Raw genomic sequence first — 230,686 nt, 5'->3', positions numbered from 1 at the left:
TCATCCGCGTCGACATGCAGACGGTGCTGCTGGAACTTCAAAAGGAGCTGAAGAAGACCGTGGTCTTCATCACCCACGATCTCGACGAAGCGCTGCGGCTGGGTGACAAGATCGCCATTCTGCGCGATGGTGAAATCATCCAGCAGGGAACGGCCGCCGAAATCGTCATGTCGCCGGCGGATAGTTATATCGAGGCCTTCGTGGAAGAGGTCAATCGCGGCCGCGTCATTCGCCTTGGTGCCGTGGTGCAGCCGGAATTTGCCGGCCAGTCCCGCCTTCAGCTCGATGCGGATATGACGGTTGAAGAGGGCCTGCGCGCGCTGGTCCGGGAAAATGTCAGCAGCGCCACGGTCGTCGGAGAAAACGGCAAGGCGCTTGGTGCAATCACCACCGATGCCATCATGCGCTGCCTCGTCCGAACCGCACATGGTGAGGAAGCAGGCATGGCTGAACGTTTGTCAGGCTGAGCCTTCGAGCCACGCGGCCATGCCCTTTGCGGCCGCCTTGCCGGTGGCGAAACAGGCGGTCAGGAGATAACCGCCGGTGGGCGCTTCCCAATCCAGCATTTCCCCGGCAGCAAATATGCCGGGGAGCTTTTCCAGCATGTAGTTTTCATCAAGGCCGCTCCACGCGATACCGCCGGCGGACGAAATTGCCTCGGCAATCGGCCTCGTCCGCAAAAGCGGAATCTCCGCATGTTTTATTCTCGCGGCGACGAATTCATCCGGCATGCCCGCGATATCGGGAAATATTTCCCGCAGAAGCCCGACCTTCACGGCCGATAAGCCGGCCGCCTTGCGCATGCGGTTTACAAAGCTCTCTTTCCGTCCGAGTTTCGCCAGATCGCCGCTGAGGCGTTCCACCGTACGTCCCGGCGCAAGATCGATTGCGAGCGACGCTTTGCCCGCCTCGTCCAGCCGGTCGCGCAGCGCGGCGGAATGGGCGTAGATCACGCTGCCCTCAATACCATGCTTCGTGATGACGAATTCGCCCTGAAAGGCTCCGGCTGGCGAAATGGTGATGGTGGATTTCACCGCTTCCCCCGCAAAACGCGAGCGGAAGACATCGCTCCAGTCAACGTCGAAACCGCAATTGGCGGGGCGGAACGGGGAAAGCGCCACGCCTCTCTCCGCCAGCGCCGGAACCCATACGGCGTCCGAACCGAGACGCGGCCAGCTTGCGCCACCGAGCGCCAGAAGAACGGCATCGGCCTTGATGATGATCTCGCCCTCCGGTGTCGCGAAAACCAGGTGCTCGCCGGAAAAACCCGTCCAGCGATGCCGCGTCCTGATGGTGACACCCTGCGCCTCCAGCCGGGCGAGCCATGCCCGGAGCAACGGCGAAGCCTTCATGACGGTGGGAAACACCCGGCCCGAAGTGCCGGCGAAAGTTTCCTGCCCCAGCCCCTGCGCCCAGTCGCGCAGCATATCCGGCGTGAAATCATCGAGAGCGGCGCGCAGCCTCGGTTCCGCATCGCCGAACCGGTGGCGGAAACTGTCGTAGTCTTCGGCGTGGGTGATGTTGAGACCGGATTTTCCGGCCATCAGCAATTTGCGCGCCACGGTCGGCATCGCCTCGAACACCGTCACGGCATGGCCTGCAGCCGAGAGCATCTCTGCCGCCATCAGCCCCGCCGGTCCGCCGCCGATAATTGCGACCTGCCTCGCCTCGCCCAAAACCCTCTCCATTGCCATCTTCACCGTTGAAAGCCTTATAGCGATTTCCGCAGGCGAATATATGCGATATTGAAGCGCCCATGTTCACGCTCGACCGCCCCGTCACCTTTTCGCAGGATATCAAGAAAAGCCGCTTCATCGCCTTTGCCGCGCCGGTGACGGGTGAAGAGGATGCGAAAACATTCCTCGCGGCACATTCCGATCCCGATGCAAACCATAATTGCTGGGCCTGGCGAAGCGGTCAGACCTATCGTTTTAGCGATGACGGCGAACCCTCGGGAACGGCCGGTAAACCGATCCTTCAGGCTATCGACGGTCAGTCACTCGACAATGTCGCGGTTCTCGTCATCCGCTGGTTTGGCGGCATTCTGCTCGGCAGCGGCGGGCTGATGCGCGCTTATGGCGGCGCGGCGGCGGCCTGTCTTCGCCTCGGCGAGACGTCACCGGTCATCGCTTATGTCAGCGCCATGCTGAGTTGCCCTTTCTCAGACCTGGCACTGGTGAAATCACGCCTTTCCGCCACGCCGAACCTGCGGCTTGCGAGGGAGGACTTTACCGGCACCGGCGCGGATATGGTGCTTTCGGTTCCGGCCGAGGAAACCGAACGACTAACGCGGCTCCTCAGCGACCTGACCAGCGGACGCGTCAATCTCCATATTCCCGACTAGAGTTTTCGCTTTTCTTCGAATCGCGGAAACACTCAAACTCTTTATTTCGGCGCATTTCCGGTCGGAAAACCGGGGGCCATTTTTCTCGGAAATGCTCTAGCGCCTGTCCGAATGCGCAATTCGTGCTAAGGAAGCGACATGTCATCCGAGCTTTCCAACCCCGTCTATAATCCGCCACTCGACCCTTGGCTCACCATCGTGCACCGCGATGACGATCTGCTGGTGCTTGATAAGCCGAGCGGGCTGTTATCGGTGCCGGGGCGCGATCCGGCGCTTTCCGACAGCCTCATGACGCGTGTGCAGAAGCAGTTCCCGAAAGCGCTGATGATCAACCGGCTGGACAAGGACACCTCGGGCATCGTGCTGATGTCACTGAACCGCAGGGCGCATGCGGCGATTGCGTCGCAGTTTGAAAACCGCCAGACGCGCAAATCCTATGTTGCCATTGTCTGGGGAGAGGTTGAGGGAGAGGCCGGAGAAGTGGACCTGCCGCTCGCCATCGATCCCGAAAACAAGCCCCGCCACCGGGTCGACCACGAAAATGGCAAGTCCGCGCAGAGCCTGTGGCAGGTGCTGCAACGACTGCCGCTTCCAGCGACGCGGCTGGCGCTCACTCCCCTCACCGGGCGCACCCATCAATTGCGGGTACATATGAAGGCGCTTGGCCATCCCATTCTCGGCGATGAATTTTATGCCGAAGGTGAGGCGCTCTCCGCCGCGCCCCGCCTGATGCTGCATGCGCAGGAAGTGGCATTCCGTCATCCGGACGGCCGGGATGTCATCTATACCGTGCCCTCTCCGTTCTGAGGTCGATATGAAGGAACAAGACGATAGTTTCGTGGTGGATTTCGTCGGCGGCGCGGTGGGGCACCGTTTTCGTTCCGGCGAGGGGCGCGGACAGGCACTGCCCAAGGCCGCAGGTTTCACCAAGGGCCGCACGCCAAAAATCGTCGATGCCACGGCTGGCCTCGGGCGAGACGCCTTCCTGCTCGCATCGCTCGGGGCTGACGTCACCCTCATCGAGCGCTCGCCGGAAATGCACGCACACCTCGCTGACGGCATTCGTCGTGCACTGGAAGCGGGCGGCGCTTATGCCGACGCGGCGGCGCGCATGACATTGCTCCACGGCGACTCCCGGCATCTGCTGAAAGAGCTGTCACCGGAGGTGGTGATTGTCGACCCCATGCATCCGCCGCGCCAAAACACGGCGTTGGTGAAAAAAGAGATGCGGGTGCTGAGAGAACTGGTCGGCGCCGACCCGGACCAGGTTGAGCTGATGGAGGCTGCGCTGGAGAATGCGACGAAGCGGGTGGTTCTGAAGTGGCCGCTCCGCGCCGACCCGATGCCGGGTGTTCGCAGGCCCTCACATCAGATACTGGGTAAGAACACCCGCTATGATGTCTTCATGATCTTCGGAAAATCCCACGACGAGGATGAATGATCAGCGGAAGTTCGGCTTTCGCTGCGCGTTCATCAGAAGCTCATGCCGCGAGGCGAACTCACCGAACAGCTTTCTGAGCCTGACTTCCTCAGCCTTGTCGAGCCGATAACGGCGGCAGAACTCCGCCACGTTGAGGATCGGCTTGGTTCTGTTCGCGTCTATGGTCTTGTTGTCGATGATTTGCATGGCGCCCTCCGTATAACAGAGGCCAAACGCAGCGCACGGCTCGCGGTTCCCTATGAATTCGCATGGATGAGAAAAGAGCGTGACGCCTGCACACGCAATGATCAAGTTTTCTTGAAACTGTCGAAGGAAACGAAATCCTCCCCAAATGGTTTCCTGCGTGACCTAAACGACGGAAGGGAGACCCATGTTCCACAACAACCGATTTCTGAATTCGACGATCCTGTGCGCGATGCTTGCCGTTCCTTTGGCCGGTGCAGCCAACGCACAGACCGCCCCGGCTGCCGAAACGAAACGGCCGAATGCGCCGGATCAGAAACCGGCTTTTGAGGGCCAGACGCGCGCGCCGCAGGCTGCTGCCCAGCCGAGCATCGAAAAAACCGTCGTCGCCGATGGTCTGCCGCATCTGTGGTCCATGGAATTCCTGCCCGATGGTCGCATGATCGTCGCTGCCAAGGAGGGCGCCATGCATATCGTCGCTGACGGCAAGGCCGGGCCGGCGATAGAAGGCGTGCCGGAGGTGGCTTCCGATGGACAGGGCGGGCTTCTCGACATAGCGCTGGCGCCCGATTTCGAAACCTCCCGTAAAATCTTCTTCTCCTTTTCCGAGCCGCGTGAGGGCGGTAACGGCACCTCCGTCGCATCGGCCAAACTGACAGAAGACGGTGGAGCGGCGAAACTGGAAGACGTCTCGGTGATCTTCCGCCAGATGCCGACCTATGATGGCGACAAGCATTTCGGATCACGGCTGGTTTTCGGCCAGAACAATGAGCTCTACGTCACTGTCGGTGAACGTTCAGACGCAACGCCGCGTGTGCAGGCGCAGGACCTCTCGAGCGGGCTCGGCAAGGTCTTCCGCATTGATGCCGAAGGCAAGGCCTTCGAGGGCAACCCCTTCGCCGGCCAGCAGAACGCCCTCCCCGAGATATGGAGCTATGGCCACCGTAACCTCCAATCGGCAGCGCTGGATGGACAGGGCAGGCTCTGGACAGTGGAACATGGCCCGAAAGGCGGCGATGAGCTGAACCTGCCGAAGGCGGGCCTCAATTATGGCTGGCCGGTGATCACCTACGGCGTCGAATATAGCGGCCGGTCCGTTGGCGAAGGCGCCACCGCGAGGGAAGGCATGGAACAGCCGGTTTATTATTGGGACCCCGTCATCGGCCCGTCCGGCATGGCCTTTTACGACGGCGACCAGATTCCCGAGTGGAAGGGGGCCTTCATCGTCGGCGGTCTGGTGAGCCAAGGCCTCGTCATCCTGCACATTGACGGCGACAGGGTTGCGACGGAAAGCCGATTGCCGCTGGAAGCGCGCATTCGTGATGTGAAAGTGGGTCCGGATGGCGCTGTCTACGCCGTGACTGAAGAACGCGGCGGCGGCAACTCGCAAATTTTACGGATCGCCAAGGCCACCTGAGAAAGCCATGACAGGAACAGCAGGCCGCCGGAACGAAGGCGGCCTGTTTTTCGTTTGCCGCAGCGTGAAACCTGCCGGGAAAAACAATGCCACAGCCGCCAACCCGCCTTCTTGCCAAAATCGGACTTGCCTATGTCAGTGATCAGGAACCGGGTATTTCCCGCGAGAAACGCGGGCGCGGTTTCTGTTATCGGCTGCCGGGCGGCGAACTCCTCTGCGATAGTGATGAGCTGAAGCGCATCAAATCGCTCGGTGTACCGCCCGCGTATAAGGATGTCTGGATCTGCATCGACCCGTCGGGGCATCTGCAGGCCACCGGGTTTGATGCCCGCGGCCGAAAGCAATATCGTTATCATCCCGACTGGCATACGCTCAGGGGAGAAACGAAGTTCTTCCAGCTCAAAAGCTTCGGAAGGGCGCTCCCTGCCATCCGCCGTCGCGCCATGGCCGACGTCGGTAAACAGGACCACGGGCAGGAAATGACGCTTGCAGCCCTCACCCTGTTGCTTGATGCCGCCTATTTGCGCGTCGGAAATCGCTCCTATCTTGAGAGTAACGGCACCTATGGCGCAACGACATTGCTCAAGCGGCACGTTTCCTTCGGTGAAACCATCGAATTGCGCTTCGCCGCCAAAGGCGGGCAGAAGGTGAAACGGCAATTACGCCACCCCCGCCTCCAGAAAATTCTTGAAGAGATCGCCGATCTGCCCGGCAAGGAACTCTTCGTCTGGCAGGATAGTGAAAACCGGGTTCACTCCGTCGATTCCAGCGATCTCAACGCATATCTCTCACGCATCGGCGGCCAGGGCATTTCCGCCAAGACCTTCCGCACCTGGGGCGGAACGCTCGCGGCCTTCTGCAACGCCATGGAGCATGTGGCAGCCGGTGAAAAACCGAGCATAAAAGGCATGTGCCAGGCTGCGGCGACCGAGCTTTCCAATACGCCTGCCATCTGCCGCAAGAGCTATGTGCACCCCGCTGTTCTCGATATCGCCACGGAGGAAAAGGCCCAGAAAAAGCTCAGCCGCATCTTGAAGGTCGGGGCAAAACCCGTCTCCGGCCTCAGGGCGGATGAACGACGTCTGCTGGCCTTTTTACCCTGACAGGTCAGCGGCCTCCCAGCCATTCCGCCAGTTCGCGCTCGGCCTTTTCCAGCGCGCTGTAATTCAAAAGCTTGCGCAGGAAAGCGACGGTAACGGCGCGGGTTCTAAGATTATACCGGCCTTCCGCCTCGTCATCGCTGGCCGCCTGATGCACGTTCAGCTTCTCGTAGAGACTTTGCAAGCGGTTCTGCACGCTGCGCAGCGACAGGTTCCGGCGGCGCGCGATCGCCTTATCGGTAAGTCCAAGCGCGACATCGACAAGAATTTCATATTCGGAATCAGTAAAGCCATGCGCCTTGCCGAGGCTCTTCTCCTGCAGGCCGCGCACTTCCCGGTCGATCACGCATTGCGCCTCGATGAAGATGCTGCGAAGGGCCAGCCGCAGTCGGTCATCGGAGGCGGATTTCAGCACATAGCCATAGGCGGCACCCTCAGGCACGATGCGGGAAACGCCACGTACATAGGCCTCGTCGGAATAATTGGACCAGAACAGGATGCGGGTATCCGGCCTTTCCTTCCAGATGGTGCGGGCCGCCTCGATGCCGTTGCGCTCGTTCATCTGCAAGTCCATGACGATATGGGCGGCGCGATTTTCCCGCGCCAGCTTTTCGCCGGTTCTGCCGTTTGCCGCCTCCAGCACCTTGTCGCATTCCGGCAGGGCGGCTCTTACCGCCTCGTTCAGATAGGCCCGGTGCAGGGCATCATCCTCAACGATGAGCACGTCCATGTCACATCTCCTCCCGGAAATTGAAAGCGCCCGCAGGCAGGGTGACGGTGATGCATGTACCCGCCCCATCACGGTTGCCGCCTCTGTCGAACCGGGCAGAGATCAGCCGCGCCCGCGTCTTCATGTTGCCCATGCCGAGACCGCCGGGGGCACCACTGTCACCGCCGCCATTGCCGTCATCGCTCACCGTCACCCGCAACCCGCCGTCGATTGCGGCCAGTCTCACGGCAATCGTTTCGGGCTGGGCATGGCGAATGGCATTGTTCACGGCCTCCTGCACGATGCGGAAGAGCGATATGGCCACCGTCTTGTCCAGCCTTTCAACCAGCCCCTCCGTCTCGTCCGTCACTGACCAGTCGATAGCGCATCCGCTGTCGCGCACGGAGCGGTCCACATAGGTCTCGATGGCTTCAACGACGCCGAACAACTGCAGGATCGAGGGTTTCGCCTCCTCGATAATCTCGCGCAGATCCTGCATGCAATGCTGCAGGCTGCGCACCACCGGCTCCAGCATCTCGCCGGAAATATCGGGAGTGTGGCTCATGCGCTCGATACGCCGCGCAAGCCGCGTCAGGTCGGCTAGGGTCTGGTCATGCAGGTCCATGCCGATGCGCTGCCGCTCGGCCTCCAACGCTTCCGTCAATTGCAGCGCGCCGAGGCGCAGGCCTTCTTCGCGGGCATTGGCGCGCGCCTCCTCGATGGCCGAGCGCTTGGCCTGTTCAGCGGCACGAATGGCGTAGAAATAGGGCGCCAGCAAATCCGCAACGGCGCGTGCATTGGTGACATCTTCTATCGTATAGGCGTTCGACTGGTGCGAGGAGCAACTGAGCGCACCGATGATGTCGCCATGCACCTTCATGGGGACATGCAGGCGGCTGTGCAGGCCAAGTTCGATGATGGGGCTGGAAAATGACCCTTCGAAATGAAAGCGCGGATCGGAACAGGCGTCGCCGCTTAAAAGATATTCGACCGAGCCCGACAACAGCGACCGGATCGGGCTTCCGGTGAGAAGTGCGGGCGGCTGTCGGCTCCAGGCGCTGACCAGACCGCTCTCATAGGCAATGTGATACTTGTCATCCAGCTGCTTGATGCAGACATCCATGTGATCATGCGGGATGATATGGCTGATCTCGGTTGCGACCGCCTGGATGATGGCATTAAACTCCAGCTGCCCGGCGAGCAGCCTCGAAATGCCCATATAGTGATGAAAAAGAGCGCTTTTCGGCGTATCCAGCATGTGCGGACGCCCTCCCAAGCGTCTGCCTCCAATCCCTGCGGCGAAGATTTAACCCATCGGGTCCGCATTCTTCATTCTGCGCCCGGCAGTGGCCTTTCGTCCTGCGGGTTCCCGCAAGCTTTATGCGGAAACCCGCAGGAAGATTGCCGCGATCCGCCTATACAAGCCAAATCTTCTTGGTCATTCTCGCTTCTACTGGGGAAAGGAGCTCCAGTGCAAAGGAATTCCGCCTGCCGCCGAGGAGATTTGCGGCGTGCGAGAATTCCGGGCTCGAAAAGGGCAAGCCACGAGGGAGGAAATCAAATGGCTTTCAGGAAGATGCTTCTGGCATCGGCCGCTGTCGCATGTGCAGCGCTGCCGATCACCGCTCATGCCGATACGTCGGCAAAAAAGATTGCGCTTTCAAACAATTACGCAGGCAATTCCTGGCGTCAGGCGATGCTGACCAGCTGGGACAAGATCACCAAGCAGGCGGTTGCCGACAAGCAGGTGGCCGCAGCTGACGCCTTCACGACAGCCGAAAACCAGGCGACCGAACAGGCGGCGCAGATCCAGAACCTGATCCTGCAGGGTTACGACGCCATCGTCATCAACGCCGCTTCGCCGACTGCACTCAACGGCGCGGTGAAGGAAGCCTGCGATGCCGGCATCACCGTCGTATCCTTCGACGGCATCGTCACCGAGCCTTGCGCATGGCGCATTGCGGTCGACTTCAAGGCCATGGGCGCAAGCCAGATCGACTACCTTGCCAAGGCCATGCCGAAGGGCGGCAACCTGCTCGAAATTCGCGGCCTAGCCGGTGTTTCCGTGGATGACGAAATCCATGCTGGTATTGTCGACGCCGTCGCCAAGAACCCGCAATTCAAGATCGTTGGTTCGGTCAATGGCGACTGGGCACAGGATGTCGCCCAGCGCGCCGTTGCCGGCATTTTGCCAAGCCTTCCCGAGATCGCGGCCGTCGTAACGCAGGGTGGTGACGGTTACGGTGCGGCCCAGGCTTTTGCCGCCGCCAAGCGCCCGACGCCGACCATCGTCATGGGCAACCGCGAAGACGAGCTGCAATGGTGGAAACAGCAGAAGGATGCGAGCGGCTATGAGACCATGTCCGTCTCCATCGCACCCGGTGTTTCGACGCTGGCTTTCTGGGTGGCGCAGCAAATTCTCGACGGCAAGGATGTGAAGAAGGACCTGACGGTGCCCTTCCTGCGCATCGACCAGGCCAATCTCGAGGACAACCTCAAAAACACCCAGAAGGGTGGCGTGGCGAATGTGGAATATTCGCTTGAGGATGCCCAGAAGGTGATTTCCGCGGCGAAGTAACCCGCGGTTCCTGCCTGATCCTGCGGCGCTTTCGAAGGAAGCGCCGCAGTGATGCCTACATTCAATTTCAGATCACTGGCGTAATTGCTCATGAATGACATCATCGAGGCGGAAGAAGTCGTCGCCGCGCGCGGCGTGAAGGTCGTGTTCGGCGCGGTCAGGGCGCTGGATGGGGCCGATCTCGTCATCCGCGCCGGGGAATGCCTCGGGCTCGTTGGCCACAACGGCGCAGGCAAATCCACCATCGTCAATGTCATCAATGGCGGGCTCACACCGCATGAAGGCTCCATTTCCTATCGTGGGAACCAGAACCGCCACGGCATAGCCGCTGCGCGTGCGAGCGGCGTGCGCTGCGTCTTTCAGGAACTCTCGCTCTGCCCCAATCTGACAATCAGCGAAAACGTCCGCATCATGCATGCCGCCATGAACGGGCGGAACTGGCGCGGGCGCGCTCTTTCCATGATCCGCCAGACGCTCGACGAGATTTTTCCCGGCCACGGCATCGATTGCGAACTGACGATTGCCGAGCTTTCGATTGCAGAGAGGCAGATGGTGGAAATCGCCATCAATTTCTGCCGCACGCCTGAAGCCCCGAGGCTGGTCATTCTCGACGAGCCGACATCCTCGTTAGACGCGGGCCTTGCCGAACAGTTGATGGATTATGTCCGGCGTTTTGTGCGCACCGGCGGCTCCGTTCTGTTGATCTCGCATATTCTCGGTGAAATTCTTTCAACCGCCACCCGCATCGTTGTCATGAAGGATGGCCGCGTGGTGGCCAACCGGCCCGCCGCCGAATTCACCACGCGGACGCTGGTGGAGGCCATGGGCAGCGTCGTCAAGCCGCAGGACAGGCAAAAGGATGAGAGCCGCAAGGCGGGCGAAAAGGTGCTTTCCATGCCGGCGCGCCGGGGCGAAGGCCTTGCCTTCGAGGCTTTCCGCGGAGAGATCATCGGCCTTGCCGGCCTCGGCGGACATGGCCAGACCGAAGCGCTTCTCGACCTCTATCTTGCCCGCAACAGCAGCTGGCTGCCGACGCGCAAGACCGATATCGCTTTCGTCGCGGGCGACCGCAGCCTCAACGGCACCTTCCCGCTGTGGAGCATCCTGAAGAACCTCTCCATCGCGTCGCTGCGGGATATTTCATCCGCGGGCATCGTGGACAGGAGCAAGGAGAGCGAACTGGGCGCGCAGTGGAAAAAGCGCATCGAAATTCGCACGCCCGACATGGGCAACAAGATCCTGTCTCTCTCCGGCGGCAACCAGCAGAAAGTGCTTTTTGCCCGTGCGCTCGCCACCACCGCCAGCACCGTTTTGATGGACGATCCGATGCGCGGCGTCGATATCGGCACCAAACAGGAGGTCTACGATATCTTGAGAACTGAAGCCTCTCACGGCCGCACCTTCATCTGGTACTCGACCGAGATGGATGAAATCCGTCTCTGTGACCGGGTTTATGTCTTCCGCGACGGCGCCATCCAGGCGGAACTCGTCGGCGACGACGTTACCGAGCAGAATGTGCTGGCCGCTTCCTTTGCCGGAGAAGACCACGCATGAAACTTTCGGCAAACGCGCTCCGCCTCATCATTCCCGCCGCCTCGCTCGCCTTCCTGCTCGCCGCGGTCTTCTACATGCAGCCGCGTGCCATGAGCTACACCGGCTTGAACCTACTGTTCAATCTGGCAGTGCCGATTGCACTCGCCACCATTGCGCAGATGCTCATCATGTCGGTCAACGATCTCGACCTGTCGATGGGCACTTTCGTCAGTTTCTGCGCCTGCGTCACCGCCACCTTCCTGCAAACGACGCCATTGCTCGGTATTGCGATCTTTGCCGGGGCGATCGCGGTTTATGCACTGCTCGGCGCCATCATCCATATCCGCGCCCTGCCCTCCATCGTCGTCACACTCGGCATGAGTTTCGTCTGGGGCGGCCTCGCCGTACTCATTCTCCCCTCGCCCGGCGGCCAGGCGCCTGCCTTCATCCGCACGCTGATGACGGCGAAACCGCCTTTCGTGCCGATCGCGATCCTCGCCAGTATCCTGATTGCGGTCATCGCCCATTATATCGTCATGCGCTCCTCGTTCGGCGTGTTGATGCGCGGCGTCGGGGGAAATTTCCGCTCTGTCGAGCGTTCCGGCTGGTCAGTCATCGGCATCCGCGCCGCCACCTTTGCGCTGGCCGGTTTCTTCGCGGTGCTGTCCGGTATCGCCCTTGTGGGCCTGACGACGTCGGCCGACGCCAATATCGCGCTGCGCTACACGCTGCTGTCGATTGCCGGCGTCATCCTCGGCGGCGGCGAATTCGTCGGCGGAAGAGTATCGCCCATCGGTGCCGTCATCGGCGCGCTGACGCTGACGCTTGCAGGCTCCTTCCTCTCCTTCATGCGGATTTCGCCGGACTGGCAGATTGGCGCGCAAGGGGCAATCCTCATCATCGTGCTGGCATTGCGCATCCTGCTCAACCGTCTCGAAAAGCGGGAGAAAAACCAATGAACGGGCTCTCTTCCCTCACCAGAAAACCGTGGATCTGGTCCTTTGCCGCAACCATTGCGGTGTGGATCATCACCGTGCTCTTCACTGGCGGCGCAAGCTCATTCGGCCTGTCGCACGCAGCACTCACCTTCGCGGCCTTTTCTGTCATCGTCGGCATCGGCCAGATGTTCGTCATCACGCTCGGGCCCGGAAATATCGACCTCTGCGTTCCCGCGACGATGACGCTGTCGGGGACGCTTGCCTTGAAGTTCATGGATGTATCGGACAGCCTCATTCTGCCGGGATTGCTGATCGCCATCCTCATCGGTATCGCCATCGGCATCGGCAATTATGCCCTGATCAAGCTCCTGCGCATCCCGCCGATCATCGCGACGCTGTCCATGAGCTTCATCGTGCAGTCCATCGCCATCTGGTCGAACCGCGGCCTGCGCATCAAGCCGCCGGAAACATTGGCCACATTCGCCACATCGAGTTTTCTCGGCATTCCCAACGTCGCCCTCGTCGCCCTGCTGCTTTCCGTCATTGCATGGCTGCTGCTGGACCGCTCCTTCTACGGACGCTGGATTGCCGCCATCGGCCAGAGCACCTTCGCTGCCCGCATGACCGGCATTCCCGTGGATGGCGCACGCTTCGTCACCTACGTCCTCTGTGCGGTGCTGGCGGCAATTGCCGGTTACCTGCTCGCCAGCTTCTCCGGCGGTGCGGCGCTCAACATGGGCTCGGAATATCTGCTGATGTCCATCGCCGTCGTTGTCATTGGCGGCACGGCGGTGGCGGGAGGGGATTCCAACGTGCCCGGCATATGGGGCGCATCGCTCTTCATGTTCCTGGTGGTCTCGATGCTGAATACCTATGGTTTCGGCGCGGGCATCCGCCTCATCCTCACCGGTCTCATCATCATCTCCGTCATTCTTCTGGCGAGCGGCCCGAAGGCCACGCGCTGACCCCGAACGACAAGCCAAAGCGGACCACGCTCATGACCACAGACAAGACTTCACCTTACGAAATTCACGACGACCGTTTCCGCCACCTGATCGTCGGCAATGCCGAGCTGGAAGAGCTTTATTCGGGCTGCCGCTGGGCAGAAGGACCGGTGTGGTTCGCCGACCTGAACTGCCTGCTTTTCAGCGATATCCCCAATGAGCGCATGCTTCGCTGGGTGCCGGATGGCGGAATCTCGGTTTATCGCCAGCCCTCCAACTTCACCAACGGCAACACCCGCGACCGGCAGGGACGTCTTGTGTCCTGCGAACATGGGGACCGCCGCGTCACCCGCACCGAGGTCGACGGCTCGATCACCGTCCTTGCCGATAGCTACGACGGCAAGCGGCTGAACTCGCCCAATGACGTGGTGGTGAAATCAGATGGCAGCGTCTGGTTCACCGACCCGACCTACGGCATTCTGTCCGATTACGAGGGCTACAAGGCCGAGCCGGAGCAGAAGACCCGCAATGTCTACCGGCTCGATCCCGCTACCGGAAAGATCGACATCGCCATCGACGACTTCGTGCAGCCGAACGGCCTCGCATTTTCGCCTGACGAAACGAAGCTCTACATTGCCGACAGTTCCTACAGCCACGATGTCACCCGACCCCGCCATATCCGCGTCTTCGACGTCGTGGATGGCGTAAAACTCGCCAACGGCCGGGAATTCTGCAATATCGACAATGGCCTGCCAGATGGCTTTCGCCTCGACACGGCGGGCAATCTGTGGACGAGCGCCGGTGACGGCGTGCACTGCTTTGCGCCTGACGGCACACTCATCGGCAAGATCAAGGTGCCGCAGACAGTGGCGAACCTCACCTTCGGCGGGCCGAAAAAGAACCGCCTGTTCATCACCGCGACAAAATCGCTCTATTCGGTCTATGTCGCCGCAACCGGTGCACAGACACCCTGAAATCCAAAAACGCTGGTCTGGCAGGAAGTGGCAAGATCGCTTCAGAGCGCTATAATTGGCCCATGAGTGACGATTCCAACCTCTTCCTGACTGACGATATGGAGTTCGACGGCAAAGCGCCGGCCGTTGAACCAACCAGCCGCATGCTCTCCTGGGCACGCAATTCCGCTCTATACCGGCTGGAACAGCGCATGATGACGGAAAAGCAGCTGCGCGACGCCATCATGCGCAAGGCACGGGAAAAATTCGAGGATATCGGCGCCGCGCAGATAAAGGCGCTTGGCGATTTCGCGGTGCGTTTCGCTTATGAGATCAAGGCGCTTGACGATACGGCCTTTGCGGAAATCACCGTGCGAAGCGGGCAGCGCAGCGGCAAATCGAAACGGGGGCTGGCGCAAAAGCTTCAGCTTAAGGGGATAGACCGGGAGACCGCAGCCGTCGCCCTTCAGGAAACCGACGATCTGGTCGCAGCCATCAATTTTGCGCGAAAACGCGCTTTTGGCCCTTACCGTCGGGTCGAGCTTGATGAGAAGCGCAAGGCAAAGGAGTTTTCGGCATTTGCCCGCAATGGTTTTGGTTTCGAAATCGGGTCGAAGGTTATGTCGATGACGACGGAAGAAGCGGAAGATATTTTATCGGAAGCACCGCTCTGACGTTATTGCGGCAGCGGACGGGTTTTCAGATAAGCAATGAGATCGGCGATATCACTCTCGCTCCAGAGGCCGAAAAAGCGCATTGCATTTCCCGGGAGCGCCTTCTTCGGACTGGACAGAAATTTCTGCAACTCCTCCTCCGACCAAACCCTGCCTGCCGCTCCAGCATCCTTCAGCGCCTGTGAATAGTGGCTGTAGTCAGCGATAGATGCGATCGGTCTTCCGACCACGCCCATCAGATGCGGCCCCATGCGGGTGCGCGGCGCGTCGATGCTGTGGCAGGTGGAGCAGCGACTGAAAACCTTCTCGCCATGCGCAGCATCGCCTTCGGAGAAAGCGCCCGACGCCGGGAGGAGGATGAACGCGACCGCGGCCGCGACTTTTTTGATCGGGGACATCATACCCTTGATAATACAACGCCCTCTGCGTCTGACAACGAAGAGGGCGTGTTTTGTCATGCGACCTAATGCCCGGCTCTAGCCTCCGGGCATCAGCCGGATCAGTTCATGGCCGTCAGCGTCACCGAGGTGCCGGTGGCGGCGAGATTAAGGCCAACCTGGCCGGTCACGCTCACTGTCTGCAGCTGGATCGAGCCGGAAGTACCGCCGACGAGAACGTTCGTGCCAACGCCGAGACCGACGGTGACTTCAGCCGTTGCGCCCTGATAGAGGCCGCCAAGCGAACCGCGGTGGTAACCGGCGGTCGGGGCGAAAACGGCCCAGACCAGACGGCCCTGCGTGGTGAAACCAAGGTCAACGCCCATCTTGCGGATAGCGCCGCTATAATGGTCGGTACGACGTGCGCCGATCGTGGACTGGAAGGTGCAATCCAGTTCCTTGGCCGAGCCGAGAACGTAACCGACGCCGCCGCCGATATCGCAGGTAAGGTAACCGATCTTGACGCCGTTGCGATCGTCCTGCTCCTGCGGAGCCGGCTCGTATCGTGCAAGGTCGGCAGCGAGTGCGGATGCGGTTCCGCCAAGGCCCATCGTCAATGCGGCAAAAGTTACGGCAACAGCCTTTTTCATCTGATTATCTCCTGTTTTATTCCTACCCGCAGCAGCCCTTATTGCCCTCTCCGGATATTGAATTCCGCACTGTTAACGTTTGTTCCCTGAAATCGATCCAAAACAACTTAATTGGAGGCGATGAAAGCCGAACGGTTAACAATGTCTGATGGCGGTAGGATGCCATTAAGACATTGTTAGGGCGGGAAATGCGTGCGGAATCACCATCAACAGCAAGCGTTGGCGGGCGTGGTTCTGCAGCAACAACATCAGAGCGGCAGGGCCACCGGAAGGCCGGTGGCGGCGTGGGTCATCACGTCCATTCGCACGCCATAGATGCGCTCCAGCGTCTCCGGCGTCATGATCTCTTCCGGCGTTCCCCGGGCAATCAACCGGCCGGAATGCAGCGCGACGATCTCGTCGCAGAAGCGTGCCGCCATGTTGACGTCGTGCAGCACGACGATGACGCCAAGGCCTTTTTCACGCGACAGTCTCTGCACCAGCGAAAGCACCTCGATCTGGTGCGCCAGGTCAAGTGCGGAGATGGGTTCATCGAGAAGCAGGCTTTCGGCATTCTGGGCCACCAGCATGGCAAGCCAGACGCGCTGACGCTCGCCACCCGAAAGCGTATCCACCAGCCGGTCGCGGAAGGCAACGGTATCGGTAAGCTCGATCGCCTCGTCCACTTTTTCCTGATCCGCCTTCGTAAACTGGCCCAGCGCGCCGTGCCAGGGATAACGGCCAAGTGCAACCAGTTCTTTGGCCAGCATGCCGGAAGCGGCCGGCGTATATTGCGGCAGATAGGCGAGCTTTCGCGCAAATTCCCGATTGCCCCAGGCTGCAAGCGCCTTCCCTTCGAAGGACACCCGGCCCGCCGTCGGCTCCTGTATCCGTGCGAGAATCTTCAGCAGCGTGGATTTTCCCGAACCGTTATGGCCGATCAGGCCGATGGTCTTGCCGGTCGCAAAACTGGCCGTCAGCGGCTGCAGCAATGTCCTGCCCGGCACTTCCATGGTGACGCCATCCAGAGAAAAAAGCGGCATATCATCGTAACCGGCCGCAGGCACTGCCTGACCCATGCTTCTCATCTCCATACATCTTTCAAAAAATTCATCATCGCCTGCCTGAAAGCCAGATCAGATATGGCGCGCCGGCAAGCGCCGCAAAAAGTCCGAGCGGCAGTTCATAGGGAAAGGTCACCGTCCGCGCGCCAAGATCGGAAAGCGCCATCAGCACCGCGCCGAACAGGAAGGAGGCGAAGAGATGGTCACGTGGCGTTGTGAAACCAGAGCGCAGCGCAATATGGGGCGCCATCAACCCGACGAAACTCAAGGGACCAACCAGCAGCGAGGCGGCACCGGTGGCAATGCCGGCCACGGCGATGACGGCGGTTCGCGCAGCGCCGAGCGGCAGGCCGAGGGAGAGCGGCACATCCCGCCCAAGCGGCAGGATCGTCAGCCAGCGCGTGACTGATAATGCTCCCGCCAGAAGCACGATGGAAAGAACGGCGAGAAAGATCGCCGAAGCCGGCGTTGCCGTCGAACCCGAGCCGCTGAGCCAGGCGAGGATCTGCCATGCCCGCTGGTCGCCAATGGCAAGCAGCGCCGAAAGCACCGCTGAGCAGAGCGAACTGACGGCAATGCCCGCTAGCAGTATCTTTTCCGGCGGGAGGTGTCTGCGCACGGCGAAGAAGAGCACAAGGATCATGACGACCGCCGAGCCGATGCCGGCGCCGCAAAACAGTTCCAGCAGGCCTGCTGCCGGAAAAATGGTGATGGCGACGGCAAAACCGAGGCCCGCACCGCCGCTGACGCCGATCACCTCCGGGCTCGCCATCGGATTGCCTGTCAGTCGCTGCAAAAGAGCACCCGCCATCGCGAGAAGACCGCCAGCGGCCATGGCGGCCAGCAGCCGGGGCCAGCGGAACGGCAACAGGCTTTGCAGATCGTCCGCCTTCAGCATTTCCCAGCCATCCGGTCCCTTGCCAACGGCGAGTGCGGCAGACACCAGCACCGCCATGATGGCCAGTGCAGGCAGCAGGGACGTAAGCCGGCGTCTTGTCGCAAGCTCGACGCCTTCACCGCGCTGCACGTCTGTCGGCCGGATTTTCGGCAGGAGCCACAGAAGCAGCGGACCGCCGATCAGGGCCGTCACCGCTCCCGTTGGAAAAACTTCCGCCGTCGTGCTTGCCAGAAGCTGGACCAGACTATCGCAGAACCATAGAAGCAGACCGCCGAGCAGCGGCGAAACGAACAGAACGGAAGACGAGCGCCGCACGCCCAGCGCCCGGGTGAGTGCCGGTGCGGCAAGACCGATAAAGCTGACGAGACCGACCGCAGAAGCAACGAAGGCGGCCAGCATGACCGCGACGGCCGCAACCGCGAGCCTGATCGAAAACAGCGATACGCCGAGCGATCGAGCACCGGAATCGCCGAGACCGAGAACCGTCAAAGGCCTTATCAGCAGGCCGGTCAGAACGAGCCCTGCCAGAAGCTGGCAGGTGAGAGACAGGGCGTTCGACCAGTCCTGCTGGCTGAGCGAGCCGCCGTTCCAGACCACCAGAGACATCAGATATTCGCCCTGCGCGAGCGTCAGCGCCGCGGAAACGGAAGCGGCGGTGATGCCGACCAGCAATCCTGACACCACCATGGTCACCGGCTCGAAGGAGCGCCGCCAGCCAAGCAGGAAGACAATACCCGCGGCCGCAGCGGCCCCGGCAAGCGCCACCAGGGCGCGGTTGCCGTCCAGAACAGACGGAAAAAACAGGGTGGCGATGACGATGGCCAGTTGCGCGCCGGCCGAGATGCCGAGCGTCGAAGGATCGGCAATCGGATTGCGCAGCAATTGCTGGAAAAGCGCCCCGGACAGACCGAGCATCGCGCCCGCCAGAACGGAAACCGCCACGCGGGGCATCAGGCTGAAGGCGAAAATCACCTGATCCATCGACAGGCTGGCAGCATCGAACGGTGGACTGGGCCATGCGCTGAACGGCAGCCGGAGCAGCCCTGCATGCAAGGAGAGCCCGCAGGCGAGAGCGAACAGCAGCCCCAGGACAATCTGGAGAGGGCGCGCCGTCACAGGGCTTCCCCCCGCACCGAAAGCGCTTCGGTCAGAAGCCGCGCAAAACGCATGCCGGCGGTGATGCCGCCATAGGGGGCGGCATTGGCAAGCGTCACAACGCGGTTTTCCCGCACGGCAGGCAGTGCCCGCCAGATTGCGCTGTTGCGCAACGTTTCCCGTGCCTCGACCGGAATATCGGAGACGACGACGATGCGGGCATCCGGCGAGGCCGCGAGGTTTTCAATCGGGACCGGAGCCGCGAAAGTGAATTGCGAACGATCCACCCAGGCATTGGCGAGCCCCAGCCGGCCAAGAACATCCCCGAACATGCTGTCCGCACCGAAAGCGCGAAAATGCCGCGCGTCGCCGATATTGATCACATAGGTCGGCCGCGCCGCAAATCCGGCGAGGCGGGTCCGCATGGCGTGCAGCGCCGCTTCCGTTTCACCCAGAACCCTGCGCGCCTCTTCGGCCCGCCCGAGCTTTTCACCAAGCGCCGTGACTGCCGCCAGCGCCTTTGCGAAAGGCGGCTCGCCCTTTACGTAAAAGGGCAACGAGAAGACCGGCGCGATAGCTTCAAGCCTGCCGGTGTAGCGGGTGTAGAAGGGCGAGATCAGAATGAGATCGGGTCGGGTCAGTTGCAGGAGCTCGAAATTCGGAGCGCCGCGCAGGCCGAGATCGGCGACGGTTTCCGGGATTTCGGGCTCCACCGCACCCGCCCGGAACTGGATAAGCTCGGTCGCCGCCACCGGCATGACGCCAAGGGCCACGGCTGTTTCGAGCATCGCCCAGTCAATGGCGGCAATGCGCGGGGTCGACTCTGCCCGCGTCGCGCCAGCAAAGGCCGCAGCAGCGAGCAGGGCCAAAAACTCCCGCCGTCCCCAAACGGGAGACATCCATCGATCCTTGCGCGTCATGCCCCTGCTGCTTCACTTAGATGTGGCGTTACCAACGATAGGTCAGCTTGCCCATGACCGTTCTTCCGTCACCGTAATAGCATCCGAAAGTGGAGCAACTAGAAATATATTCTTTATCAGTCAAGTTTTGCACCATAAGCGAGGCGCGGTAGCCGTTCTTCTCGTAATGCACGCCGAGATCGAGCAGGGCGAGCCCCTTCATCTCAAAGGTATTGGCGGCATCGCCGTAACGTTTTCCAACGTAACGAACACCGCCGCCGATGCCGAAACCTTCGAGCGCGGTATCTTCCGGGAAGGTGTAATCGAGCCAAAGGCTGGCGGCGTGCCGGGGGGTGCTATCAAGCTCGTTCCCATTATTCACACGGCCGGAGACCTCACTGTCCATGTAGGTATAGGCCGCGCGCAGGTCGAGCCCGTCGACAAGGCTTGCAACGCCTTCAAGCTCTAGGCCTTTCACGTGCGCCTCATCCATCTGCTGCGTCACGCCACCCACCGTCGTTGTGACGTTCTTCTGTTTCAGATCGTAGATCGCCGCCGAAAAGAAACCGTCGAAACCTTCCGGCTGGTATTTGACACCCGCTTCCCATTGTTCACCGGTGGTCGGTTTTGGCGCATCACCGACAGCCGGCTGCGGCACCGGCTCGAAGGAGGTTGCATAGCTGACATAGGGCGCGATCCCGCCATCAAACAGATAGCTGACGCCGACACGACCGGTCAGCTTGTGGTCATCCTTGTCGAGCGTGCGATAGGTGGTGCCATTGAAGGTCGTGCCGCTGGTGCTTGCCCAGTCCTGCCGCAGGCCGGCAGTGATGCGCCAGTTCTCGATCGCCATCTCGTCCTGCGCATAAAGGCCGATCTGGGAAATATCGGTCTTCACATCGGCATAAAGCGTGCGCGCGGTAAGGCTGATCGGCCCGCCATAAACAGGATTGACGGGATTGAGCGGCGTTGCGGCCCAGAACTCGGTTTTGACGTTATTGTCGAAATAGCGGTAATCCAGCCCGACAAGCAGGGTATGATCGATCGGCCCCGTGGAAAAATCCGCCTGGAGGCTGTTGTCGATGTTGAAGGTGTTCAGCAGCTCGTCCTGGAACGTCGCATTGCGACGGATGAGATTGCCTATCATGCCACCGCTGGTCGAAGACATGCCGAGCGCGCGGTAGGACCAGTCGAAATTGGAATAACGCGCATTCTGACGGAAGGTGAAGGTCTCATCGAAGCGGTGTTCGAATTCATAACCGATATTGGTGAACTTGCGGTTTGATGTATCGAAGGACGGATCACCGACATAAAAGCTGCGGTCCAGCATATTGCCGGGTCTGAAATAGGTCAGCGCCGGCGGCAGGCCGGAGGGCGAACTCGGATTGTCGTGCTGATAGGAGGCAAGAACAGTCAGCTTCGTATCCTCGTCCGGCTGCCATGTGAGAGCCGGCGCGATGAAATAACGGTCGTTCTGCAAATTGTCCGTCTGGGCATGGGCGTTGCGCGCAAGGCCGGTCAGGCGATAGGCGAAACTGTCGCTATCCGCCACCGGGCCGCCAATATCGAACATCGACTGATAATAATCGAAGCTGCCGATCTGCGCACCGACTTCACCGAACCGTTCGAAGGTCGGCCGTTTGCTGCTGAGATTGATAAGGCCGCCGGGATTGCCCTGCCCGTAGAGCACGGAAGCGGGCCCGCGAATGACCTCCACGCGCTCCAGACCGTAGACCTCAAAAGAAGGCGCACCGGCCGTCCGCATCAACCGCAGACCATTGAGGAACTGCAGCTGATTCCCCTGAAAGCCGCGAATGCGCGGCGCATCGAAACGCGGATCGGCGCCGAACGGCTGCGCAACCACCCCCGGGACGTAATTCAGCGCCTCGCCGAGATTGCGGACATCCTGCGCATCCATCTGATCTCTGGTGATGACGGATACCGATTGCGGCGTCTCGATCAGGGATCGCCCTGTCTTGGTGGCGCTGGCGCTGGTTTTTGCCACATAACCCTTCACGGGCGCCTTGGGGTCCTGATTTTTCGCGCCGTCAACGGTGATGGTCTGCAGCACCGTGGTTCCGGCGTCCTGAGCAAGGGCGGAAGCCGGGGCCAGGAACGCCACATAAGCAATGGCGGCGCAGCCACCAGCCAGAATGGAAATGTGTTTGATTTTTCCCTGCACGCCAAAATCCCTCGTCACCCGCACCCGCCATAGGCGGTCATTTACTGGAGAATTAAAGTCATCTTATTACGCAAGGTGCGGATTTCGATCCAATAAGTGAAACTGGATTTTTTCATAATTTTTGGTTATGAAATCTCTCTCCATAATAGTTTGGAATTATTCAAAACCTGCCAAAAAGGCGCTGACAATGGGCAGAAAACCGGCGAACCGGGCTGACGCGTTCGAGCTGCGGCATCTGCGCTATTTCACCACGCTGGTGGACGAGCGCAATTTCGAGCGCGCCGCTGCCCGCCTCGGCATTGCCCAGCCGGGTTTGAGCCAGCAGATCATGGCGCTTGAACAGATCGTCGGCATGCCGTTGCTTGATCGCACAAGGCGGTCAGTGAAGCTCACCATGCCAGGCCAGCTTCTTTACGAGGATGCCCGGAAAATCCTGTCGAATGCCGAGGCGACGCTTGCAACGCTGAAGCGTGTCGGCCGCGGCGAAACCGGGCGCATCTCCATCGGTTATGTCGCCTCCGCCGCCTATTCCGGGTTGATGATACAGTCGATCGCCAGTTTCCGCGCCTCCCATCCCGATGTGGAGCTGCAATTGATCGAGATGGAAATGCGGCTGCAACTGGCCAGGATTGCCGACGGCAATCTGGATTTCGCCTTTATCCGCCCGCCCGCCCCTGTTCCGGAAGGTGTGACAACCCACGTGGTGTTGCGGGAGCCCTTGATGGCAGCGCTGCCGGAAAACCATCCTTTGGCTTTTGCCCCGCAGGTCGATCTGAAAAATCTTTCCGGTGAAACCTTCATCACGCCGCGACAGCCGCCGGATGTCGGCTTTCATTACAACACCATCGAGGCCTGCAACGAAGCCGGGTTCCAGCCGGCAATCAGCCCGGAAGGCAGGGACTACACGACCATTGTCAGCATGGTGGCCATTGGCCTTGGCGTTGCGCTGGTGCCGCGCTCGCTTGATTGCCTGCGGTTGCCCGGCGTGCGCTATGTGCCGCTTGCGGCAAGCGCCACGACGTCGGACCTCGCCATCGCCCACCGGAAAACCGAAGCCTCGCCCGCCGTCAGGGCCTTCATTCTCCACGCCCGCAATTGAGCCGCGCGGAAGGAAATATCCGTGTCGCACCTTGTTCGCCGGGGACGAAAAATCGGCCGCCCTCCGTCGCGCGGCATTGATCGAGCGACGACGGTGCGCCGCAATGCCCGGATTGCCGGGCAGATGGTTGCCTGCCGGACGTCGTTCCGGCGACCGGGGTAAAAATCTCCTTCCCCGCATCTCCCCGCCGCCCCGGCCCACTGCATAATCGCGACAGATTTCGATTTATGGGAGACAGCAATGGCTGAGATTTACGACCACTACGCCGCCGGCCTCGAATCACCGGCTTCCCACGCTTTTGACGTCGTTCCGGACGATGCAAAGCCGCTTCCTTGCGCCACACGCGCGATCTATGTGGGCAATGGCGGACATCTTTGCCTGACTGTGCTTTCCGGGGCAACCGTGACCTTCCAGAACCTGCCCGCCGGCAGCCTGCTGCCGGTCCGCGCAACGCGGATACTTTCGACGCGCACCACCGCAACCGGCATTGTCGGGCTCAACTGATGGTCTTTCCGCGGCAACAGCGCCACACACACTATGGAGGCAATGCCATGCAACATGACACTTTCATGACAAGCTTTCAGGTTGATGTCAGCAAAATCCTGCATGCGCCATTGACCGGCCCATGCGGCAAACCGGAAAGGGGCGTTTGCGCTCGCTTGTCATCGCCGCCGGCCTATCGAAAATTTGGTGGATCTGGCAGTGGCTCTTTTTACCGCGAAAGCGACGGGAACAACAACTTATCGTCCGGAAATCGGCAGCGTGGCGCTGAGCCTGCTAACGGCGGCTTATCTTCTGTTTTTCACGAACCGGACATTCTGGTCGAAGGTTCATACCTATCTTTCCGCCTATCCGGTCGCCATCGTCGCGCTCTATGTTGCCATGATCGCCTTTTTCGGCGCGCTCATCACGATTTTCTCCGCCAAATATCTCCTCAGGCCGTTTCTGATCGTCCTGATCTTCGCGGCGGCGGCGTCGTCCTGGTTCATGGATCGCTACGGTATCGTCATCGACAGCGACATGATCCGCAACGCCATGGAGACGACGCAGGCGGAAGCGGGCAATCTGATCACGCCCGGCTTTCTCTGGCATATGGCGATTTACGGGCTGGTGCCGTCCCTCGTCGTCGTCGCCGTCCGCATCCGGCATCGGCCGATCCTCGACAAGCTTCTGTGGAACACGATCAGCATCCTGGTCTGCCTTGCCATAACCGGCATCATCAGCTTCGCCAACTCCAAGACCTTCACCACCGCCATTCGCCAGCACAAGGATATCGTCAAGAGCGTCAATCCGTTGTCACCGATCATGTCGACGGTGCATTATTTCACGCAGGCCGGCAAGGAAGTCGATATTCAAGTCAGCCCAATCGGCAAGGACGCCAAAGTCCTGCCCGCATTGGGTAACGTGCATAAGCCACGCATTACCGTCATCGTTGCGGGCGAAACTGCCCGCGCGGCGAATTTTTCGCTGAATGGCTACGGGCGGGAAACCAATCCGGAGCTCAAGAAGCGCGATGTGGTCTATTTCCCCAGCACAACGAGCTGTGGCACCGCGACGGCGATTTCCATTCCCTGCATGTTCTCGCAATTCACGCGCTCGCAATATAGCCACAAGAAGGCGCTTGCGAATGAAAATGTCATGGATGTCCTCGTCCATGCAGGGGTCAGCGCGACCTGGCTGGACAATAATACCGGCAGCAAGGACGTCGCCGACCGTATCCCCTATTTCGACCTGCCTTCCACCAACGACAGCCGCTTCTGCACCGGCGGGGAATGCCGCGACGACATCTTTTTCGACAAGCTCGACGCCTGGCTCGATAACGTCAAGAAGGATAGTGTCATCGTGCTGCACCAGATGGGCAGCCATGGTCCGACCTACTACCTGCGTTACACCGACGAGTTCCGCAAGTTCACGCCGGACTGCCGCACCGCCGAGCTTGGCAATTGCAGCGACGCCGAAATCGTCAACTCCTACGACAACACGCTTCTTTATACCGACCACTTCCTCTCGACCGTGATCGACAAGCTGAAGGCGCGTTCCGACAAGCTTGCAACAGGCATGATCTACGCCTCGGACCACGGCGAGTCGCTTGGCGAAAACGGCGTCTACCTGCATGGCGCGCCCTATCTCCTCGCGCCCGACCAGCAGACCCATGTGCCGTTTCTCGTGTGGTTCGATGACGATTTTGCCAAATCCATGGGACTGGACAAGGCCTGCCTTGTGAAAAGCGCGGCAGAGGGCGGGCGCTCGCACGACAATTATTTCCACAGCATCCTTGGAATGATGAACGTCTCCACCTCGGTCTACGATCCCTCGCTCGATGTCTTCAGCGGCTGTACCCAACGCCGGACGAGCTGAACAGACAGTGCTTGACGCTTATCCGGAGAACAAGATACGCAAGACGACGCGATAGAGGGAGTTGTCTTGCGGGTTCTGCTTGTTGAAGACGATCATGTGCTGGGGGAGGCGCTGCGGGACCATGTGGCCGCGGCGGGTCACGCTGTCGACTGGTTCAAGACGCTGGGCGACGCCATGGCGGCGACGCTGACGATGGGTTACGGCCTGATCCTGCTCGACATGCGACTGCCTGACGGCGAGGGCATCACCCTTCTGCAAAGCCTGCGCAAGCGCGACGACGCCACGCCGGTCATCATTCTGACGGCGCATGACCAGGTCTCCGACCGGATTGCCGGGCTCAATGCCGGCGCGGACGATTATCTGGTCAAGCCTTTCGATCTCAACGAACTTTCAGCACGCATGCTGGCGGTCTCGCGTCGTTACGAGGGGCGTTCCGCCCCCGTCATCCGCCTGCCCGGCATCGAGATCAACCAGGTAGCGCGCAACATCACGGTCGATGGCACGGCGCAGACGCTCAGCGCCCGCGAATGGGCCGTGCTGGAGAAACTGGTCGAGCATCCCGGAGCAGTCGTCTCGAAAGCGCAGCTGCACGATACCCTGTACGAATTCGGCGCGGAAATAGAGAGCAACACGGTCGAAGTCTATATCAGCCGGCTGCGCAAGAAAATCGGCCATGACCGCGTCGAGACGGTGCGTGGCGTTGGCTACACGATAAAATAGACGAACCCCAGGCAGATACAGATGGCCAGACCGACCAGCATGACCCGCAAACTCGTGATGGCGCTGACTAGCGTTGTCGCCATATCATGGCTTCTCGCCTGCGGTTTGGGCGTCATGGTGATGCAGGACGAGTTCGCTGAGATTTTCGATGCCGGTCTCGAGGAAACCGCGGAAAGACTGCTGCCGCTTCTGCTCGACGACCTGCGTGAGAACAATACCGCCCCGGCCTCGCAGAAACTCAACCAGTCGGCGGAGGGAGCGGAATATCTGACCTATCAGGTTCGCGACCGAGAAGGCCAGGTCGTGCTGCATTCGCATGACAGTTCGACGGAGCCTTTCGAAGTCTCTCTCGACCCCGGTTTTTCAGAAACATCGTCGCAGCGCATCTTCACGGTCGCCTCACCCGACGGCAACTATTTCCTGCAGGTCGCCGATGCCTTCGCAAATCGCCGCGAAGCGATCGTGGAGGCAGGCACCGCGCTCGTGTTGCCCGTGCTCATTCTCATTCCTGCCAGCATTTTTGCAGTTATCGTCGTCGTGCGGCGAACGCTTCAGCCGGTGCAAACCTTACGCGACGAAATCGGCAAGAAGGACGGCGGCAATCTCGCGCCGCTTGCAACTCAACCCTTCCCGCCGGAACTGCACCCCATTGCGCGATCGGTCAACCTGCTGCTTGGGCGGCTGCGCTCGACAATCGAGGCGGAGCGGGAATTCACCGCCAATAGCGCCCATGAATTGCGAACCCCGATTGCCGGTGCGCTGGCGCAGGCGCAGCGGCTGCACGCCGATATTCCCCCAGAGCTTGCGCCACGCGTTGAAAACATCGAAAAATCTCTGCAGCACCTCGCCCACCTCGCTGAGAAACTGCTTCAGATGTCCCGGGCTGAAGCGAGGATCGGGCTTACGGATAAGACAAGCGATCTCATCCCCGTGCTCGAACTCGTTATCGACGATATGAGCAGGACGGCGATCGGGGCGTCTCGCATCCGCTTCACCAATCGCTGTGAAGGCGCCCTGTCCGGCAGGATCGGTCCGGATGCCTTCGGTATCATCATCCGCAACCTTCTCGAAAATGCGTTGATTCACAGCCCGCCGAAAAGCCCCGTGCAGGTGATTGCGGAAACAGATGGCGCGATCCGCGTCGTAAATGCCGGGCCGACCGTCGATCCGGTGTTGTTGCCCAAGCTGACGACACGTTTCACCAGAGGCCATTCTACGGCTGACGGCACCGGGCTCGGTCTGGCTATCGTCAAAAGCCTGGTGGAACAGACCGGCGGAAAACTGGTGCTTTCCTCTCCCGCAGAAGGTCAGCAGGACGGTTTTGAAGCCCGCGTGATCATTCCCAGCGAAGCCGCCTGAACGCAAAAAAGAAAAAGCCCCGCCGGGAGGACGGGGCTTTGCTGGTTTTTGGTGTAAGCCGATCAGTCTTCGTGGATATGGCTGTGGTCGCGCGTGTCGCGCATCTTCACGTAAACCACCAGCGACAACGCGATCATGATCGTCACATACCAGAAGAACCAGTTCTCGTGGCCGATCTGCTTGAACTTCAGGGCTACGAATTCCGCCGTTCCGCCGAATATGGTGTTTGCCAGCGCATAAGGTAACGCCACGCCGAGCGCGCGAATATGGGCCGGGAACATTTCCGCCTTCACCACCGCATTGATCGAGGTATAGCCGGTGACGATCAGCAGGCCGATCAGCACGAGGCCGAAAGCCATGATCGGATCGGTTGTGGTCGAAAGCGTGCTGAAAATGACATAGGTGAACAGCGTTCCCAGAATGCCGAAGCCCACCATCAGCGGTTTACGGCCGATCTTGTCCGACAGCGCACCGGCAAGCGGCTGACACAGCATGAAGACAAAAAGCGCCGCCGTGGTAATTTCCGTGGCGCTTTCCTTGCTGAAGCCCGAGGTGTTGACGAGGAACTTCTGCAGATAGGTGGTGTAGGCGTAAAAGGCGAGCGTGCCGCCTGATGTGAGCGCCATGACCATCAGCGCTTCCCTTGGATAGTGCTTGAACAGCGCCCATCCGCTGGACTTCGGCTTGTCGGCAGCGCCGGTCTTGGCATTTTCGAAGGACTGCGTCTCGACAAGGCCGCGGCGGATATAAAACACCGCAATCGCCAGAAGGCCGCCAATGAAGAAGGGAATGCGCCAGCCCCAGGAGCCGAGCTGTTCCGGCGTCAGGACCCGCTGCAGCACCAGAAGCACCGCCAGCGCAAGGAGCTGGCCGGAAATCAGAGTCACATACTGGAAGCTGGAGAAGAAACCACGGCGGTTCTTGCCGGCCATTTCGCTGAGGTAAGTCGCGCTTGCGCCATATTCGCCGCCGACGCTGATGCCCTGCAGCAGCCTTGCAAATACCAGAATGGCGGGGGCGGCAATGCCAATCGTTTCGTGGCCGGGCGTAATCGCGATCAGCAGCGAACCGAGACACATCAAGGTGACGGACAGGGTCAGACCCGCCTTGCGGCCCTTGCGGTCTGCATAGGTGCCCATGAACCAGGCCCCGATGGGCCGCATCAGAAATCCGACGGCAAAAACGGCAGCGGCACTCAAGAGTTCGGCCGTCTGATTGCCCGAGGGGAAGAACACCGGCGCGAAATAAAGGGTGAAAGCCGAATAGACATACCAGTCGTACCATTCGACGAGATTACCCGCCGATCCGCCGATAATGGATTTCAAACGGGTTTTCTGGTCCGGCGCGGCGGCGGGACCATTTGCCATAATATTCACGGGTTGACTCCAATTCATCTTCGTCTGGAGATGGAAGGGCGAACGGAAGGTGTGATAATTTGTCGCTCCTGTCGAGGGTATATACCCGCCATGTTGCGATGCGCAAGTTTATACCGCGTTGCAATATTGCTGAAAAAGCAGCCGTGGCGTCTGAAAGACTTCCTCCTCCCCGGCATTTTCGCCACCCGTTTTTATCACGATTGCGGGGCAGAAACCATCGAAGGAAAACTGGACGACCTTGAACCGCCTTGTAAGCCGCGCCAGCTCAAACTAAAATATATCAATGATTTACGACATATCCGACATCCAGCTCGAAAAGCTCCTCATCGCCGCCGCCCGCGCGGGCGAAGCGCTGGCGCGGCTGGACGAGCGGATAAGCAGATCGCCGATGAAACAGGGCTTCATCGAAAGGCAGGATTTCACCGACGCCATCTCCTCCATGTGGGTGGACGGCGAACTCGTGCACATGGAAGACCTCGTGCTGCATGACGCCCATATGGATGTGCGTGCGCCAAGCCATGAAATGACGGCGGCACACCGAATCCTCCGCTCGCGGCGGCTGATCTTTGCCAATGCGGCCGGCTGGGCTTTCACTGCACCGGGTCTTTCCCGGCTGCGCGGCAGGGCGTCGCCCGCCGCCGAAGAGATGCTGCCCGCACGGCAGACCGTCGATCAGCCTGCGGGTGAGGAGGCACATGAGGCTGAGACATCGCTGGACGGCGCTTTTTCCGAACTCGACGCCCTTCTGGCGCGAAGCGCAGCCACGCTCGATGCGATCACCACGGGAAACGCGCTTCCGTCGATGCACAGGGAGGAAAGCCATGCGCTCATCAACGAGCCTGACTGGGACGAAGACGAACGGCTGAAAGAATGGTGGGACGTGCAGTCGCGGACGGAGGAACTGCCGGCAATTCTGCGCACCGCCATCCTGCTTGATTCCTGGAACATGATAGAGGTGCTCCAGCGCAGCCCCTGGCTTGGGCGGCTTCTGGCCTCGGCTTTTCTGCGCGATGGCGCCGTCACGCCCGATCACCTGCCGGCCCTGAGCGCCGGTCTTCGTGCCATCCCAAGGGAGCGGCGGCACGCCAGGAACCAGACACAGCGCATCCTCGCACTTCTCGACAGTTTTTATGAGGCGGCGCTGGCCAGCATGAAGGAACACGACCGGCTGAGCCATGCGCGGGAGCGGATGATGCGCAAGTTGGCCGGCCGCCGTTCCTCTTCGCGATTGCCCGAACTCATCGAGCTGGTCGTCTCCCGCCCCGTGGTCTCGGCAGCCATGATCGTGAAGGAACTCGGCACCACGCCACAGGGCGCAATCGGCCTCGCCAACCAGCTGGAATTGCGGGAGGTTACCGGTCGTGGCCGTTTCCGCGCCTGGGGCATGCTGTAGCGGCCCCTTGCAGACGATCCGGAAGGTAAAAAGGACCGTTTCGCAGCCGCTTTCGCATGGAAACGTGCCTCGTCAATTCGGCGATCACGAATCTTAACAAAATTTAACTATTGCGTAGGTCAACGAAGCGGCTATGTTCCTCGCTGCGTTGCAACACCGATTTCTTCTCCGGCAACGCGGTCGCATTCGGCCCGGCAACTTTTCTCTGCCGCCCGCATTTAAGTGTCCATCATCAGGGAGATGCAATAATGACAATTTCAGTTTCACAACCCGATTCCGATCACGAAACCGATGCTCCTTTCGCCAAAAAGGTCCTGGCAGCGCGTAATCTTGCCGGCTATACGATCGAGCAGCTTGCCGTGACCTGTGGCCTCACCACGAGCGAAATACGTGCCCTGGAAGACGGCACGGACAGCGATCCCCTGCGCATCCGGCGTGTTGCCGCCGCGCTGCATATTCCGGTCGAAACCGTTATCTGATCTTTCCTATCGATCACGAAAAATCTCAGCGCCGCCGGGAAGATGTTCCCGGGAACATCGAGGCGGCGCACGCAGCCCGGAGGCTGCCGATTCTTTCGGAACATTTTCCGCATCCGCTCCCTTAACATTTTCGTTATCCGGCACCACATGCAATTCGCGAGCGGGGACGTTCAGCGACATTCGACATGTATCCCGCCCGCCGAGAGCAGCAACAACCTCCGGAATCCTGCCATGACATTTACGCTCGACACCGAAGAACGGGTTTCTTCAGCATTGGCTGAATTGTGGCCGGCGGAGAAAACCGAGACTCTCGACTGGCTGGTCACCGGCACCAAGGACGAACGCTTCATCGACGAAATCTTCGTGGAGCTTTGCAACCGCTTGCGGGCAAGCGGAATTTCGGTGGCGCGCGGCGTTCTGGCTTTCCGTATCCGCCATCCGCAATGGCTGGGCGCGCGGATTTTATGGAAAGCCGGCATGTCCGAAGCCGAGATCGTCACTTATGGCTACGGCTCGGAAAACACCCCCGAATATCTCAACAGCCCGATCAGGGACATTCACCAGGGCGCCAGCGAAATCCGGCATCGCCTGAACGTCGACGCCATCGACGAAACAGGTTACACGATCTATGAGGAGCTGCGGTCGGAAGGGCTGACGGATTATTGCGCCTGGCCTATTGAGCACACGTTCGGCAAACGCCACGTCGCATCGTTTTCCAGCGATCGCCCCGGCGGCTTTTCCGACGAGGAGATCGTCGCGCTGAAAAACCTCCTGCCCGCGCTCGCGCTGGTGAGCGAGATACGCCTGAAGAACAGGATGACACGCACCCTTCTGGAAACCTACGTGGGACCACATGCGGGCGAAAAGATCCTGAACGGCGCTACGACACGCGGCAGCGGCATGACGGTGGGAGCAGCAATCCTGATCTGCGACCTGCGCAATTTCACCCATATTTCCGATCTATGGCCGCGTGACGATGTGATCGAGCTTCTGAACGGTTATTTCGACGCCATGTGTGATCCGATCGAGGAATTTGGCGGGGAAATCCTGAAATTCATGGGCGACGGGCTGCTGGCGATCTTCCCGCTCAGCAACCCGGATGCTTGCGGAAACCTCCTGAAGGCCATTGCCAGGGCGCAACGGAGCCTGATCGCACTCAACGAGATCAACCGGCAAAAAGGCCATGACCCCTTGGGTTACGGCATCGGCGTTCACGTCGGCGATGTCATGTATGGCAATATCGGCTCGAAAACCCGGCTCGATTTCACCGTCATCGGACCCGCCGTCAACATCGCATCGCGGCTTGAGACGCTGACCAAGGAAACTGGGCGCAACGTTCTCTTCTCCGAAGAATTCGTGCGCATGGCTGGCAACGGGACCGGGTTCGAAAGTCTGGGCCCTTGGCTGTTGCGCGGCCTCGAAACCCCGGTCGAAGTTTACGCTCTTCCGCAAAATCCCGCATCGGCGCCCGTCGCCGCCTGATGGGCTGCGCCTGCTGCCCAGCTTGTAACGGCGCATTTTAAGCCGAACGGCATCTCCCCGACACCCTCCGGAGCCGTGATTTCGGCTGCCCTGCGCGACGTCAAATCGCTTGACACGCCATGCCTGTCGATCTAGCAAAATGGAACATATATTCTATATCGAAACATTGTTTGCATTCATATTCTGCCTCTCCGGGAGTGACGGGCGGACGTGTGAAGGAACCGGAGGAAAAATGGTTACGAAATTGGCCCTGCTTGGCGCCGGACGAATCGGCAAGGTCCATGCAAAGGCGATCACCACCGACAGCCGCGCGCAGCTGGTGGCTGTCGTGGACGCCATGGCCGGCGCTGCGGAAGCAATCGCGCGGGAGGCCCACTGCAAGGTCAGCACAATCGAGGAGGTTCTGGCCGACGAAACGATCGACGCGGTCATCATCTGCACGCCGACCAACACCCACGCGGATCTGATCGAGCGTTTCGCCCGCGCCGGCAAGGCGATCTTCTGCGAAAAGCCCGTTGATCTCGATGTTGCCCGCGCGGAAGCCTGCGCCAAGGTGGTGGAAGAGACCGGTGCGAAGGTCATGCTCGGTTTCAACCGGCGTTTCGACCCGCATTTTCAGGCTGTTCACAAGGCGATCGACGACGGCCGCATCGGCAAGGTCGAAATGGTGACAATCACCAGTCGCGATCCCGGCCCGCCCCCGGCCGAATATATCAAGGTTTCCGGCGGCATTTTCCGCGACATGACCATTCATGATTTCGACATGGCCCGTTTCCTGCTCGGTGAGGAAGTGGAAAGCGTGTTCGCCACCGGTTCCGTTCTGGTCAATCCGGAGATCGGCACACTCGGTGATTTCGACAGCGCCAGCATCATTCTGACGACGAAAAGCGGCAGGCAGGCGATTATTTCAAACTCTCGCCGCGCGACCTATGGTTACGACCAGCGCATCGAGGTACACGGTTCGCTCGGTTCGGCAGCGGCCGAAAACCAGCGCCCGGTTTCCATCGAAATCGCCAATGCGGATGGCTACACCCGGCCACCGCTGCATGATTTCTTCATGACGCGTTACACGGCAGCCTATGCTGCGGAAATCACTGCTTTCATTGACAGCATTGAAAATAACACCGCGCCCTCTCCTTCCATCAAGGACGGTTTGATCGCGCTGAAGCTCGCCGATGCGGCGCTGAAATCCGCAACGTCGAAAACGGTCGTGACGATCGCCTGAGGTAGCGGCCGTAGCGCCGCGCGTCTTGCCGAACTCTCTGTCCGCCGCGCAATTATCGACGGCGGACAGCCGTGCCTCTCCCAAGGCCTCGCCAGCGGGTATATCGGGCACATCGTCCAGATCCCACATTGATCCTCGGCGCTCAAATCCACAACAGGCTGCTTCCGGGCTTGCATGGCTGCTATTCGGAAAATAAGGTTGTCTGACAAGGTGCGGCCATAACATATGGCCATATCCATCTCATTCACGCCGAATCCTTTTTTTTGCCGGCAAACTCCGGACAGCGGTTTTTCCATGCCATCAGCCAAGACCGGTTTTCTTTATGCGCTTGTCGCCTTCACGATCTTTGCGGCGCAGGATGGCATATCGAAACATCTGGGCAGCGCCTATCCACCGGTCTTCGTCGCCATGTTGCGCTATTGGGCCTTTGCCGTTTTCGTTCTGCTGATGGCGGCAAAGTCTTCAGGCGGCATTCGCGGTGCCGCCATCGCCAATCGCCCCTGGCTGCAGATCAGCCGTGGTGTCCTCCTTGCCGTACAGATCGTCTTTTCGATTTTCTCCTTCGCAATCGTCGGCCTTGCCCACAGCCATTCCATCATCGCTTCCGCCCCGCTCATCGTCGCGGCGCTTTCCGTGCCGCTGCTGGGAGAAAAAGTGGGCTGGCGGCGCTGGTGCGCTATTTTTGTCGGTTTCATCGGCGTTCTCGTTATTCTCAAACCCGATGGCGAAGGTTTCGACAAGAGCCTGCTGATCACCTTCGTCGCCGCATTCATGCTGGCGCTTTATGGTGTGCTGACGCGGCTCGGCAGCCGGAGCGATACCGCCATGACAAGCTTCTTTTATACCGGCGTGGCGGGCGCGGCCGCCCTGACGCTGGTTGGCCCGTTTTATTGGGTCAGTCTGGCGCCCCATGACTGGGGATGGATGCTGGCCCTGTGCATTACCGGCATGAGCGGCCATTACTGCCTGATTAAAGCCTTCGAACTGGCGGATGCGGCTTCCGTGCAGCCTTTTTCCTATTACCAGCTCGTGCTCGTCTCCATCATCGGCGTCACCATCTATGGCGAGGTCGTGACTTCCAATATGGTGATCGGCGCGGCCATCGTCATAGCAGCCGGTCTTTTCACCATCTGGCGGGAACACATGACCGCACGGAAGGGTGGCCGGCAAGGATGATATGCTTGCCGGCCGGAGCCCGCCTAGACGAGAGCGGCCTCGCAGCGCAGCAGCATCCCGAAAAGATCCCGCGGCTCATCCGGGTCCGCCAGCAGGTCCAACTCCGTATAGAGCCCGGTGGACGGCAGTTTTGAGCGTACATAACGCAGCGCCGAAAAATCCTCAGTCGCGAAACCCACGCTGTCGAACAGTGTGATCTGCCTGTCGTTTGCCCGGCCTTGCTGTTCACCCGTTATGACCCGCCACAGCTCGGTAACGGGGTAATCCGGCGGCAATTGCTGAATTTCGCCCTCGATACGCGTCTGCGGCGGATATTCGACAAAAATGTCGGATCGCAACAGAATATCCCGGTGCAATTCCGTCTTGCCGGGACAATCCCCGCCGACAGCGTTGATGTGGATGCCGGGGCCGACCATGTTGTCAGTCAGGATCGTCGCATATTGCTTGTCGGCAGTGACCGTCGTGACGATATCCGCGCCTTCCACCGCTTCTTCCGCGCTGTCGCAGATCTTGATGGCAAAGCCCTGCCCGGCGAGATTGCGGGCGCATTTCTCGCTGGCGGAGCGGTCGATATCAAACAGTCGCAACGTCTCGATGCCGAGAATGGCCTTGAACGCCCGCGCCTGGAATTCGCTCTGTGCGCCATTGCCGATAATGGCCATGGAACGGGCGTTTTGGCGGGCGAGATATTTCGCCGCAACGGCGGAGGTGGCGGCAGTGCGCAGCGCGGTCAGGATCGTCATTTCGGTCAGAAGCAGCGGATAACCATTGCCGACATCGGAAAGCACGCCGAAGGCCGTCACGGTCTGGCGGCCCTCCTTCATGTTCTTCGGGTGGCCGTTGACATATTTGAAGCCGTAAAGCGTGCCGTCGCTGGTCGGCATCAGCTCGATGACACCCTCCGTCGAATGGGAGGCGATGCGCGGGGTCTTGTCGAAGCTTTGCCAGCGACGGAAATCCTCCTCCACCACATCGGCGAGCTCACGCAGGAACGTGTCGATGCCCACCTTGAGCACCAGCTTCATCATGTGATCGACGCTGACGAAAGGCACGATATTGAGGTTTGGTATCACGGTCATCACATCACCCCTTTCAGCCGGCCCGCGTCGGGCGGTCCATGACCCGCTTGCCCATCAGGCTGGTGGCAAGATCCACCATCAGCGTCGCGGTCCTGCCGCGCTCATCGAGAAACGGATTGAGTTCCACGAGATCGAGGCTGCAGACCAGCCCGCTGTCATGCAGCATCTCCATGACAAGATGGGCTTCGCGGAATGTCGCGCCGCCCGGAACGGTGGTGCCGACAGCCGGCGCGATGGACGGCTCCAGAAAATCGACATCGAGGCTGACATGCAAAAGCCCGTTTGCCGCCTGAACCCGCGCCAGGAATTCACGCAGCAGCACGGCAACGCCATGCTCGTCAATCGAACGCATGTCGTGAACGGTGATGCCGCTTTTTTCCAGAGCGGCCCTCTCGGCAGGGTCGACGCTGCGGATGCCGATCATGCCGATATTCTCTTCCGGAACAGCATGGGAAAGCGGCGGGAAATAACCGGAAAAACCGTCACGCCCGCTGAAATAGGCGACCGGCGTGCCATGCAGATTGCCGCTGCGTGTGGTTTCAAGGGTATGATAATCTGTATGAGCATCGAGCCAGAGGACGAAGAATGGCCGACCCGTCTCAGCCACGCGGCGCGCCATGCCGGCAACCGTCCCCGCCGAAATCGCATGGTCGCCGCCGAGGAAGATCGGCACGGCGTCCGCGCTTTCGCGATAGGCCGCTTCCGTCAGCGCCTCTGTCCAGGCCACTGTCTCGGAAAGATGGTGTACGGCAGGATTCGGATGGCAAAATTCCCGAAGCGGCGCGGGCGTCACATTGCCCGTATCCACCACCCGATGCCCCAGTTCTTCGAGGGCATGGGCAAGCCCCGCCACGCGATAGGCGCTCGGCCCCATTTCGCATCCCAATTGCCCGGCCCCGATCTGCAACGGCGCACCAACAAGCCTGATATCCATTCCCGTCCTCATTTTCCCGACCGATAACTCCACTAGACCACGGAGACATGGCAGAACGAACATCAAAGATTGGCAATATTATCGAAATAAGCTACCGTTTTGGTAAAATCATTTTATCGAAATGGCAGGCATGGACAAACTCGACGAACGCCTCATCACCCTTCTGCGGCATAATGGCCGGCGCAGCATCTCCGACCTGGCCGTGGAGACTGAAACCTCGCGCGCGACGGTTCGCTCGCGCATCGAAAGAATGGAAAATGACGGTACGATCATCGGTTATACCGTTATCCTGCGCGCCGACGCCGTTGAAGCCGCAATCCGCGGCATCATGATGATCGAGATCGAAGGCCATGTGACGGACCGCGTCATCCGCACGCTCGGCGGCTTTCCGGAAATCTCCGAAATCCACACCACCAACGGCCGCTGGGATCTGATCGTGGAACTGAATGCCGCGACACTTAGCGATTTCGACGCCGTGCTCCGCCGCATCCGCCTCGTGCCCGGGATTACCGGCAGCGAGACCAGCCTGCTGCTCTCCACCCCGCGTTCCACCCGCGCAAGGCTTTGACACAGAGACGAAAGGCAAAAGCAGGATAAAACGCATTTTTCGATTTTTTCGACTTGCGCCCCGGAATAAATCATCTATATGACGACCCACCAAAGCGAACGCGACAACGCGTTTCAGGCTTTTGGGGAATAGTTCAATGGTAGAACAGCGGACTCTGACTCCGTCGATCTTGGTTCGAATCCAGGTTCCCCAGCCAACACCTTAACTCCCTTTACATCCTCGATTTTTGTCTCGTAGCGGATATCATTCCGACGCTACTCGCCCGCGGCCGATATCGCGGCGGCGAGCGCCCTGATGGCTGAGGCGTGGGCCGGTGTACGCGCGCGGGAAAGAAGCACGATGTCAGAGATTGGCAACGGTGGCAGGCCCAGCTCGGGGCCGCGATCCGGCAAGCCTCGCGCGCTGATCTCGCCGAGGGCTGCGATGCCTGCGCCGGCAAGCACTCCTTCCAGAAGCGCAGAACAGCTTCCAGCGGTGAATGCATCGCGCCAGGCGACGCCAGCCTTTCCGAGCTCGGCTATCGCAATATCCCGGACACCACACCCCGCCCCAAGAGAGACGAGCGGAACGGCGCTGTTGGTGCGCGGTCGCCAGTCCGGGGCCACTCGCCATCCCAGCCTGTCGGTGCGTAGCACTTCGCCATCGGACCCGCCGCCATTGCGACGGATGATTGCGGCATCGGCCAGTCCGGAAGCGAAGTTTTCCTTCACCTGCCGGGAAAAACCCAAGGTCACATCAATCACAGCATTAGCCGGCAGCGACGCGCGCATTGCTCTTATCGCCGCCGAAAGGCGGGTCCCGATCGCGTGATCGCTGGCCGCCAGTGCAAAGTGCAACGGTGGCTCGTCACTGAAGTTCAGCGCATCCTCATGTTTGGCCAGCAGCTCGCGGGCCTTCGGCAGAAACACCTGCCCATCCTCCGTCAGCCGAAGGTGGCGTGGAGAGCGGTCGATCAACCGTCTGCCGAGACGCTGCTCCAGCATCTTCAGCTTCTGGCTGACGACGGGCTGCACGGTTCCCGCAGCCTCGGCCGCCCTAGTCAGGCTGCCCAGTTCAACGGCGAAAATGAAGAGGCGGACGCTTTCAAGGTCAATCATATAAAATCGCTATGAATAGAATAGTATTCATTATCTTCTCATTATGATGAAATTTACGCAAGGTGGTTTTCGGCAACAAGGAGAAACACCATGCCCATGATCAAAACCCGCTACACCAAACCTCAAGACGCTGACGATCCGAAGCTGGAAATCGCCGCTCTCCTGTCCCGGTTGACTGCGGACATCCTGCACAAAGACCCGGCGGTTACCGCCGTTCTCGTCGAAAGTGCCGATCCCGCCGACTGGATCATTGCCGGATCGAGCGTCGCCGAACAGAAGGTCGGCACATTTTATGTCGAGGTTTCGATTACCGATCACACAAACATCAAGGACGAGACGACCGAATGGGTACGCCGTGTTTATGAAGAGATGAACAGGCTGCTTGGCCCCGTGCACGAAGCAAGCTATGTGCTGGTTCACGCCGTGGATGGCGACACCTATGGTTATGGCGGGCAAACGCAGAACCTGCGGTGGGCGCGTAAGCGCATGATGGGGGCGGGTTAATAAGAAAAGCCCGCGGAGCTGTGGAACGAGATGGTACTCTATGAACTGGCCGCCGTGGGCGCTGCAACCTGCTGGGCGATAACGGGGCTGCTCGCCGCCCGCCCGGCGGGGCATCTTGGCGCGCTTGCCTTCAACAGGACAAGGCAGCTTTTTGTCGCCTCGGTGCTCGGTCTATACGTCCTCGCATCAGGAACCTGGCGGGACCTGCAACCGGATGCGCTGTGGGCGCTGTTGCTTTCCGGCTTCATCGGCATCTTCGTTGGCGACACGCTGCTTTTCACCTGCCTCAACCGGCTGGGGCCACGCCGCTCGGGAATCCTGTTTGCGCTCAACGCTCCCATCGCCGCCGTGCTTGGCTGGGCTGTTCTCGGGGAACAGCTTTCCGTGACAGCCATAGGCGGTATAGGCCTCACCATTGCGGGCGTTCTGCTGGCCATCCTTTTCGGCAAGCGCAAGTCGCAGCTGCACGCATGGGAAAGCGTGAAGGGACCGCTCTGGCTCGGCGTCCTCGTCGGCCTTCTCGCAGCTCTCAGCCAAGCCGTTGGCTCGCTGATCGCGAGGCCCGTGATGGCAGCAGGTGTCGATCCCATCGCCGCATCCATGCTGCGGGTGGGCGTCGCCGCAATCTGCCTTACGATCTTGACAATGCTCCCCATCAGGGCCGTAAAACCCAAGGGGCCATTGACGGGCAGCATTTTCCTCCAGACGGCGCTGACCGGCACGATCGCGCTCGGCTTCGGCATGACGCTGCTGCTGTTTGCGCTTTCTGGCGGAAAGGTCGGCATTGTCTCCACACTTTCGGCCACCACGCCGGTCATCATCCTGCCATTGCTCTGGCTCAGAACCGGGGAGCGGCCCGCATCTGGTGCGTGGGTGGGAGCCGCTCTTGTCGTTATCGGCATGGCGCTCGTGTTCTGGCGCTGAAGGCCGCCGCGGGGTTAGATGCGATAAACAACCGCTCCGCCCGTCATGCCCGCGCCGGCTGCCGTCAGAAGCAGATTTTCGCCGCTCGCGAAAGGTCGTCCGCTGTTGGTCATGGACAGCGAAAGCGGGATGGTGGCGGCGGACGAATTGCCGAAGCTTTCTATGGTGCGAACCGTCTTTCCCCGCTCGATACCAAGATTGCCACAGACGGCATCAAACATGCGGGCATTGGCCTGGTGCGGTACGAAACGGCCGATATCGGCTGCGGTCAGTTCCGCCTCTTCCAGCACGCGCTGTGAGGTCTCGCTCATCAGCGCCACGGCGCGGGAGAAAACCTCCCGGCCATCGCGCATCGTCATCAGGGCATCTTCGGCGGACATATCAGCGCAAAAGGGCCGGCTGCTGCCGCCTGCCGAAATCCGGATGAGATCGTAACCGCTTCCATCGGCAACGAGATCGGCCGACAACAGCCCGCGTTTCGCCTCAGGGCAAGGGGTGAGCACCACAGCGCCGGCGGCATCGGCAAACAGGACGGCGCTCGCCCTTTCCGCCGGATTGATGCGACGGCTGAGAATATTGGCCGCGACAACAAGGACGGCGCGGCCATTGGTACGGACAAAACCATCCGCGAGGGTGAGCGCATAAAGAAAACCGGAACAGGCGCCAGCAAGATCGATCGCACCGGAGCGCGTCAAACCGAGCCTGTGTGCCAGCAGCGGCGCGGAAGGCGGCAGAAGATGGTCCGGCGTGGAGGTGGCAAGCAGCGTAAGCGCAATGTTATCGGGATCGATCTTGGCATCCGCCAGCGCCATCCGGCCCGCCTTTTCCGCAAGGCCACTCAGCGTGTCGTCCTTCTCTGCCCAATAACGGGAGCGAATGCCGGTGCGCCGCTCGATCCAGCCGGCCTCCAACCCGAGGTTGGCTTCTATTTCGGCATTGCCGACGCAACGGGCAGGAACGGCATGGCCGAAACCAGCCATACGGGAAGAGCGTGTCTGCATTGTCATGACTTTCGCAACGGTCCTGGCATCTCCATTCCTAGCTCCCGGCGGCGCGCGAATTTACCGGTGCAGCCTGAGTAACGATCCCGGCAACCTCATCAATGACGTCAAAGGCGCGTGTCAGGTCGTCAGGCGTCGAACAATAGGGCGGCATCAGGTAAAGTACGTTGCCGAGCGGGCGGATGAGGAAACCGCGCTCGCGAAACAACTGGCGCATGCGTGGCCCCGCTGCGGAAAGATACCCCCCAGCCGGCACCACAAGATCGAGCGCGGCGATGGTGCCCGCCTGCCGGAGATTGGCGAAACGGCCATCATCTGCAAATCGCCTGATATTATCGCCCAGCGCCTGTTGCACCTGCCCGATGCGCTGGAGAGCCGGTTCATCCCGCCAGACCTGGAGATTGGCGACGGCAGCGGCGCAGGCGATCGGATTGGCCGTATAGGAGCTCGAATGGAAAAAGGTTTTGCGACGGTCGGTCGAAAAATGCGCATCGAAAATCATTGCGCTGCACAGCGTTGCCGCCAGCGGCAGGGAACCGCCTGTGAGCCCCTTGGAGGTGCAGAGAATATCCGGCGAAATTGCCGCCTGCTCGCAGGCAAACAGGGTTCCGGTCCTGCCCCAACCGGTCATCACCTCATCGGCGATGACGAGGCAGCCGTGGCGTTCGGCTATCTGTTTCAGCCCGGCAAGAACATGGGCGCCATAGATCTTCATGCCGCCGGCTCCGAGCACCAGGGGTTCGATCAGCAGGGCGGCAATGCGGCCCGAGCGGCAATAGACCTCGAACATATCCAGTGTGCGCTGCTCGCTGTCCGCCTCCGGGAAGGCCAGACGGTCGACGCCGAAAAGCAGCGGCTCATAGGCGGCATTGAACACACCGCGCTCGCCTGTCGACATGGTGCCGATCGTATCACCATGATAGCCATGCTCCATCACCACGATACGATCGCGCTTTTCACCGCGATTGTGGAAATAACCGAGCGCCATTTTCAGCGCCACCTCCACCGCCGTCGAGCCGCTGTCGGAATAAAACACATGGCTTAGTCCGGCAGGTGCAAGCTCGATCAACCCCCGGGCTAACGTCTCGGCCGGTTCATGGGAAAACTCGGCGAAAATAACCTGATCCAGGGTTTCGGTCGCGGCACGGATGGCCGCCATGATTGCCGGATGCCGGTGCCCGTGGGTGGTGACCCACCAGGATGAAATGGCGTCGAACAGGCGATTGTCATCCTCATCCACCAGAAACGCCCCTTGCGCCGAGAGCACATGTTTCATCGGCGGTTCCAGCCCATGCTGAGTAAAGGGATGCCAGACCGGGGAACGGCTCATTCCGGTGCCTCCAGAAAATCAGCGAGATTGAAGTGTTGGGCGAAGGCCTGATGCAGCGCGTCGCTGGTCAGATTCGGCAGGCGTGGCAACCGGCCGAGCGGGCGCACCGCGCCGATATTCGAAATAACGCGCTGGTTTTCCCTGTCTTCATCACCGATGAAAACCACACCCTGCACCGGAATGGCGCGTCGCCGCAGCGCCTCGAGCGACAGCAGCGTGTGGTTGATGGTGCCGAGCGCGGTTCTGGCGCACAGGATGAGCGGAATTTGCCAGCGTGCGAAGATATCGACGAAGAGCACGCTCTCCGTCAGCGGTACCAGAAGTCCGCCTGCCCCTTCGATGACAAGCGGCCCATCCAGCCGCGGCGGCTGTAAAAATGCGGGATCGATCGTGACATTGTCGAGACGCGCGGAAAGATGCGGCGAGGCAGGCGTCTTCAACCGATAGGCTTCCGGCAGGATGCGCGTAGGCGCGACGCCGGCAAGCCTTACCACCGTCTCGCTGTCGGTTTCTTCCTCAAGCCCTGACTGTATGGGCTTCCAGTAATGAGCCTTGAGGGCATGGGTGAGCGCTGCAGCAAAAACCGTCTTGCCGATGCCGGTATCGGTGCCAGAGATGACAAAACGGGGGCTCATGCTGCATGCTCCCGCAACGAGAGGGCAAGCAACCCGATCATGGCCGCAATCTGGCTTTCCTCCACATTGAGCGTGATGGCGATGCGCAGCCGCGCCGTGCCTTCCGGCACGGTCGGCGGACGGATCGCCCGCACATCGAAGCCCCCTTGCCGCAGCCGCGCGGCAATCTTCAGCGAGCGTGCATTGTCGCCGATCATCACCGGAAGGATCTGTGAACCGCTTGGCGTCACGCCGAGTTGGCGCTGCAACTCCTCGCCGGTAAAACTGACCAGTTCTGCCAGTCGCGACCGCCGCCAGGGTTCGTCCGCGACGACGCGCAGGCCTTCCCGCACCGCCGCCGCCATCAGCGGCGAAGGGGCGGTGGAATAGATGAACCCGCGGGCGCGGTTGACGAGGTAATCGGCAAGAACCGCAGGCAGGTTCAAAAGCGCGCCGGAGGCCCCGAGCGCCTTGCCGCAGGTGTGAAGCGCCACCACATTGCCACGGCCTTCCAGTGCCGCAGCAAGTCCACGCCCACCGGGGCCGAAGACGCCGGTGGCATGGGCTTCATCGACAACCAGAAAACCACCATGCCGTTCGGCAAGATCGGCAAGCGCCGCGAGCGGCGCGCAATCGCCATCCATGGAATAAAGGCTTTCGACAGCGATCCATGGTCGCCCCTTACCGCCCGCCTGCCGCCAGCGGATTATTTCCCGCTCGAATGCCTCGACCTCATTATGCGACACAGCCACCGCCTTGGCCTTTCCCGCCGCAATGCCATCATGCACGCTGGCATGGATAAGGGCATCATGTAGGACAAGATCGTTCCGCAGCGGCAGGGTGGAAAAAAGCGCGACATTGGAAGCAAAACCGCTGCTGAGATAGATCGCTTTTTCGGCCCCGAAGAACGCCGCCGCTTCCGCTTCCAACGCCTCGTGTTCGGGGTGATTGCCACGCAGCAATCGCGAGCCACCGGCGCCCACCGGCACGCCTCTTGCCATGGCATCAACGATTGCCGCCTTCAGGCGCGGCGCTTCGGCAAGGCCGAGATAATCGTTCGAAGTGAAATCGACCCCCTCGCGCGGTGCAAGCGCACGAAGCCGCGATTTGCGGCTGAGGCCGGCAAGCTTCGCCTCATAGGGGGAGAGCGCCGCAAGGTTCACCGGCAGCCTCCTGCTTCCACAGGCGGCAATTCCATTGGCTTGAGGCCGAGTCGGCGGAAGAGCGCCGTATCGTGATCTTCCCCCGGGTTATCCGCCGTCAGCAGCGTTTCGCCGATGAAGATGGAATTGGCGCCGGCCAGGAAACAGAGCGCCTGCGTCTCATCGCTCATCTCGGTACGCCCGGCGGAAAGCCTTACATGCGAACGCGGCATCAGGATGCGGGCAAGCGCGATGGTGCGGACGAATTCGATCGGATCGACAGGATCGGCATTGGCCAGTTTCGAGCCTGGGATCGGGATCAGCATGTTGATCGGAACGCTTTCCGGCGGAGCCGGAAGGTTGGCGAGCGTCACCAGCATCGAAATCCGGTCTTCGACCGTCTCCCCCATGCCGAGAATGCCGCCGGCACAGACTTTGATGCCGGCATCGCGGACATTGGCGAGCGTCGCCAGCCGGTCCTCGAAGGTGCGGGTCGTAGTGATCTCGGAATAAAACCGCTCTGACGTATCAACGTTATGATTGTAATAGTCCAGCCCGGCATCGGCCAGCCGCTCGGATTGCTCCGGCGTCAGCATGCCAAGCGTCATGCAGGTTTCCATGCCAAGCGCCTTCACGCCTTCAACCATGGCGACAATAGCCTCCATGTCGCGCTCCTTGGGATTACGCCAGGCCGCGCCCATGCAATAACGCGTCGCCCCACCTTCTTTTGCCTTGCGCGCCTCCGCCAGCACCCGCTCGACTTCCATGAGTTTGGAAGCCTTCAGACCGGTCGGATTTCGGGCGGACTGACTGCAGTAACTGCAATCTTCGGGGCAGCCGCCCGTTGTTGATCGAAAGAAGCCGGCTCATCTGGATTGCATTGGCATCGAAATGACGCCGGTGCACCTGCTGCGCTCGAAACAGAAGATCGTTAAAGGGTAAATTATAGATAATTTTTGCCTCTTCAACGGCGGAATTCGTTTCAGTATCGCTCAAAGCAGCCGGGTTTTCGTCAGTCCGTAGTGCCATCTGATCCATACGTCACCCTCGATCCTTAAATAAATAGATAGAACTTGTTTTTATCTATTTTTTTCCGATGGCGTTTTGCAAGCACTTTTTTCTTGAGAGTTTTTTTCGACGCGAAAGGCAGACAGGATCGATCGGGACAGACAGGCCGCATTTCGAGGGTGGCAATTCCCCACATATTTGCGCACGAAAAGATCGAGCAGGCCCATGGCGCGAAACCGTCCGAATTGCTAAAGCTCGGGAATGATATCACTTCGCACCTCCACCAATGGCGACGCGGCGCGCATCCTCGACATATGGAGCAGGGCCGTTGACGCAACCCATGGCTTTCTACTTCCGCAGGATCGCGTTGCGATCGGCGACGAAGTCAGGGCATTTTTGCCGCAGGCGCCGTTGACGCTTGCCGTCGACGAAACAGACCGCGCCCTGGGTTTCATGTTTCTGCATGAAGGCCATCTGGAGGCGCTGTTCATCGATCCGGACCATCACGGCAAAGGCATCGGCAAGGCCCTGGTGGAAAGTGCGCTTGCGCTTCACCCGGCACTGACAACCGACGTTAACGAGCAAAACGGCGAAGCACTGGGCTTTTATCGCCGGCTGGGCTTCAAGCCGACGGGACGCTCCGATCTCGACGGACAGGGGCGGCCCTATCCGCTCATCCATCTTCGATTTCGCCCGACGGAAGAATAGACCGCCGGCGGCGCGGGGGATGACAGTGCCATGCACACCATGATCCATTTCCGAGCCCGCATTTTCTGCGACGGAGCCGCTTTGCGCTGCCTCCTCCCGAATTCATCGCCGAGGCCGATATTACCCGCATCGCATCGTCAGCGAAAGGGCCGCATCAGGCTGTGGTCTTTCGCATGAAATCGGATGGGCGATCAGCTTCACGTCAAGGTTTTCACCAATGGTTATGAACCATATCCATTGACAAATCACGGGACAGCGGCTTTTCTAAAGGCCATGCGTGAAACGTTGCGAGCATCGAAATTGCTGGCCCTTATGTTTAGACTGGTGATGATCCTATCACTGGCCGGCTACAGCGTTTCCACCGTGAATGCCGCAATGCATGGTCCCGACGCCGGCGGAATGCAACACGCTCAATCCGCCACGATGGATCACGGCAAGATGATGGATCATGGCGGCTCGGCGATGATGTCTGACACTCATGGTCGCCACGGCGTCCAGGACCTGCAGGGAATGTCCGACGAGGACGGTGGTGTCAAAAAAACCGCGAAGCCACAATGCTGCGGCGATTTCTGTCTCGGCATGGCGGTTCTGATCGATCATGGCACAGTCGGCACGCCCGTCGTCAGCGGCATCCGCTCCTTCCTCGACGACAGCAAGGCGCTGGGGCAGACCCCGCTTCTTCACCGCCCCCCGAATATCTGAACAGGCAAAGCCCGCCTTTGGGCAATGACCGTGCGTGAGCGGCTGTAACGCCGCTACGCCGTTACATCTCCTGTTCGGAAACGACCCATGAACCCAATTTATATTGTGGTTGCGGCGCCCCTGCTTCTGGGCGGCTGCACAGCCACATCGATGATGAATGACGCCGCCTCCTATGACGACGCGGCAAACCCGACGCTTGCCGTCGCCCCCCTCCGCTACCAAAGCCCGGTCTCGGCTTACACGGCCCGCATGCCGGTCGATCCCAAACCCTGGCGTGACCAGAACGATGCGCAGGCTCCAAAAGGAGACGCATCATGACACCACGTGCATTCAAACTCGGCGCAAAACTGGCAGCCGTTCTATCCATGCCGCTTTTTCTCAGTGGCTGTGTCTCGGCCGCACAATATGCGGCGTCGGATGCTGGGTTCATCAATGTTTCGGCAAAGACATCGGAAGCGACCGGCAAACAGGCCATTTGGGTGCAGAACCGGGTCGAAGCGCAGGCAGCACAGGCCCGCGTCAAAACGCTGATGGCGGCCAGCAAGGTCCTTGATGCCGAAACCGCCGTACAGGTTGCGCTGCTGAACAACAAGGGCCTGCAGGCGGCCTATGCCGATCTGGGGGAAGCCGCTGCCACCGCCTGGCAATCGACTATGCTGGTCAATCCGCGGGTCGGCATCGGGCTGACGGGGATCGGCACCCCCGGCCTCAGGGCCTATAAGTCAATCGAGGGCGTGGTCGTCACCAATATCCTGGCACTCGCCACCCTCAAGCAGAACGTGGCGATTGCCGATACCAACTTCCGCAAGGCGCAGCTTGCCGCCGCGCTGAAAACGCTGCAACTGGCGGCAGATACGCGCCGGGCATGGATCAACGCCGTTGCCGCCCTCGAAAATGTCGGCCAACTGGCGCAGGCGCAGACCGCGGCGGACGCCGCCTCTGAACTCGCCAAGAAGCTTGGCGAGGCGGGCTCGCTCAATAAGGAAGGCCAGGCCCGCGAGCAGGTGTTTTATGCCGAGTTGACGGGCCAGATCGCCAAGGCGCGGCTTGAAGCCCGCCTTGCCAAGGAAGAACTGACGCGGCTGATGGGTCTATGGGGAGCGGATATCGAATACGCCATTCCCAACCGCCTGCCGCAGCTTCCAAAAACACTCGCCAAGCGTGACATGATCGAGGCGGAGGCGCTGCAACGCCGCGTCGATCTGCAGATGGCAAAACTCGATCTTGAGGCGACTGCGCGCTCCTTCAAGCTCACGGAAGCCACCCGCTATGTCACCGATCTCGAGTTGCGCTCCGGTTTCGAGACCGAGCGCGAGCTGGAAGACGGCGAAAAGCACAAACAGACGACCGGCAACGCGGAACTGGAATTCGTCATTCCGATCTTCGATTCCGGCCAGGCGCGCATGCGGGAATCCGAGCTCGCTTATATGCGTGCAGCCAATCTGCTGGCGGAAAAGGCGGTCAATATCCGCTCGGAGGCCCGCTCGGCCTATCAGGCCTATCGCTCGAATTACGATATCGCCCGGCATTACCGCAACAGCGTGGTGCCCCTGCGCACCAAGATCGAGGAAGAGTCGCTGCTGACCTATAACGGCATGCTCACCAACACGTTCGAGCTGCTGGCCGACAGCCGCGAGAAGGTCAATTCGAACCTGCTGGCCATCGATGCCAAACGCGACTTCTGGCTCGCCGAAGCCGGCCTCGCTCCCGCCATTTATGGCGGCGGCGCAGGCGCGTCTGGCGGAGAGACCGAGGTTGCCGCCGCTTCCGGCGGCGGTGGTGGCGGACATTGAGAAAGGGAAAGACCATGTTCAATAGAAGACAACTTCTGGGCGTCAGCGCCGCGATGGTCTCCTCGGCGGCCTGGGCGAAAACCTCCAACAGCAGCCTGCCGGAAGCGGCAGTGATGGAAACGGCGGCAACGCAGGCGCCGGTAAAGCCCACCACCGGTCCCGATTATAATCCCGTCGTCACCTTGAATGGCTGGACCCTGCCCTTCCGGATGAACAATGGCGTCAAGGAATTCCACCTTGTCGCCGAGCCGGTGGAACGCGAAATGGCCGAGGGCATGACTGCCCGTCTATGGGGTTACAACGGCCAGTCACCGGGCCCCACCATCGAGGCCGTGGAAGGCGACAGGGTGCGCATTTTTGTTACCAACAAGCTGCCGGAACATACGACGATCCACTGGCACGGCATGATCCTGCCATCGGGCATGGACGGGGTGGGTGGACTGTCGCAGCCGCATATCCCCGTCGGCAAGACCTTCGTCTACGAGTTCGACCTCTTGAAGTCGGGCACCTTCATGTACCACCCACATTCGGACGAGATGGTGCAGATGGCGATGGGCATGATGGGCTTCTTCGTTGTCCATCCGAAGGACCCCACCTTCATGCCGGTGGACCGCGATTTTGTGTTCCTGCTCAACGCCTTCGACATCAATCCCGGCACCTCCGTCCCCAAAATCATGACGATGACGGATTTCAATCTTTGGGCATGGAACAGCCGGGTGTTTCCGGGCATCGATCCGCTGGTGGTTTCCAGGGACGACCGGGTGCGCGTGCGCGTCGGTAACCTGACCATGACCAACCATCCGATCCACATGCACGGTTACGATTTCGAGGTGACCTGCACGGATGGCGGCTGGGTGCGGCCGGAGGCGCGCTGGCCGGAGGTCAGCATCGATATTCCCGTCGGCGCCATGCGGGCTTATGAATTCGACGCCAAATATGTCGGCGACTGGGCGATCCATTGCCACAAGTCACACCATACGATGAACGCCATGGGACATGACGTCCCCACCTTCATCGGCGTCGACAAAAAAAGCGTCACCGAAAAGATCCGCAAGGTCCGGCCGGAATATATGCCGATGGGCACCGCCGGCATGGCCGACATGGGCGCGATGGAAATGGAAATCCCCGAAAATACCGTTCCGATGATGACGGGGTGGGGCCCGCACGGCCCGATCGAAATGGGCGGAATGTTCTCTGTCGTGAAGGTTCGCGAAGGCATTTCCGCGGGCGACTACGCAGACCCCGGCTGGTACGAAAATCCGCCCGGCACGCAGGCCTGGGAGTGGACCGGCGAATTGCCGGACAGCCAAAAGAACACCGACCCCAAAACGCAGATCACGCCGCATCCGATGAAACACGGCTGAATATGACCCACCCTTACAAACCAAGGAACAATGACATGACCAGACTGAAAATTGCACTGCTTCTCACCACTCTTGCCACGCCAGCGCTCGCATCCGGCACCCACGGCGGCGGCCATGAAGCGATGGCGGTGGGCGAACCGGGCGACAAGGCAAAGGTGACCCAGACCATTCAGGTGACGATGAAAGAGACACCCGATGGCAAGATGCTGTTCACACCCGCCAAATTCGAATTCAAGAAGGGCAAGACCGTTCGCTTCGCTGTCAAGAATGCCGGCGAGCTGGACCATGAATTCATCATGGACGAGCAGAAAGCCAATCTGGAGCACAAGGCTGCAATGGCCAAGGCGCCGGAGATGGAACACGACAACCCGAACGCTATCACCCTCGCGCCGGGAGAAAGCGGCGAAATCATCTGGAAATTCACCAATGACGGCATGTTCGAATTCGCCTGCCTGAAACCCGGACATTACGAGGCCGGCATGCGCGGCGATCTCAAAGTGTCCGCCAAGTAACCCACGACCGAAGGAATCTCACCATGAAGACCATCATTAAGATCACCGTCGCAGCCGCACTTCTACTCACCGCTCCATTCAGCGCATTTGCAGAGGAATTCACCAAGGGAACAGTCAAGAAAGTCGATGCTGCCGCCAAGAAGGTCACCATCATCCATGAAGAACTGAAGAACCTCGACATGCCAGCCATGACCATGGTGTTCCGCGTCAAGGACGATGCGATGCTCGAAAAGCTCAAGGAAGGCGCCAATATCGAGTTCATCGCCGAACGCGCCGACGGCAAGCTTGTCGTCGCAAAGGTGAAATAAGGCTGCCATCATCTGCGCAGAAGAAACGGAAGGGGCAGCGGTTTCCGCTGCCCTTTTGATATTAGCGGTCGGATGCCCGACGGGCGTTATTGTTCGGCAAACGGTCTTGTTTCGGCGGAGCGCCGCGCACCATCGCTCTTGCGCGAAAAAGTCGCGTCGATCGCACGCCGATTGTTGATGAACGGCCGATGGAGCAGAAGAAATACCGCAAACATCAAAGGCCATGCAATCAGGACATCCGAGAGGAAATGAGCTCCCATCGCCACCCTGTTCAGGGAGAAAATCACGATGAACGGCGTCAATATTGCGGTGCCGATCAGGCGAAATTTCTCTGGCAGGAGAATGATGAAGGCCAGAAGGGCGATTGCGGAAGCGCTTTCACCGGAAGGAAAAGAGCAGTTTCGGGTGCAGCTGCCACCGAGGGAAAGAACCGGTGTAAAAACCAGCTCTCCCCCGAACTCTGCGAGATGCCGCGGCCTTGCCCTGCCGAACAGGTTTTTCAGGGCATGCACCGCAGCGCCCGGTCCCAGAGCAAAAAAGACGATAATAAGCAGCAGTCTGTGTGGTGGAAAAAGCCGTGGCAAGCCGCGCGAGAAGGGCATTACGACAAGCATGCACACAAGTCCGGACAGCAAGACCCAGGGAAGCCTGCGGTTCAGATCGCGGACGGAAATCAGGAACTCGTCCTCGCCGAGTGTGAAACCTTCCGCCCAGAATTGCCGGCTTACTCCAAGATCGATATCCGGCCTGATCGTAAAGACAATCATCATCGCAAGGGCGACCAGAAGAGCCAGCACAAAGGGACTGCAGGAGGCACGCGCAAATGCCTGACGAACGACAGAAATAAAGTTGACACGAAATTTCGACCGTTGGGTCAAACGCCGCTTTTTGGGGTGGGTTTTATGGGTGAGAGACTGGTGCATGGCCAGTTCTCTTCCGCAGAAATGTCAAGGCTCTGCGGAGAAAGACACAAGAGTGTATGGAAAGGAGTGCCGGTGGGATTCATTCAGGCACAGCGGCTCTTGCCCGATGTTCCGCATCCGCTTAGCGTCCCGGCGCCGCCACGGCCGACACCAGTAAATTTGTGGATTGAGTATGGACAAAGGACTAATTCTAATCGTCGAAGACGACCCCGATATTATTCAGATCCTGGACGCCTATCTCGTTCGCGAAGGATACAGAACCGTCAGAGCCAGCGACGGAGAAACGGCGCTGACCCATTTCTCCATGTTGAGACCTGATCTGGTTCTCCTCGACATTCGCCTGCCGAAATTCGACGGCATCGAGGTTTTGAACCGCATCCGGCGGGAACGGGAGACGCCTGTCATCATGGTCACATCTCTCGCCGAGGACATGGACAAGCTGACGGGCCTTCGCCTCGGCGCTGACGACTACATCGTCAAACCTTTCAATCCGCATGAATTGATCGCGCGGGTGAATGCCGTGCTGAAACGCACGCGGCAACCGGGCTCTGGCGGGGTTTTACGCTTCGGGCCCATTGAGGTGGACACCGAAGCCTATGTCGCAGCCGTCTGCAACGACGGTCAGCGGGCCGTTCTGCCGCTCACGCTTAGCGAGTTCAGGATCCTCGCCCATATGGCGCGTCGTCCCACCCACGCCTTTCAGCGTGCCGATATTCTTGACGCCTGCCTGCCGGAAAGCGATGCGCTGGCGCGCACCATCGACACACACATCGCCAATCTGCGCAAAAAACTGACGGACCATGGCGCCTGCGGTTATCTCGTCTCGGTGCGCAGCATCGGTTATCGGCTGGCAGGGGAGCAAAAACCATGAAGCCTTGGCGGCTCCGCCTGCGGACGATGACGGCGATCACGATCACTACAATGCTCATCTTTGCGGTTGCGTTGGTCTATTTCGGCGTTTCCTGGTATGCCGACAATATTCAGGAGCGCATGATCGCCCAGCTATCGCCGGATGCCTCCAGGGCCTTCTCGGATATAGACCGGGGTGTGATGCCGGACCAGCGTCAGCTTGAGGCCCTTGTCAGGGTTTTGCCGGGCCTCGAGGACGAGGCCGATAACGAGCTTATCAAATCCGTGTTCATTTTCGGATTGCTCGGTGTCTTTCTCTGCAGCTTGCTTGGTTACTTCATCTCTCGGCGCATTGCGGCACCTCTCGGCGAACTTGCCGATGCAGCGCGGCGCATGGCGACCGGCAACTTCAGCGGAGGAGCAGAGATCAAGGGGAGCCACATCGCAGAGGTCGCATTTCTCGTCGACAGTTTCGAGAGCTTGGTCCGGGAACTTCAGATGATGGAGCACCGGTTGAAGTTCAACACGATGGCGGTAGCCCATGAACTGCGCACCCCGCTCACGATCCTGCAGGGCCGTTTGCACGGCATTGCCGATGATCTCTTTCCCCTCGACAAGGAAGCCATTCGCCACCTCATCGTCCATGTGGAGGGGCTGGCACGGCTCGTGGATGATTTGCGCACGCTTTCTCTGGCCGAAACCAACAGCCTCGTCAAAGACACCGAGCCACTTGATCTTGCCGCCGAATGCGCGGCCGTGGCGGAGGCGGCACGGCCGCTCATGAACGAAGCAGGCATTGATCTCGATATGTCGCTGGAGGCAGCATCAGTTTGCGGCGACCGTCAACGCCTTCGGCAGCTGCTGCTGATCCTGATGGACAATGTGCGCCGCTACGCGGCGAGCGGCGGATTTATGCGTTGCTCGACCGGGCTTCAGGACGGGCGCGCCTTCGTCTCGATCGAGGATAAGGGGCCGGGCTTCCCCGCCGGCGTCGAGGCGCACGGCATCGAACTCTTCTGGCGCATGGAACCGTCACGCGCGCGTAAGACCGGCGGGACAGGTCTCGGCCTGTCCATTGCCCGCGCAATCGCACAGGCGCATGACAGCGATCTGCAGATAAAGGCGCGCCCGGACGGCGGAACGATCGTGACCGTCATTTTCCGGGAGGCATCCTGAACTCCACCCTAGTCATGGGCAGGCTTTCGCGCCGGCCCGAAGATCATGAAGCTGATGGCGGCGAGTAGCCATACACTGATGCCGGCATAGAGCATGACCAGGCCGAACCCATCCGCAAGCGCCCGGTGGACAAGCTCTTCCGAAACGCCCTGCGCCGAGGCGCCAGCAGTTCCCGCGGCGATCTTTTCCGCCAGCGACTGCACATGAGACACATCGGGCGCGATCGGCAGGTTCGCCCGAAGCGACGCCCCCACGCCCTCGACCAGAATAAAGCCCATGATCGGAATGTTGATGGCAAGCGAGATCATGCGTGCGCTCATGTCGATGCCCGAAGCCATGCCCGAACGGGCGGGCGAAACCGCGCCCGTGGTCGTGTTGGTAACGGGGGTATTGGTAAGTCCGAGCCCCATTCCGGCGAGGATGCAGCCGGGCAGCATTGTAACCCAGTTCGCCTCTTCGATACCGCTTCCCAGCTTCATCAGCATGAAGCCGAGGCCGATGGTGAACAGTCCTGCCGGAATGACGAGGCGGGGTTGGTAGCGCAGCGACAGGCGTTCAGCCAGAGGCGGGACCACCAAGGCTGGCAACGTATAGGCAAGCAGGCCAAGCCCGGCGGTGACGCTGTCATAACCGAGGCCAGCCTGAAACCAGATCGGCAGATAGATCATGAACGGCCAGAAGCTGATATTCATCGCCGCTGAACCGATGATCGCCCCGGAAAAAGGCCGGATGCGGAACACTGAGAAGTCGAACATCGGTCTTGAACTAAGCTTTTCGGCAATCAGGAAGGCAATGAAGCTCGCAGCCGAGGCGCCAAGGATCAGAAGCGCCGCCGGGCTCGCAAAACCAAGCTCGGGTCCCTGTGTGATGAAAAAGGCAAGGCAAAAAACCGACAGCGAAAGTGTGGCCATGCCGGCTATATCCAGACGTGCCGCCTCCGGGTCACGCGATTCTCTCACACCGCCCGAAGCAAGCAGCCAGGTCACGATGGCGAGCGCTACGTGAACGAGGAAAACCCATTCCCAGCTCCACAGCGCAACAATGGCACCACCGATGATCGGGCCGAAACCGAGCCCAACGCCCGAGATGATGCCCCACCAGCCGAAGGCCATGCCGCGCTCCCGCGCCGTACGGAACTGGTGCGACAGAATGGCGATCTGGCACACCAGCATCGCTCCTCCGCTCAAGCCCTGAAAGAAGCGCGCGCCGATCAGCACCGGAACATTCTGCGTCATTCCGCAGGCAAGGGAAGACAGGGCAAAGGCAGCAATACTGGCAATAAAGACACGTTTACGGCCGAAGCGGTCGGCCAGCGCACCGGTTGCCATCAGCACCATGGTCACGCCGATGGTATAGGCATTCATGATCCACTGGAGTTGCCGGAAATCCGCGTGCAGTACCTGTTCCAGTGTCGGCAGGATCGCCGGAACGCTGGAGATTTCCAGTCCGAACATAAGAGCGGAGAGACAAACGGCAGCGAGCGCCATGGCGCTTCTGCTGCCCGTTTGTTCGGTAATAGCAAGGGTCATTCTTCAGCCTTTCTTGGCTCGGCTCGCAACTGTGAAACCGATCTACGGAGGCGACAGGCTAGACAAAGCTTGACCATAACTGAATTGGATGATTGGCTATTTCAGAGACAACAAATTGGAATAGCCGACATGAGCACGCTGGATGTGGAAGCCGTCGAAGCCTTCGTTACGATCGCCGATATGCAGAGCTTCACCCGCGCGGCCGAAGCGCTCGGCACCACCCAGGGCGCGATCAGCGTCAAGCTCAAGCGATTGGAAGACAGGCTAGGCCAGCGGCTGCTCGAACGCACACCGCGTTCGGTACGGCTATCCGCGCAGGGTGCAGTGTTTTTGGCGCCCGCCCGCGAATTTCTCGCCGCACACGATCGCGCATTGGCAGGCCTTTCCTCACCGCGCCGTCGTTTTGGCCTCGGCATTGCCGCCCACGTGGCAGGACCGGAGGTGCCAACCCTTCTGGCCCGCCTCAACGACCATGATCCGGGCCTGACGATTGAAGTTCGGATGGACCATTCGCGCTCCCTGCTCGACGCGTTCGACCGTGGGGAAATCGATGCGGCCATCATCAGACGCGAGGACGACCGGCGCGACGGCGAGGTTCTCGGACCGGAGCATTTCGGCTGGTATGCAACCCCGCAATTCGAACATCGTCAGGGTGAACCGTTGCGGCTTGCGGCACTGTCTCCCGCCTGTGGCGTGCGTGATATAGCCACCCGCGCCCTGGACGGGGCTGGCATAGCCTGGACGGAGGTCTTCCTCGGCGGCACATCGTCCATGGTAACCGCGGCCGTTTCGGCGGGACTTGCGATTTCCGCCTTCTCCTCCCGTCTTGCCCCACCCGACACCGTGGAGGTGAGCCAGCGTTTTGGGCTGCCTTCCCTGCCTTCCACCGAAATCATCATGTTCTCGACCCTGACGGACAGCAGATCGCGTGAGGCGTTGCGAACGCTCGCTGCCGCTTTTCGCGAGCATCGGCCGACCTAAGTGCCGTGGCGTCACAGATGGCCCGACCGCCTGTCGACATTTACCGGTGGAAAATCTAGCATCGCGCCAAACTGGAAGGACCGACCATCTCTCGATCCAGCCGCCACAGTGGAGTATTCATGTCCCTGCCCCAAAAAATCGGTTTTATCGGAACAGGCGCCATCACCGACGCGATGGTACGCGGCCTGCTTGCGACACCCGCCGCCGTACCACATGTCATGGTGTCCCAGCGCAGCGCGGATGTTTCGGCTGAACTGGCTGCCGATTTTTCGCAGGTGATCGTCTCAAGCGACAATCAGGCGATCGTCGATGGCTGCGATACCGTCATGCTGGCAATCCGTCCCCAGATCGCCGAGGAGGTCATCCGGCCGCTACGGTTCAGGGACGAACAGAAAGTCATCAGCGTCGTGGCTGCGACCAGCCGGGAAGCCCTTCTCGACTGGATCGATGCGGATGTACATTTCACCCAGGCGATCCCGTTGCCCTTCGTCGCCCGCCGCAAAGGCGTCACCGCCATTTATCCCGCCGATAGGGACACGGCAGCAATCTTCAACGTGCTCGGTAATGCGGTGGAATGCGAGACCAAGGCCGAATACGACCTTCTGGCCGCCGGAAGCGCTCTGATGGCTACTTATTTCGGCATCATGCAGACGGCAACGGAATGGTTGGCCGAAAACGGACTGCCGGAAGAAAAGGCGCGCGCCTATCTTGCACCCCTCTTTGGCGGCCTCTCCGAGGTGGCGGTGTTGGCCGGAAGCAAGGCGGATTTTAACGAGATCAGCCGTGAATTCGCCACCAAAGGCGGCCTCAACGAACAGGTGCTCAAAGACTTCGATGGCAAAGGCGGTTCAAAGGCCTTGAAAGATGCATTGAGCCGCGTGCTCGAGCGGATTGCGCGATAGCAGCCGGTGCAACGGTAGGAGCAAAAAGGGGCCTTTCGGCCCCTTGTGTTTATGCCTTGCCCGGACGGTTGATCGTCAGGAAGTGGCGCACGACAGGCTTTTCCAGCCCGGAATGATAAGCCAGCACCTTGCCCTGCAAATCTGCATCGGCATTGGAAACCCGCTTGTGCTGGCGAAGATGTTCCGCCCAGGATTCCACCATGAACCATTCGACGATCTTCTGCGGGTCGGCGGAGTCTTCCGTGACACCCCAGCCATAGGCGCCATCGCGGCGACGTTCCTGGGAAAGCTCGTCGAGTGCATGCAGGAAAGCGGAGCGATGATGCTTTTCGACGTTATATTCGATCAGGATCAGAACCGGGCCGCGATCATGGGCCACCGGCTCGGCAACGAGCGGTTCCGGCCAATGGTTGGATGGCACCATATCCGCATCACCCGCAGGCAGTTTCAGGCGGTGCATGACAAGGCCCGCAACCAGCAGTCCCGCAGCACCGATCAGCAATGCACCCGGCACACCTGTGGCTTCACCAACAGCACCCCAGCCAAGGCTGCCGGCCGTCATCGCGCCGTTGAAGACGGTGAGATAGACAGCAAGGCCACGGCCACGCACCCAGTTTGGCAGAACTGCCTGGGCGGCCCCGTTCAGCGTCGTCAGAGCGGTGATCCATGCGCCCCCGAGGAACAGCAGGACGATGATGGCAAGCCACTTCGGCGGTGCGAGTGAAAGCGCGGCCATGACGAGTGCGGTAATGACGGCAGCACCGAGAAGCAGGGCATCTGCATCGAAACGTTCGCGCAGCTTCGGCATGACCAGCGCGCCGCCGATGGCGCCAGCGCCGACAGCACCGAGCAGAATACCGTAGAAGCTGGCGTCTCCGCCGAGCAATTGCCGGGCAACCAGGGGCAGCAGCGCCCAGACGGCGCTGGCGAAAGCGAAGAAGATCGCGGCCCGCAGCAGCACGACATGAAGCGGCTTGCTGGCACGGGTGTAACGAAGGCCCGCCCGGAAAGCGCCGAGGAAACCTTCGGCCAGCGCATCGTCAGCGTTCTTTACCCGCGGCCACCACAAAAGGGCGGCGATGACGACGAAGTAACTGGCGACATCGGCGCCATAGGTAAATGCCGCGCCGAAGGCCGCAAGCAGGATGCCGCCAGCAGCCGGACCGATGGAACGGGCGATATTGATGCCGAGCGAGTTCAGAGCCACGGCGCTCTTGATATCCTCGCGCTTCACCAGCTCCGGCACGATGGCCTGCCAGGTCGGTCCCATCAGCGCCGCACCGATACCGCCGAGGAAGGTGAGACCGATCAGGGCGCTGACGGACAAAAGGCCGGTGTGCGCAAGAACCATGAGGGTGACGCTGACAGAGGCCAGCAACAGCTGAACCGCGATCAGGAACTTGCGGCGGTCGAGAATATCGGTCAGCACGCCGGCCGGGATCGCCAGAAGAAAGATCGGCAGGGTTCCAGCGGCCTGCACCATGGCGACAGCCGCCGGAGAGGCCGAAAGATCGGTCATCAACCATGAACTCGCGACATCACGCATGAAGCTGCCGGTATTGCCCAGCACCGTCGCGGCCCAGAGGACGGCGAAGACCGGTTGTGCAAGCGGAGCAAAACTGCTTGCGGAGGATTTTGCGGCGCTCATTTGCCCGTTCCTTTCGTGAGATCGATTGCAGCGACGACGACAAATGCGCCAGCGAGACCTAGATGTTCAAAGAAGGCATTGGTGGCCATCATGCGGTCCATGCCCGGCGCCATTTCCCAGAAGCGGAGAGCGATGAAGGTGGCGACAAGAGTGAAGCCCGCCAGTGCCAGAGCTCCGGCCCAGCGCAGGAAGCCCGACACGACCAGAGCGGAGGCGGTGAGTTCGAACAGGATGACGACGACGGCGAATGCGACCGCCGGCTGAAGGCCAAAATGGTTCATCTCGGCAATCGCCCCTGGAAAGTCGAAAATCTTCGTCAGCGGTCCCTGAATATAGGCCGAGCAAAGCGCCAGAAGCGCAAGGGTTTTTGTGGCGGGTGCGGCAACGATATCCGCAAGGAAGACCCGAAGGCGAAGGGTTGAAGACGGCTCAGTCATAATGTGCTCCTACTGGCCGTTCGGTTCGAGCGGCGCTGGCGTTCATCTGATGGAGCGATATTGGCGCAAAGGATTACCGCCAACAATTGCATCAATAGTTTCGATATAATTGCGTAATTTGTAATATTCTTTTATCGGCTATTGGTCGTATCCCACGGGCGGCACATGCGCCGCCCGTGGGTGAGTTTCTTTGCCGATGAGGCTTATACCGCCCAGCAGGAGCAGCCCAAGACACCGAAGAAACCTTTGAGATCGGCAATCGGCAGCTTCGATGTCCAGGCACCGGCATGGTCGTGACCATGCACACCGCAATCGCTGGCGCAGCCGCAGGTGGAGATGGCCGTGCGGCGCAGCGAGCGGGCGCCGGCGCCATCCGGTTCACCCCAGGCGGCGTAGCCGCCGAACTTGCGCACTGGCGACCAGTCTGGCATGGCCGGCGGAATATTGCTCTCGTCCAGTGCCTTGAAGTCACCGGCGCCATAGACGACCTTGCCACCCACCATCGTCAGTTCCGAGGTAAGGAAGGAGATTTCATCCTCCGCACAGGAGAAGAAGTCCTTGTCCGGCACCACGAGATCGGCGAACTGGCCTTTCTCGATGCGGCCCTTCTTGCCTTCTTCATTCGAGAACCAGGTAACTTTTTCCGTCCACATGCGCAGCGCCGTTTCGCGGTCGAGGCAATTGGCGCGCGGGTAAAGCTGCATGCCGCCAACGGTCTTGCCGGTCACCATCCAGAAGAGCGACACCCACGGATTATAGGAGGCGACGCGCGTTGCGTCCGTTCCGGCCGAAACGTTCACACCCTTATCGAGCATGCGCCGGATCGGTGGTGTGGCTTCGGCCACGCCCTGGCCATAACGCTCGACGAAATATTCGCCCTGATAGGCCATGCGGTGCTGGGTGGCGATGCCACCGCCAAGCGCGGCGATACGGTCGATGGAGCGGTCAGAAATGGTTTCTGCGTGGTCGAAGAACCAGTTAAGCCCTTCGAGCGGGATATCACGATTGACCTTTTCGAAGACATCCAGCGCCCGCGAAATGGTCTCGTCATAGGTGGCATGCAGACGCCAGGGCCAGCGGTTTTCCGCGAGGATCCGGACAACATCTTCAAGTTCGCCTTCCATCTCCGGCGGCATATCGGGCCGCGGCTGACGGAAATCCTCGAAATCGGCCGCGGAAAAGACCAGCATTTCACCCGCACCATTGTGCCGGAAATAATCGTTGCCCTGCTTGTATTTGACCGATTGCGTCCAGTTGAGGAAGTCTTCCTTTTCCTGTTTCGGCTTCTGCGTGAAGAGGTTGTAGGCCAGCCGAACGGTCATCTGGTTCTCATCCGACAGCTTCTGGATCACCTCGTAATCATCCGGATAATTCTGGAAGCCGCCGCCGGCATCGATGACGCCGGTTACACCCAGCCGGTTCAGCTCGCGCATGAAATGGCGGGTGGAATTGACCTGATAGTCGAGCGGCAGTTTCGGCCCCTTGGCAAGCGTCGAATAGAGAATGCCGGCATTCGGCTTGGCGAGCAGCAGGCCGGTGGGATTGCCGTTGGCATCACGGGTGATTTCGCCACCGGGCGGGTTGGGCGTGTCCTTGGTATAACCGACGGCACGCAGCGCCGCGCCGTTCAGCAGCGCCCTGTCGTAAAGATGCAGAAGGAAGACCGGCGTATCCGGCGCGACCGCATTGATCTCCTCGATGGTCGGCAAACGCTTTTCGACGAATTGGTGCTCTGTGAAACCACCGACGACGCGCACCCATTGCGGGGCTGGCGTTATCGCGACCTGGCGTTTGAGCATGTCCATGGCATCGGCAAGCGAGCGCACGCCGTCCCAGCGCAGTTCCATATTGAAGTTCAGGCCCCCACGCACGACGTGGGTGTGGTTGTCGATCAGGCCCGGCAGAACCCGCTTGCCCCTGAGGTCGATGATCTTCGTTTCCGGCCCGGCAAGGGCCATGACCTCGGTATCGCTTCCCACCTCCAGAAACAGACCATCCTTGATGGCGACTGCCGTTGCATTCGGATTGCCACGATCAAGTGTCGTGACGCGGCCATTGTGAAGGATGGTATCTGGATGCATGGACGAAGCTCCGCTCTTGATGGGATCAGCGGCCTTAGCCGGTGAAAACAGATTCGGAAAGGCGAGACTGGATGCCGCGCCGAGGAAAGTGCGTCGTGTCGGCATCAGCTTCTCTCCCTCTCGATGGGTGCGGTGCCCTTGGCGATATCTACCGTTTCGACACCACCCTTGGGCATATGACCGAACATGTGCGGCTTGATCTGGTTGAACCACGAAACGGCGGCCGGTTCCCTGTCGATGATCGTTCTTGCGAAAGGGATGATCTGTTCTCCGACCAGGATGCCCAGCAGACCGACCAAGGCAATGACGGGCGGCGCGGGCGAACGCACATTGAGCAGGCTGTAAACGATGCCGACGAGCAGGCCGGCGCCAAGCGACAGAAGATAGACTTTCATGGAAACCTCCTTTGGATGGATGAAGCCGCGCCGGCCGGGATATTTATCCCGCCGGCGCGCCAGGGTTGAAAGCTTATTTCGCGGGGTTGGGGCCGATGCGCTTGCCGTGCTTGACGCGCTCTGCGCCGCCATGAACATGCGTGACCGCATAATCGATGCCCATGCCGTAAGCGCCTGAATGTTCCTTCACCAGCGAGGTGACGGCGTCATAGGTTTCCTTGCGGGCCCAGTCGCGCTGCCATTCCAGCAGCACCTGCTGCCAGGTGACGGGGATGACGCCCGCCTGCACCATGCGGTCCATGGCATATTTATGTGCGTCGACAGAGGTGCCGCCAGATGCATCCGCCACCATGTAGATTTCGTAATCGGCGACATCATGCAGCGCCGAAAGAGCGAAGGTGGTGTTGCACACTTCCGTCCAGAGGCCGGAAACAACGATCTTCTTGCGACCGTTGGCGGCATTCTTCGCCAGGGCATCGCGGACATTCTGGTCATCCCAGGAATTCATCGAGGTACGCTCGAGAATGTCGTTTTCCGGGAATACTGCCAGCAGTTCCGGGAAGGTGTTGCCGGAGAAGCTTTCCGTTTCAACCGTGGTGATTGTCGTCGGAATGTTGAAGATCTTTGCCGCCTTGGCGAGGCCGACGACATTGTTCTTCAGGGTCTGGCGATCGATCGACTGCACACCGAAAGCCATCTGCGGCTGCTGGTCGATGAAGATGATCTGGCTGTTGGCGGGAGTAAGGACTTCAAGCTTCGACATGGTGGTTCTCCGTTCAGGTGGTGATTGCCGATCGACGGCGGTGAAATTGACAAGGCTTCGCCGGTCAGCTGCCCGGCAGGGGCAGCCGCCTTGAAAGCGTGGATATGATTTCTTCAGTGGATGCGGATCAACGACCCGCTTTATGCCGCAAGGGGAGCGAGGTTCGCCTCGATCTGATTGCGGAAAGGCTCATAACGGCTTGGCAGCTTGAGCGCTTCGCCCAGATGCGCGGTATCCTCGTCGCGATCGAAACCGGGTTCGTTGGTGGCGATTTCGAACAGGATGCCGCCCGGCGTGCGGAAATAGATCGCCCAAAAGTAATCGCGGTCGATGACAGGGGTGACCTGATAGCCGGTGTCCATCAGCGCCTTGCGCACGTCCAGCTGCTTTTGACGGTTTTCAACCGCGAAAGCGATGTGATGAACCGAACCGGCTCCCGGACGGGCAAAGGGCGTCGTTGGCAGTGTGGCGAGATCAATCGTATCGGCGCCGTTGCCGCCGGGAATGACGAAGCGGGTTACATCGCCTTCTACATCGGCGCGCTCATATCCCATGAAGCGAAGCAGTTCCTCGGTCGCGGCCGTATCATTCAGATTGAAGCGCGCACCGGTGAAGCCGCGTATGGCGTTGTCTTCGGAGATGCCCTCGGCAAGCCATGGAGCGCGAGCATCGTTATCCGTTTCGATCAGCGCGAGTCCATCGCCATCCGGACCGGTAAAACGCAGGCGCTGTGCACCGAAGACCGTATCGGCCTGAAGGCCGGCGGCACCTTTCGTAATGAGACGATCTTTCCAGAAGCCGAGCGAACCCTTGGGGACGGAAAACTGTGTCTCGCCTACTTCGCCGACGCCCGGACGGCCGGCCATCATGTTGGCGAAGGGAAAATACGTCATGACCGTGCCAGGCGTTCCCTTTTCGTCACCGTAATAAAGGTGATAGACGCTTGGCTCGTCGAAGTTGACGGTCTTCTTTACCCGGCGCAGGCCGAGCGTATCGGTGAAGAAGCTGTTGTTCTGCCGCGCATCCGACGCCATCGAGGTAACGTGGTGCAGGCCCTTGATATCCTTGATCATCGTCGGCGCCTTTCGCTGTTGGTGTGCCCGTTTCGATGGAGAAAGATGTAACCCGCTTGATTGTATCGCGGAATTGCAATATTTTTCTCGAATGAATTGCGATTTTTGAAATAATAGAGATGAACGATCACAAAGCTCTCAAAACCTTCCTGATGGCGGCCGAAAAGCGCAACTTCGCGCAGGTGGCCCGTGAACTCGGTATGACGGCAGCGGCCGTCACCCGTGCGATTGCAGCACTTGAAGATGATCTCGGCGTGCAATTATTCGTCCGGACCACCCGTCAGGTATCGCTCACGACGGACGGTGCCGTCTTCGCCGCACAGATTCAGCCGGCGGTCGAGGCTTTGGAGAACGCCCGGCGCGATGTTCGCAACGCCCACAAGGCCGACGAGGGACGCCTGAGGATCAGCGCGCCGACATGGCTCGGCAAAACGGTGCTGCCGCCGATCCTGTCGGGCTTCCGGGAACTCTATCCGAAAATGTGCTTCGAGATTTCGTTATCGGACGGCCTGGTCAATATCGTGGATGATGACTACGATCTGGCGATCCGTATCTCGTCCGCCCCATCGGACAAATTCACCATATGGCGCAAGATCAGGGCTGTGCCGCGCATATTGGTGGCGGCTCCGGGCAGCCGGTTCGCGCAGATGAAACACCCCGCTGAACTGACGCCTGACGATTGCCTTGCCTACAGCGGCGAGAGCCGTCGGGAGAATTGGGTTCTGTCAGATGGCGGGTCAAGTATCACGATAACGGCAGGTCGTGCGTTCAGCGCCAATAGTGGCGAGGTTCTGGCCGATATGGCTGCGGATGGCGCAGGGGTCGCCTTGCTGCCGGGCTTCAACATCGCACAGCATATCCACAGCGGCCGCCTCGTCCATGTCCTGCCCGGCTGGTCGCCGCCGGAACTCTGGCTGACGCTCTATTATCCGCCCTATCAGGCCCTGCCGCCCCGCATCGCAACTTTCTCGAAATTTTTCGAAGAACAGTTACCAGCCTACATGGTGGCGCTGGAGTAGAACTGCCCGGATCTGCGCATTTTAATGACGGCGCGGGAGCGGCGCGCTCCCTCGCGTGATCGAGCGCGCGCCTTCTGTTATGCGCCATCCTGCCCAACAATATTGGACCGGGAAGTCACCGGACAACACACCAGTAAAATTCCGCTTGATTAAATACCGACTAGTCTGTATTTAATCAAGCAAGGGAGATTTGATGTGGCAAGGAAACAGAACCCATTGACCAGGCCGGGCCTGCTGGAGGCGGCATTTACCGTCATCCGGACGAAAGGTTACGCCGCGACGACAGTTGACGATGTCTGCGCCAAGGCCGAGCTGTCCAAAGGTGCATTCTTTCACCATTTCTCCAGCAAGGAGGAAATGGCGGTCGCGGCTGCCCAGCACTGGTCGGAGGTAACCGGTGCCGTGTTCGAAACCGCGTCGTATCACGATGCCGCTGATCCACTGGAGCGACTGCTGAACTATGTCGCCTTCCGCAAGCAGTTGATACAGGGCGAATTGCCGGATTTTACCTGCTTTGTCGGCACCATGGCGCAGGAGGTTTACGAGACCAGCGAGGCGATCCGGCAAGCGTGCTGGAATAGCATTTCAGGCCACGCCGAAACACTTGTCAGCGATATCGAAGCAGCCCTGAATCAATACAGGATAACAGAGACATTTACGGCGGAAAGTCTTGCCCTGCACATTCAAGCCGTCATCCAGGGCGCCTTCATTCTGGCAAAAGCGAGCGGGAATCCGCAGCAAGCCGTCGAAAGCCTCGACCATCTTCACCGCTATATCCGGCTGCTGTTCAGCCCGACAATGATCGACCACGTTGAATGACAACGCATCAACAGGAGGAAACCATGCCAAGCGTCATTCGTCTACATCGCGTCTTCGCAACGAAACCCGAAAAGCTCTATCGCGCTTTCATCGAACCGGATGCGATTTCAAGCTGGCTCCCGCCATTCGGGTTCACCTGTACCGTTCATGAACTGAATGCGAAGGTCGGCGGCAATCACCGCATGTCTTTCCGAAATTTCACGACGGGCGACAGTCATTCCTTTGGCGGGACCTATGTTGAACTCGTACCCGGAGAGCGCCTTGTCTACACGGACCGCTTCGACGATCCCAACCTGCCTGGCGAAATGAAAGTCACGGTGAACATAAAGGCAGTGGCATCCGGCACCGAAGTGAATATCGAACAGGAGGGCGTGCCGGATATCATTCCGGCTGATGCGTGTTATCTCGGCTGGCAGGAGTCACTGCGCAAGCTTGCCAAGCTCGTGGAACCCGAAATCACGCAATAGCGCGCGACAATGTTCCAAATTGCGAGCGCATGATCTGCCTGCGCAGGGCTTACATGAACTACCAGCTCCCGGAGGCTCCGGATCTGTCATCGCACGGATATCCGGGCCTCCTTCCTTTCCCCGCTGCTTGGGCAGGGTCTTGCAGCCCGTCCAGAACTAGAACGACCGTACAAAAGGCGGAAGTCCCGACACAGACATGTTAGCAGGCCTCTGGCCGGTCAGTCTTCGATAGGAAAGGCGAATCCGGCCTTCACGCGGTCCATGACGACCATTGTCTTGAACCCTTTAATGTCGTGGTTTTCATAAAAGAAGCGGCGGGTGAAGGCCTCGTAGTCCTCCATGTCCTTTGCCGTGATTACCAGAATGAAATCGGCATCACCGGTAACATAATAGCCGATCATGACTTCGCGCGTCGCACGGATCGCCGCCTTGAAGCGATCGACGATGTCCGCGCGCTCCCGTTCCAGCGACACGAGGACGATCATGGTGATGCCCCGTCCCACGGCTTTGGGCGAGACGATCGCCACATCCGCCTCGATCACTCCCTCCTCCCGTAATCGCTTGAGCCGCCTCTGGCAGGCCGTCGGCGAGAGATTGACGATCCGCGCCAGCTCCTCCGACGTCAGACGGTTGTTCTTTTGCACGGCGTCAAGCAGCGCCCTGTCGGCTCGATCAATATTGGTCATGCAGAATTCCTGCGTACTCGGGTAAAATTAGCATTATTTCTGTGTCAAGTAGGAAATAAATGCCGGAGATCGATCATGCAGCGACGCTAAGCTCCACGCAAATGAAAATGGAGCATATTCATGAAAGGTATTGCCAGCGCCGCGTTGAAGAACCTTCGCCGGCCCGATCTGATCGAGCATCGCGCCTTTTTGGGCGGGGTATGGGTGGAGCGCAGCGAGAGGCTGAGCGTTATCGACCCAGCAGGCGGCGACCATCTCGTGGATGTGACCGCCTGCTCTCTCGATGATGTCGATTCCGCCATAGAGGCCGCAAGCGCAGCCTTCCTTCACTGGCGCGAGACGCTGCCGGTAGAACGCGGCGACATCCTGCGGAGCTGGGGCAGACTGATGCGCGACAATGCGCGCGATCTCGCCACTATCATCAGCGCCGAGCAGGGCAAGCCGCTGGAAGAATCGCTGGGGGAAATTTCCTACGCGGCCAATTTTCTCGACTGGTTCGCGAGCGAAGGCGAGCGATCCTATGGCGAGACAATACCGAGCCACCTGAAAGGTGGCAATCTCTCCGTACGGATGCAGCCGATCGGCGTAACGGCAGCGATCACGCCATGGAACTTCCCGTCAGCCATGATAGCCCGCAAGGCAGGAGCGGCCCTTGCCGCCGGTTGCACCATGATCGTCAAGCCGGCACCCGAAACTCCGCTCTCGGCGCTGGCTCTGGCAAAACTTGCGGAGGAGGCAGGCATGCCGGCCGGCGTATTGCAGGTACTGCCCGGTGAAGCCGCGCCTCTGGCGCGTCGTCTTCTGGAGCATACCGATGTGCGGGCGTTCTCCTTCACTGGCTCGACGGAGGTCGGGCGGCTGCTCCTTACCCAGTCGGCGGCAACCGTCAAGAAAGCGTCGCTGGAGCTGGGTGGTCATGCACCCTTCATCGTATTTGGGGATTCTGATCTTTCTCAAGCGGTGGCGGGGTGCATCAGCGCCAAATTCGCTACATCTGGCCAGGACTGCCTGGCGGCAAATCGCATCTATGTTCAGCGAGCGCTGTATGACCGCTTCATCGATCGGTTTGCCGACGCAACTTCCAGACTGACCGTTGGCCACGGCCTTGAACCGGGCATCGACATTGGGCCAATGACACGGCCATCGGTCGCCGAAAAGTGCCGTCAGCAGATCGCACAGGCGCTCTCCGCTGGCGCGCGCCTCGTCTGCGGCGGGCAGGACAGTCCGCTCGGCGGCAATTTCGTAACGCCAACCGCGCTGGCTGATGTGACTGACGACATGCTGATCGCACGTGAGGAAACCTTCGGGCCTGTGGCCGCCATCCTTCCCTTCGATGACGAGAATGAGGTCGTCCGCCGCGCCAATGCAACCGAGATGGGACTTGCGGCCTATGTCTACACCAACGATCTGGGCCGGGCGATGCGCCTGACCGACCAGCTGGAATACGGCATGGTTGCCGTCAATACGCCGAAATTCACCGGTGCGCCAATTCCCTTCGGCGGCTGGAAACAATCCGGCCTCGGTCGCGAAGGCTCGCGCCACGGCCTGATGGAATATCTTGAACCCAAATATGTCTGCTTCGGCAATCTGGCTGCCTGAAAGGAACCCGCCTATGACCATCGACATCAAAAATATCGCGGAAATGGATCGAAATGCGGTTCTGCACCCCTTCACGCAGCTGAAGGACTTCGCCAGCGGCAAGCTCGGGGAACCGACCATCGTTGAATCCGGCAAGGGCATCCGCATTCAGGACGCCCACGGCAAGCAGTTGATCGATGGCTTTGCCGGTCTTTATTGCGTCAATGTCGGTTACGGTCGCACCGAGGTGGCGGAAGCCATTTCCCGTCAGGCCTATCGGCTCGCCTATTATCATTCCTACGCCGCCCACACGACGGACGAACTGGCGATCCTGTCCGACCGGCTGGTGAAGATGGCTCCCGGCAAGATGAGCAAGGTGTTCTACGGCATGTCCGGCTCGGACGCCAACGAGACCCAGGCCAAGCTCGTCTGGTATTACAACAATCTGCGCGGCAAACCGGAGAAGAAGAAGATCATTTCCCGCGAGCGGGGATATCACGGCTGCAGCGTCGTTTCCGGTTCCATGACCGGCATGAGCTTTTATCATGACCACATGGACCTGCCGCGCGCTGGCGTGCTGCACACCGGCGTCCCACACCATTATTGGGGCGCTGAAGCCGGTGAAACCGAACTGGAATTCTCAAAACGGCGCGCCGACGAACTGGAAGAGCTCATTCTGCGCGAAGGCCCCGACACAATCGGTGCCTTTATTGCTGAACCGGTGCTTGGCACGGGGGGTATCACGCCGCCGCCGGAAGGCTACTGGTCGGCGATACAGGATGTTCTCAGAAAATACGATGTCCTGTTGATTGCCGATGAGGTGATTACCGGCTTCGGGCGTACAGGCTCCATGTTCGGCTCACAACATTACGGCATCGAGCCGGATCTGATCACCGTCGCCAAAGGGCTGACATCAGCCTATTTCCCGCTCTCCGGCGCGATCGTAGGAGAGAAAGTCTACAAGGTGATGGAGGACGGCGCTGATCGCGTCGGCGCCTTCTCGCACGGCTACACCTATTCCGGACATCCCATCGGTGCGGCTGCGGCAAACGCCGTGCTTGATATCGTGGAAAAGGAAGACCTGCCGGGCAATGCACGGGCCGTCGGCAACTATTTTCAGGAGCAGTTGAAAGCAAGGTTCGCACAGCTTCCAATCGTCGGCGAGGTGCGTGGCGTGGGCCTGATGGGTGCCATCGAATTCGTGGCGGACCGGGAAAAGAAGACACGTTTTGCACCGGGTCTTGCGGTTGGTGCACGCGTTTCGAAGGCAGCACGCAATGGCGGCCTTATTGCGCGGGCCATGCCGCATGGCGATATTCTGGGCTTTGCACCGCCGCTCGTGACGACGAAGGCGGAGGTGGACGAGATCATCGCCATCGCCGAAGCCGCCGTCCGCAGCGTCATGGATGATCTGGTCCAGGCCGGCGAAAAAATCTGATCACCAGCCAGGCTTTTACCGGACCGGGAACTGCTCGTCTGGACAGCAGGGAGATGACGATTGCGCCTGTTTTGGATGCAATTGTCATCTACGCTGCATAAGGCTTCATCTTTCCGCCGAACCGTGCATAATGTCATGAAATCATCTTCGTCTAAAACGAGACAATTTCATGCGCCGTCAAGCCAATCCGCTCAGCCTCGATCCGGTTCCCGCAACGAAACCGGTGGCATGGCGGCCAGTTCTCGCCAAGCAGAAGGGCGAAACGAAACATTCGGCACTGACCGAACGCATCATCGCCGATATCGACGCCGGCGTTCTGAAGCCAATGGACCGCATGCCGACCCACCGCGATCTGGCGCGTGAACTCGGACTGTCTGTCCAGACCGTCAGCCTCTCCTACAAGGAGGCCGAGCGGCTGGGCTATCTCAGCGGCGAAATCGGCCGAGGCACCTTCGTGAAGACACGGGTGACGGAACGGGCGGGCCGCATGATGCTCGACCACAGCCCGACTGAGGTCCTCGATCTCTCCATTATCCGCGGCGTCTATCTCGACGAGCATGAAAACGCCTCACGCGCCATCCTTCGTGAATTGGCCGATGGCGACAATTCGGGTTTCATGCGCCCCTGCCGGCCGGTGGCCGGCCTCGACAGCCATCGCGAAACCGCCCGAACCTGGCTCACCATGATGGGCGTGACCGCCGGTGCGGAGCGTATCCTCGTCACTAACGGCGCAGCCCACGGCATTTTCCTTGCCCTGAGCTGCATCATTCGATCGAACGACGTGGTTCTCTGCGAGAACCTCACGGACCACGGCATTATCGGCTTGTCGAACATTCTCGGTTTCAGTCTCAAGGGCCTGCCGACCGATGAAGAGGGCGTTTTACCGGACGCGCTGGAGGCCGCGTGTGCATCAGGCGGCGTCAGGGCGCTGGTGCTTATTCCCACCCTCAACAATCCCACGGGGCATGTATCGGGCGCGGAGCGCAGACGGGAGATTGCGACAATTGCCGAACGCTACGGCGTCTTTGTCATCGAAGACGAAGTTTATCGCCCGATCATCGAGGATGATTTGCCATCCATCACTGAAATGCTGCCCGATCTGGGCTTTTTCGTCACCAGCTTCACCAAGACGGTGCTGACCGGGCTGCGCGTTGGTTATCTCGTCGTACCACCCGCCTATTCCATCCGCGCCGCCTCCATCCTGCGTGTATCGAGCTGGAGTGGAACCTATCTCACGGCAGAAATCGCCACGCGCTGGGTAGAAAACGGCACCGCAAGGCGGCTGCTGGACGTCCAGCGCGCTGAAGCGCGCATGCGGCAGAAAATTGCCGCGGACATATTGAGCCACCATATCGCCTCGACCCACTCCCTGTCCTTTTGTGCCTGGCTGAAGGTTCCGCCACGCTGGACTGAGGACGGCCTTGTACGTGCGCTGACGAACCAGAATGTCGCGGTAACCCCATCAGAACCATTCATTGCCGGACCCGGCCATGGCGGCGGCATCCGCATATGCCTCGGCGGCCGCCTCAATCATGCAAGCCTGGCCAAGGCTTTAAACACCGTACGGCAGACCTTCGAGCAACTGCCCCCGGTCTATGATATCGGCTCGATCGGCTGAGGCTGTCGATCGAAAATCATTGAATCATTACAATATAATAATTGACATGATTTTACTTCGCTCACAACATGACAATCATGAAGAGCGAAAACCCGTCCATATCCGCCGAAAAAAGCCCGCTTCCCGTCTCGCTGGCCGCGATAGAGCAGGCGGCCGCGCGGCTTGCCGGACAGGTGGAGCGAACGCCGCTGGTCCGCTCGAACAATCTGTCCGAACGCTGTGGCCATCCCGTTCATCTGAAGCTTGAAACCCGTCAACCAATCGGCGCCTTCAAACTGCGCGGCGCGATGAATGCCATATTCTCGCTTGACGATGAGGCGCGCAGACGTGGCCTCGTCACCGCCTCGACAGGTAATCATGGCCGGGCCGTGGCCTATGCTGCAGAGAAACTCGGCATTCCCGCGACCATCTGCATGTCGGCGCTGGTGCCAGCAAACAAGGTGGAGGCGATCCGCGCGCTTGGCGCCGACATCCGGATCGTCGGCAGATCACAGGATGACGCGCAGGAGGAAGTGGAGCGCCTGACCAGAAGCCATGGCCTGACCGCTATACCTCCGTTCGATCATAGCGACGTCGTGGCGGGCCAAGGCACGATTGGTCTCGAGGTTGTCGAGGACATGCCTGAACTGGCGACAATTCTCGTTCCGCTATCAGGCGGAGGCCTTGCGGGCGGTATCGCCGTTGCGGTGAAAGCGTTGAAGCCGAGGGCGCGGGTCGTCGGTATTTCCATGGAGCGGGGTGCGGCCATGCATGCGTCGGTTAAAGCCGGTCGCCCCGTCTCGGTCCAGGAGGAAGAAACGCTGGCGGATTCGCTCGGCGGCGGGATTGGACTGGCGAACCGTGTGACCTTTGCACTTTGCCAGGCATTGCTTGATGACATCGTGCTGGTTTCCGAAGACGAGATCGCAGCAGGCATCCGCCATGCGGCGCACGAGGAAGGCCTGACAGTGGAAGGCGCGGGCGCCGTTGGCTTCGCCGCCGTCCTGTCGGGCAAGGTCAACATCAGCGGCCCGACCGCGATCATCGTATCGGGCGAAAACATCGATCCGGCGCTCCACAAGACCATCATCGACAGGGGAGCCGCATGAGCCGCATCACCATCCTGACCGAAAAAGACCTGCGCGCCGTCGTTAAGCTCGACCTTTCCGCGGTCAACTGCGTGGAGCAGGCCTTTGGCGCCCTTGCCACAAAAGCTGTCGCCATGCCGCCGATCCTCCGGCTCGATATTCCCGAATTTCGCGGCGAAGTGGATGTGAAGACTGCCTATGTGCCGGGTTTCGACGGCTTTGCCATCAAGGTCAGCCCCGGCTTCTTCGACAATCCGAGGCTTGGGCTACCGAGCCTCAATGGCCTGATGATCCTCTTCAGCGCGAGGACCGGCCTGGTGGAGGCCCTGCTTCTTGACAACGGTTACCTAACCGACGTGCGCACCGCTGCGGCCGGTGCAGTCGCGGCGCGGCATCTGGCGCGAAAGGACGCGTCCGTCGCCACGGTTTTCGGGGCGGGCATGCAGGCGCGTCTGCAGCTCGAGGCTTTGACGCTGGTGCGGTCGATTAAAGCTGCGCGGATCTGGGCACGAAACCGTGACAAGGCTGAGAAGCTCGCAAACGATTTTGCCAGGGAACACGGCATCGAAGTTTCCGCAGTGGCTGATCCACAGGCAGCGGTGCGAAACGCTGACATCATCGTCACCACGACACCGGCCGAAAAGCCAATCCTGCGCGCCGATTGGCTGGAACAAGGCCAGCATCTGACCGCGATGGGATCGGACGCCGAACACAAGAACGAGATCGATCCGGCCGTATTCGCCAGAGTGCGCTATGTCGCGGACAGGCTTACGCAGACCCGCATTCTCGGCGAATTGCATCACGCAATTGCCGCGGGTTACGTCGAGCGGGATCAGCCATTCGCCGAGCTTGGAGAGGTGATTGCCGGCAAGTCACAGGGCCGCCTCTCGAACGAAGACATCACCTTTGCCGATCTGACCGGCACCGGCGTGCAGGACACAGCCATCGCCAATCTCGCCTTTGCCCGCGCCAAAGACGCGGGCAGCGGCCAAGTCATCGAAAACAGCGTAAAAATGGGAGACGCAGCGTGAGTGTAACGCTGAACTTTACGCGCGAGGAATATGCCGCGCGCCTGGCTAAAACCCGGAAAGCCATGGAAAGTGCCGGTATCGACCTGCTTGTCGTCACCGACCCGTCCAACATGCATTGGCTGACAGGTTATGACGGCTGGTCCTTCTACGTCCACCAATCTGTGCTCGTGCCACCTGATGGTGAGCCGATCTGGTACGGTCGCAAACAGGATGCCAATGGCGCCAGGCGCACGGCGTACCTCGCCCATGACAATATCATCGGCTATCCCGATCACTATGTTCAATCGACCGAACGGCACCCGATGGACCTGTTGTCGCAGATCATCGAGGAACGGGGCTGGTCAGGCCTGGCGGTCGGTGTCGAAATGGACAATTATTACTTCTCGGCAGCAGCTTTCGCATCACTGAACAAACATCTGCCAAACGCACGTTTCAAGGATGCCGCCGGCCTCGTGAACTGGCAGCGTGCTGTCAAAAGCCCGACCGAACTCGACTATATGCGCAAGGCGGGCAAGATCGTCGAACTGATGCACAAGCGTATCGTCGACGTCGTTGAACCGGGCATGCGCAAGTGCGATCTCGTGGCAGAGATATACGATGCCGGCATTCGGGGCACCGCAGAATTCGGCGGCGATTACCCCGCCATCGTGCCGCTCCTTCCTTCCGGTGCCGACGCCTCCGCGCCGCACCTGACATGGGACGACAAGCCGATGCGCTCAGGCGAAGGCACCTTCTTCGAAATCGCCGGCGCGTACCGTCGTTATCATTGCCCGCTGTCACGCACGGTCTTTCTCGGCAAACCGACAAAGGCATTCCTTGACGCAGAGAAAGCAACGCTTGAGGGCATGGAGGCCGGTCTTTCCGCAGCCAAGCCCGGCAATACCTGCGAAGACATCGCCAATGCCTTTTTTGCCGTGCTGAAGAAATACGGGATCATCAAGGACAACCGCACCGGCTATCCGATCGGACTTTCTTATCCGCCTGATTGGGGCGAGCGCACCATGAGCCTTCGCCCCGGCGACCGCACGGAGCTGAAACCCGGCATGACGTTCCATTTCATGACCGGCCTGTGGCTGGAGGACATGGGGCTCGAAATCACCGAGAGCATCGCGATTACCGACACCGGTGTCGAATGCCTTTCCAATGTCCCGCGGCAACTCTTCGTGAAGGGCTGAGACGATGCTGAAGACCGCGCTTCGCCCCTCCCCGATCACGCCCTCCGTCGATTTCTACGGCAAGGGCGTGCAACACGGTCATCTGCGGCTGCCCTACAGCCGCGATGACAGTGCCTGGGGCTCGGTGATGATCCCGATCTGCGTTATCGCCAATGGTGAGGGGCCGACCGCCCTTTTGACCGGCGCCAATCACGGCGATGAATATGAGGGGCCGGCGGCGCTTTTCGAACTCGCCCAGACGCTCGATCCGGCCGAAGTGAAAGGCCGCATCATTATTGTCCCAGCGCTCAACTACCCGGCCCTTTCGCGCAGGTACACGCACCTCACCCATCGACCGGGGAAACCTCAACCGCAGCTTTCCCGGCCGCCCTGACGGTACCGTGACGGAGAAGATTGCCGACTACGTCACCCGTCATCTGATACCGCTCGCGGATATCGTTCTCGATTTTCATTCCGGCGGCAGGACGCTTGATTTCCTGCCCTATGCAGCGGCGCACGAGTTGCCCGACAAAACTCAGGAAAGCCGTTGCTTTGATGCCGTGGCCGCTTTTGCTGCCCCCTATTCGATGAAGATGCTGGAAATCGACGCCGTCGGCATGCTGGACACGACCGTCGAGGAAATGGGCAAGGTCTTTGTCACCACCGAACTCGGCGGCGCCGGCACGGCGAGCGCGAAATCGATCGATATCGCCCGCAGGGGCACCATCAATCTGCTGCGACATGCAGGCATATTGGCCGGTTCGCCCGTTGCCGCGCCAAGCCGTTGGCTGGATATGCCCTCCAGCGACTGCTTCACCTTTGCTGAAGACGACGGTCTCGTCGCCTTTGTCCGCGATCTGGGAGACGCGATCACGGTTGGTGAGACAATCGCACGGGTTTATCCCATCGGGAAAACCGGCCTCGCACCGGTCGATTACCGCGCCTCCATGTCAGGGCTGCTTGCCGCGCGCCACGTACCCGGCCTCATCAAGGCTGGAGACTGCCTTTCCGTCATCGCCACGGTCACGGAGAATACCTAGCCACTAGAACACCGTGAGATCCGAAAACGGACCACGCAACCCAACCAGAGGAGTTAGAACATGAAGATCACCAAATTCGCCGGCCTTTCCGCCCTCGCCCTTACCATCGGCGTGACGTCAGCCAGCGCGCTCACCGTCGAAGAAGTCAAAAGCCAGGGCTACATTCGCGCCGCCACGGCTAATGAAGTGCCCTATTCCTACATGCAGCCGGATGGCACCTCCGCTGGCATCGGCCCGGATGTGGCCAATGCGGTTCTGAAATCGATGGGCATCGAAGAGGTCAACTGGACGGTGACGCCCTTTGGCACGCTGATCCCCGGCCTCAAGGCCCGTCGCTTCGATTTTGCGGCCGCAGAACAGAATATCTCGCCCGAGCGCTGCAAACAGGTGGCCTTCACCGAGCCGAACTCATCCTATGGCGAAGGCCTGCTGGTGAAGAAAGGTAATCCGAAAAAGCTGACCACCTACGCCGATATCGCAAAGGACCCTTCGTCGAAGGTGGCCGTCGTGTCGGGCGCGAACAATGTCGACTTCCTGCGCGCCGTTGGCGTGAAGGAAGAACAGATCGTCTTCATCCCAGCCAATGCCGATGCCATCCCAACCGTGCAGAGCCGCGCCGACGCCTATGCGGCCACGGAGTTGACGGTTTCGGAACTCGCCAAGGGTCAGGCGAACGTCGAGCAGGTAAAGCCTTTCACCGATCCGGTCGTGAAGGATGCGCCGGTGCGCAACTACGGCGGTTTCGCTTTCCGCCCGGAAGACAAGGAGCTGCGTGACGCCTTCAACGCCGCGCTCGTCGAATTCCGCAAGACGGACGACTACAAGAAAATCCTCGCCAAATACGGTCTCTCCGAACAGAGTATCGCGGCAGCGGCCGAAAAGAAGGTCGCCGATCTCTGCGCCGGCAAATAATGCCAGCCGGCGCCCGGGCATAACCGGGCGCCGTTCCTCGGGAATTCGGGAAATCTCCAGATGGACATGACTGCCTATCTGCCGATGTTGTGGCAAGGCGCCGTCGTCACGATGACAATTACGCTCGCAGCGCTTGTTGTCGGTACGGTACTCGCTTTTTTCTTCGGCATTCTGCGCGTCGAGGGCGGACCGATCCTGTCGGCAATCGCGCTCTGTTATACGGAAGTGTTTCGCGGCACCTCGCTGCTGGTGCAGCTATTCTGGTTCTATTATGCGCTGCCGCTGGTCGGGTTGAGCTTCGATCCGATCACGACGGGGGTGCTGGTGCTTGCCGCCCATGCTGGCGGCTACGGCGCGGAAATCGTTCGCGGCGCGCTGTCCTCCGTCTCGGTGCAACAGCTGGAAGCCGCACGCGCGCTGAACTTCACACGCATGCAGACGCTTTTTCGCATTTCCTTGCCACAGGCGATCGTCGAAATGATGCCGGCTTTCGGGAATCTGGCCATCGAGACGCTGAAGCTTTCCTCGCTTGTCTCGTTGATCTCGATTGCCGATCTCACCTTCGCTGCGCAGTCGATCCGCAACCTGACGCTGGACAGCGCCAGCATCTATTCGGTCACGCTGCTTTGTTATTTCGCGATGTCGCTGATCCTGATGGTCGTCATCCGGGTGATCGAACGCTTCGTGCGGCGCGGCAATGTCTTCCCGCGCACGCGCCATTCGTAAGGATATCTTCTCATGATGTATGGTTACGAATGGGACACGACCACCTGGCTCACCTACACGACCTCCATCCTGCCCATCATTCTGATCGGCCTGACCGTGACGCTGAAGGCAGCCGCCGCCGGTTTTGCCATTGCGCTGGTTCTGGGACTTGTCTTTGCGCTGCTGCGCCGCAGCCGGGTAAAGATGATTTCCTGGCCGACTGCGCTGGTGGTCGAATTCCTGCGCGATACGCCGCTTCTGGTGCAGCTGTTCTTTCTTTATTACGTGCTTCCGGATTTCGGCATTGTCTTGCCCGCGTTTCTGACCGGCGCGCTGGCGCTCGGCCTGCAATATGCGGCCTATACTTCCGAGGTCTATCGCGGCGGCATAGAGGCGATACATCATGGCCAATGGGAAGCGGCGACCGCGCTTAACCTGACGCGCATGCAAACCTATCGTGATATCATCATTCCCCAGGCCATTCCGCGCATCGTTCCAGCCATGGGCAACTATCTCGTTGCCATGATCAAGGAAACGCCGGTGCTATCGGTCGTCACGGTTCTTGAGATGATGGGGCTTGCCAACATGATCGGCGAACGCACCTTCGAATATCTGGTGCCGCTGACGCTTGTCGGCCTGATCTTCCTCCTTCTGACCATAATCTGCTCGGCAGGCCTCAGCCGCCTGCAAAGGGCGCTCCCAAAAGCAGGAATACCCTTGCGATGACCAACACCACCAATCAGCCACTGATCGAATTTTCGGATGTCACGAAACGCTTCGGCATTCTGACGGTGCTCGACCAGTTCAATTTCAGCGTGGCGAAGGGTGAAAAAGTCACCCTCATCGGCCCTTCCGGCTCCGGCAAGTCGACGGTCCTGCGCATTCTCATGACACTCGAACCCTTCCAGGAGGGAAAACTGACGCTGGCTGACATGTCTTACCATGAGCCGGGAGGCAAGGGCCCCTTCATGGCCTCGGAAAAACACCTGCGCCAGATCCGCAACCACGTCGGCATGGTTTTCCAGAGCTTCAATCTCTTTCCGCATATGACCGTGCTGCGCAACATCGTGGAGGCGCCGGTGCGTGTTCTGGGTATCGCCCGTGGAGAGGCTGAGGCGCGTGCGATCGAACTATTGAAAATGGTGGGGCTTGCGGACAAGAAAGATCATTATCCGGTTCAGCTTTCCGGCGGACAACAGCAGCGTGTCGCCATCGCCCGCTCGCTCGCCATGCGCCCGCGTGTATTGCTTTTCGATGAGCCGACCTCGGCGCTGGACCCGCAGCTGGTGGGCGAAGTGCTCTCCGTCATCCGCGATCTCGCGCATGAGCACGATCTGACGATGCTGCTTGTCACCCACGAAATGCGCTTTGCCCGTGAGGTATCGGACAGGGTCTGCTTCTTCGACAAGGGGCGCATCTGCGAACAGGGAAAGCCGGAGGAAATTTTTGGAGAGCCGAAAGAAGAGCGGACCCGCGAGTTTCTCTCTTCGGTTCTGCGGTAAGCATGGTTGCCCATAAAAAGCCGACTACGAAAAGCGTCCGCGTTCTCGCACCGTGCCACCGACCGCTGCCATTCTTCACCACGTATCGTAACAGGCGCGCGCACCACCGGCCTTGGTGTGGATTGGCTTTTCCCAATCGGTAATTTCACGCAGTTAGAGAATTTTGAATTCCCACTACCCTGCGATCATGTCCAGATGCTTTCGGGCGTCAGGATTTCAAAAGGCACGATCCGCTGTTCGACGGAAGACGAATCCGCGTTCTCGATGCGTCGCAACATCACGTCAATCAATTGTTGTGGCATCCTGTCGAGGGGCAGTGGCAGCGAAGCGGTAATCAGCCCCTCATTCAAGCCCTTGCGCGTTTCCGGGCCGATATCGTTGCAGACGATCTTTATGCCGCGCTGTTTCTCCGCAGGCAGCTCCCTGAGCGCCCGCAAGACGCCCGATATGCCGCCGCCATTGACATATATCCCCCTGAGCCCTGGTTCGGCAGCAATGATGTCCCGAATGACGGCATAGGCATTTTCCGGCTCTTCATGGGTCAGCAGTGTTTCCGCTACCTGTAGTTCCGGCGTGTTCTCGCGCATGTAGGAGCGAAAACTGGCATCTGAAACATCCTGGCACTGATAACGGTTGCTGCCGATCAGGGGCACGACCACTCCCTCTCGCCTTTCACGGTCTGACTGAGGAACCAAGCGGCCGTCCGGCCGCGTTTCCAGCTGTCGGTTCCGACAAAACCCGCCCGGCTCGCCGCTGACAGATCGGACACATAGGTCACCACGGGAACACCTTTGCTCCGCAACTCATCAATGGCCTGGCTCACCAGCGGGTGATCGGCAGTCACAACCGCAATTGCGTTGCAGGACTGCCCCATCTTCAGGAGATTGGCGGAAACGGCCTCCGGTGAAAGATCGTCCTCAAAAACCACGTCCGGCTCGATGACGCTTTCCAGCCTCTGATGTGCGGCAGTGACGATCCCTTCTCCCCAAAGGCGGTAAAGCGGCCGGTGGGATTGCTGCAGCAGGAAGCCCAGCCTGTAATGTGGCAAGGCCTCGCGCCTTCGGTCCTTGATGGTGCCCAGACCATAAAACCCGATCTCCTGCGCCGCCTTGAGAATCTGGTCGATCGTATCCTGACGTACGGCGCTCGAACCGTGCAGCAGCCGGTTGACAGTGGAGATGCTGACGCCCGCGGCTCTCGCAAGATCGGCAATGGTGGGTCGATTCATGGCGCCCTCAATCGTATCATTGATGAATGACATGAAATGATACGAAATGCAACGCCAAATGAAATATAAATTCCATTTCCGCGAAAATGAAAGATATAAATCGGCCTGTCATTCAGGCCCATCGGGAGGATGGGCGGGGAGGAAGCAATGGCATTTTTCAGAAAATCTTTCGCGATACGAACCGCGTCGCTTGTGATGGCGTCCAGTGCCTTTGCGGCCATCCGCCCTCGCCATCCGGTCGAGACATAAGAAGGATCAAGATCAATGAAAATCGCCATCGACCCCCACATGCACCGTTTCACCAGCCTCGATGAGCTGCCCGCCAAAGTTAAGGAGCTCGGTTACGACTGGATCGAACTCAGCCCGCGCGCCGATTTCCTCGAATGGTTCAAGGCGCCGCGCGTGTTTCCCGAACGTATCAGGTCCTTCAAGAAGGCTTTGAAAGACGCCGATGTCGGCATCGCCGCGCTGCTGCCAATGTATCGCTGGGCCTCCAATGATGAAATCGAGCGGCAGGCAGCGGTCAAGCACTGGAAACGCGCTATCGAGATCGCAATCGAACTTGAGGTCGACACGATGAACTCGGAGTTCGGCCGTGGACCGCATCCCGACAAGGGCTCATGTTATTGCTGCCATACGGGTTCGATGATCGAGGCCTGCGAGGATGCATGGTGGCGCTCGATGGAAGAGCTGGTACCGATCTTCGAGCGCGAGAACATCAGCCTGCATGTCGAGCCGCATCCGGAAGACTGGTGCGAAACGCTGCAGCCGGCGCTTGATATCATCCGCACGGTCAACTCCAGGAACGTCAAATTCCTCTATTGCGCGCCACACACCTTCTATTTCGGCGACGACACCAAGGCGATGCTTCGGGAAGCCAAGGACGTGCTGGCCCATGTGCATGTGGGCGACACCTTCAACCACAGGGCAAGTTCTGGGCTCCGCTACATTCTCAACCCGCCCGGTACACAGGCAAGGGTGCATCAGCACCTGAATATCGGTCAGGGCGAAGTGCCATGGGACGACTTCTTCGGCACGCTCGCTGAAATCGGTTTCGACGGCATCATGACCTCCTGCGTCTTCGCCTGGGAAGACAGGGCGGATGAATCGAGCCGGTTCATGCGCGCCAAGATGCAGGACTATATCGACCTCTATTTCAAGAAATAACGCGAAAAACCGGTGCCGGTGCCGAGGTAGAACCTGCCTCTGGCTACGCCATTCGAAACATCCGACGGAAAGACGATCGACATGATCAATGGAGAAAGACTGATTTCGCGACCGCTGCGCTGGGCCATGGTGGGCGGCGGCCGCACGGGACAGGTAGGATACAAGCACCGCACCGGCGCTCTGCGCGATGGCAATTACCAGCTCGTCGCCGGTGCCTTCGACCTCGATGCCGAAATGGGCCGCGATTTCGGCGTCAATCTCGGCGTGGCGGGCGGAACGCTGCTACCCGGATTACAGGGCACTGATAGCTGGCGAAACCGCGCGCAAAGACGGTATCGACGTCGTCTCCATCGCCACCCCCAACTTTACCCATTACGAGATCACCAAGGCCTGCCTTGAAGCCGGGCTGCACGTCATCTGCGAAAAACCGTTATTCTTCACCGTTGCAGAATGTGACGAGGTGGCGCGGCTGGCCGAACAGAAGGGACTGATCGTCGGCGTCACCTATGGCTATACCGGCCATCCGCTGGTGCACCAGATGGCGGCCATGGTCAAAAAGGGGATGCTGGGCGATATCCGCATCGTCGATCTGCAATATACCCACGGCTTCAATGCCGGCGACGATGTGGGCGCAGGCGAGGCCGTCAAATGGCGCACCAATCCCCGTACCGCTGGCCCGACCTTCGTGCTCGGCGATATCGGTACGCATCTCTATTATCTCTCGGAAATCGTGCTGCCGCACATGAAGGTGGAACGACTGCTTTGCGACCGGCAAGGCCTTCATCCCGACGCGGGCGCCGCTGGAGGACCATGCGACGGTTCTCATGCATTATGATAATGGCGCACGCGGGCGTCTGTGGGTTTCTTCCGTCAATGCCGGCAATATGGGGTCGCAGCGTTACCGCTTCATCGGTTCCAGGGCATCGCTTGAATGGTCAGATTCGCGTCCCGATCAGCTGATCTATCAGGTTCAGGGCGAGCCGGAGCGTATCCTGCATCACGGCATGCCGTATCTGGAAGAGGAGAGCCTTGCTATCGATCGTATGGGCGCGCTGCACACCGAAGGTCTCGGTGATAGCTGGTCGAACATTTACCTCTGGATCGCCCAGGCAATCGATGCGGCCAATCGCGGTGACAGGGCTTTTCTCAAGACCCATCACTATCCCGGCATCGCAGCCGGCACAGAAGGCGTCCGCTGGCTGGAAAACTGCGTTCGTTCGGCCGATGCCGGTGCCACCTGGGTCGATTTCGCATAATGGATTTAAGGGCATTCCGGATCAATCCTCCTCCGGCTGGGTCAGCCTTCAAGTGAGGATTTCACCATATTCACCAAGCGGACAGCCGACCCTCCATCGTTGCCCTGCAAGCCGCCATCAACCGCTGAGACGTTGCAACGGGCTAGAGAACTGGCCGATGCCGCTGCCGCCATGAGGATCAAATGACCAACCCGATCACCATCACCACCGCTCCCTGCTGCTGGGGTGTCGACGACGTCAAGAACCCGCATCTTCCCCATTGGGAAAGGGTGCTGGACGAAGCGAAAGCAGCCGGTTTCGGCGGTCTGGAACTCGGCCCCTACGGTTATCTGCCGCTCGACCTCAGGCGCGTTTCGCAGGCGCTGGATGAACGAGGCCTCAAGATCGTCGCCGGCACCATCTTCGACGATCTGGTCTCACCCGGAAATCGCGACAATCTGCTACGCCAGACTGAGGAGATCTGCGCGCTGATAACGCGCCTGCCAAAGCCGGAAACCCATGCGGGCCAACGCTTTTCCGCCCCCTATCTGACGGTGATGGACTGGGGCCATGACGAGCGTGATTATGCCGCCGGACATTCTGACCGCGCGCCAAGTCTCGATAAAACCGCCTGGCGGGGCATGGTCGAGAACATCCGGGCCATCGCAACGCTCGCCCGGGACAAATATGGCGTGCGCGCCACCTTACATCCCCATGCCGGCGGCTACATCGAGTTTGCCGATGAGTTGCAGCAGATCGTTGAGGACATTCCCGCAGATCTTGCGGGTCTCTGCCTCGATACCGGCCATATGGCCTATTCCGGCATGGACCCCGTCGCCACGTTGCGCCGCTATTGGGATCGCGTCGACTACATTCATTTCAAGGATATCGACGCCGCGGTCTTTCAGGAGGTGATGGCGGAGCGCATCCGCTTCTTCGAGGCCTGCGCCAAGGGCGTGATGTGTCCGATCGGCCGCGGCTCGATTGACTATCCAGCCATCCGCAGCCTCCTGACCGAACTTGGTTATGGCGGCTATATCACCATCGAACAGGAACGCGATCCGCGTAATACTGGCAGCATTCTCGATGATCTGGCAGCCAGCAGGGCATTTCTTGCAAAAAGCGGCTTCTGAACCCGAAGGGCGCGGCCAGCGGCCGCGTCTCCCGTTTTCATACCATGGCTGCCTCAATCTTCAACGATCGTTCGATCATATGCGAGAGCTTTTGAAGCGAGACACTATTCCCTCAACGCCAATATCGCGACGCCATGAAAGGCTGGGGCTACCTGACGACAGAGCCGGCTCTGCGAACTAAACCTCGACAGGCTCGCGGACATCATCCAGCAGAAAGTGCACGATCACATAAGGCGTGGTGTATTTTTGACCGCTATCCGACACGCTTTCGACACTGCCGCCATCGGAGGGATGCCACTTCTGGTAATGGGGATTATTGGCGATCAGCGTAATGGCCTTGCCCGCAAACCTGCCGTTCAACCGATAGCGAGCCTCGGCAAGCGGCCAAATTTTCTCGAAGTCCTGCTGGCTGATACGAACTTTCAAGGCTTTCCTGGAAATGGTTTTTCCCGGCGATCCATCCTCATGTGCCACCGGTGGAATATGCAAGTCGACCTCTTCCGCATCGTCCAGCAGAAAGGCAAATTCATCTGGCCACATCCGTCTCACGTATCGCTCCTCCCAAAGCTTAGCGCCCCACAGCACTCCCATGATAGCGCCTCAGCCGCTACAGGCAATGGCAGAGATGTGTTGTTCCGAACAGACGGAAGCCCGGGATGCAACAGAAACCATACTCATGGCTCTGCAATTGAACGCAGGACCCGGTCCAACGAGACGATATTACTTGCTACAAGCCGCATAAGCTATCCGTCTCAGACCGGCTCGCGCTTCAAAGAAAGCCCCGGAGCGCCAAAGGGGTTTACATGACCGCATCACCCGTCTGGATGTCAGCTGACTGCTCATACGCCAGTGCAAATTCAAGGGTTGCCCGGTCACTGCGTGGTGATCCCACCAGCTGTATACCAGTCGGCAACCCGTTAACCCCGAATCCCGCGGGAACGGCCGCCACGGGAAGTCCAGCCAGCGTGGGACCGATCACGACCTCCATCCAGCGATGATAGGTGTCCATGGCTTTTCCGTCGATTTCGGTCGGCCACGAGAGATCGATATCGAAAGGGAATACCTGTGCACTCGGCATCAAAATAAAATCGTACCGTTCAAACAATCTGCAGAGATACTGGTACCAGGCTGTCCGGACGACGGACGCATTAAAGATATCGGCGGCACTGCACGAAAGCGCGATGTCGAATTCAAACATCTGTTGCCGATTGAGAAGCGGCCGTGTTTCCGGCTGGTCATAAAAGGCGCGCAGGCCGTGGGTCACGCTGAAGCTGCGCAATGTCATCCACGCTTCCCAGAGTTTCGGCAGTTCGAAATCCGGCACGAGTTCATCGATATCGCAGCCCATGTTCGCCAGGACGGCGAGAGCCTTGCGATCGACATCCAGAACCCCGGGCTCAAAGGGAAGATATCCACCGAAATCACCAAACCAGGCGACTTTCATTCCCTGTGTCGTTGCAGGACCTCGGATTGCGAGACTTTCGTCCGCCAGGGATAGCGGGTCGCGCCGGTCATAACCTGCCTGTGTTGCGAGAAGCAAAGCGGCGTCCTCCACCGTCTTGCCCATGGGGCCTGAAGTGGCAAGCTGGCCAAGGAAAAGCTCGTTCCCTTTTGTGCCTGGAACCCTCCCAAAACTCGGCCGGAAGCCGACAACGTTGTTGAAGGCGGCAGGATTGCGCAGTGAGCCCATCATATCAGAGCCATCTGCGACCGGCAGCATCCGGCAGGCGAGCGCCGCCGCCGCGCCACCGGAAGAACCGCCGGCGCTTCTGGTCCTGTCATAGGGGTTTCGGGTTGGGCCATGGACAGGGTTGGTCGTATGGGACCCAAGGCCAAATTCGGGCGTGTTGGTCTTGCCAATGAAAATCGCGCCGGCGGCGCGAACACGTTCCACATGGAGACTGTCGGCGGTGGAAACAAAATTGTCAAAGAGCGGCGACCCCCAGGAGCACGGCAGGCCCCGAACTTCGGAGAGATCTTTTACCGCCTGGGGGAACCCGTGCATCCATCCGCGCGAGCGCCCTTCCTCAAGTTCCCGGTCACAGGCGCGCGCCTCCTCCAGCAACTCTGTGCTTGGTCGACGAAAGACGATCGCATTCACGGCTGGATTGAGGCTGTCGATGCGATCGAGATAGGCTTCCATCACCGAGAGGCAGGAAACCTGCCGCAGGTGGATTGCCCTGGAAAGCGCGGCTGCGGAGAGCCGGGTGATGTCGCCTGTCATTACTCTATCCTCAATCCAGCGTCGCCAGAAGTCCGGCCATCAGCCTGCCGCGATCGATCAGGCTGTCAATTTCGATGTGCTCTTCGAGGGTGTGATAACCTGTGCCACGCAGCCCCAGGCCACAGAGCGTGGCAATGCCGAGCGCGCCCGTAAAATTGCCGTCGGAACCGCCGCCTGAACTGCCGTGGGGAAGGCAAACCCCAAGACTGTCGGCAAGCAAACGAGCCTTTTCGTAAAGCGCCATGGTTTCCGGACGGTCCGGTGGCCAGACGGGTCTGGTGACGCCGCAGGTGACCGAGAACTCCACCTCGTTTTCCACCCCTGACAAATTGAGCATTCGGGCGACACCGGACGCGAGATCGTCATCGGTTTTCGCCATGGACAGCGCCTCGGCCGTGCACAGCGAAGAGACACAATTGACCCATTGCCCGCCATGCATGACGCCAACGGAAAAAGTGCAGTCGTCGTCGCTCATTGCATCTATTTCAATCACCCTGCGGGCCATTTCGCGAATTGCAGACCGCCCGGATTTCGGCGAAACGCCGGCATGCGAGGGTCTGCCGCGGGCCACCAGGTTGTAGCGGGCGATGGCATAGCGACCGGTGACCACCCCGTTCTCCTCCCGTGCCGGTTCGGGAACCAGCACGTATTTGTTGCGCCGGGCCTCAGCCTCGATCAGGTCCCGCGTCGAGGGTGTGCCGATCTCTTCGTCGGGGGTCAGCAAGACGGTGACCGGCAGGCGGGTGCCGATGCCCGTGTTCAGAAGCTGCCTCATTGCCTCGAAGACCAGAAAGTTGCCACCCTTCATGTCGAGTATGCCCGGGCCGTAGGCACGTGTATCCTCGATACGAAACGGGAGTTCTTTCAGCGTGCCAACCGGATGAACCGTATCGAGATGACCGGAGACGAGAATTCCGGGCGTGTCGCGGGTGTCGCCAAAATGTGCACGAAGGCTGCCGCCAAGTCCCATACGGCCGGGGATTCGTTCTATTGTGCCACCGATTGTTGCGAAATCGGTGGCAGCAAGATCCATCATGCGATCTACGGCTGCAGCATCGAATGTCGGGCTTTCGCATTCTATCCAGGGCCTGAGACGCTTCAGCATGGCGTCTGTATCAAGGGGAAGTTTGGTGAAATCCATAATAGGGGGCTCGTTTCATCGTGACAGGACGCCCGCGCTCAAGGGAGGGGGCAATCCCGATCTTGTGGCAGGGCATGGGCGTCAGGCGGCCAGACGTTTTTCGACGACACGCGCCAGAAGGCTCGCACCAACCGGCAGAATATTGTCATCCAGAACAAAGCCCGGATTGTGCAGCTGTACCGATCCGGCATGGCCAACGGTGCAGTAGACGCCGGGCACCTTGTAGAGCATATCGGCAAAGTCCTCGCTGCCCATGACAGGCTCGTCCTTCGTATAGACAAGGTCTGCACCCACGATGTCGCGGGCGGCATCAGCGAAGCCCTCTACAAGTTCTTCCGTATTGATGAGGACGTCGAAAACATTGCGAATGTCTGTTACAATTTCGACTTCGAAAGACGCGGCAAGGCCGGCTGCGATGGTGCGCATACGCTCACGGATCTGTTCGTTCACCTCGCGATCGAGATAACGCACGGTGCCGGAGACTGTCGCCTCTTCCGGAACGACATTATAGGCGGAGCCGGCATGAATCTGCGTGACCGACACCACGGCTGACCGAAGTGGAGAAATGTTGCGCGACACGATCGATTGCAGAGCCGAGACCAGGTGAGTTGCGACAATGACGGGATCCTTCGACCCTTCGGGACGCGCACCGTGGCTGCCGCGTCCCTTGATGTGAAAATCGAAGAAATCAGCGCCGGCCATTGCGGTGCCCGGCTTGATGCCGATCTTGTTCGGCTCCTCGTTCGGCATATTGTGCAACCCGTAGAGCTCGTCACAGGGGAAACGTTCAAACAGGCCGTCTGCAAGCATGGCGCGAGCCCCTCCGCAGCCTTCTTCGCCGGGCTGAAAAATGAATACGGCCGTGCCGGCAAAATTGCGGGTTTCGGCGAGGTATCGCGCGGCACCAAGTAACATGGTCGTGTGACCGTCATGGCCGCAGCCGTGGAAGCGGTTCGCGATTTTCGACGAGTAAGGCAGGTTGGTACGCTCCTCCATCGGCAGCGCGTCCATGTCGGCACGCAGGCCGATGGTACGCCCCCTCCCCTTAGCCCCCTTCAAAACGCCGACAACGCCGGTCTTGCCGATGCCGCGATGCACCTCGATGCCGTAGCTCACCAGCTTGTCGGCAACGATGGCGGAAGTTCGTATCTCCTCAAAACCGATTTCCGGATGAGCGTGAATGTCACGGCGAAGGGCAGTCATTTCATCGTGCCAGGCGGCAATTTTCTCGATAACGGGCATTGCTGTATCCTTGAATTCAAAAAAGTGACGGATCAGGAGAGGGCGGCAGAGAGAGGGGAGAGGCGGACGCCCGGGCGAAGCCTCCTCCATGGAAGGGCAGCCGGGTCAACGGCCATTGGACCGGGTGCGGCACAAACGAGAATTGTCTCGGCAAACGGTTCGAAATCTGCGCGGAAGTGCACCGAGCTCTTGTTGACGAGAATGCTCGACGTTTCCGGCTCAATGCCGAGATAACGGAACAGGCCGCGGTCGGCCATCTGCACCTTGTGAGAGGCTACGGCTACGCGAACGCCACCGATCCTGAGGCACGCTGAAGGTCCAAGCCGCATCAGGGTGTCGCCGTAGTAGGGACCGGTGACGCGTGTCAACCCGTCGGACAATGCTTCGACGATGAACTCCGCCTCAAGCGGCTCGTCACCTGGAATGCCGGATTTTCCACCGAGCGCGATGCGGATCGTTGCGCCAATCCCCGCTGCCTGTGCTGCCAGCGCAGCCTCAGGGTCATAGAGCAGGCCAAGTGCTGCGTTTTGTGCACCGTTGTCGATGAGAGCCCGCAGCATTCCGGTCGTATCGGAATCGCCACCGGCCCCGGGATTGTCCTGCGTATCCGCAAGCACGACCGGCTTTGCGGCGGTTGCGGAAAGACGGATTGCCTCCTTTACGCCCTCATCAGCGCTGTAGACGCGCCCGGCAAAGGCGGGCTCGCTGCCGTCGATCAGGGCCTTCAGCTCGTCGGCGGCAAGATCAGCTGCTTCCTGCGTCGTTCCATAGGAGAGAACAGTCGCACCGCAATCGTTGAAATCGGCAGCCGGGAAGCCGGGAAAGAAGGAGAGCGAGACAATTGTTTTCTCTTCCTCCAGTCCTGCGAGGCGGGCGTAGATGGATTGCGCCGGCTCCATCTCAGTACATTGCCACGATATGGGGATCAGATAGTCGATCTGACGATAGGACTTCGCAAAACGCTCACCATCCATCAGGCGGTCAAGCAAACCCGCGGCACGTTTGCCAGTCAGGGCCATGTCCACATGCGGATAGGTGCGGTAGCCGATCATGACATCGGCGTCGTCGACCGACCGCCTAGTTATGTTGCCGTGCAGGTCGAGACTGACAGCGACGGGGATGTCGTGGCCGACTGCGCTTTTGATGCGGGCGAGAAGTTCGCCCTCGCCGTCGTCCAGATGTTCACAGACCATGGCTCCATGAAGATCGAGGTAGATTCCGTCGACGGGCAGCGCTGCCACGATGCCGGCAACGATCTCACCGGCAATGCGCTCGAAAGCATCCTCGGTAACATGAGCAGAAGGAACGGCGCTTGCCCGCAGTATAGGAATAACTTCCCAGTTTGCTTGCCGGGCGTAATCGAGCGCGCCCTCGATACCGGTATTAGCGCCCCGGACGAGAGCGATCATCTCCTCGCCGCGGCAGAGCGGCAGATGGCCCGATCCCTTCAGAAAGGCGTCATAAGTGGCTTTGGTGGGAGCAAATGTATTGGTCTCATGAATGAAACCGGCAAAGGCGACACGCCGGGACGTCATCGGTCATTCTCCTGGAAATTATGCAGCTTCGGGGGCAAGCGGCCGGAAATTGGCGAAATCCCAATGCCGCCCCGGGGCGGCATCGATAAGCTGGCGGGTGTATGCATGAACCGGACTGGTGAGCACTTCGTAGCCGCTGGCATATTCCACAATGCGACCTTTCTGCATAACGATCACGTCGTCACATATCTGGGCGGCAACGCGAAGATCATGCGTGATGAACAGGATGGAAATACCGAGCTTTTCCTGCAAGTCCGCAAGAAGGTCGAGTACCTGTGCCTGAACCGATACGTCGAGTGCCGACACTGCCTCGTCGGCCACGAGAACCTTCGGGTTCATGGCAACGGCACGGGCGATCGCGATGCGCTGGCGCTGGCCGCCCGAGAACTGGTGAGGATAGCGGCCCACTGCATCCGGGGGCAGGCCGACGATTGCGAGAAGTTCGCGCGCTCGCTTCAGGGCGTCCCGCCTCGGCGTACCGTAATTTACTGGCCCTTCAATGATGCTTTCCCCCACCGTGATACGCGGGTTGAGCGAGCGATAGGGATCCTGAAACACCATCTGGATATGCTGGCGATATGGCTGCAGGGTCCGGCGGGAGAAATCGGCGATTTCCTGTCCGGAAATGCGGATCGAGCCGGAGGTGGGATCGATCAGCCGCATAATACAGCGAGCGACGGTCGACTTGCCAGAGCCGCTTTCACCGACGATACCGAGAGTACGACCCTTCTTCAGTGTGAAGGACACATCCGTCGCGGCTTTTGTTCCGGCCGCGGTTTTTCCGAAAAAGCCTTTTTTGCCATACACCTTCTCAAGCTCCGAGGCCGAGAGCACGACCTCGTCCGAGAGCGCGGGGCGCGGCTCGCGCGGTTGAAGGCTTGGCACGGAAGAAAGAAGCGTGCGGGTATAGTCCATTTCCGGCGCGCTTAAAATCCTGTCGACCGGACCACTCTCGACGAGATTGCCACGGTTCATCACGTAGACGGCGTCTGCAATCTCGGCCACTACGCCCATGTCGTGGGTTATAAAGAGAACGGCGGTACCCTGCTTTTCCTGAAGTTCATTGATGAGCTTGAGTATCTGCTTCTGGGTCGTCACATCAAGGGCCGTGGTCGGTTCGTCGGCGATCAGCAGTCTGGGTTTGAGGATCAAGGCCATGGCAATCATGATACGCTGGCGCTGTCCACCCGAGAGCTGATGGGGATAGGCTGCGAATATCCGCTCGACATCGGGCAGATGCACTTCCCGCATCATCTCAAGAACGGCGATCTTCTGCTCTCTTGCTGAAAGCGTCGTGTGCTCCTGAAGCACCTCGCAAATCTGCCGGCCAACCGTCAGCACCGGGTTGAGTGCTGTCATCGGCTCCTGGAAAATCATGGCAATACTTTTCGAGCGCAGTGCCCGCATGCGACCGGCGTCGGCCTTGAGGAGGTCTTCACCTTCAAAGAGGATTGTACCCCCTGCAGGTTCAAGAGAATTTCGCGGCAGGAGCCCCATCGTAGCGAGCGAGGTCACCGATTTGCCAGAACCGCTCTCGCCCACAAGGCACACAGTTTCTCCGGCTCGGATGGTGACCGAAATGCCGTTGAGGACCGGCACGCTGTCATCGTCTCCGGTCAGGCGGATGACGAGGTTCTCGACGCGCAATACTTCGGACGCGGTGGCGGGATCGAATGCAACAGCCGTCATTTCGCGGCCTCCCTTTTCTTCATGCGCGGATCGAGCAGATCGCGCGCCGTATCACCGAGAAGGTTGATGGATAGAATGCAGAGCGAGAGCACCAGACCTGGCCAGAAGATCAGTTGCGGATTGATCTGGAAATAGGCGCGTCCCTCGGCCATGATATTTCCCCATGTCGGTATTTCCGTGGAGACACCAGCCCCGAGGAAAGACAGGATCGCTTCTGTAAGAATCGCCGAGGCGCAGACGTAGGTGGCCTGCACGATGAGCGGCGCCAGGGTATTCGGCATCAGATGCCGCCAGAGGATTTTCGGAAGGCCCGAACCGGCAGCGATCGCGGCCTCGACGTAGGGCTCTTCGCGTGCAGTCAGCACCACCGAGCGAACAAGACGCACCACACGAGGAATTTCCGGGACAGTAATGGCGAACATGACGGTCCAGATATTTGCCCCGGTGAGCGAAACCACGGCGATGGCGAGCAGCAGGCTTGGAATTGCCATCAGTGCGTCCATGATCCGCATGACCACGGCGTCGAGGAACCGAAAGAAGCCCGAGACCAGGCCAATCCCCAGTCCGACAGCCACCGAGATGACAGTCGCTCCGATACCAATAAAAAGGGAGATGCGAGCCCCGTAGAGCACACGCGACAGCAGGTCCCGTCCGTAGGCATCGGAACCGAGCGGGTAGATATCGCTGGCGGGCTTGAGGCGGGCAGAGGGCGTCATGGCCACGGGATCATGCGGAGCAAGCCATGGCGCGAGAACAGCCATGAGAATGATCAGGATAAGAATTGCAAGCGCGATGGCAGGGACGAGGACAGCTTGTCCGCGTTTTTTTCTGCCGGCGAAAACGGGTAGCCGCATGGCGGCACCAAAAAGCGTGGAATTGGCCATCAGTACCGTATCCTCGGATCGAAGAAGGAGTAGGAGAGGTCGATGAGGAGATTGACCATCACATAGATACCGCTTGTCAGCATGATCATGCCCTGAATGACAGGGTAATCGCGGGCAAGAATGGCATCGACCGTGAGCCTTCCAATGCCGGGAATGTTGAATACGCTCTCCGTTACCACGACGCCGGAAAATAAGCAGCGCAAAGCCGGTGCCGATAATGGTGAGCACAGGAACCGCGGCATTGCGCAGCGCGTGGCGGAACAGGACGGTATTTTCCTTCAGCCCTTTTGCGCGGGCGGTTCGCACATAATCCTCGCCCAGCACTTCGAGCACGGAGGCGCGTGTCATGCGGGCGATCAGCGCGATATAAATGGAAGCAAGTGTGAGGGCCGGCAAAATGGCGCGTTCCGCGAAAGGACCGACGCCTTTGGTGATGCTCCGGAAGCCCTGCACCGGAAACCATTTGAGGTCGATGGCGAAGACCTGGATGAGGATATAGCCGATCACGAAAACCGGCACGGAGAAGCCGACGACCGACACCGTCATGACGGCATAGTCGATCCACGTGCCGTGGCGCCACGCAGCGATGACCCCAAGTGGAACGGCAATCAGCACCGACAGGACGATCGTGACGAGCGCAAGGCTCACGGTCGGTTCGATGTGCTTGCCGATCATCGCAGTGACTGGCGTATTGGAAATCAGCGACACGCCAAGGTCGCCCTGGAGGAGCAGCCAGAACCACGAGACGAATTGCACGACGATTGGTTTGTCGAGGCCGAGGGCAGCGCGGATTTTCTCAAGCTGCTCTGGCGTGGCCATGTCGCCGGCGATGATGGCGGCCGGATCGCCGGGCGTTATGCGCAGCAGGAGAAAAACGAAGACGGCGACCGTGATCATTACCGGAACGGAGGCCAGAATTCGGCGGAACGTATAGGCGAGCATAAGCATCCTCACGTCGGTTGGGCAGGCAGGGCAGCGGCATCCGCGGGATGCCGCCATGTTCTTCCACGAGGCTCAGTCTTCTGTTTTCTCGATGTTCCAGAACACGGGAACCGGCGATTCCAGGAAGCCGGAAAGCTGGTTGCGCCACACGGAGGGGTTCTTGTACTGGCCAAGCGGAACGTAGCTGACCTCGTCCATGGCATGGGCCTGAAGCTCGGCGGCCGCAGCCTTCCGCTCTTCAGCTGTCGCCGCGGCGATGTATTTGGCGCGCAACGCTTCCAGCTTCTCGTCTGTCTGCCAGCCAAAAAATCCCTTGGCGCCGCGACCGTTCAACATCGGATTATTAAGCGGCGTCATGATTTCCGGCACAATCCAGTTGGTGAAGAACATGTTCCAGCCACCCTCAGCCACCGGCTTCTGCGAGGCGCGGCGAGTGACGAGCGTCTGCCAGTCCATGGGCTGAAGTTCGACGTTGAAGCCCGCAGCCCGCAGCGCAGCCGCAGCCACGACGGGCTGGGCCTTGACGGTCACGACGTCGGTTGGCTGAAGGATGACAACGGGAGTTCCGTCGTACCCGGCCTCCTTGAGGAGTGCCTTGGCACTTTCCATGTCGCCCGCGCCGGTCAGGCTTTCCGAACCGGCAAGTGCTTCAAGCGGCGTGCCGCAGCCGAAGACGGAGCCGCAGATGGTGTAGTAGTCCGGATTGCCGATCAACGCGTCGAGAACATCCTTCTGGTTCATCGCTTTGAGAGCAGCCTGGCGGATCTTCTTATTATCGAATGGCGGGTAGAGGAAATTCATGCGGCCCATGGTCTGCGAGCCAAGCGTGTTTAGCGTCTTGACGGTCAGTTCGTCATTGCTCTCGACAAGTGGCAGAAGATCAACTGGCGGAGCTTCGATATAGTCGATCTCCCCGGACTGGATAGCGTTGATTGCCGTCTGGGCATCGGGCATGCTCAACCATTCCACACGGTCGACCTTGACCACCTTTCCGCCGGCCAGCCAGCTCGCAGGCTCGTTGCGCGGCACATAATCGGTAAATTTTTCATAGACCGCCTTGACGCCCGGCTGGTACTCGGCCGTGACGAACCTGAAGGGGCCGGAACCGACAAATTCGGTAATGGCGGTATCGGCCGGGGTTGCGGCAATACGTTTCGGCATCATGAACGGCACGACCGAAGACGGCTTGGCCAGAACGTCCGGCAAAAAGCCGAAGGGTTCCTTTAGCTTGAAAACAAAGGTCCTGTCGTCCGTAGCTGTCAGGCTTTCTGTCTTGTCGAAGAGGACCTGACCGGAGGTGTCCCGTTTGCCCCAGCGCTGAAGCGAGGCAATGCAGTCTTCTGCTGTCACAGGTGTGCCGTCGTGCCATTTCAGACCGTCGCGCAGCGTGAATTTATAGGTCAGCTTGTCATCCGAAACAGTGTAGTCAGCCATCTGGGGCTGCGGTTTGAAATCGGCATCAAGCGCAAGCAGCGTGTCATAGATCATGTAGCCGTGATTGCGCACGATATGAGCGGTCGTGATGATCGGATCGAGAATACGCAAGCCAGAATGCGGTACGGCCATCATTGTTGTGGCCGAGGCATCCGTTCCAAAGCCCGCAACACAGGCTGAAAGGGCGATGATCGCCGCAACGAGCCGGCTTCTTGCCCGGCTTGCTTTTCTGGTCAACTGAGCGTGCATGATTTCGCTGTTCCCTTTTTTGTTTGGCAGGTAGCGACCGAAACGCGCGGGCATTGGCCCGCACGCGAGCGCACGGCACCCTTCCGATCCGGACCGTTTTCGATAATGTCGCTGCGATCCCTCAAAGTTTGCGCAGCGAAGAGCACTTGTACCGCCGCAAAGGTGCGGCGAAACATACGACTGCAATAGCTTTCGCAACCGCGGCTGTGAGACCGCAACGCGACAGGCTTGCAAGGTTCAGCTTACCGTCACATGGCGAGCATGTGGGCATAGCTGACTATGATGTCATTCCGATTGGCATAGAGTGCAAGGCGTTCCCCTTAGGATTATTTTACCGCGATGCGATTGCTATTCTCGACTATCGATTATAGGTTCGTTGAAAGCCTTGTCAACGATCTTGCTGCGTCGCAAAATGAATTTTACCAAACCCTCAGAAGGGTCCGATCACCGGGCCCGTATTGCCGCGCTGGAGAAGGCATTTGCCGTGCTTGAGATGTTCGGGCCGGAAACGCCTGAACTGAGAATTGCCGATGTTGCGAGGCGAGGAGGGATGAACAGATCCAGCGCCCAGCGTCTGGTTCATACACTTGTCAAATCCCATTGGCTTGAACGCGACGCACTGAGCGGTGTCCTTTCTCTCGGGCACCGGGCGTGTTATCCCGCACATGTCTATCTTTACAGCAACGAGTTGATCGATCTCGTGATGCCGCTGGTCGTCGAACTGAATGCACGCACCGGCCTCAGCGCCGACCTCTGGCTCCTCGACGGCAAGACCGCCGTTACGCTGGCCCGGGTCCCGTCACCCGCCGCATCCCTGGCACTTGCCCCGGTTGGCAGCCGCGCCGCACTTGCCGAGACCGCGCCAGGCCGGGCGCTGTTGTCTCTTATGGATGCGACAACACTCGATACATTTCTGGCAACATGGACAGGCAACGAGGGTTTGCTGCGCGAGCGGATAGCCTCTGAGCGCAGCGTGGGATTTTCCTTTGACGGTACTGGCGACGGCGGATCCCGCCAAGTCATTGCGACCGCTTTTCGCGATGCAGCCGGCCAGCCCCTTGCTGCGATCTCGCTTTCCGGTCCTGTAGACACGGAGGCTGCAGGCACGGTGACCGGGCAACTTTGCGAAACCGTCTCACGCATGGGGGAGTTGATGGTGTCACGGGCGGTACGCCCGGCCAACCTCGAGCCAAATCCACGCACGCTGTGGCCGCTGGTCGACGACGAGAATGATCCGCTCGCGGTGACCGCAGTTTCCAAAAGCCTGCATTTATTCCAGTTTTTCCATCCGCAAACGCCGTTGCTCACCCTGACGCAACTTTCACAGCAGACCGGCTTTCCGGTGCCGACTGTCCAGCGCATTACAGATACGCTGGCGGGACTGGGCTATCTGAAGAAAGATCAGCCCAAACGCGCTTTCCATGTCTCGGAGCGGGCGCTTGATCTTCTTTATCGTTTCCAGATGGGAAACGCGTTGCTCCGGTCGGTATGGCCTCGGCTTATAAGGCTGCGGGAAGAATGCGGGCTGCGTTGTTCCTTCTGCATCCTGGATGGCACGGAAATCATCCACCTGCTGCATGTTCAAAGCCGACCACAACCGGCTTTCAGAACCGCCTATCCGGGCAGGCGACTTCCAGCCGTTTCATCCTCCGGTGGTCGGGCGATCCTGTCGTGGCTGCCACCTGGAGAGATTGACAGAATTCTTTCGGAAAGCCCCGTCCAGCCCGGTACTCCCTTTACCGTTACGAACAAGGACGAAATCCGCACAGAGATTCTGGAGGCAAGCGTTCGAGGCGTGGCTTTCACGGATCGCCAGTCGATCCGCGACGAGGTAAATGTTGCCGCTGCGGTACCAGGGCCAGAGGGTCGTCCGGCGGGAGCCATCGTCGTATCCGCTCCTGTGCACAGCTGGTCTGTCGAGCGGCTTGAGCGCGAAGTCGTGCCCCTGCTGGTGTCCCACGCCCGTGGCGGATAAGACCAGCCTCACCCGATGTTCTGATCCGCATGGGCCTCCCGGGAAGGGGGGCGTCGGGATCAATTACGGTCCTGACGGACTGCGTGTGACCATGCAGGCGCTGGTTTCACAGCTTGAGCAGTGACATCGAGCCGAAGCCATAATGATGAGCACCGATAATCGGCGAACCAGTTTTCGACCGACCGTCCATTGCTCCCGACTGCAACTGTCAGCATGAACGTTTCCAGACTCCCTCGGGCTAAGCTCTATTATGGAACTACCCGCGCTTTCATCCCACATGAGATGAGACGCGAGCTTTCCGATATTTCGGCGGAAGTTCTGCGGTTGGCAGATCGTCGACCTTGAACTGCTTGCCGGTCGACCAGGGAAGCATGTTGAGCGCCACACCAAGCCCCGCGATGATCGCAGCAACTACGGGCCTGGTTCCGAATTTGTTCAACCCGGAAAATTTGAAGCCGGAAACAAGAGCACCAAGCGGTTTAACGATCAAGAACGGTATCAACAAGAATGGCATGGAGACGAGAAACAGCACCGTCGGGATCGCTGCCTCGAGCATAGGGTCGCCACCGTGTCGGAGGCGAATCCGCGGGTTACGGGCGATTGCAAATGGAATAAGTTCTTCCATGAAGCGAACGTAGCCGGCTGATTGATCGGTACGTGCCTCTCCCTGCCAATGCAGCGAGGATATCTCCCTCGACGCGAAGAGCATCCGCAAACGGGCGCTGTAGACGGGAAAACCGGTGGAGCCGACCCCACTCGTTACGTGAACGTGTATGAACCGAATAGAGGTCCACGGGATGAGACGGACGGATCCTGCCTGCGTCACCAAAAGGCCTTTGGCGTCGATGACGTAAGCGGTTGTGATCATTGTGGATCCCACGCGAGGCATCACGACTTGCGTGGTAAAGCTGTACGAAGGAGGGGCGTCCGTCTGCAATCAAGGGCTCTCGTGCGTTCAAAATCAGAAAGCCGGGCTAACCCGGCTTTCATTACTCATCGGAACGGCCATTAGCTGGTGGCGACGTGATACCATTGCTGTAGGTAGACCCAAGCGGTGTCGAGCGCTGCACCCACCACGAACACTACAACGAACAGTGCGACCGCAACAAAAATCGCTGGCACCTCAGGATTGCGATCACGCGCAAACTCGTCCGCCAATTTCTGCTCGTGGTAAATGTGAAGCAGGCTTTTTCCGTTCATCTTACCGTTCCTGGTCGTCTCGATCGCGCTTGTCTTCGCGCTCCTGCCTCAGTTCATCAAGGCGGTTCAACTGCCTTGCCGGAGGCTCCGCCTGCGAGACTTCGCCTTCTCGGACCGCTGCCTTTTCTTCTACTACAGGACGCGCGTTCGGAGAAGTCTCAACCCCGACAGTCTTGTCATCAAGCTCCGGAACAACCTCGGCTTACCATCTGCGCCGGGCGACCAGTTCAAGACGCCATCGATGGCGGAATGACCAAAAGCCAATGTCGCGCTACTGAAGAGAAGAAATGGCGTAAAATACCGCATAATTTATAGGGTTTTCGGCCTGCTTTTAATCCCTGGAAATCGACCTTTGGAATGACTAGCCGGAAATCAACTCTGCGCGCTGGCCCGGATTCGATATTTCCTATTTTGACAGGTTCGCAGTAAACTCCGAACGCGCGACCTGCTTTTCTCAATACCGTTCTGAGAATCTCCGGCTGTTCCGGCAGATCAGGCTGTGCGGCAAGGATCATTCCGCACCGTTTTGTGAGGTCTGTCACCTCGACCTCCGCCAGCCCGAAACTAATGACCTTACCGATCCATTGAAACTCAGCAAAACCTGTCACATTACTGGTTTCGAGTAGAATATTTGGCCGAAAGCGCAAACGGTCAACCGTACTATCCGATAACATTTGTTGAAGCTCGGCCAGTGACGAAGTGGTGACCAAGTGAAGTGCCGATCTCGAGTATCGGTTCTCAACGGTGGGAAGAGAAGGGGCAAGCGGGTCAGCATCGATGTAACTTCCGATACCGACGTCAAAACCAAAATACTTCGAAAGTTCCAGTCCTAATTGAGGATCTTCAATATAGAAATTACACCCAGTTGGAAACGTGATCCGCACACCGCCATCATCAATGGCGCTGCGGAGGAAAAGTGCCGGCCGCCATCGAACGTCTTTTTCCGGCGCTGCCGCGAGGCCGGATACACTGTCGAACAGCGCAAAACGCCTGTCGCCGACGATGCCCCCTGGCTCAATTTCGGCGCATTTGCATCGTTCTCCACCAAGCGAACTTACCGGGAAACGCCAGATCTCAGCGACTTTCCCGATAGCGTGTTTTGAGCGAAAAGTGACCGTCATATCTATTCTGTCCGCTATGTCAGGCTGTGAGCAGCAAGTCGGCTGTCGTCGCCCGAATATCGTCGAGGATAGCCTGCGCGGCCGCCTGCCCTAACTCAGCGGCGCTGGTGATACCCTGTACAAAGGGGTTCTTATGCAACAGGAATGGTATCGCCACGCAATAAAGCCGGTTGGATAACAAGCCGGTATCGCGTGGACGATAGCATTCGTCGACCTCGATACCGCCGGTCCTCTTGAAGTTGTGGCCTGTCGTATCGGCTATTAATCCAGTCGAAGCCACGCGCGTGACAGCCGGTTTGACAGCTGCCTGCTTCACGAGCGAAGGAAACGGGAGGTCCCGTGCCGATAACGCCGTTTGGCCGGTCGCATCGATGAAACTTTCGAAGACTTCTTCCGAGCCGGCCGTGGTCACTCTTGCGCCCCGCGCAAGGCCACACGTGTCTATTGCGTAATCTTCTCCCAGCGCGATAATTTCCAACCTGCCAGCGTTTCGAAGCGCAAGCAAACGCTTGATCGAAAGGTGGGGTACGGTCGCATATTCATCGATGAATATACTTTTAAACGATCGGTTGAACCGCGCTAGGTCACGCGTGTCCAGGTGCGGGATTGCTCTGGCGATAATTTCATGTGTGATGAGTATGGCGTAGCGCCAAGGCACAGTGAATCGCTGCTCTGCGTTGCGTTCGACTTCGGCTAGGTTTGCTGCTGCCCAGACAAACGGATCCACTCCCGACCGACGAGAGTAATATGCGTCAGCAAAGGTGTCTGCCGTCAGGCAATTTAGCCCTATTTCGGCTGCGTAGTCAGGATCGGCGGTCGCGATTTCCCGCTTGAAGAGCTCGAAAACCCTGTCGAGCAAACCGGCAGAGCCAATCTCGATTTCTCCATTGACAGCTTCCTGCGTGCAAACACTCGGTGTCCGGTAGGGAAGCGGGCAATAGAAATCCGCCTCCGGTAACAGTCCCTTGCGGGACATCATCACGGCTGTGAAGTTTTCGTGCCCGGTGGATGCGTGAAACCTCATTGTTCCCGTGTCGTCATAAACAAACGAGCCGCAGGATACCGCGACGGTCAAAAGCGCGTCGATACTGCTGAGCGACGTCCCAAGTATCCCAAGCCTTCCATAGCAGGAACTTTTGAGCGCGGAAGCGGGCCACGGAGACGCAAAGTAGCCTGGCTGCACTTCGGTCTTATCAGGCCAATTATGGCCCGTTGCCATCACGACGTGGTCATAGATCGCGTCGAACTTTCCGTCAGGGCTTTCGACGCAAATTCGGATATGGTCGACGTCGAGCGATATATCACTGACGCGGTGCCCGGGGCGGATATCGATCTGATGACCTTTCTCGACTCCATAATCCACAAGCGCACTGAACTGCTCATGAAAATAATCACCGAGAACCAACCTCGGGTAAAACGCACGCTCGCTGATGGCATCGCGCACAATGGCAAAACGGTTAAGGTAATCGTCTTCCTGGCGAGATAGCCATTCCACCAGTGACAGCGGCAACGGCGGTATCTCGATGCTCGGAATGTTGGAAAGCATGACAGGATCATTTGAGCCGGGAAGATAGGGCGTTCCCTTCCCTGCCAACATTTCCGCTTCGAAAACAGTAATACTCATTGGGGAAGGAGAATGAATAAGTCGCTGAAGGGAAAAGATTCCGGTAGGCCCCGAACCGATAATGCAAATGCGACTGTTCATGCAAACCATCTCCAACGCCACCCTTTGCAGCGCCGGTTTATAACGGTGTGCAGCGCGGACTGTTCCAGTGACGGCAAACTTACATTCGATGGACGCGCCGTGACGCTGCGATTCTGCCAATGACGCTGGTGTGCAGATTCGCTACGGATAGGATATCGCCCGTTCCATCTTGTCACTACGATATCAGAATACCAAATCATGACGGTTAACTCACTGCGGTTTTCATGACAGTCATAGCTTCCTACATCTACCGCCTTGGCCAGCGTGCCGAAGAACTCCCCTTGACTGGCCGACCGTTCCCCGAGAGGGACGGCGAGTTTGCCTGGATCGGTATCACCGACCCGACCGTCGAGGAAATGGCGAGCCTGAAGTCGATGTTTGACCTGCATCCGCTTGCCGTCGAAGACGCACTGAACGGGAGGCAGGTGCCGAAAGTTGAGGTGTACGGCAATCAGCTCTTCGTCATCATCAAGACCGCTCATCTTGAGGGCGACAAGATTGCCTATGGCGAAACCTGTATTTTCGTCGGACGGCACCATGTGATTTCGGTCCGGCATGGTTCGGCACGCTCCCACAAGGAATTGAGGGAGCATCTCGAACAGTCTCCGCAACTCCTCGAACATGGCCCGGACTATGTCCTGCACGGTATCATCGATTTCGTCGTCGACGGTTATCTGCCGATGGTCGAGACGCTGGAGGACAAGGTGCTTGAGATGGAAAAGCACATGCTGATTGCATTTCTCGAAAGGGAGCAGATCAGACGGCTTTTCCGCATGCGACGGCAGGTGATCCGCTTTCAGCGCATTCTGGGCCCGATGGAGGAGGTCGCTGGCAAGCTCGCCAATCTGGAGCTGCCCTGTATTGACGAGAACGCCAAAGCCTATTTTCGGGACGTGCTTGACCATGTACGGCGCGTCGAATTCATGATGTCAGGCCTGCGGGAAGTTATCACTTCCGTGTTTGAGGCCTCGAACCTGCTTGAACAGCAGCGCCAGGGTATGATCACCCGCCAGCTTGCAGCCTGGGCCGCGATCCTGGCTGTCCCAACGGCGATCGCCGGCATTTATGGAATGAACTTCGAGCACATGCCGGAACTGAAATCGGAATACGGCTATTATGTCGTGATCGCCGTCATCATCACCCTTTGCGCGATACTTTATTACCGGTTCAAGAAGACAGGATGGCTGTGATATATCGAGCAACCTTTGCTCTCCATTCTGTGCAACGGCCCCAAATCACGGACAACGCTGAACCTGTTCAGGAGTTAAATTGGCTACCGGATTGATCGCATTGTTTGACGACGTGGCAGCGATAGCTAAGGCTGCCTCCGCGTCCCTCGACGACGTCGCAACCCAGACTGCCAAAGCCAGTGTGAAGGCGGCAGGTGTCGTGATCGACGACACCGCCGTCACGCCGGCCTACGTCGTCGGTCTGGCTCCCGCGCGTGAACTGCCGATCATTGGCAAAATTGCGCTTGGATCGCTTAAAAACAAGCTGATCTTCCTCCTGCCCATCGCTCTCGTCCTCGGATATTTCGCTCCCTGGCTCATCACACCGCTCCTGATGATCGGTGGCATATATTTGAGCTACGAAGGCGCGGAGAAGCTACATGAGGCATTTTTCGCTCATGCCCCGGAACACGGTCCGGACGACAACGCGGCGCTTGATGCAGCAGATCTGGAAAACCGCAAGGTCGCAGGCGCGATCCGTACCGACTTTATCCTCTCAGCCGAGATCATGGCGCTGACACTGGCTGGTGTCTCCTCCTCCGGCATCTATACCCAGGCAGGGGTCCTGGCGGCGGTTGGCATCCTGCTCACCGCAGCCGTTTATGGCGTGGTCGCGCTCATCGTCAAAGCAGATGACGTCGGATTGCACCTGACGAAATCCGGTGGACCTTTGTCAAGGACGGTCGGTGCCGGGCTGGTCAAAGGTGTACCGTTTCTTCTCAAGGCACTGGCAATCGTCGGAACGGCGGCGATGCTCTGGGTAGGCGGAAGCATTATCGTACACAGCCTGGCGGGGATGGGATGGCATCAGCCTGAACATCTGATCGAAACAGTCGCATCAAGGATAGAACAAACCCTGGTGATTGTCCCCTCCGTGACGAATTGGCTGGCCACCGCGTTTATTCAGGCGGTAATCGGTATAGCGACCGGCGGTGTCACGATCTTATTGCTGTCGATCTGGACGAAATTCGCGCGGCGTATCGAACGACCCTAGTCGCGTCTCCCGAACTTCTCGATCTATCCATGACGCTCGCCGAGCCACCTCCTCTCGGTGATCGTCGCACGCGTTCTCGCCCTTTGCCTGTCGATAATCGTGCAAAGCGAGCGCTCCACAAAAACTCGCGGGCAAGTTTTGACCTGAGACACGTTTAGCGCTCGGTGGTTTGATAGGTCAAAGCCTATATGCGCCGGTTGTCATTTAACCGCGCGCTAACTCTGGGAGCGGGTTTTCTCAAGCAGGGTGAACCGATCCCCGGCCGTACGTTTTGTTAGGTAGATGCGGAGGAGGAAACATGAAGCTCATAAAGATCGGATTCGGTTTGTTGCTGATCTGCGGTGCTCTTTATGTGGTGCTTGGGGAGCAGCTTAGCGGCGCGAGTGCAAATGCGTTCATAAATGCCCGTTTGACGACGATACGCGCTCCCATCGCTGGCAAAATTGAATTGATTTCGAGACCGCTGGGCGCCCAGATTGCGCAAGGCGATCCACTGGGCTCTCTTGAGGATTCTCTTGTTGACGGCATCCGTCTCCTTGATCTCGAACTTCAACAGGCCGATGCTCAGACCGAAATAAAAAGGCTCGAGACCGTCGTCACGTCTTTCGATGAATCGATTGATGAGTTGCAGACCCGCGCGGCTATCTATCGTGAGGAAAGAAAACGCCAGCTCGCGGCTCAGGCTCAGTCTGCCGACGCCTCGCGTGCTGCGTCCGAGGCACGTCTGAAATACGCGGAACTCAGCCGCGAGCGATCATCACGGCTAAGCGGTCAGGGCATTTCTACCGCACAGTCCCTTGAACAGGCCCAGTCACTTTCCGAGGTTTCCGCGCTGGAGGTCGCAAATGCAAAGGCTCAGGCCGCCGAAATCGTTGTGGCACAGAAGGCGGCCGAGCGGGGAGTATTCCTCGGAGACGGATTTAACGACGCCCCCTACTCCGAACAGAGGATTTCCGAGATCGACGTGCAGCGTCTGGAATTAAAAGCGCAACTTGAGGCGAAGAAACTGGCATTGGCTGCAATTTCCGATCGGCTGGCAAACGAGCGTCTTCGTGTAAACAGACTTTCTTCCTCAGATCTGGTGGCGAATGTGAATGGTGCGCTGTGGGAGTACCTCTCCGCTTCGGGCGAAACGGTCCAGCGCGGTCAGGACCTCATGCGCCTGATCGACTGCGACTCCGCAATTGTGACCTTATCCGTGTCGGAAAGCGTCTACAATTCCCTCAGGGTCGGCGCACCCGCGACCTTTCGCCTTAACCGAAGCCGTCAGGTTCTTCAGGGATCGGTAATCCGCCTTGCGGGTTCCGGCGCGGCTACGATCTATGAAAACATGGCAATAGCACCGAGTCAGCGCCACCTCCAAAGGTACGACGTGGCACTTGATGTGCCGGCTCTGCGGGACGACCCCGACCTTCGGTGCCTCGCAGGGCGCACGGGCAGGGTGTTTTTCGAAACGCGCGCTTTTGACTGGCTGCGAGGACTATGGAGATAGGACTTGGACAGTTTTCTCTATCTTAGCGAACTTCAGTCGAGCTTCGCTCATCTGGCTCTGGCCTTCGGGTGCGCACTCGTCCTGCCATACCTCCTGAACAATCGTAACTGGACCCACAGGACGTTCCTTTTCGCAATCGGAATGGCTTTAGCGGTGCGATATATCTGGTGGCGAGGAACCCAGACCCTGGCCCCGCCCGGCTTCACGCTGGACTGTCTGTTCAGTTGGTCATTCTTTGCTCTGGAAGCATTATCTGTTCTCTCGTCGCTGAGCGCGTTTACAATCCTGACCAGAACCACCGATCGGTCCCCTGAAGTCGAGGAGAATAAATCCTGGTGGCAACCGGATCCGCCTCCAAAAGTCGCGATTCTGATCGCCACATACAACGAGGAGCAAGCCGTTCTGGAACGGACGGTCGTCGGGGCAAAGGCCAGCGATCATCCGGACGTCCAGGTTCTTGTGCTGGATGACGGGCGCCGTGACTGGCTGCGTGACTTCTGCGAGGAGCACGACGTTCGATACCTTCGCAGGCCAGATAACAAGGGCTCGAAAGCCGGCAACATCAATCATGCCCTGGGCGTTCTTGCGCAAGACGATCAACCGCCAGACTTCATAGCCGTGCTGGACGCGGACTTCGTTCCTCACACGGATTTTGTCTCGCGCGCACTTGCGCTTTTCCACGACCAGGAGGTCGGACTGGTTCAAACACCCCAGCACTTCTTCAATCCGGATCCTATCCAGCATAATCTCGGGCTCAGCCGATCGTATCCCGACGAGCAGCGCTTTTTCTTTGACCATTTGCAACCAAGCCGCGACGGGTGGGGGATCGCATTCTGCTGCGGCACGTCGTCGGTTATCAGATGGAGGGCAGTGCAGGCCTCCGGTGGGTTCCCGACAGACAGCATCACGGAAGATTTCATGCTGACGCTTCAGTTGCAGGAGCACGGCTATCGGACGGTCTATCTGAACGAAGCGTTGACCGAGGGCCTTGCTCCGGAGGGGTTGAAGGAATACGTCACTCAGCGAGCGCGATGGTGCCTGGGGCTCATGCAGATTGCCCGGGGAAGGCTGGGTCCCTTCTCGCGGAACAATTTGCGGCTGCGGGACCGCTGGAGCGTCGTTGACTCGGTATTTTTCTGGCTCACCACCTTCACATTCCGCATCGCCTCCATGACCTTTCCTCTCTTTTACTGGTTTTTCAACATCACGGTGGTCAACGCATCTGTTCCCGATGTCATCAGCTATTTCGGGGCGTATATGGTGTGGATCCTGTTCGTGTTGAACTTCATCTCGTCCGGAATGGTGATCCCCATCGTCAATGACGTCAGCCAGTTGCTTGGTGCGCTCCCCATATCGAGAGCCGCCATTGTGGGGCTTGTGAAGCCGAAAGGTCACCCTTTCAGTGTTACGGCAAAGGGAGGAGACCGAACCAAAGTCGTTGTCCAATGGCGTCTTATGCGCCCCTTCCTCCTTTTAACGTTTCTGACCGTCGCCGGGGTCCTGATCGGTCTGGTCTCTGACCGTTTCGCGTTCAATGACGCAGGAGACGGGAAGGTCGTTATCCTGTTCTGGACTGTTTACAATCTGGTGATCCTTGCCGTGACGCTGCTGGTCTGTGTCGAGTTGCCACGACGTGAGAAACACTATGCGGACCGTCCCGAGCGGGTCGTAATATCCCTCGGCGGTGCGCTGAAGCGCGTCTGGATGACGGACCTGACGCAGGAAACGGCCCGTCTCAGAGGGGTAGACGCGCCTATAGCTACCCAGATCATCATGAAACTCAAAGAAATCGGAGATTTCACCGCCACGGTGCTGGATCGGACCGACGACGGCCTGGTCGTTGCGCTGGGGTTGGATGAAACACAGTACCAGCTCTTGCTGAAAAGACTTTACGCTGGAGGGAGCGTACCAAGTGTCACGTCAACACGGCTATCGGCGATCATCAAGGATGCCACCACCCGTTTTGCCCGCCAGTAGTGGTCTAGCTTACTTAACCGCCGTCCTGCCGGTCTGCACTTGCCTGCAAGCGAGAAATTGCCGAGCCGATTGTCGCTAGTTCGGAAGTTCTCCTGCTCTCGTAGGGATATACGTTCTGTCCATCCGCAACGGCTTTGGCATTGACGGCGAGGTGATGGAACGGCCGGATAAACGAGACAATGAACAATGACATGAGGAGCAGAAGGAGCAGGGTCAGAAGAGACAAACTAATAAAAAGACCGCTGGAGAAGCTACTGGCCGCATTGCTGAATGCGTTCGCATCGATCCTCGCGACAATGGACCAACCGAACCTCGGTAGGCTTTGGTAGCTGGCCTCGGGAAGCGTGGCTACGAAGTAATTCTTGCCATCAGGCCATAACTCGAGGCTCACGCCGGTGGCACCTGTCCTTGCTCTTCGAAAGCTTGGCAGATCCAGGTTTGAAGGGCTCTCGTTCGTGGACGATATAACAGCCCTGCCCTCGGGATTGACTATGAGGACCTCGACGTCCAGGGCATCACTCAGCTCACGAATGTAGGCTTTTGCCCACTCCAGATTGAGATGAAGCCCAAGAACTCCTGTTACTGACTGACCAACACCGATTACAGGGGCTGCCAGGTCGAGGAACCGTAACGGCTCCCCACTTTCGGGAGCAGGAAGTTTAGCCGCAAGAAGAACCGCTTCGTGCGCATCCCCGGCGAAGTTGCCCTGAAGCCCCCTCTGAAACCACGGACGGGATGACACGTCGGCGCCGACCAACAGACCGTTTGACGCGACACGGACTTTGCCGTCATTTCCGGCATAACCTGCCCACGACACAACCCGTCCGCTTCCCACGAGCGTTGAAAGATCGTCCTGGATCTCTTCAGGCTGGCTCACCGCAAGCGACCTTCCCAGCGTTTCGAGGTTTGTCCATTCTCGATAAAGGGAAGCGGCGAAGGCTGTTTGAACGCCCCGTACCCTGGTTTCCACGGCAGTACGCAGACTTGCCTCCTGGAAACTGAGCATTCGATCGTCAATCACCTTGAACACAATCGCGGCACCGACGAGGATACAGGCAAACATGAAGCCCGCCGTGACCGCACTCAACGATGGCAGGCGACTTTTTGGTTCATTGGACATGGACACCCGCGCGTTTTGTCGTGTCAACCTCGACCGAAACTAGATAACGGCCGGCGGGCGAGCAATCTGCCGATTATCAGGGGTTGTTTTTTCGGCGTGAGGTCGCGAATTCGGATCTGCCAGGCATCGCGACCAACCTCGTTCCTGCACGGAGCCAATGTGACGAGCTTGGAAGGCTTGCATCCCATTGGTGTTGAGACGAACGAAGCATTTCGCCAAAAGCAGGTCGTGCCTGGCTCCGCCCGCCGCGGAGTGAGCGGCGAGGATTTGCAGGCGTGTCACGAGCTCTTGCGACGCCGCGAATTACGACGGTTGATCAGCGGCTTACGTTATACGACTGTCTGTCAGGCCAGAAACCCGCGTGACCGGGCAGCGTCGAGAGGGGATCAGGGGCCGAGAGCAGCGCGCGAGCAGCATTCGGCGACAAGGGCCGTGCGAGTAGAAAGCCCTGCAGATGATGGCAACCGAGGCTCTCCAGAGCATCGCGCTGCTCCGTTGTCTCAACACCCTCAGCCGTAATCTTCAACCCCTTGGCCCGCGCGACATTGATCATGGCAGTGACGAGGGCCCTGTTGTCGCTTCTGTGGATTTCCTCGATGAATGATCTGTCAATCTTGATGCGATCCACCTCAATCTTTTGAACCCGCGAGAATGACGAATATCCTGTTCCGAAATCATCAATCGCAAATCTTACTCCGGCTGCGCGCAGGGCCGCAATGGTCCGTTCCGATCGGCCGTCCTCTCCGGTAGCTGCGCTTTCCGTTATCTCGATTTCCAGGCGGTTAGCCGAAACCTTCCATTTTTCGAGCGCAGCAATCACGTTCAGCGGATAGGCCGGCGAACACAGTTCCAGCAAGGAGGCGTTGAGCGCGATGTCGATGTCGGGAAAGTGCGCCAGCATGGAACAGGCGTCTTCTAGCACAATGGCTCCGATTTCGTGGATCAAACCGCACTCTTCGGCCAGCGGAATAAACTCGCCGGGGCTTACGTATCCAAGTGTGGGGTGGTTCCATCGGGCCAGCGCCTCGAGGGAACAGAGCATCCCGTCCCGTGCTGAGAAGACTGGCTGATAGAATATCTCTATCTCCGCGCGGCCGTTGACCGCCTTCCGCAGGTCAGCTTCCATAGCCCTTCTCTTGCGAAGCAACTCGTCCATGTGCTCGCCGAATATTGCGTAAGTATTCCTGCCAGCTGCTTTGGCGTGATACAGTGCGATGTCGGCCTGACGTATCGCCTCGTTTGCATCAAAGGCGCCGTTCTTTACGGCCACTCCGACGCTGGCACCAATTGTGACTTGCGTCTCCTCGATCTCGAAAGGCAATCGAAGGTCGTCCACAATGGCTTTTGCAACATGCTCGGGCTTTAGCAAATCGTTCGATGTGACAAGGACGGTAAATTCATCACCACCGATCCGCGCAACAAGACTGTCGGGCAAAAGGCTCGTGAGCCGCGCCCCGACAAGTGATATCAATCTATCGCCTGCAGGATGTCCAAGTGAATCGTTCACCTCCTTGAACCTGTCGAGATCGATGAACAGCACGGCATGTGCCTCGTCTTCCCTCGCATTTTGCGCGGCGGTCGCAACTCTCGCATTGAATTCCGATCGATTGGCAAGGCCGGTTAGAATGTCGTGTGCCGCCTGATACTGCAACTGCTCCTGGTTCGCCTTCAATCGGTTCGAGCGTCTCCAGAGGGCGTTTCCGCCGACGCTCGCTGCACTGAATATGGCAAAAAAAGCAAATGCGATCGCGGGAATGGTAGCTTCAAGGACTTGCTGGCCGGGCCTGAACGGCTGCCATTCGAAGTAGCCAACGACCTGTCCGGATGTTGAATGCAACGCAAGATAAGAAAAACGCGGGTCCGTTGGCTGATGAAGGGCAAATCGAAGATTTTCGAACTGGTATTCCTGACCCACCGTTGCTGCGAGATCTCCGTCCAGAAATCGGACCGCAACATGCAGATTTTCTCGCCCCGGTTGCTGCTCGATATCACCCGTGTCGGAAACGATCGGTTTTATGCTTACGATCGCCGGACGTGAGCCAACGTAGACGATGTCGGCTTCTCCTATGGAGAGCACCTTGCTACTCGTTCCGTCCTGATCGCCTGCGATAAGGCGTTCCTTCAGCTTCGTCGCTAACGGGAGATAGGCGGTCCGCAAACCATCGGCGGTGGACGCGTCATTGTGATCGACAAGAAATTGGTAGATCGGATTAAGGTCCGCTGTCAGCACGATTGCTGCATCGTGTCCGAAATAGGTATTCATCCATACGCCGAGATTGGTTTCCATCCAGTCTGGATTACGGGCAAGGGAGTTCGTGACGGCGTCATCCCAGACAGTGGCGCTTTCCTGATCATGAGCAATCGATGACTTCAGTTTCGATACCGTCAGGGCGACCACGTCACGCTGCCTTGCAACTGCGATACCGTCGCTTGCGATCGCCGCAAAATAGAGTGACAAGAGAAGCAGCCCGCAAATGGCGAACGACGCCATGACGGGCAGGCTAAATCTCCAAAACCATTTCGACTGCAGAAGGGTTTGCATCGTTTCATATCCGCCTGTGTTTCGTCCAGACTACGTGAACGAAACTTAAAGCGGCTGGAACCAACATGGTTAAGTCCGGTCGAAATCGCTTTCGTACGGTGCCGCACAAAACGGTTTCGAAAGAGGGATTGCGCTGCCACGGAGCGACTTGGCAATCTCTCCATCGACATGGTTGTAACGCTGGTATTTTCATCCCGCAGGAGTAACACCCGGTGCCGGTCCGCTTCCAACTTGGCTGATGGCAACCTCTTGCCTTGCCGGCGCCTCAGCCCGACTGCAGAGTTGCCAGACGCGATGAGGCACCAAAATAACAGAAGATTTGGGCGACGGTATTTGTAAGTTCGGGCACGCGCTGCATCCGCTTCTCCTACCCCTGGCTCTGCAGTGGCAATTTTACCTGATGATTTCGTCTCGGTTGCGCTTCCTGGCGATTTGGCCATATTTGTCGGCTCAATAGTCACGGGGAAAGAAAAAATGTCGATAAATGCTAGGTCTCGGGTCGCGGTGGTGATGGCTGCGCTTCTCTTGGGGGCGAGCTCTGCGCTTGCAGAAACAGTGTTACACCGCGGTAATGCCGGCGAACCACAGACGCTCGATCAGGCACAGACCTCCATCAACATCGAGGCCTTCATCGTCAAGGATCTCTATGAAGGTCTGACCATCTATGACGCGACCGGCAAGATCATTCCGGGCACGGCCGAAAGCTGGACGCTGTCTGACGATGGTACCGTTTACACGTTCAAACTGCGCGCCGATGCGAAGTGGTCGGACGGTACACCCGTGACGGCGGAAGATTTTGTCTTCTCTTATATGCGCGTCGAAGACCCGAAGAGCGCAGCGAAATACGCCAATATTCTCTACCCGATCAAGAACGCCGAAAAGATCAACAAGGGCGAAACGCCTGTTGACCAGCTTGGCGTCAAGGCGGTGGATGACAAGACCCTGGAGATCACGCTCGAGCGGCCGACGCCGTTCTTCCTTGAACTGCTCGCCCATCAAACGGCTCTGCCCATTTCCAAGGCGAGTTACGAAAAGAACGGCGCGGATTTCGTAAAACCGGGCGTGATGGTGTCGAACGGCGCCTACAAACTCGAAGCTCATGTTCCGAACGACAGCCTCACTGTGGTCAAGAACACCAATTTCTGGGACGCTGCCAATACCAAGATCGACAAGGTGATCTTCTACCCGGTTGACGACCAGGCCGCCTCCGTTCGCCGTTTCGAGGCGAAGGAAATGGACCTCGCCTACAATTTTTCAGCTGACCAGATCGACCGTCTGCGCAAATCCTATGGCGACCAGGTGCACGTTTCACCGACGCTCGCGACCTACTACTACACCTTCGATACGCGCGAAGCGCCATATGACGACGTCCGCGTGCGCCGGGCGCTATCCATGGCTGTCGACCGCGACTTCCTCGCCAAGGAAATCTACAGCGGCTCGCAGGTTCCGGCCTATTCGATGGTTCCACCCGGCATGGATTCCTACGGTGAGCCCGCCAAGGCCGACTTTGCAACCCTGTCGCAGCTTGATCGCGAAGACGAAGCTCTAAAGCTCATGAAGGAGGCCGGTTACGGTGAAGGTGGCAAGTCTTTATCCATCGAAATCCGGTACAATACCAACCCCAACCACGAACGCGTTGCGACCGCGATTGCCGACATGTGGAAAAACACCTTCGGCGCCAAGGTCTCCCTCGTGAACCTCGACGTTGCCTCGCACTACGGCTACCTCCAGGAAGGCGGCAAGTTCAATGTGGCGCGTGCTGGCTGGGTCGCTGACTATGCGGATGCGGAAAACTTCCTTGCGCTCTCCATCTCGTCCAACAAGACCTTCAATTACTCGAAGTTCAACAACGCCGAGTATGATGCATTGCTGAAGAAGTCCTATGAGGAAAAGGATCCGGCAGCTCGCTCCAAGCTGCTGCACGAGGCCGAAACGATCCTCATGAAGGAACAGCCGGTAGCGCCGCTTCTGACACAGGCCGATCTTTGGCTGGTGTCCAACCGCGTCAAGGGTTGGGTGGACAACGCTGCCAATCAACACCTCAGCCGCTTCCTGAGCGTTTCCGAATAAGCAGCACTGGCACGGTGGCCCCGCCACCGTGCCATGCCGGAGCCCAAAAAAATGATCTCGTTTATTCTGCGCCGTTTGGCGAGCGCCGTGCCGACGTTGTTTATCGTCGTCACGATCTCGTTTTTCCTGATGCGTTTTGCGCCCGGTGGTCCGTTCAATCTCGAACGCCCCCTCCCGCCGCAGACCATGGAAAATCTGATGAGAACCTATCATCTGGATGAGCCACTATGGCGCCAGTATCTCATCTATCTCGGCAATGCCGTCACTGGCGATTTTGGCCCAAGCTACATCTATAAGGACAACACCGTCGCGCAGCTGATCGGCAAGGGCCTGCCCTATTCGCTCGAACTGGGTTGTTATGCTCTATTGCTGGCTCTGGTGGGCGGCGTGCTCGCCGGCACGCTCGCAGCACTCAGGCAAAACAGCGCTTTCGATTTCTCGATCATGTCAATCTCGACAGTGGGCGTCACCGTCCCGAACTTCGTCGTGGCCCCTGTTCTCACGCTTGTATTTGCCGTGCTGCTCGGGCTTCTTCCGGCAGGCAGCTGGGGTGACGGGTCGCTACGCTACCTCATTCTTCCGATGATCGCACTTGCGCTGCCGCAGCTTGCGGTCATTGCCCGGCTGACGCGCGGTGCCATGATCGAGGCACTGCGAATGGACCACATCCGCACGGCCAAGGCCTATGGCCTTCCAGCGCGCAGCGTCGTCGTTTTCCACGCCATGCGCGCGGCAATGCTGCCGGTCGTTTCCTATCTCGCTCCCTGCGCCGCCGCGCTTTTGACTGGCTCGGCAGTCATCGAAACGATCTTCACCATTCCCGGTGTCGGCCGCTACTTCGTTCTCGGCGCCATCAATCGTGACTATACGCTGGTGATGGGCACCGTTGTTCTCGTCGCCATTTTCGTCATCCTGTTCAATTTAGTCGTCGATATTCTCTACGGCCTTCTTGATCCGAGGGTCAGACATGACTGATAGCCCCGGCACTAACCCTCATTCGCAACAAATCAAAAGCCGCAGCCTGTTCCAGCTGGCAGTCCTGCGTTTCAGACGCAACAAGGCAGCCATGGCGGGTTCCGTCATGTTGCTCCTTATCACTCTGTTCTCGTTTGTCGGGCCTCATTTCCTGGCACATACCTATGATCAGGTGTTTTCCTCCTATGTCTCGGTGGCACCCAGTCTCGAGCCACGCCCGGATGTGAATAACCTTCAGGACGTGATGGAGGGTGTTGCGAGCCGGGCCCGCGTCGAGCTGAAGGAATTTGCCGTTGAAGGCCAGACTTTCACGGCGACCATCACCTCCAGCAGCGCAATCGATCCGCGCGCAACACGCTACTTCGACCGTGCCAATGAATTCAAAAATACCAAGGTGACTGCGACCGAAGACGACGGACGCACGCTGAAGCTGGAAGGCGACGTCAACCGCGAATACTTTTTCTTCGGTACAGATTCCAACGGCCGCGACATGCTTGCGCGCGTCATGCTTGGCGGTCAGATTTCGATTGCGGTCGGTGTCCTGGCGAGCCTCGTTTCCCTGGGAATCGGCGTGGTCTACGGTGCAACAGCGGGCTATATCGGCGGGCGCGTCGACAACGTGATGATGCGCTTCGTCGAAATCCTCTATTCACTCCCCTTCGTCTTCCTGGTTGTGGTTCTGGTCGTCTTTTTTGGCCGCAGCTTCATCCTGATCTTCCTCGTCATCGGCGCGGTGGAATGGCTGGACATGGCGCGCATCGTGCGTGGCCAGACACTCGCCTTGAAACGACGGGAATTTGTCAGTGCGGCGCAGGCTCTGGGACTAAGCGACTGGCAGATTATCCGCCGTCATATCATCCCCAATACGATCGGGCCCGTTGTCGTTTTCGTGACGGTCGTCGTGCCCAAAGTCATTCTTCTGGAAAGCTTCCTGTCCTTCCTCGGTCTCGGCGTTCAGGCGCCGTTGACAAGCTGGGGAGCGCTGATTTCCGAAGGTGCCAACAATATCCAGTCCGCCCCGTGGCTTCTGATATTCCCGGCGATCTTTTTCGTGCTGACCCTGTTTTCGCTGAATTTCGTCGGCGATGGGTTGCGTGATGCACTCGATCCCAAGGATCGTTGACATGAAGACGACAACTGACACCATTCTTTCCGTTCGCGACCTCAAGGTCGATTTCACCACGCCGGATGGCACTGTCCATGCCGTCAAGGGCATCGACCTTGACGTTAAACAGGGTGAAACGCTCGCAGTCGTCGGGGAGTCCGGCTCGGGCAAAAGCCAGACGATGATGGGCATCATGGGATTGCTTGCCTCCAACGGTGAGATCAGCGGCTCGGCGAAATATCGCGGAAGGGAACTTCTTGGACTGCCTGTCGGCGAGCTGAACAAAATCCGTGGCGCGAAAGTCACCATGATCTTCCAGGAGCCGATGACCTCGCTCGATCCTCTCTACCGGATCGGTGCGCAGATTGCTGAGCCGATCATTCACCACCGCGGTGGCAGTAAAAAGGAGGCGCGCGCACGCGTTCTCGAACTGCTGAGGCTCGTCGGAATTCCGGAGCCCGAGCGGCGTATAGACAGCTATCCTCACGAGCTTTCCGGTGGTCAGCGCCAGCGCGTCATGATCGCCATGGCGCTCGCGAACGAGCCGGACATCCTGATTGCGGATGAGCCGACCACCGCCCTCGACGTTACGATCCAGGCCCAGATCCTTGATCTTTTGAAGTCGCTGCAGCAACGCTTCGGGATGGCCATCGTGCTGATCACGCATGATCTCGGCGTCGTCCGCCACTTTGCCGATCGCGTCGCGGTCATGCGCCGGGGGGAAATCGTGGAGGCTGGGACAACGGAGGATATCTTCGAGCGCCCGAAGGCGGATTATACCCGGATGCTTCTCGATGCCGAGCCCCGAGGGAACAAGCCTGCAGTCAGCCGAGAGGCTCCGATCGTGCTTTCCGGCCAGAACGTAACGATCGATTACACAATTCCGGGCGGCTTCCTGTCGAAATCGAGCAAGTTCCGGGCCGTTGATGGCGTGAACGTCAATCTTCATCAGGGACAGACGATTGGCATTGTTGGTGAATCCGGGTCAGGCAAATCCACGCTCGGTCGCGCTCTGCTGCGCCTGATCCAGGCCGATGGCCGGATTTTTTTCGGAAAACAGGAAATCACCGGGCTTGATCGAAAGGCCATGCGGCCGCTACGGCGGCATCTCCAGCTCGTGTTCCAGGACCCCTATGGTTCGCTTTCGCCGCGACAGACAGTAGGCGAGATCATCACCGAGGGGCTCTTCGTGCACGACCAGGACCTCAACCGTGCGGAACGGGACAGGCGCGCAATCGAGGCGCTGAAGGAGGTGGGCCTCGATCCCGCCGCCCGCAACCGCTACCCCCACGAATTTTCCGGGGGGCAACGCCAACGTATCGCCATTGCCCGCGCCATTATTCTCAAACCAGAGGTCATCATTCTTGACGAACCCACGTCGGCGCTGGACCGGTCCGTTCAGGGCCAGGTTATCGACCTCCTGCGTGATCTACAGAAGGCCCACAGCCTTTCCTACATCTTCATCAGCCACGACCTGTCCGTCATCAAGGCCATTTCAGATTACGTCATCGTCATGAGAAACGGAAAGATTGTTGAGGAGGGAGAGACAAACGCCATCTTCAACCGGCCTTCGGCTGAGTACACTAGAACACTTATCAAATCAGCTTTTTCGCCCGCCGTCGTGCCGTAGATAAAAAAAGGAGCGCACGCAGACCGCAGCGCCGTAGTCCCGCCTGTGCGAAACCAGTTGCTTTTGGCAGGTGCTCATCAGGCTATGACGTCCGGCGCGGGTGGCACAGTGCAACATATCGGGGTTAGCACCTCCTTAGTCGCTCGATTGTGAGGCTCGCGACTTGTCAGAGCCTGCCGACCGTTGAGAGGTCGATGCGCTCGTTGCGCGCGTCATTGCAACCGGTATTGAACGCCGGGCACTATCGAGGGTGCTGTTTCGCAAAAACCTCAGGGCGCCTCGCCATTGCGGACGTGCGAGCTGACGACCACGCGTCATTCCTTAGGAGCACAGGAGCCCTGTTATTACCCGCCTGTCGCTGGTCGTCATTTGTTTACTCGCTCTTCGAATGTTCGATGACGTGGAAACGCCAGGAAAGACCGGCAATCGGACCATGCAAACTTCCGCCCTCATGAGCCGTTGAACGCCACTCGACCGACCAGAGGCGATCGTCCTCCTCACTCGAGGATCGATCGCAAGTACGTTGCTTGACATAAACTGGCTTCACCCAAGCACCGGATTGATCTATCGTGTTAGCAGACATGACAGTCGATGTGCATCCGGACGGCGAGGGTCGCCAAGGCAATGTCCGGCCGCGACGATCTCGCCAAGCGGGCGCGAAAGGTCGAGGATCCGCTGAAACTGGTCATCGTCCGCGACATGTGGCTGACGGGGTTCGATGCGCCATGCATGCACACGATGTATATCGACAAGCCGATGCGCGGTCACGGGTTGATCCAGGCGATTGGCCGCGTCAACCGTGTCTTCGAGGAGAAGCCAGACGGCCTCGTGGTCGATTACATCGGCATCGCCACCAACCTGAAGAAGGCGCTCGCGCAGTATTCCCAATCCGATCGAGACAAGACAGGGATTGATGAAGAGGAAGCCGTCGGCCGTCCTCCTGGAGAAATACGAGATCGTCCGGGGCATGTTCACCGGGCATGACTACAGCCTGGGTGTCACGGGCAAGCCTATCGAGCGGCTGAAGGCGCTGGCAGACGGCATCGACTGGATCTTGAAGTGGCAGCAGGCGGAAGCAGCAAAAGTCGAAAGCCCAGAGGTCAAGAAGCAGGCGCATCGCCGATATCAGGATGCGGTTTTGGAGCTGAGCAAGGCCTATGCCCTTGCCTCCGCCAGCGATGCGGCAACGGAAATTCGTGATGAGGTGTGCTTCTTCCAGGCCGTTCGCGCCGCTCTGGTGAAAACCACGGCTACCGGCAAGATGTCCGACAAGGCCAAATCAATGGCGGTGGAGCAGCTTCTCAACCAGGCCGTAGCCAACGCCGAGATCGTAGACATCCTGAAGGCTGCGGGGCTGCAGTCGCCCGACATCTCTGTTCTCTCTGACCAGTTCCTGATGGACGTCCAGAAGATGGAAAAGAAGAACCTCGCGCTGGAAGCTCTGAAGAAGCTTCTGAACGGGGAGATCAAGAGCCAGTCCAAAACCAACGTCGTTCAGTCCAAGACCTTCTCTCGACGCCTTGAGGAGGCGGTGGCCCGGTATCATGCCAATGCGATTTCGACGGTCGAAATGATTCAGGAACTGATCGCGCTGGCGAAGGAGATCCAAACGGCGACCGCACGTGGTGATGAGCTTGGTCTCTCTCCGGAGGAGATCGCCTTTTATGACGCGCTTGCTGGCAATGAGACGGCCGTCGAGGTCATGGGTAGCGAACAGTTGCGTGTGATCGCCCACGAACTGGTCGAGAACATGCGGGGCTCAGTCACCGTTGATTGGCAACACAAGGCAAGTGCCCGCGCCAGGATGCGCATCCTAGTGAAACGCATCCTCAAGAAGTTTGGATATCCGCCAGATCTGGAATAAGGAGGCCATACAAATGGTGCTCGCACAGGCAGAGCTACTTTTGCATGAGATAAGTCGAGGCTGAAGAAAACGCCACTGCACTCTTTGGTCAACCAAGAGCGAAGCGAACTTTTTCGGGGCCTAGGCACGAAGACTTTACCCACGGTGCGACGTTCGCGACACTTATCTAACAGCCAAGCCAACGATGATGATCCTCACACAACAATTATGTGGGTCATTTTGTGGGGCGAAGGCGCAAATTAATTACGACGCATTGATAAAATTACGCTTTTTTGCATCAATGGCGGAGAGGGTGGGATTCGAACCCACGATACCCTTGCAGGTATGCCGCATTTCGAGTGCGGTGCATTCGACCACTCTGCCACCTCTCCGCATGCGCGAACGCTTGCGTTGCGCGCTCCTCTTAAACATCAATGGCCGGGCTGACAAGCGGAATTTCGCGTTTGCGTCACAAATTATTCGTCTTGAACGAGCTCACGGAATGGGGTTGGAGTTTGATTGTTTTTGCCGATAGTTACTGATGACACGCCTCGGATTTTGCCAGGCGGGTGTGATTGATCGATCAGGTCTACTGGCGCTGATAGCGCCGGAGGATGTCCATGATCCGGTCATCCTGATCAGGATCCGGCAGGAGCGCCGGCTGTCGGCTGGCGCCGACGGAAGGGTTCTGGAGATAAAGCGAACGTTTTACCATGGCCGGCGCGAAACCGAGGGCATAAAGATCGGTGCGGAAAGCCGCATAAATGGCCTGCTGGCGTTCGGCTTCGGCGATGTCGCCGGCGTTGAAAGCATCAAGAATGCCGGCGAGGACGTCCGGAAGTGCGTTGCCGAGACCGGAAATGCAGCCTGCCGCACCGTTCTGCAGCGACCACAGAACGAGATGGTCCGGGCCGGAATAGACCTCGAAGCCGGGCACATCCTTCGCCACCCGAAGATAGGCTTCGAGCGTCTGCTGTGCACCGCCGGAATCCTTGATGCCGGCGATATTGCCGTGAGTGGCGAGCTTGCGGGCGGTTTCCGGTTCTATGTGGTTCTGGGTGCGGGCGGGAATGTCATAGAGATAGACCGGCGTGTCGACAGCGTCGGCCACCGTCGAGAAATGGCGGATCAGGCCATCCTGCGTACAGGCGATGAAGAAGGGCGTGATGACGGCGATGCCGTCGACACCAATACGGTCGAAGGATCTCGCGAGCTGCAGGGTTTCGAATGTGGCCGGCATGCCAGCATTCACGATGACCCTGGCGCGGCCGGCCACCTCATCCACCACCTCCTCCGTCAGCCGGATCTTTTCATCATGCGTCAGCGCGGTAAAATCGCCGTTGGTACCGGCGCACATGATGTTGTTGCCGGCGGCTACCTGGCGGCGCACCTGCGCACGCGTCGCCTCATAATTGATGGTTTCGTCTTCATTAAAACAGGTGACGAGCGCAACGAAGGCTTGTTTGCTCATGAAAGAACTCCGCTTGAATTTCCGGTGGCCTGGACAGGCGATGCAGCGTTATGTCCGGCCTCCCTATCGGGGTCGGGGTCGAGACTGGCTGAAAGGAGCGCGCGCGTGTAAGCCTCGCCCGGCGCTTCGAAAATCTGGCGGACGGTGCCGAATTCCACCACCTCCCCGCGCTGCATGACCATGACGTGATCGGCAAAATCCCGCACCACCGGCAGGTCGTGAGCGATGAAGATAAAAGAGAGGCCCATTTCGCGGCGCAGCTTGTCCAGCAGCGCAATAACCTGCGCCTGAACCGAAACGTCGAGTGCAGAAACCGCTTCGTCGCAGATGATCAGCTTCGGCTCCAGCGCCAGCGCCCGGGCAATGGCGATGCGCTGCCGCTGGCCGCCGGAAAACTGATGCGGATACCGGCGCATATGATCCGGTGAAAGACCGACCTGCTGCAGCAATTCGGCAACCCGTTCGCGCCATTTCGCCCTCGGCACTATGTCCGGATGGATGACCCAGGCTTCGGAAATCAGCTGGAACACCGTCATGCGGGGATTGAGCGACTGGGTAGGGTCCTGAAACACCATCTGCAGATCGCGCCGAAGCGCATAAAGCTCCGCTGGCGACAGCCTGAACAAGTCACGCCCCTTCCAGACGGCGCTGCCGGCATCCGGCTCATCGAGCCGCAGCAGGATGCGGGCGAGCGTCGACTTGCCGGAACCGCTTTCGCCGACGACGGCGATGGTTTCTCCGGCCATCAGGTCGAAAGAGACACCTTTCAACGCCTCGAAGGCGCCGTAACGCTTGCGCACATTGCGCACGCTGAGCAATGGCTCACCCGTTGCGTTCGGCTCATGCATCTCGCCCCGGCCGGGGGCGGCGTTGATCAGCTTGCGGGTGTAGGGGTGCTGCGGATTGCAGTAAACCTCGCGAACGGTGCCGGCCTCTACCAGAACGCCCTTCTCCATCACCACGACCCGGTCGGCAATTTCGGCGACTACGCCGAGATCATGGGTAATGATGAGCACTGCCATGCCCGTTTCCCGCTGCAGTTCCCTGAGCAGCGAAAGCACTTCCGCCTGCACCGTCACGTCGAGCGCGGTGGTGGGTTCGTCGGCGATCAGAAGATCGGGGCGCAACGCCAGCGCCATGGCGATCATCACGCGCTGGCGCTGGCCGCCGGAAAATTCATGCGGATATTTCGTCAGCGCCCTGTCAGGATCGGGAATGCCCACACGCGCTATAAGCCGCCTCGCTTCCGCTTCTGCCTCGGCCTTGCCCATGCCATGCGTGGTCATTGCCTCGCGGATCTGCCAGCCAACAGTATAAACCGGGTTGAGATGGCTGAGCGGATCCTGAAAGATCATGGCGATGCGCCGGCCGTTGATCTCGCGGCGCGCCTCGGTCGGCATGGTCAGCAGGTCCTTGCCGTCGAGCAATATTTCTCCACCGCCGATGCGGCCGGGCGGCATATCGATGAGGTTCATGATGGCCGACGAGGATACCGACTTGCCGGAACCGCTTTCGCCAAGGATCGCCAGCGTCTCACCTCGGTCGATATGGTAGGAGACATCCTTCACCGCATGCACGACACCGCTTACGGTGTGGAATTCCACGGAAAGATTGCGCACCTCGAGAAGATGATCAGCCATTTTTACGGCCCTTCATTTCCAGCCGCCAGCGCTGCACCGGGTCGAGCGCGATGCGCAGCCAGTTGGACAGCAGGTTGAGCGACAGGGTGGTGAGAATGATGGCTAGCCCCGGCCAGAAGGACAGCCACCAGGCATTGGTGAGATATTGCCGCCCCTGCGAAATCATCAGGCCCCAGGTGATTTCCGGAGGCTGAATGCCGATGCCGAGGAAGGACAGCGCGCTTTCCGCGAGCATGACATAAGCGAAATCAAGCGTTGCCAAGGTCGTCAGCGTCGGCAGCACCACGGGCAGGATGTGGCGGAAGAGGATGCGTTTTCCCGAAGCGCCCATGACCCTTGCCGCCTGCACGAACATCCGTTCGCGCACCTCCAGCACCTCCGCCCGGGTGGTGCGGATATAAACGGGAATCCGTGTGATGGCGAGTACCAGCATCAGGTTGAGGATGGAGGAGCCCAGCAGATAAAGCACGATGACCGCAATCAGCAGCGATGGAAAGGACATGATCACATCCGCAAGCCGCATGATGATCTGGCCGGTGCGGCTGGAGGAAAAACCGGCGATGAGGCCGAGTACAGTTCCGGTGACGGCGGAGAGAAAAACCGCGCCGGCGGCGATCATCATCGTGTTTTGTGTGGCGGCGACGATGCGCGCGAGAAGCGGGCGGCCGAGTGCATCCGCCCCCAGCCAGAAATACCACTCGCGCTGCCAGTCAAACGGTGCAAGGTTGCGCCCGCGCAGGTTCTGTTTTGTCGCGAGATCGCCGAGCCAGGCCGGGCCGACAAAAGCGAGAATGACGACAATGACGAGAAAGATGGCCGCGCAGAGCGCAAACTTGTCCGCCCACAACATGCGCAGCATGCGGGTTGCGAAAGACGGTTCATCGATGATCTCAGTATCGGCGTTCATAAGGCTCATGGCTGGACGACCTCCTCAGTGCCGGATGCGCGGATCGAGCAGCGCATAGGCGATATCGATCAGAAGGTTCATCAGGAAGATGGCCAACGCCGTGACGAGGATGGCGGCCAGAACGACATTGAAATCCCGCTGAAGGATGGAATCGATCATCAGCTTGCCGACACCAGGGAAACCAAAGATGGTTTCAACCACGACGGCGCCGTTGAGAAGGCTCGCCGCCTGATCGCCGATAACGGTGATCACGGGCAACATGGCATTGCGCAAGGCGTGGATGAAGATGATCGGACCCGATTTCACACCCTTGGCGCGCGCCGTTTTGACATAGGCCGAGGACAGCGCGCCGATCATCGAGCCGCGCACCACCTGCACGATAATGCCGAAGGGGCGTACAAACAGAACCGCGACAGGCAATATCCAGTGCAGCACGGACCCTGTGCCCGACGTGGGAAGCCAGGCCAGGTTGACGGAAAAAACCACGATCGCAACGATCGCCAGCCAGAAATCCGGCACGGATGCCCCGATGAGTGAGATACTCGAAGCGACGCGGTCAAAAAAGCCGCCGGAACGGAACGCCGCGAGCGAGCCGATGATGATGGCCGCCGTGGTGACCAGCGACATGGTGATAACGGCAAGCCAAAGCGTCCAGACGAAAGCCTCCAGCACCACATCCAGCGCCGGGCGCGCCTTTCGGAGGGATTCACCCAGATCACCCGTCATCACATCGCCGGCATAGCGCAGAAACTGCACCATCAGCGGGTCGTTCAAACCGTGCAAGGCGCGAAACTGCTGCTTCAATTCCTCGGACGCTTCCACCGGCAGAAACAGCGCCGCAGGGTCCCCCGTCAGACGGGACAGGAAGAAAACCATCACGATGAGGCCGATCAGGGAGATCAGGCTCGCAAAGGAACGTTTTCGGATGAAGCTCAGCATTGTTGCCTCCGGTTTTTCAATGCGGCGGCGAAGCTTCCGCCGCGCCGCCGCTTCTTCATTGACAGGACGCGGGACCTTATTTGATGCCGATTTCCGAAAGCTGCAGCATCGAGTTGGTGGCAATGGTCGGCTTGAAGTCCAGCCGCTCGGAGACACGGGAGAAACCGACCATGTGGAACAGCAACACATCCGCCACCACGTCATCATGCAGATAGGCGATGAGTTCGGACCAGAGCTTGGCGCGCTCGTCACCCACGGCTGCGGAGGCGCGTTCGATCAGATCGTCCACCTTCTTGTCAGAAAAGCCGGACTGGGTACCCTTGGTGGCATATTTGAAGAACATCGTGAAGGACGGGTCGCCCTTGGAATTGTCATGCATGGCGGCGACGATCTGCGGTCCACGGCCTTCCTTGAATGGCTTCGAATAATAGCTTTCGTGCTCGGCCACTTCCACGAATTTCAGGTCGATCTTGAAGCCGACTTCCTGCAATTGCTGCTGGATCGCTTCCATGATCTCGGTAACGTTCGGGAAATTCGCCGTGCGCGCGATGACGGTGATCGGTGTATCCACCTTTACGCCGGCGGCCTTTGCCTCTTCGAGCAGCTTTTTTGCACCCTCAGGGTCATAGGGGAAGACCTTGACGTCGGGATTCCAGCCGAGCGTGGTCGGCGGAACCAGCGCCGTCGCCAGGACCGCTCCTTCGGGAACCAGCGTGCCGAGAAATGCCTGCCTGTCGATGGCAAGGTTGAGCGCGCGGCGCACCCTGACATCGTTCAGAGGCGCAATATTATGATCGAGGCGCATATAGACCGTTTCACTGTCGAGATAGGAAAAATCGGTCTTAGGATTTGTCGCGTCTAGCTGTGAAATGGAGGGGGAGAGATCGGCCTCGCCAGTCTGCACCATGGCGGCCCGCACCGAGGGATCGGCGCGAAAGAGATAGGTCGCTTCCGTGACCTGCGGCTTCTTGCCCCAATAATCATCACGCGACGTCAGTACGATCTGCTGGCCGGGAGTCCAGTTGGTCAGCTTGTAGGGCCCGGTGCCGACAGGCTCGCGGATGAATTCCATCTTGGTTTCTTCGGGAACGATGGTCACGAGCGACATCAGCAGCGGCAGGATCGGCTGGGCCGGATCCGTCTTGAAATCGATCGTATGGTCGTCGACAACCGTCGGCGTCACCGTCATGCCGCCGAAATAGCGACGGGACTCGCAGGCGTTCTTGTCGCTCATGATGCGCTCGAAGCTGTGCTTCACATCCTTGGCGTCAAAATCCGTACCGTCGGAAAATTTCACGCCCTGACGCAGGTGGAAGCGCCAGCTGCCATCCGAGTTCTGCTCCCATTTTTCAGCAAGGCGCGGCTGAACGCCGTTCTTGCCGCGCACATCAAGCTCGGTCAGGGTCTCACTGACATTTTCCATAATGATACGGCCAATGTTGGAGCGCGTGGCCATGCAGGGCTCAAGCAGGTCCGCTTCTTCCGCCAGCACGATCTTGATCGGCCCCGAAGCTGCAAACGCCGGCGAGCCGGCGGCGCTGAGGGAACCCAAAACAAGGGCGCCCGCAATCAATGACTTCTTCATTCCGTTCTCCTCCCAGATCAGAAATTCAGCAACATGGCGGTGGACCGCAAGAGGCAGTTGAAGGCCCCGTCTCCCGCATCGGGGAGCATGGCGTGCGGATGATCGTCTCCTCCACCCGTCATCAAAGCATCGACGCTATCGCATTTTTTGTCAATTTATTTTTCCTTACCGATTTCAGATCAGTCTCGGTTTATAATTTTTATTGTTGTAAATCAACACATTAGATATAAAACTCCGAATGAATATCACGATATTTTCTACATAATAAACTTGACAACTTTTCGAATATGCCATTTTCATCTGCCCAAGAGGAGATCAAGATGACCCCTGATGACATCGCTCAGGCCATGACCGGAGATATCCACGTCACGTCAGAAAAACGGCGTGAAGCCTTTCTGCCATCGCCCATGATCCAGAACCATGCGAGCTTCCTGCATCTTCTGGACGATGGCGCGCTGCTCTGCGCATGGTTCGGGGGAACGCTCGAGGGAAAGTCGGATATTTCCATCTTCGCATCCGTGCTGACGCCCGGAGCCGGACGCTGGGGAGCGCCGCAGCGCCTCAGTCATGATACGGCCCACTCCGAACAGAATCCTGTTTTTTTCACTTCGCCGGATGGCGCGCTCTGGCTGTTTCACACCGCCCAGCCCTCCGGCAATCAAGATGAGTGCCGCATCCGCATGGCCAAAATCCATCGTAATCGGTCGGAACCGGAGAAGCTCATTTCGGAGGACGGACGATTTCTCGATCTTCCCGAGGGCTGTTTCATCCGCGCGCCGCTGCGCATCCGCGATGATGGAGCGTGGCTGTTGCCGATCTTCCGTTGCGTTCAGCGACCCGGACAGAAATGGAACGGCAGCCACGATACGGCAGCGCTCGGCATTTCCACGGACGATGGCGAGACATGGACATTGCAGGAATTGCCGGACTCGATCGGCTGCGTGCATATGAGCCCGGTGGCGGGAACGGACGGGCAACACTCCGCTTTTTTCCGCCGCCGCCAGGCCGATTTTGTCTACCGCACCGAAAGCAAGGATGGCGGTCGCTCATGGTCAAGGCCGCATCCGACCGATGTGCCGAACAACAATTCTTCCATCGCCGTGACAAGGCTCGGTAGCGGCCGGCTGGCAATGATTTGCAATCCCGTCAACGCCGCCCAGTCGAGCGACCGCCGCGCCTCGCTTTATGACGAACTCGGAGAGGACGATGGCAGGCCGGATGCTGATCCAAGCGGCGGATGCGTGCCCGTCTGGGGGGTGCCGCGCGCACCCGTCACAATCTGCCTTTCCGATGACGACGGGCGCAGCTTTCCGACCCGTATCCTGATCGAGGACGGGCCGGGCACATGTCTGTCGAACGATTCGACGGATGGCCGAAACCTGGAAATGTCCTATCCATGGCTTCTGGAGACACCTGACGGTGCGCTGCACGCAAGCTACACCTATCATCGTCGCGCCATCAAATATGTGCGGCTGGAGCCCGGCTGGGCCGAAACTGCGGACGGGAGAAAAAGATGAGCAATATTATCGGCATCACGATGGGCGATCCTTGCGGGGTTGGTCCCGAGATCACTGTCCGGGCATTTGCTGAAATGTCCGCTCCCGACCAGGCCGCAACGCGGATTTACGGAAACCTCGCCACGCTGGAGGCAGCACGGCAGGCGCTCGGTCTCGATATCGATCTTGCCCCGCACGTGGCAGACTTGCCCGTTGAGGGTGCGCCTTTGCCCTGGGGCACGCTTTCACCGGTGGCCGGCGACGCCGCATTCCGCTTCATCGAAACGGCTGTGCGGGACGCCGAGGCAGGGCGGATCGGCTGCATCGTCACCGCGCCGATCAATAAGGAAGCGTTGAACCTTGCGGGCCATCATTATGACGGCCACACCGGCATGCTGCGCAGCCTGACAGGTGCCTCGGCCGCTTATATGCTGCTCGCGTCCGAGCGGCTGAAGGTCATTCATGTTTCGACCCACGTCTCGCTGCAGGAGGCCATACGCCGGGCGACGACGGAGCGGGTGCTGGCCACCATTCGCGCCGGCAACGCCCACTTGAAGCGCATCGGCTACGAACGACCCCGCATCGCGGTGGCGGGCATCAATCCGCATTGCGGCGAAAACGGTCTTTTCGGCACCGAGGACGACGATCAGATCGCGCCGGCGGTTGCGGCCGCACGCGCCGAAGGCATCGAGGTACAGGGGCCTGTTTCCGCCGATACCGTATTTCATCGCGCCTATTCAGGCGCTTTCGATCTCGTCGTCGCGCAATATCATGATCAGGGGCATATCCCCATCAAACTCGTCGCCTTTGACACCGCCGTCAATGTCTCCGTCGACCTGCCGATAGACCGTACCTCCGTCGATCACGGCACCGCCTTCGACATAGCCGGCAAGGGCATCGCCAATCACGGCAACATGAATGCGGCCATCGCCTATGCGCGCAAGCTCGTGGCAGGCAAGGGTGGAAAGGGATGAGCACCATGTCTACGGCTCCCATTCTTATCCACCAGCCGCGCAGGCTCGCGGTTGGCGCAGGCACCGTCACGCAGGTTGGTGACTGGGCCGGCAAAACCGCCTCAACACTGGTAATCGCAACGCCGCTGACGGCAAAATTCGCCGAACGTCTGCAACTGCAAGGGCCCTTTGCCGTCTTCGACGCCATTCCGGGTGAGCCGGATACGGCGACACTGGACGCCGCTCTCAACGCGGCGCGCACTGCCAGGCCCGATCTCATCATCGGCCTCGGCGGCGGTTCGGTGATGGATGTGGCAAAGCTTGTCGCCGCATTGTGGAATTCAGATCAGACGCTCGAGGACGTCGCCGGACCTAACAAGGTCGCCCGTCGCGATACGCGCCTCGTGCAGATAGCAACCACGGCCGGCACCGGCTCGGAAGCAGGCATCCGCTCACTGATCACCGATCCCCTCAGGGGCACCAAGATCGCCGTCGAAAGCCCATATCTGATCGCGGATTTCGCTATTCTCGATCCGGAACTCACCTACTCCGTACCATCGGCCGTAACTGCGGCAACAGGCATCGACGCCATGGCCCATTGCGTCGAAGCCTTTACCAACCGCAAGGCCCATCCGATGATTGACGGCTTTGCCCGCATGGGCTTCACGCTGGTCGGGAAATATCTCGCCCGCGCCGTTCGCGACGGATCGGATACGGAAGCGCGGGAAGGCATGATGCTCGCCTCCTATTATGGCGGCATTTGCCTCGGGCCGGTCAACACGGCGGCCGGCCACGCCATCGCCTATCCGCTCGGCACGCGTCTCAGCCTGCCGCACGGGCTGGCCAACGCCATCGTCTTTCCACATGTGCTGGCCTTCAATCAGCCTGCGGTTTCCGCGAAGACGGCGGAAGTGGCCAGAGCGCTGGGGCTTCGTGACCATCTCTCGCCCGGTGATCTGCGCAAGGCAGCAACCGATTTCTGCGCGGCGCTCGGCATCGAAATGTCGCTTGCCAAACACGGAGCAGCCGAGGCCGATCTGACCCGCTATGCCGAGGATGCCCATGCCATCCGCAGGTTGATGGATAACAACCCCGTCGACATGACCCTGCAGGACGTGCTGGGAATTTACCGTCACGCCTACTGAAGCAGAACCGATGCGCGTGACCGCGCATCGGTTCTCGGGCCGTTTACTTGAGCCGCCTAATCTCCGTGCGATGACTCGAAAAGCCGGTCGCGCGATCCTGTCAGGTGCTGCAGCATCAATTGGCGGGCTGAATCGGCATCTCCATCCGCGATCGCCTTTGCGATGGCCTCGTGCTCGGCAAAAACGCGGGTCAGGCCTGAGGCCTCGCGCTTTACGGACATGCCGTGGAATTTCATCCCGACCGCGATATGATCCTTGAGAGCCTCCATCGCGGTGGAGAAATAGCTGTTCCGCGCCGCCCGCGCGATGGCAAGGTGGAACTGATAGTCGGCATCCTCGCGGTGGGACTGGCGGTTGGTCGCATCCCGCATCAGCTCAAGCGCCTTCCTGATGGCCGCAAGTCTTTCGGCGTCATGCCGTAATGCCGCGGCAGCGGCCGCCGCGGGCTCGAGCGTCAGCCTGAATTCGTAGCAATTCAGAAGGTCCGCAACGTTTTCCAGCTGTCCGAAGCCAAGCGGTTCACGCAAACCGAAGGCCCGGACATAGCTGCCGGAACCTCTGCGGGAGTAAATAAAGCCCTGCTCGCGTAATCGCCGTAGTGCCTCGCGAACGACCGGCCGGGACACTTCGAATTCCATGGCGAGTTCATGTTCGGTGGGCAATCTTTCATCCGGCTTGTAGGCGCCGGATTTTATCGCCCGGTGCATCCTTTCGAAAATAATGTCCGGAAGTGCCTTGCGCGCCGTTTCTTTCATCAGCCCCATCTGGTCAGCTCTCTCCAGCATCTGTCGCGCCAAGCATCATTTTCGCGATACGTTTCAATGTGTCAGCTTGCCCAAAACCGCCCGATTTCGCAATGATACATTGGTTTCCCGCCCAGCCGACACCGAGGCCCGGCAGGCACTCGCCGGCAAGACGCAGCCGCAAAATGCCCATCGCGCGCAGCACCGCCTCGGCCGTTGCCCCACCCGACAAAAGCAGCCTGCCCGCGCCGGCCGTGAAGTGCGGAACGACCCCTTCCGCCAGCCGGTCTGAAACTTCAAGCGAAGAAAGATACTCATTCCCCTGGGTTGCCTGAATGAGGGAAAGGTCGACGGCTTCGTCCGCGTCCCGAGGAACGGCACCGTTGGGCGCTTCAATGATCGACACCAGATCCGCGCTCTTGAGGACGTCAATCTGCTCCAATGTAATCGGATCGCGGGAACCGATGACAAAGATCCCCTTGCCAGGTGGAACGGTTGCAACATCGGGCAGGACGCGTGCCGACATCACCGCCGCCAGAGTCTCTGCAAGACCACGCGCGCCAATGAAAAGATCAACCCCTTCAGCCTGCGCGGCAGAAAGGGCCTGCCTGATATCCTCAGTCGTTCGCGCATCGGGTATCGAACAACGCAGGGCATGTCTTCCCAGTTTTTCATCAATCGCGATGGCGGTTTCAACCCCAAAGCCCGAGACGGCGCCGCCGCTGACGATACGTCCGAAATCCGGAATCGCCGGCACGACAAGAGCGCGCCGGAAAGAAATTGCATCCATTTCAGCCGCAATATGTCCCTTCAGGCGGGAATCGATCTTTTTGAACAGGATCGTGTCGGCTGGAACCAGTGCCAGTAGTTCCTGTGTGCGACGTCGGGCCTCGTCCGCCTTCCCATCGCGGCATCCAAGATTGACGCTGAGAACGGCAGGGGCAGCGGCCAGCGCCGCATGCACGCCTTCCAGCCCCGTTGCCACCTCTGTCGCCATTCCGCGCCCGGCAAAGGGGGCGGCCGCGTCGAGCGCGCCGGTCAGATCATCGGCAAAAATCAACAGCACGGCATCGCCTTCGAAAAGTTGTAAGGTTTTACATCGATAAATTTATTTATATTCAATAGATAAAGAGATGTGAATAACAAAATTGATCGCACGAACCTTTCAAGTCGCCGGAGAGAAATGGAAAGCAAGATCAGCCATGCCCACCCGGTAGCGGGGTGCCAGCAAGGATGACGAACCCTCGCGTCGCTAAATGAAGCGGAAAGGCAGACCGGAGATAAGGGCTTTGACGAAGCGCTTTTTCTGAAAGCGGCCGTTCAGTGAAACACGCGGCAAGAGTGTGGGCTTTTCGAGACTGCCGAGGCCGAGAACCCCCGCCTGTGTGGTGACTGCCGCGGAAAACCCTGCGTCCGATACCGCCTTCGCCTCGCGCTCGCCCACCGCCTTCGTCCAACCATAGGGATAAGAAAAGGAGCGCGGTGTATGGCCCGCATATTCCTCTACCCGGCGCTTCGATTCCGCAATCTCGTAAGCCAGGCGCTCAGCGTCGATCTTGCGCATATTCACATGGGTCATGGTATGGGCGCCGAGATGCACCAGAGGATCCTCCGACAGCGCTCTGAGTTCTGCCGCATCCATGATGAGTTCGTCCACGATGGCAACCGGATCGATGCCACACTGTCGAGCGGCGCGATCGATCCTCTCCACCGCTTCATCTTCGGCGGCACTTTGGACAAAATTTTCCAGCCGCGCGAATGCATCCGCTTTTTGCAGGAGCGTTCCGCATGTCACGTGCTCCGGCCCTGCCCCGAAATCGAAATCGAACGACGCCGCCTTCTGCGTCAAGGCGGCGGCGGTCTCCCACCACAGGCCGCGTGTACGCTCGACAAAACCGGGCGTGATGAAGACCGTGTAGGGAACGTTATATTTGCGAAAGATCGGCGCGGCGTAGTCTGCGTTGTTGCGATAGCCATCATCAAGCGTGAAGGCACAAAACGACCGGTCTTCTCCGCTGCCGGCAAGCAGTGCCGGAAGATCATGCAGGTGAACGGGAACGAGACCCGATTCGAGCGCCGCCTGTATGGCCTCTTCGAGGAACTCCGGCGTGACGGACAATTGTACATTGGGCGCGAAAGCCGAAACAGCGCCGCCCGGACGCACGTGGTGAAGCGTGAAGATGACACCTCGCCCGGCAAGCGAAGGGAATGCCGAGCGGACAGCCGGAAGGGAACTCACCTCCAGCCCGGCCCTTATGACGGTGTATTTCACAAGGCGTTTTACCGGCTGCAGCAAAAGGTCCGCGGGTTGTCGCGACGACAGGCCGGGTAATATCCGCTTTTTCAACACCCTGAAAGCTGTGAGCGGCAGGTCGATCAGGCCCGGCAGCGGGTCATTCAGCGCAAATGCAGCCCAACTGCGGACTTTGGCGAGGGACGCAAGATAGTCGGCAGCCCGCACCTCACCTCTCCGCCCCAGGGTAAATGCGGCAACAAGATCACGGACAAGATAGGACCACGACGTGCCGTTGCGGGGCTTGACCGGCTCGCCGGTCGGCTCTTCGTTGGCGGCACGCCATAACAATGCGCCAAGATCAATGCCGGCAGCAGAACAGAGGCCGAACCACGACCAAGGACGCGGATTCACATCGAGAAGTTTCAGCGTCCCGTCCCGGTCATCGAACTTGAATTCCACCTCGACCATTCCGCTATGACCGGCGGACCTCAATATTGTCCGGGCGGCATCGATCGCCGACGGGTTGTCGACAATCTCGACCCGAGTGCTGGTGTAACCGAAATCGACGGGATACTGACGGACGCGCCGGGCGGTGAATTCCGCCACTGGTTCTCCGTTCAGCCACAGGGCAGCATAGGAGAACTGGTTTCGTCCGCCACCTGGAATGAGTTCCTGCACCACCACATTGCCGGCGCCGATCTCTTCGCTGGCCTCGGCAAAGGCGGCTTTCAGGGCCTGCCGATCTTCGGCGCGGACGACCTTGGCGCGGGCGATCGCGGTATCGCCGCCGCCCATATTTGGCTTGAGAATGACGGGAAACAGCACGTCAAGCGCATCGATATCAGCGGCTGATGCCAGCGCATAGGTCCTGGGAATGCTGACGCCGAGTTCCGCCGCACGCCTGTATAGCAGCGGTTTTTCACACAGCCATTGCAGCGCCGCCCAGTCCGGCAGAACGATCTTGTAGAGAGCCGAAAGTTCATCGTGATGCTGCGAAACGAGCTGAACCTCACCATCGCCGGATGGGACCAGCAGCCAACCCTTGAGATGATGCCTGTCGGCCATCTGCCGCAGGAAAGACATTGCCCCTGCGTCGTGCGGACCGGCCCAGCGTATTGTCTCCCGCACGAAACGCGACCAGCTAGGCAGGGGTGAGTCATGGGTGAGGTAATAAACAGGCACATTCAGGGCCCCGAGGCTGCGCGCGAGGGCGAGCGTGCCATGAGCGCCGCCGACAATAACAACACCTGGAATGGTCAAAGCCTGATCCCCGTCCTACTCCATATCTTGATCGCAAAAATTGATAAATAAATTCGATATTTCCGAAATATGGGGGTCGCGGAAAGGCCAAGGCGCTTGCGCTGCCGGTCTCTCCACGATGCGTTCCGGACAGCATCCGGAAGGAAAATCAACGCCTCATACGTCTTTCCGAACCGGGCGCGGCTCACCGTTCTCATCGACGGCGACCATGATGAAGACGGCCTCTGTCACCTTTTCACGCGAATCCCGATAGTGCCGGCGCGTCCAAGCTTCGATCTTGAGCGTGACGGAGGTGCGGCCAATCTTTTCGATGCGGGTATAGACGCACAATGTATCACCGATCTTGACCGGCTTCTTGAAGACGATCTCGTTGACTGCGACGGTGACGGTTCGGCCCCCGGCCACATCATTGGCGCGGACGAAAGCGGCAAGGTCCATCTGCGACATGACCCAGCCGCCGAAAATATCGCCGGCCGGATTGGCATCGGCAGGCATGGCAAGCGTTCTGAGCGTCAGTTCCATATCGGCGGGCGGCTGCTGATCCATCTGTCAAATTCCTTTCACAAACCTCCCGCTGCCGGACTTAAACAACCGCACCCCTTCCGCCAATAGCCGATTTGTCGCGGCAGCCCTTCCAAAACCGCAAGGAATCACAGGGGCATCGTAAGCTTCGGTTAACCATGATGGGGCACGATTCCAAAAAAAGTGCGGGGGCGTACAAATGGCCTATGACTGGAGTGGAAACAACACGATACAGCAGCGTTACGATCGTATAGTTCTGGCGGTCGCTAGCGTTGTCGCCATCAGCCTGGCAACAGGTACACTGGCTTTCCGCTCACAGGTGGAGCCGAACAACACCATAAGTATCGCCAAACAACAGCGGCTCAACTCTGAAAAATGGCATTTGCGGCTCTGATACGCCTCGATCGGCACACCCGGCAGCACGACCATTGAGCTATTGCGGGGCGCCGCCATCGCGCCTGTCGGTCCCGTCCTTCTGGGAGACGTGGTCTAGATGGGCGACCGCCGGAGAAAGAATCGACAGAAAAGTCTCGGACCGGCCGATATAAACAATCGCCGCGCCCTCGATCCCGTTCAAAACCCCGGCCAGCGTGTCCTGCGTCTGTTTTTCCAAGCCTTCCAGCAGATCGTCAATGACGATGAATTTCGGTTTCAGCAACAGCGCATTGGCAACCCGGATGCTGGCCTGTTCGTCCGAATCCAGTTTTTTGTCCCAACGGATGTTTTCATCAAGACGAGAGGCCATCTCGCCGAGACCCGATGCGGCGAGCGCCGAAACATAATCCTCATCCGCAAAGCGCTGGGGTGCACGCGGATAAGCCATGATTTCGCGCAGCGTTCCTGCCGGCAGATAACCGTGCTGAGCAATGAAAAGCGTGTCGGTTTGATCCGGCATCTCTATCCTGCCCTGGCCCCAGGGCCACAGCCCCGCCATAGCTGCGAACAAAAGCCGCCGGTTCACACCTTGCTCGCCATTGATCATCAGCCGTTCGCCCGGCCCGACCTCGACATCCGCCTCATGCAGCATGAACCCGCGTTCAATGTCCTGCCCGCCCGCATCGCGGCAGATCGTAACCGACTGAAGACGGATTCTGTCATTTTCCGCACTGCGTTGCAGATCGATCGTCAGGCCGTGCTGTTCCACGCTGTCCATCTGGATCAAAGCGTTCCGGAACACGGAGACACGCTGCAACGTCGCCTTCCAGCTGGCGATCGGCCCGAAATTGTCGATATACCAGCGTAGCGCCGTATTCACCTGATTGAAGGCGCCGACCGCCATCATCAGCCCGCCGAAAGTGAGATTGCCGGAAAAATAGACCGGAGCCGCGATCAGGATCGGCGCCACCACCGCCAGCCAGCCATATCCCGCCGAGACCCAGGTCAGATGTGTCAGCGCCATGGCGAGTCCCCGGATGACACCGAGGACGGCATCGATATCGACGCCAATCCGCCGCCTCTCATTTTTTTCGCCACGCGCAAGGGCAATGGCGGCAAGATTTTCGCTCGCCCGCATTAGCGAAAAGCGAAGCTCAGCCTCTTTGGAATAACGCTCCGCGTTCAGCCCCACCAGCCGATAACCGACGAGGTTGCTGAGCAGGGAAGCGGAACCGGCATAAAGGATTGCCGCCCAGACCATATAGCCGGGGATAGCATAGGTATCGCCGCTGATGGTAATGGCAAAGCCCGCCGAGAGCGACCAGAGGACGCCGATGAAGCTGACAAGCAGGATCGTCGCGTTCACAAGACCGATCGAAAGCGCCGTACTGCTTTCGGCGAGGTTGCGGACATCGTCATGGAGCCGCTGGTCCGGATTGATGGCTATCGTACCGAAACTGGCGAGGCGGGCGGCTCGACCCGGCTTCAGCCACTGGTCCACCATATCCTTGGCAAGACCCTCGCGCATGTTAAGCGCCGTCATCTGGTTGAGCCAGGTCTGAATGACGTTGAGGAGCAGCAACAGCCCGGCGATAACCGCGAAAACCTCGAGCTGATGAAGGAAGGCGTCGAGATCGCGCCGTTCCAGCGCGTTATAAAACGGCGCATTCCATTCATTGAGCCTGATCTGCCCGTAGGCCGTCAGCAATATCACCGTGAGAAGGGCCACCGACAGCAAGATCAGACGGTTGCGCACCGGCGATGTCCAGAAGGCGCGCCCCATCACGCGCAGCTGAGCCGGAAAATCGAGATCGAAGCCCGAAAGGTTAGCCGCGCCCTTGCGCTGATCGTCGCTTACCGATGTTGCCATTCATCCATTCCGAAACGTCAGTGGGCAAAGAAAGCCGGTCGCGATTCTGCGCCTTTCGATGCCAAGCAATAACACGCCGTTCGACCATGTCCACAATGCCGGCGAAATCTCCGCGGCGACAACCTGAAAGCCCGCGCAATTCTTCGTGCAGGCAAATGAAGCGGCTTTGACCAACAATGCGATTGCCCCAGGAAATGATCCTTGCTTTCTTTTCCTGCATTGCACAAAATCCGAGTAATTTCAGAGGGGCGGACAAACCGCATAAGCCGGAAAACCGGGCAAGGCAGATTAATGGCGATCAAAGCGAGCATCTATCATCTGACGCATTATAAATACGACAATCCGGTTCGCCTTGGACCACAGATCATCAGACTGAAGCCCGCCTCACATTCCAGAACCAGCGTCATCAGCCATTCTCTCAAGGTTTCACCCTCCAATCACTTCGTGAACCTTCAGCAGGATCCCTACGGTAATTACCTTGCCCGCTTCGTTTTTCCGGAACCGGTGAGTGAATTCAAGATCGAGGTCGATCTTGTCGCCGATATGACGGTTTATAATCCGTTCGATTTCTTTGTGGAGGAAGAGGCGACAAAGTGGCCCTTCGACTATCCGCAGGAACTGCGCGACGATCTCTCCATCTACATGAAGCCGGAACCGACCGGTCCTCTGCTCGCCGCCTTCATGGCCACTGTCGACCGCACTCCGGGTCAACAGACGGTGGACATGGTCGTCGGCCTCAACGCCCGCCTGCAGCAGGAGATCGGTTACGTCATCCGCATGGAACCCGGCGTCCAGACACCTGAGGAGACGCTTGCTTCCGGCAAGGGGTCCTGCCGCGATACCAGCTGGCTGCTCGTGCAGGTCCTGAGGCATCTTGGCCTCGCTGCCCGTTTCGTGTCGGGATATCTCATCCAGTTGACACCGGACCTCAAGGCGCTGGACGGCCCATCCGGCACCGAGGTGGACTTCACCGATCTGCACGCATGGGCCGAAGTTTATATGCCGGGTGCGGGCTGGATCGGCCTCGACCCCACGTCCGGTCTGTTGACCGGCGAGAGCCATATTCCCTTGGCGGCAACACCGCATTACCGCAACGCCGCGCCTATTTCCGGCGGCTATTACGGCCATGCCAACACGGAATTCGCCTTCGACATGCAGGTCCGGCGGGTTGCCGAGACGCCGCGCATCACCAAGCCTTTTTCGGACGAAAGCTGGGACGAACTCAATGCGCTCGGCCAGGAGGTCGATGAGGTTCTGAATACCCATGATGTCCGGTTGACCATGGGCGGCGAACCGACCTTCGTTTCCATCGACGATTTCGAATCCGATGAGTGGAACACCGGTGCGGTGGGGCCGACAAAGCGCGAAAAGGCCGACCTGCTGATCCGCCGCCTGCGCGAGCGTTTCGCACCGGGTGGGTTTTTGCATTACGGCCAGGGAAAATGGTATCCGGGCGAAAGCCTGCCGCGCTGGACGTTCTCGCTTTATTGGCGCAAGGATGGCCTGCCGATCTGGCAGAACCCGGCGCTTATCGCCGAGGAGGGCGCGAATACCGGCGCAAAGGCGGAAGACGCGCAGAAACTGCTGGGCGGCATCGCCTCCCATCTCGGCATCGAACGGGAGCTGGTGCTGCCGGCCTATGAGGATCCGGCGGAATGGATCATCAAGGAAGGCAGCCTTCCCGACAATGTTGACCCGTCAAATTCCAAGCTGAAGGACCCGGAGGAGCGAAACCGCATAGCCCGCGTCTTCGAGCGGGGACTGACGAAACCGACCGGCTATATTCTTCCCGTTCAGGCGTGGAATGCGCGCGCCGCCGGCAAGCGCTGGATCAGCGAAAAATGGAAGACGCGGCGCGGTAAAATATTCCTCGTTCCGGGTGACAGCCCGGTGGGTTACCGCCTGCCACTCGGCACCCTGCCCTATGTGCCGCCATCCGCCTATCCCTATATTCACGAGGCCGACCCCTCGATCCCTCGCGGTCCGCTTCCCGACGTCTTCACGCCATCGGGCCGCGCCATGCCCGAAGCTTCTTTCCATGCCAGCGAGGCCGCGGGGCAGGAACGCGTAGAGCAGACTCTCGGCGAAATCGGCGGCGCGGTGCGCACCGCCATGTCGGTGGAACCGCGTGACGGCAGGCTCTGCGTCTTCATGCCGCCAGTGGAACGCATCGAGGACTATCTCGAGCTGATTGCAGCAGCGGAGGCGGCAGCCGCCGATCTTGGACTGCCAGTCCACATAGAGGGTTATGCGCCGCCGCATGATGAGCGTATCAATGTAATCCGCGTCGCGCCCGATCCCGGTGTCATAGAGGTCAACATCCACCCCGCTTCAAGCTGGAAGGACTGTGTCGACATTACCACCGCAGTCTACGAAGAGGCGCGCCAGTCACGTCTCGGTGCCGACAAATTCATGATCGATGGCCGTCATACCGGCACCGGCGGCGGCAACCATGTGGTGGTGGGCGGCGCCAATCCCAATGACAGCCCATTCCTGCGCCGACCCGATCTTCTGAAAAGTCTCGTGCTGCACTGGCAGCGGCACCCCTCGCTTTCCTATCTCTTCTCAGGGCTCTTCATCGGCCCGACGAGCCAGGCGCCACGTATCGACGAAGCCCGCCACGACAGTCTCTACGAACTGGAGATCGCGCTTGCGCAGGTGCCGCTGCCCGGTGAAGGCGTTCCGCCCTTGCCATGGCTGGTTGACCGCCTGTTCCGCAATCTTCTGACGGATGTAACGGGCAATACCCACCGCGCCGAAATATGCATCGACAAGCTGTTTTCGCCTGATGGACCGACCGGCCGCCTCGGGCTGGTGGAATTTCGCGGTTTCGAAATGCCGCCGAATGCGCGCATGTCGCTTGCCCAGCAGTTGCTGGTGCGTGCTCTCATTGCGCGTTTCTGGAAAAACCCGGCCGTCGGCAAATTCGTGCGCTGGGGCACGGCACTCGCCGATCGTTTCATGCTACCGCATTATATCTGGGCGGATTTCCTGGATGTGCTTGCAGACCTCAGGGAAAACGGTTTCGACCTGAAGCCCGAATGGTTCACCGCCCAGCAGGAATTCCGTTTCCCCTTTTTCGGGGAGGTGGAATATGAAGGATCAAAGCTGGAATTGCGCCAGGCGCTGGAACCCTGGCATGTGATGGGCGAACAGGGCGCCATCGGCGGCACCGTGCGTTATGTCGACAGCTCCGTCGAGCGCCTGCAGGTGCGGCTCGAAACGTCCAATCCCGCCCGCTACGCGGTGGCCTGCAACGGCCGCGCCGTTCCGCTGACTCCGACGGAAAACCGCAGCGTCGCGGTTGCCGGCGTCCGCTTCAAGGCATGGCAGCCCGCTTCCGGCCTACATCCCGTGCTGCCCGTCAATTCACCCTTGACCTTTGACATTTATGATACATGGTCGAGGCGATCGATCGGCGGATGCATCTATCATGTTGCTCATCCGGGCGGGCGCAATTACGAGACATTTCCCGTCAACGGCAATGAGGCGGAGGCACGCCGCCTCGCCCGTTTCGAACCATGGGGGCATACGGCAGGGCAATATCCGCTTCGGGCGGAAACCGTGTCGCCAGAATTTCCGCTGACGCTCGATCTGCGCCGGCCTTACGGAGTATAAATTGTCCAAAGCCCCGGCAACGGAACGCAAGACGGAAACGAGCGCGCGACCAAGCGGGCTTGAATATTCCCCTTTGCCTGGCGTTGCCGACGAAATGCTCGATAATAACGGCACGGTGAGACCGGTCTGGAAGACCCTGCTCGAGGCCCTCTCGCGCATGTCTGAGCGGGAGCTGCATGAGCGTTTTGCCCGCACTGACCGCTATCTGCGCGATGCCGGCGTGTTCTACCGCGATTACGGCAAGGGCAGCAGCGAAAGAAACTGGCCGATCTCCCATATTCCGGTGCTGATCGACGACCGGGAATGGACGGTTCTTGCCGAGGGGTTGAAGCAGCGCGCCAATCTTCTGGAAGCCATGGTCGCCGATTTTTACGGCGAAAACCGACTGGTGAAGGAAGGTTATGTGCCGCCGGCGCTGATTGCCTCCAATCCCGAATATCTGCGCCCCATGGTCGGCGTAAAGCCGGCAAGCGGTCATTACCTGCATTTCTGTTCCTTCGAGATCGGGCGTGGGCCAGATGGCAACTGGTGGGTGCTGGCCGACAGGACACAGGCGCCCTCCGGTGCGGGTTTCGCGCTCGAAAACCGGGTAGCGACCACGCGTGCGCTCTCCGACATCTATGCCGAAACCCATGTTCACCGTCTGGCCTCGTTTTTTGGTGCTTTCCGCGACACGCTGCAGGCGCAAAGAAAACACCCTGACGACCGGATCGCCGTGTTAACGCCCGGCCCGGCCAACGAGACCTATTTCGAACACGCCTATATCGCCCGTTATCTTGGCTTCATGCTGCTGGAGGGCGAAGACCTGACCGTTGTCAATGGCCGCGTCATGGTCAGAACGGTTGCCGGGTTGAAGCCGATCGGCGTCCTCTGGCGGCGTCTCGACGCATCCTATTCCGATCCGCTGGAGCTCAACCAGCAATCCCATATCGGCACGCCGGGCATGGTACAGGCATTGCGCAATGAAGCGCTCACCATCGTCAACGCGCTCGGCAGCGGAATTCTGGAAACGCGGGCGCTGCTTGCCTTCATGCCGCGCATCTGCCGCCACATTCTCGGCGAAGAACTGAAATTGCCGTCCATCGCCACCTGGTGGTGCGGACAGGAGGCTGAACGCCGTCACGTCGCCGGCAATATCGAAGGCATGGTCATTGGCCCGGCCTATTCCCGGCTTCCGTTCTTCGACGATAACGGCCAGTCCGTGCTTGGCTCCTCCCTGAGAGAAACTGCAAAGGAATCGATCAGCGACTGGCTTGCCTCCGATGGCCACAGGCTGGTGGGCCAGGAAGTGGTGAAGCTTTCAACCACCCCGGCCTACGTCGACAACAAGCTCGTGCCGCGCCCGATGAGCCTTCGTGTATTTGCCGCCCGCACCCAGGATGGCTGGCAGATCATGCCGGGTGGCTTTGCCCGGATCGGCAGCGGTGACGACGTGTCCGCCATCGCCATGCAATCGGGCGGAAGCGCGGCTGATGTCTGGATCGTCAGCGACAGACCGGTGGAGCGCACCACGCTTCTGCCGGCGGAAGAGAGCTTCACCCGCAACATGCCGGGCAGCCTGCCAAGCCGCGCGGCCGACAATCTCTTCTGGCTGGGTCGTTACATCGAGCGCTCTGAAGGCGCCTTGCGCATCCTTCGCGCCTGGCATGGGCGTTATGCCGAATCCGCTGATCCGCGCCAGCCGCTGCTCGCGCATGTCACGCGGTATCTCGAAGCGCTTGATGTGGAGATGAACGATGCCGTGCCGGAAAGCCTGCTTACCAACATCAACAGCGCGCTTTATTCCGCCAGCAACATTCGTGACCGCTTTTCGCCGGACGGATGGCTGGCGCTGAACGACCTTGCCAAGACGGCCCGCCGTTTCCACGCGAAAGTGGCTCCCGGCGACGACGCGACCCATGCCATGACGGTCCTCTTGCGCAAGCTTGCGGGCTTTGCCGGCCTGGTGCACGAAAACATGTATCGCTTTACCGGCTGGCGTTTCCTGTCGATCGGCCGTTATCTTGAACGCGGACTGCATATGACGCGCCTTCTCGGCCATATGACCGGCCCGGACGCGCCAGATGGATCCTATGACATGCTGCTTGAAATCGGCGACAGCGTCATGACCCATCGCCGGCGGTATAACGTCAATACGGCAGGTCTGACCGTGACCGATCTTCTGGCACTCGACCCGCTCAATCCCCGCTCGATCCTGTTCCAGCTGAACGAGATCCGCACCGAGGTGGAGCAGCTTCCAAACGCCTTCGTCAACGGCCAGATGTCGCCCTTCTACCGCGAGACGATGCGTCTGCATTCCGGGTTGGCGGTCATGACGCCGGAAAACATGAATGGCGCGATCTACCGCCAGCTCGAAACCGACATGGAGCATCTTTCCGATGTTCTGGCCCGGACCTATCTCGGATAATCCTATGCTCTATGATCTTTCCCTGCATATGGGTTACACCTACGACACGCCGGCCCATGGCGCACGCCACATCATCCGCGTCCTGCCGCTCTCCATCCCGGGTCGACAGCGGCTCGTCGCCGGCTCCATCGACGTTTCGCCGACGCCGGAAGAACGGGCCGTCTTCGAGGATTTCTTTCATCTCTCGGCAACATCGGTGCATCTGCGCGCACCGCATGAAAAGCTCGATATTCGCATGCAGGCGCGGGTGATGGTGGAAGCCCCGGCATTGACGGCGGATTTTTCGCCCGAGCTTTCCCGCCTGCCGCAGGACCTCGCCGGTGTGTGGTCGCTCGATTTCCAGTCGCCGCACCACTTTATCGGCGCTAGTCCAAGGATCGGAATGGACACGGCGATATCCGCCTATGCCCGGGAAGTGCTGAAGCCCGGAATGACCATTCGCGAAATTGCGCTCTCTCTGTGCAAACGGATTCATAAGGACTTTACCTATGACGGCGAGGCGACGACCGTTGATACGACACCTGCGGAAGCCTTCAAACTAAAGCGCGGCGTGTGCCAGGATTTTTCGCATATCATGATCATGGCCTTGCGCAGCCTCGGCATTCCCGCCGGTTATGTCAGCGGTTTCCTGCGTACCATTCCTCCGCCCGGCAAGGAACGGCTTGAAGGCGCCGACGCAATGCACGCCTGGGTGCGCATCTGGTGCGGCGAGGCTGCCGGTTATCTGGAGCTCGATCCCACCAACGACATCGTGGCGGGGAGCGACCATATCGTCGTCGGTTATGGCAGGGATTATTCCGATGTCGCCCCCGTTATCGGGGTATTGAAGAGCTACGGCAATCAGCAGATAAAACAGGCGGTCGACGTGATCCCCGTCCAGCAATGACACAACGTGTATTATTCCAGACCTTCGCGACGACAATTTCTTGAAAATACTTTGAAAGCTGCGTCAATTTGACCACTGCGTAAAATTGAACCGATCACCTTAGCGGATTTTACATCGTTTGCGGGTTTCCTGCGCTCAGTCGAATATTCTAATCGGTGAGCCCCCCTATGACCGCCTCCGCACCTGACAAATTGAAGCGCCGTTTCCTGACCGATAAGAGCGGCAATTTCGGCATCATGACGGCAATCCTGCTGCCTGTCTTGCTCGGTTTTGCCGGTGCCGGCATGGAGTTGGCGAATGTGATGCAGGTGAAAGCGGACATGCAGAACACTGCGGATTCAGCCGCCCTTGCGGCGGCAACCGAGGCGCGGCTGAAAAAGGGCGATCTGACGGATGAGCAGATCAAGGAAATCGCCAAGGGCTTCATTGCCGCGCAGATGGAAAAAAGCCTGACCGAAGAAGAAAAGAAGAAACTGGAGGAGAATTCTCCAACCAGCATTACGACGACGGAAAATGCCCGCGGCAAGACCTACACGATCGAAACCACGATCAACCACAAGGTTCAGCTCAATCCGCTGCTCGGGTTCATTGGCGCAAAAACACTCGATCTTTCGGTAACCGGCACCGCAAAGAGCACCGTCAACAAGGGTGCTCCAATCTCCATGTATCTGGCGCTAGATCGTTCCGGCTCGATGTCGTTCAAGACGGATACAATCGATACCAAAAAAACGTCATGCCAGAACTACACGGCTGATAATTGGGGTAAATATCCCAATCTGGGAAAGACATCCCCCTGCTATGTCAACAAGGCCACGTCGCTCAAAACCGCGGTCGGATTTCTCGTCGCCACATTGAACAAGGCCGACCCGACTTACACTGCCAACGGCAGTTCGCAACTGGTGCGGACAGGTGCCTCGGTCTATACGCACGAGACCTATGCCGCCCAGCCCCTCAGCTGGGGCACGAGCAGTGTTGTCAGCTATGTGGACAAACAGATTCCGGAATTTCCCACCGGCGGCACGGATGCCCGCAGCAGCCTGAACGCCGCCTATAACGCACTCAAGAAAGCCAATCCCGACGAGGCGAAGGCACATAAAACGCAGGGGAACGAATCCTTCGAGCGCTATATTGTTCTGATGACCGATGGCGAAATGACGGGAAACAGCGCCTCGTGGAATTCCAGCATCGACCAGTCGGTGCGCACCACCTGCGAGACTGCCAAGAAAGATGGAATCAAGATTTTCAGCGTCGCCTTCATGGCGCCGGACAAGGGCAAGGCGCTGCTGCAATATTGCGCATCGAGCGCTGACAATTATTACGCCCCTGAAAACATGGAGCAGATCGTAACAGCCTTTGGCGAAATCGCCCGCAAGGCTGCAGGCAGCATAGCCACGCTCACCAACTGATCCGCTTCCGGCGCCGCCGCGCCGGAGCGCCTTCTCCGCTGCATGGCTGACAGAACATGTGCGGCAGGTGACAGCGGCGGCGGCCCGTGGCATAGGAGGGCCGCTCCCATTCACAGGCCCTGTCATGATCCGCATCGAAAACATCAGCAAGTCGAACAGTCACCGCATTCTCTATATCGAGGCCTCCGCCGCGCTCAATCGCGGTGAGAAGATCGGCCTTGTCGGTCCGAACGGTGCCGGCAAGACAACGCTTTTCCGGATGATCACTGGCGAGGAGCAGCCGGACGAGGGTCAGATCGTCGTCGAAAAGGGCATGACGGTCGGCTATTTCGATCAGGATGTCGGTGAAATGTCCGGCCGCTCTGCCGTAGCCGAGGTTATGGAGGGTGCAGGCCCGGTCAGCGAGGTCGCGGCGGAGCTTCGGGAACTGGAAGCCGCAATGTCCGATCCCGACCGGATGGACGAGATGGACGCCATCATCGAACGTTACGGCGAAGTGCAGGCGCGGTACGAAGAGCTTGATGGTTACGCGCTGGAAGGCCGTGCGCGTGAGGTGCTGGACGGGTTGAGCTTCAGCCAGGAGATGATGGACGGCGATGTTTCCAAGCTTTCCGGCGGCTGGAAGATGCGCGTCGCGCTTGCCCGCATCCTTTTGATGCGGCCGGACGTGATGCTGCTCGACGAACCCTCCAACCATCTCGATCTTGAAAGCCTGATCTGGCTTGAGGATTTCCTGAAGAATTATGACGGCGCGCTGCTGATGACCTCGCACGACCGGGAATTCATGAACCGCATCGTCAACAAGATCATCGAAATCGACGGCGGGAGTCTCACCACCTATTCCGGCGACTACGGCTTTTACGAACAGCAGCGCGCGCAGAATGAAAAGCAGCAGCAGGCACAGTTTGAACGCCAGCAGGCCATGCTCGCCAAGGAAATCAAGTTCATCGAGCGCTTCAAGGCGCGCGCCTCGCATGCCGCGCAGGTGCAGAGCCGCGTGAAGAAACTCGACAAGATTGATCGCGTCGAGCCGCCACGCCGGCGCCAGACTGTTGCTTTCGAGTTCGCGCCGGCGCCCCGCTCGGGTGAGGATGTCGTGGCGCTGAAGAAGGTGAACAAGGCCTATGGCAGCCGCACCATTTATGGCGATCTCGACTTCATGGTGCGGCGCAAGGAACGCTGGTGCATCATGGGCGTCAATGGTGCAGGAAAATCAACGCTGTTGAAGCTCGTGACCGGCACGGCGGAACCGGATTCCGGCAAGGTTACCCTCGGCGCCAGCGTCAAGCTCGGTTACTTCGCCCAGCATGCCATGGATGTTCTTGACGGTGACAGCACCATCCTGGAATGGCTGGAAGAGCGCTTTCCAAAGGCGGGGCAGGCGCCGTTGCGCGCCCTTGCAGGCTGTTTCGGTTTTTCCGGCGACGACGTGGAAAAACGTTGCCGCGTTCTTTCCGGCGGTGAAAAGGCCCGTCTCGTCATGGCTGCCATGCTGTTCGATCCGCCGAATTTCCTCGTGCTGGATGAGCCAACCAACCATCTCGATCTCGACACCAAGGAAATGCTGATCAAGGCCCTTTCGGATTATGAAGGCACGATGCTGTTCGTTTCGCATGACCGTCATTTCCTGGCCGCCCTTTCGAACCGGGTTCTGGAACTGACGCCCGATGGTATCCATCAATATGGTGGCGGGTACACCGAATATGTCGAAAGCACCGGACAGGAAGCCCCGGGCCTTCACAGCTGAGCCATCTGCCGAACGCACCGCCCTGTGACGGCAGCTTTCTTTTGGAGACTGGAGAAGCAGATGCGGATCGTGGTTTACAGCGCCAAGCCCTATGACCGGCAGTTCCTTGACGCTGCCGCCCACCCTGGCATGAAGATGCAATATTGCGAAGCGCGCCTGTCTGCCGAAACGGTGGCGTTGGCGGAGGGAGCGATGGCGATCTGTGCCTTCGTCAATGACGACCTGTCCGGACCGGTGCTCGAGAAACTTGCGGCAATGGGCGTGCGACTTGTCGCCCTGCGATGCGCCGGGTTCAATCAGGTGGACCTTCAGGCCGCCGAAAAGCTCGGCCTCACCATTGCGCGCGTGCCGGCCTATTCGCCCTATGCGGTGGCGGAACACACCATGGCGCTCATCCTGTCGCTCAACCGCAAGATTCACCGCGCCTATAATCGCGTTCGCGAGGGAAATTTCGCACTTGACGGGCTGCTTGGCTTCGATCTTCACGGGAAGACGGTTGGTATTGTGGGGACGGGAAAGATCGGAGCGATCTTCACGCGTATCGCGGCCGGCTTCGGCTGCCGTCTGCTCGGCCACGATATCCGCCAGAATCCGGATTGCGTGGCGCTGGGCATGACCTATGTCACGCGAGAGGAGCTGTTCCGCGCGTCGGACGTACTCACACTGATGTGCCCGCTGACACCGGAGACCCGCCATCTCATTCGTAGCGAAACGCTGCCGCTGCTGAAAAAGGGCGTAATGCTCATCAATACCAGCCGCGGCGCCATCATCGACACGCAGGCCGCGATTGCCGGATTAAAAGACGGCACCATCGGTTCCCTCGGCATTGACGTCTACGAGGAGGAAGCCGATCTCTTTTTCGAGGATCTGTCCAATGACGTGTTGCGCGATGACGTTTTCGCGCGGTTGTTGACCTTTCCCAATGTTCTGGTGACCGGTCATCAGGGTTTCTTCACACAGGAAGCACTCACAAACATTGCGGACACGACAATCGCCAACATTACGAGCTTTCTTGATACCGGCAAGGCGCTGCATGCCGTCTCGAGGACCTAGGTCGCCGGGATCGCTAACCACCTGAGAACTGCAAAATTCGCCCCGGACGCAATTGCCCGCCCCTGAGACCCGGTATAGGTTCACTCGATCTTTTTCGAGCTTTCAAACCTGACCGGTCGGGCAACAGATGCAACTCAAAGACTGCTATAATTTCCACGATTTTCGCCGCATGGCCAAACAGCGTCTTCCCGGACCGATCTTCAACTACATCGACGGCGCTGCCGATGACGAGGTGACGTATCGACGAAACACGGCCGCCTTCGAAAAATGCGATCTGGTTCCGGACGTGCTGCGCGGCGTTGCCGATGTGGATATGTCTGTCACCGTCATGGGGCAGAAGCTGTCAATGCCGGTCTATTGCTCCCCGACGGCACTTCAGCGCCTCTTTCACCATCAGGGAGAACGGGCGGTTGCTGCGGCGGCCGGCAAATTCGGCACGATGTTCGGCGTGTCCTCTCTCGGCACCACAAGCCTGGAGGAAGCGCGCCGGATCAGCGGCGGGCCGCAGGTCTATCAGTTTTATTTCCACAAGGACCGTGGCCTCAACCGCGATATGATGGCACGCGCAAAAAGCGCCGGTGTGGAAACCATGATGCTGACGGTGGATAGCATCACCGGCGGAAACCGCGAGCGCGACAAGCGCACCGGCTTTGCCATTCCTTTCAAGCTCAATCTTTCCGGCATTGCGCAATTTGCCATGAAACCGGCATGGGGCATCAATTACCTGACCCATGAGCGCTTCAGCCTGCCGCAACTCGACGATCACATCAAGATGGACGGTGGAGCGCTCTCCATCAGCCGCTATTTCACTGAGATGCTCGATCCTTCCATGAATTGGGAGGACGTGGAGCAGATGGTGCGCGAATGGGGCGGACCTTTTTGCCTGAAAGGCATCATGTCGGTGGACGACGCACGGCGTGCCGTCGAGATCGGCTGCAGCGGCATCGTGCTCTCCAATCATGGCGGCCGCCAGCTTGATGGTTCCCGCAGCGCTTTCGACCAGCTGGCCGAGATCGTCGATGCGGTCGGTGACCGGATTGACGTGATGATGGATGGCGGCATTCAGCGTGGCACCCATGTACTAAAAGCCCTGTCTCTGGGGGCAAAAGCCGTGGGGCTTGGCCGCTATTATCTTTTCCCGCTTGCCGCTGCAGGCCAGGCGGGGGTCGAGAGGGCCTTGGAAACAATGCGTATCGAAATCGAGCGCGGCATGAAGCTGATGGGCTGCACAACTGTCGAGCAACTGACCCGCCGCAACCTCCGGTTCCGGGACTAGGGAAGCGTTCCACGATCTCAGGGCAGGTCAAAGCCTGCCACTGCCACCGCAGACCATTTCAGCCGCGTTTCGTTGATGTTCCTGAAGCGCCAGACCGATGTTCCAGGTGAGCGCCAGGGATACCAGCACGCAAATGCCACCGGAAATCAGCGAACGATGGCGCCTGGCGCCAGACAAAAACAGCCAGCCGATGACGGCATAGGCCAAAAACGCCGGCACGGCAGCGACAAGAACCGATAGGGGGCCGTCGCAATCGATAGCCTCGATACCGACGGCGCGATATTCATTTGGCGTTCCCACAAGCCCGAGGGCGGCGACGGGGAACATCGCAACCAAAACGGCATAACGGAAAAAGCGGGGCGTATCGGGCATATCTGCTCCCTGACCGGATTATTGACCTCCCTGGTGCGGCCAAGAGACGCTTTATCGGTGCATGGAAGGAGGATCGCCAATATTTGCCAAGAAAGCCAGTCCTTATGCCGAGATGGCCTTGGCAGACCGTTCCGCATGTGTATATGGTTGCATTGTGCAACCATATTGGATTAACCATGCCTGAACAGCCCCTTCCCATACACGATATCCGCTCCATCTCGCGGCGGCTTGTTCGCGAACTCGGCTTTATGGGAGGAGATTTTGCCGGCACTGATCTGCCGCCCTCCGCCGTGCACGCGCTGATCGAGATCGAGGCGTGCCCCGGCATCACAGCTCGGGATCTGGCGAAGTTGCTCAGGCTGGAGAAATCGAGCGTCAGCCGAATGCTTCGCAAACTCGTCCTTTCAGGAGACCTCCTGGAGGAGACGGATATCGACGATAGCCGAATCAAACGGCTCCGCCTGACCAAACCTGGGCACAATAGGGTGGGAACCATTCACGCCTTCGCAAATCGGCAGGTATCGAGTGCCTTAACACGGATCGGCCCGGCGCAAGCTCTCACGGTTCTGGAAGGGCTACGCCTTTATGCCGATGCGCTGGGAGACAGGGGCGATGTCACGGCTCCGGCCGTCGAGGTCATCGAAGGCTACTGGCCGGGGCTCATCGCTCGCATTACGCAGATGCATGCGCTTTATTACGCCCGGACATCCGGCTTCGGCCAGCGTTTCGAATCCGTTGTAGCAGAGGGCCTCGCGGCTTTTTGCAACCGGCTGGACAGCCCGAAGAACGCGATCTGGGTTGCAATGCGCAGCCAGCAAATCATCGGCTCCATCGCGATCGACGGCGAAGATCTCGGAGCGGATATTGCGCATCTGCGCTGGTTTATTGTCGACGACGGTGCGCGCGGCAGCGGTGTCGGACGCAGACTGCTCGAAACAGCACTGGCCTTTGTCGACAAAAATGGCTTCACCGCAACCCATCTCTGGACATTCAACGGTCTCTCGACCGCACGCCACCTTTACGAGACCCATGGTTTTACATGCGTCGAGGAATATCCGGGCAGCCAATGGGGAAGCGAGGTCTTGGAGCAACGCTTTGTCCGGCGGCGGCCCGGTTGATCGTCTGCACGTGGTGCACTTTCAGGTTCGCGCCAGCCGCAAGGCGCTCCAGAAGCCACGCAACTGCGCGGTCAACTCCGCATAAAGACCATAACGCCGCGCATAATGCGAGACTTGCGCAGCATCCGGCTGGTAGGTATTCGCAACCCGTGTCATCGCCGAAACCGCCTCCTCATAATCGGGATAAAGTCCAATCGCCACGGCCGCACCAATGGCAGCACCGAGCGCACCTGTCTCGCGGGCCTCCGCGACACGCAGCGGAATTTCCAGGACATCAGCCATGATCTGCGGCCAATGCCGGCTGCGGGAACCGCCGCCAGACATCACGGCGCTTGCCACCGGCAAGCCCGCTTCGCGCAAGACGCCGATGTGGCGGCGATGCTCAAAACACACACCCTCGAACAGGGCGCGCAACATGTGGCCTTCACCATGCCATCCCGCGAGGCCGTAAAAGCCGCCGCGAAATTCCGCACCCAGCCGCGAGCCGAAAATGAACGGATGGAAGAACGGATCGTCGGCGCGCGGGGTAACGGAGCCGACCAATTCGTTGCAGCGCTCGAAGGCGTGGTCGCCGTGGTCACCGCGAACACGATGCACGTACCATTCGAGATTGGCGGCGGAGGTGGCGCTGGATTCGATATTGACATAGCGGTTGCGGCCAAAGGTCGTAACCATGAAGACATCGGGACTGATGACCGGCCTGTCTGCGAAAACCTGGTTGATGCTCCAGGTGCCGGCGATGATCGAAGCTTCCCCGGCATTGATGACGCCCGACCCCATGGCGCTGGAGACCACATCGAAGAAACCGCCGATGACGGGTGTGCCTTCGGATAGCCCCGTCATAGCCGCAGCCTCGCCCGTCACCTGGCCGACGATGTCGGCCGATTCCACGCGATGGGGGAAAAACGCGAACGCGTCCTCGATATCGTAAAGAGACAGAAGCTCGCGGTCGAGCCGCGCTTCCGGCAAAGCCAAAAGTCCCGCGCCGCTGAGATCGGAAATATCATTGGCAAGGCATCCCGTCAGGCGAAAATTGACGAAATCCTTGCAGAACAACACCGTGCCGGTCCGGGCGTAAAGATCGGGTGCATGTCGCTTCACCCAAGCCAAAAGGCTCGGGGTTTGCGCAGGCCATGGTCGCTGCAGGCAGCGGGCCTGCAATTGCGCTCCGCTTTTCCCGTCAAGCTCGGCCGCCACATCGGCGGCGCGGCTGTCGAGCGACTGGATGCCGATCAGGGGCTGTTGTTTCTTGTCTAGAAGATAAAGACCATTGCCATGGCCGGCGCAGCCTACCGCGAGGATGCTGTGAGGATCGACAGCCGCTTTTACCAGAAGCTGCCGGATCGCCTCGCAGCCGTTGCGCCACAATTCCTCGAGATCGCGCTCGACATAGCCGGGCTGCGGGAATGTCGACTGTCCGTCGATCGCGTGTTGCGCAACCTGCCGGCCCGCCGTGTCGAACAGCACGGCCTTGATGACCGTGTTGCCGACATCCAGACCCAATATGTGATTTTTGTCAGCCACGATTATAGATATCCCATGCTTCCTCACCACCCGCACCCTGATGGATGATGGCCATCAACGCCGCAACAACGGCCTTGGGATTGTCGTGCTGGTAAATATTGCGCCCGTAAACCATGCCGTTTGCACCTTCGGCCACCAGAGCCGCCGATTTCGCCAATACATTGCGCAAGTCCTCACGCCCCCCGCCCCGCACCAGCACCGGGCACCGCGCCGCCTCGATCACCCTGTGAAAGTCCTGCGGGTTACTGGTCGGATCGGCCTTGATGATATCGGCTCCCATTTCCGAGGCAAGACGAACCAGCGTAACGATCTTTTCGGCATCGCCATCCACCTGATAACCGCCGCGCACATCATTCGGCAGCATGACCAAAGGTTCGATCATCAGCGGCATGCCGAAACGATGGCAATCGGCACGCACGCGGCTGATATTTTCAACACATTGACGAAAGAGCTCGGGTTCGTCCGGCAGCATGAACAGGTTCACGACGACGCAGGCGGCATCCATTTCCAGCGCGCCGATGATCGGGTCATGATAATTCTGAAGCTGCGACCACATGGTCCTGTGGCGTGTTGAGTTATAGGGGTTGCCCATGTCGATGCGCATGACGAGCGCCGGCTTGTCGCGCTCCGGCCGCTGCTGCAGCAGGTCTGCCTGGCCGTAGGCCATCTGGATGGCGTCGGGGCGAGCCTCTACCAGCCGGTCCACGGTCTGCGACATATCCTCCAGCCCGACGAGGAAGCTCGGCTCGTTACAAACCCCGTGATCGATGGCCACATCCAGACAGCCGCCATTGCGGAACAGCCTGTTCATGCGCGCCTTCTTCGAAATCCGCATCATCATGCATTCTCCTTGCATCTGTGTTGAAGCATTGCCGGCGTGACCCCGTAAAAGGTCTCCAGCTCGTGAATGAGCCGCTGACGTTCCGCTGACGCCTGATTTGGCAGCCAGCCCAACTCGCGCACTGCAACGGCGAGCATCGCGTCGATCAGATCGGCATCGATGACGCCGGTGATGGCGAGCGTCGTGCGACGCAGGACGAGATCGGTCAGGTGCCGCACCTGTTCGCAACGGATGAGCCAGACCACTTCCGCTGCCGTGATCGGCGATTTTTCTGAAAGCCGCACGTCATCAGAACGATCCCGGCAAAAACCCATCAGCTCAAACGCGCGGGAGCCGTAAGCCAGGGCCAGATGCTCCGCCCGGTCTTCGGCAATGGAAAACTCCTCCGACAACAAGGCAGGCAGGCCGCCTGCACCGGCCGGAAAATTCCTGCCGCCGCCGATTGCGCGGTCCATGGTGCCGGTCAGCCGCTTTCGTCCAAGAAAGGCCAGAACCTCGTCGGTCACCTGTTCGCCAAAAGCTCTGAAAGTGGTCCACTTGCCGCCGATCATGCAGAGCTGCGGCGGATCACTCGCAACGCGGTGGATGAAATGGCTGCGGGATATTTTCCCGGTGAAGGCGGCATCGCTTCGCGGCAATGGGCGTATACCGCTGAAACTGAAGACGATGTCGGAGCGATCGACGGCAATCTGCGGAAAGACCTGCCGGATCGCGTCCAGAATGTAGTCCCGTTCCTCGGGCTCGCAGCGCACCCGCTCGGGCCGATCCACCTTGATATCGGTCGATCCCGCAAGAACCCGGTCGAGATAAGGGAAGAGGATGCAGACCCGGTTGTCCGTGTTTTCAAAGAAAATCATGTGGCCGTTCAGCGCCTTGAGAAGTTCCTCATTGGCAAGGATCAGATGCGATCCCTTGGTGCCTGAAACGGTGGGTTCTGCCCTGTCCGACGCCGGGCCATCGGCCAATACGCCGATCGTCTCGTCGATCCAGGCTCCCGTTGCATTGATGATGATCCGGGGCCCTATCGGCAGGATTTCGTCCGCTTCCTCCGTCCGCAGACCATATTCATCGCCCACACGGACGAGTTCGGCATAGTTCAGTGCAACGCTTTGCGGCGCATCCGACTGGCTGTCGATCAGAAGCTCCAGAGCAAGCCGTTCGGGCTGGCTTATCCAAGCATCGTAATAGGTGGCGGAATATCTGATCTCCGGTGTCAGATCCGGCCAATGCTGCAAAGTATCGGCCGCGCCACGAAAGGCGTGACGGGGCAGGATGCGGTTTTTGCGAGTGACGAAATCATAGAGCATCAGACCCGCCTTGATGGCGAGCGCGCCCCGGCTTGCGGGTTTCCCACCGGAGCCGGCAAAGGTTGCTACCGCATTGAACAGGCCGCTGAAAGTCGAAAAAATCGGGATCGTGGTCGGCAGCGGCCGAACCATATGCGGTGCGAGCCTCAGAAGTGCATCGCGCTCCCGCAGGGATTCCGCCACCAGGCCGAATTCGCCGTTTTCTAGATAACGCAGGCCGCCATGGATCATCCGCGAGGGAGCAGCGCTGCAGCCCGAGGAGAAATCGCTGCGCTCGACCAGAAGAACTCTCAGCCCCTGCAGGGCAAGATCACGATAGGCGGCGATGCCATTGATACCGCCGCCGATGACCACGGCGTCGAAATCACCGTCTTGCCGGATGCGATGGAGAGCGTCCTCGCGAAAACTGGGCATAGGAATACCGTTCGCTGGCGATGACCAGCGTCCCAATGTTGTTGACCGTTAAGCGACATGAGAAAGGGAACGAAATTATGCGATGTGCGCCTGAAACCCCGTTCCAGCTACATAATCAGGTATCGAGACCCACGAGATGCTCCGCGACACCAGTGCTGATGAGCGCCAGCTCACTCTCTGTGAGGCGAAGACGCGCCGCGGCGGCGTTTTCAACCGCCTGAGCCGGGTCGCGTGCGCCACACAGCGAGAATGTTATACCCGGCTGGGCAATCGTCCAGGCAATCACCACCTGTGCCACTGAGGCGGAATGGGCGGCCGCCACCGGTTTCAGCACGCCGATCAAACGCGCGATCTTTTCACGGTTGGCCTGGCTGAAGCGCGGATTGCCGTGGCGCTGGTCATCTTCCGCAAAAACCCGCTCCGGCCCGACCTTGCCCGAGAGGAGACCGAGCGCCAGCGACGAATAGCTGAGAACCGAGACGGCATTCTCCCGGCAAACGGGCAGGAGCGCCGTCTCGATGTCGCGCTTTACCATGGAATATTCTTCCTGAATGGCATCCAGCGCCCCGGTGGCGATATAGGCTTCCAGATCGGCCTGCGAAACGTTGCTTGCCCCGATGGAACGGATCTTCCCCTCTTCCTTCAGCCGCACCAAAGCCCCGACTGTCTCGGCAATCGGCGTCGTGGCATCCTGCCAATGGGTGACGTAGTGGTCGATATAATCTGTCCCAAGCCGTTTCAGGCTCTCTTCGACCTCGTACCGGATGGATACGGCGCCGAGATAACGATAAACCGGCTTGCCATCCTGATGGAAGAAATAAGCGCCCTCATTCACATGCCACACAAGCCCGCATTTGCTGACCAGCACCACCTTGTCGCGTCTGCCGGCAATTGCCTTGCCAATGATGGTTTCGGCAAGCCCCATGCCATAGGCTGGCGCAGTATCGATGAGGGAAATCCCCGCATCGATGGAGGCCTGGATGGCTGCTATGGACTGCCGTTCGTCGGTGCCGCCCCACATCCAGCCACCGATGGCCCAGGTTCCAAGCCCCACGGCAGATGCGTTGATACCGCTTTTGCCTATCGTCCGGGTCAATATTGCGTTGTCCGTCACGAGGTCTCCCCTCCTTCATGATCCAATAAGTAGCCGGCTATCGCTTCATCCACGACCAGCGAGGTCAGATAGTGGCCGGCAAGCGTGGCCGCCACCGGGCCGGCCTTGATGGCGCCTGCTGCGACACCGATGATGTTTGGGCACCGGGCAAGCTGCCCGGGGTCCAGCGCCACGACGCGCGAGTTGAGATCGATCCGGGCAAGCTGCCCGTCCGCCATGGTGAGGTGGGCGAGAAACTCGCCGGCAATGCCGGCATCCACCAGCGCCTGTCCGCCACGGGCGGCATCCGGCAGAAGATCGTAATAGCCAGAGCCTGGCGCCTCCACCGAACCAATGCCGACCAGCGCCACCTGCGCCTGACGCGCAAGATCGAAAACCTCACGGATCGACGCAACATTCATGAGGAGATCGCGCTGTTCCTCGTCTTCGGCGAATAACGGTGCGTGCAGCAGCGAGGCGCTGCCGCCAAGCTTTTCCGCCAGTTGCGTGGCGAGATGATTGACATCGGTGTAATGCTTGCCCTGCACCCCGCCGGTGAGCGGCACTACCCGCACATCGAAACGGCGCTCCGCCTGCAGATTGTCGACAACCGCACTCACCGCCTTGCCGCCCGTAATCGCGATCACATCGCCGTCGCGGATCGTTTCCAGCAAATGGTTTGCGGCCACCCGCCCGACCATTTGCAAGGCTGTTTCCGGATTATCCGATACCGTTGGCGTAACGACGGATTGTCTAAGGCCAAACCGGCGGGTGATCTCGTTTTCAAGGTCCACAAGCCGCTGATAAGGACTGGAGATGCTGATCTTCACCATGCCCGCCTTGCGGCCGGCCGCAATCATGCGGTTCACCTTGGTGTGGGAAAGGTTTGAGCCGCTCGGCGATTTCGGACTGTTTCACCCCTTCGATGAAATGCAGCACCAAGACGGAATACATCTGCCTCTGTTGATCGAAATCGTCCTTGATATCCAGCATGATCGTCTTTCTCCAGTTACCTTCGGGCGAGCGAACGGCGCTCAACGGCGGCGCCTGACCAGATAGTGGTCGAACAGTACCGCAGCCAGCAAGATGCTGCCCCTGATGATGTCCTGCCAGTAGACAGACACATTGAGCAAGGCAAGCGAACTGGAAACCACGGAGAGAAGGATGGCTCCCAGGATCGCGCCAAGAATCGTACCCGAACCGCCCGAAAGGCTGGCGCCGCCGATGACCGCGGCCGCAATGACGTTGAGTTCCATGCCGATGCCGAAGCTTGGCTGGGCAGAACCGAAGCGCGCCATGTAGATAACACCTGCAACACCGCAAAGCATCGAACAAAGCGTTGTGGTGGCGAAGACCACGCGGCCGACACGGATGCCGGAATAGGCCGCGGCCTTGGGATTGCTGCCGGTGTAAAAAACCTTGCGGAAGGCAGTCGTGCGCCGCAGCAGCAGATCGAAAGAAACGACCACCACCATAAATATGATCAGCACCAGCGGTATGCCGCCAATCACACCCTGACCGATGAACTTGAATTCCGGCGGCAGGGAGTAGAGCCCGAGCGGCCGCCCGCCGGTCGCCAGCAGGCAAACACCGCGCGCAATGACCATGACGCCCAGCGACACGATGAAATGATGCAGACCGATGACCGTGGTCAGAAATCCCATGACCATGCCGACCAATGTCGTCAGGCAGATTGCCAACCCCGCCGCCACCCAGGGGTCGACGCCGTTGAGGAAAAGCCAGCCGGCTGCCACCATCGCGAGCGCCGTAACGGATCCCACCGAAAGATCGATGCCACCAGAGATCAGAAGAATCGTCATGCCCACCACGACGATGCTTTCGATAGCGAAGACCATGGCCATGGCCCGCAGATTGTCCACGGTCAGGAAGTACGGCGAGATGAAGGACATCACGGCAAAAAGCGCGAGAATGATTACGATCAGCCCGGTTTCCCGCGCCTTGAGCGCCGGCTCCCACCACGCTGTCCGGCGAACCGCCGTCCCGGCAAGGCTTGAAGGTGTTTCCGATGTTGCCATTTTCCCGCTCCCTCAGGCTTCCGCCGCATTCTGCATAATAGTGATCGACGCGAGCTGCATGATCTTCTCTTCCGTCATGTCGTCCCCCTCGACCTCGCCGGTGATGCGCCCCTCGCGCACGACAAGCACACGATCGCTGACGCCGATGAGTTCCGGCAGTTCGGAGGAGATGACGACCACGCCAACCCCCTCACGCGCCAGTTCCCGGATCTGGCGGTGGATTTCCGCCTTGGCACCCACATCCACCCCCCGTGTCGGCTCATCCAGAAAGATGACCTTCGGTTCAACCGACAGCATCTTCGCCAGCGCCACCTTCTGCTGGTTGCCGCCGCTCAGGGTCGAGACGGAATCACCGACGCTGTTCGCCCGCAGTTTCAGCCGGCGCCCCAGCTCATCTGCGCGCTTCATCTCTTTGCGCCGTTCGATGAAACCCATGCCATTCGATATCCTTCCTATGTCGAGCGCGGAGACATTGGCGGCGATGGACATGTTCAGGAACAGCCCATCCCCCTTGCGGTCCTCGGAAAGATAAACGATCCCTTCCCGGATGCTGTCACGATAGTCTTTCAGACCAAGCCGCTGGCCACGTAACATAACCTCGCCTGTCGGCTTGCCCTCCAGCCGGCAGACCGCTCGCGCGATCTCGCTTCTTCCCGCACCGATCAGTCCAGCCAACCCGAGGATTTCACCCCGACGCAGATCGAAACCGACATCGAAAACGCGCTTTCCTTCATTCAGACCCCGAACAGAGAGAATGACGTCGTCAGATTTCTCATCATCCGAGAGCTTCGGCGGGTAGAGCTTGTCGAGTACCCGTCCCACCATGCTGTTAACGACTTCCTCAGGGGAAAGAAATATCAGCAATATTCTCCGTCCTGATATGGCAACCGTCGCGCATGACGGTGATGCGGTCGCAATGTTCGAAAATCTCCGCCATGCGATGCGAAATATAGATGATGGCAATGCCGCGCTCGGCCAGCCGGTGCATGATCCGGAAAAGTGTCTGGGCTTCGGTCTCTGTCAGCGCTGCCGTTGGCTCATCGAGGATCAGGATGCGGCAATCCAGCGTCAACGCCTTGGCAATCTCAACGATCTGCTGCTGCGAAATCGAAAGGCCGCCCGCGCGGCTGGCGGGATCGATGTCGCCGATCTCCCGCAGCACCGCTGCCGCCCGCTTTTCCAGGTCGCGGTAATTCATGAACCAGGAACGGCTTCGACCGGTCTCTGACATAAACATGTTTTCGGCAACCGAAATATCAGGGCAAAGAGCGATCTCCTGATGCACGAAACCGATGCCGAGCCGGTTCGCCACATTAGGCGAGGAGATCTTGACCGGCTTGCCATCCAGCAGGATCTCCCCTCCATCGGGCTGCAGAATGCCGTCAATGATATGCATCAGCGTCGACTTTCCGGCACCGTTTTCCCCGGCCAGCGCGTGGATTTCGCCGCGCCGCAGGTCAAGTGCAGCACTCCGCAGCGCCTTCACGGGCCCGAATGCCTTATGAATATTCGTCATGCTGAGGATGACCTCACCCATAACGCCCTCCCGAACCGGCTTTCCACATGGCCGGCGAGGCGTAAACCTCGCCGGGTCCAGATCGACGCCTCAGCGCCCCTTCATATATTCGTTGAGATCGAAGGAGGCGGCGTTCGCCTTGGTGATGACGGCAAAACCATTGTCCATCGAAGGCACCTGCATCGGGTTGAAGCCGGAGACCTTGTAGTCGTTGAACGGGTCGATCAGGTCCGAATGAGCACCAAGAAACGTGTTCATGAAACCCATGAAGCCCTGAACCCCCTGATTGGGATTGATGGCCATATAGATATTACCCTGCTTGATGTGTTCCAGCGTTGCCGGCGTGATATCCGCATGCAGGATCAGGACCTTCTTTTTTGCCTCGAGAACGGCGGTCGTCGCACCTTCAGCCGAACCGGCCTCAGGGATCCACAATGCACCGAGATTGGGATTGGCCTGCAGTAGTGCGGCGGTTGCCTGATAAGCGACGTTTGCATCCTGGTTGGTCGCTTGCCGGCCAACGAGCTTCATCTGCGGATAAGTCCGCCCCATATAGTCTATGAGGGCGGTAACGCGCAGATCATGGTTGCTTTGGCCCGGATTTTCCAGAACGGCATATTCGCCTTTTTCGCCGAGCTTCTTGACGATTTCGTCAGCCGCAAACTTCGCCTCTGCGACATTGTCCGAGGTAATATAGGCGGTGCGCTTCGACTTCGGAGAATCGGCCGCGAAGGTGGTCACGGAAACACCTGACGCAATCGCCTTGTTGATCGGCTCGATGAAAGGATCGGCCTGCATCGGGTGCAGGAGAACGCCTTTCGGCTTCTTCACCAGCTCCTGCTCGAAGGACGCGATCTGCTTTGTGATGTCATATTCCGGCGTGCCGGTGAAAACAGCTTCGCAGCCGAGCGCCTTGGCGGCCTGCTTGAACCCTTCAAATACCGGAACCCAATAGGGATGGCTGGAAACCATGACATTCATCACATAGGTTTCGCCGGGTTCACAGGCAAACTTGCCTGCGGCGGCGGCAGGCGAACCGGCGCCAGCCGCAAACGCCACGGCCAATACACCCGCAGCAACGGTCGATTTCAGAAAAGCCAACATATTCCCCTCCCAAGGATAATGACTTGTCGTGCAATAAATTTTAGTCTCTGTAATTTATTGCACGCTGATGGGATAGCTTGAAAAACTGGAGACGTCAACGGCATTGAATTTTATTTTTCAATGCGAAATTTATTGCAAACATACCCCGCCACCGCAGTGACTTGAAGCTCGTGCGCAGGCGAAAGCCAGCAGCGACAGAAATCGCTTCCGAGGAAAAAGGGCTGGGCTGAAGGAGAAACGAAAAAAGGGGTTTCTGACTGCTCAGAAACCCCTTTATGAATTCGGATGGTGGGCGTGACAGGGATTGAACCTGTGACCCCTACGATGTCAACTTTCGGCCCCCGATGGAAAGTCCCGCATTTCTAGGACATATCCGCTTCGTAAATTGCCATTTCAGGTCTCACGTTCCGCCTGTGTTCCAAATTTCAGGTTCGCTGAACCTAAGGAGCACTTCGTAAATCGGGCCATTGATATCGTTATCAAACTGCTTTCATTACCGGGTCAGAGGTTCGATACCTTGGGGCCGGGTCATTCATTTTCATGTCCAAGGTCTGCGCCAGGTCACGCAGATGCTCGGGAGAGTACCGGGCATATACCTTCTCAGTGATACGGCTATTGGAGTGTCCAAGGAACTGGGCAATCCTCGTCATGCTGTGTCCGTCCTCTGCGAGCCACACCGCGGCCGAGTGCCGAAGCATGTGCGGCGACACGTCGTCCAGATATGCAGCCTTGGCCGCAGCCTTCAGCCCCTTCTTGATTGACTTCACCGGTACGCCAGCCCACTCGATGACAAACGGTGAAAGGGCGGCGTCCTTTGCCTCCTTCAACGCTTCCATCAATGTGTCGTTCATCGGCACGGTTGCCCTGCCCTTTCGTCGGGACTGGTCGAACGGGTTGTGCAGCTGGATAAGCCGGCGCTGAAAAATCGACACGATCCCACGTCAACTCAAGCGCAGCCGCATTTCTGGCGCCGGTACCGATCATCAGCAGGATTGCAAGCTTGATGTGCGGTACCTTGGCGCGTTCCACCAGCCGCATGACTTCGATACGCGTCAAGTATCCATCCTTCGGATCCGGCTTTGGTGGCCGCTCGATATGCGGCGCGCGATCGATCAGGCCGTTCTTCATAGCCCAGATGCGCGACAAGCGGTAGCTACTGCGATATCGCGCGCCCGGTGCGTCCTTCTGTCGATGACCAGATGACGCCAGAAACAAAGCGGCAAATCCTCACGGAAAATGAGAAGCTGATGAAGCTTTACGGGGTGAAGCCATGACCGGCGCCGAGATCATGGGCGCCGTGGGTTTCTTCGTGTTGGTGTTCGGTTTTATCTTCGGTCTGTGGAAGTACGTTGACGCGAAGATCAGCGCGGCAAAGACAGAGGCATCCGCAGCGGCGTCAGCGGCGTCTGCGATGGCGTCACTGGCACGAGAGGAGCTTGCCGCCCATAGGCTCCACGTGGCCGAAACGTACGTTTCCAAGTCCGGCCTGCGCGAGCAAACGGAGCAGATCATGGGCGCTATCGGCGCCGTGAAGGACGCCGTCGACAAGATGACGATGCGCGTCGATAGGATTGTTGAAAATCAGTCTAAGCCGCGGACGACGAGGTCTGGGTAAAAACAAAAAGCCCGACGCTAAGGACGGGCTTTTAATGCTTATAGCGAATGGCTATCAGAACTTCACGCCGAGGCCGACGCGGATTGCGTGCCGCCGATCCACAAACGGTCGAAGATATCATGCTTGTCCATAAGACTGTAATCCTGTAGGTCCAAGCGCAATTTGAACAGTCGTTTATCTCGAAGGATGGCGCGCGGTGGAGACAGGTTACATTAACGGTTTACGCGCGTTCGCCGCCATGTCCGTCCTTGTTGCTCACTGCATGATTTGGTCTGGTTGGCCCGGCTTGGGGCTTCCAGACTATATCCCCAATCCGGGTGAGTTCGCAAAGATGGCGGTGGATCTGTTTATGATACTGTCTGGTTTCCTGATGATGCTGAATGCACATCAGCGATCTACGACGGAGCCAATGTCCGAAGCCAAATCTTGGTCACTTTTTTACCTTCGACGCCTCTTTCGGATCGTGCCGACCTATTATCTTGCTGTGTTTTTCGCGGTCGTCTTAGGAAGCCAGGTCGCTGACGGCATGCATATACTTGCTGGTCGCGTGCCGTGGTTGGACAGGCTTTTGGAGATGCGAGATGCAGATCTAGAGGCGGCAAGGTTGATTGTCAGCAGCTGGTCGCAGTATTTCAGCTACGATTTCGTGAATATTTTTATGCACATCACATTCCTGTTTGGCCTGTTCCCGCTTTGGGTGAGTGCATTGCCTCTTCCGGACTGGAGTCTGAGTAGCGAAATACAGTTTTATCTTGTGTTTCCCGCGCTCCTTATTTTGAGCCAACGCTTCGGTGTCATCAAATTTTGCACGGTGTTAGCCCTAATCTGCGTACTCGTGACAGTGAAGTGGCGTACCAGTTTTCCGGAGCCATCACTTCTACCTTTCAAGCTACCAGTCTTTTTTGCGGGCATGACGATATGCCAAGCTATGCTAGTTCGGCCCGGCGCTTATCGGATCGCGCTTAATGTTTTTTCCGTTGCCCTGATGGCAACTCAATACGAGTTCTATGGCGGAAGAGTTGCCATCGTCATGGCTATGTCGGCCTTTATTGTTTTCCTCGCATCGGATGCCAAAAATTCTTCGTTCGCATCGGTGCGTGATAATGCACGGCGACCGTTTCAAAATAGCCTCGCCAACTTCTTATCTGACTTGGCCTATCCGATTTATCTGTTTCATAGCTTTTGGATCATGCTCTTGGGAGGGGCGCTGTTCCGCGTTCCAATCTTTGCCGAGTTAAATCCTCACGTCAGAACTGTTTTATTTATTGTCGCGATTGTCCTGGGGACGATTGTTGTCTCGAAACTGATTCATCGCTTCATCGAAGTGCCGGGAATTAATGCTGGTCGGTGGGTTCTATCGCGTCTTTCGGCGAGAAAATCCCAATTTGCCGAAAGCAAGATGTAACATTTCGTCCATTGTAGTTCTGGTATCATGCCATCATTCGCTGCTCTGCGTTCTTCTGGCGAGTGATGCTGGTTATCATCGTGGCAGCTCCCTGTATGGATAATGCTCCCAGCAATGCCAGGATGATTTCTCGGCCTTCGACCGGCTGAAGCCAAACCCACCCCACTGCTTACAGCCCGGATGCTCGCGCCAGTGGTTCTCGAATAACGCCTTCAAGAAGGTCGTTTAAAAGGCGAGGCGGTGGGCGATTATCGAAATAGGGCTAAGATGCTCTCTGGCTCACTGTTTGCAATCTGCAGCGATTGAATACCAAGCTGTTGCTGGGTCTGGAGAGCCTTAAGACGGGTCGATTCCTCATTCATATCCGCGTCCACTAAGCGGCCGACACCGCTCATTACAGAATCCGAAAGGCGCGAAGCAAAATTGAGCTGCAAGTCAATCCTCCCCGCTATAGAGCCAAGCGTTGCCGCACCTGAGATCGCGTTAGCGGTCACGGTTTCGATATATGTAATGTACGATCCGAGCATGTCGGGATTCTGGGCTATATCAAGATCGAGAAAATTCAGGATAGAGCGCGGTTCATTACTGACACGTATTTCGCTGAAGTTGATCCGAGTTCCGTCACCCCATTGCCGGTCCACAGCTGGATCTGATTTGATCACAACTTTCCCAGCATTTGCTTCGATTATAACATCCGGCCAGTCAGCTTGTAGCAGTGACTGCATCAAGGTTGCCATATCTTCTGCTGACGACACTTTACCGTCATCGCGAGACAGAAGTTGGTTCACGTAAGCACGGTCGAAGGAGTAAGCTTTCGGTGCCGCCCCGTTCACAGAAAAGGTGAAATTGACGCGGATTCCTTTATCATCGATGCCGTCCCTGAAGACGATAAATGGTTCAAAATCGAGGGCAAGCCCTGAACCTCTACTGCCGAAGTCGGCAAGTGGCGTGAGGCCGCCTGCGCTCACGCCCACGTTCGACACTGCTGCAATCTCGACGTACGACCCGTATCCGTGCTGCGGAAGTTGCAGTGTTGTAATAGAAATCTTTTCTGGATCATGGACAGGGGGGTCGCCCTTTTTAAAGTTTGCCGACGCATAAGCGCCGTGAGAACTCAGTTTTGAACTCAGCAGTGCTGCGTACTCTTTGTTTGTAGATATTACCCCTCCTAAGGCTGGATCATACGCGTCCACATCGGCTTTGGTGATTGTCACTGTTGCGGAGTAACCGTTGAAGTATGGTCCTGGGAGATTCTGAAGATCTCCGCTTACCCCAGGGTAGCCGTCTGGATTTGAGGCCTCTTTATCCAGAACTATTGTAAAGCTGATTTCAGCACCGGGCAGATTGAAATCGAGCGGCGCACTGGCTGGGAAATCAATTACGACCGTGCCGGGGCTACCTGCGTTCCACACCGGTGTCATGTATCCGCTTGAGCCGTCGATCCCGTCATAGGGAGTGTAATCTGTGCCGAGGGAGCTGGGATCTGATATGGATTGTAGGTTTCTGAGACCGCCTATGGTCTTCATGTCCCGCGCATCCTGCTGAAGAAGGCCGCCGCCAGTACTGTTGAACAGAGATACCCGCGAAAGATCGACATCAATCGTCCTAACGCCAACGGAAGCAGCGGTGCGGACAAAAGAAGAGACAACAGTGGAGCGATTCAATGCGCTGTCATAGATGTCGACAATACCGGTATTCAGCCAATTTTGGCTGCTGAAGCTCGCAGAGGTAGCAATACTGACAACCTGCTGCTTCAGTTGATCCAACTCAGCCTGAATCTTGGCTTTGTCTACGCCTTTCTCTGAGGCTGTGACAAGTTTCGATTTGAATTCGTTAAGAACAGCGATGACTGAATCCATTTCGGAATAGGCTGTATCAACCTTTGCAGCGCCGAGGCCAAGCGCGTCTTGAACTGCTGAAAGAGCACCATGGTCGGAGCGCATAGTCGTGGAGATAGACCAATACGCTGCGTTGTCAGACGCGGACGAAATGCGAAGTCCGGTCGAAACTGCCTTTTGAGAGTTTTGAAGTCCAGAAGAGATAGAGCGAAGTGTTTGCAGCGCCGTAATTGCCGCGCTGTTTGTCAAAATAGATGTCATGAGGAGCCTTCAATAAAATAGACGCGCGCTCCTCATGAGCAATCAGTGATTGCATCGATATAAATAGTTTGTTGGTTAATGAATGGTTAATTGCGGATTGCCGGAAATCGCATTTCTCCGCAGGTTCCACTGACGGGTGCGTTTAGAAGATGATGTGGACGTTACCTGGGGCTTCCATGCGATACAGATTTCACATGCTCACCTCGACATTTTGGCTATGGTGACTCCTGGAATGCCCCCACCGATCTTCAGGACGATGGTAGCTGGCTTATGGAGTGAGGATGGTGATTATAGATGACTGTAGACCAAGAAGCGCAATCCATTCTAAAGCGGAAACGCAGGATCTGGCCTTGGCTGCTGGTCTGCGCGCTGATCTTGCTCATCGCCGCTGCTATCTACGCCTATCTGGAAATCACTGCGATGATCGAGGATCTAGGCCGGCTCTGGGATGACCTGGTGCAATTATTCTGGCTGATTGTTCCGGACGGCGAGAAATAGAAATTCTTCCGAAAGAAACCTTGCCGAGCAAGTCGCGCAGCCCGCAGAGAAAACTGGAAAAACGAATTTGGGACTAAAAGCTAAAGAATTGGCCACCCTGCTGCAGAATGCGCTTGTTGGCGACTTTAATACGACGAGGGTCTCAAGCGTGGCTCACGAGATTTATCAGCGATATGGTTTGGACCTCACACCAGAGATGGACGGCACAATCCTCACGTTGATGGCGATGGAGGAGGGCCCGGAGTTTGAGCTCAACGAGAGCGAGGTTCGAGAACTCATAGTGCAGCTTGCGTCCATGTAGTGGGGCCCGAAGACTTTATTATTCCCTCGGATAATCGTTAGCGGTGTTTTCCTCGCACGTTGACCAAGCGCGTTAGGCCGTTCCGAGAGCTACCGCTGCGGTTAGATGGCAAGAATGGGCCAGAAGCGGTCTTACTTGTCCATCAGCTCTGTTTCAGGAAACTTCCAGTTTCCGGTCGCAAGTTCCGGGCGTGGTCGATATAGTCGGACTGTGTAGTTCCAATCCTTCGTGATCGGAAGGCAGTTTGACGTTTCCTTCTTGCACCCGCCGAACTGAACGGTGATGCTGCCATCGGCATTGGGATTTGCCGTCAAGTTGTTCAGCGAATAGGCATTGAGTGCGTTCCTCTCGAAGAAGCCTTTGGCATTGTAGACGCTGATCGACCAGAATCCGTCGACAGGAACATCCTTGACAGTGATGGTTTCAATCTTCGTGCCGCTTTCGTCTTTCGGCTTGCCGGTGATATAGATCGCTGCAGAAGCGGGATTTCCGCCCCAGCCGACGGCTGACCCGATTAGGTATCGAAGAGGATCGACCTCGCTGCGAGCCCCGAACATGTGGTCGGAGTTCGGCAATGTGGCTCCGAGAACCTTGAGCGCGTTCCTGATCTTCTCTTGCGATGTCTTATCCCAATTCGGCAGAACCAAGTCGCCTTTCGAGGCCTGTTCGACCTTGACCTGGTCTTGAAGCGCATGGACCATCTTGATGTCTTCGCCGTTCGTAGGATCAACCAGGGTGCGGATGGTCACGATCAGATACCGAGTGCCGACCTGGTCTTTCGTGTAGGTCTTCGATCCGGGCGCATAGGCGATGTCATGGGTGTACTGATCTTCATCCAGCACCTGCGCCATCATGTAACGCTTGCCCGCGTCAGGAAGCATCAGGGTGACCGGCCCGGCATCAAGATCGAAGACACCAAATGAATAGAGGGTGTCGCGGTTCATCCGCACGACCTTCTGATCGTCAATCGACGGCGGCGTGCGCGAGTGAAGCAACTGACCGAAGGCTCCCTCCTTGGCATAGGCGGCGATTGTAACATCCGTTTCAGCCCGTGGAAAATTGTCGACCGTAACCTGAACGGTGTCCGCCGCGTAGCAAACCGATGAGAGAAAAACACCGAGCGACGCAATCGAAATTCTCGCTGGGAACAAGTGGTCTCGCACTTCACCTCTCCTATAGTGAACACGAGAAGCCTAATCGCCAGGGTTTGGCTCGCAAGTACGTTACCGTAAATGTCGGGGTAAATGTTAATCCTAGTTTGTGGAGTTAGTCTGGTCGCCTAATCACGTGTGCCGAATGTCCGCTTGGGGCCAACAGCAGACTTTTACCTGTCTGTTCACCCCGAATAGTTCCACGGCATCAGCTCGCCGATCCGGCTCATCTTATGGCCATTTACGATGGAGGCGAGCGTGGTCGATCGGTCTTACACGCTTGAGGCTGGGTCTCCACCTTCATCGATGTAGGCAATAAATTCGTGATCAGGAATTGACACCAAGCCCCCCAGCTTCGCTCACTGCTTCTTCGCCTCGTCCCGTTTCATTTCGGCATCGCTGCCTTTTGTGATCCTCAATGCCTTATCGGCGGCCTTGCTGGCTTCCTCGGCCGCTGCGCTCGCCCTAGCTTCAGCCTCGGCTTGTTCTGCCGGCGTCCGTGTTGGGTAGTCCCCTTGCGCTCGTTCCCCGATGGTAAACCAATGATCTATCATCAGCAGACCAATAAAAGTCACGATGGCCACCACCGCAAAAATTCCGCAGATGAGACGTGCCAGGCTGATCATTTACGGCCCCGATTCACGCTTTTTGGTCTCGCTGTGTTTCACGATAACCGTTAAAGCCTTGAAACCCCTGATAGGCAATATCAAAGAGTGCACAGGAGCAAAGGTAAGCAGGCTAGTCGTCCCAGTAGTTCAGCTTAGATGGCGGATCACCTTCGGGATCATGAAGTGGATCCGGATCCGCGAAAAGCAGCTTGGCCTCTAAAGATGTCTGAATTGCCTCAACACGCGTTTGCTCCTCAAGCTGCATCAGCCGCTTTCGAGCCCACTCAAGCATTCGTCGGTAGTCCGCTGGGAGATCTTCACAATACGGAACGGAGGAAATTGTATCGCGTAAATCGTCTGCCTCACGGCGCGCATTGGCAATACTCTGTAAAAAGGAAAGGCGATCGCTTTCACGCTTCGCACGTTGCTCTGCCATCTTCCTACGAGACGCCATATGCGCTCGACGCGCAGCCTCCTGACGATTTCGCTCATCGTTTTCGCGCGCGGCGACGTGCGCAATCCGATAGTTTTCTACAATTTTGGCTAGATGGGCCTCGATCGTTTTGGCGTCGGTATCGCACCACTCCGTTTTGACGCCAGCACTCGGGCCGTAAAAGTGTAACCTCAATCTTCCTACATGTGCGTAGGTGAAGCGCTGCCAGCCACTGCGGGATATCTCGACTTGTCGCTTTCTCGGAGCGTCAATAGCGAATCTCAATGTTGTGCCATCTTTCTCGAAGCCCAGCATGGTGGACGTGGCGGCAAAGGCAAAACCATAGGGTTCGAGCTCAGCGCAGAGGCTGTTTAAAATAGCGCCGACGCGAGGTACATCTTTTGGGGTAACTTTTGCGCCCTTCAGTGAAACGTACCCGTCGCGATCGATCTCACGACCTCGGAGTTCAGCCAAGAACGATTGGACTTCAGATCTAAGCTTTCCGCTCTCCATTCTGACAGATGGCTCGGCTTTGCTTGCGGATATGCGAGGGGAATTTTGTGGGTTAGGCTGTACAGGAGGAGTGCTCTCATCCGCGGACGGCTGACACACGCGCTTATTCTCGTCCTCGATTTCGCGCAGAGCCGTCTCAAGAACTTGCGCTAGATACGGGCTGCGAGTGCTCACCGGCCTAGCGCCTATGTGCACCGTATGGAGCGCCGTATTCTCCACCGCACGCAGTGGGGTCTGCTTGACGGTTTGCCCTGCATCGACTTTTGCCCAATATCCCCTTGACGGCACTGGGACGAGATATCGCTGACAGGTCTTAGCTAATCCTCGATCTGATAGTCCGTACGTCTCCGCCAGTTTCTGCATGGGCGTCGACCATACCAGTGCATAAAGCTCCTCGCGGCTCATTGAGCGTTTCGGTTCTTCCATGAGCGCCTCCATTCCGGACGAGAAGCCATAAGGCCCCCTCACCCTCTGTACGCCATCGCGAAGTAACCATTTTGACAGTCAACCAAGTTGGAGCTTTATGCATCGGATGCGCGCGCTCCGAATTAGTCAGGTTCGGTGAACCTTGAGGCCACTATGTAAAAAGGCCCTGCGATTTCTCGCAAGGCCTTGATATTACAGCAATTCGGATGGTGGGCGTGACAGGGATTGAACCTGTGACCCCTACGATGTCAACGTAGTGCTCTCCCGCTGAGCTACACGCCCTCCGTGGCGGCGGATAGACCACAAAACCGGTTCATGCGTCAACTGCTTTTTTTCGGTTTTGTGAAGGTTTTTTGAGAGGCCTTACGCCACAAGGAGTTTGTTGACCTCATCCACCAGATCGCGCAGATGGAACGGCTTGGAAAGCACCTTGGCGTCCTTCGGAGCCTTCGAATCGGCATTCAGCGCAACCGCTGCAAAGCCGGTGATGAACATGACTTTCAGGTCCGGGTCGAGTTCGGTCGCGCGTCGTGCAAGCTCGATACCGTCCATTTCGGGCATGACGATATCGGTGAGCAGAAGGGAAAAGGGCTCCTCGCGCAGCCGGTCGTAAGCGCTTGCGCCATTGTCGAAGGAAGAAACCTTGTAACCGGCTTTTTCCAGCGCCTTGACGAGGAAGCGGCGCATATCGTTATCGTCTTCAGCGAGAAGAATTTTCTGATTCATGGTTAAGTGACCGTAACTGCTCAATGTTTGGAATACCCTAGCCCGATTATAGGATTTTCACGGTAAATATCCTGTGAACACGTGAATCGGTATAGCGCTACTTGGGCGACAGTATGGACTTGCCGCACCGTAACTGGCAACATGAACCTCCTGATAGTTTGCGACATGGTAAATGGCCTGAATGGACTGGGTAACAGGTGAATATGAGCTGTTCGAAGTAACGGAACCTGCCGTTCAAACCCTACCATTCGTCTATAATTCCCCCCATAGCGGCCGCTGCTATCCCATCTCCTTCCTAGAGTCGGCGCGGCTCGATTCGCATGACATCCGTCGTTCCGAGGACCACTTCGTCGACGAGCTTTTCGGCGCCGCCCCAGAGATTGGCGCGCCGCTGTTGAAAGCGAATTTTCCGCGCGCCTATCTCGACGTCAATCGAGAGCCCTACGAGCTCGATCCCCGCATGTTCGAGGGCACCTTGCCGCCCTACGCCAATATCGGCTCCATGCGGGTTGCAGGCGGCCTTGGCACCGTGCCGCGTATCGTTGCGGAAAACATGGATATTTATGCCCATCGCCTGCCGGTGGATGAAGCCCTCTCCCGTATCGAGACCATATACAAACCCTACCACGCCTGTCTGCGCCGCCTGCTGTCCCGCACGCACGCACATTTCGGCATGGCGGTCCTGATCGATTGCCATTCGATGCCCGGCAACATCCGGGTCACCGGGTCAAACCTCAGACCTGATATTATTATCGGCGACCGCTACGGCACCAGCGCCTCCCAGGAAGTCTCGCGTGCGGCCCTGCATTTCCTCGAAGAACTTGGCTTCGTCGCCGTCTGCAACAAGCCCTATGCCGGCGGCTTCATTACCGAACATTACGGCCGTCCAATACGCTCGCTTCACGCGCTGCAGATAGAGGTCAACCGGTCGCTTTATGTCGATGAAAAAACGCTTTTGAAGAAAGGCGATTTCCCCGCCATTCAGGCTTCGCTGGAAATATTCATGCGCCAGCTCGGGGCTTTTGTGTCGGAATATGCGATCGAAACCTCGCTCGCCGCCGAATAGCACAGCCAAGCTTCTCAATTAAATCGTTCGCCCCCTTGCCTGGCTGTGCGCCGGGCAAAAAAAACCGCGCCTTGGCGCGGTCAAGTCTAGGGAGGAAACACCCAAGGAGGGTATTTACAGTCAAAGACTGTACCATCACGCTACGCAGTAATTGCACAATTGTCAATCATTTTATTTTTTGCATGTTTTTTGTGCTTTTGCCGAAAATATGGAAACCGCGGCTTCGTCACCATACGAGTGGACGGCGGAGGTGATTCCGGTCTATGCATTTCGCCACACAATTGAGGCCATCAATTCACGCAATGAGGTTTCGCATGCTGCCCGACCGGAATTTCTTCTTCGAACTTGCTGATGCGGCCAGCGCCGAAACGCTTCCCCGCTTTCGTACGGGCGTTGCCGTTACCAACAAGCAGGATGGCGGCTATGATCCGGTGACGGAAGGCGATCAAGCGGCCGAAAGCGCCATTCGTGCGCTCATCGAGGCTCGTTTTCCCCAGCACGGCATCCTCGGCGAAGAACATGGCAATGTCGGTCTCGACCGCGAGCATGTCTGGGTCATCGACCCCATTGACGGCACACGCGCCTTCATTTCCGGCGTTCCCGTATGGGGAACTCTGATCGGCTTCCAGTCTGCCGGCCGCGCCACGATGGGCATGATGGACCAGCCCTTCACCAGGGAGCGTTACTTTGCCGACGGCACCTCCGCCTGGTATTTCGGACCCGAGGGCGAACGAACCATCCGCACGCGTGACTGCGCTTCGTTATCGGACGCAATACTTTTTACCACAACACCCCATATTTTCACCGCCGAGGAAAAGCCCTTCTACGAAAAGGTGCAGGATCAGGTCCGCCTTTTCCGCTACGGCGTGGATTGTTACGCCTATTGCCTGCTGGCCGCGGGTCATGTCGATCTCGTCATTGAATCCGGCCTGAAGCCCTACGATGTGGGCGCACTTATTCCGGTCATCGAGCAGGCCGGCGGCATCATCACCACATGGGATGGCGGACGTCCTGAAAATGGCGGCCGCATTCTGGCCGCCGGCTCCAGATCCGTACACGAACAGGCGCTTGCCATTCTCTCCAGACTATAGACCTGCCCTGCAAGGCGGCCATCACTCCGGCGCGAAAAACGCGTCGATGGCGGCCAGTGCCTGCTTGCGGAAAACATCCCGCTCATGCAGCAGTTCATGACGCGCGCCGGTGATGGGAAGAAGCTGCGCTGCCCGGAAATTGCGCGACAGCTCTTCCTGCGCCTTATAGGGCGTTATCGTGTCCAGCATGGGCGCCAGAATAAGGGTAGGAATGGTTATATTCGTCAGATGATCCTGACGGGTCACTCGGCCCATGGTCTTCAATGCCTCATAGACCCAGCGGGCCGTTGGCGCGCCAATGAACAGTTCCGGAAACTGCCTGTGCAGCGAGAGATTCCTTGCGAAACGTTTTGCGTCCGAGGTTAGCGGATTGCCGTCAAAATCCCGTTCGCGCTGGTCCCTGCCAAGCTGAACTTTTCCCAGGCCGGCAAGGCTCAAAGCCGTGGCGACCAGCCGGATAACGGATGACGGGACGGATTGCTGACTGTCGAGTTCTATGAAGGGCGAACAAAGCGCCAGCCGATCAATCCTGTTCGCGAGCCCGGGCGCTGCGGCAAGCGCGGCAAGCGCGCCGGTAGAATGTGCAATCATGAAGAACGGCAGCCTCGTATCCGGAAGCACCACCTGTTCCAGAAAAAGGCTGATGTCGTGCTGATAATCGGAAAAGCGCCGCACGTGCCCGGCACCCGGCCTTTTCAGCAGCCGTTCGGAACCGCCCTGCCCGCGCGTATCGAACGTCGCGACCCAGAAGCCCATGGCCGTCAGATCGGCCACTGTTTCAAAATATTTTTCGATACATTCGTTTCTGCCATGCAGCAGAACCACCGTTCCGCGGGCAACATGACGATGGGTTCGAAAGATCGCATAGCGGAGCTGTTTGCCGCCATGGCCAGAAAAATATCCAACCACATGGCTGTCGGGAACCGGATTGTCTTCACTGGCGCGCAATGTGGCTTCGATCATCGGTCTTTTTCCGGCTTTTCAACTCTTTTCGGATAGGTCGGCGGCGCGGGAAGGTCAAAGAAAAAATTGCCGGAACCGTCGGTTAAAGCAGTCGCGGTTCCGGCGAGTAAGACAGAAGAAGAAGGGACGTTATTGCTTCTGTCCACGGAGAATGTCTCCGATGACTGGAGTTTTATGGCTCTCAAACTGAACGATGCCGGAACCAGATGTTCAGACATGGTTCATATTGCATCCCCCCTTGACGCCGCGCGACGCCATTCCCATCTCCTTCATGCGGTCGCCAAAGCGGGGCCGCGCCAAATGTCCGACCGTCGCCAGAATGGGATGGCGGACTTAACCGCAAACAGTCGCTTCTTAAGGAGGACACCATGCGTCACGTTGATTTTTCCCCTCTCTATCGTTCCACCGTGGGCTTCGACCGCCTTTTTTCGATGCTTGACGGCCTCGGCCAGCCTGAGCAGGCCCAGTCCTATCCGCCCTACAATATCGAGCGGACCGGTGAGAATACCTATCGCATCACCATGGCGGTTGCCGGTTTCGATGAAAATGAACTCAGCATCGAATCCCGCGCCAATGCGCTGACCGTGAAAGCCGAGAAGGCCACGGATGAGAAGACGACGGAAGGCGAATTTCTGTATCGCGGCATCGCCACGCGCGCCTTCGAACGCCGCTTCCAGCTTGCCGACCACGTAGAAGTTCAGACCGCTTCCCTGAAGAATGGCCTGCTTCACATCGATCTCGTTCGCAATATTCCGGAAGCCATGAAGCCGCGCCGCATTGCGATCTCGTCCGACAGCGCCGATGCGCCGAAGACCATCGAAGCCCAGGTCACCCCGGCTCAGGTCAACTAAGTATTCCACATGCAAGACAGACGGCCCCCTTGAGGGGCCGTTTTTGTTGGCCGGAGCGCGTTTTATCGAGCGGAAGCTGCGGCGCCTTCTGCCGCAGCCGCTTCGGCTATCGCTGCCTTTTCATGGGCCTTGCGGGCATAACGCTGGGCAAGGACAGCGCAGACCATCAACTGGATCTGATGAAAGAGCATGATCGGTAAAACGATGGCACCGATGCTCTGGCCGGCGAAGATCGCGCCGGCCATGGGCACGCCGCTGGCGAGGCTCTTTTTCGAGCCGCAGAAGGTGATGGTGATCTCATCGGCCTTGTCGAAACCCAATAGCCGGCTGCCGAACATCGTCACACACAGGACAAGCGCCAGCAGCAGGATATTGATGACGATGACCACACCGATATCCCGGAGCGAAAACGTGTGCCATATGCCCTCGATGACCGCATCGGAAAAGGCGAGATAAACGACCATAAGAATGGAGCCGCGATCGACCGGAGAAAGCAATTTCTTGCGCGCCCTGATCCAGTCACCAATCCAGGGCTGCAGGACCTGACCGACGATGAAAGGCAGAAGCAGCTGCAGGAAGATTTGCAGGAAAGCATCCAGCGAAAATCCGCCGCCATGGCCGCCGACCGTGAACAGCAGGCCAACCAGCAACGGCGTCAGGAACATGCCGAAAATATTCGAAGCCGAGGCTGAACAAATCGCCGCCGGCACGTTTCCGCCCGCCATTGACGTGAAGGCGATGGATGACTGCACGGTGGATGGCAGCACACAGAGAAACAGCACGCCCATATAGAGCGGTGCCGGCAGGATGCTTTCGGGAATGAAGCCTATCGCCACACCGAGAAGCGGGAAAAGGCCGAAGGTGACGAGCAGGATCGCCAGATGCAGACGCCAGTGCAGGATGCCCGCAATCACCACATCCCGCGAAAGCCGCGCGCCGTGCAGGAAGAACAGCAGAGCGATCGCGAGTTTTGTCGCAAGCCCGAAATATTCTGCCGGCTCGCCGCTAATCGGCAGGATGGAAGCCAGAATTACGGTGGCCACCAGCATCATGGTGAAACGGTCGGGCAGGAAGCGGGTCATGGGAGGTCTTTCCGGCAGCGGTTTTGCTTGAAACGCGCGCCACTATCGCTCATCATGATTTCGGATGCAAAGATTAACAGTTATCATGATTTGAGATAATGCTGAACCTTCAACATCTTGCCAGCTTCGTCATGCTCCAGCAAACCGGCAGTTTTACCCTTGCTGCCGAACGGCTCGGCATTGGCCAATCCACTGTCAGCCAGCATATTCAGAGGCTTGAAGCCTCCCTTGGCCGCCGATTGATCGCACGCAACACCCATCAGGTAAAACTGACCGGCGAGGGTGAGGCATTACTCGGTTACGCTCGCAACATGCTTGAAATCGATAGCAAGGTCTCTTCGCTCTTCAGCGAAAGCCGCCTGCGTGGGCGGCTGCGGCTTGGTGTGTCGGAAGATTTTGTCGCCAGTCGCCTTACGACCATTTTGGAGGAATTCATTCGGCTTTACCCGCTGGTTGACCTTGAACTAACGGTCTCGCTCAGCGGTGTGCTTTACCAGATGCAGGACAATGGCGAACTTGACGTGGTGTTGGCCAAGCGTCGTCTCGGCGACAAGCTTGGTCATTTCCTTTATCGCGAACCGCTCGTCTGGCTGGCGCGCGATCCTGAGCGGATGCTGAACCAGCCGGATGCGCTCCCGCTGATTGCCTTTCCGCCACCGAGCATCACCCGGAAGGCGGCGCAGGAGGCACTGGACCGGGCCGGTCTCGCCTGGCGGATCGTCTGCACCTGCGGCAGTCTCAGTGGACTAACCGCCGCAGCAAGGGCGGGCATGGGCATTCTGGTGCAGCCGCGCAGCATGGCGCCGGCTGGTCTGAAGGAGATTGCCGCAGGCGTGCTGCCGCTGCTGGAAGACGTGGAATTCGTGCTTCAACCGAGCAAGGGCGCGGAGGCGGAGCTGGTGCGCGCCCTTTCCGATCTCGTTTCCAGCAAGAGCATCGCACCCGGCAGTTTCGTGTAACCGGCCTTAATTGTCCCGTTTCGAGAGGCAACGGCCGACGCTGTCGCGCCAGCCTGCGATGGCGTTCTTCCGCTCGCTCTCTTCCATCTCGGGGCTGAAGCGGCGGTCGCGCCGCCAATGGTCGGCGAAGGCCTTGCGGTCCGGCCAGATGCCGGCACGTGAGGCCGCAAGCCAGGCGGCACCAAGGATTGTCGTCTCGAGAAACACCGGTCTATCGACGGGCGCGGCGAGAATATCCGCCAGCCGCTGCATCGTCCAATCGGAGGCGACCATGCCGCCGTCGACCCTCAGCACCGTCTTGCCATTGTCACCTGCCCAGTCCTTGCGCATCGCATCCAGCAGGTCGAACGTCTGATAGGCAACGCTTTCGAGCGCCGCGCGGGCAAATTCCGCCGGGCCCGTCCCGCGTGTGAGGCCGAAGATCGCACCCCGCGCTTCGGCATCCCAATAAGGCGCGCCAAGACCGGTAAAGGCAGGCACGAGATAAACGCGCTGCTTCGGATCGGCCTTTTCGGCAAGCGCGCTGACTTCTGATGCAACCGAGATGAAACCAAGCTCGTCACGCAGCCACTGCACCGCCGCCCCGGCGATGAAGATAGAGCCTTCCAGCGCATAGGTCGTCACGCCGTCGAGACGATAAGCAATCGTCGTCAGCAGCCGGTTTGTGGAGGCCACCCGGTCTGTGCCCGTATTGAGAAGTGCGAAGCAACCGGTGCCGTAGGTCGATTTCATCATGCCCGGCTCGAAGCAGGCATTGCCGATCACCGCCGCCTGCTGGTCGCCCGCAACGCCGAGGATCGGAATTTCCGCGCCCAGAAGCGACTTGTCAGTTACGCCGAAATCGGCGGCGCAATCCAGAACCTCCGGCAGCATGGCGCGGGGGATGTCGAGGATGGACAGGAGCTCATCATCCCAGACATTGTCTTCGATATTATAGATCAGCGTTCGCGAGGCGTTGGTGGCGTCGGTCACGTGCCGGCGGCCGCCGGTGAGACGGTAGATCAGGAAACTGTCGACGGTACCGAAGCAGATTTCTCCCTTGCCCGCCCTTTCGCGAAGACCGCTGACGCTGTCCAAGAGCCATTTCAGCTTCGTGCCGGAAAAATATGGATCGAGCAGCAGTCCGGTCTTTTTAGAGAAGAGCGGTTCCAGCCCCCTTCTTTTCAAATCCTCGCAGACCGGGGCGGCACGGCGATCCTGCCAGACCACGGCGCGGTGCACCGCTTCGCCGGTGTTGCGGTCCCACAGCACCGTCGTTTCCCGCTGATTGGTGATGCCTATCGCCTCTATATCGGTTGCGGCGATGCCGGCATCGGCAAGTGCAAGTCGGATGGTTTCAAGCACACTTTTCCAGATGTCTTCGGCATCGTGTTCGACCCAGCCGGAGGCAGGAAAATGCTGCGGAAATTCTCGCTGCCCGACACCGATGACCCGCATGTCGCGATCAAAGACCATCGACCTTGTCGATGTCGTGCCCTGATCGATCGCCAGAATATAACCGCCCATTATGTCACTCCCTTTCAAACGCAATGACGGGGCGGCAGAGCCGCCCCGATTTAAGATTTTATGCAGACATCACTTCTGCCAGCTTTTCACCAGTTCGTCATAATTGACGGTGACCGGCTTTTCCTTTTCGTTGGCGATCTTCAGCTGCGGCGCGAGATTGCCCTTCGAAACGGCGTCCTTGTTCCAGTATTCGATATCATGCTCTTCCGCCAGCTTCGGGCCGATATCGCCCTGCACGCCAGCACGTTCCAGGCGGCTCATGACCTTTTCCTGTTCGGCGCAGAGCGAGTCCATTGCAGCCTGTGCGGTCTTGGCACCCGACGACGCATCGCCGATTGCCTGCCACCAGAGCTGCGCCAGCTTCGGATAATCAGGAACATTGGTGCCGGTCGGCGACCACTGAACGCGGGCCGGCGAGCGATAGAACTCGACAAGACCACCGAGCTTGGAGGCCCGGTCCGTGAAGCTCTTGTGATGTATGGTACTGTCACGAATGAAGGTGAGACCGACATGGCTCTTCTTCACATCCACGGTCTTTGAGGTCACGAACTGCGCATAGAGCCATGCGGCCTTGGCGCGGTCGTCTGGCGTGGATTTCATCAAGGTCCAGGAACCCACATCCTGATACCCGAGCTTCATGCCGTCCTTCCAGTAGACGCCGTGCGGCGAGGGTGCGACGCGCCATTTCGGCGAACCGTCCTCGTTCACCACAGGCAGGCCGGGCTTGGCCATGTCGGCAGTAAAGGCCGTGTACCAGAAGATCTGCTGGGCGATGTTGCCTTGTGCCGGCACCGGGCCTGACTCGGAGAAGGTCATGCCCTGCGCTTCCGGCGGCGCATATTTCTTCAGCCATTCGAGATATTTCTCGATGGAATAGACCGAAGCGGGACCATTGGTATCACCACCGCGCGCAACGCAGGAGCCGACCGGCTGCGACTTGTCATTGACCTTGATGCCCCATTCATCGACCGGCAGGCCGTTTGGCAGGCCCTTGTCGCCATTGCCGGCCATGGAAAGCCAGGCATCGGTGAATCGCCAGCCGAGCGAGGGGTCCTTCTTGCCGTAGTCCATATGGCCGAAGACCTTCTTGCCGCCGACGTCGCGGCCGGTGAAGAATTCGGCGATGTCCTCATAGGCCGACCAGTTGACGGGAACGCCGAGGTCGTAGCCGTACTTGGCCTTGAAGTCCGCTTTGTTCTTGTCGTCGTTGAACCAGTCGTAACGGAACCAGTAGAGGTTCGCGAACTGCTGGTCGGGAAGCTGGTAGAGCTTCTTGTCCGGTGCCGTCGTGAACGCGCTGCCGATGAAGTCCTTGAGGTCGAGACCGGGATTGGTGACATCCTTGCCTTCATTGGCCATGAAGTCCGTCAGGTTGCGCACCTGCTGGTAACGCCAATGGGTGCCGATGAGGTCGCTGTCGTTGACCCAGCCATCGTAAAGGTTCTGGCCGGTCTGCATCTGGGTCTGGATCTTTTCGACAACGTCACCTTCCTGGATAAGGTCGTGCGTCACCTTGATGCCGGTAATGGCGGTAAATGCAGGCGCCAGAACCTTTGATTCATATTCATGCGTGGTCAGGGATTCGGATACGACCTTGATCTCCATGCCCGCGAAAGGCTTCGCGGCATCAATGAACCATTGTACTTCCTTTTCCTGCTCTGCACGGGAAAGCGCCGACATGTCGCCGATTTCCTTGTCCAGAAACTGCTTTGCTTCCTCCATTCCGGCAAAAGCCGAACCTGTCATTGCCAGCAGCATGGCTGCCGTCGTCGTCATCAGATGCCGTCGCATATCAGTCCTCCCAAGGGTTGCGATTGCATGAAGTCTGCGAGATGCGGTTTTCCTCCGCCGCATCTTTTCCTGCTCTAGACAAAACGGAAAACGCCAACGGCGTAGACCACGGATAGAGCGAGAGCCCACCACAGGTTCGGGCCGACCAGCCCGAGCCATGCGAGATGAATGAAGGCGCTGCCAAGCAGCGAGATGAACAGCCTGTCACCACGCGTCGTTTCGAAGCGCAACAGGCCGAAGCGGGGATTGCCGCCGGGCGAGAGACGTTCCCAGAACCACATGCCGACCAGCAAAACCGCGATGGTGCCGAAAAAGGCCGCCGTCTGCCACGTCCACGCCATCCAGGTAAAATCGGGCATCTTCGTCATGGTCAAACCCTTCCCAGCGCAAAGCCTTTGGCGATGTAATTGCGCACGAACCAGATCACCAGAGCGCCGGGTATCAGCGTCAACACGCCGGCAGCGGCAAGCAGGCCCCAGTCCATGCCGGCGGCAGACACGGTGCGCGTCATCGTCGCGGCAATCGGCTTGGCGTCCGTCGTCGTCAGCGTACGGGCGATCAGAAGCTCGACCCACGAGAACATGAAGCTGAAGAAGCAGGCGACGCCGATGCCGGAAGCAATGAGCGGCATGAAGATTTTCACGAAGAATTTCGGAAAGGAGTAGCCGTCAATATAGGCGGTCTCGTCGATTTCCTTCGGCACGCCGGACATGAAACCTTCGAGAATCCACACCGCCAGCGGCACGTTGAACAGGCAATGCGCAAGCGCCACGGCAATGTGGGTGTCGATCAGCCCGAAAGCGGAATAGAGCTGGAAGAACGGCAGGGCAAAGACCGCCGGTGGCGCCATGCGGTTGGTCAAAAGCCAGAAGAACAGGTGCTTGTCGCCGAGAAAACGGTAACGCGAAAAGGCATAGGCCGCTGGCAGCGCGACAGCCACCGAGATCACCATGTTCATGACGACATAGATGATCGAATTGATATAGCCGGAATACCAGGATGAATCGGTGAAGATCGTCCTGTAGTTCTGCAGCGTCGGCTGATGCGGATAGAGCGTCATGGAAGAGACGATTTCCGCATTCGTCTTGAAGCTCATATTGATAAGCCAGTAGATCGGCACGAGCAGAAGCAGGATGTAGATGGTCGGCACCAGCCAGGAAAACCGGGATGGCCCGTGATGGCGGCGTGAGCGCGCCGTTGCGGCAAAGCTGGGTCTTGCCGACGTGGCAACGCCCGACGAGCCGGAGACCAAGCCGTTACGTTCCACGCCGGTCGTGACATTGGAGGCGCTCATGACTCAGGTCTCCGCGTCGTGGCTGGTCATCACGGTATAGAACACCCACGATAACAGCAGGATGATGAGGAAGTAGATCAGCGACATGGCCGCTGCCGGGCCGAGGTCGAACTGGCCAAGTGCCATCTTCACGAGATCTATGGACAGGAAGGTTGTGGAATTGCCCGGGCCGCCGCCGGTGACGACGAAGGGTTCGGTATAGATCATGAAACTGTCCATGAAGCGCAGCAGGAAGGCGATCAGCAGCACCCGTTTCATCTTCGGCAGCTGGATGAACCGGAACACCGCAAAACGCGACGCGCCATCGATCCTTGCCGCCTGGTAATAGGCGTCAGGAATGGAAACGAGGCTGGCATAACACAGAAGCACGACAAGGCTCGTCCAGTGCCACACATCCATGATGACGACGGTAATCCAGGCATCGACGGGATCGTTGACATAGTTGTAATCGAGCCCGAGCTGATTGGCGTAATAACCGAGAAGTCCGATATCGCTGCGCCCGAAGACCTGCCAGATCGTGCCCACCACGTTCCACGGCACCAGCAGCGGCAGTGCCATGGTGACGAGGCAGATCGGCACGCCGATGCCGGATTTCGGCATTTTGAGTGCGATGAAGATGCCGAGCGGAATTTCAATCGCGAGGATGATGCCGGAGAATAGCAGGTTGCGCCCCAGCGCATCCCAGAACCGGTCCGACGCTAGGATTTCCTCGAACCATTGCGTTCCCGCCCAGAAGAACTGGTTGTTGCCGAAGGTGTCCTGCACCGAATAATTCACGACGGTCATCAGCGGAATGACGGCGGAGAAGGCGACCAGCACCAGCACCGGCAGCACCATGAACCACGCCTTGTTGTTCCAGCTTTTTTCCATGGTCAGGCCCCCATCTTTACACGCCAGGAATCGGCGAAAACACCGATCGCGGCCGGGTCGAAGCGCACACCCGCCTCCGCCGGGATTTCCTCGTCTTCGGCCACGACAATTGCCAGTTTCTGGCCGGCGAACCGGGCGCGCACGATCTTCTGCCGGCCGATATCCTCGACCTTATCGACAGTGATGGGCATACCGCCGCGTTCCAGCCGGACGAATTCCGGGCGGATGCCGATTTCGATGCGCTGCCCCGATGCGATCGTCGGCGCACCTGCCAGCGGCACACCAATCCCGCCGACCACAGCCGTCGTCCCTTCGATATTGGCGGGCAGCACATTCATGCCCGGCGAGCCGATAAAATAACCGACAAATGTATGCCCCGGCCGCTCGAAAAGCTCAGCCGGCGTGCCGATCTGGACAATCTGGCCGTCATACATCACCACCACCTTGTCGGCGAAGGTCAGCGCTTCGGTCTGGTCATGGGTGACGCTAGACCATAGTGAAACCGGACTGGCGATGCAGGCGCTTCAGCTGCGAGCGCAGCACCCATTTCATATGCGGATCGATGACCGTCAGCGGCTCATCAAAGAGAATGGCGTTGACGTCGGAGCGTACGAGGCCGCGCGCCAGCGAGATCTTCTGCTTCTGGTCCGCCGTCAACCCGCGGGCCCTGCGTTTGGCCATACCGGAAAGGTCGGTCATCTCAAGGATTTCCCGCACGCGGCGGTCGACCTCGGCCTCCGGCACATGCCGGTTGCGCAGCGGAAAAGCAAGATTGTCGTAAACTGTCATCGTGTCGTAAACGACCGGGAACTGGAACACTTGGGCGATATTACGATCTTCAGTCGCACAATCCGTGACGTCTGTTCCGTCGAACGCGATGCGGCCTTCGGAGGGGCGCAGCAGGCCAGAAATGATGTTGAGCAGCGTGGTCTTACCACAACCGGAGGGACCGAGAAGTGCATAGGCCCCGCCATCCTCCCATTCGTGATGAACCTCCTTCAGGGCATAATCGCCGGCAGCCTGCGCCTTGGCGTTATAGGCGTGGCGGATATGATCGAGCGTGATACGTGCCATGACCGATCCCCCTTACGCCGCTTCGCCGATGGCGCGGCCATTTGCGTCGAATGCCATCAGGTGGCTTGTATCGAGAAACAGCTCGATATCCCTGTCCGGTTCGATGTCGTGGATGCCATGCGCCAGCATGACCCAGCGTCGGCCCGAAAATTCCACATGCACGAAGCTTTCCGACCCGGCGATTTCCGAGATCAGCGTCCGCGCCCGTATGGATTGCCGTGCTTCACCCTTCGCCTGCGGGAAAAGATGATGCGGCTGGAAAGCGATGGTCAAAGGTCCATCCGGCACGGTGGCAAGGTGCGCCGGCACCGCGACAACGGCGCGATCAGCACGGGTAAAGGCTCCACCCGTCTTGATGACCTCGATGGTGTTGAGCGGCGGGTCGGCGAAAATTTCCGCCGTCACAATATCCACCGGGCGCCGGTAAACCTCGATGGTGCGACTGAACTGGGTTACCCTGCCCTCGTTGAGTGTTGCCGTATTGCCGCCCAACAGCAGCGCCTCTGACGGCTCTGTGGTGGCATAAACAAAGATCGCGCCCGACTCCGCGAAAATGCGCGGCAGCTCCTCGCGCAATTCTTCGCGCAGCTTGTAGTCGAGATTGGCCAACGGCTCATCGAGCAGCACCAGAGTGGCGTTCTTGACGATGGCGCGGGCAAGTGCCGTGCGCTGCTGCTGGCCGCCGGAAAGATTGAGCGGGGTACGGTCGAGATAGGGCGTCAACCTCAGAAGCTCCGCGGCTTTTCTCACTTCCCGGTCGATGGTTGCCTGATCCTTGCCCGCAACCCGCATCGGCGAGGCAATGTTTTCGTAAACGCTGAGCGCCGGATAGTTGATGAACTGTTGGTACACCATGGCGACGTTGCGCTTCTGGACCGGCCAGCCGGTCACATCCTCGCCGTTGACCAGGATCGAGCCGCTGCTTGGCTTGTCCAGCCCTGCCATTAGCCGCATGAGCGACGTCTTGCCCGAAAGCGTCGGTCCAAGCAGAACGTTCAGGCTTCCGCGCTGCAACGTCAGATCCGTGGGATGAATATGATAGTCACCGCCCACCATCTTCGAGACATTTCGCAATTCAAGCATGGTGATCCAAAGCCTCCTCCGCTTTTGTCCGGATCGTCAGATTGCCTTCAATCGTCCACCTGCAATGTCATCGATGTAGTCCTCCAACCCACGCACCTCGTCGGGGGTCAAAAAAAGCCCCTGCTTGGTACGGCGCCACAGAATATCCTCCGCCGTCAGCGCCCATTCCCGCGCCATCAGCCAGCGAACTTCGGCTTCGTAGAGCGTGCCGCCGAAATACCGCCCAAGCGCCGACGCGTCTGTCGCATTGCCTATCATCGCCGCCACATCGGTGCCGTAGCAGCGGACGAGCCGCTCCGCATGACGCTTTTCCATGAAGGGATAACGCGATAGCAGCGCAGAAACCTCCGCAGCATAAGCTTCTACATTGAAATTCCCGCCCGGCAGATGAGAACCCGCTGTCCATGGGGCTCCCTTTGTTCCCAGCGCATCGCCGATCTTTTCAAGAGCATGTTCGGCAAGTCGCCGATAAGTGGTGAGCTTGCCGCCGAAAATATTGAGAAGTGGTGCCTCGCCGTCGGTCCCCTCGGTCTTCAAGACATAATCACGCGTCGCCTCCTGCGCTTTTGACGCGCCGTCATCAAAAAGCGGCCGCACCCCGGAATAGGTCCAGACGATATCGGCCGGCTTTACCGGTTCGGCAAAATATTCACTCGCCGCGCTGCAGAGATAGCTGATTTCCTCGTCGCTGATCTTAACAGCCCGGGGGTCACCGGTATAGTCGCGATCCGTCGTGCCGATCAGGGTGAAATCCTGTTCGTAAGGGATGGCGAAAATGATGCGGCCATCCGGATTCTGAAAGAAGTAGGCGCGCGGATCGGAGAACTTCTTGCGCACGATGATATGGCTGCCCTGGACGAGGCGAACATTGTGAACGTTGTTTTTGCCGAAGGTCGCCGACAGAACCCTGTCGACCCATGGACCGGCGGCATTCACCAACATCCGCGCCCGGTGGACCTGCGTTTCTCCGGCGGCATTTCTCGTCTCGACCCGCCAGAACGCGCCGTCGCGCCGCGCGGAAACCACCTGCGTCCGATTGAGGATCAACGCGCCACGGTCAGCGGCATCACGGGCGTTCAGCACGACCAGGCGGGCGTCATCGACCCATCCGTCGGAATATTCGAAAGCCCGGGCGAAAATCGGTTTCAAAGGCTTTCCGGCCGGATCACGGCGCAGATCGAGCGAGCGGGTGGCGGGCAGAAGCTTGCGGCCGCCAAGATGATCGTAAAGGAAGAGCCCGAGACGCACGAGCCACGCCGGACGCACACCGCCCTTCTGGAAGGGCAGCACGAAACGCATGGGCCAGATGATATGAGGCGCCATGGCCCACAGAACCTCGCGTTCCATCAGTGCTTCGCGCACCAGACGAAACTCGTAATGTTCGAGATAACGCAGGCCGCCATGAATGAGCTTGGTTGCAGCAGACGACGTACCGGAGGCGAAATCGTTCATTTCCGCAAGTGCGACGGAATAGCCCCTGCCGACGGCGTCGCGCGCAATGCCGCAGCCATTGATACCGCCGCCGATCACGAAAATATCGTGAATTGCCTCGTCAGACATGCACCCTCCCGCGCTTTCATCGACGCTCTCCTCATCGATATATTGAAAGCACTACCATCTAATTCGAAGACAAAACGAATGTCAAACGAAATTCCGACAGCCCGTGGATCAGGTGCCACGGGCCTCCGTTTCGATCAGCCGGACATCGTGATCGGCGCAGATGCCGCGGATGGAATCAATCGGACAATGATCGGTGATGAAGGTATGAACCTGCGAAAGATGGCCGATGCGGACAGGGGCCGTCCGTTCGAATTTGAGCGAATCCGACACCAGAATCACATGGCGCGCGTTGGAGATGATTGCCTGCGCAACCTTGACCTCGCGGAAATCGAAATCCAGCAGGGCGCCGTCCTCATCGATGGCGGACACGCCGATGACGGCGAAATCCACTTTGAACTGGCGAATGAAATCCACGGCCGCTTCGCCGACAATGCCGCCATCGGAGCCGCGCACGACACCACCGGCAATCACCACCTCAATACCCGGGAAAACACGTAACCTGTTGGCAACATTTATATTATTCGTGATGACCATCAGTTCGTGATGATCCGCCAGCGCTTCGCCCACCGCCTCCGTGGTCGTGCCGATGTTGATGAAAAGCGACGAATTGTTGGGAATGAGAGCGGCGGCAGCGGCCCCGATCGCCTGTTTCTCTACGGAAGCAATCGCCCGCCGAGCCTCGTATTTGACATTTTCATTGCCGCTTGGAAAAAGCGCGCCGCCGTGGATGCGTGTCAGAACACGGGTATCGCAGAGGTCGTTCAGGTCCTTGCGGATCGTCTGAGGGGTGACGGAAAACCGCGATGCCAGCTCGTCGACCAGCACTCGCCCGTTCGCTTTCGCCAGCGCGACGATTTCATCCTGACGCGGTGTGAGCAACATTTCGCCCTCCCTCCTCTTTCAATTTTTTCGTTTTATTGAAGAGCGAACGAAAAACCAATGTCAAGGGATGGTTTAGGCCGACCGTGGGTGGCCGCGTCGACGTCATGTGTCAAAAATTTGCGCCGGGGCGGCGCGTGGTCCGTCATCGAGCTATCAGAACGGGTGGAAGGATCTCCTTTGCGTCCATCAAGGACAGCGCCGGGGAAGCGGCGCGGAACGCATCGCCAATGCCGATCAGAACGGGCTCGTTTACCCCCAGCCGCTCGATTGCCGCAGACAGTTGCGTGAGTGGGCCGCACCAGCGCTGCTCATTCGCCCGGGTGACGGAAACCACGACGGCAACGGGCGTCGAGGCGTCCATGCCGTGGGCGAGCAAGGAGGACTGGATTGCCGCCGCGGTTCGCCCGCCCATGTAAAAAACCGTGGTTACGGCGGGGTCGGCAAGCGATGTCCAGTCAATATTCTCCGGCAGCTTTCCCTGACGGGAATGGCCGGTGATGAAGCGCACCGACTGGGCGTGGTCGCGATGGGTCAGGGAAATGCCGAGGCGGGAGGCCATGGCGCTTGCCGCGGTGATGCCGGGCACGACATCGACGGGAATGTTTTCAGCCGCCAGCGCGGCGATCTCCTCACCGGCGCGCCCGAAAATCATCGGATCGCCGGATTTCAGGCGCACCACCCTTTTTCCCGCCTTTGCAAGCCGGATCATCATGTCGTTGATATCTTCCTGCCTGCAGCTTTCGCGACCGCCGCGCTTGCCAACCAGCATGCGCTTGGCCTCCCGCCGCGCCAGCTCCAGCACCTCGGCTGAGACAAGATCGTCAAACAGGATGACATCTGCCGCCTGCAGGGCGCGCACCGCTTTCAGCGTCAGAAGTTCGGCGTCTCCAGGGCCGGCGCCCACAAGCGTCACCTGCCCCCCAACCTCGCAAGCCTGCATTCCGGTAGCCGTCAGCAATCGTTCTTCGCTGTCTTCGTCCAGCCTTTCGGTAAAGGCCCGATCGACGAATTTCTCCCAGAACAGCCGCCGGGACGGACCTGGCGTCAGCCGGAGGTTGACCCGCTCACGGATGGTCTGGGCAAGAGCGCCCCAATCCCTGAGCGAGGGCGGCAGCAATGTCTCAATGCGCCGACGGATGGCCTGAGCCAGAATAGGGGCTGCGCCATCGGTGGAGATCGAGACGACCACTGGCGAGCGATTGACGATGGAGCCGAACTGGAACTGGCAGAATTCCGGCTTGTCGATGACGTTGACGGGAACACCCGCCGCCCGCGCAGCGGCATGAAAAGCTGCCGCCCCCATATCCGTTTCGCAATCCGCCAGCGCCAGTTCCGCATTGGCGAATATGCCACTATGCCAGCGCATGGCATGGAAATGCAGGCGAGTGCTTCTGGCAACGAGCCCTGCAAATGTCTCGGACAGGTCACCCCTCTCACAAAAGACATGCAATTCCGCGCCGCAGGCCAGCAACAGCTCCGCCTTCCAGGCGGCCCCATCCGATCCGCCCGCCAGCACTACGCGCTTGCCCTCAAGCCCCCAGAAAACCGGCAGCTTGGCGAGTTTCTCCATACGGGCCGGTTCATTCCGCTGCGGTTTTAAGGCATCCATTGATGACCCCCTTGATTTCGGCGCGGCACGAGCCGCAATTGGTGCCGGCATTCAACACCTTGCCGATGGCTTCGACGCTATGGCAGCCATCCCGGACTGCGGCCGTGATCTGGTTGACGCCGACATTGAAGCAAGAGCAGACCGTGGCCCCCGGATCGGGACGGCCGGCTCCGGGGCGACCGGCGATCAGCGCAAACCGCATTCGCAAGTCCTCATGGCGCTCGGTCAATTGTAAAATCGCCCAGTTGCGGGCAACAGCCACCGGCCGCCTTGCGATGAACAGCGCCGCCAGCAGTATATCGCCATCGAAAAAGGCAAGGCGCAGATCGCCGGTTTGCCGGTCGCTGTAACCCAGCGGCTCGATCCCGGCGTCGATGCCGAAGACCTGTCGCGCCCAGAGCGTCCAGTCCTGCGGCTCTTCTGCAAAGGCAAGCTCCATGCGATAGCCGCCATCCGCCTTTGCAATCGCCCAATAGGCGCAGTCCGGCGCATCGGGCCGGGTGCGGGAAATGGCGAAACCGTAAGCCTTCGCTTCGAAACGTCTTGCCCTCACGCCCGTGTTTTTCGAGGCGGGCTGGCCGGAATAAGGGTCCGTGACCGGGGCCACAACCATATCGATCCGCGCCAGCGAGGCGAACTGGTCGTTCCAGTGCATCGGCGCGAAGACCGACCCGCGCGCCTGCCTTTCGCTGATCAACGCCCGCAGCAGAACCTTACCATGTGGACTTTCCAGCTCTACCAGATCGGCGCTTTCGATGCCCAGCGCCTGTGCATCGCGCGGGTGAAGCTCGGCGAATGGCTCGGCGATATGGGCGGTAAGGCGTGCGCTTTTGCCGGTGCGGGTCATGGTATGCCACTGGTCGCGAATGCGCCCGGTATTCAGCGTCAGCGGATAGTCCGCCGACGTTCTGTCCACCTCCGGCAAGGCTGTGACGATGAACCGCGCCTTGCCATCGGCGTGATAAAACCGGCCATCTTCGAAGAAACGCGCCGTGCCGGCGTCACCTGCCTGCGGTCTTGGCCATTGGAAGGGCGCCATCCCGTCATAGACTTTCGGGTCGACGCCACTGATGTCGAAATCGCGACTGCCCAGATTTTCGAAGCCAGACAGAGCCGCATGTTCGGAGAAAATCTCCGACGCGTGCCGGAAGGCAAAGGCTGCGCCGAAACCCATGCGTCGGCCCACTTCCGCCATCTGCCACCAGTCCGCTTTCGCTTCACCGGGTGCATCGAGAAAACCGCGCTGGCGGGAAATGCGCCGCTCGGAATTGGTGACCGTGCCGTCTTTTTCCCCCCAGCCAAGCGATGGCAGAAGCACATGGGCATGGCGCGCCGTATCGGTCTTGTCCATGACATCGGACACCACGACGAATGGACAGGCCTTGATGGCCGCTTCGACAGCACCGGCGTCAGGCATGGACACCACTGGATTGGTTGCCATGATCCACAGCGCCTTGATGCGGCCATCGGCCACGGCCCGAAACATATCAACGGCTTTGAGGCCGGGTTTTTCCGCAATGGCAGGCGAGGCCCAGAAGCGCTGCACGCGATCACGATCCCCGGCACTTTCGATGGCCATATGGGCGGCCAGCATGTTGGCCAGCCCGCCGACCTCGCGCCCGCCCATGGCGTTCGGCTGACCGGTCAGCGAAAACGGTCCCATGCCGGGCCTGCCGATGCGACCGGTCGCAAGGTGGCAATTGATGATAGCGTTGACCTTGTCGGTGCCGCTTTGCGACTGGTTGACGCCCTGGCTGTAACAGGTGACGGTTTTTTCGGTGCGTTCGAACAATTCGTAAAAGGAAATCAGTTCGGCAATCGTCAGCCCGGTGGCCTCAGCGATATCAGGCAGGCTATATTCGGTTGCTGCCTGCATCGCAGCATCAAAACCGACCGTGTGATCTTCCACAAAGGCGTGATCGACTGCAGGACTACCGGAAAGATGCGCCAGCAGGCCGGTAAACAAGGCCACGTCTCCATCCGGGCGGATGGCGAGGTGCATATCGGCAATATCGGCGCTCATCGTGCGACGCGGATCGATGACAACGACTTTCATTTCCGGCCGTGCCGCCTTTGCCGCCGCTAGCCTCTGGTAGAGGACGGGATGGCACCAGGCGAGATTGGAACCGGTGAGGATCACCAGATCGGCAAGCTCCATATCCTCATAGGTGCCCGGCACCGTATCGGCACCGAAAGCGCGGCGATGGCCGGCGACCGAGGACGACATGCAGAGCCTTGAGTTGGTATCGATATTGGCCGAACCGATGAAACCCTTCATCAGCTTGTTGGCGAGGTAATAATCCTCGGTCAGCAATTGGCCGGAGACGTAAAAGGCAACCGAATCCGGGCCATGTTCGGCAATGGTGTCGGAGAAGCGGGAAGCGACGAGATCAAGCGCTTCGTCCCATGTCGCCCGTTTGCCATTGATCTCAGGGTGAAGAATGCGTCCTTCAAGGTCGATGGTTTCGGCGAGAGCCGAGCCCTTGGAGCACAGCCGGCCGAAATTGGCGGGGTGGTCCTGATCGCCTCTGATGGAAACGATACCATCGTCGTTGACGGTGGCGATGACGCCGCAGCCGACGCCGCAATAGGGACAGGTGGTTTTGGTTTCAACGGGCATGGGTTTGCCCTCTCAGCGTGTGGCGGTTACGCCGCCTCAACGTGTGGCGCTTACCCCCCTGTGCCCTGCCGGGCATCTCCCCCTCAAGGGGGGAGATCAATCGCGGCACAAACTTCCATTCACAACTGGCGTCGTCGCCGGTGGAGAGGGAACGAGGAGCCCTCCGCTTGTCGATCTCCCCCCTTGAGGGAGAGATGCCCGGCAGGGCAAAGGGGGGTAAAGCCACCGCCATCGCAATTCACTCCGCCGCAATCATCAGGGTTTCGAGCGCTATCGAAAGCCTTCCATCCAGATTACGTACCGGAATGGTCCTCACCTCGCCCTCATCCGCCCCCAAGGCCTTGCCGGTTTCCAGCGAAATGACCCAATTATGCAAGGGACACGTCACCGAAGCGCCATGCACGATGCCCTGGCTCAGCGGCCCGCCCTTGTGCGGGCAATGATCCTCGATGGCGAAGACATGATTTTCCGCTGTGCGGAACACGGCGATCTTGCCCATCGGCGTTTTTACGCACCGTGCGCCGCGCAGTGGGATGTCAGAGATGTCACCAATATCGATCCAGTTGACGTCCATCGTTCTCACTCCGCTGCCTGATTGAAACCGATTGCCGCCATGGGCCTGAATTCGTGCTTGTCGTGGCCGGACACACGCTCGGATACCAGGGATCGACCTGCGCGAATTTCTGGCTGAAGACGAAGCGTTCGAAATAGGCCCGACGCTTCTCCGCATCATTCATGATCTGGCGACGAACCTCGTCGTAGCCGATGCGCTTGGCCCATTTGTAGATGCGCTCAAGGTAGCGCGCCTGCTCACGGTACATTTGGGTGAGCGCCACGATATGCTCCAGCGCTTCATCCTCGGTTCTGACAAGACCCAGAACTTCAGTGCCCTTGATATCGAGGCCGGCGGCACCGGCGAAATGGATTTCGAACCCGGAATCAACGCAGATGACGCCAATATCCTTGCAGGTGGCCTCGGCGCAGTTGCGCGGACAGCCGGAAACGGCAAGCTTCAGCTTGGCGGGTGTCCACGATCCCCACATGAATTTTTCAATGCGGATGCCAAGCCCGGTGGAATCCTGCGTGCCGAAGCGGCACCATTGCTGGCCGACACAGGTCTTCACGGTGCGCAAGCCCTTAGCATAGGCCTGGCCGGAAATGAACCCGGCCTTGCCGAGATCGGCCCAGACCGCCGGCAAATCCTCCTTCTCGATGCCGAGAAGGTCGATGCGCTGGCCGCCCGTCACCTTAACCATCGGGATTTCGAACTTGTCGACCACATCGGCAATCGCCCGAAGTTCGGAAGAGGATGTCACACCGCCCCACATGCGCGGCACGACGGAATAGGTCCCATCCTTCTGGATATTGGCGTGAACACGCTCATTGATGTAACGCGACTGGTAATCATCGGCATACTCATCCGGCCAGTCGCAGACGAGGTAATAATTGAGCGCCGGCCGGCATTTTGCGCAGCCACAGGAGGTTTTCCATTCCAGCTCCTGCATCACGGCTGGAATGGTCTTCAGACCCTTGGCCTTGATGAGACGGCGTACATCGTCGTGGCCGAGATCGGTGCATTTGCACATGGGCTGCACGGCAGCGGGGTTATAACTGTCGCCGAGCGTCAGCGTCATCAGCTGTTCGACAAGGCCGGTGCAATTGCCGCAGGAGGCGGAAGCCTTGGTGTGGGCGCGCACATCATCCAGAGACGTCAATCCCTTGGAGGTAATGGACGAGGTGATCTTACCCTTGCAAACGCCGTTGCAGCCGCAGATTTCCGCATCATCCGGCAAGGCTGCAACGGCCGCCATAGGGTCCAGCGGCGACCCTCCCTGATAGGCCTGACCGAAGATCAGGGTTTCGCGCATGGCGGAAATATCGGTGGACTTCTTCATCAGATCGAAGAACCACGACCCATCCGCCGTCTCGCCGTAAAGCACCGCACCGATGATGCGGTTTTCTTTCAGGATGAGGCGCTTATAGACGCCGGCCGTGGCGTCTCGCAGCACGATTTCCTCGCGGTCGTCGCCTTCTGCGAAATCGCCGGCGGAAAACAGGTTGATGCCGGTGACCTTGAGCTTCGTGTTAGTGACGGAGCCGTGATATTCGGCCGAACCGCCGCAAAGGCGGTCGGCTAACACCCGGGCCGATTCATAAAGCGGGGCAACCAGCCCGTAGCACATGCCGCGATGTTCCGCGCATTCGCCGAGCGCATAGATCGAGGCGTCCGACGTCATCATGCCATCGTCAACGACGATACCGCGATTGACGGCAAGACCGGCTTCCCTGGCAAGACCGGAAGCGGGACGGATACCGACCGCCATCACCACCATGTCGCCTTTGATGATCCTGCCGTCTTCCAGCTCGATGCCCTCGACCTTCTCCTTGCCAAGAATGCATTTGGTATTGGCCTTGGTGATGATGTCGATGCCGCGCTCGGTGAGCGCCTTCTCCAGAAGATAGGCCGCTGCCGGATCAAGCTGACGCTCCATGATCGTCGGCATCAGGTGGATGACGGTGACGTCCATTCCCTGACGCTTGAGACCATAGGCGGCTTCCAGCCCGAGAAGGCCGGCGCCGATGACAATGGCGCGGCCCTTTCCTTCTGCGATCTCCAGCATCTTCGTCACATCATCGAGATCGCGATAGGCGAGCACGCCGGGCAATTGATGGCCGGGGACGGGAATGATGAAGGGCAGAGAACCGGTGGCGATCACCAGCTTGTCATAGGAAGCCGTAATACCGTTTTCGCTGGTGACGGTCTTTTTGTCCCGATCGATACCGGTGACCTTCGCACCCTTGTGCAGCGTCACATTATTGGCCGCATACCAGTCGTCATTGTGGATGACGATGTCCTCGTAGCTCTTTTCGCCTGAAAGCACCGGCGAGAGCATGATGCGATCGTAATTAACACGCGGCTCAGCGTTGAAAATGGTGACATCGTAGAGGCCGGGCGCGGTTTCGAACAGGTTTTCCAGCATGCGCCCCGGCGCCATGCCATTACCGATGATGACGAGTTTCTGCGTCATGGTCGTTACTCCGCGGCTTCGACGAAGCGGTGACGTTCATAAAGGAACTTCAGCACGGCCTCGCGGCATTTGAGGTAGGTCTTGTCGGATGCAAGCTCGATACGGTTGCGCGGGCGTGCCAGCGGCACCTCGAGCACTTCGCCGATGTGAGCTGCGGGACCGTTGGTCATCATCACGATACGGTCGGAGAGCAGCACAGCCTCGTCCACGTCATGGGTGATCATGACCATGGTGTTGCCGAGCCGGGCGTGGATTTCCATCACCGCATCCTGAAGATGAGCGCGGGTCAGCGCATCCAGCGCCCCGAAAGGCTCGTCCAGCAGCAGGATTTTCGGCTCCATGGCGAGCGCCCGGGCAATGCCGACACGCTGTTTCATGCCGCCGGAAATTTCCGAAGGCTTTTTGTCTTTCGCGTGCCCCATCTGAACGAGATCGAGATTGCGCATGACCCAGTCATGCCGCTCGGTCCGGGTCTTGGTGTTGCGGAAGACCTTCTCGACAGCGAGATTGACGTTTTCATAAACCGAAAGCCACGGCAGCAGGCTGTGGTTCTGAAACACGACGGCGCGTTCAGGTCCGGGTTCGTTGACCTCCCGGTTTTCGAGGAGCACGGCACCGGCGGAGACTTTCGTCAACCCGGCGATGAGGTTCAGCATGGTGGATTTGCCGCAACCGGAGTGGCCGATGACCGAGACGAATTCACCCTTTTCGATAGTGAGGTTGATGCCTTTCAGCACCTCGGCGCGCGAGCCGCCCTTGTCGAAATATTTGTCGATGTGATCGAGCTTGAGATATACGTTCATAGTTATCGCCCTTTCAGTTGGCCGCAGCGCCGCGGGTGATGACCTTGCCGAGCGCCGCCACCAGCTTGTCGAGCATGAAGCCGACGACGCCGATGTAGGCGAGTGCCACGATGATGTCGGGCAGGCGCGAGGAATTCCACGCATCCCAGATGAAGAAGCCGATACCGACGCCGCCGGTCAGCATTTCCGCCGCCACGATCGCGAGCCACGAAAGGCCGATGCCGATGCGCAGGCCGGTGAAGATGTAGGGTGCTGCCGATGGCAGCATGATCTTGAAGAAGAATTCGAGCTGGTTCAGCCGCAGCACCTGCGCCACGTTGCGGTAATCCTGCGGAATGTTCCGCACGCCGACTGCGGTATTGATGATGACCGGCCAGATGGAGGTGATGAAGATCACGAAAATGGCCGACGGATTGCTGTCCTGAAAGGCGGCCAGTGAAAGCGGCAGCCAGGCGAGCGGCGGCACGGTGCGCAGCACCTGAAAGATCGGATCGAGGCCGCGCATCGCCCAGACCGACTGGCCGATGACAGCCCCGAGAATGATGCCGGCGATGGCGGCAAGGCCGAAACCGTAGGCCACCCGCTCCAGCGAGACCAGCACGCGCAGGCCGAGACCTATATCCTGCGAGCCATTATGGAAGAACGGCGATACGATGAGATCGTAGCTCTCCTCGAAAACCTGGCTCGGCGGCGGCAGGGAGGCGCCGGGGGCGGAACAGAGCAGCTGCCAGACAGCAAGCAGAATGGCGAGAACGACAAACGGTGGGATGATGTTGCGGGCCGCTACCACAGCCCATTTGCGCAGATCAATCCGCGGCGACTGTTTCGGCGCAAGCGCCACGACACTTGCCTTCTTCGCTGCCTGCTGCTGCGGCTCTTCGTTGAATTTTCGGGCCAATGCGGACATGGGCATTTCCTCTTGATGTCGGTTACGGTCTGGGCTCGCCCCTCACCCGGTCTTCAGCCGCACCGGTTGGGAAGCGCGGCCGGCGGATGAAGGGCGACGCCCGGGTCTCCTCCTCAGGAGGCCGCCTTGATGGACAGGCTTTCGAGATAGGCCGACGGGTTTTCCGGGTCGAAGACCTTGCCGTCGAAGAAGGTTTCCTTGCCGCGCGAGGTGGAAGCGGGCAGATCGGTTACGCCGAGATCCTTGGCGGCAGCGCGCCAGATATCCTCTCGGTTCACCTTCGCAACCAGCGCCTTCACATCGGTGTCGGGCGCGAATTTGCCCCAGCGGATGTTTTCCGCGATGAACCAGCTGTCGTGGCTGCGGAAGGGATAGGAGGCATGGTCCTGCCAGAACTTCATCTGCAGGCCGGTGTTTTCGTCGAGCGCGCGGCCGTTGCCGTAATTGATATTGCCCTTCAGACGGCCAAGCACATCCTTCGGCGGCACGTTGAACCATTGGCGTTTGCCGAGGATGGTGGACATTTCTTCCTTGTTCGCCATCTCGTCGCACCATTGCTGCGCTTCCATGACCGCCATCAGCAGCGCCTTGGCGGCGTTGGGGTTCTTTTCCACCCAGTCGGCGCGCATGCCGAGCGCCTTTTCCGGATGGCCCTTCCAGAGTTCGCCTGTCGTACAGGCAGTAAAACCGATGCCCTGATTGACCAACTGCTCGTTCCAGGGCTCGCCCACACAGAAGACGTCCATGTTGCCAACCTTCATGTTGGCGACCATCTGCGGCGGCGGAACGACGATGGTGGAAACGTCCTTGTCGGGATCGATACCGCCGGCGGCAAGCCAATAGCGGATCCAGAGATCATGCGTGCCGCCCGGGAACGTCATCGCGGCCTTGATTTCCTTGCCTTCCGCCTTCTTTTTCTCGAACGCCACCTTCAGTTTGGAGGCATCGAGTTGAACGCCGGTATCTGCATATTCCCTGGCGACGGAGATGCCTTGGCTGTCGAGGTTCAGGCGGGCGAGGATTGTCATCGGCACCGGCACATTGTTCTGGGTTACCTTGCCCGTATGCATCAGATACGGCATCGGCGTGAGAATATGCGCGCCGTCAATACCGTTCGAAGCGCCGCCGAGCACCAGATTGTCGCGCGTTGCGCCCCATGACGCCTGCTTCAGAACCTCGACGTCAGGCATGCCATGCTTGGCGAAGAGGCCCTTTTCCGCGGCGATAACGAGCGGTGCGGCGTCGGTCAGTGCGATGAAGCCGAGTTTTGCGCCTTTGACCTCAGGCTCGGCGGTGCCTGCGAAAGCCCCGGAGGGAAACGCGCCGCGTACCGCAGTGACAAGGGCTGCGGTGGCCGTGGTCTTCAAAATCGCGCGGCGGCTGACAGCGCCGGAGAATATCTTTTTCATTCGCATGTTCCCCTTATTGGGCCACCCGTAGGTGACGTTTTCGCTTGCGAAAAAACCGGAAAATAAAAAAACGCCGCTCGGTGTTTGCGTCTGCGGACGGGAGAAGTCCGGACTGCAAAACCTTGCGACGTCTGTGTCTTTGAAAGCGCCTATGCCGCGCCCTGCTTGCTCCGATCGCCGTTGACCGGTGCGAAAAACAAAAAGCAAAAGGCGTGCCAGTTTATCAAAATTAGATTACAACCCTGAAAAGAAAGGCGTATTTCAGGAGATGAGCCATACGATTAAATTTTGATCAGGGATTTTCTTGACTTGCATTTGGGCAAATAGAGAAATCCAGCGCTTGAATTTTACGCAGCTTGACCAGCTTGGGTGCCGTTTATGCCTCACCGGAAGCTTGAGAAACAGCCGTAGATGTACGTACTGAAAATTCCTTCACATAGCCTTCTATGTCGGCGGGATCGAATATGAGGCCATCTACGAAACGATCACCCTCTTCCTGCCCTTCGACACGGATATCGGCATCATCAGGCGCATTGGCGTCGCCCAGCACCGCCCGGTAAATATCCGGCCGGTAGGAAGACAAGGCGGCCGCCACGCCTTTGCGAGAAAATTCCGCCTGCCCCCAGCGGATCATCTGGCTGTAAATCCACAAAGCCTGACTTTGCCGGGGATAATTCGCATGGCCGCCATGAAAGGTGAAATATTTGTCGATCACGCGCCTATTCCCCCGGCTATCAATGCTGAATTCACCGGCAAGCACACGACGGATAATCGCCTCAGGCGCTCCGATGTAACGCGGATCGGCAAGGGCCCGGCTTAGTTCATCGTGATTTTCTGCAAGGTCGCACCAGCGCGCGGCCGCATCAAGCGCCGTCAGCAGCCGTCCGACCGCTTCTTGTTGGTTTGCCGCCCATTCGGGCCGCATGCCGATGACCTTTTCGGGTGCGGAAGGCCACAAATCCTGCTTGGCGGCAACGATCCGGCCGACACCGCGTTCGGCGGCGACGATATTCCACGGCGCTCCAACGCAGAAACCGTCAATCGCTCCCGCAGCGAGCGCATCCGATGTCAACGGCGGCGGCACGACCACAAGCTTGACATCGTTATCGGGGTGAATGCCACCAGCGGCAAGCCAGTAGCGAAATTCGTAATTATGCGAGGAAAACGGGTAGGTCATGCCAAGCGTCGGTGGCGGCTCGCCGCGGGCACGCATATCATCGAGCACACGCTTCAGCGCCTTAGCATTTTCGAGCGCTCCCGCCGTTTCGGAAAGTCCGGTCACGGCCTTCATGCGGTCAAACAGGCGGGTCGAAAGCGTGATCGCATTGCCGCCGCGTCCGAGTGAAAAAGGCGTAATCGTCGGCGACGGGTTGGAACCGAGCCCGAGCATGGAGGCGACTGGCATTGGCGATAGCATATGGGCAATGTCGAATTGCCGGAACGCCAGCCGGTCACGCACATTTGCCCAGGAAACGTCTTTCACGAGATCGAGCGTAATGCCCTCGCGTTCTGCAAAGCCGAATTCGGCCGCTGCGATAAGAACCGATGCGTCAACAAGGGGTATAAAGCCAGCACGCAGGATTTTCTGCCGGTCACCACCGACCCTTGCCGGTGCGCCCGGGGTTTTCGTCGCTCCGCTGTCTGGTCCTGCCGCTTGTTCCGGTGCCGCCATGTTATTCACTCCACGCTGTCCGGCTGGTCTTCGTCACATCAACAGACCGGCCGCGGTGACCACGCTTTGCGCGATCTCGGAAATCTTCTTTTTCTCGTTCATTGCCGTTTGCCGCAGAAGTGCAAAGGCCTCTTCTTCAGAAAGGCCGCGCATCTTCATCAATATGCCTTTGGCGCGTTCGATGACCTTGCGCTCCTCAAGCGCCGATTTCGCATCGGCCAGCTCCCGCTGCAGGCGGCTGAAAGCATTGAAGCGGCTGACCGCCATATCGAGAATCGGTTTCACACGCTCTTTCTTCAACCCGTCCACCACATAGGCGGAGACACCGGCCTCGACGGCTGCCTCGATGGAGGCGGTGTCGGAACGATCGACAAACATGGCGATAGGCCGGCCAACCGTGCGGGTGAGCTGAAACAGATGCTCCATCATGTCACGATTGGGATTTTCAAGATCGATGAAAATGACATCAGGCTGCAGCGTCTCGATGGTGCGCGCCACCCCGTTCACCTCGTGGATGACGGTAACGCGCTGATAGCCCGCCTCGCGCAGGCCCTCCTCTATGATGGAAGCGCGGATCGCGTTTTCGTCGATAACGAGAATTGTCAGGTCGCGAAGCGTCATGTCAGCATTGATGACGCAGCGCAGCAAACTTGGCAATCGCCCTGATCGGCAAAAGTGAAACAGTACGGCACGAGACGTTTCGCCGCCGTCGCCCGCTATGTCAGGAGGCGTGTTCCACGGCACGTTCGAGCGCTTTCAGGACCGTACGCTCTGAAAGATTGAGATAGGTGTCCATCTCGTCGCCCGCTTCCTGCGCCTTGCCTTCCTCCATCAGTGACAGAATTTTGCTGTTCATGTCGACAAATGGAGAATGAAGCTGTTCGGGATCTTTCAAGAGACCGAAACACAGCCGGAGTTCAGCGGCAATACGCTCGTAAAAATCGCTGATCCGGGCACTGTCGAGGAGATCAACGACAGCTGCATGAAATTTCATGTTGGCGCTGCCCACGCCCAGCCAATCAGCAGCCTCACGCTTCACCTTCGCATCCTCAACCGCCGCCCGCATCGTTTTGATCGCGGGGTGCTTGTGCCAGGCCTGCCTCAGCGCGCCGCATTCCACCATGCGCCGCACCCGGTAGATATCGATGACCGAGGACATGGTGGGAACTGCGACGAACACACCGCGATTGGCCTCATGACGCAGAAGCCCATCCTTGGTCAAAAGCCGGAATGCCTCGCGCAGCGAATTGCGGGAGACATCGAAACGTTCACTGAAGGCTGCCTCTGACAGGCGCTGCCCCGGCGCCAGCTCACCTGATATCAGCAGGGTACGAATACCCTTGGCCAATCGATCCGCAAGCGGCAGACCCTCTATCGTTTCCGTCATGGCGCTCCTTTCCTAAGAGCAATGCAGCATCGGGAATTCCGTGACAGGCATGTTCGGACACGGCATGTTCTGCCCATAGCACAAAGCATTAGCAAAGCACGAAAAAAACATGCTGAATTCATGCGCATAACGTCCAACAAATAGACAAAATAAGAGAACGATTATTATTTATTGTTGAACAATGTTGACAATTTCGCGGAACAGGCCAAACTCGGTCTCATAAAGCATCCGCGAGGGGCGGATTGCAAATGGAGCGGAGAAAATCCATGGAGCAGAATAAGCTCTCGCCCGCCGACCCTAACGAGGTTGCGCGCAAGGCGAAGAATCAACGGTATGCCTTGCTTTCGGCAATGTTCTTGATGTCGATGTCGGCCGTCGGACCGGGCTTCATCACACAGACCGCAAATTTCACGGTTAAACTGGGCGCCGCATTCGCATTCGCCATCGTCATTTCCGTCCTCATCGACTTTGTCGTGCAGGCCAATATCTGGCGCATCGTCACCATTACCCGCATGCGGGCACCGGCCATTGCCAATGCCGCTATTCCGGGTTCGGGTTATCTGCTTGCGATTCTCGTCATTATCGGCGGCCTGTTCTTCAACATCGGCAATATTGGCGGCGCGGGCCTCGGCTTCAACGCCATGATCGATCTCGATCCGAAGATCGGCGGTGCAATCGGTGCACTGGCGGCCATCGGAATCTTCCTGTCCCGCCGCGCCGGCATTGCCATGGACCGCGTGGTTTTCGTCGCGGCCTTTGTCAAGCTGGCGCTGATCGTTTATGCGGCATATATTTCCGGCCCGCCGGTCGCGGAAGCCTTCCGCCAGACTTTCCTGCCAGACACCATCGATTTCGTCACCATCACCACCATCGTCGGCGGCACGGTTGGCGGCTACATCACCTATGCCGGTGCGCATCGCCTGCTGGACAAGGGCATGGTGGGCATTGAAAATATCAACGCGGTCAATCGCGCGGCGCTCAGCGGCATCGCCATCACCGGCGTTCTGCGCTACGTCCTGTTCCTTGCCATCCTCGGCGTTGTCGCAAGTGGCGTGGTCATCGATCTCTCCGGCAAGGCGGCGAATCCGGCCGGCCAGGCTTTCCATGCCGCCGCCGGCAATATCGGCTACCGCCTGTTCGGCGCCGTCTTCCTCGCCTCGGCCATGACCAGCATCGTCGGCGCGGCCTATACCTCCGTGTCATTCCTGACAGCTTTCAAGCCTGACATAACGGAGCGTCAGCGTAATCTGGCAACGGTCGGCTTCATCGCCATTTCGCTGATTGCCTATGTCATCATCACCACCCCGCCTGCAGCCATGCTCGTCTTCGTCGGCGGTCTCAACGGTCTCGTCCTGCCGATCGGTCTTTCAATCTTCATGTATGCCGCCTGGAAGCGCGCGGATCTGATGCACGGGTACCACTACCCGCGCTGGCTACTGGTGCTTGGCGTGCTGACCTGCGCGCTCACCTGGTATATGGCCTATAAATCGGCGGGCGCGATCTTTGCCCTGCTCGGCTACTGATGGAATAAGGGAGGCAAACATGGCCGCTATCGATCTCAACAGCGATCTTGGCGAAAGTTACGGCGCATGGCGTATGGGTGATGACGAGGCGATGCTCGCCATCGTTTCCAGCGCCAACATCGCCTGCGGATTTCACGCAGGCGACCCGGCCGGCATCTACCGCACCGTCAAGGCCGCTGCCGAAAAGGGCGTGGTCGTTGGCGCCCATGTCTCCTATCCTGACCGCGTCGGCTTCGGCCGCCGCGATCTGGACGCCACCTCGGAAGAACTGATTGCCGATGTCATCTACCAGATAGGCGCGCTGAAGGGTGTTGCCGCCGCTGCGGGCACCACGGTGCGTTACGTGAAGCCGCATGGCGCACTTTACAACCGCATCGCCAATGATGCGAAACAGGGGCAGGCCGTGATCGACGGCATCAAGGCCATAGATTCTTCACTGGTGTTGATGGGCCTTGCGAACGCGCCCATCCTCGATCTCGCCCGCAAGTCCGGTCTTGCCGTCGTTGCCGAAGCTTTTGCCGATCGCGCCTATACGCCTCAGGGCCAGCTCGTTTCCCGCCGGGAAGCCGGTGCCGTATTACATGACGCGGCAAAAATTGCCGACCGCATGGTGCAGCTTGCGCGCGAAGGCACGCTGGAGGCGATCGATGGCAGTATTATAAAAATCGAGGCGCAATCCATCTGTGTACATGGCGACAGCCCCGGTGCGGTCGCCATCGCCCAGGAAATCCGCCGGCGCCTCGAGGCTGATGGCATCGACATCCGCTCTTTTGCATCCAATCGCTGAAAGGATAGCCGATGACGATACCCACATCCTATCTCAATCACACGGACGCGGACGCCGCCCGCAAGGCCCGCGCCACCTATCGCGCTGGTCTTGTCGCCCCTACCTCCGGCATCGCGCCCGGCTTCACGCAGGCGAACATGATCGTGCTGCCGCGCGACTGGGCTTTCGATTTCCTGCTTTATGCGCAACGCAATCCCAAGCCCTGCCCGGTACTCGACGTGTCCGATCCCGGATCGCCGACCACTCTTCTGGCGCCTGGCGCCGATCTCAGGACTGATCTGCCGCTTTATCGCATCTGGCGTGACGGCAAGCTTGTTGAGGAAACCGCTGATGCCACCGCCGCATGGGCTGAGCGCGACGATCTCGTCGCCTTCCTCATTGGCTGCAGCTTCACCTTCGAAACACCGATGGTGGAGGCGGGTATCGAAATCCGTCATATGACGGACAAGAGCAATGTGCCCATGTATCTCACCAACCGCCCCTGCCGTCCGGCCGGTCGGCTGAAGGGCAATATGGTCGTTTCCATGCGGCCGATCCCGGCGTCGCGCGTCGCTGATGCGGCGACCATTTCGGGACGTTTTCCAGCGGTGCATGGTTCGCCCGTGCATGTGGGTGCGCCCGAGGAGATCGGCATTACCGATCTCGCAAAGCCCGATTTTGGCGACGCGGTGCGGATTGAACCCGGCGAGGTTCCGGTCTTCTGGGCCTGCGGCGTCACCCCACAGGCCGCCGTGATGGCATCCGGTGTTCCCTTTGCCATTACCCATGCGCCGGGACACATGTTCATTACCGATATTCCCGATTCCGCCTATCACGCGTGAGGATATGATGCGTTTTCTTCCCGTCAGCCTCGCCACCATTCTTGTCGAACTCGCCGATCTCGATGAAACGCTGGCGCTTTTCGCCTCGCTGCAGAACGATCCCGTCGAAGGCATAGAAGAGACGGTGCCGGCTGCCCGCACGCTGATGATCCGGTTCCGGCCCGAGAAGATCGGCTCCGAAGCGCTGGCTGCGCGGCTTGCGAGCCGCGATCTATCGGCAAAGATCGCGCCGTCGGACAATCTTGTCGAAATCCCCGTCCGTTATAATGGCGAAGACCTTGCAGATGTTGCCGAACTAACCGGCCTGAGCATCAAAGAGGTTATCCGCCGGCACACCGAAAGCGAATTCACCGTTGCATTCTGCGGCTTCGCTCCCGGTTTTGGTTATCTGGTCGGAGGCGATCCCGCGCTGCATGTCCCGCGCCGGCAAAGCCCGCGCACCCGTATTCCGGCCGGCTCCGTAGCATTGGCCGGTGCTTTCAGCGGCGTCTACCCGCAAAACAGCCCCGGCGGCTGGCAGATCATCGGCACCACGCCGGTGAAGATGTGGGACATCGACCGTGAGCCCGGCGCGCTTTTCCAGCCGGGTTACCGGGTGCGTTTCTTCGACATGGACAAGGCCGGCAGAACAGTCGACATTCCAGGCCCGACACAGCGCGAAAAAGGGCAAACAAAGGACGGCCCGCATTTCGAGGTGCTCGCCGCTCCGATGCCGGCAATTTTCCAGGATCTCGGCCGCTTTGGCCAGACCGGACAGGGCGTATCGGCCTCCGGCGCGCTGGATCGCGGCGCGTTCAACGCCGCAAACCGTATCGTCGGCAATCCGGTCAATACGCCGTGCCTCGAACTGACGCTCGGCGGTTTTTCTTTCAGGAGCACGAGCAGAGCAGTCATTGGCACAGCCGGCGCCCCCTGCCCCATCACCATAACGGCGGCAGATCGCAGTTTCGTTGCAAAGGCGCATGCACCGGTTTCCCTTGAGGCCGGTGATGTGGTCACTTTCGGCCAGCCATCGAAAGGTATGCGTTGTTATCTTGCGGTGCGCGGTGGCTTCGATGCCGAGCCGGTGCTCGGCAGTTTCGCGACGGATACACTTGCCGTTGTTGGCCCGGAGCCGGTCGGTGCAGGCGCCATCCTGCCGCTTAAGGGTGAGACGTCCGGCCTTTCCAGCGTATCGATCAACGAGGTTCCGGCTTTCGAGCCGCCGGCAACGGGCGAGATCGTGACACTGGATATCGTTCTCGGCCCTCGAACGGACTGGTTTACGCAGAAGGGTATCGAGACGCTGACCAGCCAGCTCTGGCAGGTCACCCCACAATCGAACCGGGTCGGCATTCGCCTCTCAGGCGACGTGCCGGTGGAACGCAAGGACAGTGCGGAGCTTCCGAGCGAAGGCACGGCAACGGGCGCGATCCAGATTCCCCATAGCGGCCAGCCGGTTCTTTTCCTTGCCGATCACCCGCTGACCGGTGGTTATCCCGTCATCGGCGCAGTGGCCGAATATCATCTCGATCTTGCCGGGCAGATCCCCGTCAACGCCAAAATCAAATTTCGCCCGATCGGCTCCTTTGCCGAAATCGCGGCCAAAAACATAGAATTCCGAGGAGAAAAGCGATGAAAAAAGTGCTGATTGCCAATCGCGGCGAGATCGCGGTGCGCATCATCCGCGCCTGTCGCGATTACGGCCTGCAATCGGTCGCCGTTTATGCCGATCCCGATCAGGACGCGCTTTTCGTCCGGCTGGCGGATGAGGCCTATGCGCTGGAGGGCGTGCGCCCCGCCGAGACCTATCTCGACATTACCAAGCTGATCGCGGTTGCCAAACGCGCTGGCGCGGACGCCGTGCATCCCGGTTACGGCTTTCTGTCCGAACGCGCGGAGTTTGCCCAAGCCGTCATCGATGCCGGCCTGATCTGGATCGGTCCCGACCCTCATGTCATCGAGGCGCTGGGCGATAAGGTCGAGGCACGGCGCATCGCCACCGGCGTTGGCGCACCACTGGTTGCCGGCAGTGATGGCCCCGTCTCTTCCGCCGCGGAAGTCACCGCCTTCGCCGAACAGCACGGCCTGCCGGTCGCCATCAAGGCTGCCCATGGCGGTGGCGGGCGCGGCCTGAAGGTTGCCTGGAAAATGGAGGAGATCGCCGACCTCTACGAATCCGCCGTGCGCGAAGCAACCGCCGCCTTCGGTCGTGGCGAATGCTTTCTCGAGCGCTTCCTTGACCGACCGCGCCATATAGAAGCGCAGGTTCTGGCCGATAAACACGGCAATGTGCTTGTTCTCGGCACCCGGGACTGCTCGCTGCAACGCCGGAACCAGAAACTGATCGAAGAGGCTCCAGCCCCCTTCCTGTCCGATGAGCAGCGCCAAAAAATCCATGACGCCGCCAAGGCGATCTGCGCCGCAGCCGGGTATTCCGGCGCCGGCACCGTCGAATTCCTGCTCGGCGTTGACGGCACGATTTCTTTCCTCGAGGTCAATACGCGCCTGCAGGTGGAACATCCTGTCACCGAGGAAACCACCGGCATCGATCTCGTCATCGAACAGTTCCGTATTGCCGAAGGCCAGAAGCTGCGTATCCTCGAAACGCCCGAACCCCGCGGTCACTCCATGGAGTTCCGCATCAATGCCGAAGACCCTGGCCGCGGCTTCCTGCCGACGCCCGGCTCGATCTCGGTTTTCGACGCGCCGTCCGGTCCCGGCATTCGCATGGATAGCGGTGTCGTCAGCGGCTCCGTCGTGCCTGGTGTCTTCGACTCGCTGATGGCGAAGCTCATCGTGACAGGTGTTGACCGCGATCAGGTTCTGCGCCGTGCCCGTCGCGCGCTGAAGGAATTCCGCATCGAGGGTATCGCGACCGTTCTTCCGTTCCATCGCGCCGCGATCGAGACGGACGACTTCATCGGCACGGATCGGTTCAAGGTTCACACCCGCTGGATCGAAACCGATTTTGCGGCCATGCCCGACGCCATGGAGCGCCCGGCACCGGCCGACGATCCTTCCATGACACGAACCTATCTCGAGATTGACGGAAAGCGTGTTTCGGTCGGCCTGCCCAGCATTCTCCTTTCCAGCCTCGGCAGCGTCAACGGCGGCCAGGCGTCCGTTTCCGGCACTGCGGTCGACAGGAACGAGGGTGAAATCACTGCTCCCGTTTCCGGCACCTTGCAGTCCTTCAAGGTAAAAGATGGCGACACGGTCGCGGAAGGTGATCTCCTGGCAATCATGGAAGCAATGAAGATGGAGACGCAGATTGTCGCCACCAGGGCCGGCAGGATCCGCCTGATCGGCAAGGAAGGCGACTATCTTCAGGCCGGCGATAGGGTGCTCGAAATAGCCGGCTAATATTGAAGCGCCGCAACGACCTCATAATCGCAGATCGCGCATCCCCGGTGGCGGAACCCTTTCGTCACCGGGCCGTTTATGGCGCGACCTGCTAACCATCGTGAGGGACATATGGCCGGACGCACCTTGCTTCAATTCTTCCATTGGTATTATCCGGACGGAGGGAAATTATGGAGCGAGGTGGCCGAGAAGGCCGAAAGCCTTGCCAAAATGGGCATTACCGACGTCTGGCTGCCGCCCGCCTACAAGGGCGCCGCCGGCGGTTATTCGGTTGGATATGACACCTACGATCTCTTCGACCTCGGCGAATTTGACCAGAAGGGCACCGTCGCCACCAAATACGGTGATCGTGGCGCCCTCGAGCATGCGGGCAAGACGCTGAAAGAGAATGGCATCCGTGTCATTCACGACGTCGTTCTCAATCACAAGATGGGTGCCGACGAGAAGGAAAAGGTACGGGTTCGCCGCGTCAATCCCGACGATCGCACGGATATCGACGACGAGGATTTTTCCGCACTCGCTTATACACGTTTCACCTTTCCCGGCCGAGGCGGCGTGCATTCCAAATTCATCTGGGACCAGAAATGTTTCAGCGGCGTCGATCACATCGAAGAGCCGACCGAAGACGGCATTTTCCGGCTCGTCAACGAATATGGCGACGGTGAGTGGAACGAGGAAGTCGATCAGGAAAACGGCAATTTCGACTATCTCATGGGCGCGGATGTCGAGTTTCGCAATCGGGCCGTCTATGAAGAGCTCAAATATTGGGGCCGCTGGCTTTCCGAGCAGGTCCAGGTGGACGGCTTCCGTCTGGATGCCGCGAAACATATTCCGGCATGGTTCTTCCGCGACTGGGTCGGCCATATGCGCGAGACTATTGACCCCGATCTTTTCGTCGTAGCGGAATATTGGCACCCCGATCTTGAGGCCTTGAAGAGCTATCTCGAACTCGTCGACAAGCAGCTGATGCTTTTCGATGTCGCCCTTCACCACAGCTTCCACGACGCGTCGAAACAGGGGGGTGATTTTGACATGCGCAGCATTTTCGATGGTGCGCTTGTTTCCGCCGTTCCCGATCACGCCGTCACGCTCGTCGATAACCACGACACCCAGCCATTGCAATCGCTGGAGGCTCCGGTGGAGCCCTGGTTCAAGCCCCTCGCCTATGCGATCATATTGCTGCGTGAAAACGGCGTGCCTTGCGTTTTTTATCCCGATCTGTTCGGCACGAGCTATACCGACACGGGTAATGACGGCAATGCGTACAAAATCGATATGCCGGCCATCGAATGCCTGCCGAAGCTCATAGAGGCGCGCAGCCGTTTCGCCAATGGCGTACAGACGGACATTTTCGATGACCCGAACTGCATCGCCTTCATTCGCCATGGCACCGCCGATGCGCCGGGCTGTGTCGTGGTGATGTCGAATGGCGAACCGGCGGAAAAGCATGTCGATCTCGGTCCGGATCATGCAGGGGCGGTCTGGCGCGACTTCCTCGGGCACCGTCAAGAGGAGATCACCCTCGATGAGAGCGGCAAGGGCGTCTTCCCCACCAATGGCGGCAGTGTCAGCGTTTGGGTGCCAGCCGAATCCGGGTGAGCAACAAGGCTAACGGTCCGAAAATTATGCTCACTCTGCCGAAACGAGGCGGCGGGGACCTGCGCCGTTATCGGCGAGAACATCGTTCGGATTGCGCAACGGACAATCATCCAGCGAAAGGCACCCGCAACCGATACAGCCGGTAAGCTGGTCGCGCAGCATGATCAGGTTGTTGATGCGGAGCTGGAGCATTTCCCGCCAGGATTGGGAGAACCTGCGCCAGTCGGCTGTTGTCGCCACCCGATCCTGCGGCAGGTCGGCCATCGCGTCCCTGATGATGCTCAGCTGTATACCCGCCCGCTGTGCAATGCGGATGATGGCGATGCGCCTCAGAACCGCGCGATGATAACGGCGTTGATTGCCGGCGGTGCGCCAGCCCTCGATCAATCCCTTCGCCTCGTAAAAATGGATGGTGGAGACGGCGATGCCGCTGCGGCGGGCAACCTCTCCCACCGTCAGGCTGTGTTTGAGTATGGTATTTTCCATTCTGGCTCCTGCTTCCGGACCGATTTCCGCTCGGAAACGCGGAAACACAACGAAGAGCAGCCGATATAATTCCTCAACCATAGTTGAGGTCAATAGACCAACGGTCAAAAAAAGAGGCGCCCGATGGCGCCTCCGAATTTCGCGGCTATGACTGGATCAGAACTTCGCTGTCATGCTGATCCAGAAACGACGGCCTTCCATGACGGTGTTGAAATCGTCGGTGCCGACATCCTTGTCGAAGACGTTGTAGACGGCGGCATTGAGATCGACATTTTCGGCGACCGCATATTTCGCGCCGATATCCAGCGTGGTGTAGGCGTCATATTTTCGACCGGCCTTGCCGTTGATCGTCACCGGCGTGCCGTTCGTGCCGATGCGCGGGCCGGCATTGATTTCCGATCCGTGGTAATTCAGCGAGGCCCAGGCTTCAAGACCATCGATCGGTGTCACCCAGTCGCCGCGCAGATTGGCCATATGCTCCGGTGTCCGCGCCAATGGAAAACCTTGGTAATCACCGGTCTTCTGTTCGGAATGCGTATAGGTATAGTTGCCGCGCAGCGTCAGTTCCGGCGTCGCGTACCAGGTCGCCGTCAATTCCACACCCTGAATGACCGCATCGTCGATATTGTAATTATACCAGAGGCGGTAGTTGCGGTCTTCGCTCCAGCGGACAGGCGTTCCATCGGGATTGAGCACCAGCGCGTTGGAAATCTTGTCCTTGAAATCGGTGTAGAAATAGGTGGCCCCCAGAGCGACGTCACCATTCTCCCAAAGTGCCGCCACTTCGTAACTCGTGCTTTTTTCCGCTTCGAGGTTGGGATCGCCGATGATCACACCGCAGGTGCCGCTCGGACCATAGGTGCAACCGCCCCCACCTGTCGTATAGGCATAACCCGGCGCGATCTGACGGATTTCCGGTGCGCGGAAACCGGTGGAAACGCCGCCCTTGATGGTCAGCTCTTCCGTGGCGCTCCAGACGCCATAAAGACGCGGGCTGAAATGATTGCCGTATTTTTCATGGTTATCGAGGCGAAGCCCGCCCGTCAGCGCGAAATTGTCGACGATGCGCCACTCATCCTCAAGGAATAGAGCCCATTGCGTGGCCGAAAACGTCTCGTCCCGGCCGGTACGGCGGCCCGGGTTCTGGTCCGTCAGCCGTGCCTCGAAATATTGGCCGCCCGTGACCAGTGTGTGGTTGCCGAAGAGCTCGAAAGGCGTGGTGAACTTGCCATCGAGCACGGTATTGCGCACCTCCGGCGAGCGTGCATTTTCAGTCACGCGGCCGGTTCGGATGTTTCTGGTGAAATTGGTGCGTTCCGCCCATTCCTGCTGCAACGAGAATTCGGATGTGGTCGGTCCCCAGCGGCCGGTGTGCGAGAGTGACCAGTGGTCACGCGTGTTGATGTTGTAGGTGCCGTCGCTATTGGCCGCGAGCGATTCGCCAGGCTCGGCGCTCCGGCGTAGCCTTGTCTTGCCACCCTCGAGATAGATGTCGTGATCTTCGTTCGGCGTAAACGTCAGGCGGCCGTTGAAATCATATTCCTTGGCGCCGGTGGTCCCGCTCAAAATGCGGTCTTCGCCGCGCGTGAAGCCCCTGCCCCAGAGCTGCAGACCAAGCTGATCCTTGAGGATCGGACCGTTCGCATACCAGGAGACCTGGCCGCTGTTGCCGAATTTCGAATGTTGTTGAACCGTGCCCTCGGTGGTGACGGAGCCCGACCAGACGTCGCCGACCTTGCGGGTGATGATGTTGATCACGCCGCCCATGGCATCCGAGCCATAAAGCGAGGACATGGGACCGCGCACCACTTCGATACGTTCGATCGCCGAAACCGGCGGCACGAAGCTCTGTTCGAAGCCGGAGTTGCCATTCGTGCGGGCATCGCGCGTGCTCTGCCGCTTGCCGTCAACGAGGATCAACGTATAGGCGCCCGGCAAGCCGCGGATGAAAACATCCTTTTCGTTGGCGATCCCGGTGACGGACACGCCCTGCACTTCGCGCAAGGCGTCAGTCAGGTCGCGATACGCCCCCTTTTCCAGATCCTCCCGTGTGACGACGGTGATGCTGGCCGGAGCGTCTTTTACATTCTGCTCGAAACCGGACGCGGTGACGACGATCTGCTCAAGAACAGTGGTATTTTCGGATACCTGCTGCGCAAAAGCGGGCAGAGCAATATTTAACGCGGTTCCCGCCATTGCTGCCGAAAAAGTAGTCTTTATTGTCATCGAAGCCTTTTTGCAGCCCCGGTACTTCAATTCCATGTTATGCCCCCGCATTTAACTTGAGAATTTCACCCCACTTATTTACGAGGGGCGTGTAGGCGCAACAGGTTTGTTTTCGAACAGTTCTAAATTCTAGAAATTGCAAAAAGGGCTCCCTCTTAAGAGGAGTGGAGTAAAAATTCGCCAGATGACAACCAGCAAGAGAAAAGACGGACCGGCTTCCACGGCAAAACCCGACAGGCTTGGGCAGCTGAAACTGCTTGTCGCTTTTGATGCTTTGTTGCGGGAAGGTAGTGTCAGCCGCGCCGCGGCGGGCATGGGACTTCCAACATCATCGATGAGCCGGATCTTGCAGCAGCTACGGGAAAAATACGGGGACCAGCTCTTTCTCCGCACCGGCCAAGGCCTGCGCCCCACCCCCTTTGCCGAAGCCATGCGCCTGCGCATCCGCTCCCTGGCGGCAGAGGCCGAAAATCTGATCGATTACTCGCAGGAAGAACCCGAGGCGCCGGCCACCATCAATAAGAGCGGCTGGGAGCAGCCGGCATTGATGAAAGCACCGCCACTTTCCCTTCGCCCCAGCATTCTTCTTGAAGGTCAGCCGACGCCGGAAAACATTGCCGAGCGTCTCGCCCGCATCGGCCACAATTCCGCCCCACAGGAACGGCTCGCCAAGTATATTGCAACGTCTGCGATGGGAATAGGCAACAGCCGTCCGCTCAGCCAATCGGAGGCGACGGATGCACTGTCGATCATTCTGGAAGGGGATGCCGATCCGATACAGATCGGGGCACTGCTCGCCACCATGCATTATCGCGGCGTGACGGCGGCCGAACTGGCCGGCTTCATCCAGGCGACGTGGCGACATGTCGGGCGAGACCGCTACCGGCCTGTCACCGTCGATCTCGACTGGCCGGCTTATATGTCCCCCAAACACCGCGACGCGCCATGGTTCGTGCATTCCGCCCGCCTCGTTTCCATGGCGGGGTACAGGGTGCTGCTGCACGGCCATGTTGGTCAGGGCGAAAATGGCGGCAAGCTCGAACGCGCCGCACAAGCCTGCGGTATTCCCCTTTGCCGTTCGCTTTCGCAGGCGGCCGAGGCCACGTCATCCGAACGGATCGCCTATCTACCCCTGGGCGGCCTGTCTGTGCAATTCCAGAGCCTGCTCAGTCTCCATGGCATTCTGGAAATGCGCCTGCCGGTGCATACTGTCGTCCACCTTCTCAATCCACTGCGCGCAAGGAGCACCATTATAGGGCTTGCCCGTCCGGCCTATCAGGAGCTGCATCGCGATACCGCCCGCCTGCTCGCCGTGGAGAATCTCGCCATACTCGGTAACACGCGGGATTTCGCACAGTTCACGCCATTCCGCAGCACACGGATTTTCGGTCTTTCAAGCGGAAGGGACGTGGAGGCCCTGGTCCCCGCCCGCGAAGCACCGCCTGCCGAAATGCCAACCATGTTTACCACCTTCGAATATTGGCGTGCAGTCTGGACGGGAGCCGCGAAAGACGAAAGGGCGGAAACCATCATCATATCCACCGCCGCCGCCGCGTTGATGCTCGTCAATGACATGGGGCTTTCCTTTGACGAAGCTTACGCGAAAAGCCTCAAGCTCTGGAACGAGAGGACGCGCAATCTGGTCAGCGTCTGAGCATTCGAGATCACGCCGTGGCGACTGACTTTTTCAGAGCCAGATATTCCCACAGGGCAACAAGCAGCAGAATACCCGTGCTGGCCAGCTGCAGGATGAATAGCGGAATGCCCGGCACCGGCAACAATAGGCAGAGCGCTGCCACGCCCGCAAAATGCGAGACGGGGCGCTGATAGGTCGCTGCGATCTTGACACCGATATTGCCTGCCAGAAAGAGGACGGGACCACCGACGATTGCGATGGCCTCCCTTATCGTTGCGGCCTCGTGGGCGTGGGACAGGCTGAAATCCTCTCCCACCGCCGTCAGAATGATACCGGCGACGATTGGCAAATGTCCGTAATTGAAGAGATTATGGGCGATCTTCGCCTTCTCGTCGGCGTTCTCGGCTTTTCTGGAGGCTTCCGCCTGTCCGTGATGGAAATAAATCCACCACATCGCGACGGTGCTTATGAAGGCGGAGCAGAAAACGACAAATGTCAGCCCGGAGTTCATATATTCGGTTGCCGTCCGGCCAGTGGTCAGAATTGTTTCCCCCAGACAGATGATGACAAACAGGGCGCAACGTTCCGCCAGATGCTCTCCGGAAAGATGCAGACTGTCGTCATCGCGAGAACGCAAGCCGGGGACAACATAGCGGCAGGCCGGACCGGCATACTCGATTGCGAGCGCCATGCCCCACAGGAGAATGCGTTCCCCCAGATCGCAAAACCCGCCTGCCAGCCAGAACAGGCTCGAGATGGCCAGCCAGATCGTCACCCTCACGAACACCAGAAACGACTGCCGGTCTTCATCCCTGAAGGCATAGAGAGCAAACAGGCTTCGACCGATCTGCATGACGCTGTAGATCAGCGCGAAGACCAGGCCCTGTTCGGCAAAGGCTTCCGGCAAGGCGATGGCCAGCAGTACACCGCCAAACATCAACACGAAGAGCAAAATCCTGACCGGTTCTTTCTCAGTATTCAGCAGATTGGTGATCCAGGTGGTGTGTATCCACAGCCACCACAGGGACAATATCAGGATGCCGGCTTCCAGCACCGCCGTTGGCCCAAAGTCCTTCGCCAGAGAATGGGATAACTGAATAAGAGCGAAAACGAAAACCAGATCAAAGAACAGCTCAGGAAATGTCGCCTTTCCCGTCTCCTGGCCGTCATGCCGGATCCAGCTTTCTGCACTCGGCGCCCGTCGGGAAATCTTGGTTCCTGTTCTCATTCTGCTTCCGTTTGCGGAGCATAGATCATCGCAATCCCTCACTGTCGCAAGACGTGGGTTTCAGCCCCGGTATTGTTATGATCTGACCCGCGGCCGGGGAATTCCAGCCCACGCGCGCTGTCGGGAAGGAACTGCGGTCCCACCAGCCGCACCGTTTTTCCGGAGACATCAGTAATGTAACTTTGGGCGGAAGGCGCCGATGAAACCGCTGCGTTACCGGCTTTTTTATCTTCCAGCCGGCTGATTTCCAGGGACTGGGAAAATACCGGCACGACCGTTACGGAGACGAGGCCGGCGGCGAGAAAGAGGGGCTTGGGTAACATCGAAATTCCCTGACGCTTTTATCTGCGCCAATAACAGCCATCCCCTGCATTTGTTCCGCACAGCTTCAGGCATCGCCGTCAAGGTAAGTGCGGTATTGCACGTAATCACCGCTCGATTGCCCATCGACGACTTCAGGCGGCCGCCCCTCGCCCCCTGGGAGATAGCCGGTGTCTTCAAGGACTGATTTCACAAGCTCTGCAATCGCAATATGTCGGGGCAGAGCTTTATCCGCCATGTAAAGAGCGACGGCCAGTTCTATATCATCCGGAAATGTCATGAGCGTGGCGTTCCGTTAAACCATTGACTGGAACGCGCAGTGCCAGCGAAAGTTCACTTCGTCGGCGCCAAGGTAGCGCGGATTGGCGACATATCGCGGAACTTTTTTCGAGGCCGCAGGGAGGAACTTCTGCCCGAACTGCACAGTCTGATGTGTTCAGACCGCTACTCCGCATTCAAAATGCTCCAGACTCAAGCAATTGAAACCAATCACGGAAAAGCGCAAACGAAAGCTAAATTGGACTTAACTTTCGTTACTTTGCATTAACCACGGGAAGCCCCGATCGGACACAAAGTGTTCTAGCAGCTTCGTTCCAACGAATCTTTTGGTGTTTGCGTGAACAGCAAGAATCTAACCGCATAGCCGGTTTTTCGCAAGCTGCCGCCGCTCCGCTCATCACGCCCTCATGATCTCGTTCCCGCCTCCTGCTTGTCTGTCCGGCCACGCAGTTGCGCCGTGAGCATAGCCTTGAGATCGAAACTACCTTCCTGGGCCTTACGTGTGAGATTGCGCAGATATCCGCCAAGCGAACTGATTTGATCAGCCTTCTGCAACAGGCAAGCGAGGATGGCCGCTGTTCCCTGCCTCCCGAAGGTGGCCAAAGCGTCCTGATAGGCCGACTGGCTGATGCTGAACATGGTTCTGATGACGGAAGTTGCCACCTCCATATCTCTCCAGCCAGTCACCGCACCTCCAGGTGCATAGAGTGAGATGTCCGGGCACGCTTTCAAAACCAAAACAATATCAGGAACAAAAAATTGCTTATGAAGATCGTTCTTGGGTGTTGGTTTTGGAGGTGTGACACCAGTGACCGCGGCATCTGCGGATGTGGACGCGACTGTTGCAGCATTTCGAACCGGCGCGGCATCCTCCAATTCCTGCGGTTCAGATATGGATTCGGATTCTGAATTCTTTATGAGGCGCTCATTTTGGCAGTCATTGCCGCTCAAATTTTCCGATTTTTCAAGATTTTCCAGATAGTTGGTCACTTCTGTGCGCAGTGAAGCCAGAAAACCGGCGATTTCCTTGAGTTCAGCTGTCTTCGAATTGCGCCCTAGAGCCCGCGCGATGTCGTTGTAACGGGCCTGAAACCCGTCAAAGATCTCGATCTTGCCGCTGGCAGCAATCATTTCGCAGAGTTTCTGGATGTCCCGACGGCAGAGGCTGATCGTCTCGCGAAGCCGTTGAAGATCGAGCCGTTCGCCAATGATGCGTTCGGCCAGTTCCTCTATTTCCGTTTTACGAGCAAGAAGCGGTGCGAGTGAGAACCCGTAGGCTTCGCTGATCTCGCCACCCCTGTGCTTCCGTGCGTAACGTTTCCCATTCGGGCTGTCCTTGCGGATGATGAGGCCGGCTTCGACAAGAGCCGAAAGATGCCGACGCAATGTCTGTTCCGCCATGCCATGTGCCCTGAGCGACAACTGCGTATTGGATGGAAACACCACCAATCCGGCTTCGCTGGAAAGCTCATTTTTGGGATAAAAGCTCAGGAGCGCGTTCAGAACGGCAAGCGAGCGATCGGTTACGCCGAGCAGCGGTCTTGCTTCACAGACCGACCGATAGAGTTTCCATTTGTCGACTGCTTCGCATTTTCTGTTTTTCTGCGCGGCAAACTGGGTTGCGAGCACGCCAAACGACATCGCTCGCCGCCCAAAGGGCGTCGTTACACATGTGCTGTCCATGTCTTTCACCTTTCACAAGGCAAAAGAAAATCGCTCACCGAAAAATTCGATGCCAAGACTCTTGACTATGATTCGCGGAAATGAGATTCTTCGGGTGCTTAAATCAAAGAAAGGCTTCCGCGCGGCAACGTTCGGGGGCTTTTTTCTTTTGTGATGCGTCTCCTGTTAGTCGTTCGGGTTAGAAATCACTGCTTGGACCGATACTCGGCAAACAGCGTCTGAAGATGCTCAAGAACGAATTCGGCAAATTCCGGTGCTTCGTTCTTGTCGATCGATATATCCAGCTTGCGGTCGCTCTCGACCACTTTCGCCAGGCGACGGCCCGTATCCGAAGACCATACGCCGGTTTTCTTGGCCTGTGCCTTTGGCTTCAAAAAGTCCAGAAGCGCCTTGAAGCGTTCTTCGGAAGGAAGCGAGGCAACCGTCGGTTCGCTGACATATGCGCGGGCCGCCTCCTTGACCTGTGAGGAGGAAAGCTGGTCGGCAAGATCCATCCAGTTGCGCCGGCCGACAGTGGGTGCGGGGCCTATGAGATCGACCAGATCCTCTGGAATGCGTCCAACGACCGAAAGCATATTGGACAGATCGCCCTTGTGAAGCGACATTGCCGCCATGATCGTGTCTCGAGGGAACCGCATCTGCAGTTTCTGCGCAAACCGTGCTTTCTCGATATAGGTCAGGTCGCGGCGTTCGTTATTTTCCTGGCCCTGGGCCACCACCAGCTGTTCATCGCTGAGATCCCGCACAACGGCCTTGACCGGAATTCCAAGACTTGAAACGGCGCGAAGGCGGCGATGACCGAAGGCGACCTGATAACGGCCCGGGAAATCGGGATGCGGGCGCACGAGAATCGGCACCTGCTGCCCCTGCTCACGAATTGCCTCCACCAGACCGGCATCGGCCTCTTCGGAAGCGGGCATACGATCCGGTATGAAGGAGGGATCGATATCCGCGGGGTCGAGAGAGACAATCGTCAGTCCTTCGGCGAGCTGCTTTTCAATGGCTTCAGCCCGTTTGGCGCGCTCCGAGACTTCATTCAGCGATTGACCGATCATACCAACGGGGGAGTTCAAAACATCCGTCACCAGCTCGGGGGAGCCGAGGATAGGCCTGATACGGGGTCGTGAACGCTCCGGCGTGGTATCGTTGTTGTCGGTACCCGGTGTGCCAAGATTTGCGAAGATTTGTTTTCTGCTCATGCTGCCCTACCCCACGCTTTTTTAATCAGTCCTTCGATTTCAGCGTTTACATTGTTCATGGCTTCCAGCGCGCGATCATAGGTCGACCGGGTGAATTGCGTCCTCTCCACTTCGAAAAGCGTCTGGTTGGTCAATCCAGCGTCCGAGACCGCCGTGCTTTTCAGCATCGGATGATTGAGGACGTTTTCACCAAAGATCGATCGCAGGAAAGCGACCATCTGGTTCTGCGGCCCGTCGCTCGGTTCGAAACGGGTGATCAGGTAACGCATCCAGTTATAATCCGACCGAGCACCGGCCCGGCCAATTTCCGCCAGAAGGTCGCCGGTCATGGCGAGGAACTGGTTCATGGACATCACGTCAAGCATCTGCGGATGGACGGTGACGAGCACCGATGTCGCCGCTGTCAGAGCCGAAAGCGTCAGATAACCGAGTTGCGGTGGGCAATCGATGACGACAACGTCGTAGAAATTTTGCGCTTGGGCGATCGCCTGGCCGATACGGGCGAAAAACAGCGTGTCACCCGGTGCACGGCGCATCAGCGCACGCGGAGTATCGTGTTCGAACTCCATAAGTTCCAGATTGCCGGGAACAATGTGGAGATCGGGAATATAGGTGCCACGGACAATCTCGGCGATGGGGCGGCGTTCATCGTCATAACGGATCGCGCCATAAAGCGTCTCGTTCGGCCCGACATCAATCTCGGGCTGGTGACCAAAAAGCGCGGAAAGGCTGGCCTGGGGGTCGAGATCGATGGCAAGAACCCGATAGCCACGTAGTGCCAGATATTGCGCCAGATGGGCAGAGGTGGTTGTCTTTCCCGAACCGCCCTTGAAATTCATGACGGCGATGACCTGTAACTCTTCGCCCTCCCGGCGGTGGGGCAGGTAGCGGCGTGTGCCACGCGCACCCTGGTCCAGAAAACCCCTGATATCGCGCATGTCTTCTACGGAATAGGAGCGACGCCCGGATACCTGCGCGGCATCAAGCTCAGGCAACTCGGAAGCGATCTGGCGCAGATAAGCTTCGCCAATGCCGATGAGCTTTGCGGTCTCCGCCGGAGAGAAATGCCGCATGCTCTTTTCGGTATGGGGGGAAAATGTATTCGCGTTATGCGCCTGCAACTGGGCTGACAACGCAGCCGAATGCTGTTGTATAAGACTCGTCAGGTCAGGTGCTCCTCCGGCACGTCTTAAATCGGCACTCTGTGTCATCGGTCTTCTTTCGCTCGAAATTGCAGTAGCGGTTTTTTTCGAAAAAGGCGGTTTTTTCCGCAACTGAGATATAAGCGCCGATTCTCTTTTTGGCGCAATAGGCTTTTTTCTCATGTACAGAGACGCCGCTAAAGCATTGTGGAAGAATCACTTTTCCCTTCTTGGCGTTTTCTGGTTTGCCGCGGCTAACTTGGCCTCGTTTTCCCCTCGCTCCCTCGCTCCCTCGCTCCCTCGCTCCCTCGGCTTGAGTTATGACAGCAGGGGGGCCGGAAGTTTGCCGCGGCTAACTTTCGCTATCTTGCCGCTAGGGAGGGGCAGTCGGGAAATTCAAGGGTGGACATTCGCAGCTGGTTAATCTCTACTGCATGACTAGAGTATGGGATGCCTCGCGCCGGTTGCCGGGCAATTCCATTGTCGTTGGTTGGAGGATTGAATGTCCTATGACGTCGCTCTAGTCGGTTCGGGTTTCTCGGCCATTTGTACAGCAGCCCATCTCCTGTCATCACTGCCAGCGGAGGCGTCGATTGCCATCGTTGGTGACGAGTCGGACTTTGGCCGCGGAACCGCCTATCGCACGGAACTACCCTATCATCGGCTGAATGTGCCCGCGGGGCGTATGAGCGTCTTCCCGGACGGCCCGGACGATTTCGTCGAATGGTTGGCGCAGAACGGGCTGGGAAACGATCCCCTTCTATTCGCCTCGAGAGGAGATTATGGGCTCTATCTGCGGGACCGGCTCGCCAGTCTCCTCAGAAGCCGGGAACAGCGGGCGCGTGTGGATTTTATTCGGGCGAAGGCATCCGCTTGCCGGCCCGAATCACAAGGCGGCTTTATCTTCACCCTGGAAAATGGCGAGACATTGCAGGCACGCAATGTCGTTCTGTGTCTCGGCGTTGGCGCTGCAAGTTTGCCGGTGCAAACTGCCGCAAAACGTGAAGAGGGCGTGCAGCGCGTGGTGAGCCATTGCTGGCAGCCGGGATGGTTGTCCCGGGTGAAGAGCGGGGACCGTATCTGTATCCTTGGTTCCGGCCTTACGATGATCGATCAGGTGTTGACGCTGCGCGGAAAAGGTCACCGGGGCCCGATCCATGTCCTGTCCCGCCGCGGGCTCATTCCGCATCCGCATGTTAGTCCGCCTGTGCCGCCTAGTGCTCCGCGTCTGCCTGAAGGTTCCACTGAGATAAGCGAGCTCTTACGATCTCTCCGTCAACAGGTGGCCAACGGGGCGCCATGGCGCTCGGTTATGGACGGTTTGCGGCCAAAAACACAATCGCTATGGCAGAGCCTCAGCTCACAGCAACGCGCAAGGTTTTTGCGGCATGCGCTGCCTTGGTGGAATATCCATAGACATCGCATCGCGCCTGAGGTGCATGACGCCTTTGACAAGCTGTTGTCAGACGGCGTTCTCACTATCCACGCGGGTTATCTCCAGGCGATCGATGAACAGGAGGAGAGCATCTCCATTCGTTATCGCGTTCGGCATACACAGATGATTAAGGAACTGCAGGTCGATTGGGTCATCAATTGCACCGGCATGGAACGCGCGGGTATCGGCCACTCTCGCCTTCTGGAAAGCATGCGATCTGACGGGGTGCTTCGGCTCGATTCCTTTGGCCTTGGTGTCGAGGTCGACGGCGATTCCCGGCTGCTTCGCACGGATGGCCAGGCATGGCCAGGTCTCTTCGCCGTCGGCGCGCTGACGGCAGGCCAGTTCTGGGAAATTACCGCCGTTCCGGATATACGGATCCAGGCTCGTGATATAGCGCATTTCATCACTGACAGAGTGATCGGTAAGCGCCTCATATCCGCGCAAGGCTGATGCCTGTTGCGGACCCAACAATGGTGCCGGACTCTCCGGCCTCCTCATTTATACTGCGTAGTTTGCCGCGGCAAACTCGTCGGTTGAGTCACGGTCACCGCGTGGATGACGCTCTTTGGCCTGGATGCAATAGGTCATATTCGACGCGTGGCGAAAAATCGCCGGCCGTTAAGTAAGTATCCGCAACATTCAAAAAATGTCGCGAAAAGCGAACGAATCTCATCATTTGCTAAATAATTTACATGGGTTATGGAGTATCGTCGTTAAACCGGCTATAAATGCAAGAAAAATTGAACATCATGAAAATAATTTGCGAGGCTTGAATGGTGAAAAATAATTTGGTGCGGTTCGAGGTCGCAGATAGCCAGGCCGGTGGGCAGCGTCGGCCCTTCGCCAAGGCCGTCCGGGCCGGTGATTTCGTCTATGTGTCCGGACAGGTGCCCACCATTGATGGCGAAGTGGTGACTGGCGGTATCGTCGCCCAGACCGAGCAGGTGGTGGCCAATCTCAAGGATGTCCTGGCGCTGGCTGATTGTACGCTTGCCGATGTGGTGAAGGTGAATGTCTGGCTGGATGACGCCAGGGATTTCTCCAGTTTTAACGCCGTGTTCCAGAAACATTTCATCGATCATCCGCCTGCACGCTCAACCGTACAATCCCCGCTGATGGTTGACGCCAAGGTGGAAATGGACGTTATCGCTTATAAGCCTTTGGCTTAAGTATCTGATTTATTTCGCTTAGAGAGCATATGATGACCTATCCATGGCCTGACGAGGGCGCAAAGCTTGATGCCATTTCGACGCCAATGCCGGTGATCGACGAAGACCGGCTTGCCGCAAATATAAAGAGAGCGCAGGCCTATCTCGACAGTCATGGCAAGGCCTTCCGGCCGCATATCAAGACACACAAGATACCGGCCATCGCCCGACAGCAGCTTCAGGCCGGCGCTATAGGCATCAATTGCCAGAAAGTTAGCGAAGCGGAGGTTTTCGCAGACGCCGGTTTTGACGATATCCTGATTACCTACAATATTCTTGGTGCCGCGAAACTGTCGCGGTTGAAAGCGCTGAATGCCCGTATAGCTCAGCTGAGCGTCGTTGCTGATAGCGACGTGACGGTTGCCGGCCTCGCTGCCACATTTGATGAGGGGCGGCCGCTCGCCGTGCTTGTTGAATGTGATACCGGCGGAAAGCGTTGCGGTGTGCAGACGCCGGCGGCGGCAGCGGCACTTGCTGAGAAAATCGTCGCCGCGCCGGGACTTATATTCAAGGGTATCTTGACCTATCCGGCACCGGGCGGAGCTGAAAAGGTGGAAAGCTTCCTGCGCGACACCATGGCGCTGCTTGCGGCAAAAGGCGTGGACTGCCCGGTTCGTTCCAGCGGCGGCTCGCCGGACTTCTATGCAGCGCATCTCGTCCCCTCTGCAACCGAACACCGGGCAGGCACCTATGTCTATAATGACCGGGCGATGTTGCGTGCCGGCCATTGCACGGCCGATGATCTGGCAATGCATGTTCTCGCTACCGTTGTCTCGCGGCCTGCAGCGGACCGCGCCGTGCTTGATTGCGGCTCCAAGGCTTTGACCTCCGATCTCCTCGGCTTCAACGATTATGGGCTGATCGAAGGCCACGAAGGTGCAAAAATCATCTCACTCTCTGAAGAACACGCGGTTGTCGATCTTTCCGGCTGCGCGTCCGGCGGTCCCCGGATCGGCGATGTCGTCAGGGTCGTGCCGAACCATACATGCGTCGTCAGCAACCTTTTCGACAGGATGGTGTTCCATCGAAACGGCGTTGTTACCCGCGTCGAAGAGGTCGCTGCACGCGGTACGGTCTGGTAATGTTACCCGGCTAATTAACTTGAGGAAACGAGCTCAGCCCGCAGGCAGCTCCGGCAACGAGACCCCATAAATGCGCATATTCACGGCGTCGCTCGCCACCGAAACCAACACGTTTTCACCTGTTCCCACGGATATGGATGCCTTTCGTGCGGCTTTCTATGCCGGGCCGGGTGAACATCCGGACACGCCGACGCTATGCTCCTCGCCGGTCCCTATTCTGCGGCGCCGAGGCAAGGCGGAAGGGTTCACGGTCATCGAGGGCACGTCCTGCTGGGCGGAGCCTGCCGGCCTCATCCAGCGCCAGACGTATGAAACACTGCGAGACACCATTCTTTCGGAGCTCCGGGCAGCCCTGCCGGTCGATGCTGTGGTTCTTGGCCTGCATGGCGCCATGGTGGCGCAGGGCTATGACGATCCTGAAGGGGATTTCCTGTCGCGGATGCGGGCAATGGTGGGCCCGGACGTCTTGATTGCGGCGGAGTTCGATCCCCATAGCCATCTCACGGCATTAAGGGTTGAAAGCCTGGATATCATGGCGACGTTCCTGGAATTTCCCCATACCGATTTTGAGGAACGCGGCGAACATGTCGTCGAAATGGCGTTGCGTACTCTGCGCGGCGAAATCAGGCCCGTCATCTCGACTTTCGATTGCCGAATGATCACCATTTATCCGACCAGCCGTGAGCCGATGCGTTCTTATGTGGACCGGCTGAAGGCGATGGAGGGCAAAGACGGTATTCTCTCCATCTCCGTTATTCATGGATTCATGGCGGGTGATGTACCGGACATGGGCACACGCATCGTCGTTGTTACGGATGACGACAGGACCAAAGGGGACGCGCTGGCCGAAAAGCTGGGCCGTGAACTTTATGCCATGCGCAGGCTGACCGCCATGCCGATGCTGGATACGGAAGCTGGTCTCGACCAGGCCGTTGCCATTCGCAGCGCAAATTCGCAAAGGCCGGTGGTGGTTTCGGATATATGGGACAATCCCGGCGGCGGTGTCGCGGGTGACGCGACCCACATTCTGCGCCGCATGGTAGAGCGCGGCATGGACAGGATCGGCGTCGCGACGATCTGGGATCCCATCGCAGTCTCTTTTTGCCATGCAGCGGGGGAGGGCGCAGAGCTCGATCTTCGCATCGGTGGAAAATCCAGTCCGCAGGGCGGCGATCCGCTGGATTTCCGAGTAATGGTTATGCGCACCGTCGAGACGGGCTGGCAGAGTTTCCGTAATAGTCGCGTCACGCTCGGCCGCGCCGCCGTTGTCCGGCCGCTCGGCACCGAAATCGACATCATTCTCATTACCAGTCGAACGCAAACTTATGAGCCGGATATCTTTTCCAATCTTGGAATCGATTTCGCGAAAAAAGACCTGTTGCTCGTCAAGTCGACCAACCATTTTCACGCGGGTTTTGCGCCGATCGCTTCAGAGATCGTCTATATCGCGGCCCCGACCTCCTATCCCACCGACCCGGCAAAAACACCTTACCGCAAGGCAAGCCTTGGCCTATGGCCACGGGTTGCCGACCCGCTCGGTCTCGATTGAGGGAAGCAGCTTAGACCTGATCAAACGTCACGACGAAGAAACGACCATCCTCTTCCATGCCCTTCACTGCAAATCCGGCGCCGCGCTCCAGCAAGAGGCTGTCGCGTCGCTGCAAATGCACCGTTTGGCCGGCCGATGAGACGCTGACGGGATCAACGGCAAAAATTATTGTCGCCGTTGAGCCTGTCGACTGGACAGTGAGTGTGGTGCGGTGTCTTTCGACGCGATGCGAATATTGCTCGCGACGGGACATGACATTGAGATCGACGATGGGACCGTCTGCCAAAACGGCGTCCACCGGAACATCCGCGGCGAAGGGCAGGGGATCGCTTGCCATCGTCAACACCACCGGCTCGCGTGCGTCGATGCTGAGGCTCATGCCTTTCCCTTCGAGGATGCAAAGGGTGCGATCAATTCCGGGAAATATGGAAAAAGGCCCGTCTTGCGCAACGTTGGCCATGCTGATGCGCCAGTCGAAATCCGCCATCGAGGCTTTTGCGGGATGAACGATGATCTCCGTCGTTACACCGCCGCCGTTTTTCCAGGGCATCGATGTATAGGCGGTGTTTTCTAGGTGTCTCATCTTCTGCATTCCCTGGTCGTTTGTCTGGACGATGGCACTATTTATCGCGGTCGCCAGCGATACGTTGTTCAAGCTTTTTTTGCGCGGCGCGTAGATCAACACTTTTTCCAGCGAGTTTTTCGATTGCCGCGACCACAAGATCACGCGCAACGTAGTCCGACTTGTGTCCGAGATTCCTCACAACGATCAAGCTCGACCCGTCAATAGCGCGTGCAAGCTGGCGGGAATGAATTTCCGGTGAAACAACATTGTCGGTGTCGCCGGTTATAATGACGGTCGGCGCCTTGATTTTGGAGTAGTTCGGTGAGGCGCTCCGCGCCCATGTGTTCAGCGCGGCGACTTCCTGCGCGTTATGGCGAAAAGCCTGCGGTCTTAACGCCCCCCATGCGCGCGTTGCCTCCACATAGCCAGGAGGACGATGATTGGGGGCGAAAACCCCGCGCGTCGCCCGGTCGAGCGCAAGGAAACCCACGGGCGGTGCGACGAAGATCGAAAAAAGCGGGCCTGTCACCCGGGCGCTTGCCGCCGTGTAATACCAGGCGATGCCTCCAGGCCAGGGGTAAACCGCCGGAGAAAGAAACACCAGGCCCGACACCATTTCCGGGTGGCGAAGCGCGAATGCCGCGGTAATGGCTCCGCCAAAGGAGTGGCCGACGATGATGGCCTTGCGGATGCCGCGCTTTTTCATCAGTTGAGCCACGGCGTCGGCCTGTCCGTCGGGCAGGATATTATCTTTGCCGCCGATGTCGGAACTGCCATGACCCGGCCTGTCGACGAACAGAAGTTTTGCGCGACCGCGGAATTTGTCCGCAAAGGACAACAGCGGATCGTAGAGACTTGCGCTCGCGCCATGCAGGAAGACGATCGGTGGCAGCTCTGCCTGCTTTTGCGGTTCCAGCAACAGGCTGTTGAGCTTATATCCGCCAACATCGATTCTTACCGGCACAGGCTCTTGGGCCTGGGAGGATGCAGGGACGGTCAAAGAAAAAGCCGGAAAAATTGCACCAACCAAAAAGCTGAAGGCAAGTGAAATACGCCGTGGTGCCATGCTGTCGTCCGCACTCCATTAAAAGCTTGCCGCGCCGTTATAGACGCTAAAAATGATCGGCTATGACCGACCAACAGCTAACAACGAGAAAATCGAACCGGAAGTTTCAGTCAAAGGAGCGTTGGGTAATGCCCTTAGGCTTTGCCGACGCAAGGTCGGAGTGCCGCGCGGCGATGGACCGCGCGGCACGCTCATCAATTGCCGAGAATACCGGGGAGACGCAGTCCCTGCTCCTTGGCGCATTCCACGGCAATCTCGTAACCTGCATCGGCATGGCGCATGACGCCGGTTGCCGGGTCGTTCCACAGAACACGCTCGATCCGACGCGCGGCGTCGTCGGTGCCATCGCAGCAGATGACCATGCCGGAATGCTGGGAAAAGCCCATACCAACACCGCCGCCGTGATGCAGTGATACCCAGGTTGCACCGGATGCAGTGTTAAGCAGTGCGTTAAGCAGCGGCCAATCCGATACGGCATCGGAACCGTCCTTCATGGATTCGGTCTCGCGGTTGGGCGAGGCGACGGAGCCAGAATCGAGATGGTCGCGGCCGATCACGATGGGCGCCTTCAGTTCACCGTTCCGGACCATTTCATTAAAGGCAAGCCCGAGACGATGGCGGTCGCCGAGCCCCACCCAGCAAATGCGGGCAGGCAGGCCCTGAAACGCGATGCGCTCGCGCGCCATATCCAGCCAGTTGTGCAGGTGTTTGTTGTCGGGCAGTAGTTCCTTCACCTTGGCGTCGGTCTTGTAGATGTCCTCCGGGTCACCGGAAAGTGCCGCCCAGCGGAACGGCCCGATGCCTCGGCAAAACAGCGGGCGAATATAGGCCGGCACGAAGCCGGGGAAAGCGAAGGCGTTTTCCAGCCCTTCGTCCTTCGCGACCTGGCGGATATTATTGCCGTAATCGAGCGTCGGAACGCCGGCGTTCCAGAAATCGACCATGGCCTGGACGTGAACTTTCATGGAGGCGCGAGCGGCAGCGGCAACGGCCTGTGGATCACTCTCCTGTTTGGCGCGCCATTCGGCCACGCTCCAGCCAGCAGGCAGATAACCATGGATCGGATCGTGCGCCGAGGTCTGGTCGGTCACGATATCGGGCCGGATGCCGCGACGGAAAAGTTCCGGGAATATCTCCGCTGCGTTGCCGATCAGGCCGACGGACTTGGCCTCGCCGGCCTTCGTCCATTGATCGATCAGCGCCAGCGCCTCATCAAGTGTATGCGCCTTCGCATCAACATAACGGGTGCGCAGACGGAAATCGACGCGGGTTTCATCGCATTCGACGGCAAGGCAGCAGGCGCCGGCCATGACGGCGGCGAGCGGCTGCGCGCCGCCCATACCACCGAGACCGCCGGTCAGGATCCATTTGCCCCTGAGATTGCCGCCATAATGCTGGCGGCCAGCCTCCACGAAGGTTTCGTACGTTCCCTGCACGATGCCCTGGGTGCCGATGTAAATCCACGAACCCGCGGTCATCTGGCCGTACATGGCCAGGCCCTTCTTATCCAGCTCGTTGAAATGATCCCAGGTGGCCCAATGCGGCACCAGATTCGAATTGGCGATCAGCACGCGCGGCGCATCCTTGTGGGTGCGGAAGACGCCGACCGGCTTGCCGGACTGCACGATCAGGGTCTCGTCCTCGTTCAAATCCTTCAGCGTCGCGACGATGCGGTCGAAATCGTCCCATGTGCGGGCGGCGCGGCCGATGCCGCCATAAACCACCAGCTCATGCGGTCGCTCGGCCACATCAGGGTCGAGATTGTTCATCAGCATGCGCAGCGGCGCTTCCGTCATCCAGCTTTTGGCATTGAGCTCGGTGCCCTGCGGTGCGCGAACGTCGCGAATATTATGGCGCGGATTGTTCATAAGATTTCCCCTTATCGTTTCGTGTCGAGCGCAAATTCTTCCATGCGCGTGAGAATCGTCTTGAGATGCTGGCGAAGGCGTTCGGCTTTGCCCGCGTCATAAGCAAAAGGCGGCACCTCGCTTTGCAGATGCGTGGATTGTGCCAGCTCCATCTGGATTGCGTGCACACCTTTCTGCGGCCTGCCATAATGGCGCGTCGTCCAGCCACCCTTGAAGCGGCCGTTCAGAACGCTGTCGTAACCTTGCGCGGCGGCGGTGGCCTCAACGGCGATGTGTTCGATGGCGGGATCACAGGTTCTGCCCATATCCGTGCCGATGTTGAAATCCGGCAGCTTGCCTTCAAAGAGGAAGGGGATGTGCGAACGGATCGAATGGCAATCATAGAGAATGGCGATCCCATGGATGCTCTTGATCCGCTCGATCTCGGCCGCAAGAGCTGTATGATAGGGCGCGTGGAAGGTTTCCAGACGGTCCGCAATGTCATCCGGCGTGGGTTCCTGCCCTTCATTCCAGATAGGCTTGCCGTCGAAATCGGTGTCCGGAACCAGCCCGGTCGTGTTCTGGCCCGGATAAAGGCTCACCCCGGCCGGGTCGCGGTTGGCGTCGATGACATAACGATGGAACGTCGCCCTCACGGTTGTCGCGTTTTCCAGAAGCCCGGCATAAAGCTCATGGATGTGCCAGTCCGTATCGGCCAGAATTTTGCCGTTGTCGTTGAGGCGGCTCCAAATCTCCGCCGGAACATCCGTGCCGGTGTGAGGCAGACCGAGTATGATCGGCGAAGTGCCTTGGTGAAGGGCAAAGGGAGTCTTCATCGATTGCCTCTCTTTTCCGTGGGTTTAGCCCCTGCAAGAAGAGAGTTGGCGAAGGTTAAAACGTGCCTCATCTCAAGCCTCCAGCTTCGGCAGGATGCCGTCCGAAATCGTGGCGACCAACGCACCGGAGGCGATCAACTCCGCCGCCGCCTTGAGATCCGGCGCCATATAACGGTCTTCCTCCAGCGAAGGTATCGCGGCCCGTAGCACGGCAATGGCCTTTTGCAGTTCCGGGCTGGTTTTCAGTGGCCCGCGCAGTTCTACGCCCTGAACGGCTGAAAGCGCCTCGATCCCGAGGATGGCGAATAGATTGTCGGTCATCGGCAAAAGTCGCCGCGCTCCGTGGCAGGCCATGGAGACATGGTCTTCCTGGTTGGCCGAGGTTGGCGTCGAATCCACCGAGGCCGGATGTGCCATCTGCTTGTTCTCGCTCATCAGCGCTGCGGAAGTGACTTCGGCGATCATGAGCCCGGAATTCAGCCCCGGCTTCCTGGAAAGGAAAGCGGGCAGGCCATAAGAAAGCGCCGGATCGACCAGTAGCGCGACACGGCGTTGGGCGATGGCCCCGATCTCGCAAATCGCGAGCGCCGTCTGGTCGGCGGCGAAGGCCACCGGTTCGGCATGGAAATTGCCGCCGGACACGACGGAATTGTCAGAAAGCACCAGAGGATTGTCGGTCACCGCATTGGCTTCGATTTCCAGTGTGCGGGCCACCTGCCGCAGGAGGTCAAGGCAGGCGCCATCCACCTGCGGCTGGCAGCGGATGCAATAGGGATCCTGCACCCGCTCATCGCCTTCAATGTGGCTGATGCGGATTTCGGAGCCGTCGAGCAGGCTGCGAAGCGCAGATCCCGCGTCGATCTGCCCCTTGTGGCCCCGCAGTCTGTGAATATCCGGGTGAAATGGAGCGGAAGACCCCATGGCGGCGTCCGTGGAAAGTGCGCCGGTAATCAGCGCAGCCTGTGCGGCGCGATGGGCGCGAAAAAGCCCGGCAAGCGCCAGTGCGGTGGAGGTTTGCGTGCCATTGATCAGGGCAAGCCCTTCCTTGGCGGCGAGAACCACCGGCGTCAGCCCGGCTTTCGCCAGCGCCTGGCCGGCGGGCAGCAGAGCGCCCTGATAAAAAGCCTCACCCTCGCCCATCATCACCGCCGCCATATGGGCAAGCGGCGCGAGATCGCCGGAAGCGCCCACGGAACCCTTTTCGGGAATGACGGGAATAACGCCCTGTTCCAGCATGGCCTCGATCAGCCGCACCAGTTCCAGCCGCACGCCGGAAGCGCCGCGGCCAAGCGAAATCAGCTTCAGCGCCATGATCAGCCGAACCACATTTTCAGGAAGCGGCGCGCCTACACCGCAGCAATGCGACAGGATGAGATTGCGCTGCAGCGTTGCCACGTCGGCTGCATCGATCTTGATGGAGGCAAGTTTTCCGAAACCGGTATTGATGCCATAGACGGGGGCATTACCCGCGGCAATCTCGGCAATGCGGGCAGCCGCCTTTTCGATGCCGGCGTCAAACGAGCGGTCCAGCTTCGCGGAGCCGTTGTTCCAGTAGATGCCGGCCAGGTCGGCCAGGGCCACGTTGCCGGGGTGAAGCGTAATGGTCGTCATGGTCATGGAGAAACCTTCTGTCCCTTGAATATGCGGGCATGGAGCGGGTTGAAACCGATGCGATAGACAAGCTCGGCCGGGCGTTCGATATCCCAGATTGCAAGATCAGCGGATTTCCCGGCCTCCAGCGTGCCGGTTTCCGCAAGCAGGCCAAGCGCCTTGGCGGCATTGCGCGTTGTCGCCGCCAGGCATTCCTCCACGGTCATACGGAAAAGCGTTGCACCCATGTTCATGGTCAAAAGCAGGGAAGTGAGCGGTGAGGTGCCTGGATTGCAGTCGGTGGCGAGGGCGATTGTCGCGCCTGCATCGCGCAATGCCTGCATCGGCGGAGCCTGTTTTTCACGAAGCGCATAAAAGGCGCCGGGCAAGAGTACGGCCACGGTTCCCGCCTTGGCCAGTGCCCTGGCGCCTGATTCATCCAGATATTCCAGATGATCGGCGGAAAGCCCGCCGCAGGAGGCGGCAAGTGCTGCGCCACCCAGGTTGGAGAGCTGCTCGGCATGCAGCTTGACGGGCAAACCAAGCTGCCGCGCCTTTTCAAAAACGCGTGCTATTTCTTCGACGGAGAATGCGATGCCCTCGCAGAAGCCGTCCACCGCATCGACCAGCCCTTCGGCCTGTGCCTTTTCCAGCCCGGGCAAAACGACATCGGTGATATAGTCACCGTTCCTACCCTTATATTCAGCGGGTGTCGCATGGGCGGCCAGATAGCTGGTGACGATCCGCACCGGCCGCAGCGTCTCCAGCCTGCGGGCAACACGCAGCATTTTCAGTTCGGTATCTATATCGAGGCCGTAACCGGATTTGATTTCGATCGTCGAGACGCCCTCGGAAAGAAGCGTATCGAGACGGGGGAGCGCTTGCGCCATCAAGACATCCTCTGAAACCGCGCGCGTGTCGCGCACGGAGGACACGATGCCGCCACCCGCCTTGGCGATCTCTTCATAAGTCGCGCCATTCAGCCGCATTTCGAATTCCATGGCGCGGTTGCCGCCAAAGACCAGATGGGTGTGGCAATCTATCAGAGCGGGAGTGATCCAGCGCCCATCGCAATCGGTGATTTGCTCGGCGGCGGCGAGATAAGCGGGCAGATCGCTCTCCGGGCCAGCAAATGCGATGCGACCGCTGCTGACGGCGATCACGCCTTTTTCGATTGCGCCGATACCTTCCCTCAATGGATCGAAGGTGGCCAGCCGGGCATTACGCCACAAGGCCGTTGCGTTTCCCATCGCCGCTCCCTTTGCAGATTTGTTCCCGGGCATTGCTTTTCGCCTTTCCTTTATGGCGTAAATGTATATACATAATAACCGGCTTGGCAAGCCGCATTTTCTGTTCGAAATGGCCTTGCCGATGTCGTAACAAGAGGAGAGGGTGGTATGACGGCAATTCACGCGGGTGCGGCACTTCTCAGCGGCGGGTGGGCGCAGGATGTCCGTATCGTCTGTGATGGCGGGGTTGTTTCATCGGTCGAAACCGGTGTTTCTCCCGAGCGGCAGGATGAACGACATGCCGTCATCGTTTCGGCCATGCCCAATCTTCACAGCCACGCCTTCCAGAGGGCCATGGCTGGACTTGCCGAAATCCGCGGGCCTGCCGACGACAGTTTCTGGAGCTGGCGCACGGTCATGTATAAATTCGCCCTCTCCATGACGCCTGACCATGTCGAGGCCGTTGCCGCACAGCTTTATATGGAAATGCTGGAGGCCGGTTTCGGCAGGGTCGGAGAATTCCATTACCTGCACAATGACAGGGACGGTTCACATTACGGAAATATCGCCGAAATGGCTGAGCGTATCGGCGCTGCCGCCGCCCAAACGGGCATAGGCCTGACATTGCTGCCGGTCTTTTACGCGCATTCCGGTTTCGGCGGTCAGCCGCCAATCGACGGGCAGAAACGTTTCATCCATTCGATTGACAGTTACGAGAAGCTGATGCAGGGCGCACAGGCTGTCGTCAAATCCCTTCCGGGTGCGGCGCTTGGCATCGCGCCGCACAGCCTGCGCGCGGTGACCGGCGATGAGCTTGCGGCCATCGTGCCGCTCGCAAAGGACGGGCCGATCCATATTCACGTGGCGGAACAGATCAAAGAGGTCGAGGACTCCCTCGCTTTTTCCGGTGCGCGGCCAGTGGAATGGCTTCTCGGGAACGCGCCGGTCGATAAGCGCTGGTGCCTCATACACGCCACGCATATGACGCAAGCGGAGATACGCCGCATGGCACGGAGCGGCGCGGTTGCGGGCCTCTGCCCTGTCACGGAGGCCAATCTCGGCGACGGTGTCTTTTCCGCTCCGGATTTTCTCGCGGAAGACGGACATTTCGGTGTCGGATCCGACTCCAATATTCTCATCTCGGTTTCTGAAGAGCTGCGCACGCTGGAATATTCCCAACGTCTGTCTCGGCGCGCGCGTAATGTCATTGCCGGCGCGGGCAGTTCCACCGGGGAAAAACTTTTCCAGGCGGCGCTGGAAGGCGGTGGCGGGGCACTCATGTCAGAAAGTAGAATCGAAAAGGGAAAAAGCGCCGATCTTGTCGCGCTCGATATTTCGGCCGTGCCCTATCTTCCCGTGTCGAAGATCCTCGATCAATGGTTATTTGCAGGCAATGTCCGTGTCGATACCGTTTGGGTCCGTGGCGAAAAACAGGTGCGGGCGGGTCAGCATATCCGTCGTCGGGAAATATCGGATCGTTTCAACCAGGTCATGGCCGAACTTCTTAATAGCTGATATGGGCTCGGCGAGAACGAGAAAGAGCCCGTGCGGAAAGGTATCACGGACGTGACAAAGGCATCGGCCGGACAGACCCTGCATCAGACGATCCTCAGCGATATAGAGGGGCGGATCGTCTCGGGGGAATGGCCGCCCGGTTACAGGCTGCCGTTCGAGGTCGATCTTGCCACCCATTATGACTGCTCGCGCATGACAGTGAACAAGGTCATGAGTCAGCTCGCCAAGGCAGGTTTGATCGAGCGACGCAAGAAATCCGGCAGTTTCGTTCGTCAACCGCAGATCCAGTCGGCAGTTCTCGAAATTCACGACATCAGGGCCGAGGTTGAATCCCTCGGTCTTGATTACGGTTTCAAGGTTCTGAAGTGCACGCAGCGTACGGCAACGAAAGACGACCGTACACGGCTTGACATGGCAGCTGGCGCGCCGCTGCTGGATATCGTCTGTCTTCACTTCGCGGGCGAGCGGGAATTCTGTATCGAGCAGCGCCTTGTCAACCTCGTGACCGTGCCGGAGGCTGCAGAAGCCGATTTCGGTGGCGTCGCGCCCGGCCCGTGGCTGCTCGGCCATGTTCCGTGGAGCAATGCCGAACACCGTATCAGTGCCGAAACGCCGTCGAAAGAGATTGCGCGCCTGCTGGCCATATCTGAAAAGCAGGCCTGCCTCGTCGTGGAGCGCCGGACATGGAGCAATTCCGGCGCCGTCACCTATGTGCGGTTCACCTATCCCGGAAATGCGCACGCTCTTGTCGCCCGCTTCAGCCCGTCTGCGGATTGATCGTAAGGCTTAAACCCCTCTTATTGCGAACATGAAACCCCATATAGGCGAGGCATGCTATGCTTCCTGCAAAGTCGTGCTGGAATCATTAATCGTTGGTAATTAATACGATAAATTGGAAACTACCTTTTATTATCAATAGCTTGTCTGATTTTTTTAGAATTCGCATTTTCGGCTGTTGACTTGTTCGGTGGGGTTCTCTTATAAGTCCGCTCACTGAACGAGGGCGGCGGCGCTGCTGGCGACGAAGTCTTTCGTTCTAAATAAATCAAGGAATGAGCTGGTTGCTTGTTTGGTTTCGAGGCCTGATGGTTTCGGGGATTTGATTTTTTGACTGCTTTTGGTGGTCAGTTTTTTGACAATTGAATATGAGAAGAAAGAGAAACGTGGGCGGCGAAGCTTGCGGGGTCTGAATGTAATTTGGATCTCAGGAATAGACTTTGACGGTCACGTTTGGATAAGAGAATACACCTCATTAT

General features: G+C 58.9%; 193 protein-coding genes, 3 tRNA genes and 11 pseudogenes (1 of these 207 cut by a window edge). 97 read left to right on the top strand and 110 right to left on the bottom strand.

Annotated elements, in window-relative coordinates; translation table 11 throughout:
- Nucleotides 1–467, top strand: partial view of a glycine betaine/L-proline ABC transporter ATP-binding protein gene (locus QE453_RS05555; RefSeq protein ID WP_004437660.1) — the final stretch only. Its footprint begins 595 nt before the window's first position; only the last 467 of its 1,062 coding nucleotides appear in the window; the start codon falls outside the window, past its left edge; its stop codon occupies nt 465–467.
- Here QE453_RS05555 and QE453_RS05550 read toward each other — a convergent pair.
- On the bottom strand, nt 459–1,688 hold the full coding sequence (locus QE453_RS05550) for a TIGR03862 family flavoprotein (protein WP_044459478.1): 1,230 nt from the start codon (nt 1,686–1,688) through the stop codon (nt 459–461). The genes QE453_RS05555 and QE453_RS05550 overlap by 9 nt on opposite strands.
- Nucleotides 1,689–1,756: 68 nt before the next feature.
- Between QE453_RS05550 and QE453_RS05545 the strand changes: the two genes are divergently transcribed.
- The 3 genes from QE453_RS05545 (at nt 1,757) to QE453_RS05535 (ending at nt 3,785) form a co-directional block, all read left to right on the top strand.
- Nucleotides 1,757–2,344, top strand: coding sequence for a YigZ family protein (locus QE453_RS05545; RefSeq protein WP_279873937.1), 588 nt, complete (start codon nt 1,757–1,759; stop codon nt 2,342–2,344).
- A gap of 138 nt (nt 2,345–2,482) precedes the next feature.
- Entirely contained in the window at nt 2,483–3,151 is a 669-nt protein-coding gene (locus QE453_RS05540; protein WP_279873936.1) for a pseudouridine synthase, read from the top strand.
- 7 nt (nt 3,152–3,158) lie between these two features.
- Nucleotides 3,159–3,785 (top strand): class I SAM-dependent methyltransferase, encoded by a 627-nt coding sequence (locus tag QE453_RS05535; RefSeq protein WP_044459481.1) that lies wholly within the window; start codon nt 3,159–3,161, stop codon nt 3,783–3,785.
- On the opposite strand, the gene QE453_RS05530 is transcribed toward QE453_RS05535, so the two are convergent.
- Nucleotides 3,786–3,971 (bottom strand): hypothetical protein, encoded by a 186-nt coding sequence (locus QE453_RS05530; protein WP_004437649.1) that lies wholly within the window; start codon nt 3,969–3,971, stop codon nt 3,786–3,788. It abuts the gene before it with no gap.
- A 184-nt stretch (nt 3,972–4,155) separates the two neighbouring features.
- On the opposite strand from QE453_RS05530, the gene QE453_RS05525 reads away from it, so the two are divergent.
- Entirely contained in the window at nt 4,156–5,385 is a 1,230-nt protein-coding gene (locus tag QE453_RS05525; protein ID WP_004437644.1) for a PQQ-dependent sugar dehydrogenase, read from the top strand.
- 86 nt (nt 5,386–5,471) lie between these two features.
- Nucleotides 5,472–6,488 (top strand): DNA topoisomerase IB, encoded by a 1,017-nt coding sequence (locus QE453_RS05520; RefSeq protein WP_004437641.1) that lies wholly within the window; start codon nt 5,472–5,474, stop codon nt 6,486–6,488.
- Between the two features lie 4 nt (nt 6,489–6,492).
- Here the strand turns inward: QE453_RS05520 and QE453_RS05515 are convergent, their stop codons facing one another.
- Together QE453_RS05515 and QE453_RS05510 are read right to left on the bottom strand one after the other, a co-directional pair.
- Nucleotides 6,493–7,215 (bottom strand): response regulator transcription factor, encoded by a 723-nt coding sequence (locus QE453_RS05515; RefSeq protein WP_184288885.1) that lies wholly within the window; start codon nt 7,213–7,215, stop codon nt 6,493–6,495.
- Nucleotide 7,216: 1 nt separating this feature from the next.
- Nucleotides 7,217–8,452, bottom strand: a complete 1,236-nt coding sequence (locus tag QE453_RS05510; RefSeq protein ID WP_279873935.1) for a sensor histidine kinase — start codon at nt 8,450–8,452, stop codon at nt 7,217–7,219.
- Between the two features lie 303 nt (nt 8,453–8,755).
- On the opposite strand from QE453_RS05510, the gene QE453_RS05505 reads away from it, so the two are divergent.
- The 6 genes from QE453_RS05505 to recX all read left to right on the top strand — a co-directional run bounded on the left by QE453_RS05505 (nt 8,756) and on the right by recX (nt 14,814).
- Nucleotides 8,756–9,772 (top strand): ABC transporter substrate-binding protein, encoded by a 1,017-nt coding sequence (locus QE453_RS05505; RefSeq protein ID WP_004437634.1) that lies wholly within the window; start codon nt 8,756–8,758, stop codon nt 9,770–9,772.
- Nucleotides 9,773–9,862: 90 nt separating this feature from the next.
- Nucleotides 9,863–11,326 (top strand): ATP-binding cassette domain-containing protein, encoded by a 1,464-nt coding sequence (locus QE453_RS05500; protein WP_279873934.1) that lies wholly within the window; start codon nt 9,863–9,865, stop codon nt 11,324–11,326.
- Nucleotides 11,323–12,264, top strand: coding sequence for an ABC transporter permease (locus tag QE453_RS05495; protein ID WP_279873933.1), 942 nt, complete (start codon nt 11,323–11,325; stop codon nt 12,262–12,264). Before QE453_RS05500 ends, QE453_RS05495 begins: the two co-directional genes overlap by 4 nt.
- The gene (locus QE453_RS05490; protein WP_004437622.1) at nt 12,261–13,208 is read left to right on the top strand and encodes an ABC transporter permease; all 948 of its coding nucleotides are present in this window, start codon (nt 12,261–12,263) and stop codon (nt 13,206–13,208) included. Before QE453_RS05495 ends, QE453_RS05490 begins: the two co-directional genes overlap by 4 nt.
- Nucleotides 13,209–13,240: 32 nt before the next feature.
- A complete protein-coding gene (locus QE453_RS05485) occupies nt 13,241–14,161 on the top strand; it encodes an SMP-30/gluconolactonase/LRE family protein (RefSeq protein WP_279873932.1) in 921 nt (306 codons plus the stop codon).
- Between the two features lie 62 nt (nt 14,162–14,223).
- Nucleotides 14,224–14,814, top strand: coding sequence for a recombination regulator RecX (recX, locus tag QE453_RS05480; RefSeq protein WP_004437614.1), 591 nt, complete (start codon nt 14,224–14,226; stop codon nt 14,812–14,814).
- Between the two features lie 2 nt (nt 14,815–14,816).
- On the opposite strand, the gene QE453_RS05475 is transcribed toward recX, so the two are convergent.
- From QE453_RS05475 to QE453_RS05450, 6 genes are all read right to left on the bottom strand, one after another.
- Nucleotides 14,817–15,215 carry a cytochrome c family protein gene (locus QE453_RS05475; protein ID WP_044459488.1) on the bottom strand — a complete coding sequence of 133 codons (399 nt, stop codon included), beginning with the start codon at nt 15,213–15,215 and terminating at the stop codon, nt 14,817–14,819.
- A 98-nt stretch (nt 15,216–15,313) separates the two neighbouring features.
- Complete coding sequence (locus QE453_RS05470) at nt 15,314–15,841, bottom strand: DUF992 domain-containing protein (protein ID WP_004437608.1); 528 nt, start codon at nt 15,839–15,841, stop codon at nt 15,314–15,316.
- A gap of 248 nt (nt 15,842–16,089) precedes the next feature.
- Nucleotides 16,090–16,899, bottom strand: a complete 810-nt coding sequence (locus QE453_RS05465) for an ATP-binding cassette domain-containing protein (protein ID WP_037090686.1) — start codon at nt 16,897–16,899, stop codon at nt 16,090–16,092.
- Nucleotides 16,900–16,933: 34 nt separating this feature from the next.
- Nucleotides 16,934–18,898, bottom strand: coding sequence for a Fe(3+)-hydroxamate ABC transporter permease FhuB (gene fhuB, locus QE453_RS05460; RefSeq protein ID WP_136883274.1), 1,965 nt, complete (start codon nt 18,896–18,898; stop codon nt 16,934–16,936).
- The gene (locus QE453_RS05455) at nt 18,895–19,797 is read right to left on the bottom strand and encodes an iron-siderophore ABC transporter substrate-binding protein (protein WP_309776529.1); all 903 of its coding nucleotides are present in this window, start codon (nt 19,795–19,797) and stop codon (nt 18,895–18,897) included. The genes fhuB and QE453_RS05455 overlap by 4 nt, the downstream gene beginning before the upstream one ends.
- A gap of 28 nt (nt 19,798–19,825) precedes the next feature.
- On the bottom strand, nt 19,826–21,958 hold the full coding sequence (locus tag QE453_RS05450) for a TonB-dependent siderophore receptor (protein ID WP_309776528.1): 2,133 nt from the start codon (nt 21,956–21,958) through the stop codon (nt 19,826–19,828).
- 187 nt (nt 21,959–22,145) lie between these two features.
- Between QE453_RS05450 and QE453_RS05445 the strand changes: the two genes are divergently transcribed.
- The 5 genes from QE453_RS05445 (at nt 22,146) to QE453_RS05425 (ending at nt 27,494) form a co-directional block, all read left to right on the top strand.
- Nucleotides 22,146–23,057 (top strand): LysR family transcriptional regulator, encoded by a 912-nt coding sequence (locus tag QE453_RS05445; RefSeq protein WP_004437596.1) that lies wholly within the window; start codon nt 22,146–22,148, stop codon nt 23,055–23,057.
- A 240-nt stretch (nt 23,058–23,297) separates the two neighbouring features.
- Nucleotides 23,298–23,561, top strand: coding sequence for a hypothetical protein (locus tag QE453_RS05440; RefSeq protein ID WP_244455852.1), 264 nt, complete (start codon nt 23,298–23,300; stop codon nt 23,559–23,561).
- Nucleotides 23,562–23,747: 186 nt separating this feature from the next.
- On the top strand, nt 23,748–25,415 hold the full coding sequence (locus QE453_RS05435) for a phosphoethanolamine transferase (protein WP_108081784.1): 1,668 nt from the start codon (nt 23,748–23,750) through the stop codon (nt 25,413–25,415).
- A gap of 66 nt (nt 25,416–25,481) precedes the next feature.
- Nucleotides 25,482–26,135, top strand: coding sequence for a response regulator transcription factor (locus QE453_RS05430; protein ID WP_004437591.1), 654 nt, complete (start codon nt 25,482–25,484; stop codon nt 26,133–26,135).
- Nucleotides 26,136–26,156: 21 nt separating this feature from the next.
- Nucleotides 26,157–27,494 (top strand): HAMP domain-containing sensor histidine kinase, encoded by a 1,338-nt coding sequence (locus QE453_RS05425; protein WP_108081729.1) that lies wholly within the window; start codon nt 26,157–26,159, stop codon nt 27,492–27,494.
- A gap of 62 nt (nt 27,495–27,556) precedes the next feature.
- On the opposite strand, the gene QE453_RS05420 is transcribed toward QE453_RS05425, so the two are convergent.
- Nucleotides 27,557–28,861 carry an MFS transporter gene (locus QE453_RS05420; RefSeq protein ID WP_006698138.1) on the bottom strand — a complete coding sequence of 435 codons (1,305 nt, stop codon included), beginning with the start codon at nt 28,859–28,861 and terminating at the stop codon, nt 27,557–27,559.
- Nucleotides 28,862–29,153: 292 nt separating this feature from the next.
- Here QE453_RS05420 and QE453_RS05415 point away from each other — a divergent pair, with 292 nt between their 5' ends.
- The 5 genes from QE453_RS05415 (at nt 29,154) to QE453_RS05395 (ending at nt 34,625) form a co-directional block, all read left to right on the top strand.
- Nucleotides 29,154–30,263: an RHE_PE00001 family protein gene (locus QE453_RS05415; protein WP_279873026.1), complete on the top strand. Its 1,110-nt coding sequence runs from the start codon at nt 29,154–29,156 to the stop codon at nt 30,261–30,263.
- A 248-nt stretch (nt 30,264–30,511) separates the two neighbouring features.
- Nucleotides 30,512–30,742, top strand: coding sequence for a helix-turn-helix transcriptional regulator (locus QE453_RS05410; RefSeq protein WP_004437583.1), 231 nt, complete (start codon nt 30,512–30,514; stop codon nt 30,740–30,742).
- Between the two features lie 231 nt (nt 30,743–30,973).
- Nucleotides 30,974–32,224, top strand: coding sequence for an adenylate/guanylate cyclase domain-containing protein (locus tag QE453_RS05405; RefSeq protein ID WP_006698140.1), 1,251 nt, complete (start codon nt 30,974–30,976; stop codon nt 32,222–32,224).
- Nucleotides 32,225–32,456: 232 nt separating this feature from the next.
- Nucleotides 32,457–33,449, top strand: a complete 993-nt coding sequence (gene iolG / locus QE453_RS05400; RefSeq protein ID WP_112637385.1) for an inositol 2-dehydrogenase — start codon at nt 32,457–32,459, stop codon at nt 33,447–33,449.
- A 294-nt stretch (nt 33,450–33,743) separates the two neighbouring features.
- Nucleotides 33,744–34,625 (top strand): DMT family transporter, encoded by an 882-nt coding sequence (locus tag QE453_RS05395; protein WP_279873029.1) that lies wholly within the window; start codon nt 33,744–33,746, stop codon nt 34,623–34,625.
- Nucleotides 34,626–34,648: 23 nt separating this feature from the next.
- Here QE453_RS05395 and QE453_RS05390 read toward each other — a convergent pair whose 3' ends face one another.
- Together QE453_RS05390 and rocF are read right to left on the bottom strand one after the other, a co-directional pair.
- Complete coding sequence (locus QE453_RS05390) at nt 34,649–35,704, bottom strand: ornithine cyclodeaminase (protein WP_113380697.1); 1,056 nt, start codon at nt 35,702–35,704, stop codon at nt 34,649–34,651.
- A 13-nt stretch (nt 35,705–35,717) separates the two neighbouring features.
- Nucleotides 35,718–36,638 carry an arginase gene (rocF, locus tag QE453_RS05385; protein ID WP_006698143.1) on the bottom strand — a complete coding sequence of 307 codons (921 nt, stop codon included), beginning with the start codon at nt 36,636–36,638 and terminating at the stop codon, nt 35,718–35,720.
- 130 nt (nt 36,639–36,768) lie between these two features.
- Here rocF and QE453_RS05380 point away from each other — a divergent pair, with 130 nt between their 5' ends.
- Together QE453_RS05380 and QE453_RS05375 are read left to right on the top strand one after the other, a co-directional pair.
- The gene (locus QE453_RS05380) at nt 36,769–37,206 is read left to right on the top strand and encodes an Lrp/AsnC family transcriptional regulator (RefSeq protein ID WP_035207623.1); all 438 of its coding nucleotides are present in this window, start codon (nt 36,769–36,771) and stop codon (nt 37,204–37,206) included.
- A gap of 122 nt (nt 37,207–37,328) precedes the next feature.
- Nucleotides 37,329–37,402: transfer RNA gene (locus tag QE453_RS05375), tRNA-Gln, on the top strand.
- Nucleotides 37,403–37,460: 58 nt separating this feature from the next.
- Here the strand turns inward: QE453_RS05375 and QE453_RS05370 are convergent.
- Complete coding sequence (locus QE453_RS05370; RefSeq protein ID WP_022563397.1) at nt 37,461–38,303, bottom strand: LysR family transcriptional regulator; 843 nt, start codon at nt 38,301–38,303, stop codon at nt 37,461–37,463.
- Nucleotides 38,304–38,393: 90 nt separating this feature from the next.
- Between QE453_RS05370 and QE453_RS05365 the strand changes: the two genes are divergently transcribed.
- Together QE453_RS05365 and QE453_RS05360 are read left to right on the top strand one after the other, a co-directional pair.
- Nucleotides 38,394–38,807, top strand: a complete 414-nt coding sequence (locus QE453_RS05365) for a 4-oxalocrotonate tautomerase family protein (protein ID WP_142187111.1) — start codon at nt 38,394–38,396, stop codon at nt 38,805–38,807.
- 30 nt (nt 38,808–38,837) lie between these two features.
- Entirely contained in the window at nt 38,838–39,731 is an 894-nt protein-coding gene (locus tag QE453_RS05360; protein ID WP_142187109.1) for a DMT family transporter, read from the top strand.
- A gap of 14 nt (nt 39,732–39,745) precedes the next feature.
- On the opposite strand, the gene QE453_RS05355 is transcribed toward QE453_RS05360, so the two are convergent.
- From QE453_RS05355 to bioB, 5 genes and pseudogenes are all read right to left on the bottom strand, one after another.
- Entirely contained in the window at nt 39,746–40,732 is a 987-nt protein-coding gene (locus tag QE453_RS05355; protein ID WP_279873100.1) for a beta-ketoacyl-ACP synthase III, read from the bottom strand.
- A gap of 37 nt (nt 40,733–40,769) precedes the next feature.
- Nucleotides 40,770–42,062: an adenosylmethionine--8-amino-7-oxononanoate transaminase gene (locus QE453_RS05350; RefSeq protein WP_279873034.1), complete on the bottom strand. Its 1,293-nt coding sequence runs from the start codon at nt 42,060–42,062 to the stop codon at nt 40,770–40,772.
- Nucleotides 42,059–42,697, bottom strand: coding sequence for a dethiobiotin synthase (gene bioD / locus QE453_RS05345; protein WP_279873036.1), 639 nt, complete (start codon nt 42,695–42,697; stop codon nt 42,059–42,061). The genes QE453_RS05350 and bioD overlap by 4 nt, the downstream gene beginning before the upstream one ends.
- Complete coding sequence (locus QE453_RS05340) at nt 42,694–43,839, bottom strand: 8-amino-7-oxononanoate synthase (RefSeq protein ID WP_279873038.1); 1,146 nt, start codon at nt 43,837–43,839, stop codon at nt 42,694–42,696. The genes bioD and QE453_RS05340 overlap by 4 nt, the downstream gene beginning before the upstream one ends.
- Nucleotides 43,836–44,856 (bottom strand): annotated as a pseudogene (gene bioB, locus QE453_RS05335) (biotin synthase BioB). Before bioB ends, QE453_RS05340 begins: the two are co-directional and overlap by 4 nt.
- 231 nt (nt 44,857–45,087) lie before the next feature.
- On the opposite strand from bioB, the gene QE453_RS05330 reads away from it, so the two are divergent.
- The 7 genes from QE453_RS05330 to QE453_RS05300 all read left to right on the top strand — a co-directional run bounded on the left by QE453_RS05330 (nt 45,088) and on the right by QE453_RS05300 (nt 50,213).
- The gene (locus QE453_RS05330) at nt 45,088–45,534 is read left to right on the top strand and encodes an acetyltransferase (protein WP_004437544.1); all 447 of its coding nucleotides are present in this window, start codon (nt 45,088–45,090) and stop codon (nt 45,532–45,534) included.
- Between the two features lie 273 nt (nt 45,535–45,807).
- On the top strand, nt 45,808–46,236 hold the full coding sequence (locus tag QE453_RS05325) for a hypothetical protein (protein ID WP_034500252.1): 429 nt from the start codon (nt 45,808–45,810) through the stop codon (nt 46,234–46,236).
- Nucleotides 46,237–46,323: 87 nt separating this feature from the next.
- Nucleotides 46,324–46,554 (top strand): hypothetical protein, encoded by a 231-nt coding sequence (locus QE453_RS05320; RefSeq protein ID WP_004437539.1) that lies wholly within the window; start codon nt 46,324–46,326, stop codon nt 46,552–46,554.
- The gene (locus tag QE453_RS05315; protein ID WP_108081740.1) at nt 46,551–48,029 is read left to right on the top strand and encodes a TolC family protein; all 1,479 of its coding nucleotides are present in this window, start codon (nt 46,551–46,553) and stop codon (nt 48,027–48,029) included. Before QE453_RS05320 ends, QE453_RS05315 begins: the two co-directional genes overlap by 4 nt.
- Before the next feature lie 14 nt (nt 48,030–48,043).
- Nucleotides 48,044–49,393: a multicopper oxidase family protein gene (locus QE453_RS05310; RefSeq protein WP_004437532.1), complete on the top strand. Its 1,350-nt coding sequence runs from the start codon at nt 48,044–48,046 to the stop codon at nt 49,391–49,393.
- A gap of 35 nt (nt 49,394–49,428) precedes the next feature.
- A complete protein-coding gene (locus tag QE453_RS05305; RefSeq protein ID WP_004437529.1) occupies nt 49,429–49,905 on the top strand; it encodes a plastocyanin/azurin family copper-binding protein in 477 nt (158 codons plus the stop codon).
- A gap of 23 nt (nt 49,906–49,928) precedes the next feature.
- Nucleotides 49,929–50,213 (top strand): copper-binding protein, encoded by a 285-nt coding sequence (locus QE453_RS05300; protein WP_044459511.1) that lies wholly within the window; start codon nt 49,929–49,931, stop codon nt 50,211–50,213.
- 86 nt (nt 50,214–50,299) lie between these two features.
- Here the strand turns inward: QE453_RS05300 and QE453_RS05295 are convergent, their stop codons facing one another.
- The gene (locus QE453_RS05295) at nt 50,300–51,010 is read right to left on the bottom strand and encodes a phosphatase PAP2 family protein (protein WP_234826110.1); all 711 of its coding nucleotides are present in this window, start codon (nt 51,008–51,010) and stop codon (nt 50,300–50,302) included.
- Nucleotides 51,011–51,308: 298 nt separating this feature from the next.
- Between QE453_RS05295 and QE453_RS05290 the strand changes: the two genes are divergently transcribed.
- Both QE453_RS05290 and QE453_RS05285 read left to right on the top strand, forming a co-directional pair.
- On the top strand, nt 51,309–52,007 hold the full coding sequence (locus QE453_RS05290; RefSeq protein WP_004437520.1) for a response regulator: 699 nt from the start codon (nt 51,309–51,311) through the stop codon (nt 52,005–52,007).
- Entirely contained in the window at nt 52,004–53,161 is a 1,158-nt protein-coding gene (locus tag QE453_RS05285; RefSeq protein ID WP_108081742.1) for an ATP-binding protein, read from the top strand. The genes QE453_RS05290 and QE453_RS05285 overlap by 4 nt, the downstream gene beginning before the upstream one ends.
- An 8-nt stretch (nt 53,162–53,169) precedes the next feature.
- On the opposite strand, the gene QE453_RS05280 is transcribed toward QE453_RS05285, so the two are convergent.
- On the bottom strand, nt 53,170–54,690 hold the full coding sequence (locus tag QE453_RS05280; protein ID WP_279873047.1) for an MFS transporter: 1,521 nt from the start codon (nt 54,688–54,690) through the stop codon (nt 53,170–53,172).
- A 129-nt stretch (nt 54,691–54,819) separates the two neighbouring features.
- Between QE453_RS05280 and QE453_RS05275 the strand changes: the two genes are divergently transcribed.
- Nucleotides 54,820–55,671: a LysR family transcriptional regulator gene (locus tag QE453_RS05275; RefSeq protein WP_244455895.1), complete on the top strand. Its 852-nt coding sequence runs from the start codon at nt 54,820–54,822 to the stop codon at nt 55,669–55,671.
- A 119-nt stretch (nt 55,672–55,790) separates the two neighbouring features.
- Nucleotides 55,791–56,573 carry a pyrroline-5-carboxylate reductase gene (locus QE453_RS05270; protein ID WP_112637360.1) on the top strand — a complete coding sequence of 261 codons (783 nt, stop codon included), beginning with the start codon at nt 55,791–55,793 and terminating at the stop codon, nt 56,571–56,573.
- 49 nt (nt 56,574–56,622) lie between these two features.
- On the opposite strand, the gene QE453_RS05265 is transcribed toward QE453_RS05270, so the two are convergent.
- The 6 genes from QE453_RS05265 to QE453_RS05240 all read right to left on the bottom strand — a co-directional run bounded on the left by QE453_RS05265 (nt 56,623) and on the right by QE453_RS05240 (nt 62,970).
- On the bottom strand, nt 56,623–58,221 hold the full coding sequence (locus tag QE453_RS05265; RefSeq protein ID WP_006700134.1) for an MFS transporter: 1,599 nt from the start codon (nt 58,219–58,221) through the stop codon (nt 56,623–56,625).
- Nucleotides 58,218–58,658 carry a DoxX family protein gene (locus QE453_RS05260; protein ID WP_108081745.1) on the bottom strand — a complete coding sequence of 147 codons (441 nt, stop codon included), beginning with the start codon at nt 58,656–58,658 and terminating at the stop codon, nt 58,218–58,220. Before QE453_RS05260 ends, QE453_RS05265 begins: the two co-directional genes overlap by 4 nt.
- 203 nt (nt 58,659–58,861) lie before the next feature.
- Nucleotides 58,862–60,844 carry an amidohydrolase gene (locus tag QE453_RS05255; RefSeq protein WP_108081746.1) on the bottom strand — a complete coding sequence of 661 codons (1,983 nt, stop codon included), beginning with the start codon at nt 60,842–60,844 and terminating at the stop codon, nt 58,862–58,864.
- Nucleotides 60,844–61,134 carry a XapX domain-containing protein gene (locus tag QE453_RS05250; RefSeq protein ID WP_108081747.1) on the bottom strand — a complete coding sequence of 97 codons (291 nt, stop codon included), beginning with the start codon at nt 61,132–61,134 and terminating at the stop codon, nt 60,844–60,846. The genes QE453_RS05255 and QE453_RS05250 overlap by 1 nt, the downstream gene beginning before the upstream one ends.
- Nucleotides 61,135–61,207: 73 nt before the next feature.
- Complete coding sequence (locus QE453_RS05245; RefSeq protein ID WP_004437494.1) at nt 61,208–61,897, bottom strand: hydrolase; 690 nt, start codon at nt 61,895–61,897, stop codon at nt 61,208–61,210.
- A 140-nt stretch (nt 61,898–62,037) separates the two neighbouring features.
- A complete protein-coding gene (locus QE453_RS05240; RefSeq protein ID WP_072495008.1) occupies nt 62,038–62,970 on the bottom strand; it encodes a ring-cleaving dioxygenase in 933 nt (310 codons plus the stop codon).
- Nucleotides 62,971–63,089: 119 nt separating this feature from the next.
- Between QE453_RS05240 and QE453_RS05235 the strand changes: the two genes are divergently transcribed.
- The 3 genes from QE453_RS05235 to QE453_RS05225 all read left to right on the top strand — a co-directional run bounded on the left by QE453_RS05235 (nt 63,090) and on the right by QE453_RS05225 (nt 65,275).
- The gene (locus QE453_RS05235; RefSeq protein WP_004437488.1) at nt 63,090–63,989 is read left to right on the top strand and encodes a LysR family transcriptional regulator; all 900 of its coding nucleotides are present in this window, start codon (nt 63,090–63,092) and stop codon (nt 63,987–63,989) included.
- 195 nt (nt 63,990–64,184) lie between these two features.
- Nucleotides 64,185–64,808 carry a TetR/AcrR family transcriptional regulator gene (locus tag QE453_RS05230; protein WP_108081748.1) on the top strand — a complete coding sequence of 208 codons (624 nt, stop codon included), beginning with the start codon at nt 64,185–64,187 and terminating at the stop codon, nt 64,806–64,808.
- Nucleotides 64,809–64,831: 23 nt separating this feature from the next.
- Nucleotides 64,832–65,275, top strand: a complete 444-nt coding sequence (locus QE453_RS05225) for an SRPBCC family protein (protein WP_279873053.1) — start codon at nt 64,832–64,834, stop codon at nt 65,273–65,275.
- 218 nt (nt 65,276–65,493) lie between these two features.
- Here QE453_RS05225 and QE453_RS05220 read toward each other — a convergent pair whose 3' ends face one another.
- Complete coding sequence (locus tag QE453_RS05220; protein ID WP_108081749.1) at nt 65,494–65,961, bottom strand: Lrp/AsnC family transcriptional regulator; 468 nt, start codon at nt 65,959–65,961, stop codon at nt 65,494–65,496.
- 120 nt (nt 65,962–66,081) lie between these two features.
- Here QE453_RS05220 and QE453_RS05215 point away from each other — a divergent pair, with 120 nt between their 5' ends.
- The 11 genes and pseudogenes from QE453_RS05215 to ehuA all read left to right on the top strand — a co-directional run bounded on the left by QE453_RS05215 (nt 66,082) and on the right by ehuA (nt 78,006).
- Entirely contained in the window at nt 66,082–67,560 is a 1,479-nt protein-coding gene (locus QE453_RS05215; protein ID WP_279873055.1) for an NAD-dependent succinate-semialdehyde dehydrogenase, read from the top strand.
- 13 nt (nt 67,561–67,573) lie between these two features.
- Nucleotides 67,574–68,977, top strand: coding sequence for an aspartate aminotransferase family protein (locus tag QE453_RS05210; protein ID WP_108081751.1), 1,404 nt, complete (start codon nt 67,574–67,576; stop codon nt 68,975–68,977).
- 169 nt (nt 68,978–69,146) lie between these two features.
- A complete protein-coding gene (locus QE453_RS05205; RefSeq protein ID WP_108081752.1) occupies nt 69,147–70,595 on the top strand; it encodes a PLP-dependent aminotransferase family protein in 1,449 nt (482 codons plus the stop codon).
- Nucleotides 70,596–70,663: 68 nt separating this feature from the next.
- Nucleotides 70,664–71,683, top strand: a complete 1,020-nt coding sequence (eutB, locus tag QE453_RS05200; RefSeq protein ID WP_309776527.1) for a hydroxyectoine utilization dehydratase EutB — start codon at nt 70,664–70,666, stop codon at nt 71,681–71,683.
- Nucleotides 71,680–72,693 carry an ectoine utilization protein EutC gene (eutC, locus tag QE453_RS05195; protein WP_279873058.1) on the top strand — a complete coding sequence of 338 codons (1,014 nt, stop codon included), beginning with the start codon at nt 71,680–71,682 and terminating at the stop codon, nt 72,691–72,693. The genes eutB and eutC overlap by 4 nt, the downstream gene beginning before the upstream one ends.
- The gene (gene doeA, locus QE453_RS05190) at nt 72,690–73,868 is read left to right on the top strand and encodes an ectoine hydrolase DoeA (protein ID WP_279873060.1); all 1,179 of its coding nucleotides are present in this window, start codon (nt 72,690–72,692) and stop codon (nt 73,866–73,868) included. The genes eutC and doeA overlap by 4 nt, the downstream gene beginning before the upstream one ends.
- A gap of 4 nt (nt 73,869–73,872) precedes the next feature.
- Nucleotides 73,873–74,887 (top strand): annotated as a pseudogene (gene doeB / locus QE453_RS05185) (N(2)-acetyl-L-2,4-diaminobutanoate deacetylase DoeB).
- A 60-nt stretch (nt 74,888–74,947) separates the two neighbouring features.
- The gene (gene ehuB / locus QE453_RS05180) at nt 74,948–75,799 is read left to right on the top strand and encodes an ectoine/hydroxyectoine ABC transporter substrate-binding protein EhuB (protein WP_142187071.1); all 852 of its coding nucleotides are present in this window, start codon (nt 74,948–74,950) and stop codon (nt 75,797–75,799) included.
- Between the two features lie 60 nt (nt 75,800–75,859).
- Entirely contained in the window at nt 75,860–76,525 is a 666-nt protein-coding gene (gene ehuC, locus QE453_RS05175) for an ectoine/hydroxyectoine ABC transporter permease subunit EhuC (RefSeq protein WP_044459529.1), read from the top strand.
- A 12-nt stretch (nt 76,526–76,537) separates the two neighbouring features.
- Entirely contained in the window at nt 76,538–77,230 is a 693-nt protein-coding gene (ehuD, locus tag QE453_RS05170) for an ectoine/hydroxyectoine ABC transporter permease subunit EhuD (protein WP_022563363.1), read from the top strand.
- A complete protein-coding gene (ehuA, locus tag QE453_RS05165) occupies nt 77,227–78,006 on the top strand; it encodes an ectoine/hydroxyectoine ABC transporter ATP-binding protein EhuA (RefSeq protein ID WP_006699965.1) in 780 nt (259 codons plus the stop codon). Before ehuD ends, ehuA begins: the two co-directional genes overlap by 4 nt.
- Before the next feature lie 185 nt (nt 78,007–78,191).
- Here ehuA and QE453_RS05160 read toward each other — a convergent pair.
- Together QE453_RS05160 and QE453_RS05155 are read right to left on the bottom strand one after the other, a co-directional pair.
- A pseudogene (locus QE453_RS05160) lies at nt 78,192–79,234 on the bottom strand (LacI family DNA-binding transcriptional regulator).
- Complete coding sequence (locus tag QE453_RS05155) at nt 79,231–79,512, bottom strand: hypothetical protein (protein WP_139786391.1); 282 nt, start codon at nt 79,510–79,512, stop codon at nt 79,231–79,233. Before QE453_RS05155 ends, QE453_RS05160 begins: the two are co-directional and overlap by 4 nt.
- Between QE453_RS05155 and QE453_RS05150 the strand changes: the two genes are divergently transcribed.
- The 3 genes and pseudogenes from QE453_RS05150 to QE453_RS05140 all read left to right on the top strand — a co-directional run bounded on the left by QE453_RS05150 (nt 79,499) and on the right by QE453_RS05140 (nt 82,769).
- Complete coding sequence (locus QE453_RS05150) at nt 79,499–80,401, top strand: sugar phosphate isomerase/epimerase family protein (RefSeq protein ID WP_037090498.1); 903 nt, start codon at nt 79,499–79,501, stop codon at nt 80,399–80,401. The two genes, QE453_RS05155 and QE453_RS05150, sit on opposite strands and share 14 nt — an antisense overlap.
- A gap of 81 nt (nt 80,402–80,482) precedes the next feature.
- Nucleotides 80,483–81,657, top strand: a pseudogene (locus QE453_RS05145) (Gfo/Idh/MocA family protein).
- 182 nt (nt 81,658–81,839) lie between these two features.
- The gene (locus QE453_RS05140) at nt 81,840–82,769 is read left to right on the top strand and encodes a sugar phosphate isomerase/epimerase (protein WP_279873065.1); all 930 of its coding nucleotides are present in this window, start codon (nt 81,840–81,842) and stop codon (nt 82,767–82,769) included.
- 177 nt (nt 82,770–82,946) lie between these two features.
- Here the strand turns inward: QE453_RS05140 and QE453_RS05135 are convergent, their stop codons facing one another.
- The 9 genes and pseudogenes from QE453_RS05135 to QE453_RS05095 all read right to left on the bottom strand — a co-directional run bounded on the left by QE453_RS05135 (nt 82,947) and on the right by QE453_RS05095 (nt 94,109).
- Nucleotides 82,947–83,309 (bottom strand): hypothetical protein, encoded by a 363-nt coding sequence (locus QE453_RS05135; protein ID WP_034500166.1) that lies wholly within the window; start codon nt 83,307–83,309, stop codon nt 82,947–82,949.
- Nucleotides 83,310–83,568: 259 nt separating this feature from the next.
- Nucleotides 83,569–84,993 (bottom strand): amidase, encoded by a 1,425-nt coding sequence (locus QE453_RS05130; RefSeq protein WP_279873067.1) that lies wholly within the window; start codon nt 84,991–84,993, stop codon nt 83,569–83,571.
- Nucleotides 84,994–85,003: 10 nt separating this feature from the next.
- Complete coding sequence (locus QE453_RS05125) at nt 85,004–86,134, bottom strand: M20/M25/M40 family metallo-hydrolase (protein ID WP_279873068.1); 1,131 nt, start codon at nt 86,132–86,134, stop codon at nt 85,004–85,006.
- 81 nt (nt 86,135–86,215) lie between these two features.
- Nucleotides 86,216–87,376, bottom strand: coding sequence for a M20 aminoacylase family protein (locus QE453_RS05120; protein ID WP_035207445.1), 1,161 nt, complete (start codon nt 87,374–87,376; stop codon nt 86,216–86,218).
- Between the two features lie 32 nt (nt 87,377–87,408).
- Nucleotides 87,409–88,911, bottom strand: coding sequence for a M81 family metallopeptidase (locus tag QE453_RS05115; protein ID WP_279873069.1), 1,503 nt, complete (start codon nt 88,909–88,911; stop codon nt 87,409–87,411).
- An 18-nt stretch (nt 88,912–88,929) separates the two neighbouring features.
- Entirely contained in the window at nt 88,930–90,600 is a 1,671-nt protein-coding gene (locus tag QE453_RS05110) for an ABC transporter ATP-binding protein (protein ID WP_279873070.1), read from the bottom strand.
- Entirely contained in the window at nt 90,597–91,454 is an 858-nt protein-coding gene (locus QE453_RS05105) for an ABC transporter permease (RefSeq protein ID WP_223215483.1), read from the bottom strand. The genes QE453_RS05110 and QE453_RS05105 overlap by 4 nt, the downstream gene beginning before the upstream one ends.
- A gap of 29 nt (nt 91,455–91,483) precedes the next feature.
- Nucleotides 91,484–92,426, bottom strand: a pseudogene (locus tag QE453_RS05100) (ABC transporter permease).
- Nucleotides 92,427–92,498: 72 nt separating this feature from the next.
- Nucleotides 92,499–94,109: an ABC transporter substrate-binding protein gene (locus QE453_RS05095; RefSeq protein WP_309776525.1), complete on the bottom strand. Its 1,611-nt coding sequence runs from the start codon at nt 94,107–94,109 to the stop codon at nt 92,499–92,501.
- Nucleotides 94,110–94,521: 412 nt separating this feature from the next.
- On the opposite strand from QE453_RS05095, the gene QE453_RS05090 reads away from it, so the two are divergent.
- Nucleotides 94,522–96,084, top strand: coding sequence for a helix-turn-helix domain-containing protein (locus QE453_RS05090; protein ID WP_309776523.1), 1,563 nt, complete (start codon nt 94,522–94,524; stop codon nt 96,082–96,084).
- A gap of 268 nt (nt 96,085–96,352) precedes the next feature.
- Here the strand turns inward: QE453_RS05090 and QE453_RS05085 are convergent, their stop codons facing one another.
- The 4 genes from QE453_RS05085 to QE453_RS05070 form a co-directional block, all read right to left on the bottom strand.
- Entirely contained in the window at nt 96,353–96,952 is a 600-nt protein-coding gene (locus tag QE453_RS05085) for a hypothetical protein (RefSeq protein ID WP_004437405.1), read from the bottom strand.
- A 140-nt stretch (nt 96,953–97,092) separates the two neighbouring features.
- The gene (locus QE453_RS05080; protein WP_044459536.1) at nt 97,093–97,284 is read right to left on the bottom strand and encodes a hypothetical protein; all 192 of its coding nucleotides are present in this window, start codon (nt 97,282–97,284) and stop codon (nt 97,093–97,095) included.
- 227 nt (nt 97,285–97,511) lie between these two features.
- Nucleotides 97,512–98,405 carry an MOSC domain-containing protein gene (locus QE453_RS05075; RefSeq protein ID WP_309776521.1) on the bottom strand — a complete coding sequence of 298 codons (894 nt, stop codon included), beginning with the start codon at nt 98,403–98,405 and terminating at the stop codon, nt 97,512–97,514.
- A 19-nt stretch (nt 98,406–98,424) separates the two neighbouring features.
- Entirely contained in the window at nt 98,425–100,110 is a 1,686-nt protein-coding gene (locus QE453_RS05070; protein WP_309776520.1) for an FAD/NAD(P)-binding protein, read from the bottom strand.
- Nucleotides 100,111–100,334: 224 nt separating this feature from the next.
- Here QE453_RS05070 and QE453_RS05065 point away from each other — a divergent pair, with 224 nt between their 5' ends.
- The 4 genes from QE453_RS05065 to QE453_RS05050 all read left to right on the top strand — a co-directional run bounded on the left by QE453_RS05065 (nt 100,335) and on the right by QE453_RS05050 (nt 105,802).
- Nucleotides 100,335–101,300, top strand: a complete 966-nt coding sequence (locus QE453_RS05065; RefSeq protein ID WP_004437395.1) for a magnesium and cobalt transport protein CorA — start codon at nt 100,335–100,337, stop codon at nt 101,298–101,300.
- Between the two features lie 79 nt (nt 101,301–101,379).
- Nucleotides 101,380–102,333: a DUF808 domain-containing protein gene (locus QE453_RS05060; RefSeq protein ID WP_309776518.1), complete on the top strand. Its 954-nt coding sequence runs from the start codon at nt 101,380–101,382 to the stop codon at nt 102,331–102,333.
- 298 nt (nt 102,334–102,631) lie between these two features.
- Complete coding sequence (locus QE453_RS05055) at nt 102,632–103,825, top strand: HlyD family secretion protein (RefSeq protein WP_044459540.1); 1,194 nt, start codon at nt 102,632–102,634, stop codon at nt 103,823–103,825.
- A gap of 3 nt (nt 103,826–103,828) precedes the next feature.
- Nucleotides 103,829–105,802 (top strand): glycosyltransferase, encoded by a 1,974-nt coding sequence (locus QE453_RS05050; protein WP_072495001.1) that lies wholly within the window; start codon nt 103,829–103,831, stop codon nt 105,800–105,802.
- 13 nt (nt 105,803–105,815) lie between these two features.
- On the opposite strand, the gene QE453_RS05045 is transcribed toward QE453_RS05050, so the two are convergent.
- Both QE453_RS05045 and QE453_RS05040 read right to left on the bottom strand, forming a co-directional pair.
- On the bottom strand, nt 105,816–106,922 hold the full coding sequence (locus QE453_RS05045) for a cache domain-containing protein (protein WP_004437381.1): 1,107 nt from the start codon (nt 106,920–106,922) through the stop codon (nt 105,816–105,818).
- Nucleotides 106,923–107,238: 316 nt separating this feature from the next.
- Complete coding sequence (locus QE453_RS05040) at nt 107,239–109,464, bottom strand: EAL domain-containing protein (RefSeq protein WP_309776516.1); 2,226 nt, start codon at nt 109,462–109,464, stop codon at nt 107,239–107,241.
- A gap of 474 nt (nt 109,465–109,938) precedes the next feature.
- On the opposite strand from QE453_RS05040, the gene QE453_RS05035 reads away from it, so the two are divergent.
- From QE453_RS05035 to QE453_RS05010, 6 genes are all read left to right on the top strand, one after another.
- Entirely contained in the window at nt 109,939–111,534 is a 1,596-nt protein-coding gene (locus tag QE453_RS05035) for a peptide ABC transporter substrate-binding protein (protein WP_244455914.1), read from the top strand.
- A gap of 51 nt (nt 111,535–111,585) precedes the next feature.
- Nucleotides 111,586–112,509: an oligopeptide ABC transporter permease OppB gene (gene oppB / locus QE453_RS05030; protein WP_004437372.1), complete on the top strand. Its 924-nt coding sequence runs from the start codon at nt 111,586–111,588 to the stop codon at nt 112,507–112,509.
- The gene (locus tag QE453_RS05025) at nt 112,502–113,632 is read left to right on the top strand and encodes an ABC transporter permease (protein WP_004437370.1); all 1,131 of its coding nucleotides are present in this window, start codon (nt 112,502–112,504) and stop codon (nt 113,630–113,632) included. The genes oppB and QE453_RS05025 overlap by 8 nt, the downstream gene beginning before the upstream one ends.
- Nucleotide 113,633: 1 nt before the next feature.
- A complete protein-coding gene (locus QE453_RS05020) occupies nt 113,634–115,244 on the top strand; it encodes an ABC transporter ATP-binding protein (RefSeq protein WP_244455915.1) in 1,611 nt (536 codons plus the stop codon).
- Between the two features lie 591 nt (nt 115,245–115,835).
- A complete protein-coding gene (locus QE453_RS05015; RefSeq protein WP_309776515.1) occupies nt 115,836–116,228 on the top strand; it encodes a UvrB domain 3-containing protein in 393 nt (130 codons plus the stop codon).
- Nucleotides 116,158–117,108: a DUF3387 domain-containing protein gene (locus QE453_RS05010; RefSeq protein ID WP_309776514.1), complete on the top strand. Its 951-nt coding sequence runs from the start codon at nt 116,158–116,160 to the stop codon at nt 117,106–117,108. The genes QE453_RS05015 and QE453_RS05010 overlap by 71 nt, the downstream gene beginning before the upstream one ends.
- Nucleotides 117,109–117,389: 281 nt before the next feature.
- Here QE453_RS05010 and QE453_RS05005 read toward each other — a convergent pair.
- The 6 genes from QE453_RS05005 to QE453_RS04980 all read right to left on the bottom strand — a co-directional run bounded on the left by QE453_RS05005 (nt 117,390) and on the right by QE453_RS04980 (nt 123,629).
- A tRNA-Ser gene (locus QE453_RS05005) sits at nt 117,390–117,479 on the bottom strand.
- A gap of 197 nt (nt 117,480–117,676) precedes the next feature.
- Nucleotides 117,677–118,558, bottom strand: coding sequence for a dihydrodipicolinate synthase family protein (locus QE453_RS05000; RefSeq protein WP_153776517.1), 882 nt, complete (start codon nt 118,556–118,558; stop codon nt 117,677–117,679).
- Nucleotides 118,555–120,198, bottom strand: coding sequence for an ABC transporter ATP-binding protein (locus QE453_RS04995; protein ID WP_244455958.1), 1,644 nt, complete (start codon nt 120,196–120,198; stop codon nt 118,555–118,557). The genes QE453_RS05000 and QE453_RS04995 overlap by 4 nt, the downstream gene beginning before the upstream one ends.
- The gene (locus tag QE453_RS04990; RefSeq protein ID WP_022563330.1) at nt 120,191–121,114 is read right to left on the bottom strand and encodes an ABC transporter permease; all 924 of its coding nucleotides are present in this window, start codon (nt 121,112–121,114) and stop codon (nt 120,191–120,193) included. Before QE453_RS04990 ends, QE453_RS04995 begins: the two co-directional genes overlap by 8 nt.
- Before the next feature lie 15 nt (nt 121,115–121,129).
- Entirely contained in the window at nt 121,130–122,044 is a 915-nt protein-coding gene (locus QE453_RS04985) for an ABC transporter permease (protein ID WP_100911294.1), read from the bottom strand.
- A 76-nt stretch (nt 122,045–122,120) separates the two neighbouring features.
- Nucleotides 122,121–123,629 (bottom strand): ABC transporter substrate-binding protein, encoded by a 1,509-nt coding sequence (locus tag QE453_RS04980; protein ID WP_004437354.1) that lies wholly within the window; start codon nt 123,627–123,629, stop codon nt 122,121–122,123.
- A gap of 320 nt (nt 123,630–123,949) precedes the next feature.
- On the opposite strand from QE453_RS04980, the gene QE453_RS04975 reads away from it, so the two are divergent.
- The 3 genes from QE453_RS04975 to QE453_RS04965 are packed head-to-tail and all read left to right on the top strand — an operon-like array spanning nt 123,950 to nt 127,223.
- Entirely contained in the window at nt 123,950–125,146 is a 1,197-nt protein-coding gene (locus QE453_RS04975) for an exo-alpha-sialidase (RefSeq protein ID WP_125271004.1), read from the top strand.
- Entirely contained in the window at nt 125,143–126,099 is a 957-nt protein-coding gene (gene pdxA / locus QE453_RS04970) for a 4-hydroxythreonine-4-phosphate dehydrogenase PdxA (protein ID WP_125271005.1), read from the top strand. Before QE453_RS04975 ends, pdxA begins: the two co-directional genes overlap by 4 nt.
- Entirely contained in the window at nt 126,096–127,223 is a 1,128-nt protein-coding gene (locus QE453_RS04965; protein WP_100911293.1) for an iron-containing alcohol dehydrogenase, read from the top strand. The genes pdxA and QE453_RS04965 overlap by 4 nt, the downstream gene beginning before the upstream one ends.
- A gap of 56 nt (nt 127,224–127,279) precedes the next feature.
- Here the strand turns inward: QE453_RS04965 and QE453_RS04960 are convergent, their stop codons facing one another.
- From QE453_RS04960 to QE453_RS04945, 4 genes are all read right to left on the bottom strand, one after another.
- Nucleotides 127,280–127,987 (bottom strand): FadR/GntR family transcriptional regulator, encoded by a 708-nt coding sequence (locus QE453_RS04960; RefSeq protein WP_004437348.1) that lies wholly within the window; start codon nt 127,985–127,987, stop codon nt 127,280–127,282.
- A gap of 4 nt (nt 127,988–127,991) precedes the next feature.
- Entirely contained in the window at nt 127,992–129,032 is a 1,041-nt protein-coding gene (locus QE453_RS04955; protein WP_309776513.1) for a four-carbon acid sugar kinase family protein, read from the bottom strand.
- Between the two features lie 186 nt (nt 129,033–129,218).
- A complete protein-coding gene (locus QE453_RS04950; RefSeq protein WP_309776512.1) occupies nt 129,219–131,462 on the bottom strand; it encodes a polysaccharide deacetylase family protein in 2,244 nt (747 codons plus the stop codon).
- Nucleotides 131,463–131,618: 156 nt separating this feature from the next.
- On the bottom strand, nt 131,619–132,008 hold the full coding sequence (locus QE453_RS04945; protein WP_004437343.1) for an acyl-CoA thioesterase: 390 nt from the start codon (nt 132,006–132,008) through the stop codon (nt 131,619–131,621).
- A gap of 175 nt (nt 132,009–132,183) precedes the next feature.
- Here QE453_RS04945 and QE453_RS04940 point away from each other — a divergent pair, with 175 nt between their 5' ends.
- Nucleotides 132,184–132,378, top strand: coding sequence for a hypothetical protein (locus QE453_RS04940; protein WP_004437341.1), 195 nt, complete (start codon nt 132,184–132,186; stop codon nt 132,376–132,378).
- A gap of 39 nt (nt 132,379–132,417) precedes the next feature.
- On the opposite strand, the gene QE453_RS04935 is transcribed toward QE453_RS04940, so the two are convergent.
- A complete protein-coding gene (locus tag QE453_RS04935; RefSeq protein ID WP_309776510.1) occupies nt 132,418–134,229 on the bottom strand; it encodes an ABC transporter ATP-binding protein/permease in 1,812 nt (603 codons plus the stop codon).
- Nucleotides 134,186–134,449 (bottom strand): hypothetical protein, encoded by a 264-nt coding sequence (locus tag QE453_RS04930; RefSeq protein ID WP_035207386.1) that lies wholly within the window; start codon nt 134,447–134,449, stop codon nt 134,186–134,188. Before QE453_RS04930 ends, QE453_RS04935 begins: the two co-directional genes overlap by 44 nt.
- A 71-nt stretch (nt 134,450–134,520) precedes the next feature.
- On the opposite strand from QE453_RS04930, the gene QE453_RS04925 reads away from it, so the two are divergent.
- The 7 genes from QE453_RS04925 (at nt 134,521) to QE453_RS04895 (ending at nt 146,622) form a co-directional block, all read left to right on the top strand.
- Complete coding sequence (locus tag QE453_RS04925; protein ID WP_309776508.1) at nt 134,521–137,847, top strand: transglutaminase family protein; 3,327 nt, start codon at nt 134,521–134,523, stop codon at nt 137,845–137,847.
- A gap of 1 nt (nt 137,848) precedes the next feature.
- Nucleotides 137,849–140,254: a circularly permuted type 2 ATP-grasp protein gene (locus tag QE453_RS04920; protein ID WP_244455966.1), complete on the top strand. Its 2,406-nt coding sequence runs from the start codon at nt 137,849–137,851 to the stop codon at nt 140,252–140,254.
- Between the two features lie 4 nt (nt 140,255–140,258).
- Nucleotides 140,259–141,140 (top strand): transglutaminase family protein, encoded by an 882-nt coding sequence (locus tag QE453_RS04915; RefSeq protein WP_045534650.1) that lies wholly within the window; start codon nt 140,259–140,261, stop codon nt 141,138–141,140.
- Between the two features lie 167 nt (nt 141,141–141,307).
- Nucleotides 141,308–142,546 carry a TadE/TadG family type IV pilus assembly protein gene (locus tag QE453_RS04910; RefSeq protein WP_244455967.1) on the top strand — a complete coding sequence of 413 codons (1,239 nt, stop codon included), beginning with the start codon at nt 141,308–141,310 and terminating at the stop codon, nt 142,544–142,546.
- Between the two features lie 124 nt (nt 142,547–142,670).
- The gene (locus tag QE453_RS04905; RefSeq protein ID WP_004437328.1) at nt 142,671–144,293 is read left to right on the top strand and encodes an ABC-F family ATP-binding cassette domain-containing protein; all 1,623 of its coding nucleotides are present in this window, start codon (nt 142,671–142,673) and stop codon (nt 144,291–144,293) included.
- Nucleotides 144,294–144,353: 60 nt separating this feature from the next.
- A complete protein-coding gene (locus QE453_RS04900; protein ID WP_309776504.1) occupies nt 144,354–145,346 on the top strand; it encodes a 2-hydroxyacid dehydrogenase in 993 nt (330 codons plus the stop codon).
- A gap of 127 nt (nt 145,347–145,473) precedes the next feature.
- Entirely contained in the window at nt 145,474–146,622 is a 1,149-nt protein-coding gene (locus tag QE453_RS04895) for an alpha-hydroxy acid oxidase (protein WP_022563314.1), read from the top strand.
- 27 nt (nt 146,623–146,649) lie between these two features.
- On the opposite strand, the gene QE453_RS04890 is transcribed toward QE453_RS04895, so the two are convergent.
- Nucleotides 146,650–146,994: a hypothetical protein gene (locus tag QE453_RS04890; protein WP_006699943.1), complete on the bottom strand. Its 345-nt coding sequence runs from the start codon at nt 146,992–146,994 to the stop codon at nt 146,650–146,652.
- A gap of 176 nt (nt 146,995–147,170) precedes the next feature.
- On the opposite strand from QE453_RS04890, the gene QE453_RS04885 reads away from it, so the two are divergent.
- Complete coding sequence (locus tag QE453_RS04885; RefSeq protein WP_244455969.1) at nt 147,171–148,112, top strand: helix-turn-helix domain-containing GNAT family N-acetyltransferase; 942 nt, start codon at nt 147,171–147,173, stop codon at nt 148,110–148,112.
- Between the two features lie 21 nt (nt 148,113–148,133).
- Here the strand turns inward: QE453_RS04885 and QE453_RS04880 are convergent, their stop codons facing one another.
- From QE453_RS04880 to QE453_RS04840, 9 genes and pseudogenes are all read right to left on the bottom strand, one after another.
- Nucleotides 148,134–149,636 (bottom strand): FGGY-family carbohydrate kinase, encoded by a 1,503-nt coding sequence (locus QE453_RS04880; RefSeq protein WP_244455970.1) that lies wholly within the window; start codon nt 149,634–149,636, stop codon nt 148,134–148,136.
- The gene (locus tag QE453_RS04875; RefSeq protein ID WP_100911597.1) at nt 149,629–150,471 is read right to left on the bottom strand and encodes a class I fructose-bisphosphate aldolase; all 843 of its coding nucleotides are present in this window, start codon (nt 150,469–150,471) and stop codon (nt 149,629–149,631) included. The genes QE453_RS04880 and QE453_RS04875 overlap by 8 nt, the downstream gene beginning before the upstream one ends.
- A 2-nt stretch (nt 150,472–150,473) precedes the next feature.
- Complete coding sequence (locus QE453_RS04870) at nt 150,474–152,198, bottom strand: glycerol-3-phosphate dehydrogenase/oxidase (protein WP_113381807.1); 1,725 nt, start codon at nt 152,196–152,198, stop codon at nt 150,474–150,476.
- A 115-nt stretch (nt 152,199–152,313) separates the two neighbouring features.
- A complete protein-coding gene (locus QE453_RS04865; protein WP_244455971.1) occupies nt 152,314–153,312 on the bottom strand; it encodes an aldo/keto reductase in 999 nt (332 codons plus the stop codon).
- Nucleotides 153,309–154,284, bottom strand: a pseudogene (locus QE453_RS04860) (sugar-binding transcriptional regulator). Before QE453_RS04860 ends, QE453_RS04865 begins: the two are co-directional and overlap by 4 nt.
- Before the next feature lie 41 nt (nt 154,285–154,325).
- On the bottom strand, nt 154,326–155,327 hold the full coding sequence (locus QE453_RS04855) for an ABC transporter permease (RefSeq protein ID WP_004437313.1): 1,002 nt from the start codon (nt 155,325–155,327) through the stop codon (nt 154,326–154,328).
- A gap of 12 nt (nt 155,328–155,339) precedes the next feature.
- Nucleotides 155,340–156,864 (bottom strand): annotated as a pseudogene (locus QE453_RS04850) (sugar ABC transporter ATP-binding protein).
- A 69-nt stretch (nt 156,865–156,933) separates the two neighbouring features.
- The gene (locus QE453_RS04845; RefSeq protein WP_035207370.1) at nt 156,934–157,947 is read right to left on the bottom strand and encodes a substrate-binding domain-containing protein; all 1,014 of its coding nucleotides are present in this window, start codon (nt 157,945–157,947) and stop codon (nt 156,934–156,936) included.
- Between the two features lie 479 nt (nt 157,948–158,426).
- Nucleotides 158,427–158,879: a tyrosine-type recombinase/integrase gene (locus QE453_RS04840; protein ID WP_244455974.1), complete on the bottom strand. Its 453-nt coding sequence runs from the start codon at nt 158,877–158,879 to the stop codon at nt 158,427–158,429.
- Between the two features lie 338 nt (nt 158,880–159,217).
- On the opposite strand from QE453_RS04840, the gene QE453_RS04835 reads away from it, so the two are divergent.
- Both QE453_RS04835 and QE453_RS04830 read left to right on the top strand, forming a co-directional pair.
- A complete protein-coding gene (locus QE453_RS04835) occupies nt 159,218–159,562 on the top strand; it encodes a hypothetical protein (protein ID WP_135855960.1) in 345 nt (114 codons plus the stop codon).
- 196 nt (nt 159,563–159,758) lie between these two features.
- Nucleotides 159,759–160,967 carry an acyltransferase gene (locus QE453_RS04830; RefSeq protein WP_244455975.1) on the top strand — a complete coding sequence of 403 codons (1,209 nt, stop codon included), beginning with the start codon at nt 159,759–159,761 and terminating at the stop codon, nt 160,965–160,967.
- A gap of 248 nt (nt 160,968–161,215) precedes the next feature.
- Here QE453_RS04830 and QE453_RS04825 read toward each other — a convergent pair.
- A pseudogene (locus tag QE453_RS04825) lies at nt 161,216–161,491 on the bottom strand (flagellin); the annotation flags it as partial.
- A 1,014-nt stretch (nt 161,492–162,505) separates the two neighbouring features.
- A pseudogene (locus QE453_RS04820) lies at nt 162,506–163,066 on the bottom strand (flagellin/flagellar hook associated protein); the annotation flags it as partial.
- 294 nt (nt 163,067–163,360) lie between these two features.
- On the opposite strand from QE453_RS04820, the gene QE453_RS04815 reads away from it, so the two are divergent.
- On the top strand, nt 163,361–163,564 hold the full coding sequence (locus tag QE453_RS04815) for a hypothetical protein (protein ID WP_244455976.1): 204 nt from the start codon (nt 163,361–163,363) through the stop codon (nt 163,562–163,564).
- A gap of 432 nt (nt 163,565–163,996) precedes the next feature.
- Here the strand turns inward: QE453_RS04815 and QE453_RS04810 are convergent, their stop codons facing one another.
- From QE453_RS04810 to cpdR, 5 genes are all read right to left on the bottom strand, one after another.
- Complete coding sequence (locus QE453_RS04810) at nt 163,997–165,028, bottom strand: DUF1254 domain-containing protein (RefSeq protein ID WP_309776498.1); 1,032 nt, start codon at nt 165,026–165,028, stop codon at nt 163,997–163,999.
- Nucleotides 165,029–165,375: 347 nt separating this feature from the next.
- Nucleotides 165,376–165,642, bottom strand: a complete 267-nt coding sequence (locus tag QE453_RS04805; RefSeq protein WP_244455978.1) for a hypothetical protein — start codon at nt 165,640–165,642, stop codon at nt 165,376–165,378.
- A gap of 112 nt (nt 165,643–165,754) precedes the next feature.
- Nucleotides 165,755–166,996, bottom strand: coding sequence for a hypothetical protein (locus QE453_RS04800; protein ID WP_244455979.1), 1,242 nt, complete (start codon nt 166,994–166,996; stop codon nt 165,755–165,757).
- 207 nt (nt 166,997–167,203) lie between these two features.
- Nucleotides 167,204–167,278 (bottom strand) — tRNA-Val (locus QE453_RS04795).
- 81 nt (nt 167,279–167,359) lie between these two features.
- Entirely contained in the window at nt 167,360–167,722 is a 363-nt protein-coding gene (gene cpdR / locus QE453_RS04790) for a cell cycle two-component system response regulator CpdR (RefSeq protein WP_003497910.1), read from the bottom strand.
- Between the two features lie 181 nt (nt 167,723–167,903).
- On the opposite strand from cpdR, the gene QE453_RS04785 reads away from it, so the two are divergent.
- Nucleotides 167,904–168,788 carry an N-formylglutamate amidohydrolase gene (locus QE453_RS04785; RefSeq protein ID WP_022563305.1) on the top strand — a complete coding sequence of 295 codons (885 nt, stop codon included), beginning with the start codon at nt 167,904–167,906 and terminating at the stop codon, nt 168,786–168,788.
- Between the two features lie 314 nt (nt 168,789–169,102).
- The gene (gene hisN / locus QE453_RS04780) at nt 169,103–169,879 is read left to right on the top strand and encodes a histidinol-phosphatase (protein WP_035207365.1); all 777 of its coding nucleotides are present in this window, start codon (nt 169,103–169,105) and stop codon (nt 169,877–169,879) included.
- A 21-nt stretch (nt 169,880–169,900) separates the two neighbouring features.
- Here the strand turns inward: hisN and QE453_RS04775 are convergent, their stop codons facing one another.
- Together QE453_RS04775 and QE453_RS04770 are read right to left on the bottom strand one after the other, a co-directional pair.
- Nucleotides 169,901–170,842: an alpha/beta fold hydrolase gene (locus tag QE453_RS04775; RefSeq protein WP_035207362.1), complete on the bottom strand. Its 942-nt coding sequence runs from the start codon at nt 170,840–170,842 to the stop codon at nt 169,901–169,903.
- Nucleotides 170,839–171,060 (bottom strand): hypothetical protein, encoded by a 222-nt coding sequence (locus tag QE453_RS04770; protein ID WP_167497225.1) that lies wholly within the window; start codon nt 171,058–171,060, stop codon nt 170,839–170,841. The genes QE453_RS04775 and QE453_RS04770 overlap by 4 nt, the downstream gene beginning before the upstream one ends.
- A gap of 150 nt (nt 171,061–171,210) precedes the next feature.
- On the opposite strand from QE453_RS04770, the gene hspL reads away from it, so the two are divergent.
- The gene (hspL, locus tag QE453_RS04765) at nt 171,211–171,693 is read left to right on the top strand and encodes a heat shock protein HspL (protein WP_004437287.1); all 483 of its coding nucleotides are present in this window, start codon (nt 171,211–171,213) and stop codon (nt 171,691–171,693) included.
- A 62-nt stretch (nt 171,694–171,755) separates the two neighbouring features.
- Here hspL and QE453_RS04760 read toward each other — a convergent pair whose 3' ends face one another.
- Nucleotides 171,756–172,775, bottom strand: coding sequence for a bile acid:sodium symporter family protein (locus QE453_RS04760; RefSeq protein ID WP_022563300.1), 1,020 nt, complete (start codon nt 172,773–172,775; stop codon nt 171,756–171,758).
- A gap of 98 nt (nt 172,776–172,873) precedes the next feature.
- On the opposite strand from QE453_RS04760, the gene QE453_RS04755 reads away from it, so the two are divergent.
- Nucleotides 172,874–173,734 carry a LysR family transcriptional regulator gene (locus QE453_RS04755; protein ID WP_044459571.1) on the top strand — a complete coding sequence of 287 codons (861 nt, stop codon included), beginning with the start codon at nt 172,874–172,876 and terminating at the stop codon, nt 173,732–173,734.
- A gap of 6 nt (nt 173,735–173,740) precedes the next feature.
- Here the strand turns inward: QE453_RS04755 and glpK are convergent, their stop codons facing one another.
- From glpK to QE453_RS04660, 19 genes and pseudogenes are all read right to left on the bottom strand, one after another.
- Nucleotides 173,741–175,240: a glycerol kinase GlpK gene (gene glpK, locus QE453_RS04750; protein WP_004437281.1), complete on the bottom strand. Its 1,500-nt coding sequence runs from the start codon at nt 175,238–175,240 to the stop codon at nt 173,741–173,743.
- A 69-nt stretch (nt 175,241–175,309) separates the two neighbouring features.
- Nucleotides 175,310–177,031: an ABC transporter substrate-binding protein gene (locus QE453_RS04745; RefSeq protein WP_004437278.1), complete on the bottom strand. Its 1,722-nt coding sequence runs from the start codon at nt 177,029–177,031 to the stop codon at nt 175,310–175,312.
- 74 nt (nt 177,032–177,105) lie between these two features.
- Nucleotides 177,106–177,399, bottom strand: a complete 294-nt coding sequence (locus QE453_RS04740) for a DUF2160 domain-containing protein (protein WP_004437276.1) — start codon at nt 177,397–177,399, stop codon at nt 177,106–177,108.
- Nucleotides 177,400–177,401: 2 nt separating this feature from the next.
- On the bottom strand, nt 177,402–178,325 hold the full coding sequence (locus tag QE453_RS04735) for a carbohydrate ABC transporter permease (RefSeq protein ID WP_004437272.1): 924 nt from the start codon (nt 178,323–178,325) through the stop codon (nt 177,402–177,404).
- A 3-nt stretch (nt 178,326–178,328) separates the two neighbouring features.
- Nucleotides 178,329–179,195, bottom strand: coding sequence for a carbohydrate ABC transporter permease (locus tag QE453_RS04730; RefSeq protein ID WP_004437268.1), 867 nt, complete (start codon nt 179,193–179,195; stop codon nt 178,329–178,331).
- A 2-nt stretch (nt 179,196–179,197) separates the two neighbouring features.
- Nucleotides 179,198–180,269: pseudogene (locus QE453_RS04725) on the bottom strand (ABC transporter ATP-binding protein).
- Nucleotides 180,270–180,281: 12 nt separating this feature from the next.
- Nucleotides 180,282–181,352, bottom strand: coding sequence for an ABC transporter ATP-binding protein (locus QE453_RS04720; protein ID WP_006699929.1), 1,071 nt, complete (start codon nt 181,350–181,352; stop codon nt 180,282–180,284).
- A gap of 36 nt (nt 181,353–181,388) precedes the next feature.
- Entirely contained in the window at nt 181,389–182,912 is a 1,524-nt protein-coding gene (locus tag QE453_RS04715; RefSeq protein WP_309776497.1) for a glycerol-3-phosphate dehydrogenase, read from the bottom strand.
- A 108-nt stretch (nt 182,913–183,020) separates the two neighbouring features.
- Nucleotides 183,021–183,794 carry a DeoR/GlpR family DNA-binding transcription regulator gene (locus QE453_RS04710; protein WP_006699927.1) on the bottom strand — a complete coding sequence of 258 codons (774 nt, stop codon included), beginning with the start codon at nt 183,792–183,794 and terminating at the stop codon, nt 183,021–183,023.
- Nucleotides 183,795–183,936: 142 nt separating this feature from the next.
- Nucleotides 183,937–185,403: a siroheme synthase CysG gene (gene cysG, locus QE453_RS04705; protein ID WP_309776496.1), complete on the bottom strand. Its 1,467-nt coding sequence runs from the start codon at nt 185,401–185,403 to the stop codon at nt 183,937–183,939.
- A complete protein-coding gene (locus tag QE453_RS04700; RefSeq protein ID WP_309776495.1) occupies nt 185,375–188,023 on the bottom strand; it encodes a molybdopterin-dependent oxidoreductase in 2,649 nt (882 codons plus the stop codon). The genes cysG and QE453_RS04700 overlap by 29 nt, the downstream gene beginning before the upstream one ends.
- Before the next feature lie 238 nt (nt 188,024–188,261).
- The gene (gene nirD / locus QE453_RS04695; protein ID WP_100911278.1) at nt 188,262–188,597 is read right to left on the bottom strand and encodes a nitrite reductase small subunit NirD; all 336 of its coding nucleotides are present in this window, start codon (nt 188,595–188,597) and stop codon (nt 188,262–188,264) included.
- A 5-nt stretch (nt 188,598–188,602) separates the two neighbouring features.
- A pseudogene (nirB, locus tag QE453_RS04690) lies at nt 188,603–191,052 on the bottom strand (nitrite reductase large subunit NirB).
- Nucleotides 191,053–191,057: 5 nt separating this feature from the next.
- Entirely contained in the window at nt 191,058–191,855 is a 798-nt protein-coding gene (locus QE453_RS04685) for an ABC transporter ATP-binding protein (RefSeq protein ID WP_309776493.1), read from the bottom strand.
- A gap of 13 nt (nt 191,856–191,868) precedes the next feature.
- Nucleotides 191,869–192,762, bottom strand: a complete 894-nt coding sequence (gene ntrB, locus QE453_RS04680; protein ID WP_022563288.1) for a nitrate ABC transporter permease — start codon at nt 192,760–192,762, stop codon at nt 191,869–191,871.
- A gap of 113 nt (nt 192,763–192,875) precedes the next feature.
- Nucleotides 192,876–194,171, bottom strand: coding sequence for a CmpA/NrtA family ABC transporter substrate-binding protein (locus tag QE453_RS04675; RefSeq protein ID WP_309776492.1), 1,296 nt, complete (start codon nt 194,169–194,171; stop codon nt 192,876–192,878).
- Between the two features lie 376 nt (nt 194,172–194,547).
- Entirely contained in the window at nt 194,548–195,843 is a 1,296-nt protein-coding gene (locus QE453_RS04670) for a CmpA/NrtA family ABC transporter substrate-binding protein (RefSeq protein ID WP_309776491.1), read from the bottom strand.
- A 33-nt stretch (nt 195,844–195,876) separates the two neighbouring features.
- Nucleotides 195,877–196,464, bottom strand: a complete 588-nt coding sequence (locus tag QE453_RS04665; RefSeq protein ID WP_006699921.1) for an ANTAR domain-containing response regulator — start codon at nt 196,462–196,464, stop codon at nt 195,877–195,879.
- Between the two features lie 100 nt (nt 196,465–196,564).
- On the bottom strand, nt 196,565–197,230 hold the full coding sequence (locus QE453_RS04660) for a GntR family transcriptional regulator (protein WP_004437233.1): 666 nt from the start codon (nt 197,228–197,230) through the stop codon (nt 196,565–196,567).
- 266 nt (nt 197,231–197,496) lie between these two features.
- Between QE453_RS04660 and QE453_RS04655 the strand changes: the two genes are divergently transcribed.
- The 6 genes from QE453_RS04655 to amyA all read left to right on the top strand — a co-directional run bounded on the left by QE453_RS04655 (nt 197,497) and on the right by amyA (nt 205,305).
- Nucleotides 197,497–198,753 carry a divalent metal cation transporter gene (locus tag QE453_RS04655; RefSeq protein ID WP_309776490.1) on the top strand — a complete coding sequence of 419 codons (1,257 nt, stop codon included), beginning with the start codon at nt 197,497–197,499 and terminating at the stop codon, nt 198,751–198,753.
- A 19-nt stretch (nt 198,754–198,772) separates the two neighbouring features.
- A complete protein-coding gene (locus QE453_RS04650) occupies nt 198,773–199,540 on the top strand; it encodes a 5-oxoprolinase subunit PxpA (protein ID WP_309776489.1) in 768 nt (255 codons plus the stop codon).
- Nucleotides 199,541–199,551: 11 nt separating this feature from the next.
- Nucleotides 199,552–200,361 carry a putative hydro-lyase gene (locus QE453_RS04645; protein WP_035207330.1) on the top strand — a complete coding sequence of 270 codons (810 nt, stop codon included), beginning with the start codon at nt 199,552–199,554 and terminating at the stop codon, nt 200,359–200,361.
- Between the two features lie 7 nt (nt 200,362–200,368).
- A complete protein-coding gene (locus QE453_RS04640; RefSeq protein ID WP_309776488.1) occupies nt 200,369–201,979 on the top strand; it encodes a 5-oxoprolinase/urea amidolyase family protein in 1,611 nt (536 codons plus the stop codon).
- Nucleotides 201,976–203,706 (top strand): biotin carboxylase N-terminal domain-containing protein, encoded by a 1,731-nt coding sequence (locus QE453_RS04635; RefSeq protein ID WP_309776487.1) that lies wholly within the window; start codon nt 201,976–201,978, stop codon nt 203,704–203,706. The genes QE453_RS04640 and QE453_RS04635 overlap by 4 nt, the downstream gene beginning before the upstream one ends.
- Nucleotides 203,707–203,817: 111 nt before the next feature.
- Nucleotides 203,818–205,305, top strand: coding sequence for an alpha-amylase (amyA, locus tag QE453_RS04630; RefSeq protein WP_244455989.1), 1,488 nt, complete (start codon nt 203,818–203,820; stop codon nt 205,303–205,305).
- 30 nt (nt 205,306–205,335) lie between these two features.
- Here amyA and soxR read toward each other — a convergent pair whose 3' ends face one another.
- Nucleotides 205,336–205,791: a redox-sensitive transcriptional activator SoxR gene (gene soxR / locus QE453_RS04625; RefSeq protein WP_003584914.1), complete on the bottom strand. Its 456-nt coding sequence runs from the start codon at nt 205,789–205,791 to the stop codon at nt 205,336–205,338.
- 156 nt (nt 205,792–205,947) lie between these two features.
- Nucleotides 205,948–208,053 (bottom strand): TonB-dependent siderophore receptor, encoded by a 2,106-nt coding sequence (locus QE453_RS04620; protein WP_111813654.1) that lies wholly within the window; start codon nt 208,051–208,053, stop codon nt 205,948–205,950.
- A gap of 148 nt (nt 208,054–208,201) precedes the next feature.
- Between QE453_RS04620 and QE453_RS04615 the strand changes: the two genes are divergently transcribed.
- Nucleotides 208,202–209,671 carry a glycosyl transferase family protein gene (locus QE453_RS04615; protein ID WP_309776486.1) on the top strand — a complete coding sequence of 490 codons (1,470 nt, stop codon included), beginning with the start codon at nt 208,202–208,204 and terminating at the stop codon, nt 209,669–209,671.
- Nucleotides 209,672–209,681: 10 nt separating this feature from the next.
- On the opposite strand, the gene QE453_RS04610 is transcribed toward QE453_RS04615, so the two are convergent.
- The 6 genes from QE453_RS04610 to repA form a co-directional block, all read right to left on the bottom strand.
- Entirely contained in the window at nt 209,682–210,881 is a 1,200-nt protein-coding gene (locus QE453_RS04610; protein ID WP_111813650.1) for a low temperature requirement protein A, read from the bottom strand.
- A 38-nt stretch (nt 210,882–210,919) separates the two neighbouring features.
- Nucleotides 210,920–211,204: a hypothetical protein gene (locus QE453_RS04605; protein ID WP_244455991.1), complete on the bottom strand. Its 285-nt coding sequence runs from the start codon at nt 211,202–211,204 to the stop codon at nt 210,920–210,922.
- A 65-nt stretch (nt 211,205–211,269) separates the two neighbouring features.
- On the bottom strand, nt 211,270–211,482 hold the full coding sequence (locus tag QE453_RS04600) for a hypothetical protein (RefSeq protein ID WP_309776485.1): 213 nt from the start codon (nt 211,480–211,482) through the stop codon (nt 211,270–211,272).
- Between the two features lie 404 nt (nt 211,483–211,886).
- Nucleotides 211,887–213,164, bottom strand: coding sequence for a plasmid replication protein RepC (gene repC / locus QE453_RS04595; RefSeq protein ID WP_022563276.1), 1,278 nt, complete (start codon nt 213,162–213,164; stop codon nt 211,887–211,889).
- 185 nt (nt 213,165–213,349) lie between these two features.
- Nucleotides 213,350–214,363 carry a plasmid partitioning protein RepB gene (gene repB, locus QE453_RS04590; RefSeq protein WP_022563275.1) on the bottom strand — a complete coding sequence of 338 codons (1,014 nt, stop codon included), beginning with the start codon at nt 214,361–214,363 and terminating at the stop codon, nt 213,350–213,352.
- Nucleotides 214,360–215,574: a plasmid partitioning protein RepA gene (gene repA, locus QE453_RS04585; RefSeq protein ID WP_244455994.1), complete on the bottom strand. Its 1,215-nt coding sequence runs from the start codon at nt 215,572–215,574 to the stop codon at nt 214,360–214,362. The genes repB and repA overlap by 4 nt, the downstream gene beginning before the upstream one ends.
- 433 nt (nt 215,575–216,007) lie before the next feature.
- Between repA and QE453_RS04580 the strand changes: the two genes are divergently transcribed.
- From QE453_RS04580 to QE453_RS04565, 4 genes are all read left to right on the top strand, one after another.
- Nucleotides 216,008–217,393, top strand: coding sequence for an FAD/NAD(P)-binding protein (locus tag QE453_RS04580; protein WP_244455995.1), 1,386 nt, complete (start codon nt 216,008–216,010; stop codon nt 217,391–217,393).
- Nucleotides 217,394–217,716: 323 nt separating this feature from the next.
- Nucleotides 217,717–218,112 carry a RidA family protein gene (locus tag QE453_RS04575; protein ID WP_003584895.1) on the top strand — a complete coding sequence of 132 codons (396 nt, stop codon included), beginning with the start codon at nt 217,717–217,719 and terminating at the stop codon, nt 218,110–218,112.
- A 32-nt stretch (nt 218,113–218,144) separates the two neighbouring features.
- Nucleotides 218,145–219,233, top strand: coding sequence for a D-TA family PLP-dependent enzyme (locus QE453_RS04570; RefSeq protein ID WP_244456009.1), 1,089 nt, complete (start codon nt 218,145–218,147; stop codon nt 219,231–219,233).
- Nucleotides 219,234–219,303: 70 nt separating this feature from the next.
- Nucleotides 219,304–220,782: a M81 family metallopeptidase gene (locus QE453_RS04565; RefSeq protein ID WP_112557251.1), complete on the top strand. Its 1,479-nt coding sequence runs from the start codon at nt 219,304–219,306 to the stop codon at nt 220,780–220,782.
- Between the two features lie 10 nt (nt 220,783–220,792).
- Here the strand turns inward: QE453_RS04565 and QE453_RS04560 are convergent, their stop codons facing one another.
- The 6 genes from QE453_RS04560 to hutI all read right to left on the bottom strand — a co-directional run bounded on the left by QE453_RS04560 (nt 220,793) and on the right by hutI (nt 227,969).
- Nucleotides 220,793–221,365, bottom strand: coding sequence for a HutD family protein (locus QE453_RS04560; RefSeq protein WP_042936282.1), 573 nt, complete (start codon nt 221,363–221,365; stop codon nt 220,793–220,795).
- 37 nt (nt 221,366–221,402) lie between these two features.
- On the bottom strand, nt 221,403–222,413 hold the full coding sequence (locus QE453_RS04555) for an alpha/beta fold hydrolase (protein ID WP_244455996.1): 1,011 nt from the start codon (nt 222,411–222,413) through the stop codon (nt 221,403–221,405).
- 194 nt (nt 222,414–222,607) lie between these two features.
- Complete coding sequence (hutU, locus tag QE453_RS04550; protein WP_003584890.1) at nt 222,608–224,281, bottom strand: urocanate hydratase; 1,674 nt, start codon at nt 224,279–224,281, stop codon at nt 222,608–222,610.
- A gap of 11 nt (nt 224,282–224,292) precedes the next feature.
- Nucleotides 224,293–225,096, bottom strand: coding sequence for an N-formylglutamate deformylase (gene hutG, locus QE453_RS04545; protein ID WP_309776481.1), 804 nt, complete (start codon nt 225,094–225,096; stop codon nt 224,293–224,295).
- A 72-nt stretch (nt 225,097–225,168) separates the two neighbouring features.
- Nucleotides 225,169–226,713, bottom strand: coding sequence for a histidine ammonia-lyase (hutH, locus tag QE453_RS04540; RefSeq protein WP_309776480.1), 1,545 nt, complete (start codon nt 226,711–226,713; stop codon nt 225,169–225,171).
- Nucleotides 226,710–227,969: an imidazolonepropionase gene (gene hutI / locus QE453_RS04535; protein WP_111813636.1), complete on the bottom strand. Its 1,260-nt coding sequence runs from the start codon at nt 227,967–227,969 to the stop codon at nt 226,710–226,712. Before hutI ends, hutH begins: the two co-directional genes overlap by 4 nt.
- 114 nt (nt 227,970–228,083) lie before the next feature.
- Here hutI and QE453_RS04530 point away from each other — a divergent pair, with 114 nt between their 5' ends.
- Together QE453_RS04530 and hutC are read left to right on the top strand one after the other, a co-directional pair.
- Entirely contained in the window at nt 228,084–229,430 is a 1,347-nt protein-coding gene (locus tag QE453_RS04530) for a formimidoylglutamate deiminase (RefSeq protein WP_309776479.1), read from the top strand.
- A gap of 30 nt (nt 229,431–229,460) precedes the next feature.
- A complete protein-coding gene (gene hutC, locus QE453_RS04525) occupies nt 229,461–230,207 on the top strand; it encodes a histidine utilization repressor (RefSeq protein WP_003584885.1) in 747 nt (248 codons plus the stop codon).
- Nucleotides 230,208–230,686 lie beyond the last annotated feature (479 nt).

The organism is Agrobacterium sp. SORGH_AS_0440, assembly GCF_031453135.1.
GTDB classification, from domain to species: domain Bacteria; phylum Pseudomonadota; class Alphaproteobacteria; order Rhizobiales; family Rhizobiaceae; genus Agrobacterium; species Agrobacterium pusense.
This window is presented reverse-complemented; position numbering and strand designations above follow the sequence as displayed.

What these genes read in the sequence shown, in the direction of transcription:
- QE453_RS05550 (WP_044459478.1), bottom strand. Translation starts at nt 1,688, where the DNA reads ATGGAGAGGGTTTTGGGCGAGGCGAGGCAGGTCGCAATTATCGGCGGC.
- QE453_RS05545 (WP_279873937.1), top strand. Translation starts at nt 1,757, where the DNA reads ATGTTCACGCTCGACCGCCCCGTCACCTTTTCGCAGGATATCAAGAAA.
- QE453_RS05540 (WP_279873936.1), top strand. Translation starts at nt 2,483, where the DNA reads ATGTCATCCGAGCTTTCCAACCCCGTCTATAATCCGCCACTCGACCCT.
- QE453_RS05535 (WP_044459481.1), top strand. Translation starts at nt 3,159, where the DNA reads ATGAAGGAACAAGACGATAGTTTCGTGGTGGATTTCGTCGGCGGCGCG.
- QE453_RS05530 (WP_004437649.1), bottom strand. Translation starts at nt 3,971, where the DNA reads ATGCAAATCATCGACAACAAGACCATAGACGCGAACAGAACCAAGCCG.
- QE453_RS05525 (WP_004437644.1), top strand. Translation starts at nt 4,156, where the DNA reads ATGTTCCACAACAACCGATTTCTGAATTCGACGATCCTGTGCGCGATG.
- QE453_RS05520 (WP_004437641.1), top strand. Translation starts at nt 5,472, where the DNA reads ATGCCACAGCCGCCAACCCGCCTTCTTGCCAAAATCGGACTTGCCTAT.
- QE453_RS05515 (WP_184288885.1), bottom strand. Translation starts at nt 7,215, where the DNA reads ATGGACGTGCTCATCGTTGAGGATGATGCCCTGCACCGGGCCTATCTG.
- QE453_RS05510 (WP_279873935.1), bottom strand. Translation starts at nt 8,452, where the DNA reads ATGCTGGATACGCCGAAAAGCGCTCTTTTTCATCACTATATGGGCATT.
- QE453_RS05505 (WP_004437634.1), top strand. Translation starts at nt 8,756, where the DNA reads ATGGCTTTCAGGAAGATGCTTCTGGCATCGGCCGCTGTCGCATGTGCA.
- QE453_RS05500 (WP_279873934.1), top strand. Translation starts at nt 9,863, where the DNA reads ATGAATGACATCATCGAGGCGGAAGAAGTCGTCGCCGCGCGCGGCGTG.
- QE453_RS05495 (WP_279873933.1), top strand. Translation starts at nt 11,323, where the DNA reads ATGAAACTTTCGGCAAACGCGCTCCGCCTCATCATTCCCGCCGCCTCG.
- QE453_RS05490 (WP_004437622.1), top strand. Translation starts at nt 12,261, where the DNA reads ATGAACGGGCTCTCTTCCCTCACCAGAAAACCGTGGATCTGGTCCTTT.
- QE453_RS05485 (WP_279873932.1), top strand. Translation starts at nt 13,241, where the DNA reads ATGACCACAGACAAGACTTCACCTTACGAAATTCACGACGACCGTTTC.
- recX (WP_004437614.1), top strand. Translation starts at nt 14,224, where the DNA reads ATGAGTGACGATTCCAACCTCTTCCTGACTGACGATATGGAGTTCGAC.
- QE453_RS05475 (WP_044459488.1), bottom strand. Translation starts at nt 15,215, where the DNA reads ATGATGTCCCCGATCAAAAAAGTCGCGGCCGCGGTCGCGTTCATCCTC.
- QE453_RS05470 (WP_004437608.1), bottom strand. Translation starts at nt 15,841, where the DNA reads ATGAAAAAGGCTGTTGCCGTAACTTTTGCCGCATTGACGATGGGCCTT.
- QE453_RS05465 (WP_037090686.1), bottom strand. Translation starts at nt 16,899, where the DNA reads ATGGGTCAGGCAGTGCCTGCGGCCGGTTACGATGATATGCCGCTTTTT.
- QE453_RS05455 (WP_309776529.1), bottom strand. Translation starts at nt 19,797, where the DNA reads ATGACGCGCAAGGATCGATGGATGTCTCCCGTTTGGGGACGGCGGGAG.
- QE453_RS05445 (WP_004437596.1), top strand. Translation starts at nt 22,146, where the DNA reads ATGGGCAGAAAACCGGCGAACCGGGCTGACGCGTTCGAGCTGCGGCAT.
- QE453_RS05440 (WP_244455852.1), top strand. Translation starts at nt 23,298, where the DNA reads ATGGCTGAGATTTACGACCACTACGCCGCCGGCCTCGAATCACCGGCT.
- QE453_RS05425 (WP_108081729.1), top strand. Translation starts at nt 26,157, where the DNA reads ATGGCCAGACCGACCAGCATGACCCGCAAACTCGTGATGGCGCTGACT.
- QE453_RS05420 (WP_006698138.1), bottom strand. Translation starts at nt 28,861, where the DNA reads ATGGCAAATGGTCCCGCCGCCGCGCCGGACCAGAAAACCCGTTTGAAA.
- QE453_RS05415 (WP_279873026.1), top strand. Translation starts at nt 29,154, where the DNA reads ATGATTTACGACATATCCGACATCCAGCTCGAAAAGCTCCTCATCGCC.
- QE453_RS05410 (WP_004437583.1), top strand. Translation starts at nt 30,512, where the DNA reads ATGACAATTTCAGTTTCACAACCCGATTCCGATCACGAAACCGATGCT.
- QE453_RS05405 (WP_006698140.1), top strand. Translation starts at nt 30,974, where the DNA reads ATGACATTTACGCTCGACACCGAAGAACGGGTTTCTTCAGCATTGGCT.
- iolG (WP_112637385.1), top strand. Translation starts at nt 32,457, where the DNA reads ATGGTTACGAAATTGGCCCTGCTTGGCGCCGGACGAATCGGCAAGGTC.
- QE453_RS05395 (WP_279873029.1), top strand. Translation starts at nt 33,744, where the DNA reads ATGCCATCAGCCAAGACCGGTTTTCTTTATGCGCTTGTCGCCTTCACG.
- QE453_RS05390 (WP_113380697.1), bottom strand. Translation starts at nt 35,704, where the DNA reads ATGACCGTGATACCAAACCTCAATATCGTGCCTTTCGTCAGCGTCGAT.
- rocF (WP_006698143.1), bottom strand. Translation starts at nt 36,638, where the DNA reads ATGGATATCAGGCTTGTTGGTGCGCCGTTGCAGATCGGGGCCGGGCAA.
- QE453_RS05380 (WP_035207623.1), top strand. Translation starts at nt 36,769, where the DNA reads ATGGACAAACTCGACGAACGCCTCATCACCCTTCTGCGGCATAATGGC.
- QE453_RS05370 (WP_022563397.1), bottom strand. Translation starts at nt 38,303, where the DNA reads ATGATTGACCTTGAAAGCGTCCGCCTCTTCATTTTCGCCGTTGAACTG.
- QE453_RS05365 (WP_142187111.1), top strand. Translation starts at nt 38,394, where the DNA reads ATGCCCATGATCAAAACCCGCTACACCAAACCTCAAGACGCTGACGAT.
- QE453_RS05360 (WP_142187109.1), top strand. Translation starts at nt 38,838, where the DNA reads ATGGTACTCTATGAACTGGCCGCCGTGGGCGCTGCAACCTGCTGGGCG.
- QE453_RS05355 (WP_279873100.1), bottom strand. Translation starts at nt 40,732, where the DNA reads ATGCAGACACGCTCTTCCCGTATGGCTGGTTTCGGCCATGCCGTTCCT.
- QE453_RS05350 (WP_279873034.1), bottom strand. Translation starts at nt 42,062, where the DNA reads ATGAGCCGTTCCCCGGTCTGGCATCCCTTTACTCAGCATGGGCTGGAA.
- bioD (WP_279873036.1), bottom strand. Translation starts at nt 42,697, where the DNA reads ATGAGCCCCCGTTTTGTCATCTCTGGCACCGATACCGGCATCGGCAAG.
- QE453_RS05330 (WP_004437544.1), top strand. Translation starts at nt 45,088, where the DNA reads ATGATATCACTTCGCACCTCCACCAATGGCGACGCGGCGCGCATCCTC.
- QE453_RS05325 (WP_034500252.1), top strand. Translation starts at nt 45,808, where the DNA reads ATGCGTGAAACGTTGCGAGCATCGAAATTGCTGGCCCTTATGTTTAGA.
- QE453_RS05320 (WP_004437539.1), top strand. Translation starts at nt 46,324, where the DNA reads ATGAACCCAATTTATATTGTGGTTGCGGCGCCCCTGCTTCTGGGCGGC.
- QE453_RS05315 (WP_108081740.1), top strand. Translation starts at nt 46,551, where the DNA reads ATGACACCACGTGCATTCAAACTCGGCGCAAAACTGGCAGCCGTTCTA.
- QE453_RS05310 (WP_004437532.1), top strand. Translation starts at nt 48,044, where the DNA reads ATGTTCAATAGAAGACAACTTCTGGGCGTCAGCGCCGCGATGGTCTCC.
- QE453_RS05305 (WP_004437529.1), top strand. Translation starts at nt 49,429, where the DNA reads ATGACCAGACTGAAAATTGCACTGCTTCTCACCACTCTTGCCACGCCA.
- QE453_RS05300 (WP_044459511.1), top strand. Translation starts at nt 49,929, where the DNA reads ATGAAGACCATCATTAAGATCACCGTCGCAGCCGCACTTCTACTCACC.
- QE453_RS05290 (WP_004437520.1), top strand. Translation starts at nt 51,309, where the DNA reads ATGGACAAAGGACTAATTCTAATCGTCGAAGACGACCCCGATATTATT.
- QE453_RS05285 (WP_108081742.1), top strand. Translation starts at nt 52,004, where the DNA reads ATGAAGCCTTGGCGGCTCCGCCTGCGGACGATGACGGCGATCACGATC.
- QE453_RS05280 (WP_279873047.1), bottom strand. Translation starts at nt 54,690, where the DNA reads ATGACCCTTGCTATTACCGAACAAACGGGCAGCAGAAGCGCCATGGCG.
- QE453_RS05275 (WP_244455895.1), top strand. Translation starts at nt 54,820, where the DNA reads ATGAGCACGCTGGATGTGGAAGCCGTCGAAGCCTTCGTTACGATCGCC.
- QE453_RS05270 (WP_112637360.1), top strand. Translation starts at nt 55,791, where the DNA reads ATGTCCCTGCCCCAAAAAATCGGTTTTATCGGAACAGGCGCCATCACC.
- QE453_RS05265 (WP_006700134.1), bottom strand. Translation starts at nt 58,221, where the DNA reads ATGAGCGCCGCAAAATCCTCCGCAAGCAGTTTTGCTCCGCTTGCACAA.
- QE453_RS05260 (WP_108081745.1), bottom strand. Translation starts at nt 58,658, where the DNA reads ATGACTGAGCCGTCTTCAACCCTTCGCCTTCGGGTCTTCCTTGCGGAT.
- QE453_RS05255 (WP_108081746.1), bottom strand. Translation starts at nt 60,844, where the DNA reads ATGCCGACACGACGCACTTTCCTCGGCGCGGCATCCAGTCTCGCCTTT.
- QE453_RS05250 (WP_108081747.1), bottom strand. Translation starts at nt 61,134, where the DNA reads ATGAAAGTCTATCTTCTGTCGCTTGGCGCCGGCCTGCTCGTCGGCATC.
- QE453_RS05245 (WP_004437494.1), bottom strand. Translation starts at nt 61,897, where the DNA reads ATGTCGAAGCTTGAAGTCCTTACTCCCGCCAACAGCCAGATCATCTTC.
- QE453_RS05240 (WP_072495008.1), bottom strand. Translation starts at nt 62,970, where the DNA reads ATGATCAAGGATATCAAGGGCCTGCACCACGTTACCTCGATGGCGTCG.
- QE453_RS05235 (WP_004437488.1), top strand. Translation starts at nt 63,090, where the DNA reads ATGAACGATCACAAAGCTCTCAAAACCTTCCTGATGGCGGCCGAAAAG.
- QE453_RS05225 (WP_279873053.1), top strand. Translation starts at nt 64,832, where the DNA reads ATGCCAAGCGTCATTCGTCTACATCGCGTCTTCGCAACGAAACCCGAA.
- QE453_RS05220 (WP_108081749.1), bottom strand. Translation starts at nt 65,961, where the DNA reads ATGACCAATATTGATCGAGCCGACAGGGCGCTGCTTGACGCCGTGCAA.
- QE453_RS05215 (WP_279873055.1), top strand. Translation starts at nt 66,082, where the DNA reads ATGAAAGGTATTGCCAGCGCCGCGTTGAAGAACCTTCGCCGGCCCGAT.
- QE453_RS05210 (WP_108081751.1), top strand. Translation starts at nt 67,574, where the DNA reads ATGACCATCGACATCAAAAATATCGCGGAAATGGATCGAAATGCGGTT.
- QE453_RS05205 (WP_108081752.1), top strand. Translation starts at nt 69,147, where the DNA reads ATGCGCCGTCAAGCCAATCCGCTCAGCCTCGATCCGGTTCCCGCAACG.
- eutB (WP_309776527.1), top strand. Translation starts at nt 70,664, where the DNA reads ATGACAATCATGAAGAGCGAAAACCCGTCCATATCCGCCGAAAAAAGC.
- eutC (WP_279873058.1), top strand. Translation starts at nt 71,680, where the DNA reads ATGAGCCGCATCACCATCCTGACCGAAAAAGACCTGCGCGCCGTCGTT.
- ehuB (WP_142187071.1), top strand. Translation starts at nt 74,948, where the DNA reads ATGAAGATCACCAAATTCGCCGGCCTTTCCGCCCTCGCCCTTACCATC.
- ehuC (WP_044459529.1), top strand. Translation starts at nt 75,860, where the DNA reads ATGGACATGACTGCCTATCTGCCGATGTTGTGGCAAGGCGCCGTCGTC.
- ehuD (WP_022563363.1), top strand. Translation starts at nt 76,538, where the DNA reads ATGATGTATGGTTACGAATGGGACACGACCACCTGGCTCACCTACACG.
- ehuA (WP_006699965.1), top strand. Translation starts at nt 77,227, where the DNA reads ATGACCAACACCACCAATCAGCCACTGATCGAATTTTCGGATGTCACG.
- QE453_RS05150 (WP_037090498.1), top strand. Translation starts at nt 79,499, where the DNA reads ATGAAAATCGCCATCGACCCCCACATGCACCGTTTCACCAGCCTCGAT.
- QE453_RS05155 (WP_139786391.1), bottom strand. Translation starts at nt 79,512, where the DNA reads ATGGCGATTTTCATTGATCTTGATCCTTCTTATGTCTCGACCGGATGG.
- QE453_RS05140 (WP_279873065.1), top strand. Translation starts at nt 81,840, where the DNA reads ATGACCAACCCGATCACCATCACCACCGCTCCCTGCTGCTGGGGTGTC.
- QE453_RS05135 (WP_034500166.1), bottom strand. Translation starts at nt 83,309, where the DNA reads ATGTGGCCAGATGAATTTGCCTTTCTGCTGGACGATGCGGAAGAGGTC.
- QE453_RS05130 (WP_279873067.1), bottom strand. Translation starts at nt 84,993, where the DNA reads ATGACAGGCGACATCACCCGGCTCTCCGCAGCCGCGCTTTCCAGGGCA.
- QE453_RS05125 (WP_279873068.1), bottom strand. Translation starts at nt 86,134, where the DNA reads ATGGATTTCACCAAACTTCCCCTTGATACAGACGCCATGCTGAAGCGT.
- QE453_RS05120 (WP_035207445.1), bottom strand. Translation starts at nt 87,376, where the DNA reads ATGCCCGTTATCGAGAAAATTGCCGCCTGGCACGATGAAATGACTGCC.
- QE453_RS05115 (WP_279873069.1), bottom strand. Translation starts at nt 88,911, where the DNA reads ATGACGTCCCGGCGTGTCGCCTTTGCCGGTTTCATTCATGAGACCAAT.
- QE453_RS05110 (WP_279873070.1), bottom strand. Translation starts at nt 90,600, where the DNA reads ATGACGGCTGTTGCATTCGATCCCGCCACCGCGTCCGAAGTATTGCGC.
- QE453_RS05105 (WP_223215483.1), bottom strand. Translation starts at nt 91,454, where the DNA reads ATGCGGCTACCCGTTTTCGCCGGCAGAAAAAAACGCGGACAAGCTGTC.
- QE453_RS05095 (WP_309776525.1), bottom strand. Translation starts at nt 94,109, where the DNA reads ATGCACGCTCAGTTGACCAGAAAAGCAAGCCGGGCAAGAAGCCGGCTC.
- QE453_RS05090 (WP_309776523.1), top strand. Translation starts at nt 94,522, where the DNA reads ATGAATTTTACCAAACCCTCAGAAGGGTCCGATCACCGGGCCCGTATT.
- QE453_RS05085 (WP_004437405.1), bottom strand. Translation starts at nt 96,952, where the DNA reads ATGATCACAACCGCTTACGTCATCGACGCCAAAGGCCTTTTGGTGACG.
- QE453_RS05080 (WP_044459536.1), bottom strand. Translation starts at nt 97,284, where the DNA reads ATGAACGGAAAAAGCCTGCTTCACATTTACCACGAGCAGAAATTGGCG.
- QE453_RS05075 (WP_309776521.1), bottom strand. Translation starts at nt 98,405, where the DNA reads ATGACGGTCACTTTTCGCTCAAAACACGCTATCGGGAAAGTCGCTGAG.
- QE453_RS05070 (WP_309776520.1), bottom strand. Translation starts at nt 100,110, where the DNA reads ATGAACAGTCGCATTTGCATTATCGGTTCGGGGCCTACCGGAATCTTT.
- QE453_RS05065 (WP_004437395.1), top strand. Translation starts at nt 100,335, where the DNA reads ATGACAGTCATAGCTTCCTACATCTACCGCCTTGGCCAGCGTGCCGAA.
- QE453_RS05055 (WP_044459540.1), top strand. Translation starts at nt 102,632, where the DNA reads ATGAAGCTCATAAAGATCGGATTCGGTTTGTTGCTGATCTGCGGTGCT.
- QE453_RS05045 (WP_004437381.1), bottom strand. Translation starts at nt 106,922, where the DNA reads ATGTCCAATGAACCAAAAAGTCGCCTGCCATCGTTGAGTGCGGTCACG.
- QE453_RS05040 (WP_309776516.1), bottom strand. Translation starts at nt 109,464, where the DNA reads ATGCAAACCCTTCTGCAGTCGAAATGGTTTTGGAGATTTAGCCTGCCC.
- QE453_RS05035 (WP_244455914.1), top strand. Translation starts at nt 109,939, where the DNA reads ATGTCGATAAATGCTAGGTCTCGGGTCGCGGTGGTGATGGCTGCGCTT.
- oppB (WP_004437372.1), top strand. Translation starts at nt 111,586, where the DNA reads ATGATCTCGTTTATTCTGCGCCGTTTGGCGAGCGCCGTGCCGACGTTG.
- QE453_RS05025 (WP_004437370.1), top strand. Translation starts at nt 112,502, where the DNA reads ATGACTGATAGCCCCGGCACTAACCCTCATTCGCAACAAATCAAAAGC.
- QE453_RS05020 (WP_244455915.1), top strand. Translation starts at nt 113,634, where the DNA reads ATGAAGACGACAACTGACACCATTCTTTCCGTTCGCGACCTCAAGGTC.
- QE453_RS05015 (WP_309776515.1), top strand. Translation starts at nt 115,836, where the DNA reads ATGTGCATCCGGACGGCGAGGGTCGCCAAGGCAATGTCCGGCCGCGAC.
- QE453_RS05010 (WP_309776514.1), top strand. Translation starts at nt 116,158, where the DNA reads ATGAAGAGGAAGCCGTCGGCCGTCCTCCTGGAGAAATACGAGATCGTC.
- QE453_RS05000 (WP_153776517.1), bottom strand. Translation starts at nt 118,558, where the DNA reads ATGAGCAAACAAGCCTTCGTTGCGCTCGTCACCTGTTTTAATGAAGAC.
- QE453_RS04995 (WP_244455958.1), bottom strand. Translation starts at nt 120,198, where the DNA reads ATGGCTGATCATCTTCTCGAGGTGCGCAATCTTTCCGTGGAATTCCAC.
- QE453_RS04990 (WP_022563330.1), bottom strand. Translation starts at nt 121,114, where the DNA reads ATGAGCCTTATGAACGCCGATACTGAGATCATCGATGAACCGTCTTTC.
- QE453_RS04985 (WP_100911294.1), bottom strand. Translation starts at nt 122,044, where the DNA reads ATGCTGAGCTTCATCCGAAAACGTTCCTTTGCGAGCCTGATCTCCCTG.
- QE453_RS04980 (WP_004437354.1), bottom strand. Translation starts at nt 123,629, where the DNA reads ATGAAGAAGTCATTGATTGCGGGCGCCCTTGTTTTGGGTTCCCTCAGC.
- QE453_RS04975 (WP_125271004.1), top strand. Translation starts at nt 123,950, where the DNA reads ATGACCCCTGATGACATCGCTCAGGCCATGACCGGAGATATCCACGTC.
- pdxA (WP_125271005.1), top strand. Translation starts at nt 125,143, where the DNA reads ATGAGCAATATTATCGGCATCACGATGGGCGATCCTTGCGGGGTTGGT.
- QE453_RS04965 (WP_100911293.1), top strand. Translation starts at nt 126,096, where the DNA reads ATGAGCACCATGTCTACGGCTCCCATTCTTATCCACCAGCCGCGCAGG.
- QE453_RS04960 (WP_004437348.1), bottom strand. Translation starts at nt 127,987, where the DNA reads ATGGGGCTGATGAAAGAAACGGCGCGCAAGGCACTTCCGGACATTATT.
- QE453_RS04945 (WP_004437343.1), bottom strand. Translation starts at nt 132,008, where the DNA reads ATGGATCAGCAGCCGCCCGCCGATATGGAACTGACGCTCAGAACGCTT.
- QE453_RS04940 (WP_004437341.1), top strand. Translation starts at nt 132,184, where the DNA reads ATGGCCTATGACTGGAGTGGAAACAACACGATACAGCAGCGTTACGAT.
- QE453_RS04935 (WP_309776510.1), bottom strand. Translation starts at nt 134,229, where the DNA reads ATGGCAACATCGGTAAGCGACGATCAGCGCAAGGGCGCGGCTAACCTT.
- QE453_RS04930 (WP_035207386.1), bottom strand. Translation starts at nt 134,449, where the DNA reads ATGCAGGAAAAGAAAGCAAGGATCATTTCCTGGGGCAATCGCATTGTT.
- QE453_RS04925 (WP_309776508.1), top strand. Translation starts at nt 134,521, where the DNA reads ATGGCGATCAAAGCGAGCATCTATCATCTGACGCATTATAAATACGAC.
- QE453_RS04915 (WP_045534650.1), top strand. Translation starts at nt 140,259, where the DNA reads ATGCTCTATGATCTTTCCCTGCATATGGGTTACACCTACGACACGCCG.
- QE453_RS04910 (WP_244455967.1), top strand. Translation starts at nt 141,308, where the DNA reads ATGACCGCCTCCGCACCTGACAAATTGAAGCGCCGTTTCCTGACCGAT.
- QE453_RS04905 (WP_004437328.1), top strand. Translation starts at nt 142,671, where the DNA reads ATGATCCGCATCGAAAACATCAGCAAGTCGAACAGTCACCGCATTCTC.
- QE453_RS04900 (WP_309776504.1), top strand. Translation starts at nt 144,354, where the DNA reads ATGCGGATCGTGGTTTACAGCGCCAAGCCCTATGACCGGCAGTTCCTT.
- QE453_RS04895 (WP_022563314.1), top strand. Translation starts at nt 145,474, where the DNA reads ATGCAACTCAAAGACTGCTATAATTTCCACGATTTTCGCCGCATGGCC.
- QE453_RS04890 (WP_006699943.1), bottom strand. Translation starts at nt 146,994, where the DNA reads ATGCCCGATACGCCCCGCTTTTTCCGTTATGCCGTTTTGGTTGCGATG.
- QE453_RS04885 (WP_244455969.1), top strand. Translation starts at nt 147,171, where the DNA reads ATGCCTGAACAGCCCCTTCCCATACACGATATCCGCTCCATCTCGCGG.
- QE453_RS04875 (WP_100911597.1), bottom strand. Translation starts at nt 150,471, where the DNA reads ATGCGGATTTCGAAGAAGGCGCGCATGAACAGGCTGTTCCGCAATGGC.
- QE453_RS04870 (WP_113381807.1), bottom strand. Translation starts at nt 152,198, where the DNA reads ATGCCCAGTTTTCGCGAGGACGCTCTCCATCGCATCCGGCAAGACGGT.
- QE453_RS04855 (WP_004437313.1), bottom strand. Translation starts at nt 155,327, where the DNA reads ATGGCAACATCGGAAACACCTTCAAGCCTTGCCGGGACGGCGGTTCGC.
- QE453_RS04845 (WP_035207370.1), bottom strand. Translation starts at nt 157,947, where the DNA reads ATGTTGGCTTTTCTGAAATCGACCGTTGCTGCGGGTGTATTGGCCGTG.
- QE453_RS04835 (WP_135855960.1), top strand. Translation starts at nt 159,218, where the DNA reads ATGACCGGCGCCGAGATCATGGGCGCCGTGGGTTTCTTCGTGTTGGTG.
- QE453_RS04815 (WP_244455976.1), top strand. Translation starts at nt 163,361, where the DNA reads ATGACTGTAGACCAAGAAGCGCAATCCATTCTAAAGCGGAAACGCAGG.
- QE453_RS04805 (WP_244455978.1), bottom strand. Translation starts at nt 165,642, where the DNA reads ATGATCAGCCTGGCACGTCTCATCTGCGGAATTTTTGCGGTGGTGGCC.
- QE453_RS04800 (WP_244455979.1), bottom strand. Translation starts at nt 166,996, where the DNA reads ATGGAAGAACCGAAACGCTCAATGAGCCGCGAGGAGCTTTATGCACTG.
- cpdR (WP_003497910.1), bottom strand. Translation starts at nt 167,722, where the DNA reads ATGAATCAGAAAATTCTTCTCGCTGAAGACGATAACGATATGCGCCGC.
- QE453_RS04785 (WP_022563305.1), top strand. Translation starts at nt 167,904, where the DNA reads ATGGACTGGGTAACAGGTGAATATGAGCTGTTCGAAGTAACGGAACCT.
- hisN (WP_035207365.1), top strand. Translation starts at nt 169,103, where the DNA reads ATGCTGCCCGACCGGAATTTCTTCTTCGAACTTGCTGATGCGGCCAGC.
- QE453_RS04775 (WP_035207362.1), bottom strand. Translation starts at nt 170,842, where the DNA reads ATGATCGAAGCCACATTGCGCGCCAGTGAAGACAATCCGGTTCCCGAC.
- QE453_RS04770 (WP_167497225.1), bottom strand. Translation starts at nt 171,060, where the DNA reads ATGTCTGAACATCTGGTTCCGGCATCGTTCAGTTTGAGAGCCATAAAA.
- hspL (WP_004437287.1), top strand. Translation starts at nt 171,211, where the DNA reads ATGCGTCACGTTGATTTTTCCCCTCTCTATCGTTCCACCGTGGGCTTC.
- QE453_RS04760 (WP_022563300.1), bottom strand. Translation starts at nt 172,775, where the DNA reads ATGACCCGCTTCCTGCCCGACCGTTTCACCATGATGCTGGTGGCCACC.
- QE453_RS04755 (WP_044459571.1), top strand. Translation starts at nt 172,874, where the DNA reads ATGCTGAACCTTCAACATCTTGCCAGCTTCGTCATGCTCCAGCAAACC.
- glpK (WP_004437281.1), bottom strand. Translation starts at nt 175,240, where the DNA reads ATGGGCGGTTATATTCTGGCGATCGATCAGGGCACGACATCGACAAGG.
- QE453_RS04745 (WP_004437278.1), bottom strand. Translation starts at nt 177,031, where the DNA reads ATGCGACGGCATCTGATGACGACGACGGCAGCCATGCTGCTGGCAATG.
- QE453_RS04740 (WP_004437276.1), bottom strand. Translation starts at nt 177,399, where the DNA reads ATGACGAAGATGCCCGATTTTACCTGGATGGCGTGGACGTGGCAGACG.
- QE453_RS04735 (WP_004437272.1), bottom strand. Translation starts at nt 178,325, where the DNA reads ATGAGCGCCTCCAATGTCACGACCGGCGTGGAACGTAACGGCTTGGTC.
- QE453_RS04730 (WP_004437268.1), bottom strand. Translation starts at nt 179,195, where the DNA reads ATGGAAAAAAGCTGGAACAACAAGGCGTGGTTCATGGTGCTGCCGGTG.
- QE453_RS04720 (WP_006699929.1), bottom strand. Translation starts at nt 181,352, where the DNA reads ATGCTTGAATTGCGAAATGTCTCGAAGATGGTGGGCGGTGACTATCAT.
- QE453_RS04715 (WP_309776497.1), bottom strand. Translation starts at nt 182,912, where the DNA reads ATGTCTGACGAGGCAATTCACGATATTTTCGTGATCGGCGGCGGTATC.
- QE453_RS04710 (WP_006699927.1), bottom strand. Translation starts at nt 183,794, where the DNA reads ATGTTGCTCACACCGCGTCAGGATGAAATCGTCGCGCTGGCGAAAGCG.
- cysG (WP_309776496.1), bottom strand. Translation starts at nt 185,403, where the DNA reads ATGGATGCCTTAAAACCGCAGCGGAATGAACCGGCCCGTATGGAGAAA.
- QE453_RS04700 (WP_309776495.1), bottom strand. Translation starts at nt 188,023, where the DNA reads ATGCCCGTTGAAACCAAAACCACCTGTCCCTATTGCGGCGTCGGCTGC.
- nirD (WP_100911278.1), bottom strand. Translation starts at nt 188,597, where the DNA reads ATGGACGTCAACTGGATCGATATTGGTGACATCTCTGACATCCCACTG.
- QE453_RS04685 (WP_309776493.1), bottom strand. Translation starts at nt 191,855, where the DNA reads ATGAACGTATATCTCAAGCTCGATCACATCGACAAATATTTCGACAAG.
- ntrB (WP_022563288.1), bottom strand. Translation starts at nt 192,762, where the DNA reads ATGTCCGCATTGGCCCGAAAATTCAACGAAGAGCCGCAGCAGCAGGCA.
- QE453_RS04675 (WP_309776492.1), bottom strand. Translation starts at nt 194,171, where the DNA reads ATGAAAAAGATATTCTCCGGCGCTGTCAGCCGCCGCGCGATTTTGAAG.
- QE453_RS04670 (WP_309776491.1), bottom strand. Translation starts at nt 195,843, where the DNA reads ATGGCGGCACCGGAACAAGCGGCAGGACCAGACAGCGGAGCGACGAAA.
- QE453_RS04665 (WP_006699921.1), bottom strand. Translation starts at nt 196,464, where the DNA reads ATGACGCTTCGCGACCTGACAATTCTCGTTATCGACGAAAACGCGATC.
- QE453_RS04660 (WP_004437233.1), bottom strand. Translation starts at nt 197,230, where the DNA reads ATGACGGAAACGATAGAGGGTCTGCCGCTTGCGGATCGATTGGCCAAG.
- QE453_RS04655 (WP_309776490.1), top strand. Translation starts at nt 197,497, where the DNA reads ATGGAGCAGAATAAGCTCTCGCCCGCCGACCCTAACGAGGTTGCGCGC.
- QE453_RS04650 (WP_309776489.1), top strand. Translation starts at nt 198,773, where the DNA reads ATGGCCGCTATCGATCTCAACAGCGATCTTGGCGAAAGTTACGGCGCA.
- QE453_RS04645 (WP_035207330.1), top strand. Translation starts at nt 199,552, where the DNA reads ATGACGATACCCACATCCTATCTCAATCACACGGACGCGGACGCCGCC.
- QE453_RS04640 (WP_309776488.1), top strand. Translation starts at nt 200,369, where the DNA reads ATGCGTTTTCTTCCCGTCAGCCTCGCCACCATTCTTGTCGAACTCGCC.
- QE453_RS04635 (WP_309776487.1), top strand. Translation starts at nt 201,976, where the DNA reads ATGAAAAAAGTGCTGATTGCCAATCGCGGCGAGATCGCGGTGCGCATC.
- amyA (WP_244455989.1), top strand. Translation starts at nt 203,818, where the DNA reads ATGGCCGGACGCACCTTGCTTCAATTCTTCCATTGGTATTATCCGGAC.
- soxR (WP_003584914.1), bottom strand. Translation starts at nt 205,791, where the DNA reads ATGGAAAATACCATACTCAAACACAGCCTGACGGTGGGAGAGGTTGCC.
- QE453_RS04620 (WP_111813654.1), bottom strand. Translation starts at nt 208,053, where the DNA reads ATGGAATTGAAGTACCGGGGCTGCAAAAAGGCTTCGATGACAATAAAG.
- QE453_RS04615 (WP_309776486.1), top strand. Translation starts at nt 208,202, where the DNA reads ATGACAACCAGCAAGAGAAAAGACGGACCGGCTTCCACGGCAAAACCC.
- QE453_RS04610 (WP_111813650.1), bottom strand. Translation starts at nt 210,881, where the DNA reads ATGAGAACAGGAACCAAGATTTCCCGACGGGCGCCGAGTGCAGAAAGC.
- QE453_RS04605 (WP_244455991.1), bottom strand. Translation starts at nt 211,204, where the DNA reads ATGTTACCCAAGCCCCTCTTTCTCGCCGCCGGCCTCGTCTCCGTAACG.
- QE453_RS04600 (WP_309776485.1), bottom strand. Translation starts at nt 211,482, where the DNA reads ATGACATTTCCGGATGATATAGAACTGGCCGTCGCTCTTTACATGGCG.
- repC (WP_022563276.1), bottom strand. Translation starts at nt 213,164, where the DNA reads ATGGACAGCACATGTGTAACGACGCCCTTTGGGCGGCGAGCGATGTCG.
- repB (WP_022563275.1), bottom strand. Translation starts at nt 214,363, where the DNA reads ATGAGCAGAAAACAAATCTTCGCAAATCTTGGCACACCGGGTACCGAC.
- repA (WP_244455994.1), bottom strand. Translation starts at nt 215,574, where the DNA reads ATGACACAGAGTGCCGATTTAAGACGTGCCGGAGGAGCACCTGACCTG.
- QE453_RS04580 (WP_244455995.1), top strand. Translation starts at nt 216,008, where the DNA reads ATGTCCTATGACGTCGCTCTAGTCGGTTCGGGTTTCTCGGCCATTTGT.
- QE453_RS04575 (WP_003584895.1), top strand. Translation starts at nt 217,717, where the DNA reads ATGGTGAAAAATAATTTGGTGCGGTTCGAGGTCGCAGATAGCCAGGCC.
- QE453_RS04570 (WP_244456009.1), top strand. Translation starts at nt 218,145, where the DNA reads ATGACCTATCCATGGCCTGACGAGGGCGCAAAGCTTGATGCCATTTCG.
- QE453_RS04565 (WP_112557251.1), top strand. Translation starts at nt 219,304, where the DNA reads ATGCGCATATTCACGGCGTCGCTCGCCACCGAAACCAACACGTTTTCA.
- QE453_RS04560 (WP_042936282.1), bottom strand. Translation starts at nt 221,365, where the DNA reads ATGAGACACCTAGAAAACACCGCCTATACATCGATGCCCTGGAAAAAC.
- QE453_RS04555 (WP_244455996.1), bottom strand. Translation starts at nt 222,413, where the DNA reads ATGGCACCACGGCGTATTTCACTTGCCTTCAGCTTTTTGGTTGGTGCA.
- hutU (WP_003584890.1), bottom strand. Translation starts at nt 224,281, where the DNA reads ATGAACAATCCGCGCCATAATATTCGCGACGTTCGCGCACCGCAGGGC.
- hutG (WP_309776481.1), bottom strand. Translation starts at nt 225,096, where the DNA reads ATGAAGACTCCCTTTGCCCTTCACCAAGGCACTTCGCCGATCATACTC.
- hutH (WP_309776480.1), bottom strand. Translation starts at nt 226,713, where the DNA reads ATGACCATGACGACCATTACGCTTCACCCCGGCAACGTGGCCCTGGCC.
- hutI (WP_111813636.1), bottom strand. Translation starts at nt 227,969, where the DNA reads ATGCCCGGGAACAAATCTGCAAAGGGAGCGGCGATGGGAAACGCAACG.
- QE453_RS04530 (WP_309776479.1), top strand. Translation starts at nt 228,084, where the DNA reads ATGACGGCAATTCACGCGGGTGCGGCACTTCTCAGCGGCGGGTGGGCG.